Below are 230686 nucleotides of genomic sequence, written 5' to 3' on the forward strand. Positions count from 1 at the left end.
GACCGTCGCTCGCGTATAATACATAGCCGCCTGCGTTCTGTTTTTAACATCCAGTCGACGGAAAAGCGCTTCCAGATGCGCTTTTACCGTGGCCGCGCTGATGTTGAGATTGCGTCCAATCTCTTTGTTAGATTCCCCTGCGGCCAGCAATTTCAGAACTTCGCGCTGGCGTTCGCTCAGAGATAATAAGGCCTGAGATGACGACGGTTGTTTAACCCACTCTCCGGGAAAACAGACCATCCCTCTGGACACCGAATCCAGCACGGCGGAAAACCGTTCTGGGCTCGCCTTGCGGGGAATAATGGCCATGACGTTTCGCTGCAACAACTGCTCAACCCATCGGGCCTCTTTTTTCGCTAACACCATGACCACGGATATCGCCGGGAAGCGAGTCATGAGCGCTTCCAGCCACGCGATCTCGTCATCCTGAATTAAATTTCCGTCAATCATGACAATAGCAGACGGTGACGCGGACACCTGAGCCCATAAATCTTCTGCCTGACAGGTTCCTGTTATATTTATTTCTGGAAGTAACGTCTGAAGACTGTGTATCACTCCATGAATAAATATTGACTGCCTGTCAAACATGATCACTCGCATCGTTTTTCCCCTCTGAGAATAGCGAAGGGGGATTCTACAGAGGCGTTATTTAAGAAAAAACTCAATGAATGGGGACGTTACAAATCCACCCGTGTTCTTTATATCTGTCAGTATTTGGACACATTAATGTTGAGGATTTCCTTAAGAGGTTCCTTCCTCTTAAGAATAGGCATCACAGGAACATTCCGCCTGATACTTCAATACGTTGTGCGTTCATCCAGCCCAGTTTATCGCTAAGCAGGGCCGCAATGGCATCGCCAATATCATCCGGTAGCCCCACCCGACCCAGGGCGGTCTGTGAAGCCAGCATCTGATTCAACTGCGCGTTGTCACGCACGCGTCCACCGCCAAAGTCCGTTTCTATCGCGCCGGGAGCAATGATGTTGACGGTGATCCCGCGCGCGCCCAGCTCTTTCGCCTGATAACGGGTCAGCACTTCCATCGCCCCTTTCATGGCAGCATAGGTCCCTGAACCTGGCTGAGTAAAACGAGCCAGTCCACTGGAAACATTGAGGATCCGTCCCCCGTCATTAAGCAATGGCAGCAGGCGCTGTGTCAGGAAAAACGGCCCTTTGAAATGGATGTTTAACGCCTCATCAAACTGAGCTTCCGTTGTGTCGGTATAGGGCGCGTATAACCCCGTTCCGGCATTGTTTAATAAATAATCAAAGGTGTCACGCTGCCAGACGGTGTTAAGGGTTTCCTGAAGCTGCCGGGCAAAATGGTCGAAACTGGCGATATCCCCGACGTTGAGCTGTAATGCTGCCGCTCTGACACCTTTTCCCTGAATTTCGCGTACAACATCCTGTGCTTCCTGCTCACTGCGGTGATATGTCAGGATAATTCCCGTCCCCTCTGCCGCCAGCTTTAAAGCCGCGTTTTTACCCAGTCCACGGCTACCGCCCGTCACTAATGCGATACGTTCAGTCATCATAAACCTCGTTTTGGCTGTTATGGAGATTGAGAAAGAGCTTATTAGGTGATAGAAAATCAATAAAGATGGGATAAAACGCTTCACTGTTTCAACCGCAACAACAATGAGCTTCGTCTATGGATAAAATTCACGCAATGCAGTTGTTTGTCCGCGTCGCGGAACTGGAGAGTTTTTCCCGCGCGGCAGAAACATTAACGCTGCCAAAAGGCAGCGTTTCTCGGCAAATTCAGGCGCTGGAAAACCGGCTTGGCACCCAGCTGTTGCACCGCACCACGCGTCGCGTGAGCCTGACGCAGGACGGCATGGTCTATTACGAGCGGGCAAAAGATCTGCTGGCAAACCTTGATGAACTCGACGGAATGTTTCAGCACGACCCCTCCAGCATCAGCGGGCGGTTACGCGTGGATATGCCCGTCGCCGTTGCGCGAAATTTAGTCATACCGAAACTGCCTGTTTTTCTGCAGCAGTATCCCGGTATCGAACTGGAACTCAGCAGCAGCGATCGTCTGGTGGATGTGATCCGTGAAGGGTTTGATTGCGTGGTACGCGTCGGCTCGCTGAAAGATTCGGGTCTTATCGCGCGTCCGCTGGGCAAGCTGACGGTGATTAACTGCGCCAGCCCGGATTATCTGGCGCGTTTTGGCTACCCGGAAACGCTGGACGATTTAGGCTCACATGCCGTCATTCATTACGCTGCCATGCTGGGCAACCGTCCCCAGGGCTTTGAGTTTTATAACGGCAGTGCGACGCAGTGGATAAAAACGGGCGGGGTGTTAACCGTCAATAGCACGGAAACTTACCAGGCTGCCTGCCTCGCCGGGTTGGGCATTATTCAGGTTCCACGGGTTGGGGTGCGTGATTTACTGCGCGCGAAGAAACTGGTTGAGATCCTCCCGCAATACAAGGCCGAACCGATGCCTGTCTCTCTGATTTATCCCCATCGCCGTAACCTCTCCCGCCGGGTACATCTGTTTATGGAGTGGCTTACCGAACTTACAAAAGCCTATGTGGATTAGTCGCAAGCTATAATTCAATTACATCCAGCCAAACGAAAAGGAAAAGAAGCGTGACGCCGGAAAACAACCCGCAACGACCCACCCAACAGTTAGATTATGATCCCATCAAAAAGATGGAAACCGGGCCCGAAGAGGCCAAATCGCCAGGCACCGCCAGCAAAGCACTGGGAACCGTCACCGGTATCGCCGCAAGAATTCAGCAGTTTCCCATGGTGGCGCATCTGATACGTGCGGCCGAACGCTTCAATGACCGCATGGGAAACCAGTTTGGTGCCGCCATCACCTATTTTTCCTTCCTGTCGATGATCCCGATCCTGATGGTGTCGTTTGCGGCGGCCGGTTTCGTGCTCGCGTCGCACCCGACGCTGCTTCAGGATATTTTCAATAAGATCCTGAATAACGTCAGCGACCCGACCCTTGCCAGCACGCTCAAAAGCACCATCAATACTGCCGTCCAACAGCGTACCACCGTCGGTATCGCTGGCTTGCTGATTGCCCTTTACTCCGGCGTTAACTGGATGGGCAACCTGCGCGAGGCCATTCGCGCCCAGTCGCGCGAGGTATGGGAGCGTAAGCCTCAGGATCAGGAAAAAATTTGGATTAAGTATATTCGTGACTTTGTTTCGCTGATTGGCCTGCTTGTCGCACTCATCGTCACGCTCTCGATTACCTCCGTGGCAGGCTCCGCGCAGCAGATGATTATCTCCGCTCTTTATCTCGATTATATCGAGTGGCTGAAACCCGCCTGGCGCGGCATTGGTCTGGCGATTTCCATCTTCGCTAACTACCTGCTGTTCTTCTGGATCTTCTGGCGCCTGCCGCGTCATCGTCCGCGCAAGAAGGCGCTGATCCGTGGAACATTGATTGCGGCGATAGGCTTTGAGGTGATCAAAATTGTGATGACCTGGACCCTGCCGGCGCTGGTTAAATCCCCTTCTGGCGCGGCGTTTGGTTCAGTACTGGGGTTGATGGCGTTCTTCTACTTCTTCGCCCGCCTGACGCTATTCTGCGCAGCGTGGATTGCCACCGCCCAGTACAAAGATGACCCAAGGATGCCGGGGAAAACGCATCGGTAATCCCTCTCCCGGGCTGAAATCTCAGCCCGATTCATCATTTCAGCATATAAATCCAGTCCGTAACTTTTATTTAACCGAAAACCAGTTTAATTGACTGATATTTAAAATCTGTGAAGCATTTCATAGACGTGTTTTGGCTGGTCTGAAAATTATCCGCTTTTTGTTGCTTTTATCACCAGCCAACAGCTTTGTTACAGATTGAAATGTCGCTTTTGCTGTGCGTAATATGGCCTTTCGTTCGACAAAAAATAAGAAAATATTATGCAAGCAACAGCCACAACACTCGACTCTGGTGCAGAAAACGTTCCGGTAAATTCGCGCAATAAAGTTGTCGTCGCATCGCTGATTGGCACCGCCATCGAGTTCTTCGACTTTTACATTTATGCCACCGCTGCGGTCATCGTCTTCCCGCATATTTTCTTCCCACAGGGAGACCCGACGGCAGCCACGCTACAATCTCTGGCTACCTTTGCTATCGCGTTTGTTGCCCGTCCGATTGGCTCTGCCCTGTTTGGGCATTTTGGCGATCGCATTGGGCGTAAAGTCACCCTGGTGGCCTCATTGCTGACGATGGGGATCTCCACCGTGGCCATCGGTCTGCTGCCAACTTACGAAACTATCGGCATTCTGGCCCCGGTTCTGCTGGCGCTGGCGCGTTTTGGTCAGGGTCTGGGGCTGGGTGGTGAATGGGGTGGCGCTGCGCTGCTGGCGACCGAGAACGCACCGGCGCGTAAACGTGCGCTGTATGGTTCATTCCCGCAGCTTGGCGCACCCATTGGCTTCTTCTTTGCCAACGGGACGTTCCTGCTGCTCTCCTGGCTGCTGACAGATGAACAGTTCATGAGCTGGGGCTGGCGTATCCCGTTTGTGTTCTCTGCCGTGCTGGTGCTGATTGGTCTGTATGTTCGCGTTTCTTTGCATGAAACCCCTGTTTTCGCGAAAGTTGCCGCCGAGAAAAAACAGGTGAAAGTACCGCTGGGCACGCTGCTGACCAAACACGTCCGCGTGACCGTCCTGGGCACGTTTATCATGCTGGCGACTTATACCCTGTTCTACATCATGACCGTTTACTCCATGACGTTCAGTACCGCCGCCGCGCCGGTTGGGCTGGGCCTGCCGCGTAACGAAGTGCTGTGGATGCTGATGATGGCGGTGATTGGGTTTGGTGTGATGGTACCGATTGCGGGTCTGCTGGCGGATAAATTTGGTCGCCGCGCAAGCATGATTGTGATCACCACGCTGATCATTCTGTTTGCACTGTTCGTCTTCCCGCCGCTGCTGGGTTCCGGTAGTCCGGCGCTGGTGATGGCCTACCTGCTGATTGGCCTGAGCCTGATGGGGCTTACCTTCGGCCCGATGGGTGCGCTGCTGCCGGAGCTGTTCCCGACGGAAGTGCGTTATACCGGCGCGTCGTTCTCTTACAACGTCTCCTCCATTCTGGGCGCGTCCGTTGCGCCGTACATCGCGACCTGGTTACAGGCAAACTATGGTCTGTTCTATGTCGGTGTCTATCTGGCAGCTATGGCAGCGCTGACGCTGATTGCACTGCTGCTGACGCACGAGACGAAACACCAGGCTCTGTAAGCTAATGCCGGGTGGCGGCTACGCCTTACCCGGCCTACGATTCAAATGTAGGCCGGGTAAGCGCAGCGCCACCCGGCAATAACAGGCTGCACCTTACTTCTTCATCTGTGACAAAATGGTCCGACACTGATTCGCCTCGCCCTCTGACGGCGATATCAACGCCAGTAGCGCTGCGGCTGGGGTAACCAGCGTCGCAAGCGCCGCAGCCACCGCACCACGCGCAATCAGCGGTCCGGGCTTCACACCCGCCTGGGGGTTTTTGAAGGTGCCGCGCACATAAAGCGGCGAGCGCAGGGTGATGATACGAATCCCCTTACTTTCCGGATCGATCGTCAAATCAAGCTGCTCGGAGGCCATGCTGGCGGTACCGGTCACGTTAATGACTGCGTTTTCCGTGTCAAAGGCAAAAATCTGCGGGCGTGCCACGCCGTTAACCAGATCCAGATTGGCCGCCGCGCAGTTCACCCGCACCTCGTCGTCACCGAAGATTTGCCCGATAACGTAGTTACCGACGTTCAACCCCAGGATCTCCATCAGGTTGCGGCTCACCAGCCCGTCGTTCATCAGCAGTTTGAGGTTGCCATTACTGCTTCCCAGCAGGGCCGCCACTGAATTCCCTACCCCGCGAATGTCGGCATCACCGTTCATTTCGCCGAGGGTTTTCTGCATTAACTCCACGTTCGGCATCAGCGCTTTCAGCTTAAGCCTGCGGGCCTGAATATCGGCTCGTCCCTGCATCGGCTTTTTATCGCCTTCCAGGTGAATGTTCGAGGAAATTGTCCCGCCTGCCATGCCAAACTTCAGCGGCTGCAGGCGCAGGTCGGCATTCTGGAGGAGAATATGGGTCGAAAGGTTGCTGATCGGCAGCGTGCTGCCGTGTTCAATTTTGCCGCCTTTGAAGCGTACATCCGCATCCATTGCATTCCACTTGTCGGTCTCAAAGCGGTCGTAGGGCAGCACTTTCCCCGCGGGCTGGAGGTCTTTCTTCACCTCTTTTGACTTCGTACCTTTACCGGAATCAATACCTATCAGCGGGCCTAAGTCGGCCAGACGCAGCTGGCGGGACTCGACATCCCCTTCCAGTTTCGGACGCGGTTTTCCGGTGGTGTAAGTCAGTGAGCCGTGAATATCACTATCACCAATACGACCGTTGAAACCCCGGTAATCAAATACCGACGATTTTTCCGCGCCGATTTTCGCCACCAGATGGCCGTCGGTCTCAAACGGCGGCGTATCCGGCAGTAATACGCCAGTGAGCTGATACAATTCGCCCAGCGAATCGCCGGCAAACTTCAGCTGCAGATCGACGCCCCCCATGTTCATCGGATCGTTGACCGTCCCCACGAACGCCACGCGGGTGTTACCGGAACGGAAATCCGCCTGCACCGGGAACGGCGTGCCTTCGCTCCGGAGTGCCAGCATGCCGCCTATTTTCCCTTTACCGCTGAGAGGTTGATCGTTGTAGCGTCCCTTTGCCGTCAGGCCGAATACGTAATCACCCACGCTGGCGTTGTCGCCTTTCGCTTTGCTGCCAGTCACTTCGCTAAACGGTAATGGTTTGCCCAGCGGATCAACCAGGATCTCCACCTCCGCCCTGCTGACCTTATCGTCGATGGCGATCCGCCCGCGATCGAAAAGAATATTGTCGAGACGGAATGACCAGGAAGAAGGCTGGGCATTCGGATCTTTTTCGCTGTCGCTGGCAAGGTTGAACGTCCAGTTGTTGTTTTTTTCAGAGAGGCGAATCAGCCGCGCATCGGGCTGCTGAAGCTTGATCCACGGCAGATAGACCGTTTTGGACAATAGCGCTAACGGGGCCAGTGTGGCTTCAACGCGGGGCAGATGCACCATGGTGACATCCGGGATATCTGGCGGGTTGCCGAGGATGATGTCGTCGGCGTGAACATGTGGCCAGGGGATCCAGCTTCGCCAGCCGGTCTCCTCTTTCTGACGTTCCCAAACCACCCCTAAATCACCGCGTATGGCGAAGGGGCGGTTCAGCTCGGTTGAGACTTTCTGGTTGATGGTCGGCTTAAGACGGTTCCAGTCAAACGTCGCAACAATGACGACGAAAACCACGATCAACAACAAGAAAATCCCTGCTACCCAGGAGATTACCCTGGCTGTTTTTGTCATTGTTTTCCCCTTTCCTGATGACCTGTCCTGTAAAACTATAGTTCAGACAAAGGGAAGCGGGCTTATCAGAGGGTCGTTATCACGTTATCGAGGTGATCCATGGGGACCGGGCGAGAGAGGAAATAGCCTTGCGCCGCCGCTGCAGGAGAGTTTTGCACATCACGCCACTCTTCCAGCGTTTCCACGCCTTCAACAATCACCCCCTGGCAATAGCGGTTCATCAGCTGTAATAACAGCGTAAACAGATTCCGCCCTTCAGAGGTCTGGCGCAGCATAATGAACAGCTCGCGGGCCACTTTAATGTAGTCATAATGCACTTCACTCAGGGCAGAGAAGTTCGCCATGCCAGTGCCAAAATCATCCAGCCACAACGGGCCATACTCACATATTGAAGCAAACGAAGAGTCCTGCGGCAGTCGGACATGCTCGACCAGCTCAAAGCGCATCCATGGCAGGGTGGCGATCAATTCCTGCAATTTCGCATTCTGACGCAGCGCCAGCAGAGTTGGGCCATCAACGTTCACCGAGGCGAGGATATCATTCTGCTCGAAAAAGGCCTGCTTCGTCGCCAGCATACGGAGCTGTTCTTCCAGCACATCCAGGCGCTGGCGAACGGCAACTTCGGCAAAATAGCGATCCGGTGCGATACGCTGAGAAGGGTTTGATGGATGCGTGACGACGGTCAAAATTTCAATTGCCATCAGCCGACCATCAGTCCGGTAGATCGGCTGATAGGTGTACGCACGCTCACATTGCAGCCAGTAGCGATGCTCCTGCAAGTTCTCAATACTTGCCTCAGGCGTAGTGCTCAGCCGCTGGATAACCTGCTCTGACTTCATTTCAGATGTCCTGTTGTTGGGATAGCCTTTCTGGACTCGTCACAGGATTATCGGCGCAACAATTGAGAACTTTATGTTCAATTCACGGGGAAAATGAAATTAAGATGACAGAAATGAACAGGAACACGCGCTGGCTCAAACAAAATAATGGAACGTTGTTTTAATATAGTTGACCAGTTAATTCACTCAGCGCAAACTACCGATAAATACTCTGTTCAGGTTCACGACTATGTCCAAAAAAATTGCCGTGATTGGCGAATGCATGATTGAGCTGTCACAAAAAGGCGCGGAAGTCAGCCGCGGATTTGGTGGCGATACGTTAAACACGTCCGTTTATATTGCCCGTCAGGTTGCACCTGAGGCACTCGCCGTGAACTACGTCACCGCACTGGGCACGGATAATTTTAGCCAGCAAATGCTGGACGCCTGGCAGAGTGAACACGTTGAAACCTCGCTGATCCAGCGTATGGAGAACCGCCTCCCGGGGCTCTACTACATCGAAACCGACAGCACCGGCGAGCGTACGTTCTATTACTGGCGTAACGAAGCCGCGGCCAAATTCTGGCTTGAGAGCGATGCAGCCGCGGCCATCTGTGAAAAACTGGCCACGTTTGATTATCTCTATCTGAGCGGGATCAGCCTGGCGATCCTGAGCCCCACCAGCCGTGAAAAGCTGCTTTCTCTGCTGCGCGAATGCCGCGCCAACGGCGGGAAGGTCATTTTCGATAACAACTACCGTCCGCGCCTGTGGGCCAGCCGCGAAGAGACGCAGCAGGTCTATCAGCAGATGCTGCAGTGCACCGACATCGCGTTTCTGACGCTCGACGATGAAGACGCCCTCTGGGGTGAGAAACCGGTAGAAGACGTGATTGCGCGCACGCAGGCGTCTGGCGTAAGCGAAGTGGTGATCAAGCGCGGCGCAGATTCATGCCTGGTCGCAGTTGCGGGTGAAGCGGTGGTTGACGTCCCGGCGGTGAAGCTTGCCAAGGAGAAAGTGATTGATACCACCGCGGCGGGAGATTCATTCAGCGCGGGCTATCTGGCGGTACGTCTGACGGGCGGAAGCCCGGAAGCGGCGGCACAGCGTGGGCATCTGACGGCCAGCACCGTGATTCAGTATCGCGGGGCAATTATTCCGCGTGAGGCGATGCCTGTTTAAGTAAGGCGCGGGCTGACACCCTCTCCACAGGGAGAGGGTGTGTTGGCGTATTAATTACTGCCCCTGCGGTATATCCGTCGCATCCTGATGTAAATCATCAGTCGTGGTAGCCTGCACCGGCTGCGGTGCGGTAGCCATAATGGAATCCCAGGTCGTCTGAAGTTCCTTCATGTCATATTCCGGCTCGCCTTTTGGCTGCAGCAGGACCAACGCCATTTCCTGCGACAGCTGCTGACGCAAGTCCTGATTTAACATATCGACGGTCAGACCGTTAAGGAAATCCTGGCGAAGTTTCTGGTACTGTTCTGGTGCAATATCCACCACCTGATTTTGCAGGGAGCGAATACGCTGACTGATCAGGATATCGGTATCGGCGCGAGCGTAGGTTGCAAACAGCTTCTGCAGCTCGAGTTTTTTCTGCGCCACGAGAGCATTGAACTCGTCTTCAGAGAGACCCTCTTTGCGCACTTTCGCCAGCTCTTTCGCAACCACACCCAGATTCGCATTCAGCTTATCGCCCGGCGATTCAACGTTAATGGCACACTGTGCACGCTGGAACAGCACACGACAGTCAAAACCAAGACCGATATTCTTCACACTGTTCTTACTGAGCGTCTGCTGAACGTGCCAGAACAACGCTTCACGCGCCAGATCGGCACGCCAGTAGCGCAACAGCGCCGCGGACTCACGAATTGGCTGCCAGGCGTTATCCCACATGACGGAAAGTCGGTCCTGACGGACGGTGTCCGTCATAATGCTGACGGGTTCTGTGCGCAGTGGAGAGAGCGTCGGGACAGGTGCTGGCGTTTCACGTTTGCCTTTCAAATCACCAAACGCTTTGTTGATCTGCTCAACCACCGCGCGGCTGTCCACGTTACCCACTACGATCAGCGTCATCGCATCCGGGGTATACCATTTCTGGTAGAACGATTTTACCTGTTCAGCATCCACCGGTTGTTTCAATGGTTCGGCCGGATCATGCCCAAGCAACGTGGAGCCTTTCAGGCGATAACGCCACCAGCCCTCTTTGGTATCCACAGGCCAGGTCGCCACCATGTCACTGTTGCTCAGGGCATAGTTAACGGTATCCGGCGTAATCGCCAGATTGCCAGAGGCATCGGAGAGATACGTCAGGGCTTCTTTGAGCAAATCGTTGCGGTTATTTGGCAGGCTCAGGTTAAACATGGTGTAGTCATACGAGACAACAGCCGGAGGAAGTGGGCGTTTCGGATCGATGGCCTGTTGCCAAAGAGAACGCACCTGAACCGCTTGCAGACTGCCGCTCTGAGTGAGCGCCAGCCGGGGAATAAAGTGGCTAAACCCAGTTTGCTGGGTGCTCTCCGCGAGAGAGCCGGTATTGACGGACAGACGGATTTCAATACGGTCGCTGGGACGTTGTGGGGTGGCTAAAACCTGCCACTGAAAACCGTTCGCTAATGTCCCTTGTTGCCAGGCCGGGTCTGGCTGGAGCGCATCTGCCTGCACATAACTGGCTGCTGCCATCATCAGCAAACCGCCGGTTAAGAGTCGAATTTTTGTGCCCTGCATGTGAACCCCTGATCAACATTCCTGGTTAAAAAAGAGTGCCTCGCGACGCGCCACACTCTTAAAGATGACGATGAAAATACGTCAATTAGACCGCGCGTTCGGCAAAACGTCACGGTCAGAAGTGAAATATACCCAAAAAAAATCTTGTCGAATTATGACAGGTATGAACAGTTATTATGCGCAGGAGCCCGCATTCCGACAAGGGAATACGGGCATTTGTGACAAGTTTAAGAGGTTAAGCCAGGATTTTTGCTGTCGGTTGAACGGTTATTCAGAGTGTCGTCGAGCTTTTTGTGATCCAGCTCTTTCACCCATTTCGCCACGACCACCGTGGCTACGCCGTTACCCACCAGGTTGGTTAACGCACGCGCCTCGGACATGAAGCGGTCAATACCCAGAATCAATGCCAGACCCGCCACCGGCAGGTGACCCACTGCAGAGATGGTGGCCGCCAGCACGATAAAGCCACTGCCTGTCACGCCCGCCGCACCTTTAGAAGAGAGCAGGAGCACCACCAGCAGGGTAATCTGATGGAAAATATCCATATGACTGTTGGTCGCCTGAGCGATAAACACAGCCGCCATCGTCAGGTATATCGAGGTTCCATCAAGGTTGAAGGAGTAACCCGTCGGGATCACCAGACCGACAACCGATTTCCGGCACCCCAGTTTCTCCATCTTATCGAGCATACGCGGCAGCGCCGATTCTGAAGAAGAAGTCCCCAGAACAATCAGCAGCTCTTCACGGATGTAGCGGATGAATTTGAAAATACTGAAGCCTGTCGCGCGGGCGATAGAACCCAGTACCACGACCACGAAAAGGATACAGGTGATATAGAAGCAGATAATCAGCTGACCCAGCTGTACCAGCGTACCGACGCCATATTTACCGATGGTAAAGGCCATCGCACCGAAAGCACCAATCGGCGCCAGGCGCATGATCATATTGATGATGCCGAAGATCACCTGCGAGAAGCTTTCAATCACATTGAAAATAAGCTGACCTTTGCTGCCAAGACGGTGCAAGGCGAAGCCAAACATGACCGCAAACAGCAGCACCTGCAGGATGTTTCCGCTGGCGAACGCGCCGATGACGCTGCCAGGTATTACGTCCAGCAGGAAGGCGACGACGCCCTGATCCTTCGCCTGCTCGGCATAAACCGCGACTGCTTTGGCATCCAGCGTTGATGGGTCAACGTTCATTCCCGCGCCTGGCTGCACCACGTTAACAATAATAAGACCGATAATCAGCGCGAGGGTACTGACGACCTCGAAATACAGAAGTGCCACAGCGCCGGTACGCCCCACCGCCTTCATGCTTTCCATGCCAGCTATGCCCGTCACTACCGTACAGAAGATCACCGGGGCGATGACCATTTTGATGAGCTTAACGAACGCGTCGCCAAGCGGTTTCATTTGTGCGCCCAGTTCAGGGTAATAGTGACCCAGCAGAATACCGATGGCGATGGCTGTCAGGACCTGGAAATAAAGACTTTTAAAGAGAGAGGTTTTCATAAGGTGTCCTTGGGAAGAAAAACCACAGGCTTTGTAAGGTTATGGTTAACCTGCGGCTTTAAAATAACACCCACATAACAGGACAGAAATAAACTCAGTTCAAATTTGAAACACAAATGTTAAGAACTTTGAGCTGACTCGCACAAGCCAGCAACAAAATTACACTTTTGCGTTATTGTCAGGGCCAGAAAGGTATCGTTGTTCAAAGACATCCGAAGGAACAGCAGGGGCAAAAAGGAAGCCTTGTCCGCTCTCCACGCCCGCCTCTGCCAGCCAGACGCGTTGCGCTTCGGTTTCAATTCCTTCGGCAATAAGATGCAGATTCAGGCTGCGCGCCATCTGGATAATGGCCTGCACCATGCTGCTGTCGCCCGGCAGGCCGTCGACAAACGCTTTGTCAATTTTTAGCACATCCACCGGGAGGGTCTTCATGTGCTGAAGCTGGCGTAGCCCGGCGTATCCCATGCCAAAATCGTCCAGCGCAATGCGAATGCCGGCATTGCGCAGCGGCTTCAGGATCGCGACCGCCTCATTAGGGTCGTCAATGCGTCGGCTCTCAGTGACTTCCAGGGTTAACGTATCAGGCTTGATTCGGTAACGATGGATCAGCTCCAGCATCTCTGAAACCATGGTCGGGTGCATAAGCTGCAGGGCTGACAAATTGACCGACAGCGGCAGCGTTACCCCGCGCTCCTGCCAGGCAGCTAGCTGACGGCAGGACTCCTCAAGCACCCAGTAACCGACGGTGACCATCAGACCACAGGATTCGATCCGCTCAATCAGCCCCTCCGGTAGCTCCCATGAGCCATCCGGCTGCTGCACACGCAGTAACGCCTCAGTGCTTTTCACTTCTCCCGTCAGCAAGTTCACCTGCGGCTGTAACCAGAGGGCAAACTGGCGGTTATCCAGCGCGGTCAGAATGTCGCTCTCTTCGGTCAGGCGCTGTTGCGCCTTTTCCATCTGTTCCGGGTCGAAGAACTGGATCTGATTTTTCCCTTTGCGCCGGGCGGTAAACGCCGCCGAGAACGCGCGACGATATAGCTGTTCTGCGGTCAAGTCGCCATAGTACATCGCGATGCCGATGCTGGCGCTTGGACGAAGCTGGATACCCTGAACAGGCAACCGTTCATTAATGACAGTGAGTACTTGCTGACCTAATGTGATCGCATGCCAGGGCTCTTTCACACCGTTGGCAATAATGACCAGGTCATAACCGCTGACCTGGGTCAGTACCATGCGAGGAGCAATAACAGACTTCACTTTTTCCACCAGCGTCAGGAGCAGTATTTCGCGCTGGCTCTCCTTGAGCACGCCAGCCGTGTCCTGCAGGGTCTCGCAAGCGACGACCATCAGCGCCGTGGTTTGCTGACGCGCAACGGTCTGCTCCAGCATCGCCATCAAAAAGGCTTTATTGGGAAGCTCGGACACCGGGAAGCGGGTGGCGCTGTTGCTTAACTCATCCTGTTGGCGCTGGATTCGCTGCTGATTGAGGTTATAACTGCGCACCAGCATACCAATTTCATCGTCATGATGAAGACGCGGTACTTTCAGTTGATGACCCATCTGGTCCTGCGGAGAGAGCGTGTTCAGCTCCCGGGCAATATGGCGCAACGGATGGACGATCAGCCGGTTGATACACCAGGTCAGCGCGACGCTCAGAATGAGCGTCATAAGTAAGCAAGTGGTCACTAACGTAACTACCCAGCTCATGACGAACTTATACATGCGGTATGAGTCCGCCTGTAAGACCAGATAGGCCAACGGCTGCGGATTAGCAGGACGCTCAAGCGAATAGACCGGCAGTGAAATCTGCACCGGTAGTTCAAACAGGCGCATCACCATCATTGGGACTGGGCGTTCCGGGATAAAGCTCATCCGCAGCGCCTGGAACTGGTTGGGCAATACAACATCGGCCCGGCTCACAATACCGGCCGGCTGAATGCGTTTCAGAATGGTTTCCGCTTCGGGAATATCCCCTTTCAGAATAGAGGCGGAGAGTGGGCCTCGCACCGAGCGGGCGATACTTTCTAACTGCGAAGCCGTGTTATAGCGATTCTGCTGTACAGAATGAAACAGCAAAATTACGCAAAAGAGCAGGACAAACAGCATGGTGACGGCAGACACCATCGCCATCTGTTTGATCGTTAAAGAACGGCTGACACGCAAAATGACTCTCCACAAAACTCGAAGCGCAGGGCGCACCAGGGTGTAAACCTGGCGCGCCTGAGTATACCCGATTGCTACGCTATTAAGAGAGACTTACAAATGGATTAAGGAAAATCCGATTACCAGTCCGCGTAAGGGATAAGCGGCTGCGGCGGTAAGTCCATATCGCCCTGCCAGCCTGCAGCAGAGTAGCGTACATACAGCAACGCATGGCTTGGGGTATAGTCTTTCGCTTGCTGAATATCCACGCCCATGCCTACAAACCAGTTGGAGGTCACCCGGCGTTCGATAATGGCTCGTGCGGTATAACCCGTACCCGAAGAGCTGCTGCCCGTTTCGGGATTATGCTTATCGGTATACATCGGGTCACCATTGGCATCCACCTGGTTATCCGGGATGAGACTCTGGATAGGATAACGCATGCCGTCTTTGGTTTTTGAGTGGGACCAGGATACCGAGCCACCCAACTCCCAGGACCAGTTTTCCGTGCGTTTACGCCAGGTCACCGGCAAGGCGAAGGAGACATACTCCTGCGGGCTGTAGTAGCCGCCCTGACCCAGAGAGTATCCGCTCAGATCTTTATCGTAGTGCCACAGCATGTTGGAGACACCGACCGTCAGGCGCTCATTGTTTTGATTAATCAGCTTGTAGTAGTAACCCGTCATCCAGCGGACGCGCCAGTTATCTTCCACATTTTTCCCCGTCAGCGTTTCCGCATTCAGGCTCGACCAGACGCCGTTCGCCTCACCTTTGTCATAGCTGATACTCACACCACCACCCGTAGCGCGTACGCCACCCCACGTGGTGCCGGTATTTGTGTCCTTTTGCCCACCAAAGGCCAGCAGAGAGCTGGAAATTGGCCGGCGATGGGCGTTAACGGTATAGCCGATAGGCCCCAGATCGCTGCTGTAACTGACACCGCCCACCACGTCGACGACATCAAAGCCCATTGGCGTGGTACCAATATCCATCGCCCAGGTTTTATTCTGCCAGCCAACGGCGACGCTCGCGCCATTGTCTGACTGATGGGTGTTGCCACTACACGGTGTTGCAGAACAGGTACCCCAGGTCGGATCGTACTTCCCGTCCTTCGTCTCAAACGATCCGGCGTCCATATTGACCAGATCGCTGCGGAAGAACATACGTCCATCAGAGAGCGGGGCATCAACCTGCAGCATGGTGGTGTGCGCTTTCAGATCGGAATAACCGCCCGTACCGCTGGAGCCCCAGTAATCATGTTGCAGCGTGACGTTAACGTCCTGCTGACGGTACAAATCACCGGCGTCACTACGCACGCCGCGCTTCAGCCAGTCATCTTTTTCGTCATTACGCGTCAAACGGGTGAAGCTGTCGTTGTCGGTCGGGCGCGTCGTCGTGATGCCAGACGAGACCATCGCATCTTTATAGGTATCCAGCGCCTGCTGAGGTTGGCCGTTTTGTGCCTGGAAACGCGCAGCATCACGTAATACCAGCGCGTTTTCCATGGAACCGGGTTGCGATTTGGCCTGCGGGATGATTTTGTTGAATGTTTGTTCTGCGGCAGCGGAATCACCCAGACCGGCCTGCGCCATCGCAATCCGGCGTTGCATATTGAGCGATAACGGCTGACCATTTTGTGCGGCTGGCAATTTTGCCAGCTCGGCGCGCGCGGCATCCTTGTCACCTTGCGCACTGTAAATTTCAGTCAGACCGAGAAGCGCATCTTCGTTCTGCGGCTCACGCTGCAACACGGCACTGTAAGCCGTTTTTGCCTCATTAAGATCGCCGCGCTGCTGTGCCCAGTCTGCCAGGGTTAAGTCAATACGAGTGGAGGTTGGTTGCTGGCGGAGGAGATTTTCTGCCTCTTTCTCTTTGCCGCTGTCGCGCAGGCGGTTGGCGGTTTCCAGCACCTGGTTGCTTTGCAGGCGGTCGGCCAGTTCCTGAATGTTGCTATTCCACTGGTTACGCGGAAGCGTGTCCAGATGCGCCAGGGCAGCCCGGTCCTGATCGTTTCCGGAAAGATACAGCCCACTGGCATACACCTGATCCGGATCTGACGGTTTCTGGCTGGCAAGCTGACGCATCAGGGTATCCGCCTGGCTACGCTGGCCCGCGCTGTAGAGATCGCGCGACAATCGGTATGTTATCCACACGTCGCCAGGAGAGAGTGCCAGACGGCGACGCTGAATTTCTGCTGCCTGGGCGTATTTACCCTGATTCTCCAGCTGTTCTGCCTTGGCCGAAAGCTGCTCGTTGGTCAGACTACGTTCAATATCATCAATGCTCCGGCGCTGGCTGGCAGACAGCGACTGGATAAACTGCGAAGCTTTCTCCGGCGACTGCGCGCGGTAAATATTGGCCAGTCCGCGAACCGCATTGCTGTTGCCGCTGTCCATACGTAACGCCTGGCGATAATAACGTTCTGCCGCGTCGTTATCTTTACGCGCGGCTGCGGCATCTCCCAGCCCCAGCACGGCATAACTGTCGGTATTGTCTATATTACGTGCCTGCTGATAGTAACGCTCTGCCTGCGCCGGGTTATTCGCCTTCAGCGCCGCATCCCCCTGCTGGATCAGCAGCCAGTAACGGTTGACCTTCAGCAAACTGTCCCATTTACCTCGGTTATCACTCTGCGGATCGAGCGCAATCGCCTTTTCAAACTGTGCCACTGCGCGGGCGCGATCGCCTTTCTGGGAATAAGCCTGCCCCAGGGCCCCCACCGCCTCACTGTCGGCATGGTTGGCGCTGACGGCTTTTTGCAGCTCAGCTACCGCCTTACCGCTCTGTCCGGCATCCACCGCGGCCAGCCCTTCCGCTTTCGCACGGAACGCCGGGTCAGCAAGCTGTTTTTGTTGTGCTTCAAGCTGTGAGCGTGCCGCCGCGACATTATCACCGTCGCTGAACACGCTCAGATATTTTTGCAACGCGCTCACACTGGCGCTGCTGGCAGGCTGGCCTTTTATCTGCTCATACCACAAATCTGACGCCTGATTGCGGCCATTGGTGGATTTGGCCATTTCCTGCAACACCGCAAAGCCTTCATCGCGCCGTCCGTTCTGGAACAGAAGCTGAGACAGCGTCGCCTGCAGCTGCGTATTTCCGGGGCTGCTGGTATTTATTTTCTTGAGCTGGTTAATCGCTGCATTACGGCGGGCAGGATCTTTCGCCACGACATTCCAGTATTCCGTCGCCAGATCGCCACTCGGTGGGTTGCCGTCAAACAGCTTGTCATAGGCGGCAATCGCCTCCTGAGTATGCCCCGTCGTAGCAAGCAATCTGGCCTGCTGTAGCTGCTGGCGGCCATCAGGGGTGGAGAGCAACATCGTATTACGTGATGACTGATAAACACTGGAGCCCGGCGCGATCCCTTTCAGACGATCAAGCTCTTTTTGCGCACCAGCGGTATCTCCCTGACGAAGCAGGTAACGAAAGCGTGCGGCGATGACGTCAGGGTTGTTCGGGTCAATCAGCTCAAGGCGATAGAGTGACTGTCGAACCAAATCCTCACGCTGAGTTGATTCACCCAGCCGAACCTGTTCCAGCAGTTGTCTCTGCTGCGGAGAGTTAGCGGCCTGAGCCAACGGCATCAATGCCAGGCCAAGCGATAAACTGAGTAGATTTACTGTGAACTTGCGCATTCCTGGCCCCAATCCGGTATTAATTCACCTTTAGCGGTGAAGCGAAAACGATGCTGATCCCATCCTTGCCCAAAGAGGGTCAGTACGTAACTGTAATAGGCATTATTATCGGGAAAATGGTCTGCAACGCGCTGGCGCTGAACCGCCTGGGCATCACGCTGTTGTAAAAAAGGTAGCATAGCGGCAGAGAAACCGACCGGGCCTTTACCCGTGCGTTTCCCACTCGCCACATCCATTTTCTCCGGCGGCACACCGTGTTTCGTTGTCATTGCCGCCATTGGCTGGAAGCGCGTCAGGAGCCGGGCCTTCTGGGGATCGTTATCACTCATCATCCCCACCCAGAGGTAGACGCGAATAGCGTCGTAGCCTCCTACCAGCGTCTTATCCTGCTGTAACCGCCAGCCTTTGTTTTTCTGATACTGCACCCAGTCCGGCGAAAAACCTTTCGGCGCACTCTCCAGCAGCAAACGGAGATTGGTTTCACGAAGGGTCGTCCACGGAGCACCGAAGCGCGTGAAATAGCTCGCTAACTGCGGAGGTAAATAACTGGGGTTGAAGCGCCAGCTTTTCTCTTCAGCAAAACCCACTTTGCCGGGAAGCAACATCGCGCCGAGACCGGGCACGTTTACCACTTCCTCGCTGGCAATGCGTTTAAGCAGTGCTTTACCCGTGCGGGTATACACCGGATGCTTCCACAACCGCCCCGCTTCGAGCAGTGACCATGCTATCCAGACATCGGCATCTGAGGCGGAATTGGTATCAATGACGGCCCAGTTTTCTTTGTCTTTCTGTCCCCATAGCCAGGCCGGCAGGTGGTCATTGAGAGTGCCACTGGCAAGGTTATCGCGCGTCCACGTCAGCAACAGGTCAAACGCTTTACGATCGTTAGCGGCCAGGGCAAAGAACAAGGCGTAGCTTTGCCCTTCCGACGTCGTAATTTTGCGCGTGTCACTGGGATCAATGACACGCCCGCCCTCACTGATGTAATCCTTTTTAAACTGCTCCCAGGCAGGCCAGGTACAGGCGGCGCGAAGAGGAAGCGCCGCCAGCATCAACGCTGCTAATGCACACCAGCGAAAGGCTTTCATCACATCTTACTCATCCGGGTTCAGACGACGACGGCTAATGATACGCAGCAGACGCCACAGCACCCACGCCAGCAGAACCACACTGACCGCGGCCAGGATGGCGAGCAGAACCGGATGGTTAGCCAGCGCATACCACAGACGTTCGAACCATGGCAGATGACCGACGTAATACACATCACCTACGCGCAGGCTATTGACGCCAGACTCACGTATTACCGATACCGAACCAAACATCGCGGCACGTTTACCGCTGTCGTTCATCGCGGTATTGAGCAGTTCATACCCACGTGGGCTGTCCGCGAGGAGAGCCACAACGCTACGCTGCTCGTTGTAAGGTGACTGGAAGCCCACCACCGCAGCCATGGCTCCCTGAGACGTTACGGCCGTCTGCACGCTGGCCTGGCGATCGTTAACATCCGGCATGATGCTCGGGAACTCGGTCTGGCGCATCGGGGTGTTAACCCACGACTGAGCCGCTTTCACCAGCAGATCGATACGTTTGTCATCCTTCAGCTTATCCGGGATGGTACCGATCAGCATGATGTCTGCATCTTTGTTTTGGATCTGGCTACCATCATCAGTCAACGTGACGTTAATTGCCGGTAAGCCCGTCTGTGCGCCGACGGTCGCCATGGTATCCAGCAGCGTTGTCACCTGCCCTTCATTTGGCGCTTTTGGCATAACGACAATGGATTCAGAGAGATCGGCCATACGGCTGAACGGGAAGCCCGCATTAGCAAATGCACGCAGATCCGGCATCGCCAGGAAGTGATAATACTTCGAGAAGTCGATGGTCGACTCATCACCAATCACGACGTGGTTCTGTACAGGCTGGAAGGTCACGCAGTTATCTATCGAACCGCCAGGCATCGGGTTCATGTACTGGAAATCAAAGCGCAGCTGGTTTACCGCACCCAGCTTCAGCGCCGGGATAGAGACATCCGTTTTACCGTCCAGCAGCCCCTGCAACACCGGCAGGCGAAGCATCAGTCGGTTTGTATCCTGCGTGCTTTGCAGGCTGAAAGATTGCAGGAACTGGTTGTTCAGGCTGATGTCCATGCGCGAGCTGTCTTTCGTTACCGGCGCGGTGTAACGGTAGTTCAGATTGATATCAATCCCGTTGGTACGCAGCAGGTACAGATCCGGCGGCAGATTCAGTGACAGGCTAATTGGCGCAGGCTCAAGCCCGGTCGCCTGCAACTGCTCTTCATACGTTTTCAGCTCACCAAACGTCACTGCTCGGTCGGTACGTACCCAATTTGGCGCATCATAAGGTTTACGCGCCAGCAGTGGTTTAACTTCATCCACAACAACACTGTTACCGCGGAACAGGACATTGCCCTGGGCAATCGCTTTTGCAGCCTGTACCAGATCTTTATCATCACGACCAAAGACCACCAGCAGCTTCACGTACGGGTTATCCGGGTGGCTTACCATTTCAATGGTTGGCGCTTTGACGTCTGGATGCTCGCGCAGGAAAGCGGGTCGTTTGGCATTGGTCGCAAAGACGATCGCGTTTCTGTCCGGCATTTTATCGTACATCACCGGGAAGCTCTGCCCGCGCCAGCCGGAACGCGAACCAAACCAGGATGCCACAATCGTGGCCGCGAGTTGCTCGGTCACATCCGGGGAAGAGGCAAAGACCATCGGCAGGGTTAGCGGACGGTTGTCGCGCGGGTCAAAGAACGGAATGGGGAACGCTGAGAGATCGTTTTTCAGCGCCAGTGACTGGTAGGTCATCTGCAGCGAGGAGTTGCGTCCCACATCCATCCACAGCGTGTTGCTGGCCGGGTTTTCACAGACATCACGGTAATGACCGACAAACTCCAGACGGATACGGTTAAAGTCGGTGATAAACAGCGGATTGATCGGCACCTGAGCCTGTGTTTTTTTACCCAGTTGCTCTTTCGTGACGGGCAGAACGTCCATCAGCTCGTCATTCAGGTAAACCTTCAGCTGAGACTGCACCGGCAACAGCGACGGCGATGGGGTGTATTCAAGGTTCAGCACCGCATTAGAGATGACCTCATCGCTGCGCATACCAAATTCAATACCGCCGTTAGGGTTGATGCCGCGCAGCACCATACTTCCCGGAGGGGGCGCAATTTGCGCAAAGGTCAGCTTCACATCCCGTGACGGGGCATTGTCCGCAACAACGGGCGCATTTGCGCCCCGGACGCCCGGCATCACCTGCCCGATGACCTGGCTGTCTGCCGGCAGGGTGTTCCCCTCCGTTGGCTGATTCGGAGTGATGTTTTCTGTTTGACCGGGTGCCGCAGTGACAACCGCATCGGTTGCTTGCGCGACGACAGGCACCGTTGGCGCAGGCGTTGCCGCTGCGTTATCAGGTGCTGCATTAGCCATTGTTGCGGGGATTGCACTCATCCCCATTGCCACTGCACATAACCAGGAAAGTTTTGTTTTCATCGCGTTATCATCATTGTTGAGCCATAACCGGGTCCGCCTGCTTCGCCTCATCCCGCTCAGGACGACGAGGAATGAACGACACGACCCAGGAAACCAGCGAAGTAAGTGACCGGAAAATTATTTTCACCGACGACGGGGCAAATTCTGCAAGGTGACGATAGCCACGGAACCCCAGCTTCAGAATATCCAGCAGGCTTTCCAGAGGTTTATCTTCCGGGAAGCTGTCCTGCCAGAGAGCCCACGTATCCGCGCGGGCAAACGTACACTGCACAAAATCAATATGCTGTTTTTTGGTCAACGGCATCAGCTGCAGACCGACCTCATCCCCGGCCACACGAACAACTTGCGTCGGGAAGACATACTCCTGCTGGCCGCGTTTAAGCAGCAGGTTAACTTTTTGCCCTTCCAGCACTTTCGCCTGACCGTTGATTTTGATCCCAAGACCACCGTCAGAGAAGTCGTGCACGGTACAGGAGAAGAGGTGTCCATCTTCACGGGCAAGCGCTGCAGGCATACAGATTTCAACACGATGCGCACGACGTACCTGCTTGCTCTCTACCGACACGGCAACTGCGCCACCGAGGATAATCAGGTTGTAGAACACCCATGCCATACTCACGAACACGGTCAGGATCTCGTTTTCCGGGCCATAGAAGTAACGCCAGATACCCGCGATAACGCCAACAATGTTCAGCAATACCAGGAAGATATACGGACGGGAGATCACCCAGTCGACATACTCCTCTTCGACCAGACCACCCTTCGCGGTGACGTTAAATTTACCTTTGTGCGGATTAATCAGCGCCACCATCGTTGGCGGGGCTATATACCAGGCCAGCACCGTTTCGTAGATCTCACTCCAGAATGAATGGCGGTATTTACCCTGAATCTTCGAGTTCGTCAGGCTCGCGTGGATCATGTGCGGCAAAACAAACAGCGCAATCATCAGCGCCGGGGCGTAGATGATGTAAGCATGAAGAAGCAGGAAGGCCAGTGGCGCAGTCAGGAAGATCAGCCGCGGGATACCGGACAAGAAGTGGAACATGGCGTTGACGTAGCAAAGACGCTGCGCCAGCTTGAGCCCTTTCCCAATCAGTGGGTTATCGAGACGGAATATTTGCACCATGCCGCGTGCCCAGCGAATACGCTGACCAATGTGCGCCGACAGTGACTCCGTTGCCAGACCGGCGGCCTGGGGGATACGCATATAGGCAGAGGTATAACCACGACGGTGCAGACGCAGCGAGGTATGCGCATCTTCGGTGACCGTTTCAACCGCAATGCCCCCAATTTCATCCAGCGGTTTACGGCGGATAACCGCACAGGAGCCGCAGAAGAAGGTGGCATCCCACATGTCGTTCCCATCCTGTACCAGGCCATAGAACAGCGTGCCTTCGTTCGGGGTTTTACGGAAACGGCCGAGGTTACGTTCAAACGGATCTGGCGAGAAGAAGTGGTGCGGCGTCTGCATCATCGCCAGCTCTTTCTCTTTCAGGAACCAGCCCATGGTCATCTGCAGGAACGAGCGCGTCGGCACGTGGTCGCAGTCAAAGATCGAGACAAACTCGCCTGTGGCATACTTCAGCGCGTTGTTGATGTTCCCGGCTTTAGCATGCTCGTGAGTTGGACGGGCGATGTACTCTACGCCCACCTCTTCCGCAAACTGGCGGAACGCCTTACGGTTGCCGTCGTCGAGGATCCAGACTTTGAGTTTATCTTTTGGCCAGTCGATACCCAGCGCGGCATAAATGGTGTTTTTCACCACGCTCAGATCTTCGTTGTAGGTGGGCACAAAGAGATCAACCGACGGCCACTGCGCGGTATCTTTTGGCAGCGGAACCGGCTGGCGGTTGAGCGGCCAGATCACCTGGAAATAGCCCAGCACCAGTACAATCCACGCGTAGGTTTCTGCAAACAGCAGTATCAGACCGCACACCAGGCTGACCGGATCGTCCCAGTTCAACGTTGAGGTATAACGCCACCAGATGTAACGGCAGGAGACGGTCAACGACAATACAATCAGCATCAGGGCTGAGAAACGCCCCGGAATACGGCGAACCAGCAATGCCACGCCCCACAGCAGGATCAGGAAGGTGAACTGTGCCAGCGGGTTAAAGGGTTGCGTAATACAGACCAGCGCCAGGATGAGCGAGAAGACGACGATCACGCCGAGAATAAAACGCCGCAAGCCCGGGTGAAGATGCCCGAGCTCTTTATGGTTGTCCAGATGGCTGGTCTTATCGGTAACGCTATCGGGCAATTTATCCAGCCACTGATGGTACCGCTCACGTAACTGCTGAACGCGAGAGAAGCTGCGCCAGTGCGGCACTTTTTTCTCCGACCGGGGGGACGTTGCCACCAGCCAGATGGCCTGAATAAGATATCGCGCCGGATCCAAAGGCCGTGGCCGGTCCGGGTTAATATGCGGATATAACTCACTGTGCCGTGCACGTATGCGCTGCCAGCGCGGGTGTTCGAGTGGAATGAACATCCAGGCCAGAATCATCCAGAAACAGCCGAGCGCCGCGCTAAATGACGAAGCGCCATGCCGGCGAAAATGCCGGTAATGTTCGCTCAAACGCGAACTGACCGGCGGGATGAGTAACCAGCTGGCGAGACGACTCATACCGAACTCCCCGCAGGCTCCGCCGCGTTGGCGAAGTTCAGCAGACACCAGTTAGCCAGTGTCAGAATTTCTTCTGCCGCCAGTGAATCGCTGCGGTATTCCCCGAGCGGTTGCTTAGAGGCAAGGCATTCCGCCATTCCCTCATCACGATGGATGACAATCGGAAGCAAGCGGCGCTGGCTTTGCAGCCACACCTGATACAGATCGTCCTGGATCTGGCTGCCAATGCGTAAATCGTTAATCAGAATATGTCCATTCTGAGGCAGCCCTTGCTGATGCAAACGGATATGGCAATTCGCATCGACGTTCACGATCGAGAGGACATGATCGCACTGCGCGATAAGCTGTCGGGTCAGCGTGCCGGAGCCATGCGGCAGATCCAGCAGGATCCATTTATAGTGCCCTTTTTCTTTCAGGCTCTGCAGCGCAAGAGTGAATTGCGAAAACAGACGCTGATAAGCCGCCTCATTTTCGCGTTCCGCAGTGGTCAATTGACCAAAAGGCAGTAAATCAAGCTGGGAGGTATAACGCATACCCGCATCCCGCCAGTCTTTATCATCGAGCAGCGCGCGGGCCCACCCCTCCTCACGTGTAAAGTCGACGTTAAACGACATACGCAGCAAATTATCGGCGCAGGCGTCAATAACCAGCACCGACTCACCTAAAAGCTGTAATGACCACGCCAGCGCCGCAGTCACGGATGTGGTACCCACCCCGCCACGGATGCCTTGTAATCCGAGTATGGCCATCAATGGCTCCCTTATTGTTGATGGGCAAATTCAGCTAATAACGGCCAACGTTTAATAGCCGCAGCCAACTGTTCCCGCTGGGAAATATCGGTGTAATCTATTTCAGGTAAAGAAAAGGCCTGCGTAAGCGCCAGAAAATCATTCTGGAATGTGTAACCCAGGGTTGAGTCGACTGGGGTACCGGGTTCATTATTATCCATTCTCTTCCATCCCTTTGAGTAAAATCGCATGTTCAGAAGTCGCGAGGCATCCTGCCTATCAAATTTCATTTACATGCTAAATCTGATGTTCTTTAATTTCAATGTTAGGTTTATTTCTACGCTTTCGCTAGTAAACTGAGATACAGATAAATTAGACGAAAAGAGGGACACCGTGGACTCCATATTTTCTATTGGCATCCAGTCATTATGGGACGAATTGAGCCACATGCCAGTCGGAGGAGTCTGGTGGATTAATACGGACCGAAATGAAGATGCTATCAGTCTGGTAAACCAGACAATTGCCGCGCAGGATAAGGATTCCCGCGTAGCTGTCATTAGCATGGGTGAAGACCCGAAGAAAATTATTTCGCTCGAAAGTGACCGCGGACCGCAGTCTGTGCGATTATTTTCCATGCCAGCGGAAGTCGATAGTCTATACTTTTTGTCCCGCGACGTTCAGTGCACTATTGATCCGGATCACCATTTAGTGATTCTTAAATGTGCAAATAACGTCCTGCAAAATATCCCCGCAGAAAAACTGCTGGCCTGGCTGGAAAAAATCAATAAATGGACAAAATTTCAAAATTGCACGCTATTGATAATCAATCCTGGCAGTAATAATGACAAGCTCTTCTCACTTTTAATGGGTGAATATCGTTCCCTGTTCGGTCTGGCAAGTGTGCGCGATCAGGTGGGCAGCTATCTCTACGACATTGCATTCTGGTGTAATGAAAAAGGCGTGAGCGCCAGACAACAGCTGACCCTTAAACATATCGAGGGTAAGTGGCACCTGGCAAAGCAGGAAGAAACCGTGGTGCAACCACGTAGTGATGAAAAACGTATTTTGAGCCATATTGCGGTTTTAGAGGGAGCACCTGCTCTGTCAGAAAACTGGTCACTGTTTGAATCTAACGAAGCGCTTTTTCATGAAGCCCGCACAACGCAGGCAGCAACGATTGTGTTCTCGTTGATGCAGAATAACCAGATTGAGACGCTGGCCAGGCAAATCCACACCTTACGCCGCCAGCGCGGAAGCGCATTAAAAATAATCGTGCGTGAAAACAATACCAGCCTGCGCGCCACCGATGAGCGTCTGCTTTTGGGCTGTGGTGCAAATATGGTCATTCCATGGAATGCGCCGTTGTCGCGCTGCCTGACGCTTATCGAAAGCGTTCAGGGCCAGCAGTTCAGCCGCCATGTCCCGGAAGATGTAGCCACATTGCTCTCAATGACGCAGCCGATGAAACTGCGTGGATACCAAAAATGGGATACCTTCTGCGACGCCGTCAGCAACATGATGAACAACACGCTGCTTCCGGCAGACGGAAAAGGGGTCATGGTTGCCCTGCGCCCTGTACCGGGTATTCGCGTTGAACAGGCTCTCACGTTATGCCGCCCGAACCGCACTGGGGACATCATGACCATTGGCGACAATCGTCTGGTACTGTTTTTATCCTTCTGTCGGGTAAACGATCTCGATACCGCGCTTAACCACATCTTCCCCTTGCCAACCGGGGATATTTTCTCTAACCGTATGATCTGGTTCGAAGATAACTCTATCAGTGCAGAACTGGTGCAGATGCGCGCCCTCAAGCCTGAACAATGGGTTAAACCGCTCGTTATCAAGAGTGAGGTTAAACCGATTCTCAATGCCAGACATGATGGACACGTCTGGCGTCGGGTTCCGGAACCCCTTCGCTTATTAACTGAGAATGGGGAGAACGCACCATCATGAGTATCAGCGATATCATTCAACTGGTCGTATTCTGCGCGCTGATCTTTTTCCCGCTTGGCTACTACGCGCGCCATTCACTGCGTCGTATCCGCGATACGGCCAGAATACTGTTTGTAAAACCTCGCTATGTAAAACCAGCCGGAACACTGACACGGGCATCACACGTCAAGGCAGACCGAAAACATGACTAATTCTACCTATACCGCTTCGTCACCCTCGCCGCTGTGGCAATACTGGCGCGGCCTTTCTGGCTGGAACTTCTACTTTCTGGTGAAGTTTGGTCTGCTGTGGGCAGGCTATCTGAATTTCCATCCTCTTCTCAACCTGGTGTTTATGGCCTTCCTGCTGATGCCCCTGCCGAATATCAGGCTGCATCGCTTACGCCACTGGGTGGCCATTCCTGTCGGCTTTGCACTGTTCTGGCATGATACCTGGCTACCGGGGCCAGACAGCATTATGAGCCAGGGATCGCAGGTGGCCGGGTTTAGCGCCAGCTATGTCCTTGACCTGACCGAGCGCTTTATTAACTGGCAGATGATTGGTGCCGTCTTTGTGCTGTTGGTTGCATGGCTATTTCTGTCACAGTGGATCCGCGTCACGGTGTTTGTCGTCGCCATTATGATCTGGCTTAACGTGCTGACGCTTGCAGGCCCCGGTTTTTCTCTGTGGCCTGCGGGTCAACCGACCACAACTGTCACCACCACCGGTGGCAGTGCGGCGGCAACCGTCGCGACGGCGAGCGAGACGCCTGTGGTGGGGGATATCCCTACCCAGACCGCACCGCCGACCTCCACTAACCTGAATGCCTGGCTTTCCAGCTTCTATACCGCGGAAGATAAGCGACAGACTAAGTTCCCGGATGCGCTACCGGCAGATGCTCAGCCCTTTGAACTGCTGGTGATCAACATCTATTCACTCTCCTGGGCAGATGTGGATGCTGCAGGTTTGATGTCGCATCCGCTGTGGTCACATTTCGACATTCAGTTTAAAGATTTCAACTCTGCAACCTCGTACAGCGGCCCGGCGGCAATTCGTCTGCTGCGCGCAAGCTGCGGCCAGCCATCACATAAAAACCTGTATCAACCGGCCGGAAACCAGTGCTATCTGTTCGATAACCTGGCAAAACTGGGCTTTACACAGCATCTGATGCTGGGTCATAACGGTGTGTTTGGTGATTTCCTGAAAGAGGTACGTCAGGAAGGAGGAATGCAGGCTCCGCTGATGGATCAAACGGGTCTGCCGGTTTCTCTGTTGGGCTTCGACGGTTCACCTGTTTATGACGATACCGCCGTGCTGCAACGCTGGCTGCAGACCATCGAAAAGGATAATAATCCTCGCAGTGCGACATTCTTTAACACCCTGCCGCTTCACGACGGTAACCATTTCCCGGGCGTGAGCAAAACGGCAGACTATAAGGTGCGTGCGCAGAAACTCTTCGACGAGCTGGACGCATTCTTTACGGAGCTGGAAAAATCAGGCCGTAAAGTGATGGTGGTTGTGGTACCTGAACACGGTGGCGCGCTGAAAGGCGACAGGATGCAAGTGTCAGGTCTGCGTGATATCCCAAGCCCGTCCATTACCAACGTGCCTGCAGGTATTAAGTTCTTTGGTATGAAAGCACCCCATCAGGGCGCACCGATTGAGATCACCCAGCCAACCAGCTATTTGGCTATCTCAGAACTGGTTGCCCGTGCCGTTGACGGGAAGCTGTTTGTGGAAGATAGCGTGAACTGGGATCAGCTCACCAGTAATCTGCCGCAAACGGCAGAAGTCTCTGAGAACGCCAACGCAGTGGTGATTCAGTACCAGAACAAACCTTACGTTCGCCTGAACGGCGGTGATTGGGTACCTTATCCGCAGTAAAATGGCATTGTTTCCCTCTCCCTGTGGGAGAGGGAATGCTCAGATTATTGTTGGGCGATCCACACCAGCATTTTCAGGCTTGCTGAATAGTAATCATCATTTGAGGTGATTTCGGGTTCTGTGGAAGACTGTCCCATCGTTAAATCACGTACTGCCAGCAGGCCCCCTTCCATCATGTAGGGTGCATACTCGTTAGTGGTGACGTTAACCCAGGCGGGAGTTTGTTCCCGGGGAAATTGACCGAACCAGACTCGCCACGGTGTCAGCAGTGGGCTTTGCTTATCAACCCAGGCCACATACAGCGGAATACGAATCGCATCGTAGCTCATCCTCGGTGCCCAACCTTTGGCCGGAGCCAGCTTGCCACCCGAAGCCAGAGAGACCCAATCAGGGGGCAGATTCGCTTTACCCGAGCCCATTTTTCCAAGCAGGCGTTCTCCATCCTTAATCAATTCACGCCAGACAGCTAAATGACTACGCCCGGCAAAAGCCTGCCATGCCGGAAACACGAAATAGGAAGGGTTCAGTACCACTTCACCATCAAGGTTAAACCCCTGGACACCGGGTAGCATCATCCGGTAACCCGCATAGCGGATCACGTTGTGCTCAATCAGTGCTTTTGTAATTGCATCCGATGCAGCGCTGTAACGTTTGTCATGCCAGCGCGCGTCGGCTTTTAACAGTGCCCAGGCAATCAGCACATCGCCATCTGAGGCGTTGTTCTTGTCGGCGACTGGGTTGGATTCTGCGGGGTTATAACGCCAGTAAAACAGGCCGTTATCTTTGTTTTTAAGCTGACTGTCTGTCCATTGCCAGAGCTTATCGAACGTGGGTTTATCGTTGTTGGCCACCGCCATCAGCATGGCGAAACCCTGACCTTCCGTATGCGAAACGTCACCATTGCCGGTATCGACAATGCGGCCTTCCGGTTTGAAAAAGCGTGCCTTATAACTTTCCCAGGCCTGACCCGCCTGAGAGAGAGGAGAGAAGAGCAAACTCATCATCACAGCCAGCGTAGCGCAGACGGGTTTTCGCATAATTAACTCATTCCGGTTGTTCAGCACTTCGCAGTGAAATTTCACCGCCCACCCACGGCTTGATCACACCATCCTGCTCCAGAAGCAACGCACCCTGTGCGTCAATGCCACGGGATGTTCCGTAGATCTCTTTATCACCAATCAGTAATTTCACCGGGCGGTTGATAAAGTTATCCAGCTTTTCCCAACGAGACAGGAAGGGTGCCAGCCCCTCCTGTTCAAAGAGGATGAGTGAGCTGCGCAATTCCTTAATCATACGCACGGCAAGGGTGTTACGATCGATGACGATCCCCGCTTCCTGAAGATTAGTCCAGGCTTGATTCACCACATCATTTTGTACATTGCGCATAACCATGTTGAGGCCTGCACCAATAACGATTTGCGCCGCATCGCCTGTTTTTCCTGTCAGTTCGACCAGGATACCTGCAAGCTTACGATCGTTCAGATACAGATCATTAGGCCATTTAACGCGCACTTTATCAGCACCCAGATCGTGCAGAACTTCTGCCATGACAATGCCAATGACCAGACTCAGGCCAATAGCGGCAGCAGGCCCCTGCTCAAGACGCCAGTACATGGACAGATAGAGATTGGCGCCAAATGGCGAGAACCATTTGCGGCCACGACGACCACGACCGGCCTGCTGATACTCCGCAACACAGGCATCTCCGGATTTCAGCTCAGGCAGACGATCCAGAAGATACTGGTTCGTCGAATCAATCACTGGCAGCACGGCAACATTGCCATATCCAATCTGGTTACGGATCGCTTCTTCATTCAGCAATTGGATTGGCTCCGGCAGGCTATACCCTTTTCCGGGAACCGTGAAGACATCCACACCCCAGTCACGGAGGGTCTGGATGTGCTTGTTAATGGCGGCACGGCTCATGCCGAGTTGCTCACCCAGCTGCTCGCCAGAATGAAACTCACCGTCGGCAAGAATGCCAATCAGTGTTAACGGGATGGTATTATCCTTCACGCGATGGTCTCCACGGCATTCACTTCACCAGTGCGGCCAATGAAGCGGACTTCTGGCTCCAGCCAGACGTTAAATTTTTCGCCCACGCACTGACGGACATGGTGTGCCAGCTGCACAATATCGCTGCCGGTCGCATTGCCCTGGTTAATCAGAACCAGAGCCTGCTGGCGATGCACTGCAGCCCCGCCCTTCGTGGCACCTTTTAACTGGCACTGATCGATGAGCCAGCCCGCTGCCAGCTTCACGCTGCCATCAGCTTGCGGATAATGTGGTGCAGCAGGCCATCCAGCGAGAAATACTTTTGCATTTTCACCACTAATGACTGGGTTTTTGAAGAAACTCCCGGCATTTCCATTCACTTTTGGATCGGGAAGTTTGGTCATTCGCATATGGCAAACAGACTCAAACACCTCACGTGCAGTTGCAGTGGCTGGGTCAAGACGTGTTAAATCACCATAGGTGAGGATAGGTTTCCAGTTTTTCGCCAGACGCAGACCAACGGCCACAATCACATAGCGATCCTGGTATTCATGTTTGAAAATACTGTCGCGGTAGCCAAAACGGCACTGTTCGGCCGTCAAGCGCTGAGCCGTTCCGGTCGCCAGTTCAATACAATCGACATATTCGCAGACGTGTTTCAGTTCGATGCCGTAGGCACCGATGTTTTGAATGGGTGACGATCCGGCACAACCTGGGATCAGTGCAAGATTTTCGAGGCCTGGCATCCCCTTCTCAAGGGTAAATTGCACCAGATGATGCCAATTCTCTCCGGCCCCTACCTGCAAATGCCAGCTATCAGCGCGCTCTTCCACATCAATTCCCATGATGCGGTTGACGATCACCGTTCCGGCAAAATCGTCGAGAAACAGGACATTACTTCCTTCGCCCAGAATCAGTACGGGTTCGTTATTTTCTGTTGCGCTTTGCCATGCATCCAGCAACTGCTGTGCAGTATCGGCACGTACAATTTGTTTAGCATTCCGTTGAATGCCAAAGGTATTCCAGGGTTTAAGGGAGTGGTTCATAGACGCTATCCTGATGCAAAAACGGAGGTAGTTTACCGTATAAGCAAGGAGTTGGGGGATTTGTTTGTGCGCCGTAGAAACGCAAAAAGGCCATCCTTGCGGATGGCCTCTCTACTTATTTGATGCCTGGCAGTTCCCTACTCTCACATGGGGAGACCCCACACTACCATCGGCGCTACGGCGTTTCACTTCTGAGTTCGGCATGGGGTCAGGTGGGACCACCGCGCTAAAGCCGCCAGGCAAATTCTGTTAAATCTGTATCAAGGCTGAAATTTGATTGTCTGTCTCTTCGCCGAAACAGCTTCGGCGTTGTAAGGTTAAGCCTCACGGTTCATTAGTATCGGTTAGCTCAACGCATCGCTGCGCTTACACACCCGACCTATCAACGTCGTAGTCTTCAACGTTCCTTCAGGACCCTTAAAGGGTCAGGGAGAACTCATCTCGGGGCAAGTTTCGTGCTTAGATGCTTTCAGCACTTATCTCTTCCGCATTTAGCTACCGGGCAATGCCATTGGCATGACAACCCGAACACCAGTGATGCGTCCACTCCGGTCCTCTCGTACTAGGAGCAGCCCCCTCAATTCTCCAGCGCCCACGGCGATAGGGACCGAACTGTCTCACGACGTTCTAAACCCAGCTCGCGTACCACTTTAAATGGCGAACAGCCATACCCTTGGGACCTACTTCAGCCCCAGGATGTGATGAGCCGACATCGAGGTGCCAAACACCGCCGTCGATATGAACTCTTGGGCGGTATCAGCCTGTTATCCCCGGAGTACCTTTTATCCGTTGAGCGATGGCCCTTCCATTCAGAACCACCGGATCACTATGACCTGCTTTCGCACCTGCTCGAGCCGTCACTCTCGCAGTCAAGCTAGCTTATGCCATTGCACTAACCTCCTGATGTCCGACCAGGATTAGCTAACCTTCGTGCTCCTCCGTTACTCTTTGGGAGGAGACCGCCCCAGTCAAACTACCCACCAGACACTGTCCGCAACCCGGATTACGGGTCTACGTTAGAACACCAGCCATTAAAGGGTGGTATTTCAAGGTCGGCTCCACGCAGACTGGCGTCCACGCTTCAAAGCCTCCCACCTATCCTACACATCAAGGACCAGTGTTCAGTGTCAAGCTATAGTAAAGGTTCACGGGGTCTTTCCGTCTTGCCGCGGGTACACTGCATCTTCACAGCGAGTTCAATTTCACTGAGTCTCGGGTGGAGACAGCCTGGCCATCATTACGCCATTCGTGCAGGTCGGAACTTACCCGACAAGGAATTTCGCTACCTTAGGACCGTTATAGTTACGGCCGCCGTTTACCGGGGCTTCGATCAAGAGCTTCGCGTTACCGCTAACCCCATCAATTAACCTTCCGGCACCGGGCAGGCGTCACACCGTATACGTCCACTTTCGTGTTTGCACAGTGCTGTGTTTTTAATAAACAGTTGCAGCCAGCTGGTATCTTCGACTGATTTCAGCTCCACCCGCAGGGGCTTCACCTACATATCAGCGTGCCTTCTCCCGAAGTTACGGCACCATTTTGCCTAGTTCCTTCACCCGAGTTCTCTCAAGCGCCTTGGTATTCTCTACCTGACCACCTGTGTCGGTTTGGGGTACGATTTGATGTTACCTGATGCTTAGAGGCTTTTCCTGGAAGCAGGGCATTTTGTTACTTCAGCACCGTAGTGCCTCGTCATCACACCTCAGCGTTAATAAACGACCGGATTTACCTAATCGTTCCGCCTACATGCTTAAACCGGGACAACCGTCGCCCGGCTAACATAGCCTTCTCCGTCCCCCCTTCGCAGTAACACCAAGTACAGGAATATTAACCTGTTTCCCATCGACTACGCCTTTCGGCCTCGCCTTAGGGGTCGACTCACCCTGCCCCGATTAACGTTGGACAGGAACCCTTGGTCTTCCGGCGTGCGGGCTTTTCACCCGCATTATCGTTACTTATGTCAGCATTCGCACTTCTGATACCTCCAGCACCCCTCACAGGACACCTTCAACGGCTTACAGAACGCTCCCCTACCCAACAACACATAGTGTCGCTGCCGCAGCTTCGGTGCATGGTTTAGCCCCGTTACATCTTCCGCGCAGGCCGACTCGACCAGTGAGCTATTACGCTTTCTTTAAATGATGGCTGCTTCTAAGCCAACATCCTGGCTGTCTGTGCCTTCCCACATCGTTTCCCACTTAACCATGACTTTGGGACCTTAGCTGGCGGTCTGGGTTGTTTCCCTCTTCACGACGGACGTTAGCACCCGCCGTGTGTCTCCCGTGATAACATTCTTCGGTATTCGTAGTTTGCATCGGGTTGGTAAGCCGGGATGGCCCCCTAGCCGAAACAGTGCTCTACCCCGAAGATGAGTTCACGAGGCGCTACCTAAATAGCTTTCGGGGAGAACCAGCTATCTCCCGGTTTGATTGGCCTTTCACCCCCAGCCACAAGTCATCCGCTAATTTTTCAACATTAGTCGGTTCGGTCCTCCAGTTAGTGTTACCCAACCTTCAACCTGCCCATGGCTAGATCACCGGGTTTCGGGTCTATACCCTGCAACTTAACGCCCAGTTAAGACTCGGTTTCCCTTCGGCTCCCCTATACGGTTAACCTTGCTACAGAATATAAGTCGCTGACCCATTATACAAAAGGTACGCAGTCACACCACGAAGGTGCTCCCACTGCTTGTACGTACACGGTTTCAGGTTCTTTTTCACTCCCCTCGCCGGGGTTCTTTTCGCCTTTCCCTCACGGTACTGGTTCACTATCGGTCAGTCAGGAGTATTTAGCCTTGGAGGATGGTCCCCCCATATTCAGACAGGATACCACGTGTCCCGCCCTACTCTTCGAGTTCACAACCTGTGCATTTTCGTGTACGGGACTATCACCCTGTACCGTCGGACTTTCCAGACCGTTCCACTAACACACAAGCTGATTCAGACTCTGGGCTGTTCCCCGTTCGCTCGCCGCTACTGGGGGAATCTCGGTTGATTTCTTTTCCTCGGGGTACTTAGATGTTTCAGTTCCCCCGGTTCGCCTCGTTAACCTATGTATTCAGTTAACGATAGTGCAACGAATTGCACTGGGTTTCCCCATTCGGACATCGCCGGGTCAAAGGTCCATATCACCTCGCCGGCGCTTTTCGCAGATTAGCACGTCCTTCATCGCCTCTGACTGCCAGGGCATCCACCGTGTACGCTTAGTCGCTTAACCTCACAACCCGAAGATGTTTCTTTCGATTCATCATCGACTTGCGAAAATTTGAGAGACTCGAACACACATAACATGTGTGTCGTTTCAATTTTCAGCTTGATCCAGATTTTTAAAGAGCAAAACTTCGCAGTGCACCTTTTCAGGTTCACTCTGAAGTTTTCTTGGGTTCGCAGTAAAGGATGGTGGAGCTATGCGGGATCGAACCGCAGACCTCCTGCGTGCAAAGCAGGCGCTCTCCCAGCTGAGCTATAGCCCCATCGTTTGCAATCTCTGTACCGCTCATCCTTTAAAAGGAGTTTGGTAGGCCTGAGTGGACTTGAACCACCGACCTCACCCTTATCAGGGGTGCGCTCTAACCACCTGAGCTACAAGCCTGCAGAGATTTTTACTGCTGTTTTTCATCAGACAATCTGTGTGAGCACTACAAAGGCAGGTTCTTTAAGGTAAGGAGGTGATCCAACCGCAGGTTCCCCTACGGTTACCTTGTTACGACTTCACCCCAGTCATGAATCACAAAGTGGTAAGCGCCCTCCCGAAGGTTAAGCTACCTACTTCTTTTGCAACCCACTCCCATGGTGTGACGGGCGGTGTGTACAAGGCCCGGGAACGTATTCACCGTAGCATTCTGATCTACGATTACTAGCGATTCCGACTTCATGGAGTCGAGTTGCAGACTCCAATCCGGACTACGACGCACTTTATGAGGTCCGCTTGCTCTCGCGAGGTCGCTTCTCTTTGTATGCGCCATTGTAGCACGTGTGTAGCCCTACTCGTAAGGGCCATGATGACTTGACGTCATCCCCACCTTCCTCCAGTTTATCACTGGCAGTCTCCTTTGAGTTCCCGGCCGGACCGCTGGCAACAAAGGATAAGGGTTGCGCTCGTTGCGGGACTTAACCCAACATTTCACAACACGAGCTGACGACAGCCATGCAGCACCTGTCTCAGAGTTCCCGAAGGCACCAATCCATCTCTGGAAAGTTCTCTGGATGTCAAGAGTAGGTAAGGTTCTTCGCGTTGCATCGAATTAAACCACATGCTCCACCGCTTGTGCGGGCCCCCGTCAATTCATTTGAGTTTTAACCTTGCGGCCGTACTCCCCAGGCGGTCGACTTAACGCGTTAGCTCCGGAAGCCACGCCTCAAGGGCACAACCTCCAAGTCGACATCGTTTACGGCGTGGACTACCAGGGTATCTAATCCTGTTTGCTCCCCACGCTTTCGCACCTGAGCGTCAGTCTTTGTCCAGGGGGCCGCCTTCGCCACCGGTATTCCTCCAGATCTCTACGCATTTCACCGCTACACCTGGAATTCTACCCCCCTCTACAAGACTCTAGCCTGCCAGTTTCGAATGCAGTTCCCAGGTTGAGCCCGGGGATTTCACATCCGACTTGACAGACCGCCTGCGTGCGCTTTACGCCCAGTAATTCCGATTAACGCTTGCACCCTCCGTATTACCGCGGCTGCTGGCACGGAGTTAGCCGGTGCTTCTTCTGCGGGTAACGTCAATTGCTGAGGTTATTAACCTCAACACCTTCCTCCCCGCTGAAAGTACTTTACAACCCGAAGGCCTTCTTCATACACGCGGCATGGCTGCATCAGGCTTGCGCCCATTGTGCAATATTCCCCACTGCTGCCTCCCGTAGGAGTCTGGACCGTGTCTCAGTTCCAGTGTGGCTGGTCATCCTCTCAGACCAGCTAGGGATCGTCGCCTAGGTGAGCCGTTACCCCACCTACTAGCTAATCCCATCTGGGCACATCTGATGGCAAGAGGCCCGAAGGTCCCCCTCTTTGGTCTTGCGACGTTATGCGGTATTAGCTACCGTTTCCAGTAGTTATCCCCCTCCATCAGGCAGTTTCCCAGACATTACTCACCCGTCCGCCGCTCGTCACCCGAGAGCAAGCTCTCTGTGCTACCGCTCGACTTGCATGTGTTAGGCCTGCCGCCAGCGTTCAATCTGAGCCATGATCAAACTCTTCAATTTAAAAGTTTGATGCTCAATGAATTAAACTTCGTAATGAATTACGTGTTCACTCGTTGAGACTTGGTATTCATTTTTCGTCCGAGGACGTTAAGAATCCATGTCACTTTGAGTGCCCACACAGATTGTCTGATAAATTGTTAAAGAGCAGTGCCGCTTCGTTTTCGCTGCGGCGCGGGGTGTGCATATTACGCTTTCCCGCTACAGAGTCAAGCGTTTATTTTGCTTTTCTCTGCTGACCCGGCGGCGTGTGTGCCGTTGTTCCGTGTCAGTGGAGGCGCATTATAGGGAGTTATTCCGACGTGACAAGAGGAAATTTAAAAAAACTTTTCGTTCGCTCACTTTTCAGACTCAACGCTTATTTAACCCGCGAATCGCCCGATAAATGCGCGATTTCCCGCGCAAAACTGGCCACCTGCGACCAGTCGGTATAAACCACTTCTTTACGCGTATCGGTTTCGCCGCCGGTCATCTTCATAATCAGACGGATCATGAAGCGGTCATACCAGCGATAGCGAGGATAACGCAGCGCACCAGCAAAGACGGCACAAAGGTCTGGCTGCCATGGAGAGTTCAGCAAGAACTTGCGCGTGTAGCTGTTGGTCTGCGGCGTACGCTTCTCTGCTTTACGAGCAACCAGATTGACCGAGTAGAACGCGCCAGGCAATTTGTTGAGCACCGCGGTGTGCTTTTTCACGAAGCGATCGAGTGCCGGATGAAAATGACCGTAACGAATTGACGCGCCAATCACCACGCGATCGTAATCCTGCCAGGTAATCTGTCCGACACGATTCAGGTTCACCACATCAGAGTAAATTCCCAGCTCTTTTAATTCGGAAGCCAGATACGCAGCAATCTCACGCGTTTGCCCGTCTCGCGTAGAGAAAAGGATAAGTGTTTTCATCAACGGCTCCTTATTCGCGCCAGAACGTTGGGGTGAACAGCACCAGCAGCGTAAAGACCTCAAGACGGCCAAACAGCATATTGGCAATGAGGATCCATTTCGCAACCGGGTTCATACTGGCAAAGTTATCCGCCACAACCCCCAGGCCTGGCCCAAGGTTATTTAATGTTGCTACGACGGATGCAAAAGCAGAGAAATCATCCACCCCCGTCGCGATGATCGCCAGCATACTGACGATAAAGACCAGCGCATACGCCGAGAAGAAACCCCACACGGCTTCGAGGATACGTTCCGGCAGTGCCCGGTTTCCCAGTTTGATACTGTAGACCGCGTTCGGGTGGACCAGACGCTTCAGCTCACGGTTGCCCTGCTTGAACAGCAGCAGAATACGAATCACCTTCAGGCCACCGCCCGTGGATCCCGCGCAGCCGCCAATAAAGGCGGAGCATAACAGTAACACCGGCAAGAATAGCGGCCAGCGTGCAATGCTGTCCGTGGTGAATCCGGCGGTCGTCGCCATCGACACCACCTGGAAGAACGCCTGGTTTAACGTGGTCAACGCGGAGTTATAAACATCATGGAACCACAATACCAGGGTACAGATGATAACCAGCGTAAGCTGGACACCGATGAACATGCGGAACTCGGGGTCACGCCAGTACACTTTCAGGCTGCGCCCGCTGAGTAAAGAGAAGTGCAAACCGTAGTTACAGCCGGAAATCAGCAGGAAAATAGCAATGATGGTGTTAATCGTAGGACTGTCAAAGTAGCCCACGCTGGCATCGTGGGTGGAGAACCCGCCGATAGCAATCGTCGCAAAGCTGTGTCCGATAGCGTCAAATGCAGGCATCCCGGCAAACCATAATGCCAGCGCACAGGCCACAGTAAGCAGGACATAAATCAGCCACAGGGTTTTCGCCGTCTCGGCAATACGCGGGCGCATCTTGTTATCTTTCAGCGGTCCGGGCATTTCGGCGCGATAGAGCTGCATCCCACCGACGCCCAGTATAGGCAGGATAGCCACCGCCAGGACGATGATCCCCATACCGCCGAACCATTGCAGCATCTGGCGATAAAAGAGAATAGCGTGCGGTAACGAATCCAGTCCTACCAGGGTCGTCGCTCCGGTTGTTGTTAAACCAGAGAACGATTCAAAAAATGCGTCCGTGATGCTCAGATTCGGTTGTTCAGAGAAGATAAAGGGCAAAGAACCGACGCTTCCCAGTACCGTCCAGAACAGGACGACAATCAAAAATCCTTCGCGTGACTTCAGCTCGCCCTTCTGACGACGGTTAGGCCACCACAACAGAGAGCCGATCGCCAGCGCAACAAAGAAAGTCTGGGTAAATGCCCGCCCCGCGCCGTCCCGGTAGATAAGCGCCACCAGCCCAGGGAGAATCATCGTCCCGGAAAAGAGTATGACCAGCAGTCCAACGATTCGGGTTATGGCACGAAAATGCATCTCTGCCGCTTCCTTTGGTATTCAAAAAAGTAAGGTGGGGATTATTCTTCAATCGGCAGCAATTGCAACGAACCACGACTAAAATCAGCCAGTTTTGCTGAAAAAGCAGCCAGTTCCGCCTGAGGAAGCGCCACGCGTAATTGCACCATTGCCTGATATTCACTGTGCGCGATAACGCCGTTAACCTGCTTCAGCAACGCTTCGATACCGGATAACTGACCGTAATCGCACAGTAAAGTATATTCGGTGAGTGGTGTTTTGCGGGTAGTTATCAGCAAATTCAGTGCCTGCTGAACTCCGCCGCCATACGCTTTAACCAGCCCACCCGTGCCTAACAGGATCCCGCCGTAGTAGCGCACCACCACGGCGGTAATTTCACCCACACCGCTGCCCATCAGCTGCGAAAGCATGGGTTTTCCGGCTGTGCCAGCCGGTTCACCGTCGTCGGAAAAGCCCAACTGCTGCGAATCGTCCGGAGGCCCCGCGACCCACGCTACACAGTGGTGACGTGCGTCAGGATGCTCCGCCCGAACAGATTCAACAAACGCCTTTGCCGCCTCTACGCCATCGGTATGTGCCAGCAGCGTAATAAAGCGGCTTTTCTTGATTTCCTCAACAAAGGTGACCGGTTCAGCCGGTATCAGCCAGCTTTCCATCAGGCCAGCTTCAGATCTCGCGTCATATTCTCGATACCGTTTTCGTGAACGACCACGTTATCTTCAATACGAATGCCACCAAACGGTTTCAGCGCTTCAATTTTTTCCCAGTTGAAGTGTTTGCTGAACTGACCTTCACGCCAGGGTGCTAACAGCGATTCGATAAAGTAGATCCCCGGTTCAATCGTCAGCACCATGCGTGGTTCAAGAATGCGGGTGCAGCGCAGGTAAGGATATTTAGACGGTGCCGCCAGGTGCGTACCGGTATCATCCTGCATAAAACCTGCAACATCGTGAACCTGCAGACCCAACGGGTGACCGATCCCGTGCGGCATGAATGGCCCGGTCAGATCGTTCTCGACCATCGCCTCTTCGCTCATGTCTTTCACAATCTGGTGCTTACGCAACAGCTTCGCGATGCGCTGATGGAACTGGATGTGGTAATCCACGTAACTGGTTCCCGCTTTCATGGTACTGATAAGGGCCAGCTGTTCGTCATTGACGTCTTTGATCAGGTGCGCAAAGTCAGTATCCGCGTTTGCCGCCCATGTACGGGTCAGGTCAGCCGCATAACCGTTGTACTCCGCACCCGCATCCAGCAGGAAGCTGCGCATCTCCGACGGCACATGGTGATCGAGTTTGGTGTAGTGCAACACGGAAGCGTGTTCATTCAGCGCGACGATGTTGCTGTACGGCACGTCCGTATCACGGTGCCCGGTCGCGGTCAGGTAGGCCTGGTTGATGTCGAACTCGCTCATACCAGACTGGAAGGCTTCATGCGCGGCGCGGTGGCCGTTCACTGCCGTTTTTTGCGCTTCACGCATGCAGTAAAGTTCGTAGTCGGTTTTATATGCGCGATAGTAATGCAGGTAATCCAGCACCCCTTTCGGGTTAAGCTTGTCAGCCGGAATATCCAGGCCCAATGCACGCTCCGGAACAGGGCCAATATAGGCGATGTTACCGCGTGCGGCAGGAAGTTGACTGCCAATGCCGTCGGCTTTTGGTAATGCAATGATATCCACTTCTTCCGTCCAGAAGCTGGTCGGCAGCGGTTCCACGTTGTGCCAGTAATCGACAGGCAGATAGAACCACAATTTTGGCTTATTCACGCCATCCACCAGCAGCCAACAATTTGGAACCTGGGTTACCGGCACCCAGGCCTTAAACTGCGGGTTGACCTTAAACGGATAAGCATGGTCATCCAGAAAAGTATTCAAAAGCTCGCCAGAGTGGATTAACAGCGCATCCAGCTTAAAGCGGGCCAGTACATCGCGGGTACGTTCCTGTAGGGTAACGATATGATTTTTATAAAGCGAAGCCAGTGAGTCCATCATTCTTCCTTTCGTTTTATTGACCTCAAGTCATCGCATCTTAGCACACCTCACTCCGGCTGCGTGATTTACACCGACCGTGATCAATGCAGCAATTTCTTAATGAGTAATTTGCATTTTATTAACATAAATTCCACACTCCGATTCATCTGGTATGACCAGATCCAATTGCTGGATTCAGGAGACTGACATGCTCTACAAAGGCGACACCCTGTACCTCAACTGGCTGGAAGATGGCATTGCCGAACTGGTGTTCGATGCCCCCGGCTCAGTGAATAAGCTTGATACCGCGACGGTGGCCAGTCTTGGCCAGGCGCTGGATGTACTTGAAAAACAACCTGAATTAAAAGGGCTGCTGCTGCGTTCGAACAAAGCGGCCTTTATTGTCGGTGCCGATATCACCGAATTCCTTTCTCTGTTCCTGGTCCCGGAGGAACAGCTGAGCCAATGGCTGCACTTTGCTAACAGCGTCTTTAATCGTCTGGAAGATCTGCCTGTCCCGACCATTTCCGCCGTTAATGGCTACGCGCTGGGCGGTGGCTGCGAATGCGTATTAGCAACTGATTACCGTCTGGCGACGCCGGACCTGCGCATCGGCCTGCCGGAAACCAAGCTGGGTATCATGCCGGGCTTTGGGGGTTCAGTGCGTATGCCGCGTATGCTGGGTGCCGACAGTGCACTTGAGATCATTGCCGCAGGTAAAGATGTCGGCGCAGAACAGGCGCAGAAAATCGGTCTGGTCGACGGCGTTGTGAAACCTGAGAAGCTTGTTGAAGGCGCACTCGCCATTCTGCGTCAGGCGATTAACGGCGATCTCGACTGGAAAGCCAAACGCCAGCCGAAGCTGGAACCATTAAAACTCAGCAAAATTGAAGCCGCCATGAGCTTCACCATTGCCAAAGGCATGGTGATGCAGACTGCAGGTAAACACTACCCTGCCCCCATCACCGCGGTGAAAACCATTGAAGCTGCGGCCCGCTGTGGTCGCGATGAAGCCCTGAAACTGGAAAACCAGAGTTTTGTCCCGCTGGCACATACCAATGAAGCTCGCGCGCTGGTTGGCATCTTCCTCAACGATCAGTTCGTGAAAGGTAAAGCGAAACAGCTGACCAAAAATGTGGAAACGCCGAAACATGCGGCGGTACTCGGTGCCGGCATTATGGGTGGCGGCATCGCTTATCAGTCAGCCTGGAAAGGCGTACCGGTGGTAATGAAGGACATCAGCGAGAAATCCCTGACGCTGGGCATGACCGAAGCGGCCAAGCTGCTGAATAAACAGCTGGAACGCGGAAAAATTGACGGACTTAAGCTCGCAGGCGTGATCTCCACCATTCAGCCTGTGCTGGAATATACCGGCTTCGACCGTGTTGACGTGGTAGTCGAAGCCGTCGTTGAAAACCCGAAAGTTAAAAAAGCGGTGCTGGCGGAAACGGAAGACAAGGTTCGCCCGGATACCGTGCTGGCCTCTAACACCTCTACCATTCCTATCAGCGAACTGGCGAGCGTGCTTAAGCGTCCGGAAAACTTCTGCGGGATGCACTTCTTCAACCCGGTACACCGGATGCCGCTGGTCGAAGTGATCCGTGGGGAAAAAACCTCAGACGAAACCATCGCCAAAGTGGTGGCGTGGGCAAGCAAGATGGGCAAAACGCCGATCGTGGTTAACGACTGCCCGGGCTTCTTCGTCAACCGCGTCCTGTTCCCTTACTTCGCCGGTTTCAGCCAGCTGCTGCGAGACGGTGCAGACTTCCGCAAAATCGACAAAGTGATGGAAAAACAGTTCGGCTGGCCGATGGGCCCGGCGTATCTGTTGGATGTGGTCGGCATTGATACCGCGCATCACGCCCAGGCGGTGATGGCGGCGGGCTTCCCGCAGCGCATGCAGAAAGATTACCGCGACGCCATTGACGCTCTGTTCGACGCTAACCGCTTCGGTCAGAAAAACGGTCTTGGCTTCTGGCGTTATAAAGAAGACAGCAAAGGCAAACCGAAGAAAGAAGAAGACGCGGCGGTGGACAGCCTGCTGGCCGAAGTTAGTCAGCCAAAACGTGACTTCACTGACGATGAGATCATCGCCCGCATGATGATTCCGATGGTCAACGAAGTGGTGCGTTGCCTGGAAGAAGGCATCATTGCCAGCCCGGCAGAAGCAGACATGGCGCTGGTGTACGGACTGGGCTTCCCTCCGTTCCACGGCGGCGCGTTCCGCTGGCTGGACACGCTCGGCAGCGCCCGCTATCTCGATATGGCTCAGCAATATCAGCACCTTGGCCCGCTTTATGAGGTGCCGGAAGGGCTGCGTAACAAAGCGCGCCATAACGAACCCTACTATCCAGCAGTTGAGCCAGCCCGTCCGGTTGGCGAGCTGAAAACGGCTTAAGGAGTCACAATGGAAAAGGTTGTCATTGTTGATGCGATTCGCACCCCGATGGGCCGTTCAAAAGGCGGTGCATTCCGTAACGTGCGTGCGGAAGACCTCTCCGCGCACCTGATGCGTAGCCTGCTGGCGCGTAACCCGGCGCTGGACCCAACCGCGCTCGACGATATCTACTGGGGCTGCGTACAGCAGACCCTGGAGCAAGGCTTCAACATCGCTCGTAACGCCTCGCTGCTGGCGGAGATCCCACATTCGGTTCCGGCAGTCACCGTCAACCGTCTTTGCGGTTCGTCAATGCAGGCGTTACATGATGCAGCACGTATGATCATGACCGGTGATGCTCAGGCCTGCCTGGTCGGCGGCGTGGAGCACATGGGGCACGTGCCGATGAGCCATGGGGTCGATTTCCACCCGGGTATGAGCCGCAACGTAGCAAAAGCGGCGGGGATGATGGGCCTGACCGCAGAGATGCTCTCCCGCCTGCACGGTATTAGCCGTGAAATGCAGGATACCTTTGCCGCACGCTCTCACGCTCGCGCATGGGCGGCGACACAGTCCGGTGCGTTTAAGAATGAGATCATCCCAACCGGTGGTCATGATGTAGACGGCGTTCTGAAGCAGTTCAGCTACGACGAAGTGATCCGCCCGGAAACCACGGTCGAAGCCCTTTCCACGCTGCGTCCGGCATTTGATCCAGTCACAGGAACAGTAACGGCAGGTACTTCTTCCGCGCTGTCCGACGGGGCTGCCGCGATGCTGGTGATGAGCGAAAGCCGTGCCCGCGAGTTAGGTTTAACCCCTCGCGCCCGGGTACGTTCAATGGCGGTCGTGGGTTGCGATCCTTCCATCATGGGTTACGGCCCGGTTCCAGCTTCGAAGCTGGCGCTGAAAAAAGCAGGATTAACCGCCAGTGATATCGACCTGTTTGAGATGAACGAAGCCTTCGCCGCGCAGATCCTGCCGTGCATTAAAGATCTGGGACTCATGGAGCAGATCGACGAGAAAATTAACCTCAACGGCGGCGCGATCGCCCTCGGGCATCCGCTGGGCTGCTCCGGGGCGCGTATCAGTACCACGCTGATTAACCTGATGGAGCGCAAAGATGCCCAGTTTGGTCTGGCAACGATGTGTATCGGGCTGGGTCAGGGTATCGCGACGGTGTTTGAGAGAGTGTAAATCAGGAAAAGTATCTCAAAGCCAATGCCGTCAGAACAAGGCGGCAAGCGAGCGAATCCCGATGAGCTTACTCAAGTAAGTGATTCGGGTGAACGAGCGCAGCCAACGCAGTTATGGCGTCATTGGCGAAGAGAGACAGTTTAGTTGCCGTTCTTCCCGCCTGTCAGGGGCGGGTTTTTTATTTAGATGAAGGCAAAAGCATCGCCGAAGAGACGGTCTTCACGCGCATCACGTTCGTTACAGAACAAGTCACGGGCAATTTTCGCCATCTCAAAACGGCCAGCGATATAGATATCGTGCCCTGCCAGTGTGCCATGATCCTGTAGCACCGCCGTCAGTACCGTACCGCTGCGTCCACGCCAGCCTTCTTCCGGCTGCTCAACCACCGGCTCTATGCGCAGGTTAGGATGGGTTACGCTCAGCGCTTCCAGTTCAGACAGGTCATAGAGATGTTTCTCTTCACGGCCACCCCAGTAAATGGTGATGTCACGGTCTGGGTTACGCGCCAGTGCGGTCAGCAGAATAGAGCGCACATAAGAGAAGCCCGTACCGCCCGCGATCAGGATCAGCGGACGGTCTTCGTCATCGCGCAGCCATGCATCACCATGAGGAATGTCGACCACAATCTCACGCTCTTTAAGAATGCGGTCCATGACGGCCATCGCATACAGGTTAAGCTCTGACGCACCAATATGAAGCTCAATAAATTCCTGCTCCGCTGGCGTTGAGGCCATAGAGAAAGGACGCTTATCACGCTCATCCATCACGACCATCAGGTACTGACCCGCGCGGAAAGAGAATGGCGCTTCTGGCACTAAACGGACGCGATATACGGTGTCGGTGATGGCATCTACCGAGGTCACTTTACAGCTTAAGGTTGTCATTCGCTCTCTCTGTCGGGAAGTCTATAGGGCTTAACGGTCAAGCTCAGGGTTTACCGTTATTCATTATGGCCAGCTCGTCCCAGATCGCGTCAATTCGCGCGGTCACTGCAGGATCTTTTTTGATCGGGCGACCCCATTCACGATCGGTTTCGCCAGGCCATTTATTGGTGGCATCCAGTCCCATTTTTGAGCCAAGACCGGAAACCGGCGAGGCAAAATCCAGGTAATCTATCGGCGTGTTTTCGACTAACACCGTATCGCGCGCCGGGTCCATTCGCGTGGTAATGGCCCAGATTACGTCATTCCAGTCGCGGGCGTTAACATCATCATCGCAGACAATAACAAACTTGGTATACATAAACTGGCGCAGGAAAGACCATACGCCCATCATCACGCGTTTCGCGTGACCAGGATACTGTTTCTTCATCGTGACCACCGCCATGCGATATGAGCATCCTTCAGGCGGCAGATAAAAATCAACAATTTCCGGGAACTGCTTTTGCAGGATCGGCACAAACACTTCATTCAGCGCCACTCCCAGTACCGCCGGTTCGTCCGGTGGACGTCCGGTATAGGTGGAGTGATAGATCGCATCTTCACGCTGTGTAATGTGCGTAACGGTAAACACCGGGAAGTTATCCACTTCGTTGTAATAGCCGGTATGGTCGCCGTAAGGGCCTTCTGGCGCCATTTCACCCTGCTCAATGTAACCTTCCAGCACAATTTCCGCACTGGCCGGAACTTCGAGATCGTTAGAAATACACTTCACGACTTCGGTTTTGGTTCCGCGCAGCAGGCCTGCAAACGCGTATTCAGAGAGTGTATCCGGCACGGGGGTCACCGCACCCAGAATGGTGGCCGGATCGGCACCTAACGCGACAGAGACAGGGAAACGTTCACCCGGATGCTCAGCACACCACTCCTGGAAATCCAGCGCGCCGCCGCGATGCGACAGCCAGCGCATGATGAGTTTATTCTTGCCAATTAATTGCTGACGGTAAATACCGAGATTTTGCCGCTCTTTGTGAGGGCCGCGCGTAACCGTCAACCCCCAGGTGATCAGCGGAGCAGCATCCTCAGGCCAGCACTGCATAATAGGGATTTTGGTCAGATCAACCGCATCGCCTTCCAGCACTTTCTGCTGGCACGGCGCGCCGCGCAGGCGTTTAGTTGGCATGTTCAATACTTGCTTAAACTGTGGCAATTTGTCGAACAGATCGCGGAAGCCTTTCGGCGGCTCTGGCTCTTTCAGAAACGCCAGCAGTTTACCCACTTCACGCAGCGCCGTAACGTCTTCCTGCCCCATCCCCAATGCAACACGACGTGGAGTACCAAACAGGTTGCACAACACCGGCATGGCGTACCCTTTCGGATTTTCAAACAGTAATGCGGGGCCACCGGCACGCAGGGTGCGGTCAGCAATTTCTGTCATCTCCAGATAAGGATCAACAGGAAGTGTAATGCGTTTGAGTTCACCCTGCTTTTCCAGCAGCGTCAGGAAGTCGCGGAGATCGTGGTATTTCATGCAGTTAGTCATGGCCTCTCTGTAAGCGCTTCATTATACGGCGTAAGCCTGCTTGATGCTGTAATTTTGTTAAATTAGCGTGAACTTATGCGTTCTGTTCCATTTTCCCCCATTATAATCAACTTAGCGATCCCGCCAGGGTTTTGATATGCTTGCGCCCCGAACTAAGGGAAAGAGTGATTATGCAGGCCTGGTATTTACTTTATTGCAAACGCGGGCAGCTTCAGCGCGCGCAGGAACATCTTGAACGTCAGTCTGTAAATTGCCTGACACCCGTGATCACGCTTGAAAAAATGCAGCGCGGGAAGCGCACAACCGTCAGTGAGCCGTTGTTCCCGAACTACCTCTTCGTGGAGTTCGACCCGGAAGTCATCCACACCACCACCATCAGCGCCACACGCGGTGTCAGCCACTTTGTGCGCTTTGGTACCAGCCCGGCAATGGTTCCGTCAACGGTGATCCACCAACTATCGGTTTATCAACAACCCGAAGGGCTCACCGACCCGGAAACCCCTTACTCAGGGGACTGCGTCGTCATCACGGAAGGTGCTTTCGAAGGGTTGCAGGCGATTTTCGCTGAACCGGACGGCGAAGCACGCTCCATGCTGTTGCTCAACCTGCTGAACAAACAGGTTCTGCAAAGCGTTAAAAACACCGACTTCCGCAAAGTTTAAAAATCGATCCCAAACAGGTGACGCACGTTGTCATCCGTCTGCGCGGAAAGCCAGTGGGGATCTTCTCCGCGCCATTTCGCCACGCTTTCAACGATGTGCCCAAGATGTGCAGGTTCATTTCGCCGCGATGTCGGTTTGGGTTGCATGTCTCTCGGCAGCAGATAAGGCGCATCCGTTTCCAGGAGCAAATGATCAGCCGGGATTACCGGCAACAGCTCGCGAAGCTCAAGCCCGCGGCGCTCATCACAAACCCAGCCAGTGATCCCCAGAAAGAGCCCACGTTCCAGGCAATCCAAAGCCTCCTGTCGCGAACCGGTAAAGCAGTGCAGCACCGCACCGGGTATTTTATCCAGCCACGGGTTCAGAAGGGCAAGAAAACGCTCATGCGCGTCGCGGCAGTGCAAAAACACCGGCATTCCAAGCTCAGCTGCCAGCGCAAGTTGTGCCGTGAACGCTTTTTCCTGCTCTTCAGGCGTGGAAAAGTTACGGTTGAAATCGAGACCGCATTCGCCGATCGCCACCACTTCTGGCATCTTCGCCAGCTTGTACAGGGTATCGCCACTTTCCGCAGTCCACTGGCTGCTGTCATGAGGATGTACACCAGCGGTCGACCAGCAGCGCTCGTAGCGTTGCGCCAACAGCTGCGCCTGCTCGCTTTCATGCAGGTTGGTTCCTGTCAGCAACAGTCCTTTCACTCCGGCAGCAAACGCACGTGCAACGACCTCATCACGATCTTTCGCAAACTGCGAGCTGGTCAGGTTGAGTCCAATATCAAACATGCGAATCTCCATATAACAACCGCCCTGACGGGCGGTTGATTTTACTCTTCAGTGGTCTTGTCTGACGTATCGTCTTCGTCATCTGTTCGACGTCCTTTACCCACGTAGAAACGCGAGAAGAAGACACCGACCTCGAACAGGCAATACATCGGTATGGCCAGCAGCGTCTGGGAGAACACATCCGGCGGTGTCAGCAGCATGCCAACCACAAATGCACCGACCAGGATATACGGACGCTTCTTACGCAGATCATCAGGGGTAGTCACCCCTACCCAGCAAAGCAACACAATGGCCACCGGCACTTCGAATGCCACGCCAAAGGCCATAAACAGTGCCATCACAAAGCTGAGGTAGCTAGCGATATCCGTCGACACCTGGACACCTTCCGGCGCGGTATGCGTCAGGAAGCCAAAGGCCAGCGGGAAGACAACGAAATAGGCAAACGCCATGCCGATATAGAACAGCAGCGAGCTGGATACCAGCAGCGGGATCACCAGCTTGCGTTCGTGTTTGTACAGTGCCGGCGCCACAAATGCCCACACCTGGTAAAGAATGATCGGCGCAGACGCAATCAACGATACCCAGAAAGTAAGCTTAATAGGGGTGAAAAACGGTGATGCAACATCTGTTGCAATCATCGTTGCCCCCAGCGGCATCTGCTTGATCAGCGGCGCAGAGACCACTTGATAGATGTCATTGGCGAAGTAGACCAGACACAGGAATATGAGTAAAACTGCAATAATGCAGTTTAACAGTCGCTTACGCAGCTCTATAAGGTGCGTAATAAGCGGTTGAGTATCATCTACTGCCATGTTTACGCTTTATCACTCGACGATGGGGATGATTCGGAAACAGGTGCTACGGGCTTAACTTCAGCCGCTTTTACCGCTGGCTCTTCCGGCTGCGCCTGTTTTTTCGGTTCAGGTTCCTGCGGCGTTTGTTCAGGCGCTACAGCCTGATGTTCAGCGCTAGCAGGCGTTACGCCCTCGCGCTGCTCCTCGCTGCCCTTCACCACCGGGTTATGGATGGTGTTCGCTTCATCACTCGCTTTTTCAGGATCGTTAATGCTATAGGAGCGCTTCATTGATTCCGCCGCTTCGCGCAGCTCATCCATTGAGGCTTTCAGTTCCGGCGTCAGGTTATCCATGCTCGCCTTCTCTACCTTTTTCAGGCTTTCCTGAAACTCCTGCAACTTAAGTTCCTGTGCCAGCTCATTCTGAACGGTCGATGCAAGCGATCTCAGCGCACGAACCCAGCCCGCAACAGTTTTCACCGCCACCGGCAGACGCTGCGGCCCCAAAACGATCAGGCCAATCACAAAGACCAGCAGCAGCTCACTAAAACCAATGTCGAACACGACTTACACCTGCTCTTTATCGTGGCGTTTAGCGTCTTCCTTTTTGGTTTCGTCTTGCTTGTCGGAGATGGATTTAGCAGTAAAGTCAGCGTCCTGGCTGGTTTTATCCTGCTTGCTCTCATCATCGCTCATCGCTTTCTTGAAGCCTTTGATAGACGCGCCCAGATCGGAACCGATAGAACCGAGCTTTTTGGTGCCGAACAGCAGCACGACGATGACGGCAATGATCAACAATTGCCAGATACTGATACCACCCATACAAGTTCCTCAGGGATAGATGATTAATTAGTCAGGTCGTATTATACGTATGCAACCTGTCGATAGCGACGCAAAATCAGCGCGTCTTTCTCCAGCCAACGAGCCAGACAACCACGCCACCAGCCATCAACCAGGCGGGCATCATCTGCCAGTCCGGACGGTTGATCAGAAGCAGCGTACCACTTAGCAGCAGCGTTGCTCCAATCCCAAAAAGATAGCGTGACTGACCCTGACGAGCACGGCTGGACTGAAGTTCGCGGGCGATTTTATCCATGCTGTGCTGAAGGTTCTTGCTCTGACGCAAACTGTCGTAAACCAGTTCAGGAATTTCAGGCATTTTTTCGATCCAGAACGGGCCTTTCTCTTTCAGTGAACGCACCAGTGCCGGAATGCCAACCTGATCTTTAATCCAGGATTCAAGGAAAGGTTTCGCAGTCTTCCACAAGTCTAACTGAGGATAGAGCTGTCGGCCTACACCCTCAACGTAAAGTAATGTTTTCTGAAGTAAAACTAGCTGTGGCTGAACTTCCATATTAAAACGGCGAGCCGTGTTGAACAGGTTTAACAGCACATGCCCGAAGGAAATTTCCGCCAGCGGTTTTTCAAAAATCGGTTCGCAGACGGTTCGAATGGCAAACTCAAACTCTTCGACGTTGGTATCCGGCGGGACCCATCCGGAATCGACGTGCAGCTCGGCCACCTTACGGTAGTCGCGGTTGAAGAAAGCGATGAAATTCTCAGCAAGATAGCGTTTATCTTCTTTGTTCAACGACCCCACAATCCCACAGTCGATACCGATATACTTCGGATTCTCAGGATGTTCGTAGCTCACGAAGATATTGCCCGGGTGCATGTCCGCATGGAAGAAGCTATCGCGGAACACCTGGGTAAAGAAGACCTGTACGCCACGTTCGGCCAGCAACTTCATGTTCGTTCCCTGTTTCTCCAGGGCCGTCACATCCGAGACGGGAATACCGTAAATACGCTCCATCACCATCATATTCTGGCTACAGTAGTCAGAATAGACTTCGGGTACGTAGAGCATCGGGCTGTTTTCAAAGTTGCGACGCAGCTGAATGGCGTTTGCCGATTCACGCAGCAGATTAAGCTCATCAATCAGAGTTTTTTCATATTCCCGCACCACTTCCATCGGGCGCAGACGACGTCCATCAGGCAGCAAACGGGGCACCCAACGGGCCAACCGGTAAATCAGCTTCATGTCCGCTTTGATGATCGGCAGGATGTCCGGGCGAATAACCTTAATGACAACTTCTTTACCGTTTTCTTTCAGACGTGCTGTGTGGACTTGTGCGATAGAGGCCGACGCCAGAGGCTGGATGTCGAAATCGTCAAACCAGGTTTCGACGGGAATGTTGCCCATCGCCTCTTCGATCTGCTTTTTCGCGCGTGCGCCGTCAAACGGTGCAACGCGATCCTGCAGCATCGCCAGCTCATCCGCAATCAGAGGCGGGAAGAGATCGCGGCGAGTCGAAAGCATCTGACCGAATTTAATCCAGACCGGACCGAGCTCCTGCAGCGCCAAACGCAGACGTTCACCCAGCGGCTGTCCCTTATGTCGATTAGGCATCCAGAACAGCATCCGCCGCCAGATACGAAGCGGCAGCGTGATACGCATTTTAGGGATAAGCTCGTCGAGCCCGTAGCTCAAAAAGATGCGAATAATGAAATAGAGGCGCCGCATTTCACCAGGCGTCATTTGCCCTCCAGTTTTTCCAGCCGTTTGGTTAACGCATCAACCGCACGTTCAACAGCAGCGGTCTCTTCCGCAAACCACGCCACTTCCAGTGGTCCAGGGGCCATACGCCACTCTTCCGTCAGCACTTCCGCCGCATAGCGTTGTTGCCGTTGCAGGTTTTTACGCAAAAAAGCCGCCCCACCATGAATAGCTTTACCGACCCCTTCGGCGGCAATGTCACCAACAAAAGGTGCAAGCAGCTCTGCGGGGTCGAACTCGGCAAGGTCACTGAGCGCAACGAAATTCTGTACAACCTGAATGTCGCCTTCCACTTCCAGCTCACCGCTGCGGATCAGTGCAGTTAATTGCTGGCGGTCGCGTAATTTTGGCAACACGCTCATGTGCGTGATAACAGAGCAGTCGGCTTCACCCTCCCACTCACCCAGAACGTCAAGCTGGCGTTCGCTGAAAACCAGCACCAGCGGCGTCGAGAACTCTTTTAAAACAATGCGTAATACCTTCCCGTTAAGCCGCTGACGTGCAGCTTTCAGCGCCGGGGCGCGATACAGAAAGGCATTCAGTACATTCTCGATGCCAGCGGTGACCAGGGGTTTAAAGGGCACAAGACACCTCCACTCAGAATTTGTAACCGCGATGCAGCGCGACGACACCCGCCGTCAGGTTGAAATATTCAACGTTCTCAAATTCCGCATCCTGCATCATGGCTTTTAATGTGTCCTGATCCGGGTGCATACGAATAGATTCAGCCAGATAACGGTAGCTTTCCGCGTCGTTTGCCACCAGCTCACCAATGCGAGGGAGCACGTGGAATGAATAAGCGTCGTAAGCTTTGCTCAGTGGTTCAATAATCGGTTTAGAGAACTCAAGCACCAGCAGACGTCCACCCGGCTTCAGCACGCGATACATAGAGCGCAGCGCTTTCTCTTTATCAGTGACGTTACGCAGACCGAAGGAGATGGTAATGCAGTCAAAAGTGTTGTCCGGGAATGGCAGCGCTTCGGCGTTCGCCTGCACATATTCCACATTCCCCACCACGCCGATGTTACGCAGCTTTTCGCGTCCCATTTTCAGCATTGAATCATTAATATCTGCCAGAACGACACGGCCAGTTTCGCCTACCAGGCGAGAGAATTTCGCGGTTAAATCGCCCGTGCCGCCAGCTAAATCAAGCACCGTTTGTCCACGACGCACACCGCTGCAGTCGATGGTGAAGCGCTTCCACAAGCGATGAATACCGAATGACATTAAGTCATTCATCACATCGTACTTCGCCGCCACAGAGTGAAATACGTGGGCCACCATGTCAGCTTTCTGCGCTTTGGCAACAGTCTGAAAACCAAAGTGCGTCGTGTCTTGTGAATCGTCAACCATCTCAGAGCCTGCTTATCAGTAAAATGTTTGTGAAGTGTACCAGATTGGACGCGTTTGCCCTACGATTCAACCACCGCGAAACAAACGCGTTGGCTGCTCATCTGGCGATAATTCCGCTGCTAAATCGTTGTCTTCACTGTTTGTCTTTTGTTCAGCACTGCCTTCACGCAGGCGGAACTCCTCGTCCTGCGACGTGGCCTGTTCAACCAGTTCCGGATTAATCTCGCGTTTTACTTCGACGCCCAGACTACGGAATGCCTCAGCTTGTGCCAGTAAGTTACCACGTCCGGAGGAGAGTTTTTTCATTGCCTGACGGTAGTTATCCTGCGCGCGGTCAAGGCTTTGCCCGACCGAGGACATATCGTCCACGAACAGACGCATTTTGTCGTACAGCTTGCTGGCTCGATCGGCAATCTGTTGCGCATTGCGGCTCTGGTGTTCATAGCGCCACAGGTTCGCAATGGTTCGCAAGGCCACCAGCAACGTGGTCGGGCTGACCAGCATAATGTTATTTTTCAGCGCTTCGGTGATCAGTTCAGGCTGCCTGTCGAGTGCCAGCAGGAAGGCCGGTTCAACCGGAATGAACATCAGCACGTAATCCAGTGAGCGCAGGCCCGGCAGTTGCTGGTAGTCTTTTCTGCCGAGCAGACGGATATGGTTACGCACGGAAGCAATATGCTCCTGCAATGCCGACTCTCGGGTGTAATCATCTTCCGCATTAAAGTAGCGCTCATATGCCACCAGCGTCATTTTGGCGTCGATGACAACGTCTTTGCCCTGAGGCAGACGCACTATGACATCGGGCTGCATGCGCGAGCGAGCATCATTTTCGATGCTGACCTGAGTCTCATACTCATAACCTTCACGCAGGCCTGAGGCCTCGAGCACGCGGGTCAGGACCACTTCCCCCCAGTTTCCCTGGGTTTTGTTATCCCCTTTCAGCGCGCGAGTCAGGTTGACCGCCTCCTGCGCCATCTGTGCATTCAGTTGCTGAAGATTGCGAATCTCATGCGCCAGCGTGTGCCGCTCGCGAGCCTCCTGACCAAAACTGTCCTGCACCTGACGACGAAAACCGTCCAGCTGTTCACGCAGAGGCGTCAGAAGGCTGTTCAGGCTCTGGCGATTCTGTTCATCAACGCGGCGGTTGCTGTGCTCGAAAATGCGGTTGGCGAGGTTTTCAAACTGTTCGCTGAGGCGTTGCTCGCTGTTGATCATCTGGCGGATTTTGTCTTCCGCATGCAGTTGGGTGGATTCAAGACGGGTGGTCACTTCGCGGAGATCAGCTTCCAGCGAGGTGTTGATATCCCGCAGGTTGCGTAGTTCGTTGTTGAGCAACTCGCACTCATCGCGCCAGTGCTCGCTCAGAGCAAGTTGCTGTTTTGCCGCGCTTAAATCGGCGACCATCTCTTCTCGCTCGGCCAGTTGGTCGGCCTTCTGCTGTGCATGCTGGTAGCTGGAAATGAGCCAGCCAATCCCTAAGCCCACCAGCGCAATCACCGCGTAAATCAGGATCGAGATATCCACAATGCCCCCTGCATCAACGTATTACCCGCACAAAATAGAATTGTGCTGTATAAACGTCCAGTTTGAAAGGGTTTTCCTGCGAGGCGCTACGCAAAAAATAAAGGCCGAACGTGTCGGCCTTTTATTGCATGCAGAAGAGAGGACTAGATCAGGCGACGCGCCGCTTCCACCACGATTTTCACGGCATGACTTTCAGTCTGCTTCATGGTTTCGGCATTCGGGATCTCCTGCTGCGTACGGTTGACGATAACGCCCGCCACCATACCGGCACGCAGCCCCTGGCTTGCGCACATGGTCAGCAGCGTCGCAGACTCCATTTCGTAGTTCATTACGCCCATAGACTGCCACTCTTCCATAGAACCTTTGAAACGGCTCACCACGCGACCAGAGAAGGTGTCATAGCGCTCCTGGCCTGGGTAGAAAGTATCGGAAGAGGCAGTTACACCCACGTGCGTGGTCGCTCCCACAGATTTCGCCGCTTCAACCAGCGCAGTGGTACATTCGAAGTCTGCCACTGCCGGGAATTCCATTGGCGCGAAGTGCAGGCTTGCCCCGTCCAGACGCACAGATGCGGTGGTGACCAGCACGTCACCGACATTGATATGCGGCTGAATAGCGCCGGTGGTACCGATACGCAGGAAAGTACGAATGCCCAGTTGCGCCAGCTCTTCAACAGCAATGGAGGTCGATGGGCCACCGATACCGGTAGAACACACGATCACGGCTTTGCCATCCAGCTCTGCACGCCAGGTGGTGAATTCACGATGGGCTGCCAGCTTAACCGGCTTATCCATCAGCGCGGCGATCTTTTCCACACGCTCAGGATCACCCGGGACGATAGCGAGCGTAGCCCCTTGTAAATCGTTTTTGGTGAGGCCGAGATGAAAAACATCAGACTTAGACATAGGTGACTCCTCTGTGGGTCGGTTAGTCAGAAGAAGTAAAATGGTACTTTACAGAAGCAATACGCATAATTTCGTGATGCACTTCACCATGAATGAAAATGATTGCAGTAAATTTCCATGAAAAAGTGATTTACATCACATTAACAAGTTATATCGTGGTGTGCTGCACAAAAGATAGACCGTTTAAGGCACTGTGGGTTGTTAACCTGGTGTCTATATTTACCTTTGCGCTAACTCATTGGTACGGAGAATGCCATGACTGAAAAAATCGGTTTTGCACCTGCTGCAGCCCCGCATGCTTCAACCATCGTTTCAACGCCCGAAGAGGCCATAACGGCGGGTGAGACCTCCATCCCCTCGCAGGGGGATAATATGCCGGCTTACCACGCGCGGCCAAAATCGGCAGAGGGTCCGCAGCCCATCGTCATTGTGGTTCAGGAAATTTTTGGTGTTCACGAACATATCCGCGACCTCTGCCGCCGACTGGCGCTGGAAGGGTATCTGGCCGTTGCGCCAGAGCTCTACTTCCGTCAGGGCGATCCGAACGACTACAGCGATATTCCAACATTACTCAGCAACCTGGTCAGCAAAGTCCCTGACGCGCAGGTCATGGCCGATCTCGACCACGTTGCCAGTTGGGCAGCACGTAACGGCGGTGATGCACATCGTCTGATGGTGACGGGTTTCTGCTGGGGAGGGCGTATCAGCTGGCTGTATGCCGCCCATAATCCACAGCTCAAAGCCGCAGTGGCCTGGTACGGCAAACTGGTGGGTGAAAAAACGCTGAATTCACCGAAACATCCGGTTGATATCGCCACCGAGTTGAATGCCCCCGTGTTAGGGCTTTACGGCGGTCAGGACACCGGTATTTCGCTGGATTCGGTAGAAACCATGCGCCATGCGCTCCGCGCGGCAAATGCGAAGGCGGAGATCGTGGTATACCCGGATGCCGGGCATGCATTTAATGCCGACTATCGTCCGAGTTATCATGAGGAATCTGCAAAAGACGGATGGCAGCGAATGCTGGCGTGGTTCAGCCAGTACGGCGGTAAAAAAGGGTAAAAGCAAAAAGCCCGGCGGCGATGACGCCTTACCGGGCCTACAACTTATTACGCCTGACGCAAATTCTGCGCCGCCTGCACCATGTTCGCCAGTGCAGCGCGGGTTTCCGGCCAGCCGCGGGTTTTCAGTCCGCAGTCCGGGTTCACCCACAGACGCTCTGCCGGAATGCGCTGGGCCGCTTTTTTCAGTAGAGCTTCGATCCACTCCACACTCGGCACGTTCGGAGAGTGAATGTCGTACACCCCCGGTCCTATTTCGTTCGGGTAGTCGAACTCTTCAAATGACTCCAGCAGTTCCATGTCTGAACGCGATGTCTCGATGGTGATCACATCGGCATCCAGCGCGGCTATCGAATCCATGATGTCGTTAAATTCGCAGTAACACATGTGGGTGTGGATCTGGGTGTCGTCCTTCGCGACCGCGGCGTTGATGCGGAAAGCCTCCACGCCCCATTTCAGGTAGGCATCCCAGTCGCTACGACGCAGCGGCAGACCTTCGCGCAGCGCCGGTTCGTCGATCTGAATAATGCCAATGCCTGCGGCTTCCAGATCCGCCACTTCATCACGCAGTGCCAGCGCGATCTGTTTGGCGATGGTTTCGCGGCTCACGTCTTCACGCGGGAAGGACCAGCAGAGAATCGTTACCGGACCCGTGAGCATTCCTTTCACCGGTTTATCTGTCAGAGACTGGGCATACTTCGCCCATTCAACGGTAATCGCTTCCGGACGGCTGATATCACCAATCACCACCGGCGGCTTCACGCAGCGGGAACCGTAACTCTGCACCCAGCCATTTTGGGTAAACACGAAACCGTCCAGGTGTTCACCAAAGTATTCCACCATGTCGTTACGCTCGGCTTCACCGTGCACCAGAACATCCAGACCTAAACGTTCCTGCTCGATAATCGCCTGTTTAATGTGTTCAGCGATACCGGTGCGGTAATGATTCGCATCCAGATTGCCCTTTTTGAAGTCCAGACGCAGGCCGCGGATCTCGGTAGTCTGCGGGAAAGAACCGATCGTCGTGGTTGGCCAGGCTGGCAGGTTAAAGCGAGCGCGCTGGGCTTCAGCGCGCACTTCATAGGCGCTCTGGCGCTGACTGTCCTGAGCCGTGATGGCTGCCAGACGTTTTTCGACTGCCGGGTTGTGTACGCGAGCCGAGTCACGGCGCGCCTGGATCGGTGCGCTCCATTCGGTAATCGCTGCCGTGTCCCCCGTGTTCAATGCATCACGCAGCAGCGTCAGCTCCTCACATTTCTGCAAGGCAAAGGCAAACCAGCTCTTCACTTCTGCGTCCAGACGGGTTTCAGCGCTGAGATCGATTGGGCTGTGCAACAGTGAACAAGACGATGCCACCCACAACTCACGTTTGCCGACGATGTCTTTAACCTGAGCGTATTTCTCAGTGAGATCGGCACGCCAGACGTTACGGCCATTCACCACACCGGCCGAGAGCAGCCAGTCCGCAGGCAGGCGTTTGTGCAGCTCCGCGACATCATCTTTACCGTGTACAAAGTCAACGTGCAGACCCTGCACTGGCAGCGCGGTGATGGTCTTCAGGTTTGGCGTCACGCCTTCGAAATAGGTAGTCAGCAGCAACTTCACCTGTCCGGCAAGTGCGTCATACGCCGGTTTGAAGGCATCTAGCCATTCCTGCGGCAACTCGAGCACCAGAGCAGGTTCGTCGATTTGCACCCACTGGATACCGCGTTTGCCCAGCTCAATCAGCACCTGTTTGTAGACCGGAAGAATGTCGTTCAGCAGGCTGAGGCGATCAAACTGCTCACCCTTCACTTTGCCAAGCCACAGGTAAGTAACCGGCCCCAGCAGCACAGGCTTCACCTGGTGACCCAGCGCCAGCGCTTCGTCCACCTCATCCAGTAATTGCGTCCAGGTCAGTTTGAACTGCTGACCTTTAACGAACTCCGGCACCATGTAGTGATAGTTGGTATTAAACCACTTGGTCATTTCAGCCGCTGCCGCTGGCTCACCTGTTGGCGCGCGACCACGGCCGATGCGGAACAGGGTGTCGATATCTACCGATCCATCTTTGTTCTGATGACGAGCCGGCACATTGCCAAGCAGCAGGCTTGTCGTCAGAACATGGTCGTACCAGGCAAAATCGCCCACCGGCAGCAGGTCAATGCCCGCCTGTTTTTGCTGATCCCAGTGACGCGCACGCAGTTCGCGTCCAACGGCCAGCAGTTCTTCACGGGTGGTACTACCCGCCCAGTAGCTTTCTTGCGCTTTTTTCAGCTCGCGACGCAGGCCAACGCGAGGGAAACCGAGAGTGTGATTGCGGATTGTCATGTCATGCCCCTTGTCAATTTTCGGTATTTAGACGTCCAGATGTTTACACATCCATAATTGGCGGTTACTGTATATTCCTCAAGCGCAAAATGTTCATGGCGAAGTGAAGGACTTTCATGATCGAGATAAAACACCTGAAAACGCTACAAGCGTTGCGGAACTGCGGTTCTCTTGCGGCGGCGGCAGCCTCGCTGCACCAGACCCAGTCCGCCCTTTCTCACCAGTTCAGCGATCTGGAACAACGCCTCGGCTTTCGTCTTTTTGTGCGCAAGAGCCAGCCGCTACGCTTTACGCCTCAGGGTGAGATATTGCTGCAGCTGGCAAATCAGGTGCTGCCGCAAATTGCCAGCGCCCTGCAGTCCTGTAACGAGCCGCAACAGACCAAACTGCGTATCGCCATTGAATGTCATAGCTGCATTCAGTGGCTGACCCCCGCACTTGAGAATTTCCGCCAGAAGTGGCCGCAGGTGGAGATGGACTTTACATCCGGGGTGACGTTTGACCCGCAGCCCTCGCTCCAGCAGGGCGAGCTGGATCTGGTCATGACCTCTGATATTCTGCCGCGCAGCGGCCTGCACTACTCCCCAATGTTTGATTATGAAGTGCGTCTGGTGCTGGCGCCGGATCATCCGCTGGCGGCCAAAACGCGCATCACACCGGAAGACCTGGCGACGGAAACGCTGCTGATTTACCCGGTTCAGCGCAGTCGTCTGGATATCTGGCGTCACTTCCTGCAACCGGCAGGCATTAGCCCGCAGCTGAAAAGCGTGGATAACACTCTGCTGTTGATTCAGATGGTGGCGGCCAGAATGGGTATCGCGGCACTGCCGCACTGGGTGGTGGAGAGTTTTGAACGCCAGGGCCTGGTTGTGACCAAAACCCTGGGCGAAGGACTGTGGAGCCGGCTGTACGCCGCCGTGCGCGATGGCGAGCAGCGCCAGCCGATTACGGAGGCGTTTATTCGCTCAACGCGGAACCACGCGTGCGACCATCTTCCGTTTGTGCGGAGCGCGGAGCGACCCAGCGGCGATGGACCCACAGTGAAGCCAGGATCACCGTTCCCCCAATAAGGAAACTCGGCCAGTGGGGTTGCTGCTGCCAGATTGCAAGGTTAACCAGCAGACCCGCGGGCACATGCACGTTGTTCATGATTCCCAGCGTACCGGCGTCGACCTGGGTCGCGCCGTAGTTCCACATGAAGTATCCCAGCCCTGAGGCCACCACACCCAGCCAGACCAGAACGCTCCATTGCACCGTAGTGGTCGGCAGTTTTTGCGGGTTACCGAGCATGAACCACGCCGCTACCGCGACAATCGCGGCCCCCATATAGAACCATGCGAACGCGTTATGCTGCGGCATCGGACGGGTTTCCATCAGACGTTTGTAACCCACCATACCGATGGCGAAACTGATGTTGGCGAGCTGGACGAACATAAGCCCGGTCCAGAAGTGGTCGCTGACTTTGTCATAGCGAATAATCGCCGCCCCAATAACTGCCAGTGCCGCGCTCAGCAAGTATCCCCAGCGTAAACGGCGCTTGCTGAGCAGATCGTAAATCAGCGTGATATAGAGCGGCGTGAGTACGGTAAAAAGCAGAAACTCCGAAACGGACAGGTAGACGTAGGCCCGAAAGCTGAACAGATACATGATGCCGAGCTGCATCGCCCCCACCAGCATATACAGCACAATGGTTTTCAGCGATTGCCCGCGCGTACGCAGAAACGGCAGGAATACCAGCGCCGCCAACCCAACACGCATCAGCACCGAGAAATAACTGTCGACCGAACCAGCAAGATATTCGCCAATCAGGCTAAAGGAGAAGGCCCACAGGATAGTGGTGATAATGAGTAGCGCCACAATGCTTGTCTCTCAGAAAGAAGGACAGGCATTGTAGCGAACTCTTTAGTTGACAACTGAGCAATAAATAACCAAATGAAGATTATTCAAGGAACAGCTTGCGCAGATATTTCGGTACCGCGTTGTCACCGTTAGTGCCGATCACTTCCAGCTCCGGGTGCAGGTCTTTCAGACGCTGGTGCGCGTTCTCCATAATGCAGCCCTTGCCTGCCATCGATAGCATTTCGGCATCGTTCATACCGTCACCAAAGGCGATACAGTCTTTCAGCTCGAAGCCCAGACGCTTCGCAACCGCTTCCAGCGCATGGCCTTTGGATACGCCCCCGGCCATCACTTCCAGACAGGTCAGCGTTGAGAAACTCACGTTAACACGGTCGCCCCAGCGAGCGTTGATCGCCTGCTCCAGCGGCAGCAATTCTTCGTGGCTTTCGCAGGTGAAGAACACCTTGCTGATACCTTCAGGTTCAAGCAGGGCTGGCTCGTACAGGGTGTAGTTGAATACCGCTTCCTTGAAGAAACGCATTTCGTCAGGGCGGTGGCGGTTCATAAACCACTCATCATCACGATAGACGTTAGTCACGATATCCGGGTTGTTGTGCACCACGCCGAACAGATCGGCGGCGATATCGCGATCAAGGTTATGCGCGAAAATCAGGTTGCCGTCCGTATCGTGTACGCGCGCACCGTTAGAGGTGATCATGTACGATTTGATTTCCAGATTATCGCGGATCTGCCCCACGTCTACGTGGTGGCGGCCGGTGGCAAACACAAAGTTCACGCCACGGGCAGTCAGAAGCTTTAAGGTCTCTTTCGCGTAAGGCGACAGGGTGTGGTCGGGGGAAAGCAGCGTGCCATCTAAATCAGATGCAACAACCTGGTACATAGGGAAATTTAACCTCAATAAAAAAATCAGTTATGCCTGTTGAAAAATTCAACAATGGCGTTGAGCGCGACTGAGCGCATAGCGTCCTTTTCAAAAAGGATCTCATGGTACGCGCCGTTGATGACCAGCGGTTTTCCCCCTTCACAGGGGTGACCGGCAGCAGCGCGGAGTTCACAAAAACGATCGTGCATGCGGTTATCCACCACACGCTCTTCTTCAGCCTGAATCAGAAGTGTTGGCGTGTCATCATCACCCGCGCCAGCAAGCACCTGTTCCCCGGCAAGAATACCTTCCCGCACCCAATGATAGGTCGGACCGCCAACGCGCAGGCGTGGTTCATCGGCATAAAAACGCAGGTTACGACGATAACGCTGTCGGCTGTGGGTTAACACGTTCATTGCAAACGGCAATGCACGCCAGCGCCCCGTCCCGATGGCATAGCCTTCACGAATGCGCTGATGGCCCTCAGCCCAATCGAGAATATGGCGCACCATCCAGTCAGGAAAACGCATGACGATGCCATACATTGGCGCAGTAAGCGCAATGGCATCGCACTGGTGCTCATAGCGCTGTAAAAATAGCGTAGAGATTGCCCCACCCATAGAGTGCGCCAGAATATAGCGCTTACGCCATGGACCAGGTTCAACTTCCTGCTGCCAGAACGCGGCAAGATCGTCGACATAATCGCTGAAATTATCCACATGACCGCGGTGCGTGTCCGATAACAGACGACCAGAAAGCCCCTGCCCACGATGGTCGATAATCAACACATCAAAGCCAAGATGGACAAGATCATAAGCCAGCTCGGCGTATTTGATGTAGCTCTCAATGCGCCCAGGGCAGACGACGATCACCCGATCGTTCTTCACATTGCGGAAACGCACGAAGCGTACCGGAATATCACCGACGCCCGTAAACTCATCTTCCTCACGCTGCCGCCAGAAATCGGTCAGCGGCCCCATAGAGAAAGCAGCAAATGCGTTTTCTCGTGTTTCCCAGTCCTTTTTCTGCTGAAACATCGGGTTTCCACTCACGTAAGCCAAGGAATATCGTTTTTTCGTAACAGGTCACAAAATGACTCAACAATAGCGTATTGTGGCATAAAAATAGACGGTTCGGGAGCGTCAAATGACCTTCGAGTGGTGGTTCGCCTACCTGCTGACATCCATTATCCTCAGCCTTTCACCGGGCTCAGGTGCTATTAACACAATGACCACCTCCATCAACCACGGCTATCGCGGTGCGGCGGCGTCGATTGCCGGTTTGCAGACCGGGCTGGGCATTCATATTGTGCTGGTCGGGATTGGTCTGGGGACGCTGTTCTCCCGCTCTGTGCTGGCGTTCGAAGTACTGAAATGGGCCGGTGCAGCGTACCTGATTTGGCTGGGTATTCAGCAGTGGCGCGCGGCAGGTTCGATTAATCTCAACACGCTTGCCCAGTCGCAAACCCGTGGTCGTCTGTTCAAACGTGCAGTATTTGTAAACCTGACCAACCCGAAAAGCATTGTTTTCCTGGCTGCCCTGTTCCCGCAGTTTATCGCTCCACATCAACCACAGGTGATGCAGTATGTGGTGCTGGGCGCGACCACCATTATCGTCGATATCATCGTGATGATTGGTTATGCGACGCTGGCACAGCGAATTGCGGCGTGGATTAAAGGGCCTAAACAGATGAAGGCCCTGAATAAAGTGTTTGGTTCGCTGTTTATGCTGGTGGGCGCGCTGCTTGCATCAGCGCGTCACGCTTAGCGAGAAATGATGAGATGAATACCAAAGCCGGCGAACAGCGCGCCGGCAAAGCCGTCGATCCACTTCGCGATGCGCTGATAGCCACGGCGCATCGCCGGTAAGGCAAACAGGCTTGCAACAATGGTGAACCACGCAAACGTCTCAACGACGATCAGCAGGAAAATACCCCAGCGTGCGCCCGCACCAACGCTATCACCCACAAACAGCGAGAACACGGAGCCGAAATAGATAATCGCTTTTGGGTTTGCCAGATTGGTCAGCAGCCCCTTCACAAAGCTGCGGCCGCCCGTTGCCAGCTCCACCTTTGGCTCTTCCGGTTTTTTCTCTTCTTTCTTCAGCGCCCCGCGCAACATCTGGTAGCCCATCCAGCACAGATACAAGCCACCGCCGACCATAATGATGTTATGCAGCCAGGCCATCTTTGCCAGGATCAGGTTCAGACCGAGCAGTGCCACCGCCGCCCAGACCATCACGCCCATGGTGATACCCAGTACTCCCATCATCGCCTCTTTGCGGGAGCGGCTGACGGCAGTTTGTGACACGAAGAAAAAGTCAGGGCCAGGGCTCATCAGCGCAACGATGTGCACTAACGCCACGGTGAGAAATAGCATTAACATAATTCGCTCGCGGGGAAATAATTTAGTGAGTCACCATCCTGGCACTTTTTAGCCCGGCTGACTACTCCTCATCATCACCGTCGGCGTGAGAGCGAATGAGTGCCATAAACTCCTTACCAAAGCGCTCGAGCTTACGTGTGCCAACACCGTTGACGCTGAGCATTTCGCTGGCGGTCAGCGGCATCTGTTCGGCCATCTCAATCAGCGTCGCGTCGTTGAAGACGACATAAGGCGGGATATTCTCTTCATCGGCAATGGCTTTTCGCAGCTTGCGCAGTTTGGCGAACAGCTTACGGTCGTAATTGCCACCGTAGGATTTCTGCATCACGCGCGGTTTGAGGGCGATGACGCGTGGTACGGCAAGCTTGAGTTCGATATCACCGCGCAGCACCGGACGCGCGGCTTCGGTAAGCTGCAGTGCGGAGTGCTGGGCGATATTCTGTGTGGCAAAGCCAAGGTGAATTAGCTGACGAATAATACTGACCCAGTGCTCGTGGCTCTGGTCTTTGCCAATACCGTACACCGGCAACTTGTCGTGGCCCATGTCGCGGATACGCTGGTTATTGGCGCCGCGCAGCACTTCAACCACGTAGCCCATGCCGAAGCGTTGATTGACACGGTAAATGGTCGAGAGCGCCTTACGCGCATCCATCAGACCATCGTACTGTTTAGGAGGATCAAGACAGATATCGCAGTTACCGCACGACTCCTGACGCCCTTCACCAAAATAGTTGAGCAACACCAGACGGCGGCAGGTTTGCGCTTCGGCAAAGGCCCCCATCGCGTTGAGCTTATGGCGCTCGATATCCTGCAGCTGTCCCTGCGGTTTCTCTTCCAGACAGCGGCGCAGCCATGCCATATCGGCCGGATCGTAAAACAGCATTGCTTCCGCAGGCAGGCCGTCACGCCCGGCGCGGCCGGTTTCCTGATAGTAGGATTCAATATTTCGCGGGATGTCGAAGTGCACAACAAAGCGCACGTTGGGTTTATTAATCCCCATCCCAAATGCCACCGTCGCGACCACAATTTGCAGGTCATCACGCTGGAATTTCTCCTGCACGTCGGCGCGAATGTGGTTTTCTAACCCGGCATGATAAGCCGCAGCGCTAAAGCCACGGCTTTGCAGACGCGCAGCCGTGTCTTCCACTTTTGCGCGGCTGTTGCAGTAAATAATGCCTGACTTGCCGCGCTGCTCCTGCACATAGCGCAAGAGCTGATCCAGCGGTTTGAATTTTTCCATCAGCATGTAGCGGATGTTCGGGCGATCGAAACTGCTGACCTGAATCAACGGGTCGTTCAGCCCCAGCAGACGGACAATATCCAGCCGCGTGGTGTCGTCCGCCGTGGCGGTAAGCGCCATAAACGGAAGCTCGGGGAAGCGCTGACGGAGCTGGCCGAGGGCCGCGTATTCCGGGCGGAAATCGTGTCCCCACTGGGAAATACAGTGTGCTTCATCTACCGCCAGCAGCACCGGATTCCAGTGCGCGAGATGGTCGAGGAAGTTATCCAGCATCAGGCGTTCCGGCGCGATATACAGCAGGCGGATCTGCCCGGTGCGGCACCCGGCCATCACCTCTTGCTGCTGCTCGCGGGTCTGCGTGGAGTTAAGACAGGCCGCCGCCACGCCGTTGGCAAGCAGCTGGTCAACCTGGTCTTTCATCAGAGAAATAAGTGGCGATACCACGACCGTCAGGCCGTTAAGCACCAGCGCGGGCACCTGATAACAGAGTGATTTACCGCCACCGGTCGGCATCACCACCAGGCAATCACGACCTTCCAGCACGGTTTCAATGATGGTTTCCTGGCCAGGGCGGAACTGCTGGTAGCCAAAGGTTTCATGCAAAACCTGTTTAGCCAGCGACTCCTGATTCAATACTTCCGCCTGCGCCACATTAACCCCATATGCCAGAAATGAAACAGGCGCTATTTTCAGCGCCTGAGAGAGAAACTTCAACGTTTAACGCAAAAACATTCGAGCAGTCTAGAAAATATCGTTCAGCATCACGCCCACACCCACGCGGGTCTGGTTGAAGTTATAGTCGATGAGCGACTCGCCGTAACCGCTGTAGACCTGGGTATAAATACGCACATGTTTGGTCATCGGGTAGCTTAAGCCCAGCTCTGCGCCGCCGTAGCCGGTATTCCAGTTGTACTGGCCTTTGGCGCTCAGCACCGCATCACCCAGTTGATAACCAATCTTGAGCTGATAGTAGCCCATATATTTGGTGATATCCGGGTTGTCATCGGTGCTCCCCACCACGTACCACGGCTTCACTTCCACCATCAAATTGCCATTCTGCGCCATCAGGCGTGTATAGGCACGGTTCCAGCTACGTGACGTTGGGTCAGAACGACCGTTTGAATCGTGGTTGAAACCTACCTCGACGTCACGCAACGTCCAGCCGGCGAACTCGTAATCCGTTGCAAAACCAAGGAACAGCTGCGGCTCATAGTTAGTTTCACGGAACGGCGATGACTCCCCGCTGTTAGATAACTGCCACCAGGATTTCTGCGTATAAGACGCGCCGAATACCGAGTTTGGCCCCAGAATGCCGCGCCAGAACGGGAATGCGAGGCTGAGCTGATACTTCACTTCATCTTTACGCGCATTATCAGCCCAGTTATAGGAGCTTATCGCCTCTTTATTGAGATCGCTGGTCTGAGTGTAAATCACGTAGTTGGTGTCATAAGGATAGAGCGTGAACGGATTGTCATGCTCCTGAAGAAGGTTCGCGATAATGCTGCCGTGAACGGCAGGTTGATCATGCACCTCTTTAATCGTCGCTTCCTGCGCAATTGCTGTGAAGGGCAGCGCAACTGCCACCAGTAACCAGGCCAGATACGTCCGCATCGGTGGTGTTCTCCTGCAAAAAATTAAGATGACTTGAATAGTTATGTGGCGGACATTCTACAGACTTCTGCGACAACTGCTGCATCCTCGTTTCTGAAAGTGGAATTCCTTATTGCCACGGCATAAAATCAACATTTCGTTAACAATAAGGATGTGATGTCTCATGTCAGCCATGCTTACCGCCGAAGAAGTTTTAAAACTCGTGGGTGTAGATTCAATTGGTCAACGCAACAGTTATGTGAAAACATGGGGTTGCGGAGGTTTTTTGAATGAGACGAACATTTACAGCAGAGGAAAAAGCCTCTGTTTTTGAACTATGGAAGAACGGAACAGGCTTCAGTGAAATAGCGAATATCCTGGGTTCAAAACCCGGAACGATCTTCACTATGTTAAGGGATACTGGCGGCATAAAACCCCATGAGCGTAAGCGGGCTGTAGCTCACCTGACACTGTCTGAGCGCGAGGAGATACGAGCTGGTTTGTCAGCCAAAATGAGCATTCGTGCGATAGCTACTGCGCTGAATCGCAGTCCTTCGACGATCTCACGTGAAGTTCAGCGTAATCGGGGCAGACGCTATTACAAAGCTGTTGATGCTAATAACCGAGCCAACAGAATGGCGAAAAGGCCAAAACCGTGCTTACTGGATCAAAATTTACCATTGCGAAAGCTTGTTCTGGAAAAGCTGGAGATGAAATGGTCTCCAGAGCAAATATCAGGATGGTTAAGGCGAACAAAACCACGTCAAAAAACGCTGCGAATATCACCTGAGACAATTTATAAAACGCTGTACTTTCGTAGCCGTGAAGCGCTACACCACCTGAATATACAGCATCTGCGACGGTCGCATAGCCTTCGCCATGGCAGGCGTCATACCCGCAAAGGCGAAAGAGGTACGATTAACATAGTGAACGGAACACCAATTCACGAACGTTCCCGAAATATCGATAACAGACGCTCTCTGGGGCATTGGGAGGGCGATTTAGTCTCAGGTACAAAAAACTCTCATATAGCCACACTTGTAGACCGAAAATCACGTTATACGATCATCCTTAGACTCAGGGGCAAAGATTCTGTCTCAGTAAATCAGGCTCTTACCGACAAATTCCTGAGTTTACCGTCAGAACTCAGAAAATCACTGACATGGGACAGAGGAATGGAACTGGCCAGACATCTAGAATTTACTGTCAGCACCGGCGTTAAAGTTTACTTCTGCGATCCTCAGAGTCCTTGGCAGCGGGGAACAAATGAGAACACAAATGGGCTAATTCGGCAGTACTTTCCTAAAAAGACATGTCTTGCCCAATATACTCAACATGAACTAGATCTGGTTGCTGCTCAGCTAAACAACAGACCGAGAAAGACACTGAAGTTCAAAACACCGAAAGAGATAATTGAAAGGGGTGTTGCATTGACAGATTGAATCTACAGGCGAGATTTTTGTCTACCATATGCCGTTTAACCGTGCGCTGGGGCTGGAACTGGAGCGTTACGAGAAAGACTTTGCCCAGCTGAGTTTCAACAACCAGCCGATGATGGTGGGCAACTGGGCACAAAGTATTTTGCACGGCGGGGTGATTGCCTCCGCGCTCGACGTGGCGGCAGGCCTGGTCTGCGTGGGCAGTACGCTGACGCGTCATGACACCATCAATGAAGATGAACTGCGCCAGCGCCTGTCGCGCATGGGCACTATTGATTTACGTGTCGACTATCTTCGTCCTGGGCGCGGAAATCGTTTTACCTGCACCAGCAGCCTGCTGCGCGCGGGGAATAAAGTTGCCGTGGCGCGCGTTGAATTACACAACGAAGAACAGGTTTACATTGCCAGCGCAACCGCCACTTATATGGTGGGTTGAGACGATAAAATCGGGTAAAATTAATTCACTTTTTTGTAACGGATTTTCCCGATGGATGCTAAACAGACGCGGCAGGGCGTTTTACTCGCTCTTGCCGCTTATTTTATTTGGGGTATCGCCCCGGCGTATTTCAAGCTTATTGCCTACGTTCCGGCTGATGAGATCCTCACTCACCGCGTCATCTGGTCGTTCTTCTTTATGATCGCGCTGATGAGCCTCAGCCGTCAGTGGTCGGGTGTCAAAACGCTGCTGCAAACACCGAAGAAAATTTTCCTGCTGGCGCTCTCTGCGGTGCTGATTGGCGGTAACTGGCTGCTGTTTATCTGGGCCGTGAATAACCACCATATGCTTGAAGCGAGCCTCGGTTACTTTATTAACCCACTGGTGAACATTGTGCTGGGGATGATTTTCCTCGGTGAACGCTTCCGACGTATGCAGTGGCTGGCGGTGATCCTTGCATTCTGCGGTGTACTGGTGCAGCTATGGACCTTCGGTTCACTGCCGATCATCGCGCTGGGGCTGGCGTTCAGCTTTGCGTTCTACGGTCTGGTGCGTAAGAAAATCGCGGTGGAAGCACAAACCGGGATGCTGTTTGAAACCCTGTGGCTGCTGCCGGTCGCGGCAATTTACCTGTTTGGTATCGCTGACAGCGCCACCAGCCACATGGGCAGCAACCCATGGTCGCTGAACCTGATGCTGATGGCAGCAGGCGTGGTGACCACCATTCCATTGCTGTGCTTTACCGGAGCGGCAACGCGCCTGCGTCTCTCCACGCTGGGCTTCTTCCAGTACATTGGCCCGACGCTGATGTTCCTGCTGGCAGTGGTGTTTTACGGCGAAGTGCCGGGGGCGGATAAGATGGTGACGTTCGCCTTTATCTGGGTGGCGCTGGCGATTTTCGTTGCCGATGCCATTTATACCCAGCGCAGAGTGCGCAAGGGGTTGTGATTTCCCCCTCACCCTGGCCCTCTCCCACAGGGAGAGGGGCTCTGATCGTAGGGTGGGTAAGCGCAGCGCCACCCACCTGATTTTTACAACCAGTTACGGCGCTTGAAATAGAGATACGGCGCAAGCCCAGCGAGGATCATAAAGATAATCGCCCCAGGATAACCAAAGCTCCATTTCAGCTCCGGCATAAACTCAAAGTTCATCCCGTAGCTTGATGCCACAAGCGTAGGCGGCAGGAACACCACAGAGACCACCGAGAAGATCTTGATGATGCGGTTCTGCTCGATATTGATAAAGCCCATTGCCGCCTGCATCAGGAAGTTGACCTTCTGGAACAGGGATTCGTTGTGCGGCAGCAGGGATTCGATATCGCGCAGGATCTCACGCGCCTGCTCCAGCTGACCACCCGGCAGACGCGCTTTACGCACCAGGAAGTTCAGCGCACGCTGGGTATCCATCAGACACAAACGCACCTTCCAGCCGATATCTTCCAGCTCCGCCAGCGTGGAAAGGGCTTCGTCATATTCATCACCCTGATGGCCTTCCATGATGACGCGACTCAGTTTTTCCAGATCGCTGTAGATGTTTTCAATCTCATCCGCCAGCTGTTCGATTTTGGTTTCAAACAGATCGAGCAGCAGCTCGTAGGCGTTTCCGTCAACCATGGCCTGGCTACGGGCGCGCATTCGGTAGAGACGAAACGCAGGTAATTCACGCTCACGCAGGGTAAACAGGCGACCATCGCGGATAGTAAATGCCACGGTGGAGTTACCGGCGTGATCTTCGGCATCTTCAAAGAAGAAGAAGGAGTGAATATGCAGACCGTCTTCGTCTTCAAAAAAACGGGCCGATGCTTCGATGTCTTCCAGTTCTGGACGGGTTGCCAGGCTTTGCCCCAGCTCAGATTGTACGCGAAGGCGTTCATCGTCGTCCGGCTCGACCAGATCCACCCATACGGCATCAATGAGGGGCTGCGACTCTTCGGCTTCAAGCCGAGTCAGTCGGTTATTTTCGAGTTGAAATGCGCTCAACATGACCGGGACTCCCAATGCAAAAAATATCGGACAGTTCGGTGGGCACACAGAAACAAATTGGGTTTCAGACCATTAAACAGCCTGACTCAGCGCGACGGGAATAATGCAGTCGCTGACAACCACTAAGGCCATCAGCAAGAGGAGATAGCCTTAGGAGTTGTTCCTGGTTGACAGGGAATTGAGCCAGTATCTACTGGGTGTGTCCAAGGCGAATGTCCTCTTAGCGTAATCGTGCGCGCATGTTACGCCAGCAGTAACAGTGGCGTCAACACGCAACGAAACGCTGAAGGGCATTAATTGACCTTCAACGTATAAGGCTAGCAGATTATTACAAAATAATGATATTTTTCTGAAAGTTACACAGTTTCCAGTCGAGCGTAGGCGGCCACCAGCCATTTGATCCCCTGCCCCTGGAACGCCACCTGCAACCGGCTGTGCTCACCGCTGCCTTCAAGGTTTACAATGGTGCCTTCACCAAATTTCGCATGACGCACGCGCTGGCCCAGCTTGTAACCGGTGTCGTTTTCCGACATCGGCGTACCCAGGCGCTGATGGCTGACAGGACGGCTGACACTGGCGCGCAGACGTACTTCTTCCACGCACTCTTCCGGCAGTTCGCCGATAAAGCGCGATGGACGGTGATAGACCTCTTTGCCATACAGACGGCGGGTTTCAGCGTAGGTTAACGTCAGTTTTTGCATGGCGCGGGTGACCCCCACGTATGCCAGACGGCGCTCCTCTTCCAGGCGTCCGCCTTCATCCAGCGACATCTGGCTCGGGAACATCCCCTCTTCCATCCCGACGATAAACACCTGCGGGAACTCCAGCCCTTTGGCGGAGTGCAAGGTCATCAGCTGAACCGCATCCTGCCAGGTATCCGCCTGCCCTTCGCCCGCTTCCAGCGCGGCGTGAGAGAGAAACGCCTGCAGCGGCATCAGGTCTTCGTCTTCTTCGTTGTAGCTGAACTGGCGCGTTGCCGTGACCAGTTCCTCTAAGTTCTCAATACGGGTCTGGCCCTTCTCGCCCTTTTCCTGCTCGTACATGGTTCTCAGGCCGGAGTCTTTAATCACCCGGTCGGTCTGCACATGCAGCGGCATGTCGGCGGTTTCCTGCGCCAGAGCGTCAATCAGCTCAAGGAAGCGCTGCAGGGCGCTGGCGGCACGGCCGGCGAGCGCTTTTTCCTGCAGCAGCTCGCGGCACGCCTGCCACAGTGTCAGCTGGCGGTCGCGCGATGCCTGACGTACGACGTCCAGCGTACGGTCACCGATACCACGGGTTGGCGTATTCACCACGCGCTCAAAGGCCGCGTCGTCGTTACGGTTCGCGATCAGGCGCAGATACGAGAGCGCATCTTTGATCTCCTGGCGTTCGAAGAATCGCATACCGCCGTAAATACGGTACGGCATGCTCACCTGCAGCAGCGCCTCTTCCAGCACGCGCGACTGGGCGTTGCTGCGGTAAAGAATGGCGCACTGCTCCAGCGCACCGCCGTTGTCCTGCCAGGTTTTGATGCGATTCACCACGAAGCGGGCTTCGTCGAGCTCGTTGAAGGCGCAGTAAATGGAAATCGGTTCGCCGTCGACGCCATCGGTCCACAGCTTTTTACCCAGACGCCCGTTGTTGTTTTCAATCAGGGCGTTGGCCGCGCTCAGAATGTTGCTGGTTGAGCGGTAGTTCTGTTCCAGACGGATGGTCTGTGCACCGGGGAAATCGTTGAGGAAGCGCTGGATGTTCTCCACTTGCGCCCCACGCCAGCCGTAGATGGACTGGTCGTCATCGCCAACGATCATCACCTTACCGGTATCACCGGCCAGCAGGCGGATCCACGCATACTGGATGTTGTTGGTATCCTGGAATTCGTCCACCAGGATATTGGTAAAGCGTTCACGGTAGTGCTGCAGGATGTGTGGTTTGTTAAGCCACAGTTCGTGAGCGCGCAGCAGCAGCTCCGCGAAGTCCACCAGACCGGCGCGATCGCACGCTTCCTGATAGGCCTTGTAGACGTTCTGCCAGGTCTGCTCGACCGGGTTGCCGAAGCTCTGAATATGGTGCGGGCGCAGCCCCTCGTCTTTCTGACCGTTGATGTACCACATCGCCTGACGCGGCGGCCACTGCTTCTCGTCGAGGTTCATCGCCTTGATCAGGCGCTTCAGCAAACGGAGCTGATCTTCGCTGTCGAGGATCTGGAAATCCTGCGGCAGGTTGGCATCCATATGGTGCGCGCGCAGCAGACGGTGCGCCAGGCCGTGGAAAGTCCCCACCCACATGCCGCCCTGGCTGGTGCCCATCAGCTGTGCGATACGGTGGCGCATCTCTGCCGCCGCCTTGTTGGTAAAGGTTACCGCCATGATGGAGTATGGCGAACAGTTCTCCACGCTCTGTAACCAGGCGATACGGTGAACCAGCACGCGCGTCTTACCACTGCCCGCCCCAGCCAGCACCAGCAGGTTAGTACGCGAGGCCGCTACGGCTTCACGCTGTTTGTCATTAAGGCTGTCGAGCAGGTAAGAAACGTCCATTGGCACCGTCACGTCATGTCGGGCAGGCGAATATTTCTACTCGCCAAAACCCTGTTAATTTATACAGAACAATTGATGATTATATCAGCGTCGTGAGGGATGCCAACCGCGAAATTTCCACGTGCGGCAGAAGACGGCTATCGGAGGCGATCATCAGGTCAGCGTTTTCCGGCTTGATCCAGCAGGCCTGCATACCGCAGCGGATTGCACCGGCCACGTCAGTGGTCAGGTCATCACCTACGTGAAGAATTTCACCCAGCGACAGATTTAGTTTTTCTGCCGCCAGATGATACATATCTCTGAATGGTTTGGAGCGCCCATGCGGGCCGGCACGCAGCACAAATTTGAAGTAATCGCCAAGGCCAAACAGCTCCGGCTGGGCATTACCATTGGTGATCGCCACCAGCGGCCATTTTTCGGCCAGAGCAGCCAGCGTGTCGTGGGTTTCCTGTGGCACGTCGATACGGCTACGCCATTTGGCAAAGTTTTCCATCGACGCTTCAGCGCCAATCGCGGCATCACGCGCACTCATGCCGACGTTGAGCATGGCTTGCTCTACCGCACGGCGACGCCATTCGGTCACGTCGTGGTAAATGTCGGGTTCGGTCTCCCGCAGGGATTGACGCAGCTTCTGGAAATCCTTGTTCTGCATCGTCTTCAACGCCGGATGGTAGTTCTGCACAAACGCCAGTGACTCCTGCTCAGTACGCAGAATTACCTCGCGGTTGTCATAAAGGGTGTCATCAAGGTCAAAGGTCAGAGCTGAGATCTGCCCGAGAGGGCGGTAAAAACGCATTATTTCCCCCGTTTGGCGCGTGGATGCGCCGCGTCATACACCGAGGCAAGGTGTTGGAAGTCTAAGTGGGTATAGATCTGAGTGGTCGACAGATTCGCGTGGCCGAGCAATTCCTGCACGCCGCGCAGATCACCGCTCGACTCAAGCATGTGTGTCGCAAAGGAGTGACGCAGCTTGTGCGGGTGAACGTGGCTGTTCAACCCCTGCTTAATGCCCCACTCCGCAAAGCGCTTCTGCACGTTACGCGCTGAGATCCGCTTACCGAGTTTCGACAGAAACAGCGCATCTTCTTCCGCGCCAAACAGCCCGCGCAGATCCAGCCAGTGCTCAATCCAGGAGACCGCATTGCGGCCAATCGGCAGACGGCGCTCTTTGCTGCCCTTACCCATCACCCACACTTCGCCGGTGTCCAGGTCGAGATGTTTTAAATCAAGATTGACCAGCTCAGATAGACGCAGACCGGCGCCGTACATCACCTCCAGCATTGCGCGGTCGCGCACGGCCAGCGGATCGTTAAGGTCGATATCCAGCAGGCGATTCACATCGTCAACGTCAATATTTTTGGGTAAATGGCGCGGCGCTTTTGGTGTGGCAATTCCTTTTGCCGGGTTGGCTTTTAACCCACCCTGGCTGACCAGCCAGTCGAAGAAACTGCGTAATGCAGAGAGCCTGAGTGCCAGACTCGCCGGGCCGAGTCCCTTGCGTCGACTACGCACCACAAAGGCTCGCACGGTTGCAGCGTCACATTGTTGCCAGCTTTTCAGGCCGATCTCTTCGGCAATCTGCATGATGGCATCAAGCTGACGCTGATAGTTCAGTAGCGTAATCGGGCTAAGCTGACGCTCCACGCCCAGATAGCGCAGAAAGCGCGTGACGTCAGTGGTGAGTAGTCCGTCCGTCATACGCGCTCAATCCAGCGCTCCAGCAGCTCAGGCAGCATCAGAGCGATCTCTTGTAACAGGTGCGTAGCTTGCCCCTGCTCATAATGATGCGCATCGCGGCTGGTAAATAACATCACGCCCAAATCGCCATCGCGCCCCATCAGCGACATCGCCACCGAGCCAATCGCTTTGGCTTCCGGTAATACCACCAGCAGCTCAGGTCCGTTTAGCGGCCCCAGGTAGTGATGTTCGTGGCCCAGACGCTGAATACGCAGCGGCTCGAACGCCTGACGGCTGAGAGCCAGATGGGTAAAACCGGACGGCGCGCCAATACGCCAGCGGTCAGGGAAAAGACGAATCGTTGCGCCCGCCAGCCCAAGCTCGCGCGCCCAGCGGTGGAAGCGACTCAGGAACTCTTCAAGGCTGTGCGCCGACGCCAGACGCGCCTGCAGATGCAGCAGACGATAGAACAGACTTTCGTTGGTGCTGGCCTGTTCCATCAGCAGCGTCATGTTCTCTTCGAGCTGATTGATGTGGTTGCGCGAGCGTGCCATGTGCCATTCGACCAACGACACGGTCTCACGAACCGGATGCGGCACGCGCATCTGTTCGACGACGCGTGCATTGCGAATAAAAAACTCAGGATTGCGCAGCAGATAATCAACAACAGCTCTGTCGTCCAGTTCCGTCGCTGTTTCCTGCAGTTCTTCCCCTGGTTGTTTCATAGATGGATAAACCCGTCATAGACATGTGCCGCCGGGCCAGTCATATACAGTGGATGACCCGGTCCTTTCCAGGCGATATCAAGCCGACCACCTGGTAACTCCACGCGAACTTCTTCTGCCAGTAACCCTTGCGAGATGCCAACGGCCACAGCAGCACAGGCACCGCTTCCGCAGGCCTGAGTTTCGCCCGCGCCGCGCTCGTAAACCCGCAGACGGATGTGCTCACGCTTCACCACCTGCATAAAACCGATGTTCGCGCGCTCCGGAAAACGCTCGTGGCTTTCCAGCACCGGGCCGAGCGTTTCGACGGCGGCGGTTTCCACATCATCAACCTGAATCACGCAGTGTGGGTTACCCATCGAGACGACGCCGCACAATACTGTCTGCTCGGCCGCACGCATAATATAGGTCTTTTCCGCTTTGTTTGCGCGGAACGGTACTGCCGAAGGCTCGAAGTTAGGTTCACCCATGTTAACGCGAACCAGCTCGTCATCAGTCACGCTGAGCACCATGCGACCATTGGCGGTGCTGACGCGGATATCACGTTTGTTGGTTAGCCCCTTCAGGCGAACAAAGCGAGCAAAACAGCGCGCGCCATTACCGCACTGGTTAACCTCACTGCCGTCCGCGTTAAAAATACGGTAGTGAAAATCGAGGTCGGGATCGTACGGAGGCTCAACAACCAGCAGCTGATCGAACCCCACGCCCAGATGCCGATCCGCCAGGCGACGGATCAGTTCCGGGGAGAAAAACACATTCTGCGTTACCGCGTCGACGACCATAAAATCGTTGCCAAGGCCATGCATTTTAGAGAACTGCATCATTTGCTCCACTGCGCGGGTACAGAACGTTGTCGTCAGAGATTAACCTGAGTCGGGCCACCGTTGTCGCCACGATCGTTAGTATCTGGCGTAGAAGACTCAATGCCGCTTTGCACAGGTTTCGTCGGCGGCGGTGCGGTTTTATCCGCTGGCGGGAAATACAGTGGTCCTTTCAGTCCACAGCCAGTCAGGCTAAACAGCGTGATGAGAACGGCAAGCGTTCGAAAAGCGTTTTTCATTATAAAATTGCCCGTAAGTTCAAATCTGGTTCTATCATCGCAGGAGAAGACACAAAAGCAAGAGTTTGCCGCTTTCCTGCAACGGGAATTATTTAGCGTTATACTGCCGCCATCACGAAAAACAGGAACAAAACTATGAACGACAGTGAATTCCATCGCCTTGCCGACAACCTGTGGATGACCATTGAAGAACGTCTTGACGACTGGGACGGCGACAGCGATATCGATTGTGAAATCAACGGCGGTATCCTGACCCTGAGCTTCGAAAACGGCAGCAAAATTATTATTAACCGTCAGGAGCCGCTTCACCAGGTATGGCTGGCAGCCAAACAGGGTGGCTACCATTTCGACCTGAAAGACGGTGAATGGGTTTGCGACCGTAGCGGCGTCACGTTCTGGGATCTGCTGGAGCAGGCGGCGACCGCGCAAGCGGGTGAGGTCGTGAGTTTCAGGTAGTTTTGTTGCCCGGTGGTGCTTACGCTTACCGGGCGAAAAGACTCAGGAGAAATACTGCTGCAACAGTGGCGTGGTGTCCTGATTTGCAGGCACCGCAGGCGTGACGGCCTGGGTCCGGAACGGGATCACCTGCACGCGGCCATCGACGTTCACAATCTGGTAGAACTGCGGCAGGTTGAAGTTGATAAAGCTTGAGCCGTAGGTGAAGCGGTCGTGTGAAGAGGAATAGAAGCGGCTGACGTCGCGCACCAGTTCCTCTTTACTGCCTTCACAGTGGTGATAGACCTCGGCGCGGTTGGTCTCATCCAGAATGTAGATGTTGAAACCGGCATCGTCGCCCGACTCTTCAAAGAAGAACTGAATAATCCCTTCGCTGGCAAAACCATCCACCACCTGCGGCAGTTTGACGTGGTTGGTTTCCACCTGCACGGACAGGCCATGCAGCTTGTTGTGCGAAATTGCGCCATAAAATTCGATAGCGTTTTCCAGTTTCTGTACCGACACATTCAGACGTTCAAAGAACAAGCCCCAGGTCTGACCGGAGACGCGCAGCGCTTTAAAGCGTCCGGTTTCCTGGCGAGTACTGGAGAGGCGCAGTTCAATACATTCAGAGACCAGCTGCTGCACACGAGTACGAATCAACCCGCGCAGGTGCTGGCTGTAGCAGAACACTTCTACGCTGTCCGGCGGCGCGGCATCCTGGTGCATCTTACCGAGAATGGTTTTCAGCGCTTCGATCATCGCCTGCTCGCCGTTGAAATGCAGGGTACGCACTTCGTTCCACGAGTTGCGGTACAGCAGGTCAACGCTGCCCACCAGGCAATTTTGCTGCTCACCAAAGCTGAAAACATCCAGCTTGCGGAAATCAAAATGAACCACCTGATTGCGGAAAGCCGCCGTCGGGTCGTATTCCAGGTTGACGATAATCGCCAGATGGCGGATTTCACACGGGCTGTAGAGCGCTTTTGGCGTTGGCGCAGGCAGGCGCAGCGGGAAGTGATGGGACACATCCGCTACCATCTCCTGCAGTTTGGCTAAATCGACGACCTCGTTACCCTTGATGAACAAACGGGTACGTGAAGTCAGCAGGCCGTTAAACCAGGCCCAGGCCACCAGCTTGTTCAGGTAGCGGTTATACTCCAGCGGCTGATGGCTGATGATCGAATCCATGCTTGGCGCACGGTTGTACAGATACCACCCGGTGCGGTTCGCGCGTCCCGGCGGCACATAGATAAACGTCAGATTCGGTTCAGACAGGTCAGGCGAAATCTGCGGGTTAACCAGCGTGACTTTACCTGGCAACGCTTCAAACGCAGCGTACAGTTTACGGGTCAACACCCCGATATCCTGCGGGCTGGCGGAGACACTGAGATTATTGCGGCGCGCAAAGCGGATCAGGTTACGGTAGCTTTGCATCATCGCATCAAGCAATTCGTTGTGCGCTTCACGCACCTGGTCGATTTTCCAGTTGGCGCGGTTGTCGAGCATGGACAGACGCTCTTCGTCCCATCCCCACTCTTTGACTAACTGACTGACCACTTCACGACGCCAGCCAACGCAGGCGCGTTCGCGGCTCAGTTTTTCACAGACTTTGAGATAGAAACATCGACGCACCAGGTCAAGACGCGTGGTGTCCTCAATGGCATTCAGGTATTCGGTGACGCGTTCGAGCATCATGCAGTAGGCATCAAGTCCGAAGGAGACAATCTCGCCATCGTGCAGACGCTGTTTGATGTCTTTCGCCAGCAGGCGCGGCGTAGGGTATTCCCAGGAGTAGGCTTCGAGCAGCAGCGTTTTCAGCACCGCTTTATACGGGGAGTCAATGCTCTTATAGAGCTGCCAGAGGCTCGCGCCAAAGTACTCTTCGGCCGAGAGAGAGCTCAGGCCGCCCAGGTCCAGCCATTCGTTTGGCGTCAGCACGCCCTGCGCATACAGCGACATGACGTAATCGTCGTAATGCTCTTCTTCTTCGCACGGCACCATATTCCAAAGAATACGCTTACCGGCCAGACGAACGGCAGTACGGTAAAATTCATCCAGCAACAAAATGTGCTGGGTCGAGCCGCAGTCCTCACCACCCAGACTGCCGCTTTCGTTATGACGGAAACGGTTTTCATCAATCAGGAAGAAACTCACTTCCACGCCGAGCGACGCAGCCCAGCTCTCCAGCAGGCTGCATTTACGCTGCAGCAGCTGACGCTCTTCGTTATCGAGCCAGGATTGATGGCAGACCCAGATGTCCAGGTCAGAAGAACAGCTTTGCCCTACCGATGAGGTACTTCCCATAGAGTAAACGCCGGTAATCGGCAGTTCACCTTTCGGGGACTCCTGCGGCGGCATGCCACGGTAGAGTTCCAGCTCATTCAGATAATGCTGTTGGGTTTCATCAGGCGTGAAAAGGCAAATGCCCTGGGGAACGTTACCGTCGAGGTAACCCGGCATCAGCGGATGGTGATAGTGCAATAATGTCGGCAGCAGACTGTATACCTGCTGGAAAGCAGGGCCCATAGCAGCAAGCGCGCGATCCACACGCAGTTGATTTATGGCATCCAGTCTCTGTTTCAGAGTCTCAATATAGAGGTACAAGACGTATCGCCTGATGTTTCCGGGTGTCGCAAACTATTCAAAACACGAATAACAGCGGACCCGCAGTATTTCAAAAAGATAACCGTTACCCTTTTTCGCCCTTATCATTTTTGGTGGTACCGACGAAAAAATGGTCTAAAACGTGATCAATTTAACACCTTGCCGATTGACCGTAAAGAAAGATGCGCTACATACAAGTGTAGCACCGTTCTGTACGTGTAAATTCCTGAATACGGCTATGGCTGACGAATACGCCGCCTTGTCCCTCTCACTCTTCATCAACCGTAAAACTGCCATCCCAGAGTCAACAATGTTAGGATGGTTAGCGATTGATAATGACGGTAACAAGCATGTTAGACAATGTTTTGAGAATTGCCACACGCCAAAGCCCTCTTGCGCTCTGGCAGGCACATTATGTGAAGCAGCGCCTTGAAGCCTGCCACGGTGGATTGCGCGTCGAGCTAGTGCCGATGGTCACGCGTGGTGATGTGATCCTTGATACGCCGCTGGCGAAAGTGGGCGGCAAAGGCCTGTTTGTCAAAGAACTGGAACTGGCATTGCTTGAGAACCGCGCTGATATTGCCGTACATTCGATGAAAGACGTGCCCGTCGAGTTTCCGGAAGGGCTGGGTCTGGTGACAATCTGCGAGCGCGAAGACCCGCGTGACGCGTTTGTCTCTAACCACTATGACTCGCTTGATGCGCTGCCTGAGGGCAGTGTGGTTGGCACGTCCAGTTTACGCCGTCAGTGTCAGTTGGCAGAGCGTCGTCCGGACCTGATCATCCGCTCGCTGCGCGGTAACGTCGGCACGCGTCTGAGCAAGCTGGATAACGGCGATTACGATGCCATTATTCTTGCGGTTGCGGGTCTGAAGCGTCTGGGGCTGGAGTCGCGCATTCGTGTGGCGTTGCCACCGGAGCTGTCGCTGCCCGCCGTGGGTCAGGGTGCGGTCGGCATTGAGTGCCGTCTGGACGATGCGCGAACCCGCGCACTCCTTGCCCCTCTGAACCATGACGAGACCGCTATTCGCGTAAAAGCCGAACGTGCGATGAATACCCGCCTCGAAGGGGGATGCCAGGTGCCGATTGGCAGCTATGCTGAATTAATTAACGGTGAGCTGTGGTTGCGTGCACTGGTTGGCGCACCGGACGGTTCGCAGATGGTACGCGGTGAGCGTCGCGGCAAAGCACAGGATGCCGAGCAGCTTGGCGTGTCGCTGGCAGAAGAGTTACTGGATAACGGCGCCCGCGAGATTCTGGCTGACGTTTATAATGGAGAACCCCCTGCATGAGTATTCTTGTCACCCGCCCTTCTCCCGCAGGAGAGCAATTAGTGAGCCGTCTGCGCGCACTGGGGCAGGTGGCCTGGAGTTTTCCGCTTATTGAATTCTCCCCGGGTCGGGAACTGTCTGTGCTCGCCGACCAGATGAATACCCTTCAGGAAGGCGATCTGCTGTTCGCGCTGTCGCAACATGCCGTGGAATATGCCCACGCACAGCTGCAACAGCAAGGTCTGACCTGGCCAACCGCCCCCCGCTATTTCGCGATTGGCCGCTCGACGGCGCTGGCTTTACATACCATCAGCGGTGCGAATGTGCGTTACCCGTTAGATCGGGAAATCAGCGAAGTCTTGCTACAATTACCTGAATTACAAACTATTGCCGGCAAGCGTGCGCTGATTTTACGCGGTAACGGCGGACGTGAACTGTTGGGTGAAACGCTGCTGGAGCGTGGAGCTGATATCACGTTCGTTGAGTGTTATCAGCGTTGTGCAAAACACTACGATGGCGCGGAAGAGGCGATGCGCTGGCACGCGCGAGGCATCAATACGCTGGTGGTGACCAGCGGTGAAATGTTACAACAGCTTTGGGCACTGATACCGCTTTGGTATCGCGAAAACTGGTTACTCCGCTGTCGACTTCTGGTCGTCAGTGAGCGTCTGGCGAACAAGGCCCGGGAACTGGGCTGGCAGGATATTCGGATCGCTGATAACGCCGACAACGATGCGCTGCTGCGCGCATTACAATAACTCTCAAATGGGAAGCCATAATGACGGAACACGATAAATCCTCCGCCGTGGTTGAAGAGACCAGGGAGACTGTGGACGCGACGCCACAGCCAGAGACGAAAGAGAACATCGCTGAGAAGAAAAACGGCAGCAACAAAAAAAGCCTCGCGCTGAGCGCGATTGCCATCGCTATTGCGCTGGCGGCCGGCGTTGGCCTGTACGGTTTGGTGAAACAACAGAGTGCTAACCAGACGGCCACCAGCGACGCACTGGTGAATCAGCTTACGGCTCTGCAAAAAGCGCAAGAGACACAGAAAACCGAACTGGAAGCGGTGATTAAACAGCAGGCAACCGCACTCGCCGAGGCGAACAGTAAACAAGAAGAGTTGACCAAACAGCTGGGCGACGTGCAGCAGAAAGTGGCGACGATCTCCGGCACCGATGCTAAAACCTGGCTGCTCTCCCAGGCTGACTTCCTGGTGAAGCTCGCCGGGCGTAAGCTCTGGAGCGATCAGGATGTCACCACTGCCGCCGCACTGCTGAAAAGCGCCGATGCGAGCCTGGCGGACATGAACGATCCAAGCCTCATCACCGCACGTCGCGCGATCACCGAAGACATCGCCAGCCTCTCCGCCGTCTCACAGGTGGATTACGATGGCATTATCCTCAAAGTGAACCAGCTTTCGAATCAGATTGATAACCTGCAGCTGGCAGATAACAACGACGACGACTCCCCGATGGATTCCGACGGCACCGAGCTTTCCAGCTCCCTGAGCGAATGGCGTGTGAACCTGCAAAAAAGCTGGCAGAACTTTATGGACAGCTTTATCACTATCCGCCGTCGCGACGAAACCGCCGTTCCGCTGTTAGCGCCTAATCAGGATATTTATCTGCGCGAAAACATTCGTTCCCGCCTGCTGGTTGCCGCCCAGGCTGTGCCGCGTCATCAGGAAGAGACCTACAAACAGGCGCTGGATAACGTCTCTACGTGGGTACGCGCTTACTACAATACCGATGATGCGACCACCACCGCCTTCCTCGAAGACATTGATAAACTGAGCCAGCAGAACATCACCATGAACGTGCCAGATAAGCTGGAAAGCCAGCCGATTCTGGAGAAGCTGATGCAGACGCGAGTGCGTAATTTGCTGGCACAGCCAGGTGTACCGGCTGAGCAAACTGGCGGAGCCGCCCCTGCTCCTGCACCTGAAAGCGCGCCACAGGGAGAGTAATGATGCTAAAAGTCCTCTTACTCTTCATCCTGCTGATCGCCGGGATCGTGCTGGGTCCAATGCTTGCCGGTCATCAGGGTTACGTTCTGATCCAGACCGATAACTACAACATCGAAACCAGCGTAACGGGTCTGGCGATCATTCTGATCCTCGGTGTGGTCGTGCTGTTTGCTGTCGAGTGGGTCCTGCGCCGTATTTTCCGCACCGGCGCGCATACGCGTGGCTGGTTCGTGGGTCGTAAGCGCCGCCGCGCCCGTAAGCAAACCGAACAGGCACTGCTGAAACTTGCGGAAGGTGACTATCAGCAGGTTGAAAAGCTGATGTCAAAAAACGCCGATCATGCCGAACAGCCAGTAGTGAACTATTTGCTGGCCGCGGAAGCCGCGCAACAGCGGGGTGACGAAGTCCGCGCTAATCAACACCTGGAACGTGCGTCTGAACTGGCGTCTAACGACCCGATTCCGGTGGAAATTACGCGTGTTCGTCTGCAACTGGCACGCAATGAAAATCACGCTGCACGCCACGGCATCGACCGCCTGCTGGAAATTGCGCCACGTCACCCGGAAGTTCTGCGTCTTGCTGAACAGGCGTATATTCGGACCGGTGCATGGGGTTCACTGCTGGACATCATTCCATCAATGGCGAAGGCCGAAGTGGGTGATGATGAACATCGTGATGAGCTTCAGCGCCTGGCATGGATTGGCCTGATGGATCAGGCTCGCGCCGATTTGGGCAGCGACGGTCTGAAAACCTGGTGGAAGAATCAGAGCCGGAAAACGCGTCAGCAGATCCCACTGCAGGTGGCAATGGCAGAACATCTTATTGAATGTGACGATCATGACACCGCGCAGGAGATCCTTCTCGACGGCCTCAAACGCCAGTATGACGATCGGCTGGTGATGGTGATCCCACGCCTGAAAACCAACAATCCAGAACAAATTGAAAAAGTGCTGCGTCAGCAGATTAAAACCGTCGGTGACCGTCCGCTGCTGTGGAGCACGCTGGGTCAGTCGCTGATGAAGCATGGCGAATGGCAGGAAGCGAGCCTCGCCTTCCGCGCGGCACTGAAACAGCGTCCGGATGCGTTTGACTACGCATGGCTTGCCGATACGCTGGACAAACAGCATAAGCCCGAAGAGGCAGCCGCCATGCGACGTGATGGGTTGCTGTTGACGCTGCAAAACAACGGTACCCAGCAGTAAATAAACAGGAGGCCAAATGGCCTCCTTTTTTTATCGCCCATCTCCTGCTACATTCTTTGTACCCATATCTGCAAACGCACCCGCCAATGTAACGATGTACTTTCATTAACCTTTTTCACACACGCGCACATTCTGCAGCGTGGACTAAATTGTTTTTGAAAGGAAATCTTCATGAACTCGCTTTTGTATGCGCTTATTGAAGCGCTGCGCGGCCACCGCTGGCTGCGCCTGCTTGCCTGTGCTTTTATCTTTACTTCGCTGGGAAATGGTTTAACCCAGGTTGTAGTCTTCGGTTTACTGTTAGCGTGGTCAGCCTCGCCAGCGCTGCTAACCCTCGCTTTTCTTTTCGCTACGGTACCAGGATTTGTCGGTAGCCTGATCGGTGAAAAGCTGTGCTCGAGCTATTCTCCAATATCTCTGCTGATACTGACCGAAGGACTGGGCTTGCTCGCCCTGCTCTTTCCCTTGTTTGGCGTGGGTTATCACAGCATTGCCGCTTTACTCGCCGTGCAATCCACCGAAGCGCTGCTCAGCGGGATGAGTTGGCCCGCGCTGACGCTGCTCTTTAAGCGCGGGCTCAGTGAAGCGGAGTTACCTGCGGCAACCTGTCTGGAAACTGTGATTTTTGCTTCTCAGGTGTTGTTAGGAACCGGACTGGGCGTAGTGCTGTTCCAGAAGACATCCGTGTTTACACTGCTGGCTGTTGATGCCGCCAGCTTTCTCGGGTCACTGTTAATGCTATGGCTGGCTGAGCGCCAGTTTTCTGCACCATCACTCCCGCCCCCTGATGAAGAGAAAGCGCCTGCGGCGTTACGCTGGCGAGCGTTGACCAGTCGGCAAAAACGCAGCCTGCTCATCCTCCCAGCGCTGGCAGCCGTCGGTTCACCGGCGATGGCGCTCCTTCCGGCACTCGCGCAACAGATCCATCCTCAGAATGCGGCGGGTCTTGCGCTGCCTCTGCTTTTCGCGAGGAGTATGGGACAACTTTGCGGCCCCATGCTGCTAAAAAGAGACAGCCTGGCGCGCTTTGCTGCCCACACACCGCGAATCATCGTTTGTCTCGGTATCTTTCTGGCCGCTTATGGCATGCTTCCGTTTTTATCCGGAGGGCTGGCCTGTGCGCTGGGGATGATCTTTATCGCACATCTGGCTTCGAATGTTCTCTTTGCGGCTGGCACGTTTGCTGTTCTTAGTAGCTTTGATGACACGCAAACCGCTTCAGCCAGCGGTAAAGCCTGGCGCTGGCAAACGCTCAGCGCCTCTCTTTTCACCGGCATCGCAGCGATGGTGGCAACCGGGTTTGGCTCAGTACAGGCACTCTATACCGTCTCGTCAGTGGCTCTGCTGATCGTTGCTCTGATCATGTGCTTTTATCGGGAGTAAGACATAAAAAAACGCCTGCTATAAAAGCAGGCGTTAAAACAGGTCTATAAGACAACATATTTGGTGCTTCACTCAACGTTGTGTCCATGGTGTTTGATGAGGCCGAAGCGACATCTGTCAGTGGACGATAAGCACCGTAAATGGCTCTGCGTCATTCCTGAGTTTATGAGGCACTAAGGCGAACATAAGAGATGGAATGAGCATCTACACGCATATTATTGCACGTAACGTGCCAACATAACACTCCGAACTTTTACACCGCGCAACATTTTAAGATAAAAGGAAATTATGCTGTTAAGCACCCTCTGAGGCCCGACAATAATCCGGCAAACACAACAATATGTCTCCTGGAGGAGACAGTAAAATCAGCAAAGGATTTTTTTCTATTTTTTCAATGAATTGCATGTCGCTAAATCGCGACAATAAATGTAGGTGCTGTCGGGGGATTGCTACAGGATGAAAAGGAGCAGAAAACAAAAAACCCCGCCGAAGCGGGGTTCAAAATTGGTCGGCGAGAGAGGATTCGAACCTCCGACCCACTGGTCCCAAACCAGTTGCGCTACCAAGCTGCGCTACTCGCCGATGTACTGCTTTTTGAATTTTTAGTTCAATTCATTTAAAAAGTCGTGGTGCGAGGGGGGGGACTCGAACCCCCACATCCTAAGGACACTAACACCTGAAGCTAGCGCGTCTACCAATTCCGCCACCTTCGCAATTCACAACTCTTTCAATAATGGGGTGGCTAATGGGATTCGAACCCACGACAACTGGAATCACAATCCAGGGCTCTACCAACTGAGCTATAGCCACCACTGTATTCTTAACTCACGCGGTACTGACTACTTCTCAGACCACCGCAGCTCCAGCACCGGGTAAATGGTGCGCCCGACAGGATTCGAACCTGAGACCTCTGCCTCCGGAGGGCAGCGCTCTATCCAGCTGAGCTACGGGCGCTTAGCGCCGTTGCGGGGCTGGATATTACGTACCTCCGTCCCCGCTGTCTAGTGCTTTTTTGAAAAAAATGCGCGTTTGGTTATGGTTTGCACATTTTGCCGCTTATTCCTCCACTTTCTGCGTGGTGGCACGGCTACCCAGGCCAAAAAGCTTATACGCAGCTGTCACTGCCGCCAGGAAGATCACCCCGACAAACAGCGACATGCGGGTATCTTCATTAAAGTACATTCCGATTAATACGCAAACCAGGAACGCCATCGTTAAATAGTTCGCATACGGGAACAGAATTGAGCGGAACGGATGGCTTTCAATCGCCTTTTTATGCGCATGGCGGAAACGCAGCTGGCTTATCAGGATAACAAACCACGGCACCATGCCCGGCAGCACGCTGGCGCTATAGACGTAAACAAATACGCGCTGCGGGTTAGGAATGATGTAATTCAGACAAGAGCCAACCAGCAGTATCGCAATGGAGACCGCCACGCCCGCAACCGGAACGCCAGCACGTGAGACTTTACTCATCGCCGCAGGCAGCTGGTTATTCTTCGAGAGTGCATAAAGCATACGACCACAGCTGTACATTCCACTGTTACAGCCTGACAATGCCGCCGTCAGTACCACAAAGTTGATGATACCTGCCGCCGCCGTGATGCCAATTTTCGCGAAGGTTAAAACAAACGGGCTACCGGTCGTGCCAATTTCGTTCCACGGGAAGATGGTCACGATGACGAAGATCGCGCCCACATAGAAAATCAGGATACGCCACAGCACCTTACCCACCGCACTACGCAGCGTGACTTGCGGGTTTTTCGCTTCACCGGCGGTAATACCGATAAGCTCCACGCCCTGATACGAGGCCACAACGATACACAGCGCCGTCAGGAAGCCCTTCCAGCCGCCAGCGAAGAAGCCGCCGTTTTCAGTCAGGTTACCAAAGCCGATAGCGTGTCCGCCGTTGCCAAAGCCGAAGAAAATCACGCCCAGGCCAACGACAATCATCACGATAATCGTGGTAACTTTAATCATTGCGAACCAGAACTCAATTTCACCGTAAAGGCGCACGGCGGCCAGATTTGCCAGCGCCACCAACCCTACGGCAATGAGCGCGGGTATCCACTGAACCATGTCCGGGAACCAGAACTGGACGTAGACCCCTATCGCGGTGATCTCTGAGATGCCTACCGCCATCCACATAAACCAGTATGACCAGGCCGTCAGGTAGCCGAAGAACGGGCTCATATAGCGATGCGCGTAAACGGCGAAAGAACCGGTCACTGGCTCCAGGAAGAGCATTTCGCCCATCGAACGCATAATGAAGAAAACAAACAGCCCGGCGATAATATACGCCAGTAATACGGAAGGGCCTGCCCATTTGAGCGTACTTGCGGAGCCCATAAACAGGCCGACGCCGATAGTGCCGCCCAGCGCTATCAGTTCAATATGACGAGCTTCCAGCCCACGCTGTAGCTCCGGTTTTTTCTCTGCCATAGATCCTCGATTGTGTTTGCTGTTTCCCGACTTAAGACCGGGTATTGTTTTTTAGGGGTACTAAAATACGGAGCGAATGGTTTCTTAAAATCTGCCAAATGGCAAACGATGCATTAAAAAAATGAATGCATTGCACAGATTATCAGCAGTTTTGCAGGGGAGTTGCAGCGCGAATAGCATATCGCGCTACATTTTGATTACATTTTCCCGGTGTAATGCCAGGCGAGGTAGCGAAGCAGGCGAATCTGTCGTTTAATGCGCGTCGGTTGCGATAGCAGGCGGTACAGCCACTCAAGGCCCAGATTTTGCCAGACCTTGGGCGCACGCTTAACGTGGCCAGTAAAGACGTCGTACGTGCCGCCGACGCCCATGTACAGGGCATCCGGGCAGACCAGACGGCAGTCACGCATCAGGATCTCCTGGCGCGGGGAACCCATCGCCACGGTGACAATTTTCGCCCCGCTGTCGCGAACGCGCGCAAACAGCGCCTGCCGATCTTCCGGTTTGAAGTACCCATCCTGGCTGCCGACAATATTAACATTCCATTGACGACGCAGTTTCTCCTCCGTCTGGACCAGTATCTCCGGCTTCCCGCCAATCAGGAACACGGGCGTGCCCTGCGCACCTGCGCGGGCCATAAGCTGCTCCCAGAGATCGGCACCCGCCACGCGGGAAACATTAGCGTCAGGATACTTTTTACGGATTGAGCGAACCACGCTGATACCGTCCGCGTATTTAAACTCAGCGGCTTCAATCAGACTTTTGACTTCCGCATTATCCTCAACTGCCAGCATTTTTTCCGCATTGATGGCCACCAGCGTCCCGGATTTCATTTGGCCGTCGGCAAAAAGAAAATCCAGTGCGTGCTGCATGTCGCGCCAGCCAATAAGCTGCAAACCACGTAGCGCATAGCGCGGTGCAGACGTTTTATCAGTCATTACTATCCTTACTCAGACTTGCGACAGCGTTGTACTGCCCTGCGGCTCGCGCTTGTGCACAAGCCCTGCACTGTCAAACAGCCAGTACAACAATTTAGCCAGTAACAGGCAGACGCCGAAAATGACCATGAAGAACACCACGCGCGAAACGAATGAGTCCAGCCCTTCGCGCGCCAGAACGATCATATTGAAAATGGCACCAAAGCAGAAACTGTGCAAAATGGCCGCTTTATAGCGGTTGGTCTCTTCGTTGCCACGCACGTAAAGCCAGTCGAACCACTTGATAATCAGCCCCACGGCAACCGCCCCGGGGAGTATGAACCACGCCCCTCCCATCACGACCAGAGAGCCAATCAGCGTTGGCGAGATGGCCAGTCCGGAATGGTTGTTCAGTACTTCCCAGGTAAAATAGTTCGCGGTATTGAGCACCACGCCAGGACGGTCCGGCCATAGCCAGGAAGGGATAAAGACGTAGAAGTCGCGAACGATTGGCGCCAGGCCCTGGAAATCAATCTTGTCGTAGTTTTGCAGCAGTAATGCCAGGTTTTCCCACGGCGAGAAGGTATCACGCGTCAGGTAGAGGAACGTGTAAAACGCTTCATCACCCGCCACATTCATTCCGTAGCGCTTCAGTGCCAGCCAGAACATCCCGACAACGCCAAACACCCCAGCCGCCACCAGCATCCACAGCGAGATCCAGCCGCGAATAATGCCGATAAACAGGAAGATCGCGAAGGCGATAATGATGTTCGCGCGCGTCCCCCCCACAATCATGTAGGTCAGAATGCCGAACGCGACGGTGCTGACCAGGAAGAACAGCCACGCTTTGCTGTCCTGGCGCAGGAAGAAGATCACCAGCATTGCCGGGATGAAGAAGTAGAAGAAACGCTTAAGCGCCACGCCTGAGACTTCGGCCGAAAAAATCTGGCTGTAGGAGTGCAGCTTAAACAGCAGGAAGCCGTTATGCATGAAGAAGATACCGACACTGACCAGGGCGATGGTCATTAGCATCACCCATGTCAGGTGGGTCTCCACCCTGTTCATGGTAAAAAGCGCCCGGCGTGGTGCGGTTGCCTGCGTTGAACGCAGCCGCGTTTTATAGGTGACGTAGTAAACTGCATAGAAACAGGTTGCAGCCAGAAGTGCCTGGAGCAAAATTTCTGGTGGCGCGACGCTAACGTCGAAGCGGAAGACCAGAATGCTGGTTAGCGGGAACCCGAAAAAGAACGTCAGCAAAAACAGTAATGAGAAGAACACGTTAAAGTTGAAACGCACGCGGCGGAATTCGAACCAGGTGAGCGTAGCGATAAACAGCGTGCTCAGGAGCCAAACGACCAGTAAACCGCTGAATTGCAACTGGCTCATGCTTTGTCTCCTGCAGCGATACGCAGCGCACGGTGCCACGGCGAGAGGTAATTCGGGCTAAAGAAGTCGATGGAATTCTTATCCACCAGCGCCAGTTGTCGCTGTGCTTCCCGAACAACTTCTTCATTAAGCACATCGGTGGTAAACAGCACCGGCAGATTCTGCTCGACCATATCTTGCCAGAACGGATTATCGCGATTAAGTACACAGGGGATCCCGGCCTGAATCAGTAGACACAGTGTGCCAATCCCCTGCTGGCGGGCAAAAATAAAATACCCGAGATCGCATTTCCTCAGCAGAGCAAGGTACTCATCAAATTCCAGCTTATTATCGAGAATTTGCAAATTCCCGGCGCTGAATAACGCCAGCCCCTGTTGGCGAACCTCGTCGATATAGGCGTCGTTGTTGAGGGGGTAACCCATCGGGACAACCACATTGACGGTATCGCCAAATTGCTGATAAACAGCCCTGAGCGCGGCAGCATGTTCGTTGCTGCGATCGCCAGAGTTACCGACCAGAATCGTCAGTTTCCCCTCCCGTGGCGTGTCGGTCCCCATGGTGTTCAGCGCCGGGTTCATTCGGGTCGGGAAATAGAGCAATTCGCCGCGCACATCAGGATGCTGTTTCGCAAAATAATTCAGATCGCCACGGGTGGCAAAAACACAGCCCACGCGTCCCTGCGCCATGCGACGCAGCGGGTAGAAAAGCCGGAATTTCCAGCCGCGGGAAACCTCGTAAAGATCGGCCCCCCAGATATGCCAGCTGCACTGGGAGGGTTTAATTCCGCCGCTTAACAATGCCAGCCACAGACCGGTATTAAACTGTCCGTGGAAGAAGAAGCGTTGCTCACGATCCGCTTTGGCTTTGGCAACGACCGCCTTCGCCAGCGTAGCCTTATCCGGCCAGAAGCGAATCTTCAGCGCCGGAAACGCCTCGCTCAGGCCCTTATCCTGACCTGCAACCATAAACTCACGCGCATCAGGATCGCCCGATGCCAGTTCGTCGTTGAAGAACCGCAAAACGGTCTGGTTATGGTGTGGGATATCCGATCCCAGGATGTGAATCAGTGCAGTCATGCGCGTTTACGCCACAATAAAAATACGCCGCAACAGGCAGCAAAATAAACGATATAGGTTGCCATGTAGGCCTGAGCCGCTCCCAGCGCCCCGTGTGCGGGGATCAGCCAGTGCGAGAACGCCGTCAGGAGCGTAAACTGGCTAATTTCCGCCAGGATATACAAACGCAGCGAGGCTTTCGCAATCACCAGATAGCCAAAAACGTAAGCCCCCACTTTCAGTACATCCCCCACCAGCTGCCAGGCAAAGAGATCGCGCATGGCGGTAAACTTCGCCGAGAAAAGCAGCCAGATGGCAACATCGCGCAATAACCAGACGGTAAAACTCGCAGCCGCAACAGCCGGCAACACAAAGCGCAGAGATCGAAAAATCTCACGGGTAATATCCTGTCTGGACGTCAGGCGCGATAAGGTTGGCAGTAAATAAACGCTAAAGGAAGCCGTTATAAACTGGAGGTAGGCGTCGGAAATGCTACTTACGCCCTGCCAGATACCGACCTCATCCCAGCTATAATGCGCCGCCAGCAGGTTTCGCATCATCACGTAGGCCACGGGTAGCGTGACGGAGGTGATGAGCGCCATCAGGGTAAATTTACCCAGCTGGCTGGCAAGAATCTTATCCCATTGAGGTTTCAGGTAGCTCAGAGGGATGACGCCACGACGCATCAGCATAAAGGCGGCAGGAACAACAACCAGCGCCGGGACGAGCGCCAGCCCCAGCAGTGCGCCTTCATACCCTCCAAGGCGATAGCAGAAGTAATAGGCAATAACGCCGATGACGCTCCCGAGAATTAACGCAAGGGCATTCCCGGCAGCATCACGAAAGCCTTTCATCAGCGCCAGCAGCAGGTTAGCCCAGGCAATCCCCATCTGAACCAGCGCAACCAGACGCACCAGCCCCTGGTAATGGGTGTGCCCAAACAACCCCTGGCTGATGGGCGCCGCCGCCAGCAGAAAGATAATCGCCATCAGGGTTGAAAACCCCGTGACCATCGCCGAGGAGGTGCCCACCACCCTGCGAAGCTGAGCCGCATCATCGTGATACTGCGCAACGTATTTGGTCACGCCGTTAAAGATGCCGGCACCGGCCAGCACCCCAAGAACGGTAACAAGCTGACGGAAATTACCCGCCAGCCCCACACCCGAGGGGCCAAATGAGACGGCCAGCAGCTTGACGACCAGCAGCCCGGCGCCAATTTTTACAAGCGTGGACGCGGCGGTCCACACCGATGCTTTTGCCAGAGACATATCAGCCGAAATAACTCAGAAGGGTATTAATCACCGTACGCTGGTTAACCGGCGCGAGGTTGTAGAACAGTGGCAGGCGAAGCAGACGCTCACTTTCTTTAGTGGTGTAACGGTCTTCACCTGAGAATACCCCAAACTCCTCGCCCGCCGGGCTGGAGTGCAGCGGAATGTAGTGGAACACCGCCATAATTTCGGCTTCTTTCAGCCAGGCAATAAGCTGGCTGCGATCGTCGTTATCGCGTAGCTTGATGTAGAACATATGCGCGTTGTGGACGCAATCTGCCGGGATGGTCGGCAGCTCAATACGCCCGGCGTTTGCCAGAGGTTCAAGCGCATCGTAATAGGTTTGCCACAGGGAGAGACGCTGAAGGTTGATGCGTTCCGCCGCTTCAAGCTGCGCCCACAGATAGGCCGCCTGCAGATCCGCCATCAGATAGCTTGAGCCAATATCGCGCCAGGTATATTTGTCGACCTGGCCACGGAAGAACTGGCTACGGTTGGTGCCTTTTTCGCGGATCACTTCCGCACGCTCCACCAGCGCCCGGTCGTTAATCAGCGTCGCACCGCCTTCTCCACCCGCGGTGTAGTTTTTGGTTTCGTGGAAACTAAAGCAGCCAATATGGCCGATCGTGCCCAGCGCGCGTCCCTTGTAGGTCGACATCACGCCCTGGGCGGCATCTTCCACCACGAACAGATTATGTTTTTTGGCGAGCGCCATGATGGTGTCCATTTCACAGGCCACACCCGCGTAGTGAACCGGCACGATCGCGCGCGTTTTGTCGGTGATAGCCGCTTCAATCAGCGTCTCGTCAATGTTCATGGTATCCGGGCGGATATCCACAAAGACGATTTTCGCCCCGCGCAGGACAAACGCGTTCGCTGTGGAAACGAAGGTATAGCTCGGCATGATCACTTCATCGCCGGGCTGGATATCCAGCAGCAGCGCCGCCATTTCCAGAGATGCCGTACAGGACGGGGTCAGCAGCACTTTGGCACTGCGAAAACGCTGTTCCATCCACTGCTGACAGCGACGGGTAAAACCGCCGTCACCACAAAGTTTGCCGCTGCCCATGGCAGACTGCATATAGTCGAGTTCCGTTCCGACGACGGGTGGTGCGTTAAATGGAATCATCTTGTCACCTGTATAACCAGTAGGCGGTGGCGTCGATGTTGGCACCACTCGCAATATAACGTTTAAGCGCAGCGGTGTTGCCCACCTGGGTCGCCACCCGCAGCGTCGAAACCTGCTGCTGTTGCGCCCAGTGCATCGCCGCCTGCATGAGTTTTTCACCCATGCCACGCCCGGCTAATAAGCCAATACGCGCCTCACGCTCGTTGAGCTTACGCAGAGAGACGAACCCCTGGATTTGACCGTCTCCAGCACGAAAAACCAGGCAGACGTGGTCAAAGGTGCCTTTGACCGCATTCTCCACCCACTGCGCGTAGAAACGACCGCTGTCGTCAGGCGCGTACCAGGGCGTGCGAAAACGGCTCTGAGCAAACGCCCGAACCGCCATCTGACGCAGCACGGGAATATCCTGTTCGGTTGCAAATTCCGCGCCTGACGCATCATGCCGGGTGAGCGTTATAGAAAGATCGACCTCACCTTCAACCAGCTTAAAGCCGTGTTGCTGGAGCGCATCAAGCAGGTCAGCACGGTCCGCAGGGATCTTCGCCTGAACCCTCTGCCAGGCAGTAAAGTCAGATTCCGTCAGTGCCGGCGCATCATCTCGCAGACGCGCAATGGCCGAGGGTAGACCGAAAAAGGTACTCTCCCAGTTCAGGGGTTCAAGCACCCCATTCAGGCTACTCAACGCCAGACACCTTTGGTATCAACGATGTACTGCTGACGAACAGTATCACCGGACGTTGCTTTAAATTCTTTATGATCCACCAGCAGCACCAGCACATCCGCTGTCGTCAGCGCATCCTCCAGCGCGGTCAGCGTACAGTGCCCCGCCAGTTTTGCCGGCAGTTCATGAATATTCGGTTCGACCACCAGCGTTTCGCCCTTGTGCCATTCGGCAATCATCTCAGCAATTTCCATTGCCGGGCTTTCACGCAAATCATCAATGTTCGGTTTAAATGCCAGACCAAAGCAGGCAATTTTCAGTTCACTGGCGCGCTTGCCGCTCTCTGCCAGACAATCCGCTACCGTGGTTTTAACCTGATTGAGAACCCAGTGAGGTTTGCTGTCGTTCACTTCACGCGCGGTGCGAATCAGACGTGCCTGCGCCGGGTTTTGCGCCACGATAAACCACGGATCGACGGCGATACAGTGACCGCCCACGCCAGGGCCTGGCTGCAGAATGTTGACGCGCGGATGGCGATTCGCCAGGCTGATTAACTCCCAGACGTTAATCCCCTGATCGGCGCAAATCAGCGACAACTCATTCGCAAACGCGATGTTCACGTCACGGAAGCTGTTTTCCGTCAGCTTGCACATCTCGGCGGTGCGGGAGTTAGTCACCACGCATTCGCCTTCAAGGAAAATCTTGTACAGCGCGCTGGCACGTTCGGAACAGACTGGCGTCATACCGCCAATCACGCGGTCGTTTTTAATCAGTTCGACCATGACCTGCCCCGGCAGCACGCGCTCCGGACAGTAGGCAATATTGACATCGGCCTGCTCACCCGCCTGCTGCGGGAAGCTTAAATCAGGTCGCGCTTCAGCCAGCCACTGCGCCATCAGCTCGGTTGCCCCAACCGGAGAAGTTGATTCCAGGATCACCAGCGCCCCTTTCTTCAGCACAGGCGCAATGGATTTCGCCGCCGACTCGACGAAGGCCATGTCGGGCTCGTGGTCGCCTTTAAATGGCGTTGGAACAGCAATCAGGTACGCATCGGCTTCAACAGGCGTCGTGCTGGCACGCAAGAAGCCCCCCTCAACCGCCTCTTTCACCACGCGATCAAGATCGGGCTCCACAATATGAATTTCGCCACGGTTAATGGTTTCTACCGCACGCGCGTTGATATCCACACCGACAACCTGCTTTTGACGGGAGGCAAACGCTGCCGCAGTAGGCAAGCCAATATAGCCAAGACCAATGACAGAGATGGTAGTAAAACTCATAGCGATATCCGATTGTGTTTAAGTGCATGCAAAATACGACCACAAGCCTGCCCGTCTCCGTACGGATTATGGGCCCGGCTCATCGCCTGATACTCTTCATCGTCGTGCAGCAGGCGCGTGACCTCTTCGACGATCAACTGTGTGTCGGTGCCGACCAGGCGTACCGTTCCCGCTTTGACGGCTTCCGGACGCTCGGTCGTTTCACGCATCACCAGAACGGGCTTGCCAAGGGACGGTGCTTCTTCCTGAATGCCACCAGAATCGGTGAGGATCAGCCAGGCATGATTCATCAACCAGACAAACGGCATGTAATCCTGAGGTTCAATGAGAAGGACATTTTCGACATGACCCAGGATGCGGTTGACGGGCTCGCTAACATTTGGGTTGAGATGCACCGGATAAACTATCTGTACATCGTCGTTCTGCGCGGCAATTTCAGCCAGTGCATGACAGATTTGCTCAAAGCCCCGACCAAAGCTTTCACGACGGTGACCAGTGACCAGAATGGTTTTTTTGCCATTGTGCAGGAAGGGGTAACGGGCAGCGAGGTCCTTCTGCAGATCGTTGTTTGCCAGTACACGGTCGCGTACCCAGATCAACGCATCAATGACCGTATTGCCGGTTACAAAGATTTTGTTATCAGCGATATTTTCACGCAGCAAGTTCTGACGCGAGTTTTCGGTTGGCGCAAAGTGGTACATGGCCAGATGACCGGTGAGCGTGCGGTTGGCCTCTTCCGGCCATGGGGAATATAGGTTTCCGGTACGCAGACCCGCCTCAACATGACCGACGGGAATACGCTGGTAAAACGCAGCCAGACTTGTCGCCACGGTGGTGGTGGTGTCACCGTGAACCAGTACAACGTCAGGTTTGAATGACTCCAGAATCGGCTTGAGCTCTTGCAGAATCCGGCAGGTTATCTCGGTCAACCCTTGCCCCGGCTTCATAATATTGAGGTCATAATCCGGGACGATGGAAAAGAGCGTTAAGACCTGATCGAGCATCTCACGGTGTTGGGCTGTGACGCACACTTTCGCTTCAATATCAGGATCATTGGCCAGCGCGTGAACCAGAGGTGCCATCTTAATGGCCTCCGGCCTGGTGCCAAATACGGTAAGTACTTTCACATCGATTCTCTTCGATTAGACGATGAAGGCCTTAGCCTTCATCGTAGACGGCGTTCTTAGTTTGTGCGACGACGCGTTAACGCCACGCCAGCGCCCGTCAGTGCGCCTACAATCCCCCACATGATCATCAGGAATGCACGACGCGGACTATCGCGTTTTACAGGTTCTTCAGGCGTTCGCAAATAACGATAGGTCTGAAAACGCGGGTCCAGCGTTGGACCAACATTCAGGGTAGTGAGCATCGCGCGGTTTTGATCGTAGTCGAGGTCAAAATCAGGGCCAACGGCCTGGAGGTTTTCCAGACGGGCCTGCAGCATTGGGCGACCAAGCAGGAACATCTCAGAATCAGGCAATTCATCAGCCGGGACATCTGTCTCAGTGCGGGAAATATTGCGCTGCTCCGCAATTTTCAGCGCCTGTTCAATATTGTGTACACGGCGAGAGAAAATGGCTTTTGCCACCTCTTCCTGACGTTTTACCTGGGCTTTCATCTGGATGGTACGAGCCGCCCAGGCACCTTTAAGCTCTTCATTCAGATGGCTTGCGGCACGCTGGCTGGCAAACGCGACATACTGGCGCAACAGGTTGTTGGCATCCGGCGCAGTTTCTGCAATCAGCTTAACGCTGTCGTTAACGTTACGCAGCGCATCACCCGGCGTAAATTGGATGTTGTTTATCAGGTCATCCAAAAACGCGGCATCCGCTTTGCTGTTGCCCACCATACGCTGCTTGTAATAATCCGTCTGACTCCAGAAATCGCGGCGTGTATCCCACGAGGCCAGTTGCATCACAAACTCTTTGTATGCCTCATCCATGACGGAAGCCTGATCGGGTGTCGCCAGATTCGCCTTGATATCCAGATTACGCAGGAACTGCTGCTGGGAATAAAACCCGCCGAGCATGTTAACCGTTGGTCTGTCTGTAATTGCTGTGGCGCTCCACTCTTGTTTTGCAAAGAAGGTGTAGGCCAGCGCTAACAGTGCGAACCCCAGCGCGATCCCAGCAATCCAGAGTTTGCCTGCCCATAACACGCGAAACAAACCCCGAATATCCAGTTCATTCTCAGTTACCACTGATTTCGCTCCCGCCAACGGTTGAGTCATCATAGTCCCGGTTTTACTTAGTTAATGTTGTGTTTTTGTCATTGTTACGACGCATCCTGCGTTTCAGACGTTTAATGAATCGCGCCACTTTCCATGCGCGCTTAATACAGTAGCCGTACAGGAAAAATGCCAGCAAGAATAATGCCAACATAACCCACTCAGGAATAATATGAGAATATTCCGCAGCTACGCCAATTGCTGCCAGAATAGCGGCGGCCAGGGTGATCAGAACAAACGCCTGACGTGAAGTAAAACCCGCGCGCATGATGAGATGATGAATATGCTGACGATCAGGAGAGAAAGGACTCATCCCTTTACGCAGACGACGATACATAATCGCCACCATATCCATTAATGGAATGGCAATAATCCACAGTGCTGTTACCGGGCTAATTGGGTGGGTTTCACCCTGTGTGGTTTCCAGCAAAATCCAGATAACGGTAAAACCGATCAACGTACTGCCCGCATCGCCCATAAAGACTTTATAGCGGCGGCCAAGCGCACCAAGGTTTAAAAGGATATAAGGGAGGATGGCGGCAATCATGGCAAAACACCACATTGCCAGACTGTACTGGCCATCAAACCACAAAATAATGCCGATTGCGGCGAACGAGACGGAAGACAATCCACCGAGCAGGCCGTCAATCCCATCTACCATGTTGAAAGCATTGATCGCCGCCCAGACGGCAAAGAGTGTCAGGAAGAAGCCAAATGGACCCAGGACTAACTCCCAGGGACCAAAAACATAGCCGAGACTCCGGAGATACAGCCCACCGACAACCATCATAATTACGCCAATCCCCGCCTGAACGGTGGCGCGTATTTTTACCGCGATATCAAATCGGTCATCAAGGGCCCCGATCAGCACCAGAACACCGGCACAGGCGATGTAGAGAGCGGCATGCGGGATATAATAATCGGCAATGCCAAACGTGAAGCAAATCCCTGCATAAACAGAAATCCCGCCGACCAAAGGAATAAGTCCCTGATGACGTTTACGAAAATTAGGTTTATCCACCAACCCTATTCGCTTTGCCACCTTACGGGCGATGAACAAAAAACAGGTTGTGAATAAAAAAATACTGATCAGTTCAGTAACGGCGGTGAATAGATTCACAATGGATTGCTCTCAACAAATGTTAGTCCCGGAAGTATAACCATGAAGCCACTGCCTCAGAAGTAATAAAGATGGCCTCTTACAACTCCCTTTGTATATTTTTCAATCAATTATTTATTTGACTGCACAAACGGTTCTATTGTCGCACCGACCGGTCAAAATTGGGAGTAGGTGATACTAGCGTATAGTCCATAAAAGAAAAACGCCACGTAAAAACGTGGCGTTCACTGGCTTTATTTGCGTTACGAGCGTTTCATCATGTCGAAGAAATCGTCGTTGGTTTTGGTCATCGCCAGTTTATTAATGAGGAACTCCATTGCATCGATTTCACCCATTGGATGGATGATTTTGCGCAGGATCCACATTTTCTGCAGCTCTTCCTGTGTGGTGAGCAGCTCTTCTTTACGGGTACCGGAACGGTTGTAATCGATAGCCGGGAAGACGCGTTTTTCTGCAATCTTACGAGAGAGGTGCAGTTCCATGTTGCCTGTGCCTTTAAACTCTTCGTAGATAACTTCGTCCATTTTAGAGCCGGTATCGATCAGCGCCGTCGCGATGATGGTCAGGCTGCCGCCCTCTTCCACGTTACGTGCAGCACCGAAGAAACGCTTCGGACGATGCAGGGCGTTGGCATCCACACCACCGGTCAATACTTTACCGGAAGCCGGAACCACAGTGTTGTACGCACGGGCCAGGCGCGTAATGGAGTCGAGCAGGATGATCACGTCTTTCTTGTGCTCAACCAGGCGTTTCGCCTTCTCGATAACCATTTCCGCAACCTGAACGTGACGAGATGCAGGTTCGTCAAAGGTAGAAGCCACAACTTCACCTTTAACCAGACGCTGCATCTCCGTTACTTCTTCCGGACGTTCGTCAATCAGCAGCACCATCAGCACACAGTCTGGGTGGTTATAGGCAATGCTCTGCGCGATGTTCTGCAGCAGCATGGTTTTACCCGCTTTTGGCGGTGCCACAATCAGACCACGCTGACCACGACCAATTGGTGATGCCAGGTCCAGAACACGCGCAGTTAAGTCTTCGGTAGAACCGTTACCACGCTCCATGCGCAGGCGAGAGTTCGCGTGCAGCGGCGTTAAGTTCTCAAAGAGGATCTTGTTACGTGAGTTTTCTGGTTTGTCGTAGTTAACTTCATTAACTTTCAACAGCGCAAAGTAGCGTTCACCCTCTTTAGGAGGACGAATCTTACCTGAAATGGTGTCACCAGTGCGGAGGTTGAAACGGCGGATTTGGCTAGGGGATACGTAGATGTCGTCAGGGCCGGCGAGGTAGGAGCTGTCTGCAGAGCGGAGGAAACCAAATCCGTCTTGCAATATCTCCAGCACACCGTCGCCAAAGATATCTTCGCCACTCTTCGCGTGCTGCTTCAGGATGGCGAAAATGATGTCCTGCTTGCGCATACGAGCCTGGTTTTCCAGCCCCATATTTTCGCCGAGAGTGATCAGCTCAGAAACCGGCGTATTCTTTAATTCGGTAAGATTCATAATGGTGTGGGTTCTTAAACTCGGGGTGATTCTCGAACTTAATGTTGTGAATGGTATGGCAGGGTCATCCATGCCTGTTTAGCGGCCATCAACTCATGTCTGTTCGCTGTCTGGTCACAGGGAAAGAACGCAGAACTGAAACGACAAGACGGATTGAGTGACAAGCCCGGAATTTAGCCACTTCACGCACTGTATAAGTCAACAACGGGAAGTATCGGGTAAAACAAGATTCAAACAACAAGATATGTTTAAAACGAAGTCATAGCTAACTTAGCACGACTTCAGCCGGGCGTCCAGAGTTCCTCATCATTTAGCCGGGAGCTCTGAACGCACAGCGGAGAAACCTTACGCCAGGTTAGCGTCGAGGAACTCTTTCAGTTGACCTTTGGACAGCGCGCCCACTTTGGTCGCCGCCACTTCGCCGTTTTTGAACAGCAGCAGGGTCGGAATGCCACGGATACCGTATTTTGGTGCGGTGCCCGGGTTCTGGTCGATGTTCAGCTTGGCAACGGTCAGTTTGCCCTGATATTCGTCGGCGATCTCATCCAGAATCGGGGCGATCATTTTGCAAGGACCACACCATTCAGCCCAGAAATCGACGAGGATCAGCCCGTCAGCCTTAAGTACGTCCGTGTCAAAACTGTCGTCAGTCAGGTGAATAATTTTATCGCTCATATATAACTCCACAGGAATAAGCCTGGTACGTTGGTTTTGTCTCCACCAACGACGTGTTGATGTCGCATTAACCAACTAAAGGTTGACTTTATTTCACCGGATACGCTTTCGTAAAGCAATAGTAAGCTGATATTCTACCACACTATGAGCAAAACACATTTAACAGAACAGAAGTTTTCCGACTTCGCCCTGCACCCAAAGGTGACGGAAGCCCTTGAAAAAAAAGGGTTTCATAACTGCACGCCCATTCAGGCCCTCGCGCTGCCGCTAACGCTGGCCGGTCGCGATGTTGCAGGGCAGGCGCAAACCGGTACTGGCAAAACGATGGCGTTCTTAACGTCAACGTTTCATTATTTACTTTCTCATCCAGCGATTGCAGACCGCAAAGTTAACCAGCCGCGTGCGCTAATTATGGCCCCAACGCGAGAACTGGCGGTACAGATCCATGCAGACGCTGAGCCCCTGGCACAGGCTACCGGCCTGAAGCTTGGCCTGGCCTATGGCGGCGACGGCTACGATAAACAGCTTAAAGTGCTGGAAAGCGGTGTGGATATCCTGATCGGTACCACGGGCCGCCTCATTGATTACGCTAAACAGAACCACATTAACCTCGGTGCCATCCAGGTTGTGGTGCTGGATGAAGCTGACCGTATGTACGATCTGGGCTTCATTAAAGACATCCGCTGGCTGTTCCGTCGCATGCCTCCGGCAAATCAGCGTCTGAACATGCTGTTCTCCGCGACCCTTTCTTATCGCGTACGTGAGCTGGCGTTCGAGCAGATGAACAACGCCGAATACGTGGAAGTGGAGCCCGAGCAGAAAACAGGTCACCGCATTAAAGAAGAGCTCTTCTATCCATCTAATGAAGAGAAAATGCGTCTGCTGCAAACGCTGATCGAAGAAGAGTGGCCAGATCGCGCCATTATCTTCGCGAACACCAAACACCGCTGCGAAGACATCTGGGGTCATCTGGCTGCAGACGGTCACCGTGTTGGCCTGCTGACTGGCGATGTGGCGCAGAAAAAACGCCTGCGTATTCTTGAAGAATTTACCCGTGGCGATCTCGATATTCTGGTCGCAACCGACGTGGCAGCACGTGGTTTACACATTCCAGCCGTGACGCACGTCTTTAACTATGACCTGCCAGATGACTGCGAAGACTATGTTCACCGTATCGGTCGTACCGGTCGTGCGGGCGCAAGCGGTCACTCTATTAGCCTTGCGTGTGAAGAGTATGCGCTGAATCTTCCAGCCATTGAGACCTACATCGGTCACTCTATTCCGCAGAGCAAATACAATCCGGAAGCGCTGCTAAGCGAACTGCCGCCGCCTAAGCGCCTTACCCGCGCCCGCTCCGGCAATGGCCCGCGTCGCTCTGGCGCACCGCGTAATCGTCGTCGTTCAGGTTAAGAAAATATGCTCAGTTCCACCTCGCTTTATGCGGCAATTGATCTCGGTTCGAATAGTTTTCATATGCTGGTTGTGCGCGAGGTGGCGGGAAGCATACAAACGCTGACGCGTATTAAGCGCAAGGTCCGCCTCGCGGCGGGCCTGAGCAGCGATAACCACCTATCCCATGAAGCCATGGAACGTGGCTGGCAGTGTCTGCGGCTCTTTGCTGAGCGTCTGCAGGATATCCCGCATTCCCAAATTACCGTTGTCGCCACGGCGACGCTCCGCCTGGCAGTTAACGCCGTAGATTTTATTGCTAAAGCGCAGGAAATTCTGGGGTGTCCGGTTCAGGTTATCAGCGGTGAAGAAGAAGCCCGCCTGATCTATCAGGGCGTTGCCCATACGACAGGAGGTGACGATCGCCGTCTGGTCGTGGATATCGGCGGTGCCAGCACCGAACTCGTGACCGGCACCGGCGCCCAAGCAACGTCACTGTTCAGCCTGTCGATGGGCTGCGTGACCTGGCTTGAGCGCTACTTCACTGACCGGAATCTGGGGAAAGAAAACTTCGACGAGGCGGAGAATGCCGCACGCGAGGTGTTGCGTCCGGTCATGAATGAACTTCGTTATCACGGCTGGAAAGTCTGCGTGGGTGCTTCTGGCACTGTGCAGGCCTTGCAGGAAATCATGATGGCGCAGGGAATGGATGAGCGGATCACGCTTGCCAAGCTCCAGCAGCTTAAACAGCGCGCTATTCAGTGTGGGCGGCTGGAAGAGCTTGAAATTGAAGGCCTGACGCTTGAACGTGCGCTGGTTTTCCCGAGCGGGCTGGCCATTCTGATTGCGATTTTCACCGAGCTAAACATTCAGTGTATGACGCTGGCTGGCGGCGCACTGCGAGAAGGCCTGGTCTATGGGATGTTGCATCTGTCGGTTGATCAGGACATTCGCAGCCGTACTCTGCGCAACGTGCAGCGTCGTTTTCTGGTTGATATCGACCAGGCGGGTCGTGTGGCGCAACTGGCATCACGCTTCGCCGATCAGGTTGCCACCGGCTGGGATCTTGACCCTTTGAGCCGTGATTTATTGCTGAGCGCCTGCGCGCTACATGAAGTGGGGCTGAGCATTGATTTCAAACAGGCCCCTGTTCATGCGGCCTATCTGGTACGTAACCTCGATTTACCGGGCTACACGCCTGCACAGAAAAAGTTGCTGGCAACCCTGCTGCTGAACCAGACCAACGCCGTTGACCTCTCCTCTTTACATCAACAAAACGCCGTACCGCCACGCGTGGCCGAGCATCTTTGCCGACTGCTACGTCTGGCGATTTTGTTTGCCAGCCGCCGCCGCGATGATTTGCTACCTGCCATCAATCTGGTCGCTGATGGCGAGAAGCTTTCGCTGACGTTACCGGAAAACTGGATTGATAATCATCCACTTGGGGCAGAGATGATCGAACAGGAGTGCCAGTGGCAGAGTTATGTACACTGGGTTCTTGAAGTGAAGTAATACCCTGAGCATTGCCGGGTGGCGGTTTCGCCATACCCGGCCTTCGAATAATTATCCTTTCTCTTTGGCTTTCGCGAGCATCGCGCGAATGTTCGCCACGTTAGCCTGCCCCTTGTGCATCCGCTCTTCTGCCGTAATCACTTTGCGCTCCTGCTCCCAGATCAGATCGTCCTGCGGTAGCTCCAGCAGAAAACGACTCGGTTCCGGACGCACCAGTTCGCCATACTGACGGCGCTCTTTGCACAGCGTGAATGTCAGCTCCTTCTGCGCACGGGTGATCCCGACATAGGCCAGACGGCGTTCCTCGTCGACGTTATCTTCATCAATGCTGCTCTGGTGCGGCAGCAAACCTTCTTCCATACCGACCAGATATACATACGGGAACTCCAGTCCTTTTGACGCGTGTAACGTCATCAGCTGAACCTGGTCAGCCTCTTCCTCGCTCTCGCCACGCTCCATCATGTCGCGAAGGGTAAAGCGGGTGACCACCTGAGTCAGGGTCATTGGCTCATCTATCTCCGAGCCTTCCAGCATTTCGGTCATCCAGCTGAAGAGCTGGTTAACGTTTTTCATCCGCATCTCAGCCGCCTTCGGGCTGGCGGAGGTTTCGTACAACCAGGATTCGTAATCAATACCGTGAATGAGATCGCGCACTGCCGCGACAGGTTCACGTTCCGCAAGGCGCTGCACTTCACCCAGCCAGTGGGTGAAACGGGTTAACGAATCGTAACCACGTCCGGTCAGCGTCTGACTCAGCCCCATATCAAAGCTGGCGGTAAACAGGCTTTTGTTGCGGGTCATCGCCCATTCGCCAAGCTTTTGTAGTGTCGCCGGGCCGATCTCACGTTTCGGGGTGTTCACGATGCGCAGAAACGCGCTGTCATCATCCGGGTTGGTGAGCACGCGCAGATAGGCCAGCAGATCCTTGATTTCAGGACGCGAGAAGAACGACGTACCACCCGAAATTTTGTAGGGGATGCGGTTTTGCATCAGCATCTTTTCAAAGACGCGCGACTGGTGGTTACCGCGATACAGAATGGCGTAATCCTTGTACTCGGTTTTATTCACGAAGTGGTGGGCAATGAGCTCGCCGGTAACGCGTTCAGCCTCATGCTCTTCATTATTGGCACTGAGCACTTTCAGCTCGGTGCCGTAACCCAGTTCGGAGAACAGACGCTTCTCAAACACATGCGGGTTATTGGCGATCAGGATATTCGCCGACTTGAGGATACGCCCGGAAGAACGGTAGTTTTGCTCCAGCTTAATCACCTGCAACGCAGGAAAATCTTTGCTTAACAACACCAGATTTTGTGGACGCGCACCGCGCCAGGAGTAAATTGACTGGTCATCGTCACCCACCACGGTGAAACGCGCGCGCTGACCCACCAGCAGCTTCACCAGTTCGTACTGGCTGGTGTTGGTATCCTGATATTCATCCACCAGCAGGTAGCGGATCTTGTTCTGCCAGCGTTCACGTACCTCTTCATTACGCTGAAGCAGCAGCGTTGGCAGGAGGATCAGATCGTCGAAATCCAACACGTTGCACGCTTTCATATGCGCGTCGTACAGACCATAACAGTGCGCGAAGATCCGATCCCGTTCGCCCTTCGCACTCGCTGCCGCCTGTGCAGGCGTCATCAGATCGTTTTTCCAGTTTGAGATCGTCGAGATCAGCTGTTGCAGCAGAACTTTGTCGTCTTCGATCAGGCCTTCGGTGAGCTCTTTGAGCAACGCCACCTGGTCGGTGTCATCGAAAAGAGAGAAGTTGGACTTCATCCCCAGTGCGGCGTATTCGCGTTTAATGATATCCAGTCCCAGGGTATGGAAGGTGGAGATCATCAGCCCGCGCGCCTCTTTGCGCCCCAGCGTCTGGCCAACACGCTCTTTCATCTCGCGCGCTGCTTTATTGGTAAATGTCACCGCCGCAATGTGGCGTGCCTGATAGCCACACCCACGAATTAAGTGGGCGATTTTATTCGTGATCACGCGGGTTTTACCGGAACCCGCCCCTGCCAGCACCAGGCATGGTCCAGTAACGAATTCGACCGCTTGTTGTTGTCCAGGGTTTAAACGCATGGGAATATTGCTCAATCTTCGAACGGGGTGTGGATTGTAGCAGAAAGCCGGGCGCAGATTTACCGGCTAATGATAAAGTGGAGAAATCGCGTTTAACCCGTAGAGCAGAACCATGAAAAAGAGCGCAGCAGCCCTGCATATTCTGGTAAAAGAAGAGAAACTGGCCCAGGAGATCCTTGCCAAGCTGGAGCGCGGCATCAGCTTTGATCATCTGGCAAAGCGCTACTCTAAATGTCCGTCCGGACGCAATGGCGGGGATCTCGGGGAATTTCAACAAGGTGCGATGGTCGGCCCGTTCGATCAGGCAGTCTTTAGCTGCCCGCTCCTGAAGCCCTACGGCCCGGTAAAAACCAAATTTGGCTACCATATCATTAAGGTGCTGTATCGCCGCTGACGCGTGGTATATTGCGCCCCGATTTATTTCAACCAATTCAAGGCACGATCATGGCAAAAACAGCAGCAGCAGTGCACATCCTCGTTAAAGAAGAGAAACTGGCTCTGGATCTTCTGGAGCAAATTAAGAACGGTGCCGACTTCGGTAAGCTGGCGAAGAAGCACTCCATCTGCCCATCAGGCAAACGCGGTGGTGACTTAGGTGAATTCCGTCAGGGTCAGATGGTTCCGTCGTTCGACAAAGTGGTCTTCTCTTGCCCGGTACTGGAGCCAACCGGCCCGCTGCACACGCAGTTCGGTTATCACATTATTAAGGTTCTGTATCGCAAATAAAAAGCCGGGTAGCGGCTGCGCCTTACCCGGCTTACGTCTTAGCGTTTTGTAAGTCGGGTAAGCGAAGCGCCACCCGACAAGGTTGTTAACCCGCTACCGCGATACGTTTCATATCGGTCATGTAGCCACGCAGTTTGTGACCCACTTTCTCGATCTGATGGCTGCGAATCGCTTCGTTCACATCGCGCAGCTGCGCGTTATCCACGGCTCCTTCTGCAATCGCTTTACCCAGATCGCCTGTCTGCAGCGTAGTCATGAACTCTTTCAGCAGCGGTACGCAAGCGTAAGAGAACAGGTAGTTACCATACTCAGCGGTATCAGAGATCACTACGTTCATTTCGTACAGACGCTTACGGGCGATGGTGTTCGCAATCAGCGGCAGCTCGTGCAGTGATTCGTAGTACGCAGACTCTTCGATGATGCCGGAATCCACCATGGTTTCGAACGCCAGCTCAACGCCTGCTTTCACCATGGCAATCATCAGTACGCCTTTATCGAAGTACTCCTGCTCGCCGATTTTACCTTCATACTGTGGCGCGGTTTCGAACGCGGTTTTACCGGTCTCTTCACGCCAGGTCAGCAGTTTCTTATCGTCATTCGCCCAGTCAGCCATCATGCCGGAAGAGAACTCACCGGAGATGATGTCGTCCATATGTTTCTGGAACAGCGGCGCCATGATGGTTTTCAGCTGTTCAGACAATGCGTAAGCACGCAGTTTCGCCGGGTTAGACAGACGGTCCATCATCAGCGTAATACCGCCCTGCTTCAGGGCTTCAGTGATGGTTTCCCAGCCGAATTGAATCAGTTTTTCAGCGTATGCAGGGTCAGTACCCTCTTCCACCAGCTTGTCGAAGCACAGCAGAGAGCCAGCCTGCAGCATGCCGCACAGAATGGTCTGCTCACCCATCAGGTCAGATTTCACTTCTGCAACGAAGGAAGATTCCAGCACGCCCGCACGGTGACCACCGGTTGCGGCAGCCCATGCTTTGGCAATCGCCATACCTTCGCCTTTTGGATCGTTTTCCGGGTGAACCGCGATCAGGGTCGGCACGCCGAAGCCACGTTTGTACTCTTCACGGACTTCCGTACCCGGGCACTTCGGAGCCACCATCACAACGGTGATGTCTTTACGGATCTGCTCGCCCACTTCAACGATGTTGAAACCGTGGGAATAACCCAGCGCCGCGCCATCTTTCATCAGCGGCTGTACGGAACGCACAACGTCAGAGTGCTGTTTGTCTGGCGTCAGGTTAACCACCAGATCCGCCTGCGGGATCAGCTCTTCGTAGGTACCCACTTTAAAGCCGTTTTCGGTCGCTTTACGCCAGGAAGCACGCTTCTCGGCAATCGCTTCTTTACGCAGGGCGTAGGAGATATCCAGACCGGAGTCACGCATGTTCAGGCCCTGGTTCAGACCCTGTGCGCCACAGCCGACGATGACCACTTTTTTACCCTGAAGGTAGCTCGCGCCATCGGCAAATTCGTCGCGCGCCATGAAGCGGCATTTGCCCAGCTGCGCCAGCTGCTGGCGCAAGTTCAGTGTATTAAAGTAGTTAGCCATGGGTGATACCTCGTGATGTTGTGTGTCTTATTGTTCGGTTCGCTGTTCAGCGAGAATGTACCCACATTACAACAGGAAATTCATTGCGGAAATTGATATATTCACAACGTCACGTTGCAATATCTGCAATGTAAAAAAGGGGAGTGACATCAGTGGATTTACGCGATCTGAAAATGTTCCTGCATCTTGCGGAAAGCCGCCACTTTGGCCGCAGCGCCCGGGCGATGCACGTCAGCCCCTCTACGCTTTCGCGGCAAATCCAGCGCCTTGAGGAAGATCTCGGCCAGCCGCTGTTTGTGCGTGATAACCGTACCGTTACCCTCACGGAAGCGGGTGAAGAACTGCGCATTTTTGCCCAGCAGACGCTGTTGCAGTACCAGCAGCTGCGGCACTCGATTGACCAGCAGGGGCCGTCACTTTCCGGCGAGCTGCATATTTTCTGCTCCGTGACCGCTGCCTATAGCCATCTGCCGCCCATTCTCGACCGCTTCCGCGCGGCGCATCCGTCGGTTGAAATTAAGCTCACTACCGGCGACGCCGCCGACGCAATGGAAAAAGTGGTGACTGGCGAAGCGGATCTCGCCATTGCCGGGAAACCCGAAACCTTGCCGGGTGCGGTGGCATTTTCAATGCTGGAGAACCTGGCGGTAGTGCTGATTGCCCCGGCACTGCCCTGCCCGGTGCGTAATCAGGTATCGGTGGAGAAACCGGACTGGTCAACGGTGCCGTTTATCATGGCCGATCAGGGACCGGTACGCCGCCGTATTGAGCTGTGGTTCCGCCGTCAGAAGATCAGCAATCCGTCGATTTACGCAACAGTTGGTGGCCATGAGGCGATGGTCTCAATGGTGGCGCTCGGCTGCGGCGTGGCGCTGCTGCCGGAAGTGGTGCTGGAAAACAGCCCGGAGCCGGTACGTAACCGCGTGATGATTCTGGAACGCAGCGACGAGAAAACACCGTTTGAGCTTGGCGTGTGTGCACAAAAAAAGCGGCTGCATGAGCCGCTTATTGATGCGTTCTGGCAGATCCTGCCAAACCATTAACCTGCGAGGAAGAACCTGAACGCCGGGTTATGCGTCTCATCGTGACAGTCATAGCCCAGTTCGTTCAGCCGCGTTTCGAAATCAGGCTCATGTTCGCCCAGCTCAAACGCTGCCAGCACGCGACCATAGTCCGTGCCGTGGCTGCGGTAGTGGAACAAAGAGATGTTCCAGTGCGTACCCAGCGTATGCAGGAACTTAAGCAGTGCGCCCGGAGATTCCGGAAACTCAAAGCTGAACAGACGTTCCTTGAGCGGTTTCGATGGACGTCCGCCCACCATGTAGCGCACGTGCAGCTTCGCCATCTCGTCGTCAGAGAGATCAACCACGCTATAGCCGCCCTCATGCAGCAGATTGAGGATCTCTTTGCGTTCTTCCAGACCGCGACTCAGGCGCACACCGACAAAAATGCACGCATCTTTGGCGTCAGCAAAACGGTAGTTAAATTCCGTCACTGAGCGGCCGCCGAGTAGCTGGCAGAATTTCAGGAAGCTGCCCTTCTCTTCCGGGATGGTCACCGCCAACAGTGCTTCCCGCTGTTCACCCAGCTCGCAGCGCTCTGAAACATAGCGCAGACCGTGGAAATTAACGTTAGCACCGGAGAGCACATGCGCCAGGCGTTCGCCGCGAATGTTGTGCTGAGCGATGTATTTTTTCATCCCCGCCAGCGCCAGCGCGCCGGACGGTTCCGCCACCGCGCGAACATCCTCGAACAGATCTTTCATCGCCGCGCAGATCGCGTCGCTATCAACCGTGACAATATCGTCAAGATACTCCTGGCACAGGCGGAAGGTCTCATCGCCGATGCGCTTAACCGCCACGCCTTCCGCAAACAGCCCGACGCGCGGCAGGTCTACCGGATGACCGGCATCCAGCGCCGCTTTCAGGCAGGCAGAATCTTCCGCTTCAACGGCAATAACTTTGATCTGCGGCATCAGCTGTTTGATCAGCACCGCCACGCCCGCCGCCAGCCCGCCGCCGCCGACCGGTACAAACACGCGGTCAAGATGGGCATCCTGTTGCAGCAGCTCCAGCGCCAGCGTGCCCTGCCCGGCAATCACCATCGGGTGATCGAACGGCGGTACCCAGGTAAACCCCTGCTGCTGCGCCAGCTCAATCGCTTTGGCTTTTGCTTCGTCGAAGTTAGCCCCGTGGAGCAGCACTTCACCGCCAAAACCTCGCACCGCATCGACTTTGATGTCTGCGGTAGCGACCGGCATCACGATCAGCGCTTTCAACCCTAAGCGAGCAGAGGAGAATGCGACGCCCTGAGCGTGGTTACCTGCAGAGGCGGTAATTACGCCGCGTGCTTTTTGCTCGTCGGTTAACCCGGCCATCATCGCGTAGGCCCCGCGCAGCTTAAAACTGTGTACTGGCTGACGGTCTTCGCGCTTCACCAGGATCACGTTATCAAGGCGCGAAGAGAGTTTTTCCATTTTCTGCAGCGGGGTGACCTGCACCGCTTCATAGACCGGCGCGCGTAGCACCGCTCTTAAATATTCCGCCCCCTCAGGGGCGGCAGATAAGGGTTGTGATTCGGCCATCATTAGCCCCCAAGTTTCGATTTATCGCGCACCGCGCCTTTATCTGCACTGGTGGCAAGGCTTGCGTAAGCACGCAGAGCGAAGGAGACTTCACGCTGACGATCTTTCGGCGTCCAGGCTTTGTCGCCGCGCGCTTCTTGCGCCTCACGACGAGCCGCAATTTCCTGGTCGCTGAGCTTCAGCTGAATACCGCGATTTGGAATATCGATTTCGATCAGGTCGCCATCTTCGATAATGGCGATGTTGCCGCCACTCGCTGCTTCAGGGGAAACGTGGCCGATGGACAAGCCGGACGTACCGCCAGAGAATCGACCATCAGTGATCAGTGCGCAAGCTTTACCGAGTCCCATGGATTTCAGGAAGGTGGTTGGGTAAAGCATCTCCTGCATACCCGGCCCGCCTTTCGGACCTTCGTAGCGGATCACCACCACATCACCTTCCACCACTTTGCCACCGAGAATCGCCTCTACCGCCTCGTCCTGGCTTTCATACACTTTTGCCGGGCCGGTGAATTTCAGGATGCTGTCGTCCACGCCTGCGGTTTTCACGATGCAGCCGTTTTCCGCAAAGTTACCGTACAGCACGGCCAGACCACCGTCTTTGCTGTAGGCGTGTTCCAGCGAGCGGATGCAGCCTTCGGCGCGATCGTCATCCAGGGTGTCCCAGCGGCAGTCCTGCGAGAACGCCTGGGTGGTGCGAATACCCGCTGGACCCGCGCGGAACATCTTTTTCACCGCGTCGTCTTTGGTCAGCATCACGTCGTACTGGTCCAGCGACTCCGGCAGCGACAGGCCAAGCACGTTTTTCACATCACGGTTCAGCAGCCCGGCGCGATCCAGCTCGCCCAAAATACCGATTACGCCACCGGCACGGTGCACGTCTTCCATGTGGTACTTCTGGGTACTCGGCGCGACCTTACACAGCTGCGGGACTTTGCGGGACAGCTTGTCGATGTCGCTCATGGTGAAGTCGATTTCGGCTTCCTGCGCGGCGGCCAGCAGGTGCAGCACAGTGTTGGTGGAACCGCCCATGGCGATATCCAGCGTCATAGCGTTTTCGAACGCCGCTTTGCTGGCGATATTGCGCGGCAGCGCGCTGGCGTCGTCCTGCTCGTAGTAGCGTTTCGTCAGCTCAACAATGCGTTTACCGGCGTTGAGGAACAACTGTTTACGATCGGCGTGGGTCGCCAGCAGCGAGCCGTTGCCCGGCTGCGACAGGCCGAGCGCTTCGGTCAGGCAGTTCATGGAGTTGGCGGTAAACATCCCGGAACAGGAGCCGCAGGTCGGGCACGCGGAGCGTTCCACCTGCTCACTCTGCTCATCAGAGACTTTCGGGTCCGCGCCCTGAATCATCGCATCAACCAGGTCGAGCTTGATGATTTTGTCGGAAAGCTTGGTTTTTCCAGCTTCCATAGGGCCGCCGGAGACGAAGATCACCGGAATGTTCAGACGCAGGGAAGCCATCAGCATCCCTGGGGTGATTTTGTCACAGTTGGAGATACAGACCATCGCATCCGCGCAGTGGGCGTTAACCATGTATTCCACTGAGTCGGCGATCAGTTCGCGAGATGGCAGTGAATAGAGCATGCCCCCGTGACCCATCGCAATACCGTCATCCACCGCAATGGTGTTGAACTCTTTCGCCACACCGCCAGAGGCTTCGATTTGCTCGGCAACCAGTTTACCGAGATCGCGCAGGTGCACGTGACCCGGTACAAACTGGGTAAAGGAGTTCACCACGGCGATAATTGGCTTGCCGAAATCGGCGTCGGTCATTCCGGTGGCGCGCCACAGTGCGCGAGCACCCGCCATGTTACGGCCGTGGGTGGTGGTGGCTGAACGATACTTAGGCATGCTTTATTTACTCCCGTCTGACTATTTAAATGGGACGGTGCGTGCCGTCCCATATTTATACTTAGTGATTAACCTGATCCAACCAGCCGTATTTATCTTCTGTTTCACCGGTGAAGAGGCCAAAGAAGGCTTGCTGAATACGTTTGGTGACCGGGCCGCAGCGGCCTTCGCCCACCTGGATACCGTCTACGCTGCGTACCGGCGTAATTTCAGCCGCAGTACCGGACATAAAGACTTCATCCGCCAGGTAGAGAGATTCGCGGGACAGTACCTGCTCGCGCACTTCGATACCCAGATCTTTCGCCAGCTTGATGATGGCGTCACGGGTGATGCCCGGCAGCGCGGACGAGGTAAATGGTGGCGTGAACAGAATGCCATCTTTTACTTCAAACAAGTTTTCGCCCGCACCTTCTGAGATGTAGCCATTCACGTCGAGGGCAATACCTTCCTGATAACCGTGACGGCGCGCTTCGCTACCGACCAGCAGTGAGGAGAGGTAGTTACCGCCCGCTTTAGCCGCGGTCGGGATGGTGTTCGGCGCCACGCGGTTCCAGGAAGAGACCATTGCGTCGATCCCCTGCTCCAGGGCTTCCGCTCCCAGGTAAGCACCCCATGGGAACGCGGCAATGATCACATCGGTGGTATAGCCTGCTGGTGGGTTAACGCCCATGCCCACATCACCCACAAACACCAGCGGACGAATATACGCGCTGGTCAGGTTGTTTTTACGGATCACGTCACGGCAGGCTTCCATCAGCTCATCAACGCTCTGGGAAACCGGGAAACGATAAATTTTGGCTGAGTCATGCAGACGCTGCATATGTTCACGATGACGGAACACCACTGGCCCTTTGTGAGAATCGTAGCAACGGATCCCTTCAAAGACTGAAGTACCGTAGTGCAGCGCGTGGGACATCACGTGAACCTTCGCGTCCTCCCAGCGAACCATCTCACCGTTGAACCAAATGTAATCAGCTTTTTTTGTCGTCATTTTTTCGTCCTGTCACGCTTAAGCGCGGATTTGTTGTGATGTGGTTGTGCTCTGGCAGATGGCTACATGGGCAACGTCTACCAGCTTTGATAACTGACTAAACAGTAAGTCGACCGGCCGCGGGCTGGCAACGGTTAATTCGATACTGATATTTTCAGCATCAGTGGCCGTCTCCATATTCATAGAGCAAATCTGAAAACCACGATGACGGACCACACGCAAAACGCGTTCTAAGGTTTCTGGATTGAAGCGAGCCTGCACGGCGACCTGATGTTGCATCATGATAATTTCTCCAGCATTTGTGAGTTACTGGCACCTGGCGGTACCAACGGCCAGACATTCTCAAGCTCGTCGATTGAGACATGAAGCAGGTAAGGCCCTTCGCTTGACAGCATGGTGTCGAGTGCCGCTTCAACCTGGTCTTTACGGGTAATGTGCTGGCCAGGGATGCCAAAGGCGCTGGCCAGAGTGAGGAAATCGGGGTTATCGGTCAGGGTGGTTTCGCTGTAACGCTCCTGGAAGAACAACTGTTGCCACTGACGAACCATCCCTAAACGCTGGTTATCGAGTAACACGATTTTCAGCGGCAACTGCTTACGCTTCACGGTGCCCAGCTCCTGAACATTCATCATGAAGGAGCCGTCACCGGAGATACAGATAACGGTATCGTTCGGTCGGGCAACCTGCGCGCCTACTGCTGCTGGCAGACCGAAACCCATCGTCCCTAACCCGCTGGAAGTGATGAAATTTTCCGGGCGAGTGTAGGTCATGTGCTGGGCTGACCACATCTGATGCTGGCCCACGTCGGTGGTAACGACGCTGTCTGCGGGTTTACGATCGGACAACTGTTTCAACAGCAGCGGTGCGTAGATGGCCTCACCGGGGTGGTCGTAACGCCAGGCATGCTCAGCGCGCATATCGGCGGTGTGCTGACGCCATGCGTGGATATCTAACGGTTGCTGCAAAGCGGGTAACAATGCGTTGAGATCACCCTGCAGGGCGACGTGTGCCTGACGCAATTTGTTCATTTCTGCCGGGTCGATATCCATATGGATGACTTTGGCATTCGGCGCGAAGGTGTTCAGCTTACCGGTGACGCGGTCATCGAAACGTGCCCCTACGGCGATGAGCAGATCGCACTCCTGCACCGCCAGGTTTGCGGCTTTGGTGCCGTGCATCCCCAGCATGCCGAGGTAGTACGGATAGTCGGCATCTACCGCGCCCAGACCTTTCAGCGTGCAGGTCGCTGGCATCTGCGTTGTTGCGATAAATTCGCGCAGGGCTGGAACGGCCTGTGCCATGCCTACGCCACCGCCGACGTACAGCATCGGCTGTTTTGCCTGCGCCAGCATCTGGCGCGCCTCTGCAACGTCCTCTTGTGGAAACACATCGTCGCTTTCAACGGTGGAGAAGTGCGGTTCCAGATCGCCGAGAGCCACCTGGATATCTTTTGGGATATCCACAAGAACCGGGCCAGGACGGCCAGAACTGGCAACAGCAAATGCTTCAGCCATCACACGCGGCAACTCTTCCAGAGACTGGACGAGGAAACTGTGTTTGGTGCAAGCCAGCGATAAACCAAGTACATCCACTTCCTGGAAGGCATCGGTACCGATAAACGGAGAAGCGACTTGACCAGTGATTGCCACGACAGGAACAGAGTCGAGCAGTGCATCAGCCAGACCGGTGATCAGGTTGGTTGCACCCGGTCCTGAGGTTGCCATGCAAACCCCAGTTTTGCCGGTAGCGCGCGCATAACCGATGGCTGCCATTGCTGCGCCCTGCTCGTGTCGGCACAACAGGTGTTCCACGCCGCCGTCATACAATGCATCGTAAATCGGCATAATTGCGCCACCCGGATAACCGAATACTGTCTCGACTCCCTGCGCGCGCAACGCATGTACTACCCACTGTGCCCCATTCATAGTTAGTTCCCCGTCATAAATCGGGAGAAACAGAATTTTGTGCTAGTGTTCATTCTCTGCTCCTCGCTTAAGTTTTTTAGTCATAAAAAAACCCCCGGACCTTTCGGTGCGGGGGTCTTAGTTCGTTAAGGCTTGATTTCTAAGCCTTTCCTCGTCCAAGTGCAGCCCCGCACGGTGGGATAATAATCACCACCACGCTAATCACGACCAGGCTAATCACTCGTAGAAGGGCTGTCATTTTCAGTTCTTTTTGCATCTTGTTCGAAGGAATACCTAAAGAGTTATCACAGTTTTTAAATCAAACACAAGATTTATTTATGACCATTTTGATTAGCACACAAATCATATTCCGAAAAATCATTGTTTTATATGAGAAAAACAGAGTGTGAATATTTTTCATAATTTCAAGCGTACTCAGGCCATCAAAACGAACCGCTCTTTTTCTGCGAGAATGCTTCCGCCAAGACGTAATGGTTACATTTTGTCGTCAAAAGCCTGGAACAGGCGTCGTAAAATACAGAACTGACACTAAAGGTGTGATCGAGATACTGGCATAGTCGGCCCTCAAGGAGGTGCTTATGTCACTGTCAGTTGTTTATACGCGTGCGGCTATTGGAGTCAAAGCACCGCTGATTTCCGTAGAGGTCCATCTGAGCAATGGGCTTCCCGGATTAACGCTCGTCGGCTTGCCGGAAACAACGGTGAAAGAAGCCAGAGATCGGGTACGCAGCGCAATCATCAATAGCGGTTATACCTTCCCCGCAAAGAAGATCACTATCAACCTGGCGCCTGCGGACCTGCCCAAAGAGGGAGGTCGATATGATTTACCTATCGCTATAGCGCTTCTCGCGGCCTCAGAACAGCTTAATGCGTCCAGGCTAGGCTCGTATGAGTTCATCGGTGAACTGGCGCTTACAGGCGCATTGAGGGGCGTTCCTGGCGCAATCTCAGGTGCGCTGGAAGCCATTCGTGCTGGTCGACAAATCATTGTTGCCAATGAAAATGGTTCCGAGGTGAGCCTGATAGCCGAAAAAGGATGCCTGATAGCAGGGCACTTGCAGGAGGTCTGTGCATATCTTGAGGGGCGACATGAGTTAGCAGAACCTGAAGAAACAGGGGATCTCCTACCTGAAAGCCTGGACGATCTCAGCGAGATTATCGGTCAGGAGCAGGGGAAACGGGCACTGGAGATTACCGCTGCCGGAGGGCATAACCTGCTGTTGATTGGTCCGCCGGGTACAGGGAAAACGATGCTGGCGAGCAGATTAAATGGTCTGCTTCCCCCACTCAATAACCATGAGGCACTTGAAAGCGCTGCGATATTTAGCCTGGTGAGTTCTGTGTCGTTACAAAAACAGTGGCGACGTCGCCCCTTCCGCTCTCCGCACCACAGTGCCTCACTAACAGCCATGGTAGGGGGAGGTACTATACCGGTGCCGGGAGAGATCTCATTGGCCCACAATGGCATTCTGTTTCTTGATGAGCTGCCTGAGTTTGAAAGGCGAGTGCTGGATGCTCTGAGGGAGCCTATCGAATCGGGTGAAATTCATATCTCCCGTACACGTGCCAAAATAAGCTACCCCGCGCAGTTCCAGCTGGTTGCAGCAATGAACCCCAGCCCGTCAGGACATTATCAGGGTAATCATAATCGCTGTACGCCTGAGCAGACGCTGCGATATATGGGGAAACTCTCTGGCCCTTTTCTGGATCGTTTCGATTTATCCCTTGAGATCCCTTTGCCTCCCCCTGGCCTGCTCAGCCAGAGTGGCGTTAGAGGGGAGAGCACGGTAGAGGTTCGCGAGCGGGTTATCGCCGCTCAGGCCCGGCAGTATATGCGTCAAAATAAACTGAATGCCCGTCTGGATAATGCTGAGATTCGGCAGTTTTGCCAGCTAAAGGCCGAGGACGCAAACTGGCTGGAAGAAACATTGACGCGATTTGGGCTCTCAATTCGTGCGTGGCAGCGCCTCTTAAAAGTTGCCCGAACTATCGCCGATGTGGAAAGGTGTCATGAAATTGAGAGACAACATCTGCAGGAAGCGTTGAGCTATCGTGCAATCGATCGTCTGCTTTTGCACCTGCAAAAGTTACTGGCGTAAAAAAGGGGCCGTAGCCCCTTTCTTATTAGTCGTCAGACTCGGTGTAGTCTTCTGCACCTTCCATCTGTGGCTTACCGCCAGACAGCGTATGGAAGCGCTTTGGACGCTTAATGCGCGCCATGTACTTGATCCATACACGTTCCGCTTCAGACTGCGGCTCACGCTCGCCACGGCAAACAGAAACAAACTGTTTTTCGTCTTCAGTTGCAGGTTCACGCTTACCCAGATCCAGCTCGTTAAAGGCATAACCATGGCGCTCAAGCAGTTGAGCTTCTTTGATGGTGAAATCGCCGTGACGAGAGAACCCGCGCGGATAATGTTTATTGTCGAAAAAACGATTAGTCGTCGTAAAGCTTTCCGCCATCCTACACGCTCCTAATTCTTTGGCCGAGCTATTTATGGCGCGGAGTATTAGTTACGCTTGACAGAGTGTAAAACAAAACATTTAAATCATAACGACAAATAATTTTGCGGAGAAAGATGTGGATACGGAATTGCTAAAAACTTTCCTTGAAGTGAGCAGAACGCGCCACTTTGGGCGAGCAGCTGAAGCCCTTTACCTGACGCAGTCAGCAGTCAGTTTTCGTATTCGACAGCTGGAAAACCAACTGGGCGTGAATCTTTTTACCCGCCATCGCAACAACATACGTTTAACCCCTGCCGGAGAGAAACTGCTCCCGTACGCAGAAACGCTGATGAATACCTGGCAGGCTGCCCGCAAAGAGGTTGCACATACTTCCAGGCATAATGAGTTTTCAATAGGAGCCAGTGCTTCACTGTGGGAATGCATGCTAAGTCAATGGCTTACCCGGCTGTATCATTCTCATGGGTATTTGCAATTTGAAGCCAGGATTGCACAACGGCAGTCGCTGGTTAAGCAACTTCATGAACGCCAGCTTGATCTTCTGATCACAACCGAAGCCCCCAAGATGGACGAATTTAGCAGCCAGATTGTGGGTCAGTTTGGCCTGGCGCTTTATGCTTCTGAACCTTCAATGATGAAGGCAGACTTGACCTATTTGCGACTGGAGTGGGGGCCTGATTTTCAGCAGAACGAGACAGGGTTGATTGCAGCTGATGATGTTCCGCAGTTAACGACCAGCTCTGCAGAGATCGCCTGCCAGCAACTTTCCTTGCTGAAGGGTTGCACCTGGTTACCTGTCCGCTGGGCTGATGCTAAAGCCGGGCTTCACACTGTATTGGATTCCACAACGCTTACCAGGCCGCTGTATGCGATTTGGCTGCAAAACAGTGATAAACAATCACAGATAAAAGATCTATTAAAAATCAATGTAATAGATTGATACATCAGCCAGCAGGAATGCTGGCTGAAAATTAAGAAGAGAGTTTTCTTCAGTGTTTCAGGCAAAAAAAATCCTTTGCCGGAGCAAAGGATTATATATGGCAGGGGCGGAGAGACTCGAACTCGCGACACCCGGTTTTGGAGACCGGTGCTCTACCAACTGAGCTACGCCCCTAAAGTTTTTTGCCATTAAGCCTGCCAATAAGGCAGGCTTAATGTCTTAATAAGTGGCGGAACGGACGGGACTCGAACCCGCGACCCCCTGCGTGACAGGCAGGTATTCTAACCGACTGAACTACCGCTCCACCGAAGACTGCTGTAACCACCGGATTTATGCACCGGCTTACTACTTAATTTGATGCCTGGCAGTTCCCTACTCTCACATGGGGAGACCCCACACTACCATCGGCGCTACGGCGTTTCACTTCTGAGTTCGGCATGGGGTCAGGTGGGACCACCGCGCTAAAGCCGCCAGGCAAATTCTGTTAATCTGTATCAAGGCTGAAAGTTGATTGTCTGTCTCTTCGCCGAAACAGCTTCGGCGTTGTAAGGTTAAGCCTCACGGTTCATTAGTATCGGTTAGCTCAACGCATCGCTGCGCTTACACACCCGACCTATCAACGTCGTAGTCTTCAACGTTCCTTCAGGACTCTCAAGGAGTCAGGGAGAACTCATCTCGGGGCAAGTTTCGTGCTTAGATGCTTTCAGCACTTATCTCTTCCGCATTTAGCTACCGGGCAGTGCCATTGGCATGACAACCCGAACACCAGTGATGCGTCCACTCCGGTCCTCTCGTACTAGGAGCAGCCCCCCTCAATTCTCCAGCGCCCACGGCAGATAGGGACCGAACTGTCTCACGACGTTCTAAACCCAGCTCGCGTACCACTTTAAATGGCGAACAGCCATACCCTTGGGACCTACTTCAGCCCCAGGATGTGATGAGCCGACATCGAGGTGCCAAACACCGCCGTCGATATGAACTCTTGGGCGGTATCAGCCTGTTATCCCCGGAGTACCTTTTATCCGTTGAGCGATGGCCCTTCCATTCAGAACCACCGGATCACTATGACCTGCTTTCGCACCTGCTCGAGCCGTCACTCTCGCAGTCAAGCTAGCTTATGCCATTGCACTAACCTCCTGATGTCCGACCAGGATTAGCTAACCTTCGTGCTCCTCCGTTACTCTTTGGGAGGAGACCGCCCCAGTCAAACTACCCACCAGACACTGTCCGCAACCCGGATTACGGGTCTACGTTAGAACACCAGCCATTAAAGGGTGGTATTTCAAGGTCGGCTCCACGCAGACTGGCGTCCACGCTTCAAAGCCTCCCACCTATCCTACACATCAAGGACCAGTGTTCAGTGTCAAGCTATAGTAAAGGTTCACGGGGTCTTTCCGTCTTGCCGCGGGTACACTGCATCTTCACAGCGAGTTCAATTTCACTGAGTCTCGGGTGGAGACAGCCTGGCCATCATTACGCCATTCGTGCAGGTCGGAACTTACCCGACAAGGAATTTCGCTACCTTAGGACCGTTATAGTTACGGCCGCCGTTTACCGGGGCTTCGATCAAGAGCTTCGCGTTACCGCTAACCCCATCAATTAACCTTCCGGCACCGGGCAGGCGTCACACCGTATACGTCCACTTTCGTGTTTGCACAGTGCTGTGTTTTTAATAAACAGTTGCAGCCAGCTGGTATCTTCGACTGATTTCAGCTCCACCCGCAGGGGCTTCACCTACATATCAGCGTGCCTTCTCCCGAAGTTACGGCACCATTTTGCCTAGTTCCTTCACCCGAGTTCTCTCAAGCGCCTTGGTATTCTCTACCTGACCACCTGTGTCGGTTTGGGGTACGATTTGATGTTACCTGATGCTTAGAGGCTTTTCCTGGAAGCAGGGCATTTGTTACTTCAGCACCGTAGTGCCTCGTCATCACACCTCAGCGTTAATAAACGACCGGATTTACCTAATCGTTCCGCCTACATGCTTAAACCGGGACAACCGTCGCCCGGCTAACATAGCCTTCTCCGTCCCCCCTTCGCAGTAACACCAAGTACAGGAATATTAACCTGTTTCCCATCGACTACGCCTTTCGGCCTCGCCTTAGGGGTCGACTCACCCTGCCCCGATTAACGTTGGACAGGAACCCTTGGTCTTCCGGCGTGCGGGCTTTTCACCCGCATTATCGTTACTTATGTCAGCATTCGCACTTCTGATACCTCCAGCACCCCTCACAGGACACCTTCAACGGCTTACAGAACGCTCCCCTACCCAACAACGCATAAGCGTCGCTGCCGCAGCTTCGGTGCATGGTTTAGCCCCGTTACATCTTCCGCGCAGGCCGACTCGACCAGTGAGCTATTACGCTTTCTTTAAATGATGGCTGCTTCTAAGCCAACATCCTGGCTGTCTGTGCCTTCCCACATCGTTTCCCACTTAACCATGACTTTGGGACCTTAGCTGGCGGTCTGGGTTGTTTCCCTCTTCACGACGGACGTTAGCACCCGCCGTGTGTCTCCCGTGATAACATTCTTCGGTATTCGTAGTTTGCATCGGGTTGGTAAGCCGGGATGGCCCCCTAGCCGAAACAGTGCTCTACCCCCGAAGATGAGTTCACGAGGCGCTACCTAAATAGCTTTCGGGGAGAACCAGCTATCTCCCGGTTTGATTGGCCTTTCACCCCCAGCCACAAGTCATCCGCTAATTTTTCAACATTAGTCGGTTCGGTCCTCCAGTTAGTGTTACCCAACCTTCAACCTGCCCATGGCTAGATCACCGGGTTTCGGGTCTATACCCTGCAACTTAACGCCCAGTTAAGACTCGGTTTCCCTTCGGCTCCCCTATACGGTTAACCTTGCTACAGAATATAAGTCGCTGACCCATTATACAAAAGGTACGCAGTCACACCACGAAGGTGCTCCCACTGCTTGTACGTACACGGTTTCAGGTTCTTTTTCACTCCCCTCGCCGGGGTTCTTTTCGCCTTTCCCTCACGGTACTGGTTCACTATCGGTCAGTCAGGAGTATTTAGCCTTGGAGGATGGTCCCCCCATATTCAGACAGGATACCACGTGTCCCGCCCTACTCTTCGAGTTCACAACCTGTGCATTTTCGTGTACGGGACTATCACCCTGTACCGTCGGACTTTCCAGACCGTTCCACTAACACACAAGCTGATTCAGACTCTGGGCTGTTCCCCGTTCGCTCGCCGCTACTGGGGGAATCTCGGTTGATTTCTTTTCCTCGGGGTACTTAGATGTTTCAGTTCCCCCGGTTCGCCTCGTTAACCTATGTATTCAGTTAACGATAGTGCAACGAATTGCACTGGGTTTCCCCATTCGGACATCGCCGGGTCAAAGGTTCATATCACCTCGCCGGCGCTTTTCGCAGATTAGCACGTCCTTCATCGCCTCTGACTGCCAGGGCATCCACCGTGTACGCTTAGTCGCTTAACCTCACAACCCGAAGATGTTTCTTTCGATTCACCATCGACTTGCGAAAATTTGAGAGACTCGAACACACATAACATGTGTGTCGTTTCAATTTTCAGCTTGATCCAGATTTTTAAAGAGCAAAACTTCGCAGTGCACCTTTTCAGGTTCACTCTGAAGTTTTCTTGGGTTCGCAGTAAAGGATGGTGGAGCTATGCGGGATCGAACCGCAGACCTCCTGCGTGCAAAGCAGCGCGCTCCCAGCTGAGCTATAGCCCCATCGTTTGCAATCTCTGTACCGCTCATCCTTTAAAAGGAGTTTGGTAGGCCTGAGTGGACTTGAACCACCGACCTCACCCTTATCAGGGGTGCGCTCTAACCACCTGAGCTACAAGCCTGCAGAGATTTTTACTGCTGTTTTTCATCAGACAATCTGTGTGAGCACTACAAAGGCAGGTTCTTTAAGGTAAGGAGGTGATCCAACCGCAGGTTCCCCTACGGTTACCTTGTTACGACTTCACCCCAGTCATGAATCACAAAGTGGTAAGCGCCCTCCCGAAGGTTAAGCTACCTACTTCTTTTGCAACCCACTCCCATGGTGTGACGGGCGGTGTGTACAAGGCCCGGGAACGTATTCACCGTAGCATTCTGATCTACGATTACTAGCGATTCCGACTTCATGGAGTCGAGTTGCAGACTCCAATCCGGACTACGACGCACTTTATGAGGTCCGCTTGCTCTCGCGAGGTCGCTTCTCTTTGTATGCGCCATTGTAGCACGTGTGTAGCCCTACTCGTAAGGGCCATGATGACTTGACGTCATCCCCACCTTCCTCCAGTTTATCACTGGCAGTCTCCTTTGAGTTCCCGGCCGGACCGCTGGCAACAAAGGATAAGGGTTGCGCTCGTTGCGGGACTTAACCCAACATTTCACAACACGAGCTGACGACAGCCATGCAGCACCTGTCTCAGAGTTCCCGAAGGCACCAATCCATCTCTGGAAAGTTCTCTGGATGTCAAGAGTAGGTAAGGTTCTTCGCGTTGCATCGAATTAAACCACATGCTCCACCGCTTGTGCGGGCCCCCGTCAATTCATTTGAGTTTTAACCTTGCGGCCGTACTCCCCAGGCGGTCGACTTAACGCGTTAGCTCCGGAAGCCACGCCTCAAGGGCACAACCTCCAAGTCGACATCGTTTACGGCGTGGACTACCAGGGTATCTAATCCTGTTTGCTCCCCACGCTTTCGCACCTGAGCGTCAGTCTTTGTCCAGGGGGCCGCCTTCGCCACCGGTATTCCTCCAGATCTCTACGCATTTCACCGCTACACCTGGAATTCTACCCCCCTCTACAAGACTCTAGCCTGCCAGTTTCGAATGCAGTTCCCAGGTTGAGCCCGGGGATTTCACATCCGACTTGACAGACCGCCTGCGTGCGCTTTACGCCCAGTAATTCCGATTAACGCTTGCACCCTCCGTATTACCGCGGCTGCTGGCACGGAGTTAGCCGGTGCTTCTTCTGCGGGTAACGTCAATTGCTGAGGTTATTAACCTCAACACCTTCCTCCCCGCTGAAAGTACTTTACAACCCGAAGGCCTTCTTCATACACGCGGCATGGCTGCATCAGGCTTGCGCCCATTGTGCAATATTCCCCACTGCTGCCTCCCGTAGGAGTCTGGACCGTGTCTCAGTTCCAGTGTGGCTGGTCATCCTCTCAGACCAGCTAGGGATCGTCGCCTAGGTGGTGAGCCGTTACCCCACCTACTAGCTAATCCCATCTGGGCACATCTGATGGCAAGAGGCCCGAAGGTCCCCCTCTTTGGTCTTGCGACGTTATGCGGTATTAGCTACCGTTTCCAGTAGTTATCCCCCTCCATCAGGCAGTTTCCCAGACATTACTCACCCGTCCGCCGCTCGTCACCCGAGAGCAAGCTCTCTGTGCTACCGCTCGACTTGCATGTGTTAGGCCTGCCGCCAGCGTTCAATCTGAGCCATGATCAAACTCTTCAATTTAAAAGTTTGATGCTCAATGAATTAAACTTCGTAATGAATTACGTGTTCACTCGTTGAGACTTGGTATTCATTTAGTGTCCGAAGACATTAAGAATCCATGTCACTTTGAGTGCCCACACAGATTGTCTGATAAATTGTTAAAGAGCAGTTGCAACGCGGCTTTCAGCTCACCGTTGCGAGGTCCCGTATATTACGTTTTCCTCATTCAGAGTCAAGCGATTATTTTCACTTTTCTCTGTTGGTGTTCATCTCTGAACCCCGCTAACCCGGCGGCTTGTAAGCCGTTGTTCCGTGTCAGTGGAGGCGCATTATAGGGAGTTCTCAGACGTTGACAACCCCTCTTTTGAAAAAAACTTTCAACCGCCTCTTTTTTGCTCAAAACCGTGCTACAACGCCAGTTTTTCGAGCGTTTCAAAGCCGTAACGATGTAAAACGGGCAAAAGTTGTTCAGTTTCTTTTGTGATCGCCATACAAAAAGCGATATTTGCATCGGTAGATTTTGCATCTGGCGCTTCATGTTCCAGCAACCAGGCAGTACGACGCGCAATTGCCGCACCGGAATCCACCAGACGAGTCCCCTCTGGCAGAACAGCCAGAAGCTCTTCCTGTAAAAGAGGGAAATGGGTACATCCCAGAACAACGGTGTCTGGCGGCTCCGGCATCCGCAACCACGGGCGCAAAATGCGGCGCAGCTCTTCCAGCGAAACAGCGTGTCCATGCAACTTCGCTTCAGCCATTTCGACAAGCTCCGCCGATCCGAGCATTGCTATCTGGCATTCATTAGCAAATCGGTCGATCAGTTCACGCGTATAAGGACGCTTCACGGTGCCACGTGTTGCCAGCAAACCAACGATACCGTTCGCCGTCAGACGCGCGGCTGGCTTTATTGCAGGAACGACGCCCACAACCGGGAACTGGAATTTTTCACGCAAGGCAGGAAGGGAAACCGTACTCGCCGTATTGCAGGCGATAACCGCCAGCGCAAGGGGGTAACGCTTTTGTACCGCGGTAACAATTTCAACCACACGCTCAACAATAAACTCTTCGCTTTTTTCCCCGTACGGAAAAGCGACGTTATCAAAAGCGTAGATGTAATGGAGATTCGGCAGGAGATGCCGAATCTCATCATAGACCGAAAGCCCACCAACGCCGGAATCAAACACCAGTACAGTGGGACGCGGATCAGAAGGTGTAGCTGCCAGACAAGGTGTATTCCCGTCCTGCAGTTTGATAGCCATAAACTGTCTCGTAATCTTTATCGAACAGATTGGCTATTTTACCACGAACTGTGAGGTGAGAGGTGACAGGATATGAAACTGCGATATCCCACAAACTTACGCCACCCATTTTCACACGTTCTGACGCATAGGTATTCGGATCGATCGCAACGTCGTAGCGAGTTCCCAGATAACGGTACGCCAGATTCCAGTCGAGATCCCAGACCTGCCAGTCAAGCTGATACTTAACCTGCTGCTTAGAGCGGCGAGCCAGGACTTCGTTGGTTTTCGCATTACGTGGGTCAACATAATCGTAAGAGATCTGATGGCCTACCGGGCCAGTGTCAAACTGCGCCGTGGCTTCCACGCCTTTGATACGCGCTTCATCAACGTTGTAGTAACGGTATGTATGCGGATCGCTGCTGATCAGATTATCAATATCATTACGATAACCTGTAATACGCCAGTTAACCGGTCCCGTCAGGCCTTCAAAACCTCCTTCCCACTGCTTACTCTCTTCCGGTTTAAGGTCTGGATTACCATAGTTCGCACTGTGGATCTGACTCATCGTAGGCGCTTTAAATGCGGTACCGTAGGAGGCTATCACGCGATAACCATCCACAAACTCCCACGCTGCGCTGGTTTGCCATGTTCCATGGTTACCAAAGTTGGAGTTGTCGTCATTACGCGCCGCCGCTTCCAGCGTCACGCTGTTGAACTGCTGCATCGCTGAAACGAAAACGCCGGTATTACGCTGCTCGTAACCTTTATCCAGGTAGCCCGTTCCGGCCTGCGTCTTCTGCTTTTGCCAGTCCAGTCCTGCACCAATGTTGCCGTGACCGACTTCAACAGTATTAAGCCACTGGGTGGTGTACTGCTTCACATCATCCATCGTTGCGGAATCAGCATAGCGCCCTTTCTTCGGGTCATAGTTCTGATCTTTACTGCGACCGTAACCCGCCACCAGTTGTGACTGGAAAATCCCCTGGTTGTAACGTAGTCCCGTATCCCAGTTCTGGCTGTAGAGCTGGCGAGTATCCGGTCGCCCATCCACCATAAAGTTGGCGTCATAGTGATCGTAACCGTCATACGCCGTGCGGTTGTCATAACCAAAACCACGGAAGAAGCCGCTCACGCTGTCGGTAATCTGCTGTTCCACAGAGCCGTACAGTGACTTGCTCATAAAGCCATCGCGGTCAGGCTGACGCGGTGCGTCCTGGGCTGCAATATCAAAACCACGGGTATAGGTATAGTTACCCGCCATGGTGATCCTGGTTTTATCAAGAACCTGCTGGAAAGAGCCATCATAGGTTTGGTAACCCTTAGACCCCACACCTGCAGAAATTTCCGCACCCGGTTTATCGCGTCCGGTAATGATGTTGATCACACCGCCAATCGCGTCGGAACCATACAGAGCCGAACGTGGGCCACGAATGTATTCAATACGCTGAATCAGGGAAGTCGGGATCTGGCTCAGGTCAGGTACGTTGCTGATCCCGGCGTTATTCAAAGGAATACCGTCAATCAGCACCAGCACATGGCGAGATTCCGTTCCGCGAATAAATGTCGAAGAGTTCGAGCCCATTCCACCGCTTTGCGCGATATCCACGCCAGGCAGACGTGACATGATTTCCACCACACTCTTTGCCTGCCAGCGTTCAATATCTTCACGCGTCACAACAGATGTCGGAGCCAGAACGGTTTTTGCCGGTTGTTCAAAACGGTTTGCAGTCACCACCAACGAGTCTGCGCTATCCTGCGCCCAGCCCGAAAATGCCGTGACGGACAACGCCGTCAGCAGCGATACTTTTTTAATCATTGTTAAAGCATCCACAATATAAGAAGGATGCCGCAGGATTCATCTATAGCACGCGATGATGAAACCAAATGCGACGTGATCCCGGCAGGTCTTCGGGCTAGGTGGCTTTAGAAGGATGAAGACTTCCCATTTTCACAGTGTCTACAACGCTCATCCCGCCAGTCTTTACCGCTGCGCGTCAGCTCCAGATTTACACTGGATTCCCTTTTCACTCTCAGGAGACCGGAAACAGAATGCTACAATTAGACACGTATAGATGTCCAGACAGCTATTGGCCATTAAATCTGGACATCCCCTGAACAATGCCTACAATCCCCGCGTAATTCTTTATCACTCAGGACGCATCATGACCCCAGAACACCTCCCGACAGAACAGTACGACGCGCAGCTGGCAGAGAAAGTTGTCCGCCTGCAAAGTATGATGACGCCTTTCAACGCGCCCGTTCCCGAGGTGTTCCGCTCTCCTGTCAGCCACTACCGCATGCGCGCCGAGTTCCGCATCTGGCACGACGGTGACGACCTGTACCACATCATTTTTGATCAGCAGACAAAATCCCGTATCCGCGTAGACAGTTTTCCGGCGGCGAGCGAGCTGATTAACCAGCTAATGACCCTCATTATGGACGGTGTGCGCACCAACCCAGTGCTGCGCAATAAGCTGTTCCAGATTGACTACCTGACTACCCAAAGTAACCAGGCGATTGTCTCTCTGCTGTATCACAAAGCGCTGAATGACGAGTGGCGCGAGCAGGCAGAAGCCCTGCGCGATGCGCTGCGCGCGCTGAACATCAATGTTCATCTGATTGGCCGTGCTACCAAAACCAAAATCATGCTGGATCAGGATTACATCGACGAGCGTCTGCCGGTGGCGGGTAAAGAGATGGTGTATCGTCAGGTAGAGAACAGCTTCACCCAGCCGAACGCCGCGATGAACGTGCAGATGCTTGAGTGGGCGCTGAAGGCGACGGAAGGGTCGACGGGCGATCTGCTTGAGCTGTACTGCGGTAACGGCAACTTCTCGCTTGCGCTGGCGCGTAACTTCGAGCGCGTGCTGGCCACAGAAATCGCAAAACCATCAGTTGCTGCGGCACAGTACAACATCGCGGCTAATCATATCGACAACGTGCAGATCATTCGTATGGCCGCAGAAGAGTTCACGCAGGCCATGAACGGCGTACGCGAGTTTAATCGCCTGCAGGGCATTGATCTGAAGAGCTACCAGTGTGAGACGATTTTTGTCGATCCGCCGCGCAGTGGCCTGGACAGCGAAACCGAGAAGATGGTGCAGGCGTACCCGCGTATTTTGTACATCTCCTGTAATCCGGAGACGCTATGCAAGAACCTCGAAACATTAAGCCAGACGCACAAGGTTGAACGTCTGGCGCTGTTCGATCAGTTCCCGTATACGCACCATATGGAGTGTGGTGTACTGCTCACGGCGAAGTAATTATCTGGCGTTTTTGGCAGGTGGCGCTTCGCTCACCTGCCCTACAAATAATTCATTACTCTGGTAACTGGCTCTTACGGCTACGCATGCGCGAGCCAATCCAGAACACCAGCGCCACAGACAGTACCGCAGGGAAGAAGTTAGAGCCGATATCCGGATACTCGGCACGCACCACAGTGCTATACAGCAACACACCCAGAATAAAGCAGGCGGCAGCCAACCCCGGTAACCCGACCGGCATAGTGCGGTTCAGGTAACGTTGATGCAGACAGTAAACCGTCAGCACCAGTGCAATTAGCGGGAAAATCGAAAAAGGTACGATTGAGCTAAAAATAGCGGCAAACGTACCATTAATGGATAAGCCAGCGATCAATGCCAGCAACAGCGTCCCTTTATCCTGACCTGACTGTTTCATTACTCACCTTCACTCTTCGGTTTGATGTGCCAGTTTCTCTTGTTCACGGCGATACCAGTAGTACGCACCTTTAGAAATCATGCGAAGCTGTAATACCAGTCGCTCTTCGAGCTGCTTGCGTTGTTCAATGCTGATATCCAGCGCTTCGGCACCCGCGCTGAAAACAATCGTCACCATCGCCTCAGCCTGTGCTTCAGTAAACGCACGCGGCATATGGTTTTCGAGTTCAAGATAGTCGGCAAGTTCCGCGATGAAATGCTGAATTTCACGCGCGACGGCAGCACGAAACGCCGCAGAGGTTCCGGAACGCTCGCGCAGAAGCAGACGAAACGCGTTGGGGTTATTGCCGATAAATTCCATAAAGGTCGACACGGAGGTGCGGATCACGCTGCCGCCTTTTGCGATACGCTGACGCGCCTGGCGCATGAGCTGACGCAGCATCAGACCACTTTCGTCGACCATGGTCAGACCCAGTTCATCCACATCACGGAAGTGACGATAGAAGGACGTTGGCGCAATCCCGGCCTCGCGCGCAACTTCACGCAGGCTCAAACTGGCAAAACTACGCTCGGCACTCAGTTGACTGAATGCGGCTTCCACCAGCGAACGCCGGGTTTTCTCTTTTTGTTGTGCTCTTACGCCCATCACGATAGTTGAATCCTTCCAAAGGCCTGATGGCACTATACCAGAGAATAAAATTAATCTGTTTGCCTGGCTTTGTGAATGATTGTTTACGCGCGGTTTGTGCTTCACTGCCCGAAAAAAGCACAACGATAATTGGGTTACTCTGGCAATGATGTTATGATTCTGTTGCTTTTATGTATAAGAACAGGTAAGCCTTGCCATGCCACATTCCTACGATTACGACGCAATAGTTATTGGTTCCGGCCCCGGCGGCGAAGGTGCTGCTATGGGTCTGGTGAAACAGGGAGCCCGAGTAGCGGTCATTGAGCGCTACCATAATGTTGGCGGCGGTTGCACCCACTGGGGCACCATCCCTTCGAAAGCCCTCCGCCACGCCGTTAGCCGCATTATCGAATTTAACCAGAACCCTCTCTACAGCGACCACTCCCGACTTCTTCGTTCATCCTTTGCCGACATCCTGAATCACGCGGATACCGTCATTAACCAGCAGACACGTATGCATCAGGGGTTTTATGAGCGTAACCACTGTGAAATTTTGCAGGGTAACGCGCATTTTGTTGATGAGCACACCCTGGCGCTCGAATGCCACGACGGTTCGGTTGAAACCATCACCGCTGAAAAATTCGTTATTGCCTGCGGCTCACGCCCGTACCACCCGGCCGATGTAGATTTCTCGCACCCACGCATCTACGACAGTGACTCCATCCTCAGCCTGCACCACGAACCACGCCACGTGATTATCTATGGCGCTGGGGTGATTGGCTGCGAATATGCGTCGATCTTCCGGGGCATGGAGGTCAAAGTTGACCTGATCAACACCCGCGATCGCCTGCTGGCCTTCCTCGACCAGGAGATGTCGGATTCCCTCTCGTATCACTTCTGGAACAGCGGTGTCGTCATTCGCCACAACGAAGAGTACGAGAAAATCGAAGGCTGCGATGACGGTGTGATCATGCACCTGAAATCTGGCAAGAAGCTGAAAGCCGACTGCCTGCTGTATGCCAACGGCCGTACCGGTAACACCGATTCACTGGCGCTGGAAAACATTGGTCTGGAAACCGACAGTCGCGGTCAGTTGAAGGTCAACAGTATGTACCAGACCGCCCTGCCGCACGTTTATGCAGTCGGTGACGTTATTGGCTATCCAAGTCTCGCGTCAGCAGCCTACGACCAGGGACGCATTGCGGCTCAGGCGCTGGTGAAAGGCGAAGCAACGGCGCATCTGATTGAAGATATTCCGACAGGGATTTACACCATCCCGGAAATTAGCTCAGTCGGGAAAACCGAACAGCAACTGACGGCCATGAAAGTGCCTTACGAGGTAGGTCGTGCCCAGTTTAAACATCTGGCGCGCGCGCAAATCGTGGGGATGAGCGTGGGAACGCTGAAGATTTTGTTCCATCGCGAGACGAAAGAGATCCTCGGTATTCACTGCTTTGGTGAACGCGCCGCGGAAATCATTCATATCGGCCAGGCGATAATGGAGCAAAAAGGGGGTGGTAACACCATCGAGTACTTCGTTAACACCACCTTTAACTACCCGACCATGGCAGAAGCCTATCGGGTAGCGGCACTAAACGGTCTGAACCGCCTGTTTTAACGCGCTGTCAAAATGGCCATCCATTGAACTCCGGATGGCCTCTGCCAGCTGCTCATAGCGGCTGCGCAGCGGCGAACCCGGGCGATATACCAGGCCAATCGTACGGCGCGGCTCTGGCTTAATGCACGGCAGGTACACCACGCCATCTCGCGTGCGTTCACGAGGTACGGCCAGCGCAGGCAGCAGTGTAATACCACTTCCCGCAGCCACCATATTACGCAGCGTTTCCAGGCTGGTTGCGCGGAAATGGGTATCTTCATCAGCACCCGCTTCAAAGCAAAAACCCATCGCCTGATCGCGCAGGCAGTGGCCATCTTCCAGCATCAGCAGCTTCTCGCCGGCCAGATCGGCCATCGGCACGCGATCGCGGTTCGCCCACGGGTGATCTTGATAGATCGCCAGCATCATCGGCTCATCAAACAGCGGCACCTCAATAAAGGCTTCGCTCTCTTTGACCAGCGCCAGAATGGCACAGTCGAGCTTACCGCTATCTAACTGCGCCAGCAGCTGATGGGTCTGCGCTTCATGCAGGTACATTTCAAGTTTCGGGAACGTCTGGTGCAGCATCGGAATGATGTGCGGTAACAGGTACGGGCCAACGGTTGGGATCAGGCCAATATGCAGTGGGCCTGACATCGTTTCCCCCTGCTGGCTTGCCATTTCCTTGAGCACTTTGACCTCGCGCAGCACGGTGCGCGCCTGATCAACCAGCAAAAGACCTGCCTGGGTGAACAGTACCTTACGACTGGTGCGCTCCAGCAGCATCACACCCAGCTCATCCTCCAGCTTGCGGATCTGACCGCTCAGTGTAGGCTGGCTGACGTGGCAGGAATCTGCCGCGCGGCGAAAATGACGGTGCTCGGCTAACGCTACCAGGTATTCAAGATCACGAATATTCATTATTCATCCTCCGTCGCCACGATAGTTCATGGCGATAGATAGCATAGCAACGAACGATTATCCCTATCAAGCATTCTGTTGAATAATACACCACATAGACGAGGCGGCACGTGTTTGACCCAAAACGACCCCGCTCCGTCAGCGAGTTTCTCTCAAAACTCGAACAACTAAAGCCAACGTGAACTTTTGCGGACCCCGTGGTCCGCTTTTTTTTTGCGTAAAAAAGCCTGGCGTTAAGCCAGGCTCCGTTTTTCTCCCACTCCCCGTGGGAGAGGGCCGGGGTGAGGGCACCCGCCCGCACAGTTTAAACTAAGCGGTTTTTCGCATCCGCAATCGCCTGCGCGACCTGCTTAGGTGACACGCCGCCTTTCGCCGCACGCTTATCCAGGCAAGACTGTAATGCCAGAATCGGATAAACATCATCCCCGATAACCGCACTGAACTTCTGCAGCTCGGCAAGCGCCAGATCTTCCAGCGGTTTACCCTGGCGAATCGCTTCCACTACCGCTTCGCCCACAATATGGTGCGCTTCACGGAACGGTACGCCTTTCGCAACGAGGTAATCCGCCAGCTCAGTGGAGTTTGCATACCCCTGCTGCGCCGCTTCCTGGCAACGCGGGCGTTTCACCTGAATACCATCCAGCACCAGTGCGCCCATATGCAGACAGTCCAGCCAGGTGTCGAGCGCGTCGAACAGCCCTTCTTTGTCTTCCTGCATATCTTTGTTATACGCCAGCGGCAGCCCTTTCAGGGTCATCATCATGCCGGTCAGCGCGCCCTGGACGCGGCCACACTTGCCGCGGATAAGCTCCAGCGCATCCGGGTTTTTCTTCTGCGGCATCAGGGAAGAACCTGAAGTCACACGGTCAGACAACTCGACAAACCCGGCCTCACCGGAGTTGAAGAAGATCAGGTCTTCTGCGAAACGCGACAGGTGAACCATGCCGATAGAAGCATTTGAGAGCAGTTCCAGCACGTGGTCACGGTCAGACACGCTGTCCAGGCTGTTACGGGTGGCAGAGGCAAAACCCAACCAGCCTGCCAGCTGTTCACGGTCAATTTCATACGCCGTACCGGCCAGCGCGCCGCTACCCAGCGGACTCACGTCCAGACGTTTCAGAGTATCCTGCAGACGGCTTTCATCACGCGCCAGCATCTCGACATAGGCCAGGCACCAGTGCGCAAACGTCACTGGCTGCGCACGCTGCAGATGGGTGTAACCCGGCATGACCGCGTCCTGGTTATTCTGAGCGGTTTCCACCAGCGCACTCTGCAGTTGACGGTTAGCGGCCAGCAGTTCGCCAACGGTATCTTTACACCACAGCTTCAGATCGGTTGCGACCTGGTCGTTACGGCTACGGCCAGTGTGCAGCTTCTTACCCAACTGACCGACTTTATCGATCAGTTTGCCTTCTACCCAGCTGTGAATGTCTTCGGCGTCGCTCTGGAGGATTTGCTCCGGGTTCAGGCGCACTTCCTCCAGCAGATTATTCAGTGCCTCTTCCAGCTGCTGCTGTTCCTCTGCGGTCAGTACGCCAACTGTCACCAGCGCTTTGGACCAGGCCACAGAGCCGACAATATCCTGTTCGGCCAGGCGGTAGTCGAAGCGCAAAGAGTCGTTGAACTGTTTGAACCGCTGATCCGCTGCCTGTGTAAAACGCCCACCCCAAAGTGCCATAACATCGTTCCTTTATTCGTTAGTTCCGCCGGGTGGCGCTACGCTTACCCGGCCTACGGTCATTCAATAAAAACTTACGCTAAAATACGCGTGCCAATCGGCGTGCCGTTAAACAGCGCCGGGAGTTGCTCCGCGTGACGCCAGGAGGCGATATCTACCGGGCGGCCGAGCGTGCGCGCGGCATCCAGTGCAGCGTTCACTTTGACGATCATGCCGTCGGTAATAATACCCTGCGCAATCAGCTGCTCGGCTTTCGCCGCCGTCATTTCCGCAATGCGCTGACCTTTGCCGTCCAGAATACCGCTCACGTCGGAAAGCAGGATCAGGTCTGCGCCCAGCGTTGCCGCCAGTGCCGTTGCCGCCTGGTCCGCATTCACGTTCATCAGCTCACCCTCTTCGGTGACACCGATAGAACTGACCACCGGCAGGAAACCACCCTCCAGCAGCGTGTTAATCAGCTTAGGCGAACCTGGCTGCGCCAGTCCAACATGACCGAGTTCTTCGTCGAGCTGAGTCACTTTTACGCTATCGCCATCGCCCAGGTAGAGGCCAACGGAAGCAATATGGTGTTTCTTCGCCCATGCCAGTAGCGTTTTGTTCGCCGTCCCCGCCAGCGCACCGGTGATGATGTCAATCTGATCGGCAGGTGTAACGCGCAGACCATTTTTCTTTTTCACCGGCAGGTTGAGCCCTTTCATCAGCTCATCCACCACGCAGCCGCCACCGTGAACAATCACCAGCGGACGTTGGTGTGATTCGCGATAGTTAACCAGCGCGGTAAAAAGACGCTCCAGCGCTTCTTCGCTGTCCAGCAGTACACCACCGAGTTTGATAATTAATGGGTTCATCATCACACCTTAAATAAGAGCCTGCGTTTCAGGGAAGCCGAAACGAATATTTGCACACTGCATTGCCTGGGCAGCAGCGCCTTTGAGTAAGTTATCTTCTGCGGCGACCACAATCAGGTGCTCGTCCTGTACGGCAAAGCCGATATCGCAGAACGGCAGGCCGACTACGTTTTTCAGCGCCGGAACACCTTTTTCATACAGACGCACCAGCGGTTTATCTGCATACGCCTGAGTAAAGACCTCGCCCACCTGTTCTTTGGTCACACCCGGTTTCAGGCGGCAGGTAATGGTTTCGAGGATCCCTCTCGGGAAGCTGCCCAGATGCGGGGTAAAGATGACGTTCGCCCCAAGATGAGTAGTAATTTCAGGGTGATGACGGTGATTAAACACGCCATACGGCTGAAGGCTCACTTCGCAGAAGCTGTTGGAGATTGCGGCCTTGCGCCCTGCACCGCTCACGCCGCTGGTGGCGTTGATCACCGGCCACTGATTCAGATCCAGCAGGCCCGCGTCGATCAAAGGCTTAAGAGAAAGCTGCGCCGCCGTCGGGTAGCAACCCGGGACAGCAATCAGATCCGCTTCTTTCAGTTTGTCTGCGCTCCACTCCGCCAGGCCGTACACCGCTTTTTCAAGCAGATCCGGGTGCTGATGGGTAAAACCGTAATATTTTTCATAGAACGCGCCATCGTTAACACGAAACGCGCCAGAGAGGTCGAACACCACACAACCGGCCGCCAGAAATTGCGGTGCCAGGTCGTGGCTGACTTCGTGCGCAGTGGCCAAAAACACCACGTCGACGCCTTCGGTGAACTCACTGATATCAGACATTGGCTGCAACGGCAGATCAACAATGCCCTTAAGTTGCGGATGCAAATCAGAAATTAACTTTCCTGCATCATTGCTTTGCGCTGACACGGTCAAAGCGGTTATGGTCATATGTGGATGGCGATTCACGTAGCTTACAAGCTCTGCGCCCGCATAACCGCTAGCGCCTACAATCAGCGTATTCAACATCGGGTTCCTTTATGCTCAACGTTAATGTATTTTTATTCACATTTATTGCATGAATATTGATACTATCACGACCTAAGGTGTGTCAACAATGAAAATGAACTTACCGCCATTTATCGAGATCTACCGCGCCCTGATTGCCACACCGTCCATCAGTGCAACCGAAGAAGCGCTGGATCAGAGCAATGAGTCTTTAATCAATCTGCTGGCGGGTTGGTTTAGCGATCTTGGGTTTAACGTTGAGGTTCAGCCCGTCCCCGGAACCCGCCACAAATTTAACCTGCTCGCCAGCACCGGAACCGGTGCGGGCGGCCTGCTGCTGGCCGGTCATACTGACACCGTACCGTTTGACGACGGCCGCTGGACGCGCGATCCGTTCACCCTGACCGAACATGACAACAAGCTCTACGGTCTGGGCACCGCCGACATGAAAGGATTCTTCGCCTTTATCCTCGACGCGCTGCGTGACGTCGACGTGACGAAACTGAAGAAACCGCTCTACATTCTGGCGACCGCCGATGAAGAAACCAGCATGGCGGGCGCTCGCTACTTCTCTGAAAACACGTCGATTCGCCCGGATTGCGCGATCATCGGCGAGCCAACGTCTCTGCAACCGATTCGCGCGCACAAAGGCCATATCTCGACGGCAGTGCGCGTGCTGGGCCAGTCCGGCCACTCCAGCGACCCGGCGCGCGGCGTGAATGCCATTGAGCTGATGCACGATGCCATCGGCCACATCATGCAGCTGCGTGATTCCCTGAAAGAGCGCTATCACCATGATTCGTTCACCGTTCCTTATCCGACGCTGAACCTCGGTAGCCTTCACGGCGGCGATGCCTCCAACCGTATCTGCGCCTGTTGCGAGCTGCACATGGATATCCGCCCGCTGCCGGGTATGACGCTGAGCGATCTGAACGGATTACTGACAGAAGCCCTTGCACCGGTGAGTGAACGCTGGCCAGGCCGTCTGACGGTTTCCGATCTGCATCCGCCAATTCCGGGCTATGAGTGCCCGCCGGATCACCAGTTGGTCGACGTGGTGGAAAAACTGCTCGGCGAGAAAACCGATGTGGTGAACTACTGCACCGAAGCGCCGTTTATTCAAACGCTCTGCCCGACGCTGGTCCTTGGCCCTGGCTCCATCAACCAGGCCCACCAGCCGGATGAGTATCTGGAAACTCGCTTTATCAAGCCAACCCGCGAACTGATTACTCAGGTTGTGCATCACTTCTGCTGGCATTAATGACCTTTCCCCTCTCATCTGAGAGGGGAAAATCTCGCGATCTCCGTCACATTCCCATAAGCATCACTTATCTGACGCGAAGCGAATTAAATTTCGTAAATTACCCACATTTATTCGTTTGCTGAACCGTTTTCGCAGCAATTGACGACGGGGGTTTTACGTGGCTTTATAAAGGGAGATGACAAAATAATGTCCAGAAGATTTTCGACTGGGCATAAACAAAAATGATGGGGTGACTGGATTTTTATGAACGAACAATATTCCGCGTTGCGTAGTAATGTCAGTATGCTCGGCAAAGTGCTTGGAGATACCATCAAAGATGCGTTGGGGGAGAACATCCTCGACCGTGTTGAAACCATCCGCAAGCTATCGAAATCTTCTCGTGCAGGTAATGAGGCCAATCGTCAGGAGCTGCTAACCACGTTGCAGAACCTCTCTAACGATGAGCTGTTACCCGTTGCACGCGCATTCAGCCAGTTCCTTAACCTGGCAAACACCGCTGAGCAATACCACAGCATTTCGCCAAATGGTGAAGCTGCCAGTAACCCGGAAGTCATTGCCCGTACGCTTCGTAAACTCAAAGATCAGCCAGGCCTCAATGAAGACACCATCAAAAAAGCGGTGGAGTCCCTTTCGCTCGAACTGGTACTGACCGCGCACCCAACCGAAATCACCCGTCGTACCCTGATCCACAAAATGGTGGAAGTGAACAACTGCCTGAAGCAGTTGGATAACAAAGACATCGCTGACTACGAGCGCAACCAGCTGATGCGCCGCCTGCGCCAGCTGATTGCCCAATCCTGGCACACCGATGAAATTCGTAAGCATCGCCCAAGCCCGGTTGATGAAGCCAAATGGGGCTTTGCGGTGGTAGAAAACAGCCTGTGGGAAGGGGTTCCGAACTACCTGCGCGAACTGAACGAACAGCTGGAAGAGAACCTGGGCTACCGCCTGCCGGTGGATTTTGTGCCAGTGCGCTTCACCTCCTGGATGGGCGGAGACCGCGACGGCAACCCGAACGTTACCGCAGAGATCACCCGTCATGTCCTGTTGCTGAGCCGCTGGAAGGCTACCGACCTGTTCCTGAAAGACATTCAGGTACTGATTTCCGAACTGTCGATGGTTGAAGCAACACCGGAACTGCGCGAGCTGGCTGGTGAAGAAGGTGCCAGCGAGCCGTATCGTTTCCTGATGAAAAAACTGCGCAGTCAACTGATGGCTACTCAGGCCTGGCTGGAAGCACGACTTAAAGGCCAGCGCCTGCCAAAACCCGAAGGTCTTCTGAGCCAGAACGAACAGCTCTGGGAGCCCCTGTACGCCTGTTATAAATCTCTGCAGGCCTGTGGGATGGGCATCATCGCGAACGGTGAGTTGCTTGATACCCTGCGCCGCGTGAAGTGTTTTGGCGTACCGCTGGTGCGTATCGATGTGCGTCAAGAGAGCACCCGTCATACCGAAGCCCTGGGCGAACTGACCCGCTATCTCGGCATCGGCGATTATGAAAGCTGGTCCGAAGCCGACAAGCAGGCCTTCCTGATCCGCGAACTGAACTCCAAACGTCCTTTGCTGCCTCGCAACTGGGAACCAAGCAACGACACCCGCGAAGTTCTCAACACCTGTAAAGCGATCGTTGATGCGCCGAAAGGATCGGTGGCGGCCTATGTGATCTCCATGGCAAAAACGCCGTCCGACGTGCTGGCCGTTCATCTCCTGCTGAAAGAAGCCGGTATCGACTACGCCCTGCCGGTCGCGCCGCTGTTTGAAACCCTCGATGACCTGAACAATGCCAATGATGTCATGACCCAGTTGCTGAACATCGACTGGTATCGTGGCTTTATTCAGGGCAAACAGATGGTCATGATTGGCTATTCTGACTCCGCAAAAGATGCGGGCGTAATGGCAGCATCCTGGGCCCAGTACCAGGCGCAAGATGCACTGATTAAAACCTGTGAGAAAGCCGGTATTGAGCTGACCCTGTTCCACGGACGCGGCGGTTCCATTGGCCGTGGCGGTGCACCTGCTCATGCCGCACTGCTGTCACAACCGCCGGGAAGTCTGAAAGGCGGCCTGCGCGTGACCGAACAGGGCGAGATGATCCGCTTCAAGTACGGTCTGCCAGAAGTCACCATCAGCAGCCTGTCCCTTTACACCAGCGCTATTCTGGAAGCGAACTTGCTACCGCCGCCGGAGCCAAAAGCGTCCTGGTGTCATATTATGGACGAGCTGTCAGATATCTCCTGCGATCTGTACCGCGGCTACGTGCGTGAAAACAAAGACTTCGTACCTTACTTCCGTTCAGCGACGCCTGAGCAGGAGCTGGGTAAACTGCCGCTGGGCTCACGTCCTGCGAAGCGTCGCCCAACCGGTGGCGTAGAATCCCTGCGTGCTATCCCGTGGATCTTCGCCTGGACGCAGAACCGTTTGATGCTGCCAGCCTGGCTGGGTGCCGGTGCCGCGCTGCAGAAAGTGGTAGAAGATGGCAAACAGAGTGAGCTGGAAGCCATGTGCCGCGACTGGCCGTTCTTCTCTACCCGTCTGGGGATGCTGGAGATGGTCTTCTCGAAAGCCGACCTGTGGCTGGCGGAATACTACGATCAGCGCCTGGTGAAACCTGAGCTGTGGGCACTGGGTAAAGAGCTGCGCGAACTGCTGGAAGGTGACATCAAAGTGGTGCTGGATATCGCCAACGACTCCCACCTGATGGCGGACCTGCCGTGGATTGCCGAGTCTATTCAGCTGCGTAACATCTATACCGACCCGTTGAACGTCCTGCAGGCAGAACTGCTGCACCGTTCGCGTCTGGCGGAAGAAGAAGGTAAAGAGCCGGATCCACGCGTTGAACAGGCGCTGATGGTGACGATTGCAGGCGTTGCGGCAGGTATGCGTAACACCGGCTAATGCTTTATGCCCGGCAGCGCTGCGCTTGCCGGGCAATACCTCGGTATTCACATCATGCACCACGATATCACCCACATCCTGACTGACCTGATAAACGGCACGTTGCCTGTACGTCAGGTGCATTTTGCAAACTCAACATCCTCCGTTCCCGCACTTGCCTTGCAGGTCGATTTTCCTCGTCTGGAGATCGTGCTCGAAGGTTCGGTGAAAGACCTGGCTGCTTCCGTTTTACAGCAGGGTGATGTTTTATACGTTCCTGCTGGCGGCTGGAATGATCCGCAATGGCAAAAGCCCGCGACGACGTTGAGCATTCTGTTTGGCAAACAACAACTTGGGTTTAGCCTCCTGCACTGGGATGGCGTTGAAGTCCGTAACCTGGCAAAACGGCATGTTGCCCGCAGAGGTCCTCGTATTGGCTCATTCCTGCTACAAACGCTCCATGAAATGCAGATGCAGCCGCATGAGCAGCAAACCGCGCGGCTGATTATCGCCAGCCTGCTTAGCCACTGCGTCGACCTGCTGGGCAGCCAGATCCAAACCGCCTCGCGTAGTCAGGCTCTGTTTGAAGCGATTCGGGTCTATATTGACGAGCACTACGCCGCGCCGCTAACCCGTGAATCCGTGGCGCAGGCGTTTTACATCTCCCCCAACTATCTGTCGCATCTCTTCCAGAAAACAGGTGCAGTGGGTTTCAATGAATACCTGACGCATACCCGGCTGGAACACGCGCGTCAGTTGCTGAAAGGGTATGATTTAAAAGTGAAAGAGGTGGCACATGCCTGCGGGTTTGTTGACAGTAACTATTTCTGCCGGTTGTTCCGTAAAAACACAGAGCGATCCCCGTCAGAATACCGTCGCCAGTATCACAGCCAGCTAACAGGGAAAGTGGCTAGTCCAGAATGAGCTGAGTATGCTGCGGTGCGGAAAACATTTTACGCACCGCTCCCATCACCCTTTGCGGGTCACGTAAAAAAGCGTTAATCCCGCACTTCACGTAGCGGGTATGTTCGAAGCGTTCACTGCCAGCCAGTTCGATATCCGCGATCAGTAGAACAACATCGGCGCGACGAATATCGTCATCTGTGAGCTCGTTTTCAACGCCCAGAGCTCCCTGTGTCTCAATGTGAACGCTCCACTTCTCATGCAGGCAGAGTTTTTCAAGCCTTTCGGCTGCCATATAGGTATGTGCAACGCCACTGACACAAGCGGTCACCGCCACCAGGTGACGTTCCGTTATCACTGCCATACTTAACCTCCTACGGTGACATGGAAACCTTCACGCTCAGCCATTTGACGCATCGCCGCAACCTCACTTTCTGTTGGCGGAACCACTTGCCGCATCCCCCACTCCTGACCAAGGAGACGATACTTTGGTTCCCCGTACTGATGGAACGGCAGTAAATGCAGTTGCCGTATTCCAGAAGGTAACAGAAACGCCAGCACGCGAGCCATGTTCGTTTCATTGAGCGTAAAACCCGGAATAAGCGGTACGCGAGGGATCACATTTACTCCGTCAGCCACCAGTTGCATAAAATTATCGAGCACTCTGGGCAGATTCATTGCTACCACTGAACGCGCCTGCTCCGTATCCATTATTTTCAAATCAAACAGCACTTCATCACACTGGTGCGCCAGTGGCAGTAAGCGAGATAAAGGCGCATCTCCTGCCGTTTCGATGGCTGTATGCACGCCATATCGACGCAGCCTCTGCAAAAGCAGTGTCGCAAAAGGTGCCTGCATCAACACCTCCCCTCCGGAGAGGGTGACGCCACCACCCGAAGAACGGAAGAACACATCGTCTTTCATTACCTCACGTTCGAGCACATCGAGCGTAACGTCTCTTCCAATATGCTCGAACGCGCCAGAAGGGCACTCATTAGCATCCCGCAGACAGGGGCTACAGTGCAAACATTTGCTCACGCGGCGCGCTGTCTCGATTTTCGGTGAGATCGACTCAGGATTAGCACACCAGGGGCAGCGGTGAGGACAACCTTTAAAAAACACTACCGTGCGAATGCCACGCCCATCATTCAACGAATAGCGCTGAATGTTGAAAATACGCGCCGCATTGGCGCGCGTTTCAACCTCGTCACAGCTGATGTGCTGTGCGACGGATAATGTCATCCTGGATCTCCTTCGATAACTCAACAAAGAAGGCGCTGTATCCGGCAACCCGGACGACCAACCCGGCAAAATCCTGTGGGCGCTGCTGTGCTTCGCGTAGCGTGTCCGCGTTAACGACGTTGAACTGGATATGTTGCAGTTTAAGCTGGGTGAACGCGCGCAGAAAATCCGCCAGCTTTTGCAGCCCGGCATCGCCTTCCAGCGTCGCAGGCGTGAATTTAACGTTCAGAAGTGTACCGTTAGATAATAAATAGTTATCCAGCTTACTCACCGATTTCAGTACCGCCGTCGGGCCCTGCATATCTTGCCCGAGCATAGGAGAGAGCCCACCGTCTGCCAGCTGCTCACCTGCCAGGCGACCATCCGGTGTGGCACCCACGACTGCGCCCAGCGGTACGTGTGCCGACACGGTATATGAACCGGGGGTAAATTGCCCACCACGCGGGTTGCGGTATTTTTCGACCTCTTTACAGTAATGGCGCAGCAATTCAGCGCTGATATTGTCGACATCATCAATATCATTGCCGTATTTTTCGAAGCGGTTGATCAGCCTTGCACGCACTTTCTCGCCTTCAGGGGTGGCAAAATTGGCTTTTAACACGGCTAATAGCTCATCAAAACTTAAGCGTTGCTGTTCAAAAACCAGCCCTTTCAGAGCATGCAATGAGTCACTCAAATTCGCTATCCCTATCCCCTGCACGCCAGAGAAGTTATAGCGTGCACCGCCGTCGGTAATATCTCTCCCCATAACCAGGCAATCACTGATAAACGAAGAGAGAAGCGGCACGGGCGCCCAGTCGCGGTGGCCGATATCGCAGATATTGCTCCCCTCGACCATCAGCGCAATGTAGTGATTAATTTTGGCGCGAATATGCCTCAGCAACTCTTCATAACTGAGATCCGCATTACCTTCGTTCTCCTGCATCGCGATTTCCATGACTTTCAGCAGGTTAAACATCGCGATATCGTGAAGGCCGTAGGTTTTACCCGGAATGGACAGTTCAACGCAGCCGACAACAGCGTAATCACGCGCATCTTCAAGTGACACACCACGATTCAGGAAAGCTGGCACCACCACTTCATCGTTAAATATCTGCGGAATACCGGTTCCCAGACGGATCGTCTCTGCAGTTTTGAGCAGGAAAGGTCGGTCAATAAGTTCGTTCACTCGCACGCCAAGGTTGGGCTGCGGAAGCTGAACGCTCTGGTAGGCATCCAGGCACAGGAAGGAAAGCACATTCACCGCACTGCGACCACTCTCCGTCAGGCCGCCCAGCAGTGCAGTATATCCCGTCGGAAATCCGGCAAAATAACGTGCGCTGCTGGTCGAACGTAATAACACCACGTCATTGCACTTCACCCACAATGATTCCAGAAGTTCTTTCAGAAACGAAGGATCGTCACCTTGCGAGAGCGAAGCCTGATAAAACGGCAACATATACTGATCAAAGCGCCCGATGGAGAGCGAGCTGGCGTTAGATTCGTACTGTAAAATAACGTTCATGTACCAGAATAGCTGACACGCCTGCCAGAACGTTTGCGGTTTATGCTGAGCGTTATGACGAGAGTTTTCCGCAATCTTGAGTAATTCCTCGCGTCGAGAGCCATGGCTGATGGCAGCGACGTCTTCAGCCAGCACTGCATAGCGCAGAATGTGGCGCTGCGAGGCTTCAAGCAGAATCAGCGCCGCGGCATAGAAGGTGTTCTCCGTATCGCGGGTGCAGTGTTCACGCATTTCCTCTACCAGCGCACCCAGACCATTATTCAGCAGGCGTGGGTAATCAATGATGATATGCCCCTGCCCTTTATCCGTCTGATTGACGCTAAAAATCTGTGTCCCCACGGCGGCTTTCACTTCATCCGTCATCTGGCTGTTGATGAAATCTTTCATCGACCGTTTTTCCCACCAGGGATACAGCACTTCACGGTAGATCCGCTTATCCTCGTCGCTAATGTCGAAGCGATCCTGGGGTCGTGTGGCAAACTGATCCAACTCCTTAAGCAGCCAGTACGGGTCCATCTCAGGGGACATAATCCCTGCACGCGGTTTAACGGTGCGGTTTCCGGCAATCAGCTCCTCATCACGAATCGCGATGTTCACATGGTCGAGAATGTACGCCGTGGCTTTCGCGCGCCTGAGCATAACCGGCTCGCCTTCCGTCTGCTGATAACTGGCGGTATAGAGCAAAGCACGCTCAAGTGAGATTTCGCGCGGGTTAGCAAAGAGTGCGTCTTTCAGACGCTGGGTACGATTCGTCATGAGGTAACTCCTGTAACGGAAAAACGAGCCCGCCCCGAAGGGCGGGAGAGCATCAGGCGGTTTGTGTCAGGTGGGCATCAATTTTGTTCATGATGGCGTCAGCACGCTTTACCGCGTCGCTAATGTTGACGCGCACGATGGTTTTCCCGCTAAAACGCTCTTCGAATTTAATGCCGATATCTTTAGTCAGGATCACCATATCCGCTGCGGCGATATCCTCAGCCGTCAGTTCGTTCTCAAGACCTATCGACCCCTGCGTTTCAACTTTCACTTCCCAGCCTTTGGCTTTAGCGGCACTTTCCAGTGCTTCGGCCGCCATATAGGTATGCGCAACACCTGACGGGCATGCCGTTACTGCGATAACTCGGGCCATGTTCTCTTCCTCATTCAGTTAATTTCGAAATCCAGATCCAGGTCGTCCTCTTTTTCTTCGACCTGTTTTGCATTCTTGCGGGCAATACTTTTCAGCACGTTAACGCTGATGGCGGTAACCACCGCACCCACGGCTACTGCCGCGATGTAGCCCATTTTGCCCTCCACCACAGGGAGAACGATAAGCCCCCCCCATCCGGCATAACATTGTGCGCCCATCACGGCAGCCGTCACTGCACCGCACGCGGAGCCCAACATGATGGAAGGGATCACGCGCAGAGGATCGGCTGCAGCAAATGGAATCGCCCCTTCGGTGACCCCCACGCAGCCCATCACCAGTGCCGCTTTACCCGCTTCACGCTCTTCACCAGTAAAATTCTTGCGATTAATGAGCGTCGCCAGGCCTAACCCCAGCGGAGGCACACAGATACCCACCGCTGCGATTGCCACAACGGTGTAGACGCCCTGGGCAACACAAATCAACATAAAGGCATAGGCCACTTTGTTAATTGGCCCCCCCATATCGAAGGCCAGCATCAGCCCCATGATGACGGCCAGCACAACGATGCTGCCCTGCTGCATTCCTTGCAGCCACTGAGTTAACCCCGTGGTCAACGCCCCGACAGGCTCACCCAGGCCCCACATCATGATGCCCGCGGTAAGAAAAGTGCCGATGATAGGGATGATGAAGATAGGCATGACTGAGCGCAGCACTTTCGGAACCGGCAGTTTCTTCAGATACCAGACGACTATCCCACCGAGTATCCCGGCAATAATGGCGCCGAAGAAACCCGCACCGAAACTGTTACCAACCCAGGCCGCAATGGCGCAAGGTGCAAGCGCGGCACGTTCGGCAATGGAATAGCCAATATAGGCGGCGAGGAAGGGGACCATCAGCGTTAACCCGGCCACGCCGATATCGAACAGTTTTTTCAGGTTGGGGTCGGTTGCTGCATCCGGTACCGCGCCTTTGCCGTACAACATGACTGAAACCGCCAGCAAAATTCCGCCTGCAACCACGAACGGAATCATGTGCGACACACCTGTCATCAGATGCTGCCGCGTGTTCTTGAGAATATGCACCAACTCTTTCATATGTCGCTCCTGGCCTAAAACCCTAAAGGTGTTGTGGCAAACAATAGGCAATCAGAAAGTCGGCGGACAGGAGACAAAAAGGCCATTTACTGGATTTTTGTAATGTTGAAATGAAAATGCGATCCGCCTCGACATTTCGCACAGACGGAAGGGTAAGACAAACCATCACAACCTGTGAGTCAAATCTCACTTTTCGAGTGATATTACATTTGTCCAGTTTTTGGCAGATTTGTCACATGGCGCGCGTCATCACCGCACTCGTATGCTGTTCCCCAATTAATGATGATTGGTTTGAGGAGTGTGTGTATGGCTCTGGTAGTGGAATTTACCTGTGAATTACCCAACGGGGTTCACGCGCGTCCGGCAAGTCATGTGGAAACGCTGTGCAATACGTTTAGCTCACAAATCGAATGGCACAACCTGCGCACTGGCCGTAAGGCCGATGCCAGAAGCGCACTGGCTCTTATTGGTACCGATACGCTGGCAGGTGATGCATGTCGCCTGGTGATTCAAGGGGAAGATGAGCAAAACGCCCATCAACAACTGGAACACTGGATCCGGGAAGAGTTCCCGCACTGTGATTCACCACTCGCAGAAACCATCACTACCGAGCTTGATCCATTACCAGAATCCCTCACGCGCCTTAACCCAACGCTGTTCCGCGCCATGCCTGTTTGCAGCGGTAGCGCCCAGGGTATTCTGACCTTACTGACCTCGTTGGATCTCAATGCACTGACTGATTTACCCGATGCGAAAAATGTTGAAGAAGAGCAGTCTGCGCTGAATAACGGTCTCACCCTGCTGGTGAAAAACATTGAGTTGCGTGCGATGGACAGCGAGAGTACCGCCAGCGCCATTCTCGATGCGCATCGATCGCTGGCGACGGATACCTCACTGCGCCAGCATCTTCTTGCAGGCGTGAGCCAGGGACTGAGCTGCGCGCAAGCAACAATCGCTACTGCAAACCATTTCTGCGATGCGTTTTCTCGTTCCAGTAGCAGCTACCTGCAGGAGCGGGTACTGGACGTGCGCGATGTCTGCTATCAACTTTTACAACACATTTATGGAGAACAACGCTTCCCGGCGCCAGGCCAGTTGACGCAGCCGACCGTCTGCCTTGCAGACGACCTCACTCCCGGTCAGTTCCTGGAACTGGATAAAACATTACTCAAAGGGCTGCTGTTAAAGAGCGGCGGAACCACTTCGCACACCGTTATTCTTGCGCGCTCCTTCAATATTCCCACGCTGGTCGGCGTCGATAGCGAAGGTCTTCTTCAATGGCGCAACCAGCCTGTCTTCGTAGATGGCAATGCGGGCGTGGTTGTGGTCAATGCCAGTGATGCGGTGGTGCGCTACTATCAGCAGGAAGCACGAGTACAACAGGCGATCCGCGAGCAGCAACGCATCTGGCTTGATCGGGAAGCCAGAACATCAGATGGCCTGCGCATTGAGATTGCCGCGAACATCGCTCATGCAGTGGAAGCCGTGGCGGCATTTTGTAACGGTGCCGAAGGCGTTGGCCTGTTCCGCACCGAAATGCTGTATATGGATCGCACCAGCGCCCCCGGTGAAAACGAGCTGTACAACATTTTCTGCCAGGCACTTGAAAGTGCAAATGAGCGCAGCATTATCGTGCGTACTATGGATATCGGCGGCGATAAACCGGTGGAGTACCTGAACATACCGGCAGAAAACAACCCCTTCCTCGGCTACCGCGCAGTACGTATCTACGAAGAGTATGCAACGCTTTTCACCACCCAGCTTCGGGCGATCCTGCGCGCCTCTGCTCACGGCAACCTGAAGATCATGATCCCGATGATCTCCTCCATGGAAGAGATCCTGTGGGTTAAAGAGAAGCTTGCCGAAGCGAAGCAGCAGCTTCGTACTGAACATATTCCATTTGATGAAAAAATCCCGCTCGGCATCATGCTGGAAGTGCCCTCGGTGATGTTCATCATCGATCAATGCTGCGAAGAAATTGATTTCTTTAGTATCGGCAGCAATGACCTGACGCAGTATCTCCTGGCCGTCGACCGCGACAATGCCAAAGTCACGCGCCATTACAACAGCCTGAACCCGGCTTTCCTGCGCGCTCTGGATTACGCGGTACAGGCCGTCCATCGCCAGGGAAAATGGATTGGCCTGTGCGGTGAGCTGGGTGCAAAAGGTTCTGTGTTGCCATTGCTGGTAGGTTTGGGCCTGGACGAGCTCAGTATGGGGTCGCCTGCTATCCCGGCGACCAAAGCGCGCCTGGCCCAGCTTGATAGCCGCGCCTGCCGCCAGTTGTTGAACCAGGCCATGGCGTGTCGCACCTCGCTTGAAGTGGAACACCTGCTCGCCCAGTTCCGCATGAATCAGCAGGATACGCCGCTGGTGACGCCACGCTGCATTTCTCTGGATAACGACTGGAACAGCAAAGAAGAGGTCATGAAAGGCATGACCGATAACCTTTTGCTCGCTGGGCGTTGCCGCTATCCGCGCAAGCTGGAAGCCGATCTGTGGGCGCGCGAAGCCGTATTTTCTACCGGGCTGGGTTTTAGTTTTGCCATCCCACACAGCAAATCGGAGCACATTGAGCAATCCACCATCAGCGTTGCACGCCTGAAAGCCCCCGTCATGTGGGGAGATGAGGAAGCGCAATTCATCATCATGCTGACGCTGAACAAACACGCCGCAGGCGACCAGCACATGCGAATTTTCTCACGCCTGGCACGTCGCATCATGCATGAAGATTTCCGCAACGCGCTGGTGAACGCCAGCTCCGGGGAGGCTATTGCTTCTCTGCTGCAACACGAATTAGAACTTTAATACGAGGAAGAGTGATGGAACTGTATCTGGATACCGCCAACGTGGCGGAAGTCGAACGCCTTGCACGCATTTTTCCCATTGCGGGCGTGACCACTAACCCAAGCATTATCGCTGCCAGCCGTGAATCCATCTGGGACGTGCTGCCGCGCCTGCAAAAGGCCATCGGGCCGGACGGCACGCTGTTTGCCCAAACCATGAGCCGCGATGCAGAGGGCATGGTGGCGGAGGCTAAACGCCTGAGTAATGTCATACCGGACATCGTGGTCAAAATTCCGTTGACGGCTCAGGGGCTTATCGCGATTCAGGCTCTGAAAAAAGAGGGCATTACCACGCTGGGTACCGCCGTATACAGCGCAGCCCAAGGGTTACTCGCCGCACTGGCAGGAGCAAAGTATGTGGCCCCGTATGTGAACCGCGTCGACGCTCAAGGCGGTGACGGTATTCGCATGGTGCAAGAGCTGCAATGCCTGCTTGAAATGCATGCGCCAGAGAGCAAGGTACTTGCCGCCAGCTTTAAAACTCCGCGACAGGCGCTGGACTGCCTGCTTGCCGGCTGTGAAGCAATCGCGCTTCCTTTAGATGTAGCGCAACAAATGCTCGGCACCCCGGCGGTAGAGTCAGCCATAGAGAAGTTCGAGCAAGACTGGAAAAACGCGTTTGGTAACCTCAACCTCTAAGGGAGAACTGTTATGGACCGTATCATTCAATCGCCGGGGAAATACATCCAGGGCGCTAATGTGCTAACCCGTCTCGGCGACTATCTGAAGCCACTTGCACAGCGCTGGCTGGTGGTTGGCGATAAATTTGTGCTGGGCTTTGCTGAAGAGACTTTACGCAAGAGTTTTAAAAACGCAGAACTGCATGCTGAAATCGCGCCATTTGGCGGCGAATGTTCGCAAAATGAAATCGATCGACTAAAAAAACTGGCAGACAGTGCCGACTGCATGGCGGTACTGGGTATCGGCGGCGGTAAAACGCTTGATACCGCCAAAGCGCTGGCACACTTTATGGATGTGCCGGTCGCCATTGCCCCGACTATCGCCTCCACTGATGCGCCGTGCAGCGCGCTTTCCGTGATTTATACCGACAACGGCGAGTTCGATCGCTACCTGATGCTACCGCACAACCCGAACATGGTTATCGTCGACACCAATGTGGTTGCAGGAGCACCACCACGTCTGCTGGCTGCGGGGATTGGCGATGCACTGGCCACCTGGTTTGAAGCACGAGCCTGTTCCCGCAGTGGCGCAACCACCATGGCAGGAGGCAAATGTACGCAGGCTGCGTTAGCGCTCGCCGAGCTGTGCTACAACACGCTGATTGAAGAGGGTGAAAAAGCGATGCTGGCGGCGGAACAGCACGTCGTAACACCGGCGCTGGAACGCATCATTGAAGCCAATACGTATCTCAGCGGCGTCGGTTTTGAAAGCGGCGGGCTAGCTGCAGCACACGCCATTCACAACGGCATGACGGCAGTGCCGGATGCACATCACTTCTATCATGGTGAAAAAGTCGCATTCGGTACGCTGACGCAGCTGGTACTGGAAAACGCCCCGGTAGAAGAAATAGAGACCGTCGCGGCGCTTTGTCACAGCGTTGGTTTGCCCATCACGCTGGCACAGCTGAACATCAAAGAGGATATCCCGGCTAAAATGCGTCTGATTGCGGAAGCTTCCTGCGCGGAAGGCGAAACCATTCATAACATGCCGGGCGGCGTGTCGCCGGACCAGGTTTACGCGGCACTGTTGGTTGCCGATCAGTACGGACAGCGGTTCTTACAGGAGTGGGAATAGTCGCAGCCCACATGGTGTTAAAAAATCCCCGCCGAAGCGGGGATTTTTTATTTACTGCAGGTCGAAACGATCCAAATCCATCACTTTCGCCCATGCTGCAACGAAGTCACGGACAAACTTCTCGCTGGCATCGCTGCTGGCATAAACTTCTGCCAGCGCGCGCAGGACGGCATTAGAGCCGAAGACCAGATCGGCTCGGGTCGCGGTATATTTCACTTCACCGCTGGCGCGGTCGCTACCGGCAAACAGTTCGTTTGACTCATCGGTCGCTTTCCACTGGGTATTCATATCCAGCAGATTGACGAAGAAGTCATTACTCAGCACGCCCTCGCGGTCGGTGAACACGCCATTCTTGCTGCCATCGAAGTTAGCACCCAATGCACGCAAGCCACCCACCAGCACCGTCAGTTCAGGCGCGGTCAGCGTCAGCTGTTGGGCCTTATCAATCAGGAGTGATTCCGTGGTCGAGGCATTAACCTGGGCACGGTAGTTGCGGAAGCCATCGGCAATCGGTTCGAGCAGGTTAAACATCTCGATATCCGTCTGATCCTGACGTGCATCCACACGGCCTGGTGTGAACGGTACAGTGACATATACGCCTGCCGCTTTCGCGGCTTGCTCCACGCCTACTACGCCCGCCAGCACGATAATATCTGCCAGGGAAGCTTTGTTAGTGGTGCGCTGAATAGCTTCCAGAGCAGGAAGTGCACGAACCGCTGCGGCGTTCACATCCCAGTCACGCTGAGGCGCCAGCGCCAGACGTGCGCCATTGGCACCGCCACGCTTATCGCCGCCGCGGAAGGTTGAAGCAGACGCCCAGGCAACAGAAACCAGCTCGCTTACGGAGAGACCTGATGCCGCAATTTCCGCTTTCAGACTTTCAATATCTTCCTTCGAAGGGTTGAACACCGACTGTGGCAGCGGATCCTGCCAAATCAGATCTTCTTTCGGCACTTCCGGACCAATGTACCGCGCTTTTGGCCCCATATCACGGTGGGTCAGTTTGAACCATGCACGTGCGAAAGCTTCGTTGAAAGCCTGCGGATCGTTCAGGAAACGACGGGAAATTTTTTCGAATTCCGGGTCAAAACGCAGCGTCAGGTCGGTGACCAGCATGGTTGGTTTGCGTTTTTTCGACGGGTCGAACGGATCAGGCATAATGTCCGGCGCATTTACGGCTTCAAACTGAATGGCACCGGCCGGGCTACGTGTCTGCACCCACTCATATTTGAACAGGTTCTCGAAGAAATAGTTGCTCCACTGGGTCGGGGTTTGTGACCAGATGACTTCCAGACCAGAGGTGATAGCATCTTCGCCAACGCCAGAGCCGTGCGTGCTATGCCAGCCAAGACCCTGCGCCTCAATCGGTGCGGCTTCCGGATCAGCACCTACATGGGTCGCTTCTCCTGCACCGTGGGTTTTACCGAGAGTATGCCCCCCTGCAATCAACGCGACGGTCTCTTCGTCATCCATACCCATGTTACCAAAGGTGGCGCGAATCGCCGCTGCCGCTGACAGCGGTTCGCCGCTGGCATTTGGCCCTTCCGGGTTAACGTAAATCAGGCCCATTTCGGTTGCGCCGAGTGGACGCTTCGCCAGCTCTTCCGGATCGCGGTGCTTCAGCCAGGTCGTTTCGTCGCCCCAGTTAACGTCCATATCCGGTTCCCAGACGTCTTCACGCCCGGCACCAAAACCAAAGGTGCGGAAACCCGAGTTTTCCAGCGCCACGTTACCCGCGAGGATAAACAGGTCAGCCCAGGAGATTTTTTGCCCGTATTTTTGCTTAATTGGCCACAGCAGGCGGCGTGCTTTATCCAGGCTGACGTTATCAGGCCAGGAGTTCAGCGGCGCAAAGCGCTGTTGACCGCGTCCTGCACCACCGCGCCCATCAACGGAGCGATAGGTGCCTGCACCGTGCCAGGCCATACGAATAAACAGACCTGCATAGCTGCCCCAGTCGGCTGGCCACCACGGTTGAGAGTCGGTTAAAAGTGCTTTGAGGTCGCCTTTAAGCGCAGAGTAATCAAGTTTGCTGAATTCTTTGCGGTAGTCGAAGTCTTCACCCAGAGGGTTCGAACGGTTGGAATGTTGGTTAAGAAGGTCGACACGGAGTTGTTTTGGCCACCAGTCACGGCTGCTGGTACCTGCCCCCGCGCTCTGATCGTGACCGCCCTGATGGAACGGGCATTTGCCGACTTTATTGGTATCGTCTGACGTGCTCATCGCTATGCTCCCTTTTACAGTGTTACCGTTACGATATACGCCCTTATTGATAAGGTACAGTTGGGATAACCCACAGATTCGATAGTTAATTCCGTTTAATTACACTTTGAAAATTTGTGACTTTTGTACGTCTTTGGCAGAATTACCGATATGACAGGAAAATAAAACCCTTATAAATCAAAAAACCCTCCGAAGAGGGCTTTTTAGTTACACGCCTGGTCTAACACCGAGCGTGTGGCATATGGCGTAACTCATCTCCGCACGGTTCAGCGTGTAGAAGTGGAAATCCTTCACCCCTTCACGACTTAAAATCTTCACCATGTCCATCGCGATATTTGCGCCCACCAGCTTGCGTGTTTCCGGGTCATCGTCCAGCCCTTCGTACATTTTAGACATCCAAAGCGGAATGCGCACATTCGTCATGTCAGCAAATTTCTTCGCCTGTTTGAAGTTAGAGACCGGCAGAATACCTGGGATGATTTCAACGTCGATGCCTGCGGAAACACAACGGTCACGGAAGCGCAGGTAGCTTTCCACATCAAAGAAGAACTGGGTAATCGCGCGGTTTGCACCGGCTTCCACTTTACGCTTCAGGTTAAGCAGATCGGCCTGGGCGCTTTTCGCTTCCGGGTGAACTTCAGGATAAGCGGCAACGGAGATATCAAAATCGGCCACGTCTTTCAGCAGCGCGACCAGGTCGGCAGCATACATTTCCGGCTTACCGCTACCCGGCGGCAGGTCACCGCGCAGGGCAACAATATGACGAATGCCGTTGTTCCAGTAATCCTGGGCGATAGCACGCAGTTCATCACGGGTTGCGTCAATACAGGTAAGGTGCGGGGCCGCTTCCAGACCGGTGCGATCTTTAATGCCTTTAATGATGCTGTGCGTACGGTCACGCTCGCCGGAGTTTGCACCGTAGGTGACGGAGACAAACTTCGGTTTCAGGCTGCTCAGGCGATCGATAGAGCTCCACAGGGTTTGCTCCATTTCACTGGTGCGCGGCGGGAAAAATTCAAAAGAGACGTTAATCTGGCCGTTTACTTCGGCCAGGCTCTGATTCAGGGCTTCCCGCTGGTTGGCGTGAAAAAAGCTCATACCGTACCTCTATCAATCGCGTGTCGTTGTGTGTTGTTTTGTGAACTTCTATACGTTTAGACGTCCAGATGTAAAAATGACGGAAAAGCGGGGGGACGTCAACAGAAATAATCAACAATAACGGTGAGGTTTGCTCAGGGAATATGAGGAAAATTCATGATGAGGGTAATACCCTCTCCCGGAGAGAGAGGGAAATTCAGGCGTTACAGTAACTTAGCCAGGCGGTTGATGTCGGACTGGATCGCGCCGGCGGTCACATCGCGCCCCGCCCCCGGACCGCGGATCACCAGTGGGTTATCACGATACCAGCGGCTTTCGATTGCGAAGACGTTATCGCACGGCAAAAGTGCTGCCAGCGGATGTTCAGGACGCACCGCCTCAACACCCACACGCGCTTTTCCGTTGGCCTCAAAACGCGCCACATAGCGCAGTACCAGCCCCATCTCGTTCGCCGCTTCCAGACGCTGTACCATCTGCTCGTTAAGCTCTTCACCATTTTCAAAGAAATGGTCTATAGAACCTTCTTCACAGCCAGCAGTCACCAGTGATTCGACGCGCACGGAATCCGGTTCGATGTCGTAACCGGCTTCGCGCGCGAGGATCACCAGCTTACGCATTACATCTTTACCGGAGAGGTCAACGCGCGGATCGGGCTCGGTTAAGCCCTGCTGCCACGCCTGATCCACCAGGTCGGTGAACGGTACGGTGCCGTCAAACTGCAGGAACAACCAGGAGAGCGTGCCGGAGAAGATACCGCTCAGCGCCAGAATACTGTCGCCGCTTTCAATCAGATCACGCACGGTGTGGTTAACCGGCAGGCCCGCGCCCACGGTGGCGTTATAGAGCCAGTGACGACCTGTTTTTTCAAACGCGTCGTGGATCTGACGGTATTTATCGGTGCTGCTTGCCCCCGCCAGCTTATTGGCGCTAATGACGTGGAACCCATGGCTGGCGAAATCAAGATACTGATCGGCCAGTTGTTCGCTGGCGGTGACGTCCAGCACCACCAGATCGTCATACGGGTGCGCACGCATCCACAGGAACAGCGACTCTTCATCCTGCTCGACGGCTTCATCATTAAAGAAGGCAAGTGCGCGGCTGGCGTCCAGCCCTTCGTAGTTCAGCAGGCTGCGGCGGCTATCCACCACGCCAGCGAGAATAAATTCAAACCCGGTACGTGCAGAGAGAGTGACCTGTTCGCGAGCAAACAGCTCCAGCCAGCGGGAACCGATGTTGCCTTTACCGAACAGCACCAGGCCAATGCGTTTTTCCGCGCGGAACAGAGAGGTATGCAGACCCTGAATCAGGCTCTCGGTAGGCCCTTTACGCAGCACGGCGACCAGGCTGATGCCCTCTTCGGACTGCCAGGTAAACTCAACCGGCTGTCCCTTCAGTTGCTGCCAGAAACGGTGGCAGTGCAGAGGGTTACGGGTGACACCCGCCCCCACCATCGCCACCAGCGCCAGCCCCTGACGCAGGCGAAGTTCACCCGGCAGACCTGCTTCATCCAGAATTTTCAGCGCGCTGTCCGCCACTTCAGCGGTGTAGCAGAACTGCAGCAACTGGCGGTCGTTATGCACGCCAACGGCCAGCGGACGTACCTGAGCACGCTTTAACACCAGGTCGATGTCCTTATGTGCCAGTTTGAAATCCTGTCCTGCCGGAACCTGGAACTCAATCAGACAGATGTCGTCGTGGCTGGTAACAATACGCGCCCCGGTACCGGAAGCCAGCACGCGCTCAATGCGCGTGGAGCCCTGATCCGGGGTGTAACTGCAGCGCAGCTGCAGGTCAATATCGCTGCCGGAGACTGGCTGCAGCGTGCGCGCGTGCAGTACCGGTGCCGCCAGACGTGCCAGTTCGCTGGCTTCGTCGAGACGCAGCAGCGGCAGTAAACAGGCATCTTTCACTTTGCGCGGGTCGGCGCTGTAAACACCAGCCACATCACTCCAGATGGTGACGCGGGACACGCCCGCCAGAGCACCGATTTGCGTTGCAGAGTAGTCGGAGCCGTTACGCCCCAGCAGCACCGTTTCACCCGCATTGCTGCGGCTGATAAAGCCGGTGACGACAATGCGTTTACCTGGATGTTGCACCAGCAGCTGTTGCAGTAACGGGTAAGACAATCCTTCGTCGACCTGCGGCTGTGCAGCACGCTCAGCGCGCAGGAAATCGCGCGCGTCGAGCCAGGCGGCTTCAACACCAAGATGTTGCAATACGGCAGCCATCAGACGCGCAGACCACACTTCCCCGTGGCCGACCACTTCGGCATACACCGCTTCGGTAATGCCGCTGTCCAGCAGGGCAGCCAGACGCTCAAGGTCATGGGTGAAGGCACTGATCAACCCGTCCGCTACGTCTGCAGGCAGCAGGCCAGCAATCAGCTCGCTCTGATAACGACGTAAGGACTGTTGCACCTGATGCGCAGAAAGGCGATCGGTCTGGCTCAATTTCAGCCAGCTAATCAACTGGTTGGTGGTGCTGCCCGCCGCGGAGACAACCATCATGTCCCCCGGCTGCGAATACTCTGTCATGATCCCTGCGACACGCAGATAACATTTCACATCAGCAAGACTACTACCACCAAACTTGTGCAGCTGACGACCCTTCGCCCCTGCCTGCGCTATCACACTCATGATTACCCCTTGGCTACGACCCGGAAGCCATTTTCCAGATCGGCAATTAAATCTTCAGAATCTTCAATACCGGTTGAGATTCGCAGCAGCGTCTCGGAAATCCCGGCGGCGGCACGTGCTTCGGGTGCCATACCTGCGTGCGTCATGGTCGCGGCGTGGGAGATTAAGCTTTCAACCCCACCTAAGGATTCCGCCAGCGTAAACAATGACAGCCCGCTCAGGAAGCGACGCAGCGTTTGCTCGTCACCGTCCAGTTCAAAACTTAACATCGCGCCAAATCCCTTCTGCTGGCGGGCGGCGATCTCGTGCCCCTGGTTTTCCGGCAACGACGGGTGATAGAGCTTCTTCACCAGCGGCTGCGTTTTCAGGAAATCGACAATCGCCTGAGCATTGCGCTGCGCCACTTCCATACGCGGCGACAGCGTACGAATGCCACGTAACAGCAAGTAGCTGTCGAAGGCACCCGCGGTGACGCCAATGTTATTGGCCCACCATGCCAGTTCCGTGACAACTTCAGGGTCTTTGGCAATCACCACGCCCGCGACCACGTCAGAATGGCCGTTCAGATATTTAGTGCATGAATGCAATACCAGATCAGCACCCAATGCTAATGGGTTCTGAAGGGCCGGACTGAGGAACGTATTATCCACTACACTTATCGCTCCCGCATCCCTTGCGAGCTGACAAATTTTCGCAATGTCGACAACGCGCAACAATGGGTTGCTTGGACTTTCCACCAGTACCAGCTTCGGTTTCTCTGCCAGCGCCTGTTTCAGCGCCTGTTCGTCGTTTTGATCGACAAACAGCACGCGATAACAGCCGTGCTTTGCCAGACTATCAAACAGACGATAGCTGCCGCCGTAGCAGTCGTGCGGCGCAACCAGCAGATCACCCGGTTTCAGGAACACCGTTGTCACCAGGTGAATGGCGGACATACCGGTATTGGTTAATACTGCACCTGCGCCACCTTCCAGCTCAGCCAGCGCGCGCTGGGTCACATCACGCGTAGGGTTGCCACGACGCGAGTAATCATGCGCGCGGGGTTCATTAAATCCGGTGAAATTATAGGTACTGGAAAGATGAATCGGCGGGACAACGCAGCCGTACTGCTCGTCATCATTTAATCCGCTACGCACTGCAATAGTGGCCTGTTTACGCGTCATGGTGAAGGCTTCCTGGCGAATGAGGTGAAAAGTCAGGCACCAGAGTAAACATTGAATGTATGGACGTCAATACATCTGGACATCTAAACTTCTTTGCGTATAGATTGAGCAATGCGCAAATAGCCGTTAAAATTATATGCTTTAGTGCACGCTGCAGCGGCAATATCCGTGCCACGGTATCGTCTCTACGGTAAACTAGGCAAGATTACGGTTCAAAACCCAGAGTTACAGGTTTTGCACCCTTAGATAAATGACTGAGAGGATTAAAGGTATCTCATGGCTGAATGGAGCGGCGAATATATCAGCCCATACGCTGAGCACGGTAAGAAGAGTGAGCAAGTAAAGAAAATTACGGTTTCCATTCCTCTGAAGGTGTTGAAGATCCTCACCGATGAACGTACGCGTCGTCAGGTGAACAACCTGCGCCACGCAACCAACAGCGAACTGTTGTGCGAAGCGTTTCTGCATGCGTTTACCGGTCAACCGTTGCCGAACGATGACGATCTGCGCAAAGAGCGTAGCGACGAAATCCCGGAAGAGGCGAAGGTGATCATGCGTGAACTGGGTATTGACCCGGAGACGTGGGAATACTGAAAAGCGGATACAAAAAAGGCACCTTGCGGTGCCTTTTTTTCGGGAAACTTATTTAGCGCCCGGGATGCTGAAACGCTTGTTGAAGCGGTCAACACGGCCACCGGTTGCAACATCACGCTGCTTACCAGTGTAGAACGGGTGGCATTTGCCGCACACGTCCAGGTTCAGATCGTGACCCACGGTAGAGCGGATCTGGATAGAGTTACCGCAAGAACAGTTTGCAGTAATCATTTCGTATTTCGGGTGAATATCTTTTTTCATGGGAGAACCTCAGTTAAGGCCGCGTCGCTCTTCCAGCCCTAACGCCAGACACCACGCGATGTTGATTGTAAGTTCTTTGGCGTAAAGTACACCAAAGGCGGCGAATCATACAGAATTTGACCAACGTATGCAAACTGATCCGCACGCCGCTTTTACTAATGTGTATACTAACGCGCCACTTTTCAAGTCAGGAAGATTAGATGCCCGTCGCTCACGTTGCCCTGCCCGTTCCGCTTTCCCGCACCTTTGACTATCTGCTGCCTGACAGCATGAGCGCCAAAGCGGGCTGTCGCGTGACCGTGCCCTTTGGCAAGCAGCAGCGTGTGGGGATTGTGGTTTCGGTCAGCGATAAGAGCGAGTTACCGCTTAATGAACTGAAATCCGTTGTTGAGGTGCTGGACAGTGAGCCGGTTTACTCCAGCAGCACCTGGCGACTTCTGCTGTGGGCGGCGGATTACTACCACCATCCCATCGGCGACGTCCTGTTCCACGCCCTGCCCATTATGCTGCGTCAGGGTAAGAGCGCCAGCCATGCGCCGATGTGGTACTGGTTTGCCACCGAAGAAGGTCAGGCTGTCGACATCAACAGCCTCAAACGCTCGCAGAAACAGCAGCAGGCGCTGGCGGCGCTGCGCCAGGGGAAAATCTGGCGTCATCAGGTCGACGAACTTGAGATCAGCGAAACGGCGCTACAGGCCCTGAGAAAGAAAGGGCTGAGTGAACTGGGCAGCGAAGCGCCTGCGCTTTACGACTGGCGAGAGAGTTTCTCCGTTTCAGGTGATCGCCTGCGTCTGAATACCGAGCAGGCCACCGCCGTCGGCGCGATCCATAGCGCCTCCGATCATTTCTCTGCCTGGCTGCTGGCGGGAGTTACCGGTTCCGGCAAGACCGAAGTCTACCTGAGCGTGCTGGAAAACGTGCTCGCACAGGGCAAACAGGCGCTGGTGATGGTGCCGGAAATTGGCCTGACGCCGCAAACCATCGCCCGATTCCGCGAGCGCTTTAACGCGCCTGTTGAGGTGCTGCACTCCGGCCTGAACGACAGCGAGCGCCTCAACGCCTGGCTGAAAGCGAAAAACGGTGAAGCGGCGATTGTGATCGGCACCCGCTCGTCGCTGTTTACGCCGTTTAAAAATCTCGGCGTTATCGTGATCGACGAAGAGCACGACAGCTCCTATAAACAGCAGGAAGGCTGGCGTTACCATGCCCGCGATCTGGCGGTCTATCGCGCGCACAGCGAGCAAATCCCTATTATTCTCGGCTCCGCCACGCCGGCGCTCGAAACGCTGCACAACGTGCGTCAGCGTAAATACCATATGCTACGCCTGACGCGTCGCGCGGGAAATGCGCGCCCGGCCATTCAGCACGTACTGGATCTGAAAGGACAGCAAGTTCAGGCGGGGTTAGCACCCGCTCTTATCACCCGGATGCGCCAGCATTTGCAGGCCGGGAACCAGGTCATTCTGTTTCTCAACCGGCGCGGATTTGCGCCAGCTCTGCTGTGCCACGACTGCGGCTGGATTGCCGAATGCCCGCGCTGCGATCATTACTACACCTTCCATCAGGCCCAGCGTCATTTGCGCTGCCACCACTGCGACAGTCAGCGCCCTGTTCCGCGCCAGTGTCCATCGTGTGGTTCAACGCACATTGTGCCGGTGGGTCTGGGGACTGAACAGTTGGAACAGGCTCTTGCGCCCTTCTTCCCTGACGTCCCTCTCTCCCGCATCGACCGGGATACCACCAGCCGTAAAGGTGCGCTGGAACAACAACTGGCGGAAGTGCATCGCGGCGGCGCACGCATTTTGATTGGTACCCAGATGCTGGCGAAAGGACACCATTTCCCGGATGTAACGCTGGTTGCCCTGCTGGATGTCGACGGCGCACTCTTCTCAGCAGACTTCCGTTCCGCGGAACGTTTTGCCCAGCTTTATACCCAGGTCGCCGGTCGTGCCGGACGCGCGGGCAAACAGGGCGAAGTGGTTCTGCAAACGCACCACCCAGAACACCCGTTACTCCAGACCCTGCTACACAAAGGCTATGACGCCTTTGCCGAACAGGCGCTGGCAGAACGCCAGACCCTGCAGCTACCGCCGTGGACCAGCCACGTGATCGTTCGTGCAGAAGATCATAACAACCAGCAGGCCCCACTATTCCTGCAGCAGCTGAGAAACCTCCTGCAGGCCAGTCCACTGGTGGATAACCAGCTGTGGATTTTGGGCCCGGTTCCGGCACTGGCACCAAAGCGCGGCGGACGTTTTCGCTGGCAAATTTTGCTCCAGCACCCTTCGAGAATTCGTCTCCAGCATATCGTCAGCGGCGCGCTGGTACTGATTAACACCCTTCCGGAAGCGCGAAAAGTGAAGTGGGTACTGGACGTCGATCCCATCGAAGGCTGAAGACGGATCGAAAAATTTAACGTTCCTCACACTTTTTATGAAAATTCTGTAACCGATTCCATTAACTATCTGTAAAAATGGTGATGTCAGAAGTTCGGTGTTCAGGCGAGGAGAAGACGTTGAAGTCCAGCAAAGAGGTTGCACCGGCGACCATGAAAGACGTTGCCCAGAAAGCACAGGTCTCTACGGCAACGGTATCCCGCGCATTAATGAATCCGGATAAAGTCTCCCAGGCGACCCGTAACCGGGTTGAACAGGCTGCGCTGGAAGTGGGCTATTTTCCACAGGCGATGGGCCGTAACGTCAAGCGCAATGAGTCGCGCACCATCCTGGTGATTGTGCCGGACATCTGCGATCCCTTTTTCAGCGAGATTATCCGCGGTATTGAAGTGACAGCGGCTGAACAGGGTTATCTGGTACTGATTGGCGACTGTGCGCACCAGAACCAGCAGGAAAAAACCTTTATCGACCTCATTATCACCAAGCAGATCGACGGTATGTTGCTGCTTGGCTCTCGCCTGCCGTTTGATGCCAGCATTGAAGAGCAGCGTAATTTACCGCCGATGGTCATGGCCAACGAGTTTGCGCCAGAGCTGGAGCTGCCGACGGTCCATATCGATAACCTCACCGCCGCATTCAACGCCGTCAACTATCTCCAGGAACTGGGGCATAAACGTATTGGCTGCATTGCCGGGCCGGAAGAGATGCCGCTGTGCCACTACCGTCTGCAGGGTTACGTTCAGGCGCTGCGCCGTACCGGCGTCACTGTCGATCCGCACTATATTGCTCGTGGTGACTTCACCTTCGCTGCGGGTGGACAGGCGCTGGAAAAACTTCTGGACCTGCCTGAGCCGCCCACCGCCGTATTCTGTCACAGCGATGTAATGGCGCTGGGCGCATTGTCGTATGCCAAACGTCGTGGCCTGCGCATACCGAAAGATTTATCGATCATCGGATTCGATAATATTTCGCTTTCAGAATTTTGCGATCCGCCGCTCTCAACGGTCGCTCAGCCGCGCTATCAAATCGGCCGCGAAGCGATGCTTCTTCTGCTGGATCAGCTTCACGGTCAAACAGTTAGCAGCGGCTCGCGGTTGCTGGACTGCGAACTGATTATTCGCGGCACTACCCAGGCATTGACTTAAAGTAAACGTCTTTCGGATACCCTTATCTGGTCAAAGCCCCGCCGCTTAAGTAACATGGCGGACTGACGAACGAATAAATACAGCGAAACGATAGTGGCACAACGAGATTATGTACGTCGCGGCCAGCCGGCACCTTCGCGACGCAAAAAGAGTAGCTCAAGGAAAAAGCAGAGTAACCTGCCTGCTGTCTCGCCAGCAATGGTCGCTATTGCTGCGGCTGTAGTCGTCGCCTTTATTGGTGGACTGTACTTTATTACGCACCATAAAAAAGAAGAGTCTGAGGCGCTTCAGGCCAGTAAAGTGGCCGGAAATGGTCTTCCTCCGAAGCCTGAAGAACGCTGGCGCTATATCAAAGAGCTGGAAAGCCGTCAGCCTGGCGTACGTGCGCCAACCGAACCTTCCGCAGGTGGAGAAGTGCAGAATGCGAATCAACTGACGGATGAACAGCGTCAGTTGTTGGCACAAATGCAGGCTGATATGCGCCAGCAACCCACGCAGCTGAATGAAGTCCCGTGGAATGAACAGACTCCGGCACAGCGTCAGCAAACGTTACAGCGACGTCAGGCGCAACAGCAAATTCAGCAACAGCAGCAACAACAGTGGGCGCAAACCCAGCCGGTGCAGCAGCCGAAAGCACAGCCGCGGGTAACGGAACAGCCTTACCAGCAGCAGACGCGTACGGTGCAGTCCCAGCCGGTTCAGCAACAGCCGAAGACTCAGCCGCAGAAGCAAACGGCTCAGCCATATCAGGATCTCTTGCAGACGCCAGCGCATACCACCGCTCAGCAGCCGAAAACGCAGCAGGCAGCGCCTATCACTAAAGAGACCGAGGCACCGAAGCAGACAGCGGAGAAGAAAGATGAGCGCCGCTGGATGGTTCAGTGCGGTTCGTTTAAAGGTGCCGAGCAGGCGGAAACGGTGCGCGCGCAGCTGGCCTTTGAAGGGTTTGATTCACGTATTACCACCAACAATGGCTGGAATCGCGTGGTGATTGGCCCGGTGAAAGGCAAAGAAAATGCTGATGGCACCATTTCACGTTTGAAAGTCGCTGGTCACACAAACTGTATTCGACTCGCATCCGGGGGTTGAAACCCCCAATTTCCCCCCCATCTATCATTCTATTCAGCCCTGAGCACAGGCTCAGGGCTTCTGTTTCCCGATTCTGTAACCAGGGGGTCTGCTCGTGACAACAATAGTAAGTGTACGCCGTAACGGCCATGTGGTAATCGCCGGTGATGGCCAGGCCACGCTGGGTAATACCGTCATGAAAGGCAACGTGAAGAAAGTACGTCGTCTCTATAACGACAAAGTGATCGCCGGTTTTGCTGGCGGCACCGCTGATGCCTTCACGCTGTTTGAACTTTTTGAACGCAAACTGGAAATGCACCAGGGTCATCTGGTGAAAGCCGCTGTTGAGCTGGCGAAAGACTGGCGTACCGACCGCATGCTGCGCAAGCTCGAAGCGCTGCTGGCCGTAGCCGACGAAACCGCGTCGCTGATTATCACCGGTAACGGTGACGTCATTCAGCCGGAAAACGACCTGATTGCCATCGGCTCTGGCGGCCCTTATGCCCAGGCTGCAGCCCGCGCGCTGTTGGAAAATACCGACATGAACGCGCGAGATATCGCGGTGAAGGCGTTGGATATTGCAGGTGATATCTGCATTTATACCAACCACAACCACACCATCGAAGAATTACCGTCTAAAGCGTAAGGATCTCCCATGTCTGAAATGACCCCACGCGAAATTGTTAGCGAACTGAACAAACATATTATCGGCCAGGATAACGCCAAGCGCTCCGTGGCGATCGCCCTGCGTAACCGCTGGCGTCGTATGCAGCTTGACGAAGAGCTGCGCCATGAAGTGACGCCGAAAAACATTCTGATGATCGGCCCGACCGGCGTCGGTAAAACCGAGATCGCCCGTCGTCTGGCGAAGCTGGCTAACGCACCGTTCATCAAAGTTGAAGCCACCAAGTTCACCGAAGTAGGTTATGTCGGTAAAGAAGTGGATTCTATCATCCGCGATCTGACCGATTCTGCTATCAAAATGGTGCGCGTTCAGGCGATTGAGAAAAACCGCTACCGCGCGGAAGAGATGGCCGAAGAGCGCATTCTCGACGTGCTGATCCCACCGGCAAAAAACAACTGGGGCCAGGCTGAACAACAGTCTGAACCTTCAGCCGCACGTCAGGCGTTCCGCAAAAAACTGCGTGAAGGCCAGCTGGATGATAAAGAGATTGAGATCGATCTCGCGGCCGCACCGATGGGCGTGGAAATCATGGCACCTCCAGGTATGGAGGAGATGACCAGCCAGCTGCAGTCCATGTTCCAGAACCTGGGCGGCCAGAAGCAGAAAGCGCGTAAGCTGAAAATCAAGGACGCGATGAAGCTGCTTATCGAAGAAGAAGCGGCAAAACTGGTGAACCCGGAAGAGCTGAAACAGGATGCTATCGACGCGGTTGAGCAGCACGGTATCGTGTTTATCGACGAAATCGATAAAATCTGTAAACGTGGCGGCAACAGCTCCGGCCCGGATGTGTCCCGTGAAGGCGTTCAGCGCGACCTGCTGCCGCTGGTTGAAGGCTGCACCGTTTCCACTAAGCACGGCATGGTAAAAACGGACCACATTCTGTTTATCGCCTCCGGTGCATTCCAGGTTGCCAGCCCGTCTGACCTGATCCCGGAACTGCAGGGTCGTCTGCCCATCCGCGTTGAGCTGCAGGCGCTGACCACTGAAGATTTCGAACGTATCCTGACTGAGCCAAATGCCTCTGCTACCGTACAGTACAAAGCGCTGATGGCGACCGAAGGTGTGAACCTCGAGTTCACCCAAGACGGTATCAAACGTATCGCCCAGGCCGCATGGCAGGTGAACGAAACCACCGAGAACATCGGTGCGCGTCGTCTCCATACCGTGCTGGAACGCCTGGTAGAAGATATCTCTTATGATGCGAGCGACCTTAACGGTCAAACCATCACCATTGACGCAGAATATGTGAGTAAACATCTGGATGCGTTAGTGGCAGATGAAGATCTGAGCCGTTTTATCCTATAATCGCGGTTACTGGATTCTCATCACGTTTAATGGGGGCTAATGCCCCCATTTTTATTGGCTAAATAACTATGACTGATATCAGCCGTACTCAGGCGTGGCTCGAAAGTCTGCGCCCTAAAACACTTCCTCTGGCCTTTGCTGCGATTGTCGTCGGTACGGCTCTTGCCTGGTGGCAAGGTTATTTTGACCCGCTGGTCGCGGCACTGGCATTGATTACCGCCGGCCTGCTGCAAATTCTCTCCAATCTCGCCAACGATTACGGTGACGCGGTAAAAGGCAGCGATAAACCTGACCGTATCGGGCCACTGCGCGGGATGCAGAAAGGGGTGATTACTCAGGCGCAGATGAAACGCGCATTGATTATCACCGTGGTGCTGATTTGTTTATCGGGTCTGGCACTGGTGACGGTGGCGTCTAAAACCACCAGCGATTTTATTGGCTTCCTGGTGTTAGGTTTATTGGCCATTGTCGCGGCCATCACCTACACCGTCGGCACGCGTCCTTATGGTTATATTGGTCTGGGTGATATTTCCGTGCTGGTGTTCTTCGGCTGGCTGAGCGTGATGGGAAGCTGGTACTTACAGGCGCATACCCTTATCCCTGCGTTGTTCCTGCCTGCAACCGCCTGCGGACTGCTGGCGACGGCAGTGCTCAATATCAACAACCTGCGCGATATCGACAGCGATCGTGAGAATGGCAAAAACACGCTGGCCGTTCGTCTGGGTCCGGTTAACGCGCGCCGCTACCACGCCTGCCTGCTGATGGGTGCGCTGGTCTGCCTGGCACTGTTTAACCTGATCTCGCTGCACAGCGTATGGGGCTGGCTGTTTGTACTTGCCGCACCGCTGCTGATTAAGCAGGCGCGATTTGTCATGCGCGAACTGAGCCCTACAGCCATGCCACCAATGCTGGAACGCACGGTAAAAGGCGCGCTTCTGACTAACCTGTTGTTCGTCATCGGGATTGTCTTAAGCCAGACGCTTCGTTAGCTGACAAATATCAATTAACAATTGATGATTTTGCCAACAACGCATTTCGCACGATATACTGAACACATTCGCAGCAACTGAGCGTTAAACCTATGAAATACGATACCTCCGAGCTTTGTGACATCTACCAGGAAGATGTCAACGTCGTTGAACCGCTGTTCTCCAACTTTGGTGGGCGGTCGTCGTTTGGCGGACAAATCGTCACGGTGAAATGTTTCGAGGACAACGGGTTGCTGTACGATCTGCTCGAACAGAATGGCCGTGGCCGCGTTCTGTTAGTTGACGGCGGGGGTTCCGTGCGTCGCGCGCTTATTGATGCTGAGCTGGCTCGCCTTGCCGTGCAAAACGAGTGGGAAGGGATTGTGGTTTACGGTTCCGTGCGCCAGGTGGACGATCTTGAAGATCTGGATATTGGTATTCAGGCCATCGCCGCCATTCCGGTCGGTGCGGCGGGTGAAGGCATTGGCGAAAGCGACGTGCGCGTCAATTTCGGCGGCGTGACCTTCTTCTCCGGTGACCATCTGTACGCCGATAACACCGGCATAATCCTTTCCGAAGATCCGCTGGATATCGAGTAATAAAACCGTAAGCGTGGGCCATAAAAAAACCGCCAACAGCAATGTGGCGGTTTTTTTGTCCCTCGGGATTCGCGGTCCGTTGGGTTATCTTGCAACCTTTAACCAGGATTTTTATCTTACCCTGGTTCATCCCTCTGGTAACCCCCGTCGACCCTTTATAAATTCCTAATCTCCTCTGAAGGCCTTAACTACGCTGCTGCTGCTCATTATGATGCATCGTCCCTTTCCGCCATCTCGCACATGGGCATCGGTCCAGGGAAAGGTGTATTCACAACCGTAAAGCAACCTTTAACCGGGCTTGTGTCCACCGACTTATCACCGGTGGTGAACGGTGGAGCGGTTAGCTGCAGGGACCGCATAATGAAACGCTATTTATGTATTGCGTTCATTGTCGCCAGCGTACTCGTAGTAAAGAGTGATGAACCGAATGTGTTGATTGCTCTTACTATGACAGCGCAGGACAAGTAGCGTTAAGGCCGCCTCTGGCGGCCTTTTTTATAACTGGCATAAAAAAAGCCGGGTGGCGGCGACGCCATACCCGGCCTGGTCAGTTCATCCCAATGGGAATCAGACTTCTTCCATACGTCCCAGCAGCGCCTGCAGGCGATCCTGCCAGCCGTTCTGCTGTTCGCGCAGTTGGTTGTTTTCGCGCTCCAGTTCTTCGCGGCCGTGCTGAGCGTTCTGAACTTCCTGCGCCAGGCTGTTGTTCTTCTCTTTCAGCTCTTCAATTTCCATCTGCAGCAGGGTGATGGTGTCAATCGCCTGCTGTACTTTCGATTCCAGTTTCTCAAACACTTCTAAAGACATGATGCTACCTCTCCTGAATTGCAAGGCGACGCTTTAACGTAAACGCGCACGACATATACCGTCGATTGTATGGAGCACAGCGCTCTGTGTCCAGCGACACACCGCGCAGATCGCGGTTTGCAACACTTTTAGGTCTGGTCCTGGTGCGTTCGCGTCATATCACCCTAAATTGTTAACTCATTCGTTAATGAAATGATTCAGCTCACATTCCGCCACTGATGCAAAAATGTGCTTTATGGCGCGAAAACGCTCATTTTATGACGAAGACCACACATTTTGATTTCGATATTTCTCGTTTTTGCTCGTTAACGATAAATTAACACTATGTCTACAGGACATCGTGGCGGTCACGGGCGGCCATGCTAACAATAAACATCAATTTCTTCAGGATTCCGATTATGAGTCAGACATCAACCTTAAAAGGCCAGTGCATTGCCGAGTTCCTTGGTACCGGGTTGTTGATATTCTTCGGAGTGGGCTGTGTCGCTGCACTGAAAGTGGCGGGTGCCAGTTTTGGTCAGTGGGAAATCAGTATTATCTGGGGTCTGGGCGTGGCGATGGCCATCTACCTGACTGCAGGTGTTTCTGGTGCACATCTTAACCCGGCGGTGACTATCGCACTGTGGCTGTTCGCGTGCTTCGAAGGACGCAAAGTTGTTCCTTTCATTCTTTCTCAGTTTGCCGGCGCGTTTTGCGCAGCGGCGTTAGTTTACGGGCTTTATTACAATCTTTTCATCGACTTCGAACAGACGCATCATATGGTGCGCGGCAGTGTCGAAAGTCTGGACCTGGCAGGCATCTTCTCAACCTACCCTAACCCGCATATCAATTTTGTGCAGGCGTTCGCAGTTGAAATGGTGATTACCGCTATCCTGATGGGCGTTATCCTGGCGCTGACTGACGACGGAAACGGCATTCCGCGCGGCCCGCTGGCACCCCTGCTGATTGGCCTGCTGATTGCGGTGATTGGCGCATCAATGGGCCCGCTGACTGGGTTTGCGATGAACCCGGCACGTGATATCGGACCAAAAGCGTTCGCCTTTATCGCAGGCTGGGGCGACGTCGCCTTCACCGGTGGCAAAGACATTCCTTACTTCCTGGTTCCGCTGTTTGCGCCGGTTGTCGGGGCTGCGCTGGGTGCATTTAGCTACCGCAAATTAATTGGTCGCCACTTACCGTGCGACACCTGTGTGGAAGAGGAGAAGGAAACGACTTCTACCGCACAACAAAAAGCTTCGCTGTAATCTGACTACGGGACACATACCATGACCGAAAAAAAATATATCGTTGCGCTCGACCAGGGCACTACCAGCTCCCGCGCTGTCGTAATGGATCATGACGCGAACATCGTCAGCGTGTCACAGCGCGAATTTGAGCAAATTTATCCTCGTCCAGGCTGGGTAGAGCACGACCCGATGGAGATCTGGGCATCACAAAGCTCCACGCTGGTCGAAGTGCTGGCGAAAGCCGATATCAGTTCCGACGAGATTGCCGCGATTGGTATTACTAACCAGCGTGAAACGACGATTGTCTGGGAACGTGAAACCGGTAAGCCTATTTATAATGCCATCGTCTGGCAGTGCCGCCGCACATCAGAAATCTGTGAACAGCTGAAGCGCGATGGCATGGAAGAGTATGTGCGCAGGGCCACCGGTCTGGTTGTTGACCCGTATTTCTCCGGTACCAAGGTGAAGTGGATCCTCGACCACGTGGAAGGGTCGCGCGAGCGTGCAAAACGTGGCGAGCTGCTGTTCGGTACCGTCGATACCTGGCTTATCTGGAAGATGACCCAGGGACGCGTCCACGTCACCGACTATACCAACGCCTCACGTACCATGCTGTTCAACATCAACACCCTGGAGTGGGATGACAAGATGCTGGACGCGCTGGATATCCCACGCGCGATGCTGCCTGAAGTACGCAAGTCTTCTGAGGTATACGGCCAGACCAACATCGGCGGTAAAGGCGGTACGCGTATTCCTATCGCCGGTATCGCGGGTGACCAGCAGGCGGCGCTGTTCGGCCAGCTGTGCGTCAAGGAAGGGATGGCGAAGAACACCTATGGCACTGGCTGCTTTATGCTGATGAACACCGGCGAGAAAGCGGTGAAATCAGAAAACGGCCTGCTGACCACCATTGCCTGCGGCCCACGCGGCGAAGTGAACTACGCGCTGGAAGGTGCAGTGTTCATGGCGGGTGCGTCTATTCAGTGGCTGCGTGATGAGATGAAACTGATCAGCGATGCGTTCGACTCCGAGTACTTCGCGACCAAAGTGAAAGACACCAACGGCGTGTACGTGGTGCCTGCATTCACCGGTCTGGGCGCACCGTACTGGGACCCGTATGCACGCGGTGCGATTTTCGGTCTGACGCGTGGTGTGAACTCTAACCACATTATCCGCGCCACGCTGGAATCCATCGCCTACCAGACGCGCGACGTGCTGGAAGCGATGCAGGCTGACTCCGGCATTCGTCTGCACGCCCTGCGCGTGGACGGTGGTGCGGTCGCGAACAACTTCCTGATGCAGTTCCAGTCGGACATTCTGGGTACCCGCGTTGAACGCCCTGAAGTGCGTGAAGTCACGGCGCTGGGTGCGGCGTACCTCGCCGGTCTGGCAGTAGGTTTCTGGCAGAACCTGGACGAGCTGCAGGAGAAAGCGGTGATCGAACGCGAATTCCGCCCAGGCATCGAAACCACCGAGCGTAACTTCCGCTACAGCGGCTGGAAAAAAGCGGTGAAACGCGCCCTGGCATGGGAAGATCACGAAGAGTAATTCCTCTCACCCTAACCCTCTCCCCACAGGGGAGAGGGAACTCGTCTCCCCACTCTGTGATAAACTTCGTGCAATTCCTTTTGATTGCACGAGTACCTCATGAAACGTGAACTTGCTATCGAGTTTTCCCGCGTCACCGAAGCGGCCGCCCTCGCAGGCTATAAATGGCTGGGTCGTGGCGACAAAAATACCGCAGACGGTGCGGCTGTCCATGCCATGCGCATCGTCCTTAACCAGGTCAACATCGACGGGACCATCGTGATCGGCGAAGGCGAGATCGACGAAGCGCCAATGCTCTACATTGGTGAGAAAGTCGGCACCGGCAAAGGCGATGCGGTAGATATCGCCGTCGATCCGATCGAAGGCACGCGCATGACGGCGATGGGTCAGGCCAACGCCCTTGCGGTGCTGGCAGTGGGCGACAAAGGCTGCTTCCTCAACGCGCCAGATATGTACATGGAAAAGCTGATTGTCGGCCCGGGTGCCAAAGGCGCAATCGACCTCAGCCTGCCGCTGGAAGAGAACCTGCATAATATCGCCAAAGCATTGGGTAAACCGCTCAGCGAGCTGACCGTCACCATTCTGGCGAAACCGCGCCACGATGCCACGATTGCGCAGATGCAAAAACTCGGTGTGCGCGTGTTTGCCATTCCGGATGGTGACGTTGCGGCCTCGATTCTGACCTGTATGCCGGACAGCGAAGTCGATGTGCTTTATGGCATCGGTGGCGCGCCGGAAGGAGTCGTATCCGCAGCAGTGATCCGCGCCCTGGACGGCGACATGCAGGCGCGCCTGCTGCCACGTCATGATGTCAAAGGCGACAGCGAAGAGAACCGTCGGATTGGCGAAGAGGAGCTGGCACGCTGTGAAGCAATGGGCATCGAAGCTCATAAAGTTCTCGCTCTGGACGAAATGGCCCGCAGCGATAATGTTATCTTCTCGGCAACCGGCATCACGAAAGGCGATCTGCTGGACGGCATTACCCGTAAGGGCAACATGGCAACCACTGAAACGCTGCTGATCCGCGGTAAATCACGCACCATTCGTCGCATTCAGTCTATCCACTATCTCGACCGTAAAGACCCGGACGTACAGACGCACATTCTGTAAAACCGTTTGATCGATAGAGCTTTCCGGCCCAAATGGGCTGGAAATCTTCACGACAAGACAGGAAGATAGACCAGAGAAACAGCACAGGAGAAGATCATGGCGGACTGGGTAACAGGTAAAGTCACAAAGATACAGTTCTGGACCGATACGCTATTTAGTCTCACCCTGCATGCTCCCGTTCACCCGTTTACGGCCGGGCAATTTGCGAAGCTGGGGCTGGATGTCGACGGTGAACGCGTACAGCGCGCTTACTCTTACGTTAACGCGCCAGATAACCCGGATCTCGAGTTCTATCTGGTTACCGTTCCGGACGGCAAACTCAGCCCGCGTCTCGCCGCTCTTAAGCCCGGTGATGATGTGCAAATTGTGAGTGACGCTGCCGGCTTCTTTGTGCTCGACGAAATTCCTGATTGTGACACGCTATGGATGCTGGCAACCGGTACGGCCATCGGTCCGTATCTCTCCATTTTGCAATATGGCAAAGACCTTGAACGCTTTAAAAACATCGTGTTGGTTCATGCCGCGCGCTACGCTGCAGACTTAAGCTATTTGCCGCAAATGCGCGATCTGGAACAGAAGTATGACGGTAAGCTCAAAATTCAAACGGTGGTCAGTCGTGAAACGGCAGAAGGTGCGCTGACGGGCCGTGTGCCGGCATTAATTGAAAGTGGAATTCTGGAAAAGGCAGTGGGTTTGCCGATGACGGCGGAAACCAGCCACGTCATGCTGTGTGGTAATCCGCAGATGGTTCGTGACACGCAACAACTTCTGAAAGATACCCGGCAGATGACGAAACATCTTCGCCGCCGGCCGGGCCATATGACCGCCGAACACTACTGGTGATCAGCGGTATTTCACCTCAACGGTGTCTTTACCGTATTTGTTTTCGCTCTGGGTGCCAATAAATGCGCCCAGATCGACAATCATCATCACGAAGATAACTGACGGTAGCAGCCTGCCGACGACCCAGGGAAGAATGGACGGAAGCATCGCCCAGTTCCCTGCCACCAGCATCCACGCCAGAATAATCAGAAATGCCCACGCCCCGGAACGCCCGCGATCGTGCAAACGTTTTACCACCACGGCCGCTGTTGGCCATAGCAGACAGACCAGCGCAAAGGCCGCCGTTTGCGTACTCAGCCACGCGTTGTAAGCAACAAAAAACAGAACCAGCATGGCGACAACCCACGTCACCATCCAGATCCAGAAATCACGGCGTCCAATACGCCCTTTGAATGAAAACAGCCACTGCTGTATGGTCATGTAAGGTTCCTTATTATCGTATAGCGCGCATTTTACCCTGGAGTTGTGACCTTTTGACAAGCCGACCAGATATCGTTTTAATCATGAGCACTTACGGCCAGGGGCAATGTTGATGAAAATTTCGGCGCGTTCTCTTTTCCTGTGTTTAACGCTGCTTAGCGCGGGCTTTCCCCTGCATGCAGCCGAAACCACCGCCCCGACAACGGCGCCGTATCTGCTTGCGGGCTCCCCGTCTTTCGATCAGTCCATCAGCCAGTTTCGTGAAGCCTTCAATCAGGCCAACCCAACGCTGCCGCTGGATGAATTTCGCGCCATTGATGGTTCTCGCGATACCCCTACGCTGACCCGTGCGGCAAGCAAGATTAACGAGAACTTGTATGCCTCAACGGCGCTGGAGCGCGGCACGCTAAAAATCAAAAGCATGCAAATCACCTGGCTGCCAATTCAGGGGCCAGAGCAGAAAGCTGCGAAGGCGAAGGCGCTGGAGTATATGAGCGCGGTGTTACAGGCCTTTACCCCGGCACTGACGAAAAAGCAAAGCCAGCAAAAGCTGCAAAAACTCCTCGCCGCCGGTAAAAACAAGCGCTACTACGCCGATACCGAAGGTGCGATTCGCTATGTTGTCGCAGACAACGGCGAAAAAGGACTGACCTTCGCAGTTGAACCGATTAAGCTGGCACTATCTGACACACTCGGAGGGGCGAATTAATGACAAAAAGCAAAGCCTTTCGAGGGAAAATCTCTATACTGATTCACAGACCATGCTGCCCGACAGGGTGGCCATATTCCTTAATTCGCTTATTTAGCGTGGAGAATTGAAATGCGACATCCTTTAGTGATGGGTAACTGGAAACTGAACGGCAGCCGCCACATGGTAAACGAACTGGTTGCGAACCTGCGTAAAGAGCTGGCTGGCGTGACGGGCTGTGCGGTTGCTATCGCTCCGCCGGATATGTACCTGGATCTGGCTAAACACGCCGCTGACGGCAGCCACATCATTCTGGGTGCACAGAACGTTGACGTTAACCTGTCTGGCGCATTCACCGGTGAAACCTCCGCTGAAATGCTGAAAGATATCGGCGCGAAATACATCATCATCGGCCACTCTGAGCGTCGTACCTATCACAAAGAATCCGACGAGTTCATCGCGAAGAAATTCGCGGTGCTGAAAGAGCAAGGTCTGATCCCAGTTCTGTGCATCGGTGAAACCGAAGCTGAAAACGAAGCAGGCAAAACGGAAGAAGTGTGTGCTCGCCAGATCGACGCAGTGCTGAAAACTCAGGGTGCAGCAGCATTCGAAGGCGCGGTCATTGCTTACGAGCCAGTCTGGGCGATCGGTACCGGCAAATCAGCAACCCCTGCGCAGGCTCAGGCAGTTCACAAGTTCATCCGCGATCACATTGCTAAAGCCGACGCGAAAGTGGCTGAACAAGTCATTATCCAGTACGGCGGTTCCGTAAACGCATCCAACGCTGCTGAGCTGTTCACCCAGCCAGACATCGATGGCGCGCTGGTTGGCGGTGCATCCCTGAAGGCTGACGCTTTCGCGGTGATCGTTAAAGCAGCAGAAGCGGCCAAACAGGCGTAATGCTGTTGTGGCGGGTGGCGCTTGCGCTTACCCGCCATACTCCGCTACAAACGACCCAATACGCTAAACCACAAGTAATCCAGCGGCAACAGCACCAGATAGGTCGCTATCGCCAGCGCCAGACAGAGCACCATCCCCGCCTTTGCAGGCACCTTCCCGAGCCCCATCGCCACCACAATTGGTGACGCCTGATACGGCAGCAGCGGTGTGGAATAACCCAGTACCTGGATCATGATCACCGACAGCAGCGGGAAACCCGTCGCGTCGGAAAAACTCTGTGCCAGCGTGGTATACAGCGCAGGAACACCGTTGGCGGTCATAATGAAGTTGAGCGCGGTGGTAATACCGGTCAGCGCCAGGAAACTGGTGAAGGGGTTATCAGCGTCCAGCGGCATTATCCGCAGTAATGCTTCACCTACGGCTGCACCAATCCCGGTCTGCGTCACCACAATCGCCAGACCAAGAATGCCCGCGACATAAATACAGGTACGCATATTCACCCCCGCAGAAAACTCTTCTCCGGTGATAAAACCGATGCGCGGTAGCATGACGATGACCGAGGCCGCCAGCCCCGTCCACGCGGGCCCCACACCGTGCCAGCTCTCCGTCACCCACATCCCCAGCACCACCGCCAGCAGCCAGGCGAGACGCTTTTCATCCCGCCCCATCGGTTCAGACGGTGCCAGATCCTTCTGTGGTTTTGGATTACCGGGAAAGAGCCAGCAGACCAGGCCAATCAGAATCAGACCTTTGAGAATGCCCAGTACGGGGGTGTGCAGCAGCAGATACGGGACGTAACTCAGGTGGATGCCGTACGAACCTTCCGCCGCACCGCTCATCACCAGGTTAGGAACGTTTGCAGGCAAAATAGTTGCCGAGAGCTGGAATGTACCGAACCCCACAGCCAGCGCCAGGCCAAACCACGCCCGCGAACCGTCTGCGATACTCGCCCTTTTCGCCATCGCAGCAACGATAGGCATCAGGAGCGCAATACGTCCCATATTCGACGGCATCACAAACGCCAGCGCATAGCTCAGCAGCACCACGCTCGCCACCATCAACACCCAGGAGTCGGTGAGCTTTGCCGACAGCGCACGCGCAGCCCTGTCCGCCAGGCCGGTTTTACGGATCGCCACGCCGAGCACAAAACCGCTAAACACCAGCCAGAACGCCGACGAGGCAAAACCACCGAAGATCACCTCCGGCGGGGCGATTCTGGCGGTCATCGCGGCCGTGAAGAACAACAGCGCGGTGATAAATTCCGGTAATAGCGACGTCGCCCACAGCACAATGGTGACGCCAACGATCAGTGAGGGCAGCAGTAGAGGGTGAGCTAACCAGAGCGACATACCTGTCTCCCGTAGATTTTTTCAGCAAGTCTACGGTGACAGGCAGCCGGAGTAAACGCGATTTATAGTGGGGTCAATTCAGGATAGTGCATTGATGATCCTGCAGTTCCTCAGCCGATGCGCGATTAAGGGTAAGCAGGTTACGTTCCGTTGCCAGTAAAACAAAAGAGCCATCTGACTGCTGCGCCATCGCCAGCGCAAAGCGTCCCATATGGTCGCGTGCTTCCGGCAGCTCTTCCGCCAACATCATAAACGGACTGCGCTGCACCAGCTCATTCTCCGTTACCCGACGGGCAAGATACTCATGCCCTTCCAGCCCACCCGGAAGAGGCAGCCACTGGGTGCTAATTTCGCCCTGAGCCGCGTTCAGCTTCTCGCGCACATCCGGGCGCAGGCAGGAGATATGAATATGAAAATGGTTCTGCGTACGGCCTGTCGGGGAGTTAATCGTCAGTGAAATGGCGCTGTCAGGCACCTCGGTTCCCCGCTTCAGGGTCATAAAACTGCGTGACTGCCACGCCAGCCAGAAAAAATTCGGCGTATGAGGCTCGGTCAAAAGCGGACTTTCTGTGCCGTTGATACGGTAGGTTGGCATCAGCAGATACTGCAGCGGTCCATTGCGGTCTTTAAACACCACATAACCTGCATCTGTTTTCACCTGCGCACACGGCGCCGGGTTACGGTTCTGGATTTGATTCGGCACACACTGGTCGAGAACGATATGTCGCAGCGCATCCGGATTACCCGCTTTCATCCAGTACCCGCCGCCAGCGGCAAGGGCGATGACAATCAGGATCAATAAGATAATTTTTTTCACAGCGCGTTCCCTGTATCCATTTGAAGTGAAAGAGTAACGCAAAATGATGACCAAATAAAAAACCCGGTGGATTTCTCACACCGGGTCACCGTGTCGTTCTTTGCGAAATACTTAGCGTTTGCTGATCTGGTCGAAGGTACCGCCGTTAGAAAAGTGCTCTTTCTGTGCTTTGGCCCAGCCACCAAACTCGTCATCAATGGTGAAGAGCTTCAGTTTCGGGAAGACGTTTTCGTATTTCTTCGCAACCGCCGGGTCACGTGGGCGATAGAAGTTTTTCGCTGCAATTTCCTGGCCTTCTGGCGAGTAGAGATACTTCAGGTAGGCTTCCGCCACTGCTTTGGTCTCTTTCTTCTCTACCACTTTGTCGACCACAGAAACGGTTGGTTCCGCGAGGATAGATTCGCTTGGGGTCACAATCTCGAATTTGTCTTTACCCAGTTCGTTGGTGGCCAGCAGGGCTTCGTTTTCCCATGCGATCAGCACATCACCAATACCGCGCTCGACAAAAGTGTTGGTTGCGCCACGCGCGCCGGAATCCAGCACCTCAACGTTTTTATACAGCGCTTTCACGAATTCCTGAGCTTTAGCCTGGTCACCGTTGTTGTGGTGCAGCGCGTAACCCCACGCCCCCAGGTAGTTCCAGCGAGCGCCGCCGGAGCTTTTCGGGTTCGGAGTAATCACAGACACGCCCGGTTTGATCAGGTCATTCCAGTCATGAATTTGTTTTGGGTTGCCTTTACGCACCAGGAAAACAATGGTCGAGGTGTAAGGCGCGGAGTTGTCCGGCAGGCGTTTGATCCAGTTTTTATCTATACGTCCACGTTCGGCGATGGCGTCGACATCGTAAGCCAGTGCCAGAGTGACCACATCGGCTTCAATACCGTTGATCACAGACGTCGCCTGCTTGCCGGAACCGCCGTGAGACTGGCGAACCACAACGTTGTCGCCGGTTTGCTGCTTCCAGTGTGCGGCAAACGCTTTGTTGTACTGCTCGTAAAGTTCACGCGTCGGGTCGTATGACACGTTCAGTAACTGGATGTCCTTAGCCAGAACGCTGGTCGATGCCAGCAATAATGTTAAACCCACGCCCCATTTATTCATCGCCCAGCTCTCTTGTGTAGTGTTTTGATGAATGCAGCGTGCCAGAAAGCGAATCGAGGATTAAAGAATAAAAAAAGATTGGCTATAACTTAGAGGAATAAAAGCCCTCTCCGCAACGGAGAGGGCTTGAGGGATCAGTACAGTTTTTTCGCGCAGTCCAGCCAGTCACCTTTGAACGGACGTTTCATGTTTTCAATGGCGTCGATGATGTCATGGTGCACCAACTGCTCGTTCTGAATACCGACGCAGCGGCCGCCGTGACCCTGCAGCAGCAGTTCAATAGCGTATGCCCCCATACGGGACGCCAGAATACGGTCGTACGGGCCAGGGGAACCGCCACGCTGGATGTGACCCAGTACGGTCGCGCGGGTTTCGCGTTTGGTTTCGGTTTCGATGTACTTCGCCAGCTCGTCAACATCACAGATGTGCTCGGTGATGGCAACAATCGCGTGTTTTTTACCTTTCGCGATGCCCGCTTTGATTTCAGCAACCAGATCTTCACGGCTGAATTCCACTTCCGGCACAACCACGAACTCACAACCACCCGCAATCGCGGCGGCCAGAGTCAGGTCACCACAGTAACGCCCCATCACTTCAACGATGGAGATACGCTGGTGAGAAGAAGAGGTGTCACGCAGGCGGTCAATCGCTTCCACAACGGTACCCAGCGCGGTGAAGTAACCGATGGTGTAGTCAGTGCCTTTGATGTCGTTGTCGATAGTGCCTGGCAGACCGATGCACGGGAAGCCCATTTCAGTCAGACGTTTTGCACCCATGTAAGAGCCGTCACCACCGATAACCACCAGGGCGTCCAGGCCACGTTTCTTCATGTTCTCGATAGCCACTTCACGAACGTGTTCATCACGGAATTCCGGGAAGCGTGCAGACCCAAGGAAGGTGCCGCCACGGTTGATCATGTCAGACACGCTGTAACGGTCGAGCTGAACCATACGGTCTTCGTACAGACCCAGGTAACCATCATAGATACCAAAAACTTCCAGACCTTCCGTCAGCGCTGCACGGACAACCCCACGAATTGCCGCGTTCATGCCCGGCGCATCACCGCCGCTTGTCAACACACCGATTTTCTTAATCATGACTACCTCTGAACTTAGGAATGCAAAATTGAAATCTGTTGCCGGAAGAAACTTATCGACCAACGAATACTGCAAATAGTATATCAATCACTTCCAGCTGAATTGATTCAGGTCAGACCAAATGGCGGTAATTTATACACAAAATGCTGGCCTGGCTCACTTTTTTACAACGAATTACGAAAGCCCAACATGTCCAGGTACTACCGAGCAGGGATCCTGGTGAATGATGACGTCTGAACCAGGAAAACGCTGCAAAATCGCCTGCTCGACCTGCTCAGCAATAACGTGAGCCTGAACCAGTGGCAGGTTGTCTTCCATTTCAATGTGAATCTGAATAAAGCGGGTCGGCCCTGACTGCCGCGTTCGAAGATCGTGAGCACCGCTGACGCCAGGCCAGGAGGTCACAATAGTAAAAATTTCATTACGTTCTGAGTCCGGGAGAGCGCGATCGAGCAGCGATTGCACCGCTTCATACCCCATCCGTAAGGCACTATATAAAATATAGATACCAATCCCTAACGCGAACAACGCATCGGCCCGATGCCAGCCGTACCAGGCCAGACCGAGCGCAATAAGAATAGCCCCATTCATCATAACATCAGATTGATAATGAAGCATATCCGCCCGTACTGCCTGACTTTGCGTTTTGCGAACGACCCAGCGCTGGAACGTTACCAGAACAAGTGTGCATATAAGTGCAACGACTGTCACAACGACGCCCACGCCGGGATCGTTCATCGGGGTCGGCGAGACGAGATGCTGAATGCCGGTTAAAAACAGGAACAGTGCAGACCCGGAAATGAACATGCTTTGCGCCAGCGCGGCCAGTGACTCCGCTTTGCCGTGCCCGAACGTGTGCTCTTCATCCGCCGGTTGCAGCGAGTAACGCACCACCAGCAAGTTGGTCAGTGAGGCTGCAATATCCATCAATGAGTCTACCAGCGCCGCCAGAATACTGACCGAACCGGTATACCACCAGGCAAAGATTTTGATCAGTAGCAGGCTAGAGGCCATGACGGTTGCCGCAATGGCAGCCCGGCTTACCAGCCTTCCATAGGATTGATTCATAAACACTCCTGTCATGTCATGCCGCTAGTATAACGGAAGCGTGAGGAGTCAAAGGATGAATAAACGGTTAACAAATTAGAATGAAGGCAAAAAAAACCCCCACATCATGTGGGGGAAGACAGGGATGGTGTCTATGGCAAGGAAAACAGGGTTTACTGGTTACTACGGGTACTGCTATTGCTACTGAAAAACGTCGTTTCCGAGTTTCGCTGCATCCGTGCAACCTCACGCAACTGGTCCATACGCTGCTGATGTTTGGTGTTCAAAACCGCTTGCTGCTCGGGCGTTAGCAGGTGGAACATTTGGTTGCGGACCTTCGCCATCTCTACCTGGCGGGCAACCTGTTCCTGTGCCATTTTCTCGGCCTGAGCGCGTACAGCGCTTTCGTCAAAATTTTCTGCGGTGACAAGGCGATGCATTGTCTCCATTTCGCTAACATTAACAGGGGGCTGGTCATGTCTTGCCCTCTGCATCAGATCTCGCATCTGTTGACGCTGATGTTCGGTTAAACTTATGCCGTCAAACATATGGCTTTGGCTACTGTGCTGCGTTGTGTCCTCTTGTGAGGAACCGTTATCGCTGATGATAGCTACAGCAGCCTGGCTAAACGCACTGAACGCCAGCGTTGAGGCCATGACGGCAGCGGTAACTTTGCGCATCACTTGCTCCCAAAATCTTTCGTGTCGCGATTCAACGAGAGACAGTCTACGATTCAGGCTGCAAACATGCGTCAGGGGGTGTAAAACAACGTAAAGTCATGGATTAGACAGCCTTGATGTCGTAATTTCTGCCTCGGAGGTATTTAAACAATGAATAAAATCCTGTTAGTTGATGATGACCGAGAGCTCACATCCCTTTTAAAGGAGTTGCTCGACATGGAAGGTTTCAACGTTCTGGTTGCCCATGATGGCGAGCAGGCGCTGAGTCTCCTTGACGACAGCATCGATTTACTTTTGCTCGACGTCATGATGCCGAAGAAAAACGGCATTGATACGCTGAAAGAGCTTCGCCAGACACACCAGACACCCGTAATCATGCTGACCGCACGCGGCAGCGAACTTGACCGCGTACTTGGCCTTGAGCTGGGTGCGGATGACTATTTACCGAAACCGTTCAACGACCGTGAACTGGTCGCCCGTATTCGCGCTATCCTGCGTCGTTCGCACTGGAGCGAGCAGCAGCAGAATACCGACAACAGTTCGCCGACGCTGGAAGTGGACTCCCTGAGCCTGAACCCGGGCCGCCAGGAAGCCAGCTTCGACGGCCAGGCGCTGGAATTGACCGGCACGGAGTTCACCCTGCTTTATCTGCTGGCGCAACATCTCGGCCAGGTGGTATCGCGTGAACATCTGAGCCAGGAAGTGCTGGGCAAGCGTCTCACGCCGTTTGACCGCGCCATCGACATGCACATCTCTAACCTGCGCCGTAAGCTGCCGGAGCGTAAAGACGGTCACCCATGGTTTAAAACCCTGCGTGGTCGCGGTTATCTGATGGTCTCCGCTTCATGATAGGAAGCTTAACCGCCCGCATCTTCGCCATTTTCTGGCTGACGCTGGCACTTGTTTTAATGCTCGTACTGATGTTGCCAAAACTCGACTCACGCCAGATGACGGAGCTTCTCGACAGCGAGCAACGTCAGGGCGTGATGATCGAGCAGCACGTCGAAGCCGAGCTGGCAAATGACCCGCCAAACGATTTGATGTGGTGGCGCAGGCTGTTTCGCGCTATCGACAAGTGGGCACCACCCGGGCAACGCCTGCTGCTGGTCACCAGTGAAGGCCGAGTCATTGGTGCCGATCGCAATGAAATGCAGATTATCCGTAACTTTATCGGTCAGGCAGATAACGCCGATCACCCCCAGAAGAAGAAATATGGCCGCGTTGAGATGGTGGGGCCTTTTTCTGTCAGGGATGGGGAGGATAATTATCAGCTCTACCTGATTCGACCGGCGAGCAGTTCCCAGTCTGATTTTATCAATCTGCTGTTTGACCGTCCGCTCCTGCTGCTGATTGTCACCATGTTGGTTAGCTCGCCGCTGCTGTTATGGCTGGCGTGGAGCCTGGCAAAACCGGCGCGTAAGCTGAAAAATGCCGCCGACGAAGTGGCGCAGGGCAACCTGAGACAGCATCCTGAGCTAGAATCCGGGCCACAAGAGTTTCTTGCTGCAGGTGCCAGTTTCAACCAGATGGTGAGCGCGCTGGAGCGTATGATGACGGCGCAGCAACGGCTGCTTTCGGATATCTCGCACGAACTGCGTACCCCGCTAACACGACTACAGCTTGGTACCGCCCTGCTCCGTCGTCGCAGTGGTGAGAGCAAAGAGCTGGAACGTATTGAAACGGAAGCGCATCGTCTGGACAGCATGATCAACGATCTGCTGGTGATGTCGCGCAATCAGCAGAAAAACGCGCTGGTCAGCGAGACGGTGAAAGCCAATCATCTGTGGCATGAAGTATTAGACAACGCGGCGTTCGAAGCAGAACAGATGGGTAAATCCTTTACCGTCAACTTCCCGCCGGGGCCATGGCCGCTGTACGGTAACCCTAACACGCTGGAAAGCGCGCTGGAGAACATCGTACGTAACGCCCTGCGCTACTCGCATACGAAGATTGAGGTCGCCTTCTCGGTGGATAAAGACGGGATCACCGTGATCGTCGATGATGATGGTCCTGGCGTGAGTCCGGAAGACCGCGAGCAGATTTTCCGACCGTTCTACCGTACCGACGAGGCGCGTGACCGCGAATCTGGCGGCACGGGGCTGGGTCTGGCGATTGTTGAAACCGCCATGCAGCAGCACCGCGGTTGGGTGAAAGCCGACGATAGCCCGTTGGGCGGATTGCGGTTAACGCTGTGGCTGCCGCTGTATAAACGTTCCTGACCCCACGTCCCCCGATGTTGCATCGGGGGACGCTGTTCACGATCTTATGCCGCCTCACTGACCGACATAACTTTCTGTTTTTTGATGCGCTTCACCAGCAATGTCGAGCAAATAAATCCTGAAAGACTAAAGGCAATCATCACGCTGAACACATAGTTGTATCCGGTGATCCCTTTAAAGTTATCCAGAATCCATCCGTAGAGTGTGTACGCAAACATCGCGGGCATATAGCCGATAATACAACCAAATGCCATTGCCGAACCGGCATACTGCCGTGGGGTTCCAATTTCATCCATCGGTGCAAAGAAGATGGCGCGCTGTGAGAAGATGATGGCGCCAAACCCTAACGTTGCAACCATCCCGATATAAACGTTCATCGACTGATGAGGGAGTTGCATAAACAACATCATCGCAACGGCAGAAATCAAGAACGTCCATTTCAGGTAGACCGTGGGAGACCTGGCCACTTTATCTGCCAGGAAACCGCCCACCGGTCCACCCACCATTTTAAGGGCATACTGGTTAATGATCCCGTACGCCCCTACCAGCGCAACCGGAAGCATGTAGATGTCTTTCAGGAACGGGATGAAATAGGTTAAACCGCAGTAAGCCGCATACACAAAGAAGATGCCAAATGATGCTAACCAGACGTTCGGGCAGGTCAGAACATGCTTAATACCTTTCAGGGTTTCAATGTTTGCGCTGCTTCCTTTAGCGTTTTTGACATGGTCATCATCAACGATGAAGTAGGTGATAACACCGGCCATCAGGGTGATGAACGTGTAGTAGAGCAAACCAGCCTGCATCCCTGCTTTCCCTTCACCAAAGTGCACAAAGACGAACAGCGCACCAGAAGCCACAATAACGTCCACCACACCACGTCCAGCCTCCAGAAGCCCGAACAACCGCCCCTGTTCTTCTTGTGTCCCTAACAGGCGTACAGCTTTTAATAACACCGGCCAGTAAACGACATCAGCAAAGAAGGCCATCGCCGCAAAGCAAATGAGATAGCCAGTGAAAGACGGCAGCGTGGATAAATAGAGACCGCACAGCCCCACACCAATTAACCCGAAGGGCAGAAGGATCTTCTTAGAATAGCGGTCGGCAATATATAAAGAGAGGAAAAGCCCCGTGGTTTGCACAATCGTATATACCGTAAAACTGAGCCCTATTTGTGTGTTTGTCAGTCCCCAGTCATTTTGCATTGGGACATAAAAAACATCCTTCATGCTGGAAAGCTTAAATATCGTCCCACCACCTAATACCAAAAAACACAGACGAGCCCATTTATTCATGAACATATTCGACACCCTCACTGCAAATTTTGAGAGAAAACCGTTCTGTAATATATAAGAATCTTGGCCATCCCTGAAAAAGGAAGCCGTAAGACACTGTTAAATTAATTAAGCAGGTTGTTTTATATTTATAAATTTAGCGCATAAGTTACGAATAAACTCGACTTGAGAAATAGCATGCTCTTTTTCCTGAGCCAGACGAGCATCAACCAGTTCATTATCAGGAAGCGGCGTAAAACTTGCATCACGCCATGGTATCCATGGGTTATCGCCTTCATCATCAAAACGAAATGCGGGCGCGTAATAATCAACCTCCTCTTCCAGGCCAAAAGAAGTGACCTGGGGCTGGTCGTCACCTAACAGTAAAAGTTCACGCAACATCTGCTCTACAGGGAGATCGCCCAACCCTGTACGGCAGGCTTCATGCCCCCATCCTTTACCCTCTTTTATCACTTTGGCATCCTTGATATGCACCTGAGTGATGTAAGGCGACATTGTCCGTAGCGCAGCCATTGGCTCTTCATTAGCATTGATCATATTGCCAAAATCAAAGAGTATTGAGAGGTTTTTCATACCACTGTTTTTTACTAGCGTAACCAGTTCATGTCCTTTGAGATCTTCATGCTGTTCAATCGTAAACTGGATACCGCTATTATCAAACTGCGCCAGATAAGCGATGTCCTGCGTGATTTTTTCCAGTACTGAATTTAAATGCCCTTCATAACGTGGATAAAACCTGACGGAGGTCGCATCCGTAGCCTGCGCAATAGCAATAGCCTCATCCAGGGTCTTTTTATCTGATGCGCTGGTCTCTATATGAATATCCAGCCCGTATTGCTCGGCTTTCTTTTTAAAAGAGACCAGCTGCTCTGGCCGCATATTTCTCAGTGAAAAGGATTCACCGTCTTCAACATGTACTTTCACACCCGATAAATGATGCTGATGTGCAATATCCAGTAAATCTTCAGGAAGAATTCTCTCGTAGCGCATGTTTAAATGAAAGGCATAGGCGTGCAAATAAAGACGAATATTTTTTGCACGCTCAGCCAATTTTTCTCTGATAACGTTTTCCATAATTTTTCTCACTCATCACGAATAACCAGTTCGACGGATTCAAGTCTCCAGTACTCCAGATCAACCTGAACCACTTTTTTTTCAGCGGTGGCACGATGCTTCTCGACCAAAATACCGTACGTATTGGGTGCTACCCCCAACTCTTTGCAGGCAAGCTCAGGCATATTGACGGGTTTGAAAATCATCTCTTTGATGGTTAAGGCAAGCCCAAACTGCTCTTCCCAGACTTTAGAAAAAGCGTGATTTTCCAGCTTCGCCATAAACTCCGGGGCGGCTTCGGCATCAATCCAGGACTCATGGTAAAAAACTTTATGATCGTCCAGTCCGCACCAGCCGGTAATCAGGTAGGGAGCCCTGGAAGACGAAAAAACTTTCTCAATATGACGAGGGACGGTATCAACAACATCTTTGGTCAAATAACCCCAGGAAGGTTTTCGTCCCTGTGCACGCGCCTCCGCGTTAAAACTGGAGAGCGATTTTGGGTTGTAGATGAATCGCCGGGGAGAGATGAACCACCCGCTGCGGTTCTTGCGGAAAATACGCGACGCGACCTCAAGTTCAATTAAAACCTGCCTTAAGGTCATGCGTTTCGCATCCAGCAACTCGCACATTTCGCGCTCGGAAGGAAGTCTGGATCCCGGCGGAAAATCATTAGCCGCCAGCCAGCTTTCGAAGCGGTCTCTCAGGAGGTCAACATAGTTTTTTTCTTTCATGTCTCGCCATCTGGTTTAAACCAATTTGAAGACACAATATTTGAGCGGAGAAAATTCTCAAGTTTTTTCGGCAGGCTGACGCTATTTTTGTGGGCCAGGTATCAAGTTCAGGATTAGCGAGGACAGCGCCAGAAAGGCGCGGTCCTGAGGTACTGTCGTTTTTGCAGGAATCCCTATTTCCCCCACAACCGCCGCGAATTATCCTCGATCTTCCCGGTAATTCGCCGCTTCTGCATCGTTCTTGTCCAGCTGGTTGATAACCCCGCCGCTGACAGAAGGCGATGATACTGGTCGTCATCAAACGGCATATGCCAGGCTATCGCGCAGGCGTCATATACTGAGACATCACTCAGGCGTGACGCCAGCTCCAGCGGCGCGTCCGCAGAGACTTGCCCGGCCAGCACCACGCGGTATAGCCAGCCGGTTTTGCCTGCCGTTTGCAGTTGGGCAGACATATCGCTGATGCCAAAATGGTAGTTAAGTTTGAAGCACGGTGAGCGCGGCTGCGTCACCTGAATCAGGGCGTCGCCCCAGCGGTAGATATCGCCGATAAAAACATTTCTCTCAGTCAGCCCTTCGGTGGAGAGGTTCTCGCCAAAAGCGGGGGCGACAAAGAGGTCTGCCTGCTCGGGAAATTCGGCTTTCCAGTGCTGATAGTGCTCGCGAGGATAGTGGCAAAGCGCGCGTTCGGGTCCGCCGTGGATCTTCTTTTCGGCCTGCTCGTCACCCGCCAGGCCAACCTCGGTTAACGTCAACTCCCCGTCAACCTGTACCTTAGCGATAGCACTCGGGCGGCTGCCGTCGTACTCCCTGACCTTGCCTGTAAATACATTCACCGGGTAATGCATTGCTGCTCCTTTTTGCAGAGACAAAAAAGCGAGCCATCAGACTCGCTTTTCCTTATTCCTTTCGCAAGTTTTTTAGCGGTTAGTTCACGGTAAGATCCAGCGTTAGCTTGTACTCAAAGGCATAGCTGGTGTGCCAGTCTTTACCCAGGAAGTGAACCAGCCCGGTGTAATGTCCGGCGGGTAAATCAGGGTTATCTGTACGCGCATAAGTGAATTTCGCACGCATCCCACCATTGGTGCTACAGCTCACTGCCGCATTAAGCGGACGCAGAGAACAGTCGGATTCTCTGTATCCTTTCAAATTCACCATATACTGTTGGCCACTTCCGTCGGTCAACATGACCGGTGTAGAAACGTCAGAATATCCGCCTGGTGCCCATTCCAGCTGAGTCGGGCCATTTGTTGGATCAACCGTAACAAAACCTAATGACGGGAATCCCTTGATCACTGCTGACGAATAATTTGATGAATCTGAGTTAATAACCCAGGTATCTTCAATGGTATTAATAAACTTCACGTTAGGGTTAGACAACGTCGAGTTATTAATGGAAGCCGTCACCGTTGCCATCCCAATATCATGTCCTGAGAGTTTGGCCGTGGCGACACCCGAAGCATCCGTTTTGGTACTGGCAGCAGACAGCGTGTTCATCGTGGTTTGCCAGTTTATCAACGCATCCGGAACAAGGTTCTGATTAGCGTCTTTTACCTCAACAGCATATGTTGCCGCATCCACGCCGTTGCTGAGAACGACCGATTTATCCACATTTAACGACACCAGTTCCGCCGTTTTAGCATCGCCGATAAAACTGACTTTGGCTGCTGTAAGCGACTGACCGCCTGCCGCCAGCGTTGCCGTCAACACAACATCACCCGCTTTTGTCGTCGTGCCACTGACCGTCGCAATACCGTTCGCATCCGTCACGCTATCGTCGCCTGATAACGTCATGGCGGCATCGTTACTGCGCCAGTTCACCGTTACACCTGGCAGAAGGTTGCCATTGACGTCTTTCACCGTCGCCGACCAGGTTACGCGCTCTGCGTTATCCGCCACGGCTTTCGACTTATCAGCTTTGATGGCAGACAACGTCGCGGTATCGGCGTTGCCGATATAATTTATCGTCATTGTCTGCTGAGAATGGTTAATCCCGGCGCCGACCAACGTGGCTTGCGCTTTTGTCGCCGTAAACGATATTTCGGCAACACCTTCGCTGTTTGTCGTACTGCTGTCACCTGGTGCGAACACACCGGTGTCGTTGTCAGTCCCCCAGTGGACGACTGCATTATCAATCGGATGATCGTACTCATCCATCACTGTCGCCTGAAGCGTGGCGATGTCTTTACCCGCAATGACGCCCGTCGTTTTATTGGCCGTAATCTGGGTAACTTTTTCTGTTGCCTGATCCGGTGCAAAACGCATTGTTTGCGACGCTTTGCTGAAGCCATTAAACGTTGCCACCGCCCGGCAGGTCACGACATCGGTACTCGCCAGCGTTACCGTGGATTTTCCCGTGTCATCCGTCGGTTGTTCTGTCGCAGATAACTGATAATTACCTGCAGGCGTGACTTGCCAGCCGACGCTCCCCTGAGTGACCACATTACCGTATTTGTCTTTCACCGTTGCCGCTAAAGTGATGTTGTCATCACCATTCGCCACCGCGCTGTATTTACTTGCCGTAATAAATACCGGAATTGCGCTTTGCAAGTCTGGCACGATGGTTAATTCCAGCGTTTTCTCGCTGTTATGACTGCTTTTTGCCGTTACAACGGTAGGCATCGCCAGTATGCTGCTATACGTCACAGAGGTTATCCCCCCGGCGTCCGTCGTTGTACTGCTTTCGTTAAACACCCCCTCAGCATTGTTGCTTGACCAGGATACGGTGGCTCCAGGCACCGGATGGTTACTGTCATCCAGCACCGTTGCCGTTAAGGTGACTGTGTCTGAACCGGCAGCAATTTCGCTGGTTCTATCCGCGACCAGCGTACGTATCGCGGCAGTTGTGGTATCCGCGGTAAACGACACGCTGTCAGATGTCTCTTCATGCCCGTTAACAGTCGCTTTCACACGATAGTCCGCGACCTGATCTGATTTCAGGGTAACTGAGACATTTCCCTGGGCATCAGATTCACTTGTCGTCGCGGAAAGCACACCTGTCGCTGGCACCACCGACCAGGCCGCCGCCTCGCCGCTTACTGGGTTTCCGTTTTTATCCGTTACCACGCCAGTGAACGTAATACTGTCCACGCCGTTAGCCACTGCGGTCGCTTTGCTCGCCGACAGATCGCCAATCTGTGCTGTCGTACTATCAGCAGTGAATGTCACCACCGGCGCATTCCAGGCGGTTCCTGCTCCGGCCTGCGCGGTAAGGCTGACGTCCCCAGCTTTCAGCGTTGTCACACTGACTGACGCCGTACCGTCAACGCCTGTCCGGGACGTTGTGGAGGAAGGTTTCGCGGAAGAAGGCGTGACGTTCCAGTTTACATCTATCCCCTGTAGCGGATTGCCATTCGCATCCGTCACGGTCGCGGTGTAAGTCACTTTGTCTTTACCGTCAGCCACCGCGGTTGTTTTATCCGTGGTCACCTGTGAAACCTTGCCAGTGGCCGTATCGGCTATAAACATCAACTCAGGCGAATTCACCGCTGTTCCCGTCGCCGTATTCACCGAGACAACAACCGTTCCTTGCTGCGTGGCGGTGAGTGTCACGGCCCCCCTACCTGATTCATTTGTCGCATTCTGTGTTGCGCTCAACGTGCCTTGCCCCTGAACAATGGACCACTGCAACGCTGATGAAGGAACCGGATGATCGCTAGCATCGACGACTTCCGCCGTTAGCGTAATACGGTCGTTGTTATTGGCTGTCGCCTGAGATTTATCGACATTCAGCGTTTTCACCACTGCCGTTGTGCTATCCACGGTAAAGTTAAGTGCAGGAGATGTCTGCGTTTGCCAGCCCATCGTCGCCGTCACGTCAAGCGTTTCAATGTTTGCTGAAGTAACCTCAATGGTCGCTATCCCGAGCGCGTTAGTTTCAGTGGATGTCCCGGATAAGTTGGCGGTGGCGCTGCCCGCAGACCAGTCGACTGTCGCACCCTTCACCGGATTCTTGTTGGCATCTTCCACTTTGACTTCAAGGGAGATCGCATCCTGCCCGTTCGCCAGCGCGCTGGTTTTACTGGCCGTGATGGTTCCAAGGGTTGCGCTTTCGCTATCGGCAACAAAGGTGAGTTTTTCAGAGGTGACGGTCTCGCTATTACCGGCAGTGGCGGAAACAACGCCCTGCCCGGCTTTTGCCGAGGCGATCGAGATCGTCGCCACCCCTTGTTCATTGGTATTGCTCTGTTTATCGGCGAGATGTACCGACGTATTTGCAGAGTCTATCGCCCATTGCACAGGCTGATTAACCAGCGGGTGCTGGCTGGCATCTGTCACCACCGCGTTAAGCGTTATCGTATCCTGATTATCCGCTTTGGCGACGGTCTTATCCGCTTCAAGATGCGTCACGACGGCGGAATCGGCATCCGCGGTAAATTGCAGCACAGGACCTGCCATCGATTCGCCATTTTCCAGCTGTGCGTTGACCGTCAGACTGAGTACATCGTGACTGGTGATTTGTACCGTCGCATTGCCTTGTGCATCGCTGGTGCTTTGCGCGGCGGAGAAAACCGCGTGCGAGTTATCCCCCAGCCATTTAACCTGTGCACCTTGTACCGGCTCATTCCCCGCATTCACCACATGCGCCGTCAGCGTAATCGCATCCTGACCGTTCGCCAGTGCCGTATTTTTTGATGCCTCCAGGCGGTCAACGTGTTGAGAGGCGTCTGTTGCATCAAGCGTAACCACGGTTTTATTCAGCTTCGTCGTATCGTACAACGGCTGGACTGTCACATCCCCAGGCACGGTTCCACTGGTGAATGTACTGACATATACCCCCGCGGACTGTTCCTGGAACGCTGTCATTTTCTCGCTAACCGGGCCTGCACCCACGGTCTTTTTCCGTGCCGATGTACGAATCAACTGGCTGCTGAGATGACTGGCAAGCCCCGTAATTTTCTGCCCGCCACCGGATGTTATCGTCACCATCACCTGTGTGGTGCTCACGCCATCGGCTGGCAAATGCGTATTTTCGGACGTGGTATCAGAAGTGACCTGAGTGACGTCAAATCCATTCACCGCCACGGTCATATGCGCGGTATCAGATTTATTCCCTCGATTATCATAAGCCGTTGCGGCGACCACATAACTATTTTTCTCAGCGCCATTTTGCACATAATGCGGTAATACAACAAACCAGGCTCCATTTTTCTCGCTAATTTTGCCGCCATTTTTAACCAGATTATCGTCTTGCCAGACAATACGATCGACAGGGTATTTTGTCTTAACGTTCACAGTAACAGGCACTGTTTTTGATTCAACGCCTTCAATATGCTCAGGAAGCGAGAGCGAAATAAGATCCTGCTTACGGTATTCCAGCACGATGTTATTGTTACGATTAACCAGATCCATTCGACTGCCGAGTAATGTACGACGCTCTTTGACTTTTTCGGAGTCTAGCTGTGTTGCAATGGGTACACCCGGCATCCAGTTAACATTAAATTCGACCTGAGTATCATTGTGATCACCCTTACCCATTTTTTGGTTAAGTCCAAATGAAATAAGGGGGAATGGGGTAAAGTTAATTCCAGCAGTAACAGCATAAGGATTTTTTTGGCGATCATCATCGTCGTCACCAAACAATGCAACATCGTCACCATAATATTGTTCCCAGACCAGTTTTGCGCCGAGCTGAGGATAAACGGGTAAATATCCCTCCGTACGCACATCATAGCCATCTGCTACGCGCTCCTCGTAATCCTGATGCGCTGAAGATGTTTTCCACCCTGAAAGGCGCTTATAACCGTTGGCACTGACCTTAAAATAGTCCCAACCCAGTTCGCCACCGACACCCACTCGCTGGTGCGTATTGCCGGATATTTGCTGGTCATAGAAGGTGTTAACACCCCACATCCAGCTATCAGCAAAGTAGCGATAGCCAAGGCCCGCATTGACGATGTTACGATCGTCCTCACGTCGCCCGCCCAGCTGCGTGAACAATAAATTAGCCCCTTTATCATCATACAGCGGGAGCAGCAGATCCAGATTCGCACTTTCCAGCGAAAAGTTCTGATCAAGACCAATATTCACTCTGGCCGTACCAAATTGTTGCAACCACTGTTGAATTTCATTCGTGGCTTTACTTGAACCGCTATTAATCAATGAGTTTATAATAGCGTCGTTTTTATTATCCTGACTTAATAAGGAGCCAGCACCAGAAAGCATCCCGGCAATATCTTTCTCGCTATCGCGGGTATCTGAAGGCGTATTTTTTACTTTTGCAGTATTATTTTCACCACTTTTTGTATTGATTTCTACGTTCCGGTTTGATTCTGCATGCGCGGGAAACGAGAACAAGAATGCATTACAAAACGTGAAGTGCAGGTAAAAGAACACCTGCAAACATATCGTTATCTTTTTATTAACATGCATGGGTATTGACCTGAGAAGGGTGGAAACAAAAGCGTTAGCAACTGTCAGCCAGAATATTTTTTCAGGTCAAATTATATTCATGCAGATAAACCTCAGACGCTGATATTTTCTTAATTAGAATTTAAGTAAAAATAATCTGATACGCTGAGAAGGGAAAAATGAAAAAAGCCTGGGGGAATTAACCAGGCTTCATTTATGAATTAACCGGTGATACCGATATCAGGGATTATTTTTTAGCAGCAAAACGTGCAGCGGCTTCGTCCCAGTTAACAACGTCCCAGAACGCTTTGATGTAGTCCGGACGACGGTTCTGGAATTTCAGGTAGTAAGCATGTTCCCACACGTCCAGACCCAGGATTGGGAAACCGGATGCGCCAGAAATGGCTTCACCCATCAGCGGGGAATCCTGGTTGGCCGTGGAAACGACCGCCAGTTTGTCACCTTTCAGTACCAGCCACGCCCAGCCAGAACCGAAACGCGTTGCAGCCGCTTTTTCGAATTCCGCTTTGAAGTTGTCAACGGAACCGAAGTCGCGCTCGATCGCCGCTTTCAGGTCACCCTGCAGGGTAGTGCCGGTTTTCAGGCCTTTCCAGAACAGGCTGTGGTTAGCATGACCACCTGCGTTGTTACGCAGTACGGTTTTCTTGTCCGCTGGCAGCTGGTCCAGTTTGGTGATCAGCTCTTCAGCAGACAGGTTAGCGAACTCAGGCAGGCTTTCCAGCGCGGCGTTCGCGTTGTTCACATAGGTCTGGTGGTGTTTAGTGTGATGGATTTCCATCGTCTGCTTGTCGAAATGCGGTTCCAGTGCGTCGTAGGCATACGGCAGGGATGGCAGTGTATAACTCATAATCCTCTCCATTATTGTCGGGCGGCACAGCTGTTAATGCCGCGTAAGCAGTTGGTTCATTATAGTTAATTAAATGATATTGAAAATGATTATCAATGCCGTAATTTTTATAAGGTTATTTGCTTTTGAGAGATGGAGGAATTGTTATTTTTATCATTGAGTTAACACAAAATTACCCGACGGTTTAGTTTTGTTCTGCCACCAGCAGCGCATACGTGTCTGGCTCCAGGGCTTTAAAGATGTGCGGACGATCGGCAGGATAGCAAATGTAATCCCCCGCATTCAGCTCTTCCGCCGCGTCAATCAGGCCGACCAGTGCCCGCCCCTGGGTCACGATAATATGCTCTACCGAGCCCGGCGGATGCGGCTGAGAGAGTCGGTCTGCACCCGGTTGAGTCATCAGAAGGTAAACATCGCGACGCGCGCCCGGTGGACACGCCGCCAGTAAAATGGCTTCATAGTTAGCCTGTCCGGCAACCACTTTGGTCCCTTCACCGCGGCGAATCACCTGCGTGGTCGGCTGTTGTGGTTCCAGTAAACGGGCGAAAGGAATATCCAGCGCCACGCAAAGCGACCACAGCGTTTCCAGGCTAGGGTTGCCATTGCCAGACTCCAGCTGGGACAACGTGGATTTAGCGATCCCGGCACGGCGGGCAATTTCCGCCAGTGAAAGTCCGGTTCGCTGGCGTTCTCGCACCAGACTTTTGGCGATTACGCTAATTGGCTGCGTCATATAACGGCCTCTTGTTCTATAAATCGAACGATTCGTTCGTCTTGAAAAGCTGTTCTGTTGCGTTCATTATAATGGATACACGTTCGATATGGCTAAAATTGTATGAAGCATCATTTCTCTTGCCTGAAAGGCGACACGATAAAAGCAATCATCCTGGTTTGTCTCGCCGTTGGTGTGGTCGGGATGTCATACGGCTCGCTGGCGATAGCCTACGGTTTTCCTGTTTGGGTACCGTTTGTGCTTTCCATTACCGTACTCGCGGGCGCGTCCGAATTTATGTTTATCGGCATTGTCGCGAGCGGGGGTAACCCTCTGGCGGCTGCGGCTGCCGGGTTGCTGGTGAACGCCCGCCATGTGCCGTTTGGCGTCACGGTGCGTGAACTGGTCGGCAAACGTGGTTTGAGTTTTTTGGGCTGTCACATCATGAACGATGAAAGCGTGGTGTTTGGCCTGTCGCAAAAAACGCCCGAACAGCGTAAAGCTGCCTACTGGTTATGTGGTTTAGGTGTGGCGATTATCTGGCCGCTGGGAGCGCTGCTGGGTGCCATGGTCGGTAAACTTCTGCCAGATCCAGAAACCATCGGGCTGGATGCGGTGTTCCCGGCCATATTACTGGCCTTAGTGGTACCCGCATTTAAAAACCGTACCACGCTGATCCGTGCCTGTAGCGGCGCAGTGTTGTCACTGTCTGCCGTACCGTTTGCTCCGGTCGGTTTGCCGGTTCTGCTGTCTTTACTGGGCCTGGCGGCGAGGAAAAAATAATGGGAAACATGACATTCTTTATTCTGGGGATTGCCATCTTATCGGCAGGGACGTATCTGATGCGTCTGGGTGGTGCAAAGCTCGGCAGCAGGCTGGCACTGTCGGAGCGTTCACAGTCGCTGCTTTCTGACGCGGCAACGGTTTTACTCTTTTCCGTGGCGCTGGCGACAACCTTTTATGAAGGGGAACATTTTGCGGGTATGGCGCGCGTGCTGGGCGTGGCGTTTGCGGTGTTTCTGGCCTGGCGGAAGATGCCGTTAATTGTGGTGATCGTTGCGGCGGCGGTGGTAACGGCGCTACTGCGCCTGGCGGGGATACAATAAAAAAAGCGCCCCGGGGGCGCTCTTTCGACGGTAAAGCGAGATTATTTGTTCAGTTCAGCCGTCATGTGTACACGGTTACCGGAGAATGCCTGGGTAATTTTGTAAGATGACGCGCCTGCTTCCTGAGCCTGTGCAGCGATTTTCGCTTCTGCGCCGTCAATGGTAGAGGCTGTTGCGGTCACAGTCTGTGCTGCGAAAGAACCGAAAGAAGTAGCCAGAGCGATTACAGCGACAAAAGTTTTGATGCTTTTCATGATTTAAACCCTTTCGTTAAGTTGTTTAGATAAGGCGTTGTGCCTTGATGAGATAAATACTAGACCTCATCACCAACAACTAAAAGCGGAAGGATTTGCTAATATCATTCAAAATTACTGATCAACAATTAAGCGCTGAGGATGGGTATAAATTGTTGCCCTTCCCGGCTTGCAGAACCCTACCAGCGTCAGGTTACAGCGCTCGGCCACTTCCACCGCCAGCGTGGTCGCCGCCGACACGGCAAACAAAATTTCAACGCCACACATCGCGGATTTCTGCACCATCTCGTAGCTGGCCCGACTGGACACCAGCGCAGCACCTTGCTGCCAGATGTCGTTTTCACGCGCACGGCGACCGAGCAGCTTATCCAGCGCCACGTGGCGACCCACATCCTCATGCCCACCGGCAATTTCACCTGATGGCAGCACCCAGGCTGCGGCGTGTGTACAACCGCTCAGTTGACCTATCGGCTGAACGTCGTTGAGGTGTTCAAGCGCATGGTCGAGATACGCCAGATTAAAGGTCTGAGTAAACGGCAGGGGCGTAACGGGTTTACCAATATCGTTGAGTTGCTCAACGCCGCAGACACCGCAACCGGTGCGCCCTGCCAGCGCACGTCGACGCTCTTTCAGCCCCATAAAACGGCGGCTCGAGAGTTCAATTTGCACTTCCAGGCCGTTGCAGGCCTGAACCACGTCCATGCCGTAGATCTCCTGCGGGTGCTCAATGATGCCCTCCGAAAGAGAAAAACCAATCGCAAAAAGCTCGAGATCTTTCGGAGAGGCCATCATCACCACATGCGAAATACCGTTGTAAACCAGGGCAACGGGAACTTCCTCGGCCAGAAAATCGGGCGTGGCGTGAGTGATGTGGGGTGGCCTGTGCACCGACAATTCCACAATGCCCGCAGGCAATGACGACGAGTGAGGAGCACGGTTTTGTTTAGACACAGCGGTATTCCTGAACAACCACGAAGGTGAGCCTGCTATTGCAACATAAACTGCAGGTCTTACGCATAGTATGGATCAACTTTTCAACAACCATTCTCCTACTCATTTCGGAGGGGTGCAACCCGACACTCGCTACACGGCTATAACATGTCGAGCTTACAGTGTGATCAATATCACACTTTATAATCAGCAAGGTGATAATACGTTCACTTTGTTTTAACGCCATGAGAACAGGCATACCGACATTGTGGTATTCTTATGATATCCCTCGTGGAATTGAGGGATTAACGCAAATTTTTCTCCTTTGCGGTCATTCTTTAGCCGCGAAGTCAAAACACCATATGTAAGCAATGTCGAAACAAGGAGTGACCCATGCAGGTCAGCAGAAGGCAGTTCTTTAAGATCTGCGCTGGCGGTATGGCAGGCACCACGGCAGCGGCACTGGGCTTTGCGCCCGGCGTAGCGCTGGCGGAAACGCGGCAGTATAAGCTGCTGCGCACCCGTGAAACCCGTAATACCTGTACGTACTGCTCTGTCGGTTGCGGGCTGTTAATGTATAGCCTCGGCGACGGTGCTAAAAACGCCAAAGCGTCTATTTTCCATATCGAAGGCGACCCGGATCATCCGGTCAACCGCGGCGCGTTGTGCCCGAAAGGGGCCGGTCTGGTGGACTTTATCCACTCCGAAAGCCGCCTCAAATTCCCTGAATATCGCGCGCCTGGCTCCGACAAATGGCAGCAAATTAGCTGGGAAGAAGCGTTTGACCGCATCGCAAAACATATTAAAGAAGATCGCGATGCCAACTTTGTTGAGAAAAACGCCGACGGCGTCACGGTCAACCGCTGGCTCTCCACCGGGATGCTGTGTGCCTCTGCTTCCAGCAACGAAACCGGTTATTTAACCCAGAAATTTACGCGTGCACTCGGTATGCTCGCGGTCGACAACCAGGCGCGTGTCTGACACGGACCAACGGTAGCAAGTCTTGCTCCAACATTTGGTCGCGGTGCGATGACCAACCACTGGGTCGACATCAAGAACGCCAACCTCATTGTGGTGATGGGCGGTAACGCCGCTGAAGCGCACCCTGTCGGGTTCCGCTGGGCGATGGAAGCCAAAATCCACAACGGTGCGAAACTGATTGTTATCGATCCCCGCTTTACGCGTACTGCGTCAGTGGCGGATTTCTACACCCCTATTCGTTCAGGTACTGACATCACTTTCCTGTCAGGCGTATTGCTGTACCTGATGACCAACGAAAAATATAACCGCGAATACACCGAAGCCTATACCAACGCCAGCCTGATCGTGCGTGAGGATTACCACTTCGAAGATGGCCTGTTCAGCGGTTACGACGCCGAAAAACGCAAGTACGATAAAACCAGCTGGAACTACGAGCTGGATGAGAAAGGCTTTGCGAAGCGCGACACTACGCTGCAACACCCACGCTGCGTGTGGAACCTGCTGAAAGAGCACGTTTCCCGCTATACACCGGACGTTGTCGAAAACATCTGCGGTACGCCGAAAGCGGACTTCCTGAAGGTCTGCGAGCTTATCGCCGAAACCAGCGCGAAAGACAAAACCGCATCGTTCCTGTACGCCCTCGGCTGGACGCAGCACTCCATCGGTGCGCAGAACATCCGTACCATGGCGATGGTTCAGCTCCTGCTCGGCAACATGGGGATGGCAGGCGGCGGCGTGAACGCCCTGCGCGGTCACTCCAACATTCAGGGCCTGACCGACCTCGGTCTCCTGTCTCAAAGCCTGCCAGGCTATATGAGTCTGCCAAGCGAGAAACAGCCGGACCTGCAAACCTACCTGACGGCCAGCACGCCTAAACCGCTGCTTGAAGGCCAGGTGAACTACTGGGGCAACTATCCGAAGTTCTTCGTCTCCATGATGAAAGCGTTCTTCGGCGACAAAGCGACGGCGGAAAACAGCTGGGGCTTTGACTGGCTGCCGAAGTGGGACAAAGGTTACGACGTTCTGCAGTATTTCGAGATGATGCACCAGGGTAAAGTGAACGGCTATCTGTGCCAGGGCTTTAACCCGGTTGCCTCGTTCCCGAACAAGAACAAGGTTGTTGAGTCTCTGTCGAAACTGAAGTTCCTGGTGACGATTGACCCGCTCAATACCGAGACCTCGACCTTCTGGCAGAACCACGGTGAATCTAACGACGTCGATCCATCGAAGATTCAGACCGAAGTGTTCCGTCTGCCATCGACCTGCTTCGCGGAAGAGAACGGTTCTATCGTCAACTCCGGACGCTGGCTGCAGTGGCACTGGAAAGGCGCGGACGCCCCGGGCATCGCCATGAACGACGGCGAGATCCTGGCCGGTATCTTCTTACGCCTGCGTAAGATGTATGCGGCTGAAGGCGGCGCGAACCCGGAACCGGTGCTGAACATGAGCTGGAACTACTCGACGCCGGAAAACCCAGCGCCGGAAGAAGTGGCCATGGAAAGCAACGGCAAAGCGCTGGCGGATGTTATCGATCCAGCCACCGGTACCGTGCTGGCGAAGAAAGGCGAGCAGCTGAGCACCTTCGCGCATCTGCGTGATGACGGCACCACCTCAAGCGGCTGCTGGATCTTTGCCGGTAGCTGGACGCCGAAAGGCAACCAGATGGCCAACCGCGATAACGCCGACCCATCGGGCCTTGGCAACACGCTGGGCTGGGCGTGGGCGTGGCCGCTCAACCGTCGCATTCTCTATAACCGCGCCTCCGCTGACCCGCAGGGTAACCCGTGGGATCCGAAGCGTCAGCTTCTCAAGTGGGACGGTGCGAAATGGGGCGGCGTGGATATTCCGGACTACAGCACTGCCGCACCAGGCAGCGATGTCGGGCCGTTTATCATGCAGCCTGAAGGGATGGGACGTCTGTTTGCTATTGATAAGATGGCGGAAGGGCCGTTCCCGGAACACTACGAGCCGTTTGAGACGCCGCTGGGCACCAACCCGCTGCACCCGAACGTGGTCTCTAACCCGGCAGCCCGTATCTTCAAGGGCGATTTCGAAGCGCTGGGTAAAAAGGACAAGTTCCCGTACGTGGGCACCACTTACCGTCTGACTGAGCACTTCCACTACTGGACCAAGCACGCGCTGCTTAACGCCATCGCGCAGCCGGAACAGTTTGTGGAGATCGGTGAAAAGCTGGCGAACAAGCTCGGCATTGCCCATGGCGATACCGTGAAGGTCTCCTCTAACCGTGGCTACATCAAAGCCAAGGCGGTGGTGACCAAGCGTATTCGCACGCTGAACGTTCACGGTCAGCAGGTGGATACCATCGGTATTCCTATTCACTGGGGGTATGAGGGCGTGGCGAAGAAAGGGTTTATTGCTAATACCCTGACGCCGTTCGTCGGCGATGCGAACACGCAGACGCCGGAGTTTAAGGCCTTCCTCGTGAACGTGGAAAAGGTGTAACGGAGACGACTTATGGCTTATCAATCTCAGGACATTATCCGTCGTTCCGCGACTAACGGTTTCACGCCCGCGCCTCAGGCGCGGGACCACCAGCAGGAAGTGGCGAAGCTTATCGACGTGACCACCTGTATCGGCTGTAAAGCCTGTCAGGTGGCCTGTTCAGAGTGGAACGACATCCGTGACGAAGTGGGTCACAACGTCGGGGTTTATGACAACCCGGCGGACCTGACCGCCAAGTCCTGGACGGTGATGCGCTTCTCTGAAGTGGAGCAGAACGACAAACTGGAATGGCTTATCCGCAAAGACGGCTGTATGCACTGCGCGGATCCGGGCTGTCTGAAGGCGTGCCCGTCAGAAGGGGCTATCATTCAGTATGCCAACGGTATTGTCGACTTCCAGTCTGAGCAGTGCATTGGCTGCGGCTACTGCATTGCCGGCTGTCCGTTCAACGTGCCGCGACTAAACCCGGAAGACAACCGCGTCTACAAATGTACGCTGTGTGTTGACCGTGTAAACGTCGGCCAGGAGCCGGCTTGCGTGAAGACCTGCCCGACAGGTGCTATCCACTTTGGTTCGAAAGAGGATATGAAAACGCTGGCGGCAGAACGCGTAGGCGAGCTGAAAACCCGTGGTTACGACAATGCGGGCCTGTACGATCCGGCCGGAGTTGGCGGTACGCACGTGATGTACGTGCTGCACCACGCCGACAAGCCGAATCTGTATCACGGCCTGCCGGAAAACCCGGAAATCAGCGCCACCGTGAAGTTCTGGAAAGGCATCTGGAAACCGCTGGCCGCGGTGGGCTTTGCTGCTACCTTCGCAGCAAGCATTTTCCACTACGTTGGTGTCGGCCCGAACCGCGCGGAAGAGGAAGATGACAACCTGCATGAAGAGAAAGACGAGGTGCGCAAATGAGAAAACGTGACACCATCGTGCGCTATACCGCGCCGGAACGTATCAACCATTGGGTCACCGCCTTCTGCTTCATGCTGGCGGCGATAAGCGGGCTGGGGTTCTTCTTCCCGTCCTTCAACTGGCTGATGCAGGTCATGGGGACACCACAGCTGGCGCGCATCCTGCACCCGTTTGTTGGCGTCATCATGTTCGCGTCATTCATCATCATGTTTTTCCGCTACTGGCACCATAACCTAATCAATCGGGATGATATCTTTTGGGCGAAGAATATTCGTAAGATTGTCGTCAACGAGGAAGTAGGTGACACCGGACGCTATAACTTCGGCCAGAAATGCGTATTCTGGGCGGCGATTATCTTCCTGGTCCTGTTGCTGGTGAGCGGCGTGATCATCTGGCGTCCGTACTTTGCGCCTGCTTTCTCAATCCCGGTGATCCGATTCGCGCTGATGCTGCATTCATTTGCCGCAGTGGCGTTAATTGTGGTTATCATGGTGCATATCTACGCCGCCCTTTGGGTGAAAGGCACCATTACCGCGATGGTGGAAGGATGGGTAACCAGTACGTGGGCAAAGAAACATCACCCACGCTGGTACCGTGAAGTCCGCCAGAAACAGGAAAAGTCATCTGAATGAGTATTCGCATAATCCCGCAAGATGAGCTGGGGTCGAGCGAGAAACGCACGGCGGAATATATTCCGCCGTTGTTATTCCCCAGGCTCAAGAACCTCTACAACCGCCGCGCAGAGCGTCTGCGCGAGCTGGCAGAGAACAACCCGCTGGGCGATTTTCTGCGCTTCGCCGCGCTGATTGCCCACGCGCAGGAAGTGGTGCTGTACGACCACCCTCTGCAAATGGATCTCACCGCGCGCATTAAAGAAGCCAATGAGCAGGGTAAACCGCCATTGGATATCCACGTGTTGCCGCGCGACAAACACTGGCACAAGCTGCTGCATTCGCTGATTGCCGAGCTGAAGCCAGAGATGAGCGGCACCGCGCTGGCCGTTATCGAAAATCTGGAAAAAGCCTCCGATCAGGAGCTGGAAGAGATGGCGAGCGCGCTGTTTGCTTCCGATTTTACACTGGTCAGCAGTGATAAAGCCCCGTTTATCTGGGCTGCGCTGTCGCTCTACTGGGCGCAAATGGCGAGCCTGATCCCCGGTAAAGCCCGTGCAGAATATGGTGAAGCACGCCAGTTTTGCCCGGTATGCGGCTCTATGCCGGTATCCAGTATGGTGCAGATTGGTACCACTCAGGGGCTGCGCTACCTGCACTGCAACCTTTGTGAAACCGAATGGCATGTAGTGCGCGTGAAGTGCAGCAACTGTGAACAGACTCGCGATCTCAACTACTGGTCGCTGGAAAACGAAGAAGCAGCGGTAAAAGCCGAAAGCTGCGGCGACTGCGGGACTTACCTCAAGATTCTGTATCAGGAAAAAGACCCAAAAGTCGAAGCGGTAGCCGACGATCTCGCCTCGCTGATTCTTGACGCAAAGATGGAGCAAGAGGGCTTTGCCCGCAGCTCGATCAATCCGTTCCTGTTCCCGGGTGAAGGGGAATAATTCCCTGTGACAGTGCCGGGCGGCGCGTGCTTGCCCGGCCTACAGCTGGTACGGTGAAACAACCCCTGGAATACCCTGAAAGTCTTTGGTATTCCGGGTTATTAACGGGCTATTTCTGCTTTGGGCAGTCGCTAAAATAATGGCATCCGACAGTTTCATGCCATGTTTCTCACGGAGCACGACGCTTCTTTCAGCAATCTCTCGGGTTACATCGATAATCTCAAATGCGCCCAACACTGTCGCTGTTTTCGCTTCGTGGCCATGTTTGCGTGCCCCCACCATGACTTCCATCCATGTAATTAGACTGATTGACCGGTGCGATGCTGTGTTTTCGATTGTATTTGCTGCCTCGACGCGATTATTGAAAAGGTCGATCAGGATATTGGTATCAAAAACCGCCATGTGTTCCATAGCTACCACTCCTCACGCAGCTTGCGTTCATACTCTAATCCATCTTCTTGCTGGTTCCCCCACAGACCAAGCGCATCACGGATAACGGATGAGCTTTGCTGATCGAGAAACTGCTCAATTGCTTCACGCAGTAATTCGGCACGAGGTTGGTTACGCAGCTGTTTGAGGTTATCGAGACGTTGAATAACGTCATCCGACAAATCGATCAGAATCCTGCCCATGTTAAGCTCCACGAGAAAACTCATATATCACCTCAGTATATCATTATTGTTTATTTTCAAGGCAACATACGCTTTCTCTCAGTAGAGTAAAAGTCCCCGCCAATAGTTTGCCTTCCATTTGCGAGGCGCTTTCCAGATTGTTGTCCTCAACAACATTCTTGTTTTCTTTTGAATTAAACCAGGCTATAAAGCTGTATATCCATACAGTTAAAGGGCATTTTCATGGCACTGGAAAAGGGTATTGCGCAGCTGGTTCAGGGATTTATCGCTGCAGGTCGGCCATCGTCGCGTCGACAGACCATTGAGGTACGACGAGCAGGGTATGTTGCCAGCACGGGGCTTGCCGGGAAGATAGAAACGCGCGTTCAGGTGGAGACGCTTGTCCTTGATGGACTTACCATCCGGGTGTTTTCACCTCTCAATGCGTCTGAATTATTGCCGGCAGCCATCTACTACCACGGCGGGTGCTTTATCAGCGGTGGGTTTGATACGCATGATAATCAGCTCCGCCAGCTGGCATTTTACGGTAACTGCCGGGTTATTGCGGTTCAGTACAGACTGGCACCCGAGCATCAATTCCCCGCAGCACATGACGACGCAGAACACGCTGCAGAGCTTGTCTGGCAGAATGCAGGCAAACTGGGTGTAGATAAAAACCGAATCACCCTTTGCGGCGACAGTGCAGGTGGACATCTTGCGCTGGTGACATCACTGCGGCTCAAAGATAAAGGCCTGTGGAATCCAGCACAGCTCATCCTGATCTATCCCATGCTTGATGCCACAGCCAGCTTTGAAAGTTATGCCCTGAATGGCACGGATTATATTATCACTCGCGATACCCTGCTCAGCGGGTATGAAATGTATCTCGCAGAGACTGACCTTCAGCATCCGGAAGCCAGCCCACTGTGGCGCGATGATTTTCACGGCCTTCCGCCTGTGCACATTGTTACCGCTGAATACGATCCGCTATGTGATGAGGGAGAAATGCTGTTCCAGCATCTGACTGAGCAGGGTGTGAAGTGTACTGCTCAGCGCTGGCTGGGCGTTATCCATGGCTTCTTTCAGCTTGGCGGTGTTAGTCAGTCAGCTCGAGACGTTATGCGAGACATCGCCTGGCGAATTAGCTCAGCCAAGCAATAACAACGAAGAGATTATTCCTCTTCGTTCCCACCCTCTTCATACGCGCCGAATGGCTTCGCCGGAAGAACAATATAGGTGCCTTCAAACACCGCGCCAGATGTTTTGTCACCAAACAGTTCAACCTGCATTTGTACGCGGGCTTTGCGACCTCGGGCCAGGCGATCGAGGTCGCCCCCCAGTGAACCCAGATCGGCCACGGCGCTCGGTTTACCGCTGATCGGTGCGCTATAGCGGATATGGGCGTCGGCAAGAATGATCGTCCCCCCCAGATGGCGCTCACGCAGCATCAGCCAGATAAGCCCCCAGCCGGTCAGCGTAGCCAGCGAGAACAGACTTCCGGCAAATAGGGTGTGGTGTGGGTTTTGATTGCCGATCTCCGGCATGGTGGTGATAAATTTTTGTCCTGTGTACTGCTGAATACGGACACCCATTTTTTCACTCAGCGGAATGTGCTGATACCAGGCTTGCTGTAGCTGCCCGCACCAGTCGGCGCGATGCAAAATATCATCCAGCGTGGCGATAGGTTTAATCATCAAAAAGTGACGAATCGGTGTGGTTTGCGGGGTCGTGATTTCCCCCTGATTAACAAAACCAAGTTTCGCGAAGAACTCCACGGCATCTTCGCGGGCACTACAGGTGACGCGCTTAACGCCTTCCTGACGGGCGACAGATTCCAGGGTCATCGCCATCAGCGTCCCCAGACCTTTGTCCTGCACGGAGGGATGAACCGCCATAAAGCGAATAGACGCTTCGTTATCGGCGTTGATATACAAACGCCCAACGGCGACGAGGTTGCCCTCTTCATCCATCACCATCTGATGGTGGGCCATCGCATCCCAGGCGTCGCGTTCAGACCCTTTTGGCTGATGTAATGGCTTGCGCAGCATTTCCCAGCGGAACTGGTAATAGGCTTCTAACTCTTCTTCCGTTTGCGGTACTCGAAGGTGATACATAGCTGTACTCTCTCTTGTTACCCGCGGCCACGCCGCCAGTTGGCTCATACCTGGAGCCAGAATGTGACGGGGCCATCGTTCACCAGCGAAACCTGCATATCAGCAGCGAATCGTCCGGTTTGCGTATTCATTTCCTGCTGGCGACAGCGCTCAACAAAATACTCATAAAGTTCTTCAGCACGATCAGGTGTGGCACCTTTAGAAAAACTCGGGCGCATGCCGCGCTCGGTATCCGCCGCCAGTGTGAACTGGGACACCACCAGCACGCTGCCGCCTGCCTGCTGAACGTTAAGGTTCATCTTACCTTCCGCATCGCTGAAAATACGGTAGCCCAACACACGCTCACACAAGCGGTTGGCTTTTTGTTCGTCATCATCCTTTTCGACACCTAACAACACCAAAAGTCCTGGGCCAATTTCACCCGTCACCTCTCCCTCCACGGTGACGCTGGCACGGGTTACGCGCTGTATCAATGCAATCATGGTTGGTCTGCTTCTTGTTGTTTTTCAGCTGCTGCTGCTTTTTTGAGTTCGCGATAGACACCGAGAGTGACAGTTATTTCGGCACCAAGCAAGACGATACACCAGGTCCAGTAGACCCAGACAAACAAAATCGGGATCACCGCCAGCACGCCGTAAATCAGCTGATAGGACGGAAACATGGTGATGTAGAGGGCAAACCCTTTCTTCCCGAGCTCAAAGAGCAACGCCGCCACTAGCGCCCCCACGACCGCATCACGGTTAGGCACGCGCGTGGTCGGCACGACGCTATAGAGCAGCCAGAATGAGAGCCAAGACAGGATCAGCGGGAAGATGCGAAGCACATTATCAATAACGCCGTTTAAATCACTCGCCCAGCGTAATGAAAGAAGATACGAGCTGATTGCCAGACTCGCCCCGGCCAGCAACGGACCCAGCGTCAGGATCATCCAGTAAACGGCAAAGGAGTACACCTTCGGTCGTGCCTTTTTACTCCGCCAGATGGTGTTCAGCGCGTTATCAATGGCGTACATCAACAGCAGCGCAGTGACGATAAGACCGCATGCCCCCACTGCCGTCATCTTGTTGGAGTTAGCAACGAACTGCTCAATGTAGTTCTGGATGACATCCCCGGTTGCAGGAATAAAATTTGCGAAGACAAAATGGCGAAGCTGCAAACTAACGTCTGCAAACATTGGAAAAGCGGAAAAAAGCGCAAAGATAACCGCCACCAGCGGCACTAATGAGAGCAACGACACGTACGCGAGATTACCCGCCAGCGTGGTCATGTTGTCCTCATCAATGCGATGCCAGAGCAGTTTTAGCCAGGCTCTAAGCGGACGAGTATGATGGGTGGCTTTTTGATGAACGGTTTTTAGCATAACTGCTTCGCAAAGTAGTTTGGTATCGTCTCTTTTCCGGTCACCAGAATTGACGTAATACCCAACTGGTTAGCTCCCTCTATATTATCGGCGTTGTCGTCGAAAAAGACCGCATCGGCCGCGGTAAATCCTTCTGCCTGAAGAACAGCCTGATAAATTCGTGCCTCAGGTTTACGCATCCCCATTTCCTGCGAAAGATAAATCTTATCTGCCGCTGCCTTAACTTCAGGGTACTCCTCAGGCCAGAATGTGGTGTGCAGACGGTTGGTATTTGACAACACCACCACACGATGTCCTTGCTCTCGCAGTTTGTGCATGATGTTCGTAACTTCCGGACGTATCGCCACAAATACCGCCTGCCAGCCGTGAGAAAACTGCTCGTAGCTTAACGGCAGATCCAGCTCATGGCAGAAACGTTCGGCGAACTCTTCATCGCTGATTTCGCCGCGTTCGTGTTGATGGAAGGTCTCGCTCATCACGAAACTCTGCTTCAATGTCGCCAGTGGGACACGGCTAAAATCGCTCCATGCGCCCAGCACCCGATTAAAATCGATATCGACGATTACATTTCCTAAGTCAAAGATATAAAGCATGTTTATCTCCTGCTCGCCGTGGAAAAGTAACTGTAGCGGGAAAGATAAGCTTTGGCTATGCGCCAGACTCAGCTTAGGGGGATTGATCTAAAGAACGAAAATTTAGCATTCGGAGATGCTATTGAGTTTCGGGACAATAGTCAGTGAGACGAGTTTTATTTAAGTGCGTTTTTGCAGAGGTATTCGTATCAATTCAATCTGTAAAACCCTACAGAAAAACGCTTCCGTACAGTTTCTTTTCATCACCACATTACCACTACTTACTCCATGGGAATCCCATTTCACGCGGCTTTGCTCGAGATTGATACAAATTCACTTTACTCAAATTTACATTTAGATACAAATACTGCATTTATCTTCTTTTTTATAATGGTAGGTTTACATTACTTTACACATGGAGCAGCACTTTTCGTGAAGATTAAAAAGGGATACATCCTCTGTGCCGTTTTAATAGCGATACTCTGCACTTTCGCTATTTACTCATACAACGCCTACCGATATAAAAAAGCCAGCAGAGATATTTTATATCAACTCTCTAGCCAACTTATTGTGAGGCAAGGGCTTGAACCAAAACTTTCAACCCACCTCGTTTTTGATACGTTATATATCGACGGAAATATATCAAAAGATGATGACAAAATAATTTCTTCAATTATCAAAAAAAACCTTATTCCTGTAAGAACAATATCGATAAACAGTGGTGGCGGTGATGTCGAAGCTGCAATCAAAATAGCACGCATTATTCATAACAAAGAAATTAACATTGAGGTCAGGCGATTATGTCTTTCTTCCTGTGCTAACTATCTTTTCCCTGCGGCAAAAAACAAAATCATCAATTATGGTTCCATTATTGGTTTCCATGGCTCACCTAATTCTGATGACAGTAAGTTAACGACCACGGTTAACGGTGAAATCAATACAGACACAACGATAACAGATCGCATTTTCTCAGAAATAAGAAAAACGGATAAAGCATTTTACAAAGATATAAATGTGTCATGGATGATGCCACTTTGCGGGCAAAAAGAAAATATTGGTGATCCAGACACAGGTCTGTCGACGTACAGCGAAAAGGATTTTACGCGTTTTGGCGTAAAAAACATTTCATTCACGGATGGTGAAATGGTATGGAAAAAGTCTATGGATATTATGGGTATACCTTTTGCTCACTATTGCAAGGAAAATTAATAATGCGTGAACTCAATGAAAATGAATTAAGCAATGTAAGCGGTGCAGGAATGTGGGGTTCTATCGGTAGTGCGATTGGTGGGATGTTCGGTGGTGGTAGTGCTGGTTGTAACGGCAGCTATTCCCACACCAGTACCACCAACAAGGATGGTTCTCACTCTGAAAGCACCTCCTTTAGCGGCGGTTGCTCAGTTAACGTTGGTGGTAAAAGCGGTGGTTCGTCAAAAGGTAATGGAGGTTCGAAAAATGGCGGTGGCCGCCAGGGTAATGATCACGGCAGACATTAATTCCTGAATCGTTATCACTCATAGCCGCTGATATTGAGCGGCTATTTCCACAGCCGTAAGAGGCCAGATATGTTTCGCAAGGAAGCTATTGAATATCAGAGTACCCGATGGGAAGGAAAGGCCGTACTTCTCCCAGGGATACCTTTTGCTTTTATCGTATTGCTCAGCCTGTTTTTTATTGCCTCTATTTCTATTTTTATTGCCAAAGGTTCCTATACCCGGCGCGTCATTGTTCACGGTGAGATAACGACTTTCCCCGGTGCAGTGAATATCTCTGCATCAATGCAGGGTACGGTAGTGAAGAGTTTTGTTAGCGAAGGCGATCGTATAAAAAAAGGTGACGCACTCTTCCTCATTCATTCAGGTGTATCGACGCAATCAGGTCTGGTTGATGAGAACAAAAAAAAGGAGATCACGCTACAGATAAACAGTATCAATGTAATGATGGCAAATTTTATCTCTTCGAAAAAACGTACGCTCAACGCACTGATAATTCAGAAAGTACATTATCAGTCCAGTTTTAACACCTCATCTGAATTGCTTGTGCAGGCTGAGCGGGAACTGCATCAGATTGAGAAAAACGTTAACGATTACCGCAGTTATCAGGAAAAAGGTCTGGTCACGAAAGACCAGATGAGCAGCCAAAACGCACTACTCTATCAACAGCAGAGCAATGTTTCTGACCTGGTCGCCAGAAAATCACAGGACCAGGTTCAGGTAGATATGCTCAATCAGCAGATCCAGTCCCAGGGAGCTGATTATGACCACCAGATTTATCAGCTTGAGCAACAAAAGTATGAGCTGGAAAAAGAAAAGTTAAACACAGAAGCAGAAGGAAATTATGTCATCGAGGCGACAGCCGATGGCTTAATCGACTCCATCAATACGACGCAAGGTAAGATGATCGGCTCCGGCGATGTACTCGCGCGTGTTCAGCAGAATATACATTCGCCATGCTATATCGAAACCTGGGTTCCGGATGAAGTTCTCCCCTATCTTGCGATTGGCCAGCGCGTTAATGTCAGTTACGACGCCTTTCCTTATGAGAAATTTGGTCAGTTCAGGGCATCAATATCAGCAATATCCAGGGTTCCGGCATCGAAACCTGAACTCCTGTCAAAGCAGACCATTGCACACGAATTCTATGACGATAAAAAATCCTGGTACAAAATCATGATCAAACCTGACCTACAGTCTGTGCAGGTTCATGGAAAGCAACTCTCACTGAGCCAGGGAGCAAAAGCGCAGATTTCTCTTTTCCTTGAAAAGAGACGTATCTACGAATGGTTATTATCGCCATTTTACGAAATGAAAATGAGCGTAACGGATGCGGGAAATGAATAATTTTTATACCCCTGAGACGCTGATGCGCAAACTTGATTTGAGGTTATTTAAACGCATCCCGGTTGTATTTCAAACTGAAGCATCCGAATGTGGCCTGGCCTGTCTTTCAATGATATGCAGTTTTTATGGCAAGCAGGTTGACCTTCTACAACTCCGGCAACAATTCAATTTGTCATCGCGTGGGGTCAACCTCAATGCGATAAAAGCAATTGCCAGTGAACTGGAGATGTCGTCACGCGCATTGTCCGTGGAGCTTCAGGAATTACGTGATGTGCGTAAGCCCTGCATTTTGCACTGGGATTTTAACCATTTTGTCGTACTGATTAAGGTCGATAAGAACAGCGTGGTGATCCACGATCCTGCGTTTGGACGACGGGTAATTAGCATGCCCGAATTGTCCAGGCATTTTACCGGTGTCGTGCTTGAGGTATGGCCGGGAACGGCCTTCTCAGGTCAAAAGAAGCAAAAGAGGTTAAAAACCGCCACGTTATTAAAGAATATCAATGGTCTGACGGCATCACTGACAAAGATATTTTTCTTATCGCTGGTGATTGAGTTGATCAGCCTGCTGTTGCCAGTGGGTACACAATTAGTCACGGATAATGTCATTGCATCCGGAGATTACGGTTTACTCAATCTCATCTGTCTTGGGCTGTTCATTCTGATTCTGTTGCGTTTGGCGGTCAGTGTCATACGCTCCTGGACCACGCTGATACTGGGAACACTCATCGACGTCCAGTGGAGCTTTAGCCTCTTTTCGCACCTTATTAAGCTACCGACGACCTATTTTGAAAGGCGCAAACTGGGGGATATTCAGTCTCGTTTCCACTCACTTGATGTTATACGCGCCACATTTACCACCGGTTTGACTGGTAGCATTATTGATACGCTAATGCTCATGGGTTTGCTGATAATGATGTTTTTATACAACCTGCAACTCAGCATGATCGTGGTCTCTTTTACCGCAATATATACCTTCATTCGGTTTGCAACCTATCGATACTACCGCCAGTTATCCGAAGAAGAATTAATCAAGGAGGCACGTCTTAATTCTTATTTTATGGAAACCCTGTACGGTATTGCGACGATTAAGATTCAGGGGATGACTGACCTGAGAATCAATAATTGGTTTAACCTTTTTTCAGATAGGGTCAATACTGGTATTCGTTTGACGCGAATGGATCTTTTCTTTGGTGGCGTTGTATCTTTTATCGCCGCCTGCGACCAAATTGTTATCCTGTGGGTAAGCGGCAGACTGATGATTGATAGTCATTTAACCATCGGCATGTTTATCGCGTTTAACACCTTCAGGAGCCAGTTCTATGATCGAATAAATACCCTCATCAACTTTATCATTCAGCTGAACATCATCAACTTACATAATGAACGCGTTGCCGATATTGCGCTACAGGAAGCAACGTCTTTAACGGCCACCAGCCCGCTGCGTTTACCACAGGGAGCCTTAACGCTTGAAACCCAGGATCTGGCCTACCGTTATGATAACCATGCAGACCCCATCTTCAGTAAACTGAATCTGACCATTCATGCCGGAGAGAGTATTGCTATTACGGGCGTGTCGGGTGCCGGTAAAAGCACCCTAATGAAAGTGTTATGCGGATTATTCGAACCCGCGAACGGCTGCGTCAGAATTAATGGCATTGATATTAAGCAACTTGGTTTTGAGCATTATGCTGAACGCATTGCCTGTATTATGCAGGAAGATAAGCTATTTTCGGGCTCAATCAAAGAAAACATCGCCGGTTTCCGGCCTGACATTGACGAGCAATGGATGGTGGAATGCGCCATCGCCAGCCATATTCATAATGACATTTTAAAACTACCGATGGGTTATGAGACACTGATTGGTGAACTCGGGGAAGGGTTATCCGGTGGTCAAAAACAGCGGCTTTATATTGCCAGGGCATTATACCGCAAACCGGGTATTCTATTCATGGACGAGGCGACCAGCCACCTGGATAAAACCAGTGAGAGCCAGGTCAATCAGTCTATACAAGCGATGAATATTACCAGGATCATTATCGCACATCGCGAAACCACGATTTCATCGGCAGACCGGGTGTTCGTGATAAATGGAGAAGAGCTACCCTAATCTGTTGAATTTCGCGGAACAGAGATTGACTCAGCACATGTCAATTCCGGGTAATAAAGGAAGTCCTGGTCATTATCAAATAAAAAGCCGCTGAATGCTCAGCGGCTTTTTACGTTCCGGGTAATGAGAACGCTTACCCGGCCTACGGCATAACCGTATTAGTCTTCTTTCGCACCGCGCATAGCACGTTTACGATCGTTCTCGGTCAGGTGACGTTTACGGATACGAATTGACTGTGGAGTCACTTCTACCAGTTCGTCGTCATCGATGAATTCCAGAGCCTGCTCCAGAGTCATCTTGATCGGTGGAACCAGAACCGTTGCTTCGTCAGTACCGGACGCACGCATGTTGGTCAGTTTCTTACCGGTCAGGCAGTTTACAGTCAGGTCGTTAGAACGACTGTGAATACCGATGATCTGGCCTTCATAAACTTCAGCACCGTGACCCAGGAACAGCTTACCGCGATCCTGCAGACCGAACAGCGCAAACGCAACCGCTTTACCCTGACCGTTGGAGATCAGCACGCCGTTGTTACGCTGGCCAACTTCGCCCGGACGAACATCGTCGTAGTGGCTGAAGGTGGAGTACAGCAGACCAGTACCGGAAGTCATGGTCATGAATTCAGAACGGAAGCCGATCAGACCACGGCTTGGGATCACGTAGTCAAGACGTACGCGGCCTTTGCCATCTGGATTCATGTTTTTCAGGTCGCCTTTACGCTCACCCAGAGCCTGCATCACAGAACCCTGGTGCTGCTCTTCAACGTCCAGTGTCACGTTTTCGAACGGCTCTTGTTTACGGCCGTCGATTTCGCGGAAGATAACTTTCGGACGGGAAACCGCCATTTCGAAACCTTCACGACGCATGTTTTCGATCAGAACAGACAGGTGCAGCTCACCACGACCTGAAACGCGGAATGCGTCAGCGTCTTCGGTTTCTTCAACGCGCAGCGCAACGTTGTGCACCAGCTCTTTGTTCAGGCGGTCAAGGATCTGACGAGAGGTAACAAATTTACCTTCTTTACCGCAGAACGGAGAGGTGTTGACGTTGAAGAACATGGATACGGTTGGTTCATCAACGGACAGGGCTGGCAGCGCTTCGACGTTCTGCGGGTCGCAGATGGTGTCGGAGATGTTCAGTTCACCCAGACCGGTGATGGCGATGATGTCGCCCGCTTCCGCGATGTCGCTCTCGATACGCTCAAGGCCCAGGTGAGTCAGTACTTTACCGACTTTACCGTTACGGGTTTTGCCTTCGCTATCAATGATAGTGACCTGCTGGTTAGGCTTCACTTTACCGCGCTTGATACGACCAATGCCGATTACACCAACATAGTTGTTGTAGTCGAGCTGAGAGATCTGCATCTGCAGGGTGCCGTCGAGATCGACGTTTGGCGCAGGAACACGGTCAACAATCGCCTGGTACAGCGGGGTCATGTCTTCAGCCATGTCTTCGTGATCCAGACCCGCAATACCGTTCAGCGCAGAAGCGTAAACGATAGGGAAGTCCAGCTGCTCGTCGGTCGCGTCGAGGTTAACGAACAGGTCGAATACCTGGTCAACAACCCAGTCAGGACGCGCGCCAGGACGGTCAACTTTGTTGATAACAACGATTGGCTTCAGACCATGGGCAAATGCTTTTTTGGTCACGAAGCGCGTCTGTGGCATTGGGCCATCCATTGCGTCAACGACCAGCAGAACGGAGTCTACCATGGACATTACACGTTCAACTTCACCACCGAAGTCGGCGTGCCCTGGGGTATCAACGATGTTGATACGGTAGTCATTCCATTTAATCGCGGTGTTTTTCGCGAGGATGGTAATCCCACGCTCTTTCTCCAAATCGTTGGAGTCCATCACGCGTTCTTGGGTTTCGGCACGCGCATCAAACGTACCGGATTGCTGCAGCAGCTTGTCAACCAGGGTAGTTTTACCATGGTCAACGTGCGCGATGATGGCGATGTTACGCAAATTTTCGATCACAACTTTGCCTCAGGCATTTAGAAATAGCGCGTTATTGTACACGGATTAATCGCACTACAAAACAGGATCACAAACATCCCCCGCAAACAAGTATTGCAGAGATGCTTTGTGATCGCTTTCACGGAGCGGTAAAAGGGCACTTTAACGTAAATTGCACCAATATGGTGCTCAATGTTCACATTGAAGCACTATACTGGTGCAACAAATCCATTGTGGTGCAGCCCTTTTGCACTATGGTGCGCATGATAACGCCTTTTTGGGGTGTTTTAAAAGTTGGCACAGATTTCGCTTTATAAAAAATACATGGCACCAGCCAGTACAAACAGAAATTGAAGACCTCGTTACCACGACGACAATGACCAATCTGGAGAGTTAAGTATGTCCGCTGAACACGTTTTGACGATGCTGAACGAACATGAAGTGAAGTTTGTTGATCTGCGCTTCACCGATACCAAAGGTAAAGAACAGCACGTCACAATTCCTGCTCATCAGGTAAACGCCGAATTCTTCGAAGAAGGCAAAATGTTTGACGGCTCCTCCATTGGTGGCTGGAAAGGCATTAACGAATCCGACATGGTTCTGATGCCAGATGCGACCACTGCGGTCATTGATCCGTTCTTCGAAGAACCAACCCTGATCATCCGTTGCGACATCCTCGAGCCAGGCACGCTGCAGGGCTACGACCGCGACCCACGTTCTATCGCAAAACGCGCTGAAGAGTACCTGCGTTCTACCGGCATCGCAGACACCGTTCTGTTCGGGCCAGAGCCAGAATTCTTCCTGTTCGACGACATCCGTTTCGGTGCGTCTATTTCTGGTTCCCACGTTGCTATCGACGATATCGAAGGCGCATGGAACTCTTCCACCAAATACGAAGGTGGTAACAAAGGTCACCGTCCAGGCGTTAAAGGCGGTTACTTCCCGGTTCCTCCGGTCGACTCAGCACAGGACATTCGTTCCACCATGTGTCTGGTGATGGAAGAGATGGGCCTGGTAGTTGAAGCTCACCACCACGAAGTGGCGACTGCTGGTCAGAACGAAGTGGCTACCCGCTTCAACACCATGACCAAAAAAGCAGACGAAATTCAGATCTACAAATACGTTGTGCACAACGTTGCGCACCGTTTCGGTAAAACCGCTACCTTCATGCCAAAACCTATGTTTGGCGACAACGGTTCCGGTATGCACTGCCACATGTCTCTGTCCAAGAATGGTACCAACCTGTTCTCTGGTGACAAATATGCTGGTCTGTCTGAGCAGGCGCTGTATTACATCGGCGGCGTAATCAAACACGCTAAAGCGATCAACGCCCTGGCTAACCCAACCACTAACTCCTACAAGCGTCTGGTCCCGGGCTACGAAGCACCAGTAATGCTGGCCTACTCTGCGCGTAACCGTTCTGCTTCTATCCGTATCCCGGTTGTTGCTTCTCCTAAAGCGCGTCGTATCGAAGTGCGCTTCCCGGACCCAGCGGCTAACCCATACCTGTGCTTCGCAGCACTGCTGATGGCTGGTCTGGATGGTATCAAGAACAAGATCCACCCAGGCGAAGCAATGGACAAAAACCTGTACGACCTGCCGCCAGAAGAAGCGAAAGAGATCCCACAGGTTGCTGGTTCTCTGGAAGAAGCCCTGCAGGCGCTGGACGCAGACCGCGAGTTCCTGACTGCAGGTGGCGTATTCACTGACGACGCTATCGATGCTTACATCGCCCTGCGTACTGAAGAGAACGACCGCGTGCGTATGACTCCGCATCCGGTAGAGTTCGAGCTGTACTACAGCGTTTAATTAAGTTGTTTTACCCGGCGTCACAAACGCCGGGGGTAGTTGCCGTGGAAACTTTTAGCCCATCTCCGGATGGGCTTTTTTCTCCACCAACAACCTGATCTCGCGCGCTTTTTACGACGAAAAAGCTATACTGCACTAAATTAGTGCAAACAACTCCAGGAGACTGCTGAATGGCAACTGGCACGCTGCCCGATGCTGGGCAGATCCTCAATTCTTTGATTAACAGTATCTTGCTGGTCGACGACGAGCTGGCCGTACATTATGCCAACCCGGCGGCACAGCAGCTGCTCGCCCAAAGCGCACGTAAACTGTTTGGCACCCCGCTTCCGGAATTACTGAGTTATTTTTCGCTGAATATTGGCCTGATGCAGGAAAGTTTGCAGGCCGGTCAAGGATTCACGGATAACGAAGTCACGCTGGTTATCGACGGGCGCTCGCATATTCTGTCACTGACTGCCCAACGCCTTCCTGAAGGACTGATCCTGCTGGAAATGGCGCCAATGGATAATCAGCGCCGACTGAGCCAGGAGCAGCTTCAGCATGCCCAGCAAATTGCCGCCCGCGACTTGGTGCGAGGTCTGGCGCATGAAATCAAAAACCCGCTGGGTGGGTTACGCGGCGCAGCACAACTCCTGACAAAGGCGTTGCCCGACCCCGCGCTGGCGGAGTACACCAACGTCATCATCGAACAGGCAGACCGCCTGCGCAATCTGGTTGACCGTCTTCTCGGGCCACAGCAACCGGGTATGCACGTATCAGAAAGTATTCATAAAGTGGCTGAGCGGGTGGTGAAACTGGTTTCGATGGAATTACCAGAAAACGTCACGCTGGTGCGTGATTACGACCCAAGCCTGCCAGAACTGGCACATGACCCGGATCAGATTGAGCAGGTACTGTTGAATATCGTACGCAATGCCCTGCAGGCTCTGGGGCCTGAAGGGGGAGAGATTATTTTACGTACCCGCACCGCCTTCCAGCTCACGTTACACGGCGTACGCTATCGACTGGCAGCACGAATCGACGTTGAGGATAACGGACCTGGTATTCCATCGCATCTACAGGACACCCTGTTCTACCCGATGGTAAGTGGTCGCGAAGGCGGGACTGGCCTGGGCTTATCCATTGCACGCAGTTTGATCGATCAACACTCTGGAAAAATTGAATTTAACAGTTGGCCGGGACACACCGAGTTTTCGGTTTTCCTGCCGATTAAAAAATAAAGGTGACGTTTATGCAACGAGGGATAGTCTGGGTAGTCGATGACGATAGCTCCATCCGTTGGGTGCTTGAACGCGCGCTCACAGGGGCAGGATTAAGCTGCACGACGTTTGAGAGCGGCAGCGAAGTGCTCGACGCACTCACCACCAAAACGCCCGATGTTCTGCTCTCAGATATTCGCATGCCGGGAATGGACGGGCTGGCGCTTTTAAAACAGATCAAACAACGCCACCCTATGCTTCCGGTCATCATAATGACGGCGCACTCCGATCTTGATGCCGCAGTGAGCGCCTATCAGCAAGGGGCGTTCGATTACCTGCCAAAACCGTTTGATATCGACGAAGCGGTAGCGCTGGTTGAGCGTGCGATTAGCCACTATCAGGAACAGCAACAGCCTCGCCACACACCCGATTTTGGGCCAACAACTGACATTATCGGCGAAGCGCCGGCGATGCAGGATGTGTTTCGTATTATTGGCCGTTTGTCCCGCTCGTCCATCAGCGTATTAATTAACGGCGAATCGGGAACCGGTAAAGAGCTCGTGGCGCATGCATTACATCGCCACAGCCCGCGGGCAAAAGCCCCGTTTATCGCCCTGAATATGGCAGCAATCCCGAAGGATTTGATTGAATCCGAACTGTTCGGCCACGAAAAAGGGGCATTTACCGGCGCGAACACAATTCGTCAGGGGCGCTTTGAACAAGCTGACGGTGGAACACTGTTCCTGGATGAGATCGGCGATATGCCGCTGGATGTCCAGACCCGCCTGCTGCGCGTACTGGCCGACGGGCAGTTTTATCGCGTGGGTGGCTATGCGCCGGTGAAGGTGGACGTGCGCATTATCGCCGCGACTCACCAGAACCTGGAGCAACGCGTGCAGGAAGGAAAATTCCGTGAGGACTTATTCCATCGCCTGAACGTCATTCGCGTCCATTTGCCACCGCTGCGTGAACGCCGGGAAGATATTCCTCGCCTGGCACGTCACTTCCTGCAGGTGGCAGCTCGGGAACTGGGTGTGGAAGCAAAGCAGCTTCATCCAGAAACCGACGCAGCCCTCACGCGTCTCGCGTGGCCAGGTAACGTGCGCCAGCTGGAAAACACCTGCCGCTGGTTAACCGTGATGGCTGCCGGGCAGGAAGTGCTGATTCAGGATTTACCGGCCGAGCTGTTTGAAGCAACCGCACCAGAGAGCAGTACCGGGCACGCACTGCCGGACAGCTGGGCGACGCTGCTGGCGCAGTGGGCCGACCGCGCACTGCGTTCCGGTCATCAAAACTTACTCTCAGAGGCTCAGCCAGAGATGGAACGTACGTTATTGACCACTGCGCTCCGCCATACACAAGGGCATAAGCAGGAAGCCGCTCGCCTGTTGGGATGGGGACGTAATACCCTGACGCGCAAGCTGAAAGAGCTGGGAATGGAGTAATATCCGCTCTTGTGTAAAGGTTATTAATTGAGCGCAAATTGCCGTTATTTTGCGCTTTACTGTTTCGATGAGTTTTGTATGATCGTGCCCGGAAATTGGGGAGACCATCATGCTGGAATCATTAGTGAATTTGCTCTCTAGCGGTGCAGCCGAAAGCCATACACCGCAAACAGCCGTTGCGGCGGTGCTGTGCGCGGCGCTGGTTGGGCTGTTTAGCTAGCGGGTTTGAACGTAAAAGCCGGGTGGCAGCTTCGCCTTACCCGGCCTACGTTTCGTACTTTTGGCTATGCGCCTTAAATCACTCGCGAGAACTGCTGCATACGCGCTTTCTGACGCAGATACGCGTCAAAGCACATGCAAATATTACGGATCAACAGACGCCCTTTCGGCGTGACCTCAATCATACTCTCCGATACATCCACCAGCCCATCTTTCGCCAGCGGGGCAATCAGCTTCAGGTCTTCCGCAAAATAATCGCTGAAGTTCAGCTCCCACTGCGCTTCCACGTCGCTGAAATCGAGACGGAAGTTGCAGATAAGCGCCTTAATGACATCACGGCGAATACAGTCGTCGCGCGTTAACGCAATGCCGCGCCACAGCGCGTTGCCGGTGTCATCAACCTGCTGGTAGTACGCCTTCAGCTCTTTCTGGTTTTGTGCATAGCAGTCGCCAATCATGCTAATGGCAGAGACGCCCATCCCCAGCAAATCGGTATCGCCCTGGGTCGTGTAGCCCTGGAAATTGCGGTGCAGGACCCCTTCGCGCTGAGCAATCGCCAGTTCGTCGTCCGGACGGGCAAAGTGATCCATGCCAATGAACTGATAACCGGTTTCGGTCAGCGAAGTAATAGTTTCTTGTAAAATATCCAGCTTCTGTTGGGCAGAAGGGAGATCGGCATCTTTAATTTTGCGCTGGGCAGCAAACAGCGTCGGCAGATGCGCATAGTTAAAGACACTCAGACGGTCCGGGCTGAGTTCGGCCACACGTTTCAGCGTGAAGGCAAAACTTTCCGGCGTCTGCTTTGGCAGGCCGTAAATCAGATCAATGTTGGTCGAGGTGAAACCAATCTCACGCGCGTGATTGAGCAAGGCGAAGATAAACTCTTCGTCCTGCTCACGGTTCACCAGACGCTGTACTTCTTTATTGAAATCTTGCACGCCCATACTCAGGCGGTTAAAACCTTCAGCGCGTAAGTGATCCAGTACATCCAGCTCAATTTCACGCGGATCGACTTCGATCGAGATTTCAGCGTCGGCGTTAAAACTGAAATTGCCGCGCAGCAGGTTCATCAGGCGGCTAATTTGCGCTTTATTAAGATAGGTTGGCGTGCCGCCGCCCCAGTGAAGCTGGCTAACGTGACGGCCAGCAAAAAGCGGTGCACGATGGACAATTTCTTGTTCGAGCGCGTCAAGATACTGATCAGCTTTATGCTGCTGGCGGGTCACAATTTTATTGCAGCCGCAGAAGTAGCAAAGCTTGTGGCAGAACGGAATATGGACGTAAAGCGACAACGGACGCTCAGGATAGCGCGCGACAGCCTGCTGGAAATCACGCTCTCCGAAGGCATCGGAGAACTCCAGCGCGGTGGGGTATGACGTATAACGCGGCCCGGAATAGTTATATTTCTGGATTAGGGCCAAATCCCAGTCGATAGTTGGTACAGACATGCTCACTCCTTCCGTTGGTGTCGCGTTCGTACACGGCGGCCCGACCTGGCCCCGTTGCGGGCCATCATTCGGGTGCGCAGCCACTTCTGTCGCCGCGACAACCGCCGTAGTTTAACGAATAACCACACCAGATAACATATAATCGGAAGGGTTATAAGCAGGACTATCGTACCTGCCGGGTGCAAATGTTAGTTTCCGCCCTTCAGAAGACGCATCATATCTTCCTGTTTCTCGTCTTCTTCATCTTCGTCATCGTCGTATGACAGGCCCAGCTTCTGCATCAGTTCATCAATGCGATCCAGTTTGGCATCCACCCATGACTGCTCTTCAGCAGTCAGGGTTTCACCCTCTTCAAGACGTTCCAGCAGCGCGTCCAGGCGCTCATCGTTCTCCAGCATATCCAGCTCAGCCTGCGGTGAAAGCATAGGTTTCTCGCTCTTTGGTTTGTGCTGCTTAGTGACCGGGGTGTCTGTCACGCCCAGTGGAATGGGAGTTTTACTGCCGATACGAGGATCTTTCTGCTGCTTACCTTTTGCAGAAGCGCCCGCAGTACCACCACCGTTTGCACGGCTACCCGCAGCATGACCGCGATGCTTTTTGTCGCGTTTACGGTCGCGCGCTTCCTGGTTCAGTTCTTCGCGCGTTTTGCGGCGTGCTTTTGCAGGGCGTTTAGCACCCGCAGCGGAGGTTGGTTTTTTCATGATGTTTTATCTTTAAGTCGTTTTCTTCAGTATAGAATTGCGGCGAAATCTAGCAGAAAGCAAGCAAAGAAAAAAGGCGACAGAGCAATCTGTCGCCTTTTTTCCTGACTCACAACCCTTAGCGGGTCAGACATTCCATGTTTGCCAACAACAAACCCTGTTTATCCCTTGGCTTATACCGTCCGTGATACGGTTCCATTTCCTGTTAAAACGCCTCCAGGCGCTGGTCATCCTGACAATCCTGCGTCTTCGCCTCCTGGCGCTCCTGACCCTAATCCTTAAGTCGATATCCTGTTGGCTTCCTCGCCCTGACGCACACTTTACCTTGTTCCGTTAAACTAACAAGCAACGAAACGGTACAAAAAGGGATTTTCAGATAATTACCTGGAAATAAGCTAATGATTTAAAACAGTTTGGCTTTTTTGACGCCTGCGATTTCTCTGAAATATCCCAAAGCATGATTAGCCGATCTCTCACAACGGCCGGGGCTTTCACCTACAGACCTATGCAATCAGAAAAGCCTTTTGCCTGCATTCGGGTATAATCCCCTTCAGATTACGATTTTGGAGACGACCACGTGACTACCTGGAACTACCAACAGACGCATTTTGTCACCAGTGCGCCCGATATTCGCCACCTTCCTTCTGATACCGGTATTGAAGTGGCATTTGCTGGCCGCTCCAATGCGGGGAAATCCAGCGCCCTGAACACGCTGACAAATCAGAAAAGCCTGGCGCGTACCTCAAAAACACCTGGCCGTACCCAGTTGATTAACCTGTTTGAAGTCGCAGAGGGCAAACGCCTGGTCGACTTACCGGGCTACGGTTACGCTCAGGTCCCCGAAGAGATGAAAATCAAGTGGCAGCGTGCGCTGGGTGAATACCTGGAAAAACGCATGTGCCTGAAAGGCCTGGTGGTGCTGATGGATATCCGTCACCCCCTGAAAGATCTGGATCAGCAGATGATCGACTGGGCTGTAGCAAGCGATATTGCCGTACTGGTACTGCTGACGAAAGCCGATAAGCTGGCAAGCGGTGCGCGCAAAGCGCAGGTGAATATGGTTCGCGAAGCGGTGCTGGCTTTCAACGGCGATGTGCAGGTTGAGCCGTTCTCCTCGCTGAAAAAGCAGGGCGTGGACAAACTGCGTCAGAAGCTCGACACCTGGTTTAGCAAGCTGGAACCCGCGACGGAAGCGGAAGAAGAGTAATACCGAGCGCGGCGATGTCCGCGTTTTTTTGCCTGATTTTTTCTTTGCCGCAATAAAAAACGCCCCAGTCATTACTGACTGGGGCGGCTAAAATATTCAGCCAAATCCGATTACGTGAAGTAAAAGGTCTGAAAGATAGAACATCTTACCTCTGTACCCTACGCCGATAACTCTACCCCTTTTTCTGCTGCAGAAAAAGCACTTTTTGTAGTTTTTTTTCATTATTTACATAGGGAATTCTAATGATCGTCACAAAACGCACTTTGTTATGTTGCTAACTTACATAAAAAGCGCGTTATTCGCAGAACCTTTAGTGAGCCTGATCCCAATTTTCACCACTTCCGACTTCCACCAGCAACGGCACGTCAAGTGTCATGCTGCTTTCCATCAGTTCGTGGATCTTCTTCGATACGGCGTCGAGGTCGTCTTTGTGCACTTCGAATACCAGTTCATCGTGAACCTGCATGATCATTTTCACGCGGGGCTTCTCTTTTTCCAGCCAGGCATCAACGGCGATCATCGCACGCTTAATGATGTCCGCCGCGGTACCTTGCATAGGGGCGTTGATTGCCGCACGTTCTGCACCCGCGCGGCGCGCGGCATTGCTGGATTTGATGTCCGGTAAGTAGAGACGGCGGCCATCCAGTGTTTCGACGTAACCTTTCTCTTTCGCCTGTGCGCGGGTACGCTCCATATATTCCAGCACGCCCGGATAACGCTCGAAGTAGAGATCCATATACTTCTGCGACTCTTTGCGTGGAATGTTGAGCTGGCGCGACAGACCAAATGCGCTCATACCGTAGATCAAACCAAAGTTGATCGCTTTGGCGCTACGGCGCTGTTCGTTGGTTACGCTATCCAGCGGCAAACCGAAGACTTCCGCCGCGGTTGCACGGTGGATATCCTTCCCTTCGGCAAAAGCGGTTAGCAAGCCTTTGTCGCGGGACAGATGCGCCATAATACGTAGCTCAATTTGCGAGTAGTCAGCAGAGACGATCAGATAGTCATCTGGAGCAATAAAAGCCTGACGGATTCGACGGCCTTCTTCATTACGTACCGGAATGTTCTGCAGGTTTGGATCGGTTGAAGAGAGTCGACCCGTCGCCGCCACAGCCTGATGATACGACGTATGCACACGGCCCGTTTTCGGGTTGATCATCAGCGGGAGCTTATCAGTGTAAGTGGACTTCAGCTTCGCGAGACCCCGATACTCCAGAATCACTTTTGGCAGGGGGTAATCCAGTGCCAGCTCTTCAAGCACCTCTTCAGACGTCGACGGTGCACCACCAGGCGTTTTCTTCAGCGGCTTGATGCCCTGCTTTTCAAACAGGATGGTTTGTAGCTGTTTCGGCGACGAGAGGTTAAACGGTTCTCCAGCAAGCTCATGCGCTTTTTGCTCAAGCTCGGTCAGACGCTGCGCGAGCTCCCCGGAGTGGTTATGCAATACGGTTGGATCGATTTTAACGCCATTGCGCTCAATACGTGAAAGCACAGGCACCAATGGCATCTCAATATGCTGAAATACGTTCAGCGGCCCTGCTTCTTTCTGAAGTTTTGGCCACATCTTCAGGTGCAATTGCAGGGTGACATCCGCGTCTTCCGCCGCATAGCGACCCGCCTCTTCGAGTGCAATCTGGTTGAAGGTAAGTTGATTTTTCCCTTTACCGGCAATCTCTTCGAAAGTGATGGTTTTATGTTTCAGCCAACGGTCTGATAAGGAATCCATATCATGGCGACCTGCAACACTGTCCAGAATGTAGGATTCCAGCATGGTGTCGAATGCAATACCGCGCAGCTCAATATCGTAGTTTTGCAGAATACCGCGATCGTACTTCAGGTTTTGCCCGACTTTGAGCGTCTTGTCGTCTTCCAGAATCGGCTTCAGCAGCTCAAGCACGCGTTCACGGGAGATCTGCGCCGGCGCATCCAGGTAATCGTGTGCAACAGGGACATAAGCCGCCATCCCCGGTTCAGTGGCAAATGACAGGCCCACCATATTGGCAGAGATGTTGTCGAGGCTGTCGGTTTCCGTGTCAAAGGCAAAGACCGGCGCTTTTTTCAGTTTCTCAATCCAGGCGATCAGCTGCGACTCTTCAAGAATCGTTTCGTAGTTTTCGAAGGACAAGGTCACGGCTTGTTCTTCAGCATCAACCACTATCGTCTCTTTCGGTTTTGCTGCTGGCTTAGCCCCTTTTGCCTGTAACCACTTGCCGCTTTCGACGTCGGTGATCCAGCGCTTGAATTCGTATTGCTTAAACAAGTTCAGCAGATCGTCAGCAGAAGGCTGCTGCACTTCCAGTTGCTCACAACCCAGTTCCAGTTCGACATCGGTTTTAATCGTTGCCAGCTTATAAGAGAGGTATGCCACCTCTTTGTTATCTTGAAGTTTTCCGGCCATGGTTTTTGCACCACGGAAGGAGAGCCCGGCGATTTTATCCGATTCCGCGTACAGCGTATCCAGCCCGCCCAACCCCTGAAGCAGCGCCTGTGCCGTTTTTTCACCGACACCAGGGACTCCTGGGATGTTATCCGACGAGTCGCCCATCAACGCGAGGAAGTCGATAATCAGCTCAGGCGGCACGCCATATTTTGTGACAACCTCTTCAGGCCCCAGAATGGTGTTGGTCATGGTGTTAATCAGGGTGATACCTGGCGTTACCAGCTGCGCCATATCTTTATCACCGGTGCTGATCAGCACCGGACGGCCCATTTTTTCAGCTTCACGCGCCAGCGTGCCGATGACGTCATCGGCTTCAACACCAGAGACCGCCAGCAGCGGCAGGCCCATCGCTTTCACCATGGCGTGCAGCGGCTCAATCTGCGCACGCAGATCGTCAGGCATTGGCGGACGGTGAGATTTGTAATGCTCAAACAACTCGTCGCGGAAAGTTTTGCCTTTGGCATCAAAGACCACCGCCGCATGGGTTGGCTGATACTGGAGTATCAGGCTGCGCAGCATGTTAAGCACGCCGTACATCGCGCCGGTAGGTTCCCCTGCGCTATTGGTCAGAGGAGGAAACGCATGATACGCCCGATACAGGTAAGAAGAGCCGTCGACGAGAATAAGAGGGTTTTCTGGGATCTGAACCATAATGTCCGTGCCTTTAATCAATTTATGGCTAAAGGATGCCACAGAAGGATGAAAACATCAGTTATTAGCGCCAGATACAGGAAAAGATTTTACGATCGTGAAGATCTCTCGCAAAAAACAAACTGTGGATAAGTTTGTGTATATTTTCACTTCATATGAATAACAGACGCAAAAAATACATACGAGATATAATTTAGATCTTAATTATCATAATGTTATTTTGTTAGATCTCATCTGTATTACCCACTGATGACAATTTAGTCTATGTGGATATAAGCCCTGATTCGTGCAGAATCGTAGCGAAATCTTCTGCAGTAGGGAAAAAGCCACCAACTCTCCGTGTGAAAGCGCCATTACTTCGTCTGTTTTCTGGTAAAATCAGCGCCCAGCGCCGAATAGCCGGTCGCTCAATTACAGCTAACTATTTGAAAAAGCTAACCATGTCGAGATTGCTCGCTGCAATAACATTACTGTTAAGCATCATTTTAACGATTCTGGTGACTATCGCCTGTTCTGTGCCAATCATTGTCGCAGGAATGATTAAACTGTTGCTGCCTGTGCCTGTGGTGTGGCGAGCCGTGTCCACATTTTGTAATTTCATGATGTATTGCTGGTGTGAAGGGCTGGCGATCCTGTTGTACCTGAATCCGCAACTGAAGTGGGATGTTGAAGGGCTAGAGAGCCTCAACAAAAAGAACTGGTACCTGCTAATTTGCAATCACCACAGTTGGGCTGACATCGTGGTGTTATGTGTGCTTTTCCGTAAGCACATCCCGATGAACAAATACTTCCTGAAACAGCAGCTCGCATGGGTTCCTTTCATCGGTCTGGCCTGCTGGGCGCTTGATATGCCGTTTATGAAACGCTACTCGCGCAGCTATTTGATCCGTCATCCGGAGCATCGCGGTAAGGACGTGGAGACCACGCGCCGTTCCTGTGAAAAGTTTCGCGCGCACCCAACAACCATCGTGAACTTTGTTGAAGGCTCCAGGTTTACTGAAGAGAAGCGTCAACAAACACGTTCTCCTTTTCAGAACCTGCTGCCGCCAAAAGCCGCAGGTATTGCGATGGCGCTCAACGTGCTGGGTGCTCAGTTCGATAAATTACTTAACGTCACCCTCTGCTACCCGGAAAACGATAAAACGCCGTTCTTCGATATGCTCAGTGGCAAGCTGACGCGCATTGTTGTACGTGTTGATCTGGTACCGATCGAGGCCGAATTACACGGTGACTACGTTAACGATAAGAATTTTAAACGTCGTTTCCAGTTATGGCTTAATACTCTCTGGAAAGAGAAAGACGAACAGATAGACAACATTAAATCTTCATACAAAAACGCCGGTCACTGACCGGCGTTTTTACATCAACAATCTTACTTCTTCTCAACCAGGTATTTCACAGTATCTGCGTACTGCTGTACGAAGATATCCATGCTGCTGGTGTCCATGCCCTGCATGTTCAGCTGATACTTGCCATTAACAAACATCGCCGGAACACCCTGAAGCTGCAGGTCGGCAGCAGCTTTTTCCTGCTGGGCCACCAGAGATTTCACGACAAAGCTGTTCCATGCCGCGTCATAGTCTTCACCTTTCACACCCGCATCAACGAATACTTTACGGATATCCGCAGTGGTCTGAACGGTCTGGGTTTTCTGTACGCCTTCAAACATTGGGGAAGTGATCTTATCTTCCACGCCCAGCGCGATAGCAACTGCCCACGCCTGAGTCAGGTCTTTACCCAATGGACCCAGGAACTCAACGTGGTACTTAGTCATTTTGGTGCCTTCTGGCAGCTTTTTCTTCACGTTATCGGAAACATGCAAGACCTGCTCGAACTGATAGCAGTGTGGGCAATAGAACGAGAAGAACTCCAGAACCTGTGGCTCGCCAGCAACAGGCTTGTCCAGCGTGATGTACTGTTTTCCGTCGGTAAACTGCGCAGCAGAAGCGCTAAATGCCAGAATCATACCTGCCAGCGCCAGCCAAATTTTTTTCATGATTAACTCTCTCCTGGGTGTGTCCAATTAATACATCGGCGTTAATTGCAGAGGGGGCTCCTGAAGAACCTTAACCTGCTCAGTAAATGTAGATATCTGGCTGCGCCAGTAATCCTCTCCGGTAAGCCACGGGAAATTTCTAGGAAACGCGGGATCATCCCAACGCCTGATTAACCATGCGAGATAATAAACAAAACGCATCGCGCGTAAAGGTTCAATCAAGACAATTTCATCTGAATTAAACGGGCTAAATTCTTCATAAGCTTCAATAATGGTTTCAAGCTGCATGCGTTGCTCGGCTTTGTCGCCATTGAGCAGCATCCACAGGTCCTGAACCGCAGGCCCCATACGCGCATCATCGAGATCGACAAACAGCGGGCCATCACGCCAGAGAATATTTCCTGCGTGACAATCACCATGCAAACGCAGGACGGAAATATCATCGCGCCAGCTGGCTTTAACTGCCCCAATAAGTTTATCGGTGGCGCTGAGGAAACTATCCTTTAACGCTGTGGGGATCAGCGCAGAGGTTTCGAATACTTCGCGAGGTTCAAGAAGGTATTCCTGAATGCCGATAATCGGACGAGCAATAAAAGATTTTTTACGTCCCGTCTGATGTATACGTCCCAGATAGCGGGCCACCCACTCCATTTGATCAATATTATCCGCTTCAAACTGGCGACCCCCCAGGCTTGGGAAGACAGCGTAGTAGAACCCTTCGTGCATAAGGAGCGTTTGGTTATTGAATTTTAGCGGGGCGGCAACAGGTACATCATCATCCAGCAGATCATGAGCAAATTGATGCTCTTCCTGAATTTGTTCTGCTGACCAACGTTTAGGGCGATAGAACTTCACGACGAAGCGCTGACGCTCCTCATCCTGAAATTGATAGACGCGGTTTTCGTAGCTATTTAACGGCGTTAGCCCGGAATCCACCCGGATACCCTGTTCAAACAGGGCATCCATAATGGTATCCGGGTGTAATGTCTGGAAAGTAAAAGCCTGGTCGTTCATCCGATCATCCGGAAATTATACGAATGATTCAGGATATCATCTTGTGGCGATTTCGGTGCCGCCGCTTACAAGCTTTTACTCTTTAATTACGCCTCTGGCGCGCAGTAATGCGGTTTTAAAATCTTCCTCATAATCTTTCTGAATACCAGGAATAACAGCATCTTTAGCTGAGTCACGCATTTTAAGATGGTAGATCAGGATATCATCAGAAAGGTCTGCCAGTTCGCCGTCAAAACCTGACTCTTTCGCCAGTTTCTGTAAAAATTGAATCAGATTCAGCTCTGGCTCTTTTTGCCAGGCTGGCTGGAGGAGTTCAATGACTTCATTAAGACGTTTACATTTCATGGTGGTGCTCCTTTCATTTAGAGTGACACGTTAGCAGGGTCAATCCCACAATAAAAGAGGCGATATTCGTGAATCTTAACCAGGAAATCACTGGGGTCGTTCTGGCGGGTGGCAGAGCGACGCGAATGGGGGGAAAAGATAAGGGGCTTCAGCTTTTGAACGGTAAACCCTTGTGGCAATGTGTCGCTGATGCGCTTAAAGGCCAGGTGACGACAATGGTCATCAGTGCTAACAGGCATATTGAGACATACCAGCGCAGCGGCTACGCCGTTTATCAGGATAACCAGGCAAATTACCCAGGACCGCTGGCTGGTATGCTTTCGGTTATGCAGCAGTCGCCCGGAGAGTGGTTTATTTTCTGTCCTTGCGATACCCCGTTGATTCCGTCCTGTCTTGTCGAGCGTCTGGTGCGACTTCGTGGTGCAGCCCCCGTGGTCTGGGTACATGACGGTGAGCGTGATCATCCTGCTATCGCGTTGATGCACAGATCATTAGTACCTGCTCTTCAGGAGTACCTGATGGCGGGAGAGCGTAGGGTGATGGTCTTTATGCGTCAGTCTGGCGGCCATTCCATTGATTTCAGTGATATGAAGTCTGCGTTTGTGAACGTGAATACAACTGAAGATTTGCAGATGATGCAGGAGAAATGATGATACCTGTTCTGGCCATTTCCGCCTGGAGTGGGACCGGGAAAACCATGCTGTTGAAAAAACTCATACCTGCCCTTTGTGTCAGAGGTATACGCCCAGGATTGATCAAGCATACCCACCATAATACGGATGTCGATAAACCAGGCAAAGACAGCTATGAGTTGCGTAAAGCGGGTGCAGCGCAAACGATGGTAGCAAGTAGTCAGCGCTGGGCGCTGATGACAGAAACACCAGATGAGGCACCGCTGGATCTCGCTTACCTCGTCAGTCGAATGGATCATTCCACGCTGGATCTGGTGCTGGTTGAGGGTTTTAAGCATGAGGCCGTGCCTAAGATCCTGCTGTTCCGAAGCGATACCGGGCATGATGTCAGCGAGTTAACGCTTGATGAGCATGTGATTGCCGTAGCCAGTGATATTGTGTTGCCGCTTGAGGTTCCGGTGCTCGATTTAAATGACGTGGATGGGATTGCGGAGTTTATTGTGGAGTGGAGTGCGATCTGACGACTTGCCGGGCGGTACTTCGCCTGTTTTTTTGCATATAAACGCAAAAAGGCCATCCTTCCGGATGGCCTCTTCACTTGTTTGATGCCTGGCAGTTCCCTACTCTCACACATGGGGAGACCCCACACTACCATCGGCGCTACGGCGTTTCACTTCTGAGTTCGGCATGGGGTCAGGTGGGACCACCGCGCTAAAGCCGCCAGGCAAATTCTGTTAAATCTGTATCAAGGCTGAAATTTGATTGTCTGTCTCTTCGCCGAAACAGCTTCGGCGTTGTAAGGTTAAGCCTCACGGTTCATTAGTATCGGTTAGCTCAACGCATCGCTGCGCTTACACACCCGACCTATCAACGTCGTAGTCTTCAACGTTCCTTCAGGACTCTCAAGGAGTCAGGGAGAACTCATCTCGGGGCAAGTTTCGTGCTTAGATGCTTTCAGCACTTATCTCTTCCGCATTTAGCTACCGGGCAATGCCATTGGCATGACAACCCGAACACCAGTGATGCGTCCACTCCGGTCCTCTCGTACTAGGAGCAGCCCCCCTCAATTCTCCAGCGCCCACGGCAGATAGGGACCGAACTGTCTCACGACGTTCTAAACCCAGCTCGCGTACCACTTTAAATGGCGAACAGCCATACCCTTGGGACCTACTTCAGCCCCAGGATGTGATGAGCCGACATCGAGGTGCCAAACACCGCCGTCGATATGAACTCTTGGGCGGTATCAGCCTGTTATCCCCGGAGTACCTTTTATCCGTTGAGCGATGGCCCTTCCATTCAGAACCACCGGATCACTATGACCTGCTTTCGCACCTGCTCGAGCCGTCACTCTCGCAGTCAAGCTAGCTTATGCCATTGCACTAACCTCCTGATGTCCGACCAGGATTAGCTAACCTTCGTGCTCCTCCGTTACTCTTTGGGAGGAGACCGCCCCAGTCAAACTACCCACCAGACAC

191 protein-coding genes, 10 tRNA genes, 8 rRNA genes and 1 riboswitch (3 of these 210 only partly in view) are annotated in these 230686 nt (G+C 53.6%); of the genes, 73 read left to right on the top strand and 136 right to left on the bottom strand.

Annotated features, from left to right (window positions below; translation table 11 throughout):
- A protein-coding gene (locus tag ACLHV9_RS23275) for a lysozyme (protein ID WP_049005586.1) crosses the window boundary here: on the top strand, window positions 1-19 show its 3' portion. It extends 320 nt beyond the left edge of the window; 19 of the gene's 339 nt are visible here — the last part of the coding sequence; the start codon falls outside the window, past its left edge; it ends in the stop codon at window positions 17-19.
- On the opposite strand, the gene ACLHV9_RS23280 is transcribed toward ACLHV9_RS23275, so the two are convergent.
- Both ACLHV9_RS23280 and ACLHV9_RS23285 read right to left on the bottom strand, forming a co-directional pair.
- On the bottom strand, window positions 1-600 hold the 5' portion of the coding sequence (locus ACLHV9_RS23280) for a response regulator transcription factor (protein WP_108091148.1). It extends 3 nt beyond the left edge of the window; 600 of the gene's 603 nt are visible here — the first part of the coding sequence; its start codon is at window positions 598-600; its stop codon lies beyond the left edge, outside the window. The two genes, ACLHV9_RS23275 and ACLHV9_RS23280, sit on opposite strands and share 22 nt — an antisense overlap.
- Before the next feature lie 172 nt (window positions 601-772).
- Window positions 773-1531: an SDR family NAD(P)-dependent oxidoreductase gene (locus tag ACLHV9_RS23285; RefSeq protein ID WP_108091149.1), complete on the bottom strand. Its 759-nt coding sequence runs from the start codon at window positions 1529-1531 to the stop codon at window positions 773-775.
- A 119-nt stretch (window positions 1532-1650) separates the two neighbouring features.
- Here ACLHV9_RS23285 and ACLHV9_RS23290 point away from each other — a divergent pair, with 119 nt between their 5' ends.
- The 3 genes from ACLHV9_RS23290 (at window position 1651) to ACLHV9_RS23300 (ending at window position 5210) form a co-directional block, all read left to right on the top strand.
- Window positions 1651-2550 (top strand): LysR family transcriptional regulator, encoded by a 900-nt coding sequence (locus ACLHV9_RS23290; protein ID WP_108091150.1) that lies wholly within the window; start codon window positions 1651-1653, stop codon window positions 2548-2550.
- A gap of 50 nt (window positions 2551-2600) precedes the next feature.
- Window positions 2601-3626, top strand: a complete 1026-nt coding sequence (gene yhjD, locus ACLHV9_RS23295; protein WP_028018348.1) for an inner membrane protein YhjD — start codon at window positions 2601-2603, stop codon at window positions 3624-3626.
- 261 nt (window positions 3627-3887) lie between these two features.
- Complete coding sequence (locus ACLHV9_RS23300; RefSeq protein WP_028018349.1) at window positions 3888-5210, top strand: MFS transporter; 1323 nt, start codon at window positions 3888-3890, stop codon at window positions 5208-5210.
- Window positions 5211-5303: 93 nt separating this feature from the next.
- Here ACLHV9_RS23300 and ACLHV9_RS23305 read toward each other — a convergent pair whose 3' ends face one another.
- Window positions 5304-7346, bottom strand: a complete 2043-nt coding sequence (locus ACLHV9_RS23305; protein WP_028018350.1) for an AsmA family protein — start codon at window positions 7344-7346, stop codon at window positions 5304-5306.
- A 65-nt stretch (window positions 7347-7411) separates the two neighbouring features.
- Window positions 7412-8185, bottom strand: coding sequence for a cyclic-guanylate-specific phosphodiesterase (gene pdeH / locus ACLHV9_RS23310; RefSeq protein WP_028018351.1), 774 nt, complete (start codon window positions 8183-8185; stop codon window positions 7412-7414).
- Window positions 8186-8414: 229 nt separating this feature from the next.
- Here pdeH and ACLHV9_RS23315 point away from each other — a divergent pair, with 229 nt between their 5' ends.
- Window positions 8415-9344 (top strand): sugar kinase, encoded by a 930-nt coding sequence (locus ACLHV9_RS23315; protein WP_407221118.1) that lies wholly within the window; start codon window positions 8415-8417, stop codon window positions 9342-9344.
- A gap of 54 nt (window positions 9345-9398) precedes the next feature.
- On the opposite strand, the gene ACLHV9_RS23320 is transcribed toward ACLHV9_RS23315, so the two are convergent.
- From ACLHV9_RS23320 to bcsR, 9 genes are all read right to left on the bottom strand, one after another.
- The gene (locus ACLHV9_RS23320; RefSeq protein WP_028018353.1) at window positions 9399-10892 is read right to left on the bottom strand and encodes a M16 family metallopeptidase; all 1494 of its coding nucleotides are present in this window, start codon (window positions 10890-10892) and stop codon (window positions 9399-9401) included.
- A 227-nt stretch (window positions 10893-11119) separates the two neighbouring features.
- Window positions 11120-12406 (bottom strand): dicarboxylate/amino acid:cation symporter, encoded by a 1287-nt coding sequence (locus ACLHV9_RS23325; RefSeq protein ID WP_028018354.1) that lies wholly within the window; start codon window positions 12404-12406, stop codon window positions 11120-11122.
- A 159-nt stretch (window positions 12407-12565) separates the two neighbouring features.
- A complete protein-coding gene (gene hmsP / locus ACLHV9_RS23330; protein WP_407221119.1) occupies window positions 12566-14572 on the bottom strand; it encodes a biofilm formation regulator HmsP in 2007 nt (668 codons plus the stop codon).
- Window positions 14573-14691: 119 nt separating this feature from the next.
- Window positions 14692-18189: a cellulose synthase complex outer membrane protein BcsC gene (gene bcsC / locus ACLHV9_RS23335; RefSeq protein ID WP_407221120.1), complete on the bottom strand. Its 3498-nt coding sequence runs from the start codon at window positions 18187-18189 to the stop codon at window positions 14692-14694.
- On the bottom strand, window positions 18171-19277 hold the full coding sequence (bcsZ, locus tag ACLHV9_RS23340; protein ID WP_407221198.1) for a cellulose synthase complex periplasmic endoglucanase BcsZ: 1107 nt from the start codon (window positions 19275-19277) through the stop codon (window positions 18171-18173). Before bcsZ ends, bcsC begins: the two co-directional genes overlap by 19 nt.
- A gap of 6 nt (window positions 19278-19283) precedes the next feature.
- Window positions 19284-21704: a cellulose biosynthesis cyclic di-GMP-binding regulatory protein BcsB gene (bcsB, locus tag ACLHV9_RS23345; RefSeq protein WP_108091155.1), complete on the bottom strand. Its 2421-nt coding sequence runs from the start codon at window positions 21702-21704 to the stop codon at window positions 19284-19286.
- Window positions 21705-21714: 10 nt separating this feature from the next.
- Window positions 21715-24330, bottom strand: a complete 2616-nt coding sequence (gene bcsA / locus ACLHV9_RS23350; protein WP_108091156.1) for a UDP-forming cellulose synthase catalytic subunit — start codon at window positions 24328-24330, stop codon at window positions 21715-21717.
- A complete protein-coding gene (bcsQ, locus tag ACLHV9_RS23355) occupies window positions 24327-25079 on the bottom strand; it encodes a cellulose biosynthesis protein BcsQ (protein WP_028018360.1) in 753 nt (250 codons plus the stop codon). Before bcsQ ends, bcsA begins: the two co-directional genes overlap by 4 nt.
- An 11-nt stretch (window positions 25080-25090) precedes the next feature.
- Window positions 25091-25279, bottom strand: coding sequence for a cellulose biosynthesis protein BcsR (gene bcsR / locus ACLHV9_RS23360; protein ID WP_008503237.1), 189 nt, complete (start codon window positions 25277-25279; stop codon window positions 25091-25093).
- A 172-nt stretch (window positions 25280-25451) separates the two neighbouring features.
- Here bcsR and bcsE point away from each other — a divergent pair, with 172 nt between their 5' ends.
- Genes bcsE through bcsG form a run of 3 tightly spaced genes read left to right on the top strand, consistent with a single transcriptional unit; the run spans window position 25452 to window position 28877 of the window.
- The gene (gene bcsE, locus ACLHV9_RS23365) at window positions 25452-27014 is read left to right on the top strand and encodes a cellulose biosynthesis c-di-GMP-binding protein BcsE (protein WP_028018361.1); all 1563 of its coding nucleotides are present in this window, start codon (window positions 25452-25454) and stop codon (window positions 27012-27014) included.
- The gene (bcsF, locus tag ACLHV9_RS23370; RefSeq protein ID WP_028018362.1) at window positions 27008-27205 is read left to right on the top strand and encodes a cellulose biosynthesis protein BcsF; all 198 of its coding nucleotides are present in this window, start codon (window positions 27008-27010) and stop codon (window positions 27203-27205) included. The genes bcsE and bcsF overlap by 7 nt, the downstream gene beginning before the upstream one ends.
- Window positions 27198-28877, top strand: coding sequence for a cellulose biosynthesis protein BcsG (bcsG, locus tag ACLHV9_RS23375; RefSeq protein WP_407221121.1), 1680 nt, complete (start codon window positions 27198-27200; stop codon window positions 28875-28877). Before bcsF ends, bcsG begins: the two co-directional genes overlap by 8 nt.
- 44 nt (window positions 28878-28921) lie before the next feature.
- Here the strand turns inward: bcsG and ACLHV9_RS23380 are convergent, their stop codons facing one another.
- The 12 genes from ACLHV9_RS23380 to pepQ form a co-directional block, all read right to left on the bottom strand.
- Window positions 28922-29914, bottom strand: coding sequence for a glycosyl hydrolase family 8 (locus ACLHV9_RS23380; protein WP_407221122.1), 993 nt, complete (start codon window positions 29912-29914; stop codon window positions 28922-28924).
- 7 nt (window positions 29915-29921) lie between these two features.
- The gene (birA, locus tag ACLHV9_RS23385; protein WP_108091158.1) at window positions 29922-30893 is read right to left on the bottom strand and encodes a bifunctional biotin--[acetyl-CoA-carboxylase] ligase/biotin operon repressor BirA; all 972 of its coding nucleotides are present in this window, start codon (window positions 30891-30893) and stop codon (window positions 29922-29924) included.
- Window positions 30890-31918 carry a UDP-N-acetylmuramate dehydrogenase gene (gene murB / locus ACLHV9_RS23390; protein WP_108091159.1) on the bottom strand — a complete coding sequence of 343 codons (1029 nt, stop codon included), beginning with the start codon at window positions 31916-31918 and terminating at the stop codon, window positions 30890-30892. Before murB ends, birA begins: the two co-directional genes overlap by 4 nt.
- Window positions 31919-32042: 124 nt before the next feature.
- Window positions 32043-32158 (bottom strand): 5S ribosomal RNA (gene rrf / locus ACLHV9_RS23395).
- Between the two features lie 73 nt (window positions 32159-32231).
- Window positions 32232-35134: ribosomal RNA gene (locus ACLHV9_RS23400) — 23S ribosomal RNA — on the bottom strand.
- A gap of 180 nt (window positions 35135-35314) precedes the next feature.
- Window positions 35315-35390: transfer RNA gene (locus ACLHV9_RS23405), tRNA-Ala, on the bottom strand.
- Window positions 35391-35432: 42 nt separating this feature from the next.
- Window positions 35433-35509, bottom strand: a tRNA-Ile gene (locus ACLHV9_RS23410).
- 69 nt (window positions 35510-35578) lie between these two features.
- Window positions 35579-37118, bottom strand: a 16S ribosomal RNA gene (locus ACLHV9_RS23415).
- The 16S, 23S and 5S rRNA genes sit together here with 2 tRNA genes alongside, the layout of an rRNA operon.
- 355 nt (window positions 37119-37473) lie before the next feature.
- Window positions 37474-38019, bottom strand: a complete 546-nt coding sequence (hemG, locus tag ACLHV9_RS23420; RefSeq protein ID WP_028018162.1) for a menaquinone-dependent protoporphyrinogen IX dehydrogenase — start codon at window positions 38017-38019, stop codon at window positions 37474-37476.
- A 10-nt stretch (window positions 38020-38029) separates the two neighbouring features.
- On the bottom strand, window positions 38030-39481 hold the full coding sequence (trkH, locus tag ACLHV9_RS23425; protein ID WP_023309600.1) for a Trk system potassium transporter TrkH: 1452 nt from the start codon (window positions 39479-39481) through the stop codon (window positions 38030-38032).
- 41 nt (window positions 39482-39522) lie between these two features.
- Window positions 39523-40137 carry an IMPACT family protein gene (locus ACLHV9_RS23430; RefSeq protein ID WP_049005116.1) on the bottom strand — a complete coding sequence of 205 codons (615 nt, stop codon included), beginning with the start codon at window positions 40135-40137 and terminating at the stop codon, window positions 39523-39525.
- Window positions 40137-41468 (bottom strand): Xaa-Pro dipeptidase, encoded by a 1332-nt coding sequence (pepQ, locus tag ACLHV9_RS23435; protein ID WP_028018164.1) that lies wholly within the window; start codon window positions 41466-41468, stop codon window positions 40137-40139. Before pepQ ends, ACLHV9_RS23430 begins: the two co-directional genes overlap by 1 nt.
- Window positions 41469-41658: 190 nt before the next feature.
- Here pepQ and fadB point away from each other — a divergent pair, with 190 nt between their 5' ends.
- Together fadB and fadA are read left to right on the top strand one after the other, a co-directional pair.
- The gene (gene fadB, locus ACLHV9_RS23440; protein ID WP_407221123.1) at window positions 41659-43848 is read left to right on the top strand and encodes a fatty acid oxidation complex subunit alpha FadB; all 2190 of its coding nucleotides are present in this window, start codon (window positions 41659-41661) and stop codon (window positions 43846-43848) included.
- Window positions 43849-43857: 9 nt separating this feature from the next.
- The gene (gene fadA / locus ACLHV9_RS23445) at window positions 43858-45021 is read left to right on the top strand and encodes an acetyl-CoA C-acyltransferase FadA (protein ID WP_407221124.1); all 1164 of its coding nucleotides are present in this window, start codon (window positions 43858-43860) and stop codon (window positions 45019-45021) included.
- A 182-nt stretch (window positions 45022-45203) separates the two neighbouring features.
- Here fadA and fre read toward each other — a convergent pair whose 3' ends face one another.
- Window positions 45204-45905 (bottom strand): NAD(P)H-flavin reductase, encoded by a 702-nt coding sequence (fre, locus tag ACLHV9_RS23450; RefSeq protein ID WP_008501516.1) that lies wholly within the window; start codon window positions 45903-45905, stop codon window positions 45204-45206.
- A gap of 43 nt (window positions 45906-45948) precedes the next feature.
- Window positions 45949-47442 carry a 4-hydroxy-3-polyprenylbenzoate decarboxylase gene (gene ubiD, locus ACLHV9_RS23455; protein WP_028018167.1) on the bottom strand — a complete coding sequence of 498 codons (1494 nt, stop codon included), beginning with the start codon at window positions 47440-47442 and terminating at the stop codon, window positions 45949-45951.
- Window positions 47443-47612: 170 nt separating this feature from the next.
- Between ubiD and rfaH the strand changes: the two genes are divergently transcribed.
- Complete coding sequence (gene rfaH, locus ACLHV9_RS23460) at window positions 47613-48104, top strand: transcription/translation regulatory transformer protein RfaH (protein WP_108091163.1); 492 nt, start codon at window positions 47613-47615, stop codon at window positions 48102-48104.
- On the opposite strand, the gene tatD is transcribed toward rfaH, so the two are convergent.
- The 9 genes from tatD to udp all read right to left on the bottom strand — a co-directional run bounded on the left by tatD (window position 48101) and on the right by udp (window position 56015).
- Entirely contained in the window at window positions 48101-48883 is a 783-nt protein-coding gene (gene tatD / locus ACLHV9_RS23465) for a 3'-5' ssDNA/RNA exonuclease TatD (protein ID WP_108091164.1), read from the bottom strand. The two genes, rfaH and tatD, sit on opposite strands and share 4 nt — an antisense overlap.
- A 41-nt stretch (window positions 48884-48924) precedes the next feature.
- A complete protein-coding gene (gene tatC / locus ACLHV9_RS23470) occupies window positions 48925-49695 on the bottom strand; it encodes a Sec-independent protein translocase subunit TatC (RefSeq protein ID WP_028018170.1) in 771 nt (256 codons plus the stop codon).
- 2 nt (window positions 49696-49697) lie between these two features.
- The gene (tatB, locus tag ACLHV9_RS23475) at window positions 49698-50240 is read right to left on the bottom strand and encodes a Sec-independent protein translocase protein TatB (RefSeq protein WP_028018171.1); all 543 of its coding nucleotides are present in this window, start codon (window positions 50238-50240) and stop codon (window positions 49698-49700) included.
- Between the two features lie 3 nt (window positions 50241-50243).
- Complete coding sequence (tatA, locus tag ACLHV9_RS23480) at window positions 50244-50498, bottom strand: Sec-independent protein translocase subunit TatA (protein ID WP_028018172.1); 255 nt, start codon at window positions 50496-50498, stop codon at window positions 50244-50246.
- 76 nt (window positions 50499-50574) lie between these two features.
- The gene (gene ubiB / locus ACLHV9_RS23485; protein WP_028018173.1) at window positions 50575-52215 is read right to left on the bottom strand and encodes a ubiquinone biosynthesis regulatory protein kinase UbiB; all 1641 of its coding nucleotides are present in this window, start codon (window positions 52213-52215) and stop codon (window positions 50575-50577) included.
- Entirely contained in the window at window positions 52212-52817 is a 606-nt protein-coding gene (ubiJ, locus tag ACLHV9_RS23490; protein WP_028018174.1) for a ubiquinone biosynthesis protein UbiJ, read from the bottom strand. Before ubiJ ends, ubiB begins: the two co-directional genes overlap by 4 nt.
- Before the next feature lie 13 nt (window positions 52818-52830).
- Window positions 52831-53586 carry a bifunctional demethylmenaquinone methyltransferase/2-methoxy-6-polyprenyl-1,4-benzoquinol methylase UbiE gene (gene ubiE / locus ACLHV9_RS23495; RefSeq protein ID WP_008501525.1) on the bottom strand — a complete coding sequence of 252 codons (756 nt, stop codon included), beginning with the start codon at window positions 53584-53586 and terminating at the stop codon, window positions 52831-52833.
- A 66-nt stretch (window positions 53587-53652) separates the two neighbouring features.
- The gene (gene rmuC / locus ACLHV9_RS23500) at window positions 53653-55110 is read right to left on the bottom strand and encodes a DNA recombination protein RmuC (protein WP_108091165.1); all 1458 of its coding nucleotides are present in this window, start codon (window positions 55108-55110) and stop codon (window positions 53653-53655) included.
- A 143-nt stretch (window positions 55111-55253) separates the two neighbouring features.
- Complete coding sequence (gene udp, locus ACLHV9_RS23505; protein ID WP_003860792.1) at window positions 55254-56015, bottom strand: uridine phosphorylase; 762 nt, start codon at window positions 56013-56015, stop codon at window positions 55254-55256.
- Between the two features lie 255 nt (window positions 56016-56270).
- Here udp and ACLHV9_RS23510 point away from each other — a divergent pair, with 255 nt between their 5' ends.
- On the top strand, window positions 56271-57077 hold the full coding sequence (locus tag ACLHV9_RS23510; protein ID WP_108091167.1) for a dienelactone hydrolase family protein: 807 nt from the start codon (window positions 56271-56273) through the stop codon (window positions 57075-57077).
- 47 nt (window positions 57078-57124) lie between these two features.
- On the opposite strand, the gene metE is transcribed toward ACLHV9_RS23510, so the two are convergent.
- Complete coding sequence (gene metE, locus ACLHV9_RS23515) at window positions 57125-59386, bottom strand: 5-methyltetrahydropteroyltriglutamate--homocysteine S-methyltransferase (protein ID WP_028018177.1); 2262 nt, start codon at window positions 59384-59386, stop codon at window positions 57125-57127.
- A 116-nt stretch (window positions 59387-59502) separates the two neighbouring features.
- Between metE and metR the strand changes: the two genes are divergently transcribed.
- Window positions 59503-60456 (top strand): HTH-type transcriptional regulator MetR, encoded by a 954-nt coding sequence (metR, locus tag ACLHV9_RS23520; protein WP_028018178.1) that lies wholly within the window; start codon window positions 59503-59505, stop codon window positions 60454-60456.
- On the opposite strand, the gene ACLHV9_RS23525 is transcribed toward metR, so the two are convergent.
- The 3 genes from ACLHV9_RS23525 to pldB form a co-directional block, all read right to left on the bottom strand.
- Window positions 60344-61243, bottom strand: coding sequence for a carboxylate/amino acid/amine transporter (locus ACLHV9_RS23525; protein WP_032666884.1), 900 nt, complete (start codon window positions 61241-61243; stop codon window positions 60344-60346). The genes metR and ACLHV9_RS23525 overlap by 113 nt on opposite strands.
- An 82-nt stretch (window positions 61244-61325) precedes the next feature.
- Window positions 61326-62126, bottom strand: a complete 801-nt coding sequence (yigL, locus tag ACLHV9_RS23530) for a sugar/pyridoxal phosphate phosphatase YigL (protein WP_028018179.1) — start codon at window positions 62124-62126, stop codon at window positions 61326-61328.
- A 26-nt stretch (window positions 62127-62152) separates the two neighbouring features.
- Window positions 62153-63145, bottom strand: a complete 993-nt coding sequence (gene pldB / locus ACLHV9_RS23535) for a lysophospholipase L2 (protein WP_028018180.1) — start codon at window positions 63143-63145, stop codon at window positions 62153-62155.
- A gap of 109 nt (window positions 63146-63254) precedes the next feature.
- Here pldB and rhtB point away from each other — a divergent pair, with 109 nt between their 5' ends.
- Complete coding sequence (gene rhtB / locus ACLHV9_RS23540; RefSeq protein WP_028018181.1) at window positions 63255-63875, top strand: homoserine/homoserine lactone efflux protein; 621 nt, start codon at window positions 63255-63257, stop codon at window positions 63873-63875.
- On the opposite strand, the gene rhtC is transcribed toward rhtB, so the two are convergent.
- The 3 genes from rhtC to pldA all read right to left on the bottom strand — a co-directional run bounded on the left by rhtC (window position 63872) and on the right by pldA (window position 67343).
- A complete protein-coding gene (gene rhtC, locus ACLHV9_RS23545) occupies window positions 63872-64492 on the bottom strand; it encodes a threonine export protein RhtC (RefSeq protein ID WP_010426287.1) in 621 nt (206 codons plus the stop codon). The two genes, rhtB and rhtC, sit on opposite strands and share 4 nt — an antisense overlap.
- Before the next feature lie 61 nt (window positions 64493-64553).
- Window positions 64554-66383, bottom strand: coding sequence for an ATP-dependent DNA helicase RecQ (gene recQ, locus ACLHV9_RS23550; protein ID WP_407221125.1), 1830 nt, complete (start codon window positions 66381-66383; stop codon window positions 64554-64556).
- Window positions 66384-66473: 90 nt separating this feature from the next.
- Window positions 66474-67343, bottom strand: coding sequence for a phospholipase A (pldA, locus tag ACLHV9_RS23555; RefSeq protein WP_028018183.1), 870 nt, complete (start codon window positions 67341-67343; stop codon window positions 66474-66476).
- Window positions 67344-67612: 269 nt separating this feature from the next.
- Between pldA and ACLHV9_RS23560 the strand changes: the two genes are divergently transcribed.
- The 3 genes from ACLHV9_RS23560 to rarD are packed head-to-tail and all read left to right on the top strand — an operon-like array spanning window position 67613 to window position 70145.
- The gene (locus ACLHV9_RS23560) at window positions 67613-68764 is read left to right on the top strand and encodes an IS30-like element IS30 family transposase (RefSeq protein ID WP_001254932.1); all 1152 of its coding nucleotides are present in this window, start codon (window positions 67613-67615) and stop codon (window positions 68762-68764) included.
- Window positions 68760-69197, top strand: a complete 438-nt coding sequence (gene yigI, locus ACLHV9_RS23565) for an acyl-CoA thioesterase YigI (RefSeq protein WP_180259357.1) — start codon at window positions 68760-68762, stop codon at window positions 69195-69197. The genes ACLHV9_RS23560 and yigI overlap by 5 nt, the downstream gene beginning before the upstream one ends.
- Window positions 69198-69248: 51 nt before the next feature.
- Entirely contained in the window at window positions 69249-70145 is an 897-nt protein-coding gene (gene rarD / locus ACLHV9_RS23570; protein ID WP_407221126.1) for an EamA family transporter RarD, read from the top strand.
- Window positions 70146-70228: 83 nt separating this feature from the next.
- On the opposite strand, the gene corA is transcribed toward rarD, so the two are convergent.
- The 8 genes from corA to lptM form a co-directional block, all read right to left on the bottom strand.
- On the bottom strand, window positions 70229-71179 hold the full coding sequence (gene corA / locus ACLHV9_RS23575) for a magnesium/cobalt transporter CorA (RefSeq protein ID WP_008501540.1): 951 nt from the start codon (window positions 71177-71179) through the stop codon (window positions 70229-70231).
- A gap of 150 nt (window positions 71180-71329) precedes the next feature.
- The gene (gene ysgD, locus ACLHV9_RS23580) at window positions 71330-71575 is read right to left on the bottom strand and encodes a YsgD/CorL family protein (RefSeq protein WP_407221127.1); all 246 of its coding nucleotides are present in this window, start codon (window positions 71573-71575) and stop codon (window positions 71330-71332) included.
- Complete coding sequence (gene uvrD / locus ACLHV9_RS23585; RefSeq protein WP_108091169.1) at window positions 71536-73698, bottom strand: DNA helicase II; 2163 nt, start codon at window positions 73696-73698, stop codon at window positions 71536-71538. Before uvrD ends, ysgD begins: the two co-directional genes overlap by 40 nt.
- Window positions 73699-73777: 79 nt before the next feature.
- Entirely contained in the window at window positions 73778-74494 is a 717-nt protein-coding gene (gene yigB, locus ACLHV9_RS23590; RefSeq protein WP_108091170.1) for a 5-amino-6-(5-phospho-D-ribitylamino)uracil phosphatase YigB, read from the bottom strand.
- Window positions 74494-75396, bottom strand: coding sequence for a tyrosine recombinase XerC (xerC, locus tag ACLHV9_RS23595; RefSeq protein ID WP_028018188.1), 903 nt, complete (start codon window positions 75394-75396; stop codon window positions 74494-74496). The genes yigB and xerC overlap by 1 nt, the downstream gene beginning before the upstream one ends.
- Entirely contained in the window at window positions 75393-76100 is a 708-nt protein-coding gene (locus tag ACLHV9_RS23600) for a DUF484 domain-containing protein (protein ID WP_028018189.1), read from the bottom strand. The genes xerC and ACLHV9_RS23600 overlap by 4 nt, the downstream gene beginning before the upstream one ends.
- Window positions 76097-76921, bottom strand: coding sequence for a diaminopimelate epimerase (dapF, locus tag ACLHV9_RS23605; RefSeq protein ID WP_108091171.1), 825 nt, complete (start codon window positions 76919-76921; stop codon window positions 76097-76099). The genes ACLHV9_RS23600 and dapF overlap by 4 nt, the downstream gene beginning before the upstream one ends.
- Before the next feature lie 35 nt (window positions 76922-76956).
- Window positions 76957-77160, bottom strand: coding sequence for an LPS translocon maturation chaperone LptM (lptM, locus tag ACLHV9_RS23610; RefSeq protein WP_028018191.1), 204 nt, complete (start codon window positions 77158-77160; stop codon window positions 76957-76959).
- 135 nt (window positions 77161-77295) lie between these two features.
- Here lptM and cyaY point away from each other — a divergent pair, with 135 nt between their 5' ends.
- Window positions 77296-77616, top strand: a complete 321-nt coding sequence (gene cyaY, locus ACLHV9_RS23615; RefSeq protein ID WP_028018192.1) for an iron donor protein CyaY — start codon at window positions 77296-77298, stop codon at window positions 77614-77616.
- Between the two features lie 42 nt (window positions 77617-77658).
- On the opposite strand, the gene cyaA is transcribed toward cyaY, so the two are convergent.
- Window positions 77659-80202, bottom strand: coding sequence for a class I adenylate cyclase (gene cyaA, locus ACLHV9_RS23620; protein WP_028018193.1), 2544 nt, complete (start codon window positions 80200-80202; stop codon window positions 77659-77661).
- Window positions 80203-80552: 350 nt separating this feature from the next.
- Between cyaA and hemC the strand changes: the two genes are divergently transcribed.
- From hemC to ACLHV9_RS23645, 5 genes are all read left to right on the top strand, one after another.
- On the top strand, window positions 80553-81494 hold the full coding sequence (gene hemC / locus ACLHV9_RS23625) for a hydroxymethylbilane synthase (protein ID WP_134708730.1): 942 nt from the start codon (window positions 80553-80555) through the stop codon (window positions 81492-81494).
- Window positions 81491-82231 carry a uroporphyrinogen-III synthase gene (hemD, locus tag ACLHV9_RS23630; RefSeq protein ID WP_108091174.1) on the top strand — a complete coding sequence of 247 codons (741 nt, stop codon included), beginning with the start codon at window positions 81491-81493 and terminating at the stop codon, window positions 82229-82231. Before hemC ends, hemD begins: the two co-directional genes overlap by 4 nt.
- A 20-nt stretch (window positions 82232-82251) precedes the next feature.
- Complete coding sequence (gene hemX / locus ACLHV9_RS23635; RefSeq protein ID WP_407221128.1) at window positions 82252-83442, top strand: uroporphyrinogen-III C-methyltransferase; 1191 nt, start codon at window positions 82252-82254, stop codon at window positions 83440-83442.
- A gap of 2 nt (window positions 83443-83444) precedes the next feature.
- A complete protein-coding gene (gene hemY, locus ACLHV9_RS23640; RefSeq protein WP_028018197.1) occupies window positions 83445-84644 on the top strand; it encodes a protoheme IX biogenesis protein HemY in 1200 nt (399 codons plus the stop codon).
- A 171-nt stretch (window positions 84645-84815) separates the two neighbouring features.
- Entirely contained in the window at window positions 84816-86027 is a 1212-nt protein-coding gene (locus ACLHV9_RS23645; RefSeq protein WP_407221129.1) for an MFS transporter, read from the top strand.
- A 505-nt stretch (window positions 86028-86532) separates the two neighbouring features.
- On the opposite strand, the gene ACLHV9_RS23650 is transcribed toward ACLHV9_RS23645, so the two are convergent.
- The 17 genes from ACLHV9_RS23650 to trxA all read right to left on the bottom strand — a co-directional run bounded on the left by ACLHV9_RS23650 (window position 86533) and on the right by trxA (window position 101692).
- A tRNA-Pro gene (locus ACLHV9_RS23650) sits at window positions 86533-86609 on the bottom strand.
- Between the two features lie 45 nt (window positions 86610-86654).
- Window positions 86655-86740: transfer RNA gene (locus tag ACLHV9_RS23655), tRNA-Leu, on the bottom strand.
- Window positions 86741-86761: 21 nt separating this feature from the next.
- A tRNA-His gene (locus tag ACLHV9_RS23660) sits at window positions 86762-86837 on the bottom strand.
- 67 nt (window positions 86838-86904) lie between these two features.
- A tRNA-Arg gene (locus ACLHV9_RS23665) sits at window positions 86905-86981 on the bottom strand.
- A gap of 102 nt (window positions 86982-87083) precedes the next feature.
- Complete coding sequence (gene thrP / locus ACLHV9_RS23670; protein WP_028018199.1) at window positions 87084-88469, bottom strand: bifunctional threonine/serine APC transporter ThrP; 1386 nt, start codon at window positions 88467-88469, stop codon at window positions 87084-87086.
- Window positions 88470-88666: 197 nt separating this feature from the next.
- The gene (gene wecG, locus ACLHV9_RS23675; RefSeq protein WP_028018200.1) at window positions 88667-89407 is read right to left on the bottom strand and encodes a lipopolysaccharide N-acetylmannosaminouronosyltransferase; all 741 of its coding nucleotides are present in this window, start codon (window positions 89405-89407) and stop codon (window positions 88667-88669) included.
- A gap of 12 nt (window positions 89408-89419) precedes the next feature.
- The gene (wzyE, locus tag ACLHV9_RS23680) at window positions 89420-90772 is read right to left on the bottom strand and encodes an ECA oligosaccharide polymerase (protein ID WP_407221130.1); all 1353 of its coding nucleotides are present in this window, start codon (window positions 90770-90772) and stop codon (window positions 89420-89422) included.
- Window positions 90769-91848, bottom strand: a complete 1080-nt coding sequence (locus tag ACLHV9_RS23685) for a TDP-N-acetylfucosamine:lipid II N-acetylfucosaminyltransferase (RefSeq protein WP_407221131.1) — start codon at window positions 91846-91848, stop codon at window positions 90769-90771. The genes wzyE and ACLHV9_RS23685 overlap by 4 nt, the downstream gene beginning before the upstream one ends.
- On the bottom strand, window positions 91845-93095 hold the full coding sequence (wzxE, locus tag ACLHV9_RS23690; protein ID WP_028018203.1) for a lipid III flippase WzxE: 1251 nt from the start codon (window positions 93093-93095) through the stop codon (window positions 91845-91847). The genes ACLHV9_RS23685 and wzxE overlap by 4 nt, the downstream gene beginning before the upstream one ends.
- A gap of 1 nt (window position 93096) precedes the next feature.
- Window positions 93097-94227 (bottom strand): dTDP-4-amino-4,6-dideoxygalactose transaminase, encoded by a 1131-nt coding sequence (gene rffA / locus ACLHV9_RS23695; protein ID WP_407221132.1) that lies wholly within the window; start codon window positions 94225-94227, stop codon window positions 93097-93099.
- Between the two features lie 4 nt (window positions 94228-94231).
- Window positions 94232-94909, bottom strand: a complete 678-nt coding sequence (rffC, locus tag ACLHV9_RS23700) for a dTDP-4-amino-4,6-dideoxy-D-galactose acyltransferase (protein WP_108091179.1) — start codon at window positions 94907-94909, stop codon at window positions 94232-94234.
- The gene (gene wecC, locus ACLHV9_RS23705) at window positions 94906-96168 is read right to left on the bottom strand and encodes a UDP-N-acetyl-D-mannosamine dehydrogenase (RefSeq protein ID WP_108091180.1); all 1263 of its coding nucleotides are present in this window, start codon (window positions 96166-96168) and stop codon (window positions 94906-94908) included. Before wecC ends, rffC begins: the two co-directional genes overlap by 4 nt.
- Complete coding sequence (gene wecB, locus ACLHV9_RS23710; RefSeq protein WP_028018207.1) at window positions 96165-97295, bottom strand: non-hydrolyzing UDP-N-acetylglucosamine 2-epimerase; 1131 nt, start codon at window positions 97293-97295, stop codon at window positions 96165-96167. Before wecB ends, wecC begins: the two co-directional genes overlap by 4 nt.
- Window positions 97296-97351: 56 nt before the next feature.
- A complete protein-coding gene (gene wzzE / locus ACLHV9_RS23715; RefSeq protein ID WP_108091181.1) occupies window positions 97352-98398 on the bottom strand; it encodes an ECA polysaccharide chain length modulation protein in 1047 nt (348 codons plus the stop codon).
- A gap of 13 nt (window positions 98399-98411) precedes the next feature.
- Window positions 98412-99515 carry a UDP-N-acetylglucosamine--undecaprenyl-phosphate N-acetylglucosaminephosphotransferase gene (gene wecA, locus ACLHV9_RS23720; RefSeq protein ID WP_028018209.1) on the bottom strand — a complete coding sequence of 368 codons (1104 nt, stop codon included), beginning with the start codon at window positions 99513-99515 and terminating at the stop codon, window positions 98412-98414.
- A gap of 242 nt (window positions 99516-99757) precedes the next feature.
- On the bottom strand, window positions 99758-101017 hold the full coding sequence (gene rho, locus ACLHV9_RS23725; protein ID WP_001054528.1) for a transcription termination factor Rho: 1260 nt from the start codon (window positions 101015-101017) through the stop codon (window positions 99758-99760).
- A gap of 345 nt (window positions 101018-101362) precedes the next feature.
- Entirely contained in the window at window positions 101363-101692 is a 330-nt protein-coding gene (gene trxA, locus ACLHV9_RS23730) for a thioredoxin TrxA (protein ID WP_006179218.1), read from the bottom strand.
- 144 nt (window positions 101693-101836) lie between these two features.
- Between trxA and rhlB the strand changes: the two genes are divergently transcribed.
- Window positions 101837-103102, top strand: coding sequence for an ATP-dependent RNA helicase RhlB (gene rhlB / locus ACLHV9_RS23735; RefSeq protein ID WP_028018210.1), 1266 nt, complete (start codon window positions 101837-101839; stop codon window positions 103100-103102).
- Window positions 103103-103108: 6 nt separating this feature from the next.
- A complete protein-coding gene (gppA, locus tag ACLHV9_RS23740) occupies window positions 103109-104593 on the top strand; it encodes a guanosine-5'-triphosphate,3'-diphosphate diphosphatase (RefSeq protein WP_108091182.1) in 1485 nt (494 codons plus the stop codon).
- Window positions 104594-104644: 51 nt separating this feature from the next.
- On the opposite strand, the gene rep is transcribed toward gppA, so the two are convergent.
- The gene (rep, locus tag ACLHV9_RS23745; protein WP_028018212.1) at window positions 104645-106669 is read right to left on the bottom strand and encodes a DNA helicase Rep; all 2025 of its coding nucleotides are present in this window, start codon (window positions 106667-106669) and stop codon (window positions 104645-104647) included.
- Window positions 106670-106781: 112 nt separating this feature from the next.
- Between rep and ppiC (ACLHV9_RS23750) the strand changes: the two genes are divergently transcribed.
- Entirely contained in the window at window positions 106782-107063 is a 282-nt protein-coding gene (gene ppiC / locus ACLHV9_RS23750) for a peptidylprolyl isomerase PpiC (protein WP_049008154.1), read from the top strand.
- Between the two features lie 50 nt (window positions 107064-107113).
- Complete coding sequence (ppiC, locus tag ACLHV9_RS23755; RefSeq protein WP_108091183.1) at window positions 107114-107395, top strand: peptidylprolyl isomerase PpiC; 282 nt, start codon at window positions 107114-107116, stop codon at window positions 107393-107395.
- 85 nt (window positions 107396-107480) lie between these two features.
- Here the strand turns inward: ppiC (ACLHV9_RS23755) and ilvC are convergent, their stop codons facing one another.
- Window positions 107481-108956, bottom strand: a complete 1476-nt coding sequence (gene ilvC, locus ACLHV9_RS23760; RefSeq protein WP_021242831.1) for a ketol-acid reductoisomerase — start codon at window positions 108954-108956, stop codon at window positions 107481-107483.
- Between the two features lie 152 nt (window positions 108957-109108).
- Here ilvC and ilvY point away from each other — a divergent pair, with 152 nt between their 5' ends.
- Complete coding sequence (gene ilvY / locus ACLHV9_RS23765) at window positions 109109-109999, top strand: HTH-type transcriptional activator IlvY (protein WP_028018214.1); 891 nt, start codon at window positions 109109-109111, stop codon at window positions 109997-109999.
- Here the strand turns inward: ilvY and ilvA are convergent.
- The 7 genes from ilvA to ilvL form a co-directional block, all read right to left on the bottom strand.
- Window positions 109996-111540, bottom strand: coding sequence for a threonine ammonia-lyase, biosynthetic (ilvA, locus tag ACLHV9_RS23770; protein ID WP_108091187.1), 1545 nt, complete (start codon window positions 111538-111540; stop codon window positions 109996-109998). The two genes, ilvY and ilvA, sit on opposite strands and share 4 nt — an antisense overlap.
- A 2-nt stretch (window positions 111541-111542) precedes the next feature.
- Window positions 111543-113393 carry a dihydroxy-acid dehydratase gene (ilvD, locus tag ACLHV9_RS23775; protein ID WP_049008151.1) on the bottom strand — a complete coding sequence of 617 codons (1851 nt, stop codon included), beginning with the start codon at window positions 113391-113393 and terminating at the stop codon, window positions 111543-111545.
- 61 nt (window positions 113394-113454) lie between these two features.
- On the bottom strand, window positions 113455-114384 hold the full coding sequence (gene ilvE / locus ACLHV9_RS23780; RefSeq protein ID WP_023309654.1) for a branched-chain-amino-acid transaminase: 930 nt from the start codon (window positions 114382-114384) through the stop codon (window positions 113455-113457).
- A gap of 18 nt (window positions 114385-114402) precedes the next feature.
- Window positions 114403-114666 carry an acetolactate synthase 2 small subunit gene (ilvM, locus tag ACLHV9_RS23785; RefSeq protein ID WP_028018217.1) on the bottom strand — a complete coding sequence of 88 codons (264 nt, stop codon included), beginning with the start codon at window positions 114664-114666 and terminating at the stop codon, window positions 114403-114405.
- Window positions 114663-116309, bottom strand: a complete 1647-nt coding sequence (ilvG, locus tag ACLHV9_RS23790; protein WP_108091184.1) for an acetolactate synthase 2 catalytic subunit — start codon at window positions 116307-116309, stop codon at window positions 114663-114665. The genes ilvM and ilvG overlap by 4 nt, the downstream gene beginning before the upstream one ends.
- 2 nt (window positions 116310-116311) lie before the next feature.
- Window positions 116312-116362 carry a peptide IlvX gene (gene ilvX, locus ACLHV9_RS23795; RefSeq protein ID WP_108091188.1) on the bottom strand — a complete coding sequence of 17 codons (51 nt, stop codon included), beginning with the start codon at window positions 116360-116362 and terminating at the stop codon, window positions 116312-116314.
- Between the two features lie 86 nt (window positions 116363-116448).
- Entirely contained in the window at window positions 116449-116547 is a 99-nt protein-coding gene (gene ilvL, locus ACLHV9_RS23800; RefSeq protein WP_001311244.1) for an ilv operon leader peptide, read from the bottom strand.
- Between the two features lie 340 nt (window positions 116548-116887).
- On the opposite strand from ilvL, the gene ACLHV9_RS23805 reads away from it, so the two are divergent.
- The gene (locus ACLHV9_RS23805; RefSeq protein ID WP_108091185.1) at window positions 116888-118408 is read left to right on the top strand and encodes a YifB family Mg chelatase-like AAA ATPase; all 1521 of its coding nucleotides are present in this window, start codon (window positions 116888-116890) and stop codon (window positions 118406-118408) included.
- Window positions 118409-118433: 25 nt separating this feature from the next.
- Here ACLHV9_RS23805 and ACLHV9_RS23810 read toward each other — a convergent pair whose 3' ends face one another.
- Window positions 118434-118772 carry a DUF413 domain-containing protein gene (locus tag ACLHV9_RS23810; RefSeq protein ID WP_008501577.1) on the bottom strand — a complete coding sequence of 113 codons (339 nt, stop codon included), beginning with the start codon at window positions 118770-118772 and terminating at the stop codon, window positions 118434-118436.
- Window positions 118773-118890: 118 nt separating this feature from the next.
- Here ACLHV9_RS23810 and hdfR point away from each other — a divergent pair, with 118 nt between their 5' ends.
- Complete coding sequence (gene hdfR / locus ACLHV9_RS23815; RefSeq protein ID WP_108091186.1) at window positions 118891-119712, top strand: HTH-type transcriptional regulator HdfR; 822 nt, start codon at window positions 118891-118893, stop codon at window positions 119710-119712.
- Between the two features lie 98 nt (window positions 119713-119810).
- Here the strand turns inward: hdfR and ACLHV9_RS23820 are convergent.
- From ACLHV9_RS23820 to btuB, 9 genes are all read right to left on the bottom strand, one after another.
- Window positions 119811-119886: transfer RNA gene (locus tag ACLHV9_RS23820), tRNA-Trp, on the bottom strand.
- Window positions 119887-119939: 53 nt separating this feature from the next.
- A tRNA-Asp gene (locus ACLHV9_RS23825) sits at window positions 119940-120016 on the bottom strand.
- Between the two features lie 55 nt (window positions 120017-120071).
- Window positions 120072-120187: ribosomal RNA gene (rrf, locus tag ACLHV9_RS23830) — 5S ribosomal RNA — on the bottom strand.
- 72 nt (window positions 120188-120259) lie between these two features.
- A 23S ribosomal RNA gene (locus tag ACLHV9_RS23835) occupies window positions 120260-123165 on the bottom strand.
- 180 nt (window positions 123166-123345) lie between these two features.
- Window positions 123346-123420, bottom strand: a tRNA-Ala gene (locus ACLHV9_RS23840).
- A gap of 42 nt (window positions 123421-123462) precedes the next feature.
- Window positions 123463-123539, bottom strand: a tRNA-Ile gene (locus ACLHV9_RS23845).
- Between the two features lie 69 nt (window positions 123540-123608).
- Window positions 123609-125151: ribosomal RNA gene (locus ACLHV9_RS23850) — 16S ribosomal RNA — on the bottom strand.
- A gap of 386 nt (window positions 125152-125537) precedes the next feature.
- Window positions 125538-126389, bottom strand: coding sequence for a glutamate racemase (murI, locus tag ACLHV9_RS23855; RefSeq protein WP_028018084.1), 852 nt, complete (start codon window positions 126387-126389; stop codon window positions 125538-125540).
- Window positions 126334-128187, bottom strand: coding sequence for a TonB-dependent vitamin B12 receptor BtuB (btuB, locus tag ACLHV9_RS23860; RefSeq protein ID WP_028018085.1), 1854 nt, complete (start codon window positions 128185-128187; stop codon window positions 126334-126336). The genes murI and btuB overlap by 56 nt, the downstream gene beginning before the upstream one ends.
- 65 nt (window positions 128188-128252) lie before the next feature.
- A riboswitch (cobalamin riboswitch) is annotated at window positions 128253-128429 on the bottom strand.
- Window positions 128430-128533: 104 nt separating this feature from the next.
- Here btuB and trmA point away from each other — a divergent pair.
- The gene (gene trmA, locus ACLHV9_RS23865) at window positions 128534-129634 is read left to right on the top strand and encodes a tRNA (uridine(54)-C5)-methyltransferase TrmA (RefSeq protein WP_407221134.1); all 1101 of its coding nucleotides are present in this window, start codon (window positions 128534-128536) and stop codon (window positions 129632-129634) included.
- Between the two features lie 55 nt (window positions 129635-129689).
- On the opposite strand, the gene ACLHV9_RS23870 is transcribed toward trmA, so the two are convergent.
- Window positions 129690-130049 (bottom strand): YijD family membrane protein, encoded by a 360-nt coding sequence (locus ACLHV9_RS23870; protein ID WP_008501783.1) that lies wholly within the window; start codon window positions 130047-130049, stop codon window positions 129690-129692.
- 9 nt (window positions 130050-130058) lie between these two features.
- Complete coding sequence (gene fabR, locus ACLHV9_RS23875) at window positions 130059-130697, bottom strand: HTH-type transcriptional repressor FabR (protein WP_028018088.1); 639 nt, start codon at window positions 130695-130697, stop codon at window positions 130059-130061.
- Window positions 130698-130893: 196 nt separating this feature from the next.
- Between fabR and sthA the strand changes: the two genes are divergently transcribed.
- The gene (gene sthA / locus ACLHV9_RS23880; RefSeq protein ID WP_407221135.1) at window positions 130894-132294 is read left to right on the top strand and encodes a Si-specific NAD(P)(+) transhydrogenase; all 1401 of its coding nucleotides are present in this window, start codon (window positions 130894-130896) and stop codon (window positions 132292-132294) included.
- Here sthA and oxyR read toward each other — a convergent pair.
- The 4 genes from oxyR to argC all read right to left on the bottom strand — a co-directional run bounded on the left by oxyR (window position 132268) and on the right by argC (window position 136734).
- The gene (gene oxyR, locus ACLHV9_RS23885) at window positions 132268-133194 is read right to left on the bottom strand and encodes a DNA-binding transcriptional regulator OxyR (protein ID WP_028018090.1); all 927 of its coding nucleotides are present in this window, start codon (window positions 133192-133194) and stop codon (window positions 132268-132270) included. The two genes, sthA and oxyR, sit on opposite strands and share 27 nt — an antisense overlap.
- 304 nt (window positions 133195-133498) lie before the next feature.
- On the bottom strand, window positions 133499-134872 hold the full coding sequence (gene argH / locus ACLHV9_RS23890) for an argininosuccinate lyase (protein WP_028018091.1): 1374 nt from the start codon (window positions 134870-134872) through the stop codon (window positions 133499-133501).
- Window positions 134873-134946: 74 nt separating this feature from the next.
- Window positions 134947-135723 carry an acetylglutamate kinase gene (argB, locus tag ACLHV9_RS23895; protein WP_098946274.1) on the bottom strand — a complete coding sequence of 259 codons (777 nt, stop codon included), beginning with the start codon at window positions 135721-135723 and terminating at the stop codon, window positions 134947-134949.
- Between the two features lie 6 nt (window positions 135724-135729).
- Window positions 135730-136734, bottom strand: a complete 1005-nt coding sequence (gene argC / locus ACLHV9_RS23900) for an N-acetyl-gamma-glutamyl-phosphate reductase (RefSeq protein ID WP_134708675.1) — start codon at window positions 136732-136734, stop codon at window positions 135730-135732.
- Window positions 136735-136822: 88 nt separating this feature from the next.
- On the opposite strand from argC, the gene argE reads away from it, so the two are divergent.
- The 3 genes from argE to ACLHV9_RS23915 all read left to right on the top strand — a co-directional run bounded on the left by argE (window position 136823) and on the right by ACLHV9_RS23915 (window position 141775).
- Entirely contained in the window at window positions 136823-137974 is a 1152-nt protein-coding gene (gene argE / locus ACLHV9_RS23905) for an acetylornithine deacetylase (protein ID WP_028018094.1), read from the top strand.
- A 246-nt stretch (window positions 137975-138220) separates the two neighbouring features.
- Window positions 138221-140872, top strand: coding sequence for a phosphoenolpyruvate carboxylase (gene ppc / locus ACLHV9_RS23910; RefSeq protein ID WP_028018095.1), 2652 nt, complete (start codon window positions 138221-138223; stop codon window positions 140870-140872).
- Window positions 140873-140926: 54 nt separating this feature from the next.
- Complete coding sequence (locus ACLHV9_RS23915) at window positions 140927-141775, top strand: helix-turn-helix transcriptional regulator (RefSeq protein WP_407221199.1); 849 nt, start codon at window positions 140927-140929, stop codon at window positions 141773-141775.
- On the opposite strand, the gene ACLHV9_RS23920 is transcribed toward ACLHV9_RS23915, so the two are convergent.
- The 5 genes from ACLHV9_RS23920 to ACLHV9_RS23940 are packed head-to-tail and all read right to left on the bottom strand — an operon-like array spanning window position 141762 to window position 146723.
- Window positions 141762-142118 (bottom strand): PTS fructose-like transporter subunit IIB, encoded by a 357-nt coding sequence (locus ACLHV9_RS23920; RefSeq protein ID WP_028018097.1) that lies wholly within the window; start codon window positions 142116-142118, stop codon window positions 141762-141764. The two genes, ACLHV9_RS23915 and ACLHV9_RS23920, sit on opposite strands and share 14 nt — an antisense overlap.
- A gap of 2 nt (window positions 142119-142120) precedes the next feature.
- Window positions 142121-142996 carry a [formate-C-acetyltransferase]-activating enzyme gene (locus tag ACLHV9_RS23925; RefSeq protein ID WP_407221136.1) on the bottom strand — a complete coding sequence of 292 codons (876 nt, stop codon included), beginning with the start codon at window positions 142994-142996 and terminating at the stop codon, window positions 142121-142123.
- Window positions 142962-145256, bottom strand: coding sequence for a formate C-acetyltransferase (locus tag ACLHV9_RS23930; RefSeq protein WP_407221137.1), 2295 nt, complete (start codon window positions 145254-145256; stop codon window positions 142962-142964). Before ACLHV9_RS23930 ends, ACLHV9_RS23925 begins: the two co-directional genes overlap by 35 nt.
- Window positions 145257-145308: 52 nt before the next feature.
- Complete coding sequence (locus ACLHV9_RS23935) at window positions 145309-145629, bottom strand: PTS fructose-like transporter subunit IIB (protein ID WP_407221138.1); 321 nt, start codon at window positions 145627-145629, stop codon at window positions 145309-145311.
- Between the two features lie 14 nt (window positions 145630-145643).
- The gene (locus tag ACLHV9_RS23940) at window positions 145644-146723 is read right to left on the bottom strand and encodes a PTS fructose transporter subunit EIIC (protein WP_134708681.1); all 1080 of its coding nucleotides are present in this window, start codon (window positions 146721-146723) and stop codon (window positions 145644-145646) included.
- 306 nt (window positions 146724-147029) lie between these two features.
- Between ACLHV9_RS23940 and ptsP the strand changes: the two genes are divergently transcribed.
- The 3 genes from ptsP to ACLHV9_RS23955 are packed head-to-tail and all read left to right on the top strand — an operon-like array spanning window position 147030 to window position 151324.
- Window positions 147030-149531: a phosphoenolpyruvate--protein phosphotransferase gene (gene ptsP / locus ACLHV9_RS23945; RefSeq protein ID WP_128348444.1), complete on the top strand. Its 2502-nt coding sequence runs from the start codon at window positions 147030-147032 to the stop codon at window positions 149529-149531.
- A 14-nt stretch (window positions 149532-149545) separates the two neighbouring features.
- On the top strand, window positions 149546-150208 hold the full coding sequence (gene fsa, locus ACLHV9_RS23950; protein WP_407221139.1) for a fructose-6-phosphate aldolase: 663 nt from the start codon (window positions 149546-149548) through the stop codon (window positions 150206-150208).
- 12 nt (window positions 150209-150220) lie between these two features.
- Window positions 150221-151324, top strand: a complete 1104-nt coding sequence (locus ACLHV9_RS23955) for a glycerol dehydrogenase (protein WP_028018104.1) — start codon at window positions 150221-150223, stop codon at window positions 151322-151324.
- 51 nt (window positions 151325-151375) lie between these two features.
- Here ACLHV9_RS23955 and katG read toward each other — a convergent pair whose 3' ends face one another.
- The 4 genes from katG to metB all read right to left on the bottom strand — a co-directional run bounded on the left by katG (window position 151376) and on the right by metB (window position 158444).
- Window positions 151376-153547, bottom strand: coding sequence for a catalase/peroxidase HPI (gene katG / locus ACLHV9_RS23960; protein ID WP_108091199.1), 2172 nt, complete (start codon window positions 153545-153547; stop codon window positions 151376-151378).
- Between the two features lie 207 nt (window positions 153548-153754).
- Window positions 153755-154645 (bottom strand): methylenetetrahydrofolate reductase, encoded by an 891-nt coding sequence (metF, locus tag ACLHV9_RS23965; protein ID WP_028018106.1) that lies wholly within the window; start codon window positions 154643-154645, stop codon window positions 153755-153757.
- Between the two features lie 203 nt (window positions 154646-154848).
- Window positions 154849-157281 carry a bifunctional aspartate kinase/homoserine dehydrogenase II gene (locus ACLHV9_RS23970; protein WP_028018107.1) on the bottom strand — a complete coding sequence of 811 codons (2433 nt, stop codon included), beginning with the start codon at window positions 157279-157281 and terminating at the stop codon, window positions 154849-154851.
- 2 nt (window positions 157282-157283) lie between these two features.
- A complete protein-coding gene (metB, locus tag ACLHV9_RS23975) occupies window positions 157284-158444 on the bottom strand; it encodes a cystathionine gamma-synthase (protein ID WP_108091200.1) in 1161 nt (386 codons plus the stop codon).
- 276 nt (window positions 158445-158720) lie between these two features.
- Here metB and metJ point away from each other — a divergent pair, with 276 nt between their 5' ends.
- Window positions 158721-159038 carry a met regulon transcriptional regulator MetJ gene (gene metJ / locus ACLHV9_RS23980; protein WP_003862042.1) on the top strand — a complete coding sequence of 106 codons (318 nt, stop codon included), beginning with the start codon at window positions 158721-158723 and terminating at the stop codon, window positions 159036-159038.
- Between the two features lie 48 nt (window positions 159039-159086).
- On the opposite strand, the gene rpmE is transcribed toward metJ, so the two are convergent.
- Window positions 159087-159299 (bottom strand): 50S ribosomal protein L31, encoded by a 213-nt coding sequence (gene rpmE / locus ACLHV9_RS23985; protein WP_003862040.1) that lies wholly within the window; start codon window positions 159297-159299, stop codon window positions 159087-159089.
- 200 nt (window positions 159300-159499) lie between these two features.
- Here rpmE and priA point away from each other — a divergent pair, with 200 nt between their 5' ends.
- From priA to rraA, 7 genes are all read left to right on the top strand, one after another.
- Window positions 159500-161695 (top strand): primosomal protein N', encoded by a 2196-nt coding sequence (gene priA / locus ACLHV9_RS23990; protein WP_407221140.1) that lies wholly within the window; start codon window positions 159500-159502, stop codon window positions 161693-161695.
- Between the two features lie 119 nt (window positions 161696-161814).
- A complete protein-coding gene (cytR, locus tag ACLHV9_RS23995; protein ID WP_407221141.1) occupies window positions 161815-162840 on the top strand; it encodes a DNA-binding transcriptional regulator CytR in 1026 nt (341 codons plus the stop codon).
- A gap of 93 nt (window positions 162841-162933) precedes the next feature.
- Window positions 162934-163929 (top strand): cell division protein FtsN, encoded by a 996-nt coding sequence (ftsN, locus tag ACLHV9_RS24000; RefSeq protein ID WP_407221142.1) that lies wholly within the window; start codon window positions 162934-162936, stop codon window positions 163927-163929.
- A 94-nt stretch (window positions 163930-164023) separates the two neighbouring features.
- Complete coding sequence (hslV, locus tag ACLHV9_RS24005) at window positions 164024-164554, top strand: ATP-dependent protease subunit HslV (protein WP_014172194.1); 531 nt, start codon at window positions 164024-164026, stop codon at window positions 164552-164554.
- Window positions 164555-164563: 9 nt separating this feature from the next.
- The gene (gene hslU / locus ACLHV9_RS24010) at window positions 164564-165898 is read left to right on the top strand and encodes an HslU--HslV peptidase ATPase subunit (protein ID WP_028018112.1); all 1335 of its coding nucleotides are present in this window, start codon (window positions 164564-164566) and stop codon (window positions 165896-165898) included.
- Between the two features lie 62 nt (window positions 165899-165960).
- A complete protein-coding gene (menA, locus tag ACLHV9_RS24015) occupies window positions 165961-166887 on the top strand; it encodes a 1,4-dihydroxy-2-naphthoate polyprenyltransferase (protein WP_152546600.1) in 927 nt (308 codons plus the stop codon).
- Window positions 166888-166979: 92 nt separating this feature from the next.
- A complete protein-coding gene (gene rraA, locus ACLHV9_RS24020; RefSeq protein WP_014172197.1) occupies window positions 166980-167465 on the top strand; it encodes a ribonuclease E activity regulator RraA in 486 nt (161 codons plus the stop codon).
- A 567-nt stretch (window positions 167466-168032) separates the two neighbouring features.
- Here the strand turns inward: rraA and zapB are convergent.
- Window positions 168033-168272: a septal ring assembly protein ZapB gene (gene zapB, locus ACLHV9_RS24025; RefSeq protein ID WP_010436935.1), complete on the bottom strand. Its 240-nt coding sequence runs from the start codon at window positions 168270-168272 to the stop codon at window positions 168033-168035.
- A 398-nt stretch (window positions 168273-168670) separates the two neighbouring features.
- Between zapB and ACLHV9_RS24030 the strand changes: the two genes are divergently transcribed.
- The 4 genes from ACLHV9_RS24030 (at window position 168671) to fpr (ending at window position 172999) form a co-directional block, all read left to right on the top strand.
- Window positions 168671-169516, top strand: coding sequence for an MIP/aquaporin family protein (locus ACLHV9_RS24030; RefSeq protein WP_028018114.1), 846 nt, complete (start codon window positions 168671-168673; stop codon window positions 169514-169516).
- Between the two features lie 21 nt (window positions 169517-169537).
- A complete protein-coding gene (gene glpK, locus ACLHV9_RS24035; protein ID WP_407221143.1) occupies window positions 169538-171046 on the top strand; it encodes a glycerol kinase GlpK in 1509 nt (502 codons plus the stop codon).
- A gap of 99 nt (window positions 171047-171145) precedes the next feature.
- Window positions 171146-172156 carry a class II fructose-bisphosphatase gene (glpX, locus tag ACLHV9_RS24040; RefSeq protein WP_028018116.1) on the top strand — a complete coding sequence of 337 codons (1011 nt, stop codon included), beginning with the start codon at window positions 171146-171148 and terminating at the stop codon, window positions 172154-172156.
- Between the two features lie 96 nt (window positions 172157-172252).
- On the top strand, window positions 172253-172999 hold the full coding sequence (gene fpr / locus ACLHV9_RS24045; RefSeq protein ID WP_128348437.1) for a ferredoxin--NADP(+) reductase: 747 nt from the start codon (window positions 172253-172255) through the stop codon (window positions 172997-172999).
- On the opposite strand, the gene ACLHV9_RS24050 is transcribed toward fpr, so the two are convergent.
- Complete coding sequence (locus tag ACLHV9_RS24050; RefSeq protein WP_407221144.1) at window positions 173000-173419, bottom strand: DUF805 domain-containing protein; 420 nt, start codon at window positions 173417-173419, stop codon at window positions 173000-173002. It lies immediately after the preceding gene.
- A 112-nt stretch (window positions 173420-173531) separates the two neighbouring features.
- Here ACLHV9_RS24050 and ACLHV9_RS24055 point away from each other — a divergent pair, with 112 nt between their 5' ends.
- Both ACLHV9_RS24055 and tpiA read left to right on the top strand, forming a co-directional pair.
- A complete protein-coding gene (locus ACLHV9_RS24055; protein ID WP_049004908.1) occupies window positions 173532-174128 on the top strand; it encodes a DUF1454 family protein in 597 nt (198 codons plus the stop codon).
- Between the two features lie 111 nt (window positions 174129-174239).
- Window positions 174240-175007 carry a triose-phosphate isomerase gene (gene tpiA, locus ACLHV9_RS24060; protein ID WP_014172206.1) on the top strand — a complete coding sequence of 256 codons (768 nt, stop codon included), beginning with the start codon at window positions 174240-174242 and terminating at the stop codon, window positions 175005-175007.
- Between the two features lie 44 nt (window positions 175008-175051).
- On the opposite strand, the gene ACLHV9_RS24065 is transcribed toward tpiA, so the two are convergent.
- The 6 genes from ACLHV9_RS24065 to cpxP form a co-directional block, all read right to left on the bottom strand.
- Complete coding sequence (locus ACLHV9_RS24065; protein ID WP_407221145.1) at window positions 175052-176356, bottom strand: SLC13 family permease; 1305 nt, start codon at window positions 176354-176356, stop codon at window positions 175052-175054.
- Window positions 176357-176429: 73 nt separating this feature from the next.
- A complete protein-coding gene (locus ACLHV9_RS24070) occupies window positions 176430-177173 on the bottom strand; it encodes a CDP-diacylglycerol diphosphatase (protein WP_028018121.1) in 744 nt (247 codons plus the stop codon).
- A 111-nt stretch (window positions 177174-177284) separates the two neighbouring features.
- Window positions 177285-178274, bottom strand: coding sequence for a sulfate ABC transporter substrate-binding protein (locus ACLHV9_RS24075; protein ID WP_134708693.1), 990 nt, complete (start codon window positions 178272-178274; stop codon window positions 177285-177287).
- 134 nt (window positions 178275-178408) lie between these two features.
- The gene (gene pfkA / locus ACLHV9_RS24080; RefSeq protein WP_028018123.1) at window positions 178409-179371 is read right to left on the bottom strand and encodes a 6-phosphofructokinase; all 963 of its coding nucleotides are present in this window, start codon (window positions 179369-179371) and stop codon (window positions 178409-178411) included.
- Window positions 179372-179545: 174 nt separating this feature from the next.
- Window positions 179546-180439, bottom strand: a complete 894-nt coding sequence (gene fieF, locus ACLHV9_RS24085) for a CDF family cation-efflux transporter FieF (RefSeq protein ID WP_028018124.1) — start codon at window positions 180437-180439, stop codon at window positions 179546-179548.
- A gap of 152 nt (window positions 180440-180591) precedes the next feature.
- Window positions 180592-181098 carry a cell-envelope stress modulator CpxP gene (gene cpxP / locus ACLHV9_RS24090; protein ID WP_114980026.1) on the bottom strand — a complete coding sequence of 169 codons (507 nt, stop codon included), beginning with the start codon at window positions 181096-181098 and terminating at the stop codon, window positions 180592-180594.
- A gap of 150 nt (window positions 181099-181248) precedes the next feature.
- On the opposite strand from cpxP, the gene cpxR reads away from it, so the two are divergent.
- Window positions 181249-181947: an envelope stress response regulator transcription factor CpxR gene (cpxR, locus tag ACLHV9_RS24095; RefSeq protein WP_028018126.1), complete on the top strand. Its 699-nt coding sequence runs from the start codon at window positions 181249-181251 to the stop codon at window positions 181945-181947.
- Complete coding sequence (gene cpxA, locus ACLHV9_RS24100) at window positions 181944-183317, top strand: envelope stress sensor histidine kinase CpxA (RefSeq protein ID WP_028018127.1); 1374 nt, start codon at window positions 181944-181946, stop codon at window positions 183315-183317. Before cpxR ends, cpxA begins: the two co-directional genes overlap by 4 nt.
- Window positions 183318-183361: 44 nt before the next feature.
- Here cpxA and ACLHV9_RS24105 read toward each other — a convergent pair whose 3' ends face one another.
- The 7 genes from ACLHV9_RS24105 to ACLHV9_RS24135 all read right to left on the bottom strand — a co-directional run bounded on the left by ACLHV9_RS24105 (window position 183362) and on the right by ACLHV9_RS24135 (window position 194351).
- Window positions 183362-184612 carry an MFS transporter gene (locus ACLHV9_RS24105; protein ID WP_129324973.1) on the bottom strand — a complete coding sequence of 417 codons (1251 nt, stop codon included), beginning with the start codon at window positions 184610-184612 and terminating at the stop codon, window positions 183362-183364.
- A gap of 108 nt (window positions 184613-184720) precedes the next feature.
- The gene (locus tag ACLHV9_RS24110; RefSeq protein ID WP_129324955.1) at window positions 184721-185686 is read right to left on the bottom strand and encodes a sugar phosphate isomerase/epimerase family protein; all 966 of its coding nucleotides are present in this window, start codon (window positions 185684-185686) and stop codon (window positions 184721-184723) included.
- A gap of 8 nt (window positions 185687-185694) precedes the next feature.
- Window positions 185695-186399, bottom strand: a complete 705-nt coding sequence (locus ACLHV9_RS24115) for a UTRA domain-containing protein (protein ID WP_129324954.1) — start codon at window positions 186397-186399, stop codon at window positions 185695-185697.
- 173 nt (window positions 186400-186572) lie between these two features.
- Entirely contained in the window at window positions 186573-187247 is a 675-nt protein-coding gene (yiiM, locus tag ACLHV9_RS24120; protein ID WP_407221146.1) for a 6-hydroxyaminopurine reductase, read from the bottom strand.
- 79 nt (window positions 187248-187326) lie between these two features.
- On the bottom strand, window positions 187327-192771 hold the full coding sequence (locus tag ACLHV9_RS24125; protein ID WP_407221147.1) for an Ig-like domain-containing protein: 5445 nt from the start codon (window positions 192769-192771) through the stop codon (window positions 187327-187329).
- 226 nt (window positions 192772-192997) lie between these two features.
- A complete protein-coding gene (sodA, locus tag ACLHV9_RS24130; RefSeq protein ID WP_004203668.1) occupies window positions 192998-193618 on the bottom strand; it encodes a superoxide dismutase [Mn] in 621 nt (206 codons plus the stop codon).
- A 184-nt stretch (window positions 193619-193802) separates the two neighbouring features.
- Window positions 193803-194351, bottom strand: a complete 549-nt coding sequence (locus ACLHV9_RS24135; RefSeq protein WP_049004916.1) for a helix-turn-helix domain-containing protein — start codon at window positions 194349-194351, stop codon at window positions 193803-193805.
- A 102-nt stretch (window positions 194352-194453) separates the two neighbouring features.
- Here ACLHV9_RS24135 and ACLHV9_RS24140 point away from each other — a divergent pair, with 102 nt between their 5' ends.
- Window positions 194454-195113: an AzlC family ABC transporter permease gene (locus tag ACLHV9_RS24140; RefSeq protein WP_028018134.1), complete on the top strand. Its 660-nt coding sequence runs from the start codon at window positions 194454-194456 to the stop codon at window positions 195111-195113.
- On the top strand, window positions 195113-195436 hold the full coding sequence (locus tag ACLHV9_RS24145; protein WP_028018135.1) for an AzlD domain-containing protein: 324 nt from the start codon (window positions 195113-195115) through the stop codon (window positions 195434-195436). The genes ACLHV9_RS24140 and ACLHV9_RS24145 overlap by 1 nt, the downstream gene beginning before the upstream one ends.
- A 41-nt stretch (window positions 195437-195477) precedes the next feature.
- Here ACLHV9_RS24145 and ACLHV9_RS24150 read toward each other — a convergent pair whose 3' ends face one another.
- The gene (locus ACLHV9_RS24150) at window positions 195478-195690 is read right to left on the bottom strand and encodes a DUF1471 domain-containing protein (RefSeq protein WP_014072382.1); all 213 of its coding nucleotides are present in this window, start codon (window positions 195688-195690) and stop codon (window positions 195478-195480) included.
- 114 nt (window positions 195691-195804) lie between these two features.
- Complete coding sequence (gene fdhD / locus ACLHV9_RS24155) at window positions 195805-196641, bottom strand: formate dehydrogenase accessory sulfurtransferase FdhD (protein WP_028018136.1); 837 nt, start codon at window positions 196639-196641, stop codon at window positions 195805-195807.
- Window positions 196642-197013: 372 nt separating this feature from the next.
- On the opposite strand from fdhD, the gene fdnG reads away from it, so the two are divergent.
- Genes fdnG through fdhE form a run of 4 tightly spaced genes read left to right on the top strand, consistent with a single transcriptional unit; the run spans window position 197014 to window position 202537 of the window.
- A complete protein-coding gene (gene fdnG / locus ACLHV9_RS24160) occupies window positions 197014-200064 on the top strand; it encodes a formate dehydrogenase-N subunit alpha (RefSeq protein ID WP_129324946.1) in 3051 nt (1016 codons plus the stop codon).
- 12 nt (window positions 200065-200076) lie between these two features.
- The gene (gene fdxH / locus ACLHV9_RS24165; protein WP_028018139.1) at window positions 200077-200979 is read left to right on the top strand and encodes a formate dehydrogenase subunit beta; all 903 of its coding nucleotides are present in this window, start codon (window positions 200077-200079) and stop codon (window positions 200977-200979) included.
- Entirely contained in the window at window positions 200976-201611 is a 636-nt protein-coding gene (gene fdoI, locus ACLHV9_RS24170) for a formate dehydrogenase cytochrome b556 subunit (protein WP_407221149.1), read from the top strand. The genes fdxH and fdoI overlap by 4 nt, the downstream gene beginning before the upstream one ends.
- Window positions 201608-202537, top strand: a complete 930-nt coding sequence (gene fdhE / locus ACLHV9_RS24175) for a formate dehydrogenase accessory protein FdhE (protein ID WP_407221150.1) — start codon at window positions 201608-201610, stop codon at window positions 202535-202537. Before fdoI ends, fdhE begins: the two co-directional genes overlap by 4 nt.
- Window positions 202538-202576: 39 nt before the next feature.
- On the opposite strand, the gene ACLHV9_RS24180 is transcribed toward fdhE, so the two are convergent.
- Together ACLHV9_RS24180 and ACLHV9_RS24185 are read right to left on the bottom strand one after the other, a co-directional pair.
- Window positions 202577-202948 (bottom strand): type II toxin-antitoxin system VapC family toxin, encoded by a 372-nt coding sequence (locus ACLHV9_RS24180; RefSeq protein WP_108091213.1) that lies wholly within the window; start codon window positions 202946-202948, stop codon window positions 202577-202579.
- A gap of 2 nt (window positions 202949-202950) precedes the next feature.
- Window positions 202951-203193 carry a ribbon-helix-helix protein, CopG family gene (locus tag ACLHV9_RS24185; protein ID WP_028018142.1) on the bottom strand — a complete coding sequence of 81 codons (243 nt, stop codon included), beginning with the start codon at window positions 203191-203193 and terminating at the stop codon, window positions 202951-202953.
- A 198-nt stretch (window positions 203194-203391) separates the two neighbouring features.
- Between ACLHV9_RS24185 and ACLHV9_RS24190 the strand changes: the two genes are divergently transcribed.
- Complete coding sequence (locus ACLHV9_RS24190; protein WP_108091214.1) at window positions 203392-204309, top strand: alpha/beta hydrolase; 918 nt, start codon at window positions 203392-203394, stop codon at window positions 204307-204309.
- A gap of 11 nt (window positions 204310-204320) precedes the next feature.
- Here the strand turns inward: ACLHV9_RS24190 and fabY are convergent, their stop codons facing one another.
- Genes fabY through yihX form a run of 4 tightly spaced genes read right to left on the bottom strand, consistent with a single transcriptional unit; the run spans window position 204321 to window position 207215 of the window.
- Window positions 204321-205262 carry a fatty acid biosynthesis protein FabY gene (gene fabY, locus ACLHV9_RS24195; protein WP_028018144.1) on the bottom strand — a complete coding sequence of 314 codons (942 nt, stop codon included), beginning with the start codon at window positions 205260-205262 and terminating at the stop codon, window positions 204321-204323.
- Between the two features lie 44 nt (window positions 205263-205306).
- A complete protein-coding gene (dtd, locus tag ACLHV9_RS24200) occupies window positions 205307-205744 on the bottom strand; it encodes a D-aminoacyl-tRNA deacylase (RefSeq protein ID WP_108091216.1) in 438 nt (145 codons plus the stop codon).
- Window positions 205741-206622, bottom strand: a complete 882-nt coding sequence (locus tag ACLHV9_RS24205) for a virulence factor BrkB family protein (protein ID WP_028018146.1) — start codon at window positions 206620-206622, stop codon at window positions 205741-205743. The genes dtd and ACLHV9_RS24205 overlap by 4 nt, the downstream gene beginning before the upstream one ends.
- Window positions 206616-207215, bottom strand: a complete 600-nt coding sequence (yihX, locus tag ACLHV9_RS24210) for a glucose-1-phosphatase (RefSeq protein WP_028018147.1) — start codon at window positions 207213-207215, stop codon at window positions 206616-206618. The genes ACLHV9_RS24205 and yihX overlap by 7 nt, the downstream gene beginning before the upstream one ends.
- Before the next feature lie 411 nt (window positions 207216-207626).
- Here yihX and ACLHV9_RS24215 point away from each other — a divergent pair, with 411 nt between their 5' ends.
- From ACLHV9_RS24215 to ACLHV9_RS24230, 4 genes are all read left to right on the top strand, one after another.
- Complete coding sequence (locus ACLHV9_RS24215) at window positions 207627-208403, top strand: hypothetical protein (protein WP_108091217.1); 777 nt, start codon at window positions 207627-207629, stop codon at window positions 208401-208403.
- A 2-nt stretch (window positions 208404-208405) separates the two neighbouring features.
- Window positions 208406-208690 carry a hypothetical protein gene (locus ACLHV9_RS24220; protein WP_028018149.1) on the top strand — a complete coding sequence of 95 codons (285 nt, stop codon included), beginning with the start codon at window positions 208406-208408 and terminating at the stop codon, window positions 208688-208690.
- Window positions 208691-208759: 69 nt separating this feature from the next.
- Window positions 208760-210034, top strand: a complete 1275-nt coding sequence (locus ACLHV9_RS24225) for an HlyD family secretion protein (RefSeq protein ID WP_108091218.1) — start codon at window positions 208760-208762, stop codon at window positions 210032-210034.
- Complete coding sequence (locus ACLHV9_RS24230) at window positions 210027-212144, top strand: peptidase domain-containing ABC transporter (protein ID WP_407221151.1); 2118 nt, start codon at window positions 210027-210029, stop codon at window positions 212142-212144. Before ACLHV9_RS24225 ends, ACLHV9_RS24230 begins: the two co-directional genes overlap by 8 nt.
- 158 nt (window positions 212145-212302) lie before the next feature.
- Here the strand turns inward: ACLHV9_RS24230 and typA are convergent, their stop codons facing one another.
- Window positions 212303-214126 carry a ribosome-dependent GTPase TypA gene (gene typA / locus ACLHV9_RS24235; RefSeq protein ID WP_023331638.1) on the bottom strand — a complete coding sequence of 608 codons (1824 nt, stop codon included), beginning with the start codon at window positions 214124-214126 and terminating at the stop codon, window positions 212303-212305.
- A gap of 378 nt (window positions 214127-214504) precedes the next feature.
- Here typA and glnA point away from each other — a divergent pair, with 378 nt between their 5' ends.
- The 4 genes from glnA (at window position 214505) to ACLHV9_RS24255 (ending at window position 218778) form a co-directional block, all read left to right on the top strand.
- Entirely contained in the window at window positions 214505-215914 is a 1410-nt protein-coding gene (glnA, locus tag ACLHV9_RS24240) for a glutamate--ammonia ligase (RefSeq protein WP_008501856.1), read from the top strand.
- A 170-nt stretch (window positions 215915-216084) separates the two neighbouring features.
- On the top strand, window positions 216085-217134 hold the full coding sequence (gene glnL / locus ACLHV9_RS24245; protein WP_028018152.1) for a nitrogen regulation protein NR(II): 1050 nt from the start codon (window positions 216085-216087) through the stop codon (window positions 217132-217134).
- Between the two features lie 11 nt (window positions 217135-217145).
- On the top strand, window positions 217146-218558 hold the full coding sequence (gene glnG / locus ACLHV9_RS24250) for a nitrogen regulation protein NR(I) (protein WP_020883985.1): 1413 nt from the start codon (window positions 217146-217148) through the stop codon (window positions 218556-218558).
- 109 nt (window positions 218559-218667) lie between these two features.
- Window positions 218668-218778: a YshB family small membrane protein gene (locus tag ACLHV9_RS24255; protein WP_125358805.1), complete on the top strand. Its 111-nt coding sequence runs from the start codon at window positions 218668-218670 to the stop codon at window positions 218776-218778.
- Between the two features lie 73 nt (window positions 218779-218851).
- On the opposite strand, the gene hemN is transcribed toward ACLHV9_RS24255, so the two are convergent.
- Both hemN and yihI read right to left on the bottom strand, forming a co-directional pair.
- Complete coding sequence (hemN, locus tag ACLHV9_RS24260; protein WP_407221152.1) at window positions 218852-220225, bottom strand: oxygen-independent coproporphyrinogen III oxidase; 1374 nt, start codon at window positions 220223-220225, stop codon at window positions 218852-218854.
- A gap of 188 nt (window positions 220226-220413) precedes the next feature.
- Window positions 220414-220926 (bottom strand): Der GTPase-activating protein YihI, encoded by a 513-nt coding sequence (yihI, locus tag ACLHV9_RS24265; protein WP_028018154.1) that lies wholly within the window; start codon window positions 220924-220926, stop codon window positions 220414-220416.
- A gap of 577 nt (window positions 220927-221503) precedes the next feature.
- On the opposite strand from yihI, the gene yihA reads away from it, so the two are divergent.
- On the top strand, window positions 221504-222133 hold the full coding sequence (yihA, locus tag ACLHV9_RS24270; RefSeq protein ID WP_407221153.1) for a ribosome biogenesis GTP-binding protein YihA/YsxC: 630 nt from the start codon (window positions 221504-221506) through the stop codon (window positions 222131-222133).
- A gap of 310 nt (window positions 222134-222443) precedes the next feature.
- Here the strand turns inward: yihA and polA are convergent, their stop codons facing one another.
- Complete coding sequence (gene polA, locus ACLHV9_RS24275) at window positions 222444-225224, bottom strand: DNA polymerase I (RefSeq protein ID WP_407221154.1); 2781 nt, start codon at window positions 225222-225224, stop codon at window positions 222444-222446.
- A 440-nt stretch (window positions 225225-225664) separates the two neighbouring features.
- On the opposite strand from polA, the gene ACLHV9_RS24280 reads away from it, so the two are divergent.
- Window positions 225665-226573, top strand: coding sequence for an acyltransferase (locus tag ACLHV9_RS24280; protein ID WP_407221155.1), 909 nt, complete (start codon window positions 225665-225667; stop codon window positions 226571-226573).
- Window positions 226574-226596: 23 nt separating this feature from the next.
- Here the strand turns inward: ACLHV9_RS24280 and dsbA are convergent, their stop codons facing one another.
- The 3 genes from dsbA to ACLHV9_RS24295 form a co-directional block, all read right to left on the bottom strand.
- Window positions 226597-227220 carry a thiol:disulfide interchange protein DsbA gene (gene dsbA, locus ACLHV9_RS24285; protein ID WP_028018158.1) on the bottom strand — a complete coding sequence of 208 codons (624 nt, stop codon included), beginning with the start codon at window positions 227218-227220 and terminating at the stop codon, window positions 226597-226599.
- Window positions 227221-227247: 27 nt separating this feature from the next.
- The gene (locus ACLHV9_RS24290) at window positions 227248-228234 is read right to left on the bottom strand and encodes a serine/threonine protein kinase (protein WP_028018159.1); all 987 of its coding nucleotides are present in this window, start codon (window positions 228232-228234) and stop codon (window positions 227248-227250) included.
- Between the two features lie 75 nt (window positions 228235-228309).
- Window positions 228310-228579: a YihD family protein gene (locus tag ACLHV9_RS24295; protein WP_214600573.1), complete on the bottom strand. Its 270-nt coding sequence runs from the start codon at window positions 228577-228579 to the stop codon at window positions 228310-228312.
- Window positions 228580-228647: 68 nt separating this feature from the next.
- On the opposite strand from ACLHV9_RS24295, the gene mobA reads away from it, so the two are divergent.
- Window positions 228648-229229, top strand: a complete 582-nt coding sequence (gene mobA, locus ACLHV9_RS24300; protein WP_108091223.1) for a molybdenum cofactor guanylyltransferase MobA — start codon at window positions 228648-228650, stop codon at window positions 229227-229229.
- Window positions 229229-229732: a molybdopterin-guanine dinucleotide biosynthesis protein MobB gene (gene mobB, locus ACLHV9_RS24305; RefSeq protein ID WP_407221200.1), complete on the top strand. Its 504-nt coding sequence runs from the start codon at window positions 229229-229231 to the stop codon at window positions 229730-229732. Before mobA ends, mobB begins: the two co-directional genes overlap by 1 nt.
- Window positions 229733-229818: 86 nt before the next feature.
- On the opposite strand, the gene rrf (ACLHV9_RS24310) is transcribed toward mobB, so the two are convergent.
- Together rrf (ACLHV9_RS24310) and ACLHV9_RS24315 are read right to left on the bottom strand one after the other, a co-directional pair.
- Window positions 229819-229936: ribosomal RNA gene (gene rrf / locus ACLHV9_RS24310) — 5S ribosomal RNA — on the bottom strand.
- Between the two features lie 73 nt (window positions 229937-230009).
- Window positions 230010-230686: ribosomal RNA gene (locus ACLHV9_RS24315) — 23S ribosomal RNA — on the bottom strand; it runs 2228 nt beyond the window's last position.

The sequence above is a fragment of the Enterobacter sp. CPE_E890 genome (genome assembly GCF_046521475.1).
GTDB classification, from domain to species: Bacteria; Pseudomonadota; Gammaproteobacteria; order Enterobacterales; family Enterobacteriaceae; genus Enterobacter; species Enterobacter adelaidei.

What these genes read in the sequence shown, in the direction of transcription:
- lptM (WP_028018191.1), bottom strand. Translation starts at nt 77,160, where the DNA reads ATGAAAAACGCTTTTCGAACGCTTGCCGTTCTCATCACGCTGTTTAGC.
- oxyR (WP_028018090.1), bottom strand. Translation starts at nt 133,194, where the DNA reads ATGAATATTCGTGATCTTGAATACCTGGTAGCGTTAGCCGAGCACCGT.
- ACLHV9_RS23315 (WP_407221118.1), top strand. Translation starts at nt 8,415, where the DNA reads ATGTCCAAAAAAATTGCCGTGATTGGCGAATGCATGATTGAGCTGTCA.
- wecG (WP_028018200.1), bottom strand. Translation starts at nt 89,407, where the DNA reads ATGACTGATAAAACGTCTGCACCGCGCTATGCGCTACGTGGTTTGCAG.
- ACLHV9_RS24145 (WP_028018135.1), top strand. Translation starts at nt 195,113, where the DNA reads ATGGGAAACATGACATTCTTTATTCTGGGGATTGCCATCTTATCGGCA.
- ACLHV9_RS24150 (WP_014072382.1), bottom strand. Translation starts at nt 195,690, where the DNA reads ATGAAAAGCATCAAAACTTTTGTCGCTGTAATCGCTCTGGCTACTTCT.
- tpiA (WP_014172206.1), top strand. Translation starts at nt 174,240, where the DNA reads ATGCGACATCCTTTAGTGATGGGTAACTGGAAACTGAACGGCAGCCGC.
- ACLHV9_RS23870 (WP_008501783.1), bottom strand. Translation starts at nt 130,049, where the DNA reads ATGAAACAGTCAGGTCAGGATAAAGGGACGCTGTTGCTGGCATTGATC.
- ACLHV9_RS24115 (WP_129324954.1), bottom strand. Translation starts at nt 186,399, where the DNA reads ATGAAAGAAAAAAACTATGTTGACCTCCTGAGAGACCGCTTCGAAAGC.
- ACLHV9_RS23305 (WP_028018350.1), bottom strand. Translation starts at nt 7,346, where the DNA reads ATGACAAAAACAGCCAGGGTAATCTCCTGGGTAGCAGGGATTTTCTTG.
- fsa (WP_407221139.1), top strand. Translation starts at nt 149,546, where the DNA reads ATGGAACTGTATCTGGATACCGCCAACGTGGCGGAAGTCGAACGCCTT.
- argH (WP_028018091.1), bottom strand. Translation starts at nt 134,872, where the DNA reads ATGGCACTTTGGGGTGGGCGTTTTACACAGGCAGCGGATCAGCGGTTC.
- ACLHV9_RS23645 (WP_407221129.1), top strand. Translation starts at nt 84,816, where the DNA reads ATGAACTCGCTTTTGTATGCGCTTATTGAAGCGCTGCGCGGCCACCGC.
- rho (WP_001054528.1), bottom strand. Translation starts at nt 101,017, where the DNA reads ATGAATCTTACCGAATTAAAGAATACGCCGGTTTCTGAGCTGATCACT.
- ppc (WP_028018095.1), top strand. Translation starts at nt 138,221, where the DNA reads ATGAACGAACAATATTCCGCGTTGCGTAGTAATGTCAGTATGCTCGGC.
- yiiM (WP_407221146.1), bottom strand. Translation starts at nt 187,247, where the DNA reads ATGCATTACCCGGTGAATGTATTTACAGGCAAGGTCAGGGAGTACGAC.
- rep (WP_028018212.1), bottom strand. Translation starts at nt 106,669, where the DNA reads ATGCGTTTAAACCCTGGACAACAACAAGCGGTCGAATTCGTTACTGGA.
- ACLHV9_RS24055 (WP_049004908.1), top strand. Translation starts at nt 173,532, where the DNA reads ATGAAAATTTCGGCGCGTTCTCTTTTCCTGTGTTTAACGCTGCTTAGC.
- ACLHV9_RS23810 (WP_008501577.1), bottom strand. Translation starts at nt 118,772, where the DNA reads ATGGCGGAAAGCTTTACGACGACTAATCGTTTTTTCGACAATAAACAT.
- cpxP (WP_114980026.1), bottom strand. Translation starts at nt 181,098, where the DNA reads ATGCGCAAAGTTACCGCTGCCGTCATGGCCTCAACGCTGGCGTTCAGT.
- yihI (WP_028018154.1), bottom strand. Translation starts at nt 220,926, where the DNA reads ATGAAAAAACCAACCTCCGCTGCGGGTGCTAAACGCCCTGCAAAAGCA.
- fieF (WP_028018124.1), bottom strand. Translation starts at nt 180,439, where the DNA reads ATGAATCAATCCTATGGAAGGCTGGTAAGCCGGGCTGCCATTGCGGCA.
- argE (WP_028018094.1), top strand. Translation starts at nt 136,823, where the DNA reads ATGAAAATGAACTTACCGCCATTTATCGAGATCTACCGCGCCCTGATT.
- ACLHV9_RS23430 (WP_049005116.1), bottom strand. Translation starts at nt 40,137, where the DNA reads ATGGAAAGCTGGCTGATACCGGCTGAACCGGTCACCTTTGTTGAGGAA.
- rarD (WP_407221126.1), top strand. Translation starts at nt 69,249, where the DNA reads ATGGATGCTAAACAGACGCGGCAGGGCGTTTTACTCGCTCTTGCCGCT.
- zapB (WP_010436935.1), bottom strand. Translation starts at nt 168,272, where the DNA reads ATGTCTTTAGAAGTGTTTGAGAAACTGGAATCGAAAGTACAGCAGGCG.
- hemY (WP_028018197.1), top strand. Translation starts at nt 83,445, where the DNA reads ATGCTAAAAGTCCTCTTACTCTTCATCCTGCTGATCGCCGGGATCGTG.
- glnG (WP_020883985.1), top strand. Translation starts at nt 217,146, where the DNA reads ATGCAACGAGGGATAGTCTGGGTAGTCGATGACGATAGCTCCATCCGT.
- ACLHV9_RS24075 (WP_134708693.1), bottom strand. Translation starts at nt 178,274, where the DNA reads ATGAATAAATGGGGCGTGGGTTTAACATTATTGCTGGCATCGACCAGC.
- glnA (WP_008501856.1), top strand. Translation starts at nt 214,505, where the DNA reads ATGTCCGCTGAACACGTTTTGACGATGCTGAACGAACATGAAGTGAAG.
- ilvD (WP_049008151.1), bottom strand. Translation starts at nt 113,393, where the DNA reads ATGCCTAAGTATCGTTCAGCCACCACCACCCACGGCCGTAACATGGCG.
- polA (WP_407221154.1), bottom strand. Translation starts at nt 225,224, where the DNA reads ATGGTTCAGATCCCAGAAAACCCTCTTATTCTCGTCGACGGCTCTTCT.
- ACLHV9_RS23300 (WP_028018349.1), top strand. Translation starts at nt 3,888, where the DNA reads ATGCAAGCAACAGCCACAACACTCGACTCTGGTGCAGAAAACGTTCCG.
- ilvG (WP_108091184.1), bottom strand. Translation starts at nt 116,309, where the DNA reads ATGAATGGGGCACAGTGGGTAGTACATGCGTTGCGCGCGCAGGGAGTC.
- ilvC (WP_021242831.1), bottom strand. Translation starts at nt 108,956, where the DNA reads ATGGCTAACTACTTTAATACACTGAACTTGCGCCAGCAGCTGGCGCAG.
- fdhE (WP_407221150.1), top strand. Translation starts at nt 201,608, where the DNA reads ATGAGTATTCGCATAATCCCGCAAGATGAGCTGGGGTCGAGCGAGAAA.
- ilvM (WP_028018217.1), bottom strand. Translation starts at nt 114,666, where the DNA reads ATGATGCAACATCAGGTCGCCGTGCAGGCTCGCTTCAATCCAGAAACC.
- ACLHV9_RS23320 (WP_028018353.1), bottom strand. Translation starts at nt 10,892, where the DNA reads ATGCAGGGCACAAAAATTCGACTCTTAACCGGCGGTTTGCTGATGATG.
- fdxH (WP_028018139.1), top strand. Translation starts at nt 200,077, where the DNA reads ATGGCTTATCAATCTCAGGACATTATCCGTCGTTCCGCGACTAACGGT.
- priA (WP_407221140.1), top strand. Translation starts at nt 159,500, where the DNA reads ATGCCCGTCGCTCACGTTGCCCTGCCCGTTCCGCTTTCCCGCACCTTT.
- fabY (WP_028018144.1), bottom strand. Translation starts at nt 205,262, where the DNA reads ATGTATCACCTTCGAGTACCGCAAACGGAAGAAGAGTTAGAAGCCTAT.
- fadB (WP_407221123.1), top strand. Translation starts at nt 41,659, where the DNA reads ATGCTCTACAAAGGCGACACCCTGTACCTCAACTGGCTGGAAGATGGC.
- ACLHV9_RS23925 (WP_407221136.1), bottom strand. Translation starts at nt 142,996, where the DNA reads ATGACATTATCCGTCGCACAGCACATCAGCTGTGACGAGGTTGAAACG.
- tatA (WP_028018172.1), bottom strand. Translation starts at nt 50,498, where the DNA reads ATGGGTGGTATCAGTATCTGGCAATTGTTGATCATTGCCGTCATCGTC.
- wzyE (WP_407221130.1), bottom strand. Translation starts at nt 90,772, where the DNA reads ATGAGCCAGTTGCAATTCAGCGGTTTACTGGTCGTTTGGCTCCTGAGC.
- uvrD (WP_108091169.1), bottom strand. Translation starts at nt 73,698, where the DNA reads ATGGACGTTTCTTACCTGCTCGACAGCCTTAATGACAAACAGCGTGAA.
- bcsC (WP_407221120.1), bottom strand. Translation starts at nt 18,189, where the DNA reads ATGCGCAAGTTCACAGTAAATCTACTCAGTTTATCGCTTGGCCTGGCA.
- ACLHV9_RS23325 (WP_028018354.1), bottom strand. Translation starts at nt 12,406, where the DNA reads ATGAAAACCTCTCTCTTTAAAAGTCTTTATTTCCAGGTCCTGACAGCC.
- ACLHV9_RS23685 (WP_407221131.1), bottom strand. Translation starts at nt 91,848, where the DNA reads ATGACTGCACTGATTCACATCCTGGGATCGGATATCCCACACCATAAC.
- ACLHV9_RS24255 (WP_125358805.1), top strand. Translation starts at nt 218,668, where the DNA reads ATGCTGGAATCATTAGTGAATTTGCTCTCTAGCGGTGCAGCCGAAAGC.
- ACLHV9_RS23805 (WP_108091185.1), top strand. Translation starts at nt 116,888, where the DNA reads ATGTCACTGTCAGTTGTTTATACGCGTGCGGCTATTGGAGTCAAAGCA.
- hemX (WP_407221128.1), top strand. Translation starts at nt 82,252, where the DNA reads ATGACGGAACACGATAAATCCTCCGCCGTGGTTGAAGAGACCAGGGAG.
- ACLHV9_RS24225 (WP_108091218.1), top strand. Translation starts at nt 208,760, where the DNA reads ATGTTTCGCAAGGAAGCTATTGAATATCAGAGTACCCGATGGGAAGGA.
- hemN (WP_407221152.1), bottom strand. Translation starts at nt 220,225, where the DNA reads ATGTCTGTACCAACTATCGACTGGGATTTGGCCCTAATCCAGAAATAT.
- fdoI (WP_407221149.1), top strand. Translation starts at nt 200,976, where the DNA reads ATGAGAAAACGTGACACCATCGTGCGCTATACCGCGCCGGAACGTATC.
- rhlB (WP_028018210.1), top strand. Translation starts at nt 101,837, where the DNA reads ATGAGCAAAACACATTTAACAGAACAGAAGTTTTCCGACTTCGCCCTG.
- argC (WP_134708675.1), bottom strand. Translation starts at nt 136,734, where the DNA reads ATGTTGAATACGCTGATTGTAGGCGCTAGCGGTTATGCGGGCGCAGAG.
- murI (WP_028018084.1), bottom strand. Translation starts at nt 126,389, where the DNA reads ATGGCTATCAAACTGCAGGACGGGAATACACCTTGTCTGGCAGCTACA.
- ACLHV9_RS24220 (WP_028018149.1), top strand. Translation starts at nt 208,406, where the DNA reads ATGCGTGAACTCAATGAAAATGAATTAAGCAATGTAAGCGGTGCAGGA.
- ACLHV9_RS23600 (WP_028018189.1), bottom strand. Translation starts at nt 76,100, where the DNA reads ATGAAACAACCAGGGGAAGAACTGCAGGAAACAGCGACGGAACTGGAC.
- ppiC (WP_049008154.1), top strand. Translation starts at nt 106,782, where the DNA reads ATGAAAAAGAGCGCAGCAGCCCTGCATATTCTGGTAAAAGAAGAGAAA.
- ACLHV9_RS23560 (WP_001254932.1), top strand. Translation starts at nt 67,613, where the DNA reads ATGAGACGAACATTTACAGCAGAGGAAAAAGCCTCTGTTTTTGAACTA.
- ACLHV9_RS23940 (WP_134708681.1), bottom strand. Translation starts at nt 146,723, where the DNA reads ATGAAAGAGTTGGTGCATATTCTCAAGAACACGCGGCAGCATCTGATG.
- xerC (WP_028018188.1), bottom strand. Translation starts at nt 75,396, where the DNA reads ATGACGGACGGACTACTCACCACTGACGTCACGCGCTTTCTGCGCTAT.
- bcsQ (WP_028018360.1), bottom strand. Translation starts at nt 25,079, where the DNA reads ATGGCCATACTCGGATTACAAGGCATCCGTGGCGGGGTGGGTACCACA.
- pfkA (WP_028018123.1), bottom strand. Translation starts at nt 179,371, where the DNA reads ATGATTAAGAAAATCGGTGTGTTGACAAGCGGCGGTGATGCGCCGGGC.
- ACLHV9_RS24185 (WP_028018142.1), bottom strand. Translation starts at nt 203,193, where the DNA reads ATGAGTTTTCTCGTGGAGCTTAACATGGGCAGGATTCTGATCGATTTG.
- metJ (WP_003862042.1), top strand. Translation starts at nt 158,721, where the DNA reads ATGGCTGAATGGAGCGGCGAATATATCAGCCCATACGCTGAGCACGGT.
- wzzE (WP_108091181.1), bottom strand. Translation starts at nt 98,398, where the DNA reads ATGACTCAACCGTTGGCGGGAGCGAAATCAGTGGTAACTGAGAATGAA.
- trkH (WP_023309600.1), bottom strand. Translation starts at nt 39,481, where the DNA reads ATGCATTTTCGTGCCATAACCCGAATCGTTGGACTGCTGGTCATACTC.
- rpmE (WP_003862040.1), bottom strand. Translation starts at nt 159,299, where the DNA reads ATGAAAAAAGATATTCACCCGAAATACGAAATGATTACTGCAAACTGT.
- fre (WP_008501516.1), bottom strand. Translation starts at nt 45,905, where the DNA reads ATGACAACCTTAAGCTGTAAAGTGACCTCGGTAGATGCCATCACCGAC.
- fpr (WP_128348437.1), top strand. Translation starts at nt 172,253, where the DNA reads ATGGCGGACTGGGTAACAGGTAAAGTCACAAAGATACAGTTCTGGACC.
- metB (WP_108091200.1), bottom strand. Translation starts at nt 158,444, where the DNA reads ATGACGCGTAAACAGGCCACTATTGCAGTGCGTAGCGGATTAAATGAT.
- gppA (WP_108091182.1), top strand. Translation starts at nt 103,109, where the DNA reads ATGCTCAGTTCCACCTCGCTTTATGCGGCAATTGATCTCGGTTCGAAT.
- murB (WP_108091159.1), bottom strand. Translation starts at nt 31,918, where the DNA reads ATGAACCACTCCCTTAAACCCTGGAATACCTTTGGCATTCAACGGAAT.
- rhtB (WP_028018181.1), top strand. Translation starts at nt 63,255, where the DNA reads ATGACCTTCGAGTGGTGGTTCGCCTACCTGCTGACATCCATTATCCTC.
- pdeH (WP_028018351.1), bottom strand. Translation starts at nt 8,185, where the DNA reads ATGAAGTCAGAGCAGGTTATCCAGCGGCTGAGCACTACGCCTGAGGCA.
- ACLHV9_RS24295 (WP_214600573.1), bottom strand. Translation starts at nt 228,579, where the DNA reads ATGAAATGTAAACGTCTTAATGAAGTCATTGAACTCCTCCAGCCAGCC.
- pldA (WP_028018183.1), bottom strand. Translation starts at nt 67,343, where the DNA reads ATGCGGACGTATCTGGCCTGGTTACTGGTGGCAGTTGCGCTGCCCTTC.
- tatC (WP_028018170.1), bottom strand. Translation starts at nt 49,695, where the DNA reads ATGGCAGTAGATGATACTCAACCGCTTATTACGCACCTTATAGAGCTG.
- glpX (WP_028018116.1), top strand. Translation starts at nt 171,146, where the DNA reads ATGAAACGTGAACTTGCTATCGAGTTTTCCCGCGTCACCGAAGCGGCC.
- rffA (WP_407221132.1), bottom strand. Translation starts at nt 94,227, where the DNA reads ATGATTCCATTTAACGCACCACCCGTCGTCGGAACGGAACTCGACTAT.
- ACLHV9_RS23920 (WP_028018097.1), bottom strand. Translation starts at nt 142,118, where the DNA reads ATGGCAGTGATAACGGAACGTCACCTGGTGGCGGTGACCGCTTGTGTC.
- yigB (WP_108091170.1), bottom strand. Translation starts at nt 74,494, where the DNA reads ATGCGTTTTTACCGCCCTCTCGGGCAGATCTCAGCTCTGACCTTTGAC.
- trmA (WP_407221134.1), top strand. Translation starts at nt 128,534, where the DNA reads ATGACCCCAGAACACCTCCCGACAGAACAGTACGACGCGCAGCTGGCA.
- wecC (WP_108091180.1), bottom strand. Translation starts at nt 96,168, where the DNA reads ATGAGTTTTACTACCATCTCTGTCATTGGTCTTGGCTATATTGGCTTG.
- ubiE (WP_008501525.1), bottom strand. Translation starts at nt 53,586, where the DNA reads ATGGTTGACGATTCACAAGACACGACGCACTTTGGTTTTCAGACTGTT.
- ubiD (WP_028018167.1), bottom strand. Translation starts at nt 47,442, where the DNA reads ATGACTAACTGCATGAAATACCACGATCTCCGCGACTTCCTGACGCTG.
- cpxR (WP_028018126.1), top strand. Translation starts at nt 181,249, where the DNA reads ATGAATAAAATCCTGTTAGTTGATGATGACCGAGAGCTCACATCCCTT.
- ACLHV9_RS23380 (WP_407221122.1), bottom strand. Translation starts at nt 29,914, where the DNA reads ATGCGAAAACCCGTCTGCGCTACGCTGGCTGTGATGATGAGTTTGCTC.
- ilvE (WP_023309654.1), bottom strand. Translation starts at nt 114,384, where the DNA reads ATGACGACAAAAAAAGCTGATTACATTTGGTTCAACGGTGAGATGGTT.
- yigL (WP_028018179.1), bottom strand. Translation starts at nt 62,126, where the DNA reads ATGTACCAGGTTGTTGCATCTGATTTAGATGGCACGCTGCTTTCCCCC.
- corA (WP_008501540.1), bottom strand. Translation starts at nt 71,179, where the DNA reads ATGTTGAGCGCATTTCAACTCGAAAATAACCGACTGACTCGGCTTGAA.
- ACLHV9_RS24230 (WP_407221151.1), top strand. Translation starts at nt 210,027, where the DNA reads ATGAATAATTTTTATACCCCTGAGACGCTGATGCGCAAACTTGATTTG.
- ACLHV9_RS24190 (WP_108091214.1), top strand. Translation starts at nt 203,392, where the DNA reads ATGGCACTGGAAAAGGGTATTGCGCAGCTGGTTCAGGGATTTATCGCT.
- argB (WP_098946274.1), bottom strand. Translation starts at nt 135,723, where the DNA reads ATGATGAACCCATTAATTATCAAACTCGGTGGTGTACTGCTGGACAGC.
- dtd (WP_108091216.1), bottom strand. Translation starts at nt 205,744, where the DNA reads ATGATTGCATTGATACAGCGCGTAACCCGTGCCAGCGTCACCGTGGAG.
- yihX (WP_028018147.1), bottom strand. Translation starts at nt 207,215, where the DNA reads ATGCTTTATATCTTTGACTTAGGAAATGTAATCGTCGATATCGATTTT.
- dapF (WP_108091171.1), bottom strand. Translation starts at nt 76,921, where the DNA reads ATGCAGTTCTCTAAAATGCATGGCCTTGGCAACGATTTTATGGTCGTC.
- cpxA (WP_028018127.1), top strand. Translation starts at nt 181,944, where the DNA reads ATGATAGGAAGCTTAACCGCCCGCATCTTCGCCATTTTCTGGCTGACG.
- mobB (WP_407221200.1), top strand. Translation starts at nt 229,229, where the DNA reads ATGATACCTGTTCTGGCCATTTCCGCCTGGAGTGGGACCGGGAAAACC.
- sodA (WP_004203668.1), bottom strand. Translation starts at nt 193,618, where the DNA reads ATGAGTTATACACTGCCATCCCTGCCGTATGCCTACGACGCACTGGAA.
- ACLHV9_RS24110 (WP_129324955.1), bottom strand. Translation starts at nt 185,686, where the DNA reads ATGGAAAACGTTATCAGAGAAAAATTGGCTGAGCGTGCAAAAAATATT.
- metR (WP_028018178.1), top strand. Translation starts at nt 59,503, where the DNA reads ATGATCGAGATAAAACACCTGAAAACGCTACAAGCGTTGCGGAACTGC.
- glpK (WP_407221143.1), top strand. Translation starts at nt 169,538, where the DNA reads ATGACCGAAAAAAAATATATCGTTGCGCTCGACCAGGGCACTACCAGC.
- ACLHV9_RS24280 (WP_407221155.1), top strand. Translation starts at nt 225,665, where the DNA reads ATGTCGAGATTGCTCGCTGCAATAACATTACTGTTAAGCATCATTTTA.
- bcsZ (WP_407221198.1), bottom strand. Translation starts at nt 19,277, where the DNA reads ATGAAAGCCTTTCGCTGGTGTGCATTAGCAGCGTTGATGCTGGCGGCG.
- ACLHV9_RS24125 (WP_407221147.1), bottom strand. Translation starts at nt 192,771, where the DNA reads ATGCATGTTAATAAAAAGATAACGATATGTTTGCAGGTGTTCTTTTAC.
- hemG (WP_028018162.1), bottom strand. Translation starts at nt 38,019, where the DNA reads ATGAAAACACTTATCCTTTTCTCTACGCGAGACGGGCAAACGCGTGAG.
- ACLHV9_RS24180 (WP_108091213.1), bottom strand. Translation starts at nt 202,948, where the DNA reads ATGGAACACATGGCGGTTTTTGATACCAATATCCTGATCGACCTTTTC.
- ACLHV9_RS24140 (WP_028018134.1), top strand. Translation starts at nt 194,454, where the DNA reads ATGAAGCATCATTTCTCTTGCCTGAAAGGCGACACGATAAAAGCAATC.
- ACLHV9_RS23290 (WP_108091150.1), top strand. Translation starts at nt 1,651, where the DNA reads ATGGATAAAATTCACGCAATGCAGTTGTTTGTCCGCGTCGCGGAACTG.
- katG (WP_108091199.1), bottom strand. Translation starts at nt 153,547, where the DNA reads ATGAGCACGTCAGACGATACCAATAAAGTCGGCAAATGCCCGTTCCAT.
- hemD (WP_108091174.1), top strand. Translation starts at nt 81,491, where the DNA reads ATGAGTATTCTTGTCACCCGCCCTTCTCCCGCAGGAGAGCAATTAGTG.
- metE (WP_028018177.1), bottom strand. Translation starts at nt 59,386, where the DNA reads ATGACAATCCGCAATCACACTCTCGGTTTCCCTCGCGTTGGCCTGCGT.
- ACLHV9_RS24065 (WP_407221145.1), bottom strand. Translation starts at nt 176,356, where the DNA reads ATGTCGCTCTGGTTAGCTCACCCTCTACTGCTGCCCTCACTGATCGTT.
- ACLHV9_RS24205 (WP_028018146.1), bottom strand. Translation starts at nt 206,622, where the DNA reads ATGCTAAAAACCGTTCATCAAAAAGCCACCCATCATACTCGTCCGCTT.
- rraA (WP_014172197.1), top strand. Translation starts at nt 166,980, where the DNA reads ATGAAATACGATACCTCCGAGCTTTGTGACATCTACCAGGAAGATGTC.
- fadA (WP_407221124.1), top strand. Translation starts at nt 43,858, where the DNA reads ATGGAAAAGGTTGTCATTGTTGATGCGATTCGCACCCCGATGGGCCGT.
- ACLHV9_RS24105 (WP_129324973.1), bottom strand. Translation starts at nt 184,612, where the DNA reads ATGAATAAATGGGCTCGTCTGTGTTTTTTGGTATTAGGTGGTGGGACG.
- ACLHV9_RS23970 (WP_028018107.1), bottom strand. Translation starts at nt 157,281, where the DNA reads ATGAGTGTGATAGCGCAGGCAGGGGCGAAGGGTCGTCAGCTGCACAAG.
- glnL (WP_028018152.1), top strand. Translation starts at nt 216,085, where the DNA reads ATGGCAACTGGCACGCTGCCCGATGCTGGGCAGATCCTCAATTCTTTG.
- dsbA (WP_028018158.1), bottom strand. Translation starts at nt 227,220, where the DNA reads ATGAAAAAAATTTGGCTGGCGCTGGCAGGTATGATTCTGGCATTTAGC.
- ysgD (WP_407221127.1), bottom strand. Translation starts at nt 71,575, where the DNA reads ATGGCTGGTGGCCGCCTACGCTCGACTGGAAACTGTGTAACTTTCAGA.
- ACLHV9_RS24050 (WP_407221144.1), bottom strand. Translation starts at nt 173,419, where the DNA reads ATGACCATACAGCAGTGGCTGTTTTCATTCAAAGGGCGTATTGGACGC.
- pepQ (WP_028018164.1), bottom strand. Translation starts at nt 41,468, where the DNA reads ATGGACTCACTGGCTTCGCTTTATAAAAATCATATCGTTACCCTACAG.
- hslU (WP_028018112.1), top strand. Translation starts at nt 164,564, where the DNA reads ATGTCTGAAATGACCCCACGCGAAATTGTTAGCGAACTGAACAAACAT.
- tatD (WP_108091164.1), bottom strand. Translation starts at nt 48,883, where the DNA reads ATGTTTGATATTGGACTCAACCTGACCAGCTCGCAGTTTGCGAAAGAT.
- cyaY (WP_028018192.1), top strand. Translation starts at nt 77,296, where the DNA reads ATGAACGACAGTGAATTCCATCGCCTTGCCGACAACCTGTGGATGACC.
- ACLHV9_RS24030 (WP_028018114.1), top strand. Translation starts at nt 168,671, where the DNA reads ATGAGTCAGACATCAACCTTAAAAGGCCAGTGCATTGCCGAGTTCCTT.
- ptsP (WP_128348444.1), top strand. Translation starts at nt 147,030, where the DNA reads ATGGCTCTGGTAGTGGAATTTACCTGTGAATTACCCAACGGGGTTCAC.
- bcsG (WP_407221121.1), top strand. Translation starts at nt 27,198, where the DNA reads ATGACTAATTCTACCTATACCGCTTCGTCACCCTCGCCGCTGTGGCAA.
- ilvA (WP_108091187.1), bottom strand. Translation starts at nt 111,540, where the DNA reads ATGGCCGAATCACAACCCTTATCTGCCGCCCCTGAGGGGGCGGAATAT.
- ACLHV9_RS23915 (WP_407221199.1), top strand. Translation starts at nt 140,927, where the DNA reads ATGCACCACGATATCACCCACATCCTGACTGACCTGATAAACGGCACG.
- thrP (WP_028018199.1), bottom strand. Translation starts at nt 88,469, where the DNA reads ATGGCAGAGAAAAAACCGGAGCTACAGCGTGGGCTGGAAGCTCGTCAT.
- bcsB (WP_108091155.1), bottom strand. Translation starts at nt 21,704, where the DNA reads ATGAAAACAAAACTTTCCTGGTTATGTGCAGTGGCAATGGGGATGAGT.
- rfaH (WP_108091163.1), top strand. Translation starts at nt 47,613, where the DNA reads ATGCAGGCCTGGTATTTACTTTATTGCAAACGCGGGCAGCTTCAGCGC.
- bcsR (WP_008503237.1), bottom strand. Translation starts at nt 25,279, where the DNA reads ATGGATAATAATGAACCCGGTACCCCAGTCGACTCAACCCTGGGTTAC.
- ilvL (WP_001311244.1), bottom strand. Translation starts at nt 116,547, where the DNA reads ATGACAGCCCTTCTACGAGTGATTAGCCTGGTCGTGATTAGCGTGGTG.
- ACLHV9_RS23510 (WP_108091167.1), top strand. Translation starts at nt 56,271, where the DNA reads ATGACTGAAAAAATCGGTTTTGCACCTGCTGCAGCCCCGCATGCTTCA.
- sthA (WP_407221135.1), top strand. Translation starts at nt 130,894, where the DNA reads ATGCCACATTCCTACGATTACGACGCAATAGTTATTGGTTCCGGCCCC.
- bcsA (WP_108091156.1), bottom strand. Translation starts at nt 24,330, where the DNA reads ATGAGTCGTCTCGCCAGCTGGTTACTCATCCCGCCGGTCAGTTCGCGT.
- btuB (WP_028018085.1), bottom strand. Translation starts at nt 128,187, where the DNA reads ATGATTAAAAAAGTATCGCTGCTGACGGCGTTGTCCGTCACGGCATTT.
- ACLHV9_RS24135 (WP_049004916.1), bottom strand. Translation starts at nt 194,351, where the DNA reads ATGACGCAGCCAATTAGCGTAATCGCCAAAAGTCTGGTGCGAGAACGC.
- trxA (WP_006179218.1), bottom strand. Translation starts at nt 101,692, where the DNA reads ATGAGCGATAAAATTATTCACCTGACTGACGACAGTTTTGACACGGAC.
- wzxE (WP_028018203.1), bottom strand. Translation starts at nt 93,095, where the DNA reads ATGTCTCTGGCAAAAGCATCGGTGTGGACCGCCGCGTCCACGCTTGTA.
- ACLHV9_RS23930 (WP_407221137.1), bottom strand. Translation starts at nt 145,256, where the DNA reads ATGACGAATCGTACCCAGCGTCTGAAAGACGCACTCTTTGCTAACCCG.
- ubiB (WP_028018173.1), bottom strand. Translation starts at nt 52,215, where the DNA reads ATGACGCCTGGTGAAATGCGGCGCCTCTATTTCATTATTCGCATCTTT.
- hemC (WP_134708730.1), top strand. Translation starts at nt 80,553, where the DNA reads ATGTTAGACAATGTTTTGAGAATTGCCACACGCCAAAGCCCTCTTGCG.
- pldB (WP_028018180.1), bottom strand. Translation starts at nt 63,145, where the DNA reads ATGTTTCAGCAGAAAAAGGACTGGGAAACACGAGAAAACGCATTTGCT.
- ACLHV9_RS23935 (WP_407221138.1), bottom strand. Translation starts at nt 145,629, where the DNA reads ATGGCCCGAGTTATCGCAGTAACGGCATGCCCGTCAGGTGTTGCGCAT.
- rhtC (WP_010426287.1), bottom strand. Translation starts at nt 64,492, where the DNA reads ATGTTAATGCTATTTCTCACCGTGGCGTTAGTGCACATCGTTGCGCTG.
- ACLHV9_RS23955 (WP_028018104.1), top strand. Translation starts at nt 150,221, where the DNA reads ATGGACCGTATCATTCAATCGCCGGGGAAATACATCCAGGGCGCTAAT.
- udp (WP_003860792.1), bottom strand. Translation starts at nt 56,015, where the DNA reads ATGTCTAAGTCTGATGTTTTTCATCTCGGCCTCACCAAAAACGATTTA.
- ppiC (WP_108091183.1), top strand. Translation starts at nt 107,114, where the DNA reads ATGGCAAAAACAGCAGCAGCAGTGCACATCCTCGTTAAAGAAGAGAAA.
- ACLHV9_RS23285 (WP_108091149.1), bottom strand. Translation starts at nt 1,531, where the DNA reads ATGACTGAACGTATCGCATTAGTGACGGGCGGTAGCCGTGGACTGGGT.
- ACLHV9_RS24290 (WP_028018159.1), bottom strand. Translation starts at nt 228,234, where the DNA reads ATGAACGACCAGGCTTTTACTTTCCAGACATTACACCCGGATACCATT.
- metF (WP_028018106.1), bottom strand. Translation starts at nt 154,645, where the DNA reads ATGAGCTTTTTTCACGCCAACCAGCGGGAAGCCCTGAATCAGAGCCTG.